Raw genomic sequence first — 230,686 nt, 5'->3', positions numbered from 1 at the left:
CGGCACTTCGACCTCCTGACGGTCACACCGGTCGTTCCACATGCGTTCCGGCGATGGTCACAGAATAGGTCGCGCACGCCTACCGCGAAAGCCGATCGGCTGTGCCACCCGGATGGTCTCCCCATTCTCGGCCATACGGCTGTGGGGCTTGATACCGGAGGGGGTGACGGCCGTCGCCGGAACGGGGGGCATGGCGCTGCTGGGCAGTGTCTCCTGTCATGGCGGGTTGTGCCACCAGACTGGCGGGCCGGACGGCCCCCGCGCCGAACCGGGCACTGGCCCGGTCGACCGCCCTCTCGGCCTCCCGCCAGCCCACCGGACGCTCGTCGAGGCTGAGCTGGTGATGCCCCTCGGAGGCCTCGGCGAGCCCTTCCAAACGCACTCCGACCAGGCGTAATCGAGCACGGTCAAGACCCAGGCGGGCATAGAGGGCGAGCGCCGTGGAATGGATCACGCGTGCCACGTCGGTGTGCTCGGGCAGCGTGCGGGAGCGGGTGATCGTGGTGAAGTCGGCGAATCTGATCTTGATCACCACGGTGCGGCCGACGGCTCCCGAGGCCCGGGCCCGGGCCGCCACCCGCTCGCTGAGCCTTAGCAGCTCGCGGGATATCACGTCGGGATCGTCGATGTCTGTGCGGAAAGTCTCTTCGTTGCCGATGCTCTTCTCGACCTGCTGAGGCACCACCGGGCGCGGGTCCCGGCCCCAGGACAGGTCGTGCAGCTGCCGGCCGACCGCATCGCCGAGCGCCCGGCGGAGGGTCAGAGCCGGGGTGTGGGCGATGTCGGCGACCGTCACCAGCCCCAGGCGCCTCAGGGCCTCTTCCGTCTTCTCCCCCACGCCCCACAGGGCCCCGGCGGGCAGTCCGTGCAGAAAGGTGACCGTCTCGTCGCGCGGCACCACCAGCACGCCGTCGGGTTTGGCCTGGCCGGAGGCGAGCTTGGCGACGAACTTGGTGGACGCGATCCCGACCGAGCAGGTGATGCGCTGCTCGTCGGCGATCCGGTCGCGGATCAGGGCGGCGATGCGGCTCGGCGAGCCCATGCGCCGGATCGCCCCGGACACGTCGATGAAGGCCTCGTCCAGGCTCAGCGGCTCGACCAGCCGCGTCACCGACCGGAAGACCTCCATCACACCGCGCGAGACGTCGGCGTAGCGGTCGTGGTCGGGTTCGATCACGACCGCCTCGGGGCACACCCGGCGGGCGCGGCTCATCGGCATGGCGGCGTGGACCCCTCTTCTTCTGGCCTCGTAGGTCGCCGAGAGCACCACGGAGCGGCCTCCCCCGCCCACGATCACCGGGAGTCCGCGCAGGTCAGGGCGGTCGATGAGTTCGACGGAGGCGTAGAAGGCGTCCATGTCGGCGTGCAGGACCAGGCAGCCGGTGTCGTTGGCGGACAGTCCGGCCCCGGCCCGCCGGTAGCTGCGGCGGCTCATCGGCCGGAGCTTCCGGGGCTGGAGTGCCAGAGTTTGCGCGGGGGTTCCCGGCGGCGCCGGACCTCGTCCTCTCCGGCCGGATCCTGGGTCCGGGGGCCTCGGGAATCTGGTTGCTGATCTTGCGCCGAGCGGTTCTGCAACCGGCGTTCTTCGTCGCGGCGGCGCCGTTCGTCGCGACGGGCCTCCTGAGCGGCGGCCTGCATGCGGCGGGTCTCGCGGGTGTCGCCGCCCGGGGGTTTGAGGTCGGCGTAGGGCGACTGGCGGAAACCGCTGGGGTGAACGAGTACGCGGCGGGTCGCCGGTGGTTGATCGACGGTGGACGGGGTGGTGGCGGGGCGGGACTGGATCGGGCGGGACTGGTCCGGCCGGGGCTGGTCCGGGAGGGACTGGTTCGGCCAGGACTGATTCGGCCGGGGCTGGTCCGGGCGGGACTGGTCCGGCCGGGACTGATTCGGGCGGGACTGGTCCGGGCGGGACTGATCCGGCCAGGGCTGGTCCGGGAGGGACTGGTTCGGCCGGAGCTGATTCGGGTCGGGTGGACGGGTGGCCGGGATCGGGAGACCGGAACCGTCGTGGTCGCCGGCGGGCAGGCCGGTGGGTGTCTCCCAGTCGGTGGGACCGGCGCCGGGCAGGGCGCCGTCGTCGCGGCTGATGCCGAGGACACGGCCGGGGGTCGCCTCTCCCACGTCGGCCGGGACCAGCCCGGCGTGGAAGGTGGTGGCGGGCAGATCGGCTGTGCGGTTCGTGGACGCGGTGCGACGGGTGGGTGTCGTGCGGTCAGGGCCGGCCGGTTCGTCGTCGTGCAGGATCTCCAGCACTCCCTCCAGGCCGGACTCCACCCAGGCCTCCCAGAGCACCGGGAGTTCCCAGGCGCCGGTGGCGCGCAGCGAGACCCCGCGGTGCCCGGTCTTGCGGAGCACCCCGCGCACCACCAGGAGCCAGGAGTGGAAGACCGTGCTCGCGTACGGGCCCTGGACGTCTTCGAAGAAGGTCGCGTCCACCGGGCCGGTCGAGTCGTCGAGGGTGAGGAAGACGACGCGGCGGCCGGTGCGGATCGGCGGGGTCTGGGTGGCCACCTTCACGCCGGCGACGAGGATCTCCGCGCGGCTGCGCCGGCCCCGGACGTCACGTGCCCGGGTGACCGCGAGCGCCTGCAGCATCGGCTCGTAGAACTCGAGCACGTGACGGCTGGCGTCCAGACCGAGCACCTCGAGCTCGGCGCGGGTGCGCTCGGCGCTGGTCATCTCGGGCAGGCCACTGGGGACGATGCGGTCGGGGGCGTCACCGAGGTCGAGGGCGAGCTGGACGGAGTGGTCTTCCGCCGCGACCACGGGGGCGGCCGACCGGGACTGGAGGCCTGCGGCGCGCCGGACCCCGCTGCTGTCCTTGCCCCCGGACTCGTCGAACCGTTCCGGGGGTGGCGGGTTCCTGTCTTTCTTCCTGCGGGCCCGGCCACTCTCCAGCGAGCGGCTCCAGCGTTCCAGGTCGGCGAGCTGGAGCAGGAGGTCGCGCCGGGTGGTGCTACCTCGGGACGGCACCGGCAGCGCATCGGTGAGGCCGTAGAGGGAGTCGAAAGCACCGGTGATGATGAGTCTTTCGACAATCGGACGGGACACGTGCGCGCGGTGCCAGAAGTCGGCCAGGGACTGGTAGGGACGGTTGGCCACGATCCGTTGCACCTCGGCCTCGCTGATGCCCTTGACCTCGGCGAGGGACAGGCGGATTCCGTAGGGGCTGCCGTCGGGCAGAACCAGGTCGGTCTTGGACGGCGACGGGGCGGGTGGGTGCTCGACCGGTACTGGTTCGGGGGCCGGCGCTTGGGGGGTGGGCGGTTCGGGGGCGGACGGCTCGGGGGCGGGTGTCTTTCGGGGCACCGGCTGGAGGGCAACGGGGATGAGGGACGTCGTGGTCCCGGTGTCGTCGAGCGGTCCGGTCTGCCCGAACGACTCGGGGAACGGAAGGGGAGGTGCCGGCAACATGGCCGGGTTCAGCCGATCGGCGAAGAGGTGGGGCAGGGTGATACGCAGGCTGCCCGGGAAACTGAGCGAACCGGCGGGAGTTCCTCCTTGACGGCCGGGGCGGGCGAGGGATCCCACGGAGCCCGCGACGGCAGCCGGATCGGGGACCGGCATGACGTCCGGACGGTGGCCGAACACGACTCGCGATTCGGTCTCCGTCCCGGCGCGGAGTGCGAGGACCCCGGACGTACCGACCTCGGCAGCGTCTGGCTCGAACACCGGCACGAGATGCGCCGATGCCGCTGTCACCGGTGTCGGCTCCACCGGGCTCGGTGACTGCGCCCGACTCAGACCAGCTTTCGCCGGCACGACCTCTTCGGGCTGTGCACTCGCCCCGGCGACCCACTCGTCCGGTACGGTCCAGCCGCCCGGAACCGTCCATTCCCCTTCCTCTTCGGCACCCTTCGCGGCTCCCGGCCCCGACGACTCTCCCGGCCGCCCTTCGTCCCCGTACCCCTCGTCCTCCTTGCCGCCGCGTTCCTCGTCGCCGTGTCCCTCGTCCTCCTTGCCGCCGCGTTCCTCGTCGCCGTGTCCCTCGTCCTCACGCTCGCCCTGCTCCTCCTCCCCCGTCACCTCGGCCTCGAGGCGTTCCACCCGGTATTTCCCGTCGGAGTGGTTCACGTCGAGCGGGAGAACCGCGATGCCGAAATTGCGTGCGTCGTCGAGGATCAGGCGCTTGGGGTACATGCCCGGGTCGTGAGTGAGCACGCCGGCCAGGAACGCCGCCGGGTGATGCGCCTTCAGCCAGGCCGACTGGTAGGTGGGCAGGGCGAAGGCCGCGGCGTGGGCCTTGCAGAACCCGAACGAGGCGAAAGCCTTGAGCACGGCCCAGATCCGGTTGACGTCGGCGTCGTCGAACACCCGCTCGCCGGCGTCGTTGCGGGGACGCGCGGCGTGACTGCGGAACCAGTTCTCGTTCTTCTCCTGCATCGCGGGGACGCCCATGGCACGCCGGAACTCGTCGGCGTCTTCCAGCGTGCAGCCGGTGACGATGCTGACGATCTTCAGCACCTGCTCGTGGAAGACGACCACACCGCAGGTGTCTTCGAGCACCTCGCGGAGAGCGGCGTGCAGGTACTCGGGCTCGACCCAGTGCTGCCGGGCCCGCAGGAAGGGGGTGACCATGTCGGACTTCACCGGGCCGGGGCGGAACAGGGAGATGTCGATGATCAGGTCGTGGAAGGTCTCGGGAGCGAACTTGCCCACGAGCTCGCGCTGGCCGGGTGACTCGATCTGGAAGCAGCCCAGCGTGCGGGTGCTCTGGATCAGCGAGAACGTGGCCGGGTCGTCGTGGGGTACGGCGTCGAGGTCGATCAGGCCGTGCTGGTCGATGTAGTCGGCGACTTCCTCGTGGTTCCCGGCGGTGACGGCCCCGGGCCCGTCCACCCGGGCGATCTCCTGCACCGCGTACGACATCGCCGACTGCATGCGGATGCCCAGGACGTCGAGCTTGAGCAGGCCGATCACCTCGACGTCCTCCTTGTCGAACTGACTCATCGGGAAGCCCATCCAGCTGGCCTCGACCGGCGTGCGGTCGAGCAGGCCGCTGTCGGAGATGAGCACGCCGCAGGGGTGCAGCGCGATGTGCCGGGGCAACCCGTCGAGCCGCTCGACCAGGTCGAACAGCAGGCCCAGGCGCGGACTCCCGAGGCCGGAGGCCCTCAGCTCGGGCAGTTCGGCGATGGCCGAGCGCACGTCGCGTGCCCGGATGTGCGGGAACGACTTGGCGATCGTGTCCACCTCGCCGGGCGGCAGGCCGAGCGCGGCGCCGACGTCACGGATGGCGTGGCGGGCGCGGTAGGTGTCCATCATCGAGACGCAGCTGACCCGGTCTCCACCGAAGACGTCGAGCAGCTTCTCGTAGACGTCGGTGCGCCGGTCGGACTCGACGTCCAGGTCGACGTCGGGCAGCTGGGCCCGGTGCCGGGTGGCGAACCGTTCCATCAGCAGGTCGTGCCGCAGCGGGTCGACCCCGGAGACGCCGAGCAGGTGGTTGATCAGGCTGCCCGCCCCCGAGCCCCGGGCCGCCACCCGCACCCCCATGTCGCGGATCAGGTCGCAGACCTTGGCGATGGTGAGGAAGTAGGTCGGGATGGTCAGGTGGGTGACGAGTTCCAGCTCTTCCCTGAGCCGCTGGTGGATCCGGGCCAGTTCGCGCCGGCTCGCCCGGGGGTAGACGGTGTGGATCCGGTCGAGGCAGCGCTGCCTCAGCTCGGTGTTCGCGTCTCTTCCGGCCAGGCCCAGCACCTCGTCTTCGGGCAGGTGCGCCTCGCGGAGACCCAGCTCGTCACGCGGGTCTCGCATCAGGCACCGTGACGCCAGCGACGCGGTCAGGCTCAGCATCTGGCCGGCGAGCCCGAGATCTCCTGCGGCCTCGGCGATCTCGTGGGCCCGGCGGGTCATCTCGGCGTCACCGACGAGGTACCCCTCGCTGGTGGTGCGGTCGAGGTGGCGGGAGTCGATGGCCACCAGCCGACGCGCGGCGTCGAGCACGTCGACCGTGATCGCGCCGTCGCGGGTGGCGTGCCGCACGGCGTTGGTGAGCACGGCCGGCACCCCGGCCTGCCGGGCCAGGTTCAGCATCCGGGCGGCGTGCCCGAGACTGGCCGTGACCCCCTGCGGGCCGCGGTGGTGCACGATCTCGACCGCCAGGCAGGCCGGCGGCACGAGAGACCGCCAGTGCTCGAGCACGGCCAGGGCGAGGTCGGCCCGGCCTGCGAGCACGGCCCGCCCGTACTCGGAGTCCGGACCGAGCAGGACCGTGAGCGCGGGCACGCCGTCGATCTGGGCGTGACCGGTGACGAGTTCGGTGGTGCTGATCGGCTGTCCCCGTTCACCTCTCAGGTGGGTGGCCGTGACCAGCCGGCACAGACGACCCCAGCCCTGGCCCTTCCGGAGCCCGGTGCCCGCACCGGAAGCGAGCGCCAGCACGGTGACCCGGGGAAGACGAGGGTCCACGCTGGCGCCGCCCCGCACCGGAACCCGGCGCGCGGATTCCGGCACATCCCGGTGGCCCGGCCCACCTCGGCCGAGCACCTCGGCCCAGGCCGGGGACGTCCCCCCGACGGCCCGGACCGACGACGCCCCTCCGGCGAACCGGGCCGACGACGCCTCACCGGTGAGCCTGGTCGACGACGCCTCACCGGCGAACCGGGCCGACAATCCCTCACCGGCGAACCGGGCCGACAATCCCTCACCGGTGGACCGGGTAGGGGCGGCCGCCCCCACCCGGCGCCGCCGGCCGCCCGGAAAGAGCGGTTCCACGGCCAGATTCACCCCGAGGGCCGGAGTGATCCCGGCTCGCTCACAGGCGTCGATGAACTTGATCGCCCCGTAGAGGCCGTCGCGGTCGGTCAGGGCGAGAGAGGTCAGGCCCTCGCCGACAGCCTGCTCGACCAGCTGGTAGGGGTTCGAGGCGCCGTACCGGAGGGAATACCCGGAGGCGACGCGCAGGTGGGTGAAGGAGGACGGGGTGTGGGATTGCGGCATCTCGTGGTCATTCACAGCTCGGCAGGGTCAGCGGGAGCACCTGCTGGTAGGGCAGGCCGAGCGTGGACTCGACCAGATGGTGGAAGGCCTCGGCGTCGCGAAGCAGATCGTCGGCCTCCCGGGCGCTGACGACACCGGTGCGACCGGCGTCGATCGCGGCCCGGCGAGAGGCGGTGGAGGCGAAGTAGGAGCACCACTCGCCCAGTTCGGGAGCGACCCGGGGCAGGACCTCCCAGACACTGCGCGGCCCACCGCGACGGCCCGGCCGGCTGCGGACGGCGAGCACTGCCGCCGCCGCCCGCAGCGCCGCCAGGTGCGCGGTGACGTACCGCTCGGACGCGGTACGCGAGGCACAGGCCTGCGACAGACCGGAACGGGAACGGTCGAGCAGCATCCGGGCCGCGGTCGAGACGGGCGGCCGGGCCAGAGTGGTCGCCGACATGTCGGGCTCCTCGTGGTCAAGGCGTTCAGGGCGTTCGGACGGACGATCGGGAGCGGCTCCGGGAGATGACGGGCGAAGTCGCGACAGGGAAGCGCGTGGGGAAGGTTCGGGGTCGCCCGCAGCCGGTGCGGCACCGAGGTCGGGGTCGCTGTCCGCGAGCGTGGAATTCTCCGGCTCGGAACCGCTTCCGGAGGTGGTCATGCAGATCGGGCGGGGATCCGCGGGGCGTTCAGTCGGCGACCTGGAGCAGACGCCAGGAATCGCTAGCCGGACCGGAGGAACGGTCGGCGGACGGCGTGCGCGAGAGGTCGTACACCCCGTTGCCGAAGGCCCGGCCGGTGCTGGCCTCCACGCGCCAGACCTCGCACTCCGAGGTTTCGTAGCCCCGTGCCCCGGTTTCCGACCGGGTGACGGCGGGCTCCTGACAGGTGACCGACGCCGACGCGCCGCCCCGCCGCGTCCCCTCGTCTCCGAGACGGTGACGGGACCGCCGGGGCAGCGCCCCCGGCTCGTTTTCCCGCTGCTGTTCCCGCTGTTCGGGGTTCTGCGGGTGTTCCCGATGATCCAGCCGCTCCACGGGCTCCCGGCGTTTGCGGCCGCCCGGGTGCTCACGGGTCTGCCCGGGGACACGGCCGGGCACTCCGCCGGGCAGTTCGCCGGAGGATCCGGTTTCCTGCCCGGACCAGACCGCGAAGGAGGGACCCTCGGGCGCCGGGGGGCGCTCGGACGGCCAGTCCTCACCGTGCAGGGCCCGCGCGGCGGCCGTGGACCACCAGTCGCGCCGCTCGTGCCAGTGCCCGAGAACCTCTCGCACCACGTAGAGACGACCGCGCCAGAGGAAGGCCATCGGCGCGTCTCCCGTTTCCTGGACGACTCGGACATCGACCAATTCGCTCACCCGTCGAGCCATTTCGCTCTGCACCTACGCTTCCCGCTACCGCTGCCGACTGGAATCCGACGTGCCGACTCAAACCTGACGATGATCTGGCGGGCCCCGCGAGAGGATCACGCGGCACGACCAGGCCCGGGGGAAGACGGGCGTTCACCGGCCCGCGGTTTCCCCCTCCACGGGCCGGTGACGTGACACCGGGACGGTCGGCGACGAGACGGGGTCGAGTTCGCCTCGTCACCGACCTACTCACCAGAGGCAGCCGGCGCGCTGTGATCTCTGGGAGCCCGTTCGAACACATGTTCGAACGGTTCGAATGTACACCGGTCTCCCGGGAGTCCGTCAACCGCAGATGCGCCATCAATCCAATGACGCGGCGTAACCTGCACATAAACCCAGCGTGACCAGCACGGACAGCACGAAGCTCCGCGCGCCGGAGTCGGCGAAGGGCGAAAACCTAGGCCTGGAGCCAGCCCTCGGGAGCGGCGGAGGGATCCGGCAGGCCGGCGACCGCTCGTTCCAGACGCGCCTGCCACCAGGCGCGCCGGGCCGGATCGGTCATCTCCAGGGCCGCGAGCGCGGCCTCGTCCGGGGCCGGTGCGGCGTCCGGCACCCGGACCACCCCGCCGACCGGGCGCAGGGACTCCGAGGGGACCACCACGTCCTTCGTGAACAGCGACACCGTGCCCAGACCGCAGGCGAACGGGAGCTCGGGGAGAGCGGCCGCCAGGGCCACCTGGGCGGCCAGCCCGACGCTCGTCTCCAGGGCCGAGGAGACCACGCAGGGCAGTCCGGTGGACTCGGCGACCTCGAGCGCGCGACGTACTCCCCCGAGCGGCGTGCACTTGATCACGGCGACGTCGGCGGCCTCCCCCAGCGGTACCCGGGTGGGATCGGCGGCCTGCCGGATCGACTCGTCGGCGGCGATCCGCACGTCCACCCGCCGGCGCACCCGGGCGAGCTCCTCGACGGTGCGGCAGGGCTGCTCGGCGTACTCCAGCTCCCCCGCCACCCGGATCAGCTCGCGCAGGGCGTGGACGGCCTGGTCGACGTCCCAGCGCATGTTCGCGTCCACCCGGACGGCCCCCTGCGGGCCGAGCGCCGAGCGCACCGCCTCGACGCGGGCCAGATCCTCGGCGAGCGAGTCCGGATGGTCGGCGACCTTGACCTTCGCGGTGGAGCAGCCGGAGGCGACGACCAGTTCGGCGGCCCGCTCGGGGGTGACGGCGGGAACGATGCAGTTCACCGGGACACTCCGGCGCAACGGGCGGGGCCAGCCGGCGGTGCAGGCCTCGACCGCCGTGGCCAGCCAGCGGGAGGCGATCGCGTCGTCGTACTCGGGGAACGGGCAGAACTCGCCCCAGCCGGCCGGGCCGGACAGCAGGACGCCCTCGCGCTCGGTGATCCCGCGGAACCGGTCGGTCATCCTGATCGAGTAGGGCACCACCCGCACGTCCGTCTGAGCGCTCACCTGCGCAGATTACGCCCGTGCCAAGACTGTCGGTGGCCCCGCGTAGGGTTGCGGGACGTTGGTGGAGGGCTCCGGACAGACAGGTGGTGAGACGGTCATGGCCTACGTGGTGCTCACGGTCTGGGGCGTGACGCTCGCCCGTGTCCCGTCCGCACTGCTCCGGATGGGCACCGAGCGGATCCCGTTGCGGTCCGTTCCCGGGCTGCGGTTCGCCAAGCTGCTCGGCACCGGCGACGGGCGCACCTTCACCCTGCGCGACGCCGATCCCCGGCACTGGGGGTTGCTCACGGTCTGGGAAAGCGCCGAGCGGGCCGAGGCGTTCGGCCACAGCGGCACGCACCGGCGCTGGAACGACATCGCCTCCGAACGGCTCGAGATCACGATGAGCCCGCTGTCCAGCCGGGGCCGGTGGGCCCGCACCGAACCTTTCGGCTCACCTTCTCCCCGCAAGATGGCGGACGACGCCCAGGTCGCCTCGATCACGCGGGCACGCCTGCGGCCCAGCCGGGCGATGTCGTTCTGGCGCGCGGTGCCGCCGGTCTCGGCCGAGTTGTCCACGGTCTCCGGGCTGCGCCTGGCGCTCGGCATCGGCGAGGCGCCCATCGGCCTGCAGGGCACGTTCTCGTTGTGGGAGTCGTCGTCCGCGCTGAAGGAATTCGCCTACCGCCGGGCCGGGCACGTCGACGTGGTGCGCCGTACCGAGCCCGAGCGCTGGTACACGGAAGAGCTTTTCGCCCGGTTCGAGGTGCACTCGGTCCGCGGCACCCTGGGCTCCTTCCGGCCGGGTCCGGTGCCGGGCGCACCGGCCCCCTCGGCAGACCCTGATCTGAGATCCAGCGGACGGCAGGAGAAGTGAGCATGCAGCCGACGGCACCGGGCGTTCGTGAGCCGGACCCCACCGCCCTTCCCGACGAACCGGCGGAGCGCGTGCGCCGCGGGCTCGTGGTCGGTCTCATCATCGCCGGCGTGCTCACCCAGATCAGCTATCCGCTGCTGTCCGGCGCTCCCCTGCGGGCGGTCACGGTGATCAGCGTGCTGCTGCTGACCTCGGCCGGGTTGCTGCACGCGGCGCTGCGCTGGAGCGCGGGGCACGCCGCGCTGCTGCTGGCTGTCGCGGGTGGCATCGGGCTGGCCGCCGAGGCGGTCGGCGTGGCCACCGGATACCCCTTCGGCGACTACCTCTACACCGGCAGGCTGGGGCTCCAGGTCGTGAGTGTGCCGGTGCTGGTGCCGATCGCCTGGACGATGATCGCCTACCCGGCCCTGCTGCTCGGGCGCCGCCTCGCGGCCCGGCCCGACGGGAGCACGAGCCGGGCGCGCACCGTCCTGCTCGGCGGTTTCACCCTCGCGGCCTGGGACCTCTACCTCGACCCGCAGATGATCGCGCAGGACGCCTGGCGTTTCGCCGACCCGCACCCGGCCCTGCCCGGGGTGCCGGGCATCCCGCTGACGAACTACGCGGGTTGGCTGCTGGTGGCGCTGGTCATCGTCGCCGCGCTCGATCTCGCCCTGCCCGCCCGGCCGCGGCACCGCCCGGCCTGGGAATGGCCGGCCGCGTCCGTGCTGGCCTGGACCTGGCTGGGCTCGGCGGTGGCCAACCTGTTCTTCTTCGGCCGGCCCTGGGTGGCGCTCTACGGCGGGCTGGTGATGGGCCTGACCGTGCTGCCCTACCTGAGGCGTCTGGTCTCGGAGGCCAGAGCAGAGGCCAGAGCGGTGAGACCGGCCCGGGCGGCGGAAGCCCGAACCGGGGCAGAACACGGCACGACGGCACGGAACGGGGACGAGCAGTGACGGAACAGGGTGCGGCCCGGGGAGTCTGGCGCGGGCTGGTTCGAGCGGGAAGCCTGGCCGCGATCGGCCTGACGGTGCACACGGCGCTGAACCTGAAGGCGCTGCGGCAGCCGCAGAGCGACCCCGCGGAGGTCGGCGAGCGGGTCACCGTGGTGCTGCCGGTGCGCAACGAGGCCTCGCGGGTGGCGCCCTGCCTGGCGTCGCTGCTCGACCAGATCCGGGTGCCGCACCTGGAGGTCCTGGTGGTCGACGACGGCTCCACCGACGGCACGGCCGACGTGGTGCGGGCCACCGCGGCGGGTGATCCCCGGGTGCGGGTGATCACCGCGAGCGAACCGCCCGAGGGCTGGCTGGGCAAGCCGAACGCCTGCCACGCGGGCGCCCGGGTGGCCACGGGTTCGGTGCTGGTCTTCGTCGACGCCGACGTGCGCTTCGCCCCGCACGCCCTGGCCGCCGCCGTGAACCTGCTCAGAACGTCCGGACTGCACCTGGTCTCGCCCTACCCGCGGCAGCTGACCGACACCCCGGCCGAGCGGCTCGTGCAGCCGCTGCTGCAGTGGTCGTGGCTCACCACCCTGCCGCTGGGGCAGGCCGAGCGCTCGCCGCGGGCCAGTCTGTCCGCGGCCAACGGCCAGTTCCTGGTGGTCGATACCGAGACCTACCGCACCAGTGGAGGTCACGCGGCCCCCACGGTGCGCGGGGCCGTGCTCGACGACATCGCCCTGCTGCGCTCGGTGAAGGCGGCCGGAGGCCGGGGCGGAGTCGTCGACGGCACCCACCTCGCGGTCTGCCGGATGTACGGCGACTGGCCGGAACTGCGCGACGGGTACACCAAGTCGCTCTGGTCGGCGTTCGGCAGCCCGGTCGGGGCGGGCGCCGTCGTGACCGGCCTCGGCGTCGTCTACCTGGTGCCGGCCGTCGCGGCGCTGGGTGGTTCCGTGACCGGCCTGTCCGGATACCTGGCCGGTGTGGTCGGCCGCTACCTGGTGGCCGAGCAGACCGACGGGCGCTCGCTGCCCGACGCCTTCGCTCATCCCGCGTCGATCGCGGTGTTCGGCTGGCTGACCGCTCGTTCGGTGAAGGCGAACCTGCGGGGCGAGCTCTCCTGGAAGGGGCGGGCGCTCCCCGCCCGCGGCGCCCTCCCCGCCCGCGGCGCCTTCCCGGCCCCGCCTGACAGCGCCCTCCCGGCCCCGCCCGGCACGGCCTGGGGCGAGCGCCCGGCCTCCCGAGAGGACCGCTGACCGTGGCCCGGGTGGTCGTTGTCGGGGCCGGTCTCGGTGGCCTGTCCACCGCCGCGCGCCTCGGTGCGCTCGGGCACCAGGTCACCGTGCTCGAGCAGGCCGGCCAGATCGGCGGCAAGCTCGGGCTGCTGCGGCGTGACGGTTTCGGTTTCGACACCGGGCCCAGCCTTCTCACGCTGCCGGCGGTCTACCGCGACCTGTTCCTCAAGACCGGCGAACCGCTCGAAGACGTGCTCAGCCTGGAGCCCGTCGATCCGGCCTGCCACTACCGGTTCCCGAGCGGTCTCGAGCTCGACGTGCCCGGCGGGCCGGGCCATGTCAGCCGGGCCTGGGCCGACGCTCTGGGCCCGAAGGCCGGTGACGACTGGACGGCCTTCCACCGGCGGGCGGCCCAGATCTGGGACCTGACCCGCGACCCGTTCCTGGAGTCCCCTCTCGACGGTGCCCGCACGCTGCTGGGGCTGGCCCGCAATCCGGCCGACATCCGCACCGTCGCGCCGTGGCTCAGTCTGCGCGGACTCGGCCGAAAGTACCTGCAGGCCCCCGAGCAGCGGATGTTCCTCGACCGCTACGCCACCTACACCGGCTCCGACCCGCGCCGGGCCCCGGCCGCGCTCGCCACGGTGCCGTTCGTGGAGCATGCCTTCGGTTCGTGGTACATCCCCGGCGGTCTGTGGAAGCTCGGCGCGGCCGTCGCCGACCGGGCGGTGTCGCACGGGGTGAAGATCCGGACGTCGGCGTCCGTCGAGCAGGTGCTGGCCGGCTCGTCCCGGGTCGAGGGTGTGCGTCTGGAGGGTGGCGAGACGGTTCCGGCGGACGTGGTGGTCTCGGGCGTCGAGGCGGCTCACCTCTACCGCGACCTGATGCCCGGTCCGGAGGGCGATGCCGGGCGGCGGGCCCTGCGCCGGGCCACGCCCTCGCTCTCGGGATTCGTGATGCTGCTCGCCCTGCGTGGCCGTACACCCGGTCTACGGCACCACACCGTGCTGTTCCCCGACGACTACGACGCCGAGTTCGACCATGTGTTCGGCACCGGCCGGCAGGCCGGAAAGGCTTCGCCGGTGCCCGATCCCACGATCTACATCAGCGCGCCCGACGACCCGGAGCTGCGTCCCGACGACGACCACGAGGCCTGGTTCGTGCTCGTCAACGCACCCCGTCACGATCCGGGCGCCGGGATGGACTGGGACGCGCCGGGTCTCGCCAGCTCCTACGCGGAGAAGATCCTCGCGGTCATGGCGGCGCGAGGCCTGGACGTACGTGACCGGTTGCTCTGGAACGAGATCCGCACCCCGGCCGACCTGGAACGCGGCACCCGCTCGACCGGCGGCTCGATCTACGGTTCGAGCAGCAACGGCGCGCGCTCGGCGTTCTTGCGCCCGGCCAACCGCGGTCCGGTGCCCGGGCTGTTCCTGGTGGGCGGGTCGTCCCACCCGGGCGGGGGGCTTCCGCTGGTGGGTCTGTCAGCCGCGATCGTGGCCGACCTCGTCGGCCGAGCCTGAGAGCCGCCCGGCGAGCGACGAGCGGCGACCACAGACCAGTGACCGACGACCGACGACCGGCGACCGGCGACCGCAGACCAGTGACCGACGAGAGCAGACCGGCAACAGCAGACCCAAGATCTGCGACCGGCGCGAGCTGATGACACCTCCCGAGGCAAGAGGCCGGTGAGCTCGAGGCAAGAGACCGGTGACTTCAAGGCAGGAGACCGGCGAGGTCGTGCGGGCCGGTATCTCGGGAAAGCAACCACACGCTCGAGGCCCGCGGGCTGGCGACGCCGATGCTTTCCGGCAGACCGCCTCAGCGCCCCAGGAGGCGCATGACGTCGTCCGGCACGGTGGCCGCGTTGATCGCGTCGATCACCACGACCTCGTCGCCCCCGGAACGAGCCAGCTCCCCCGCGAGCTCGGGCAAGCCGGGCTGATCCCCGAAGCGCCCCCGGAGAAGAGCCACCGCGAACCGGGCGAACTCCTCGGCATGCCCCTCGGCATGCCCTTCAGCATGCCCTTCAGCCCGACCTCGACGGCGCCCCCGCTCGAGCAGCTCCCGCCCGAAATCGACCTCGCTGTAGAAATCCGCAACATCGTCAAGCGTCATGTTCCGCTCCTTCCGGATCCGTTCGATCATAGGGCGATCCAGGGTGATGACGGCCAGGGTCAGGGCAGCCTCGGCCAATCGGGCACGCCGTTGCTCGGGTTGCCGGTCGATGAGGTCGAGCGTCGCGACCAGCCGGGCTCCCCGGTCTTCCTGGCTCCCCCTCGTCAGCACCGCCATCGGTGCCAGGTCGGGGCTGGCCAGCAGCACCGCCGGGTCTTCGTCCCGCAGATAGATCGTGCGCAGCCCCTGCCGGAACCCGTTGTGCACGTCATCGGCCGACCGCACCTCCCCCTCACCCAGGACGATCGCCACCTGGGTGAGCCGCGCACCGGGATGCCGGCGCATGATCTGGTAACGGTAACCCAGCATCCGGACCGCCAGATCAGGCGACGGTGAGCGCATGTACTCGACGTGCAGCATGCGTTCCGCGCCGACCCGCACGAGCAGGTCGGCGGTGAGAGTCTCGGCCGGGAACGAGGCCGGAAGCACCTCGGCGCCGTCTTCGACCGGCACCCCGATCCAGTCGCAGAATCCCTTGATCCCCGGCTCGGCCAGCGCGCGCATCACCCGGTCGTAGATCGGCCCCGGACGTCGTGTCATGTGACGACATTGCCCACCGCACACCGTCGCTCACGATCTCCGAGCCACCGTTGTGGACAACGTCCCCGTCGTATCCGCCTGTGGACACCACACTGAGCACACCACGCTGACGAGAGCTACACCGCCGAACGCCTCACGACCACCAACAACTGCACCAGCCCCACGAAACCCGCCACGGTGAGCGCGATCCCACCCGCCGTCGCCCATCCCGATCCGGGATGGACGCCCACCGCCACCAAGAACATCGCCACCACCAGCACCCGCGTCGGCCGCTCGGACACGGTCACCACCCCGATCGCCGTCGTCCCCCGCCGCCGCATCCACGAACGGGCCGACTCGTGCACCAGCGCCAGCGCCACCCCCGCCAGGCACCACACCCAGAACCCGCCGGCCAGCCCCAGGCTGGCACCGAAGGCGATCTCGCTCAGCCGGTCACAGACATGGTCGAGCCGCCCACCCAACCGCGAGACTCGTTGCCCGAGAACGGCAACGGCGCCGTCCAGTCCGTCGAGCAACGCCGACAACCCCACCAGCGCGGCGGCGAGCAACGGCCAGCGCCCACCGGCACCGGCCGGCCACAGCGCCGCGAGCGCGACCACCAGCCCGAGCACCGTGATCGCGTTCGGCGGAACCCGCAGCCGCACCAGGGGTCCGGCCAGCCGGTACACGAAACGCAACCACAGTCCCACGATTCCCGTGGGAGCGGCTTCGCCGTGCAGCGCCGACCAGTCGGCGAACCGGTCAGCCATCACCCCACCCACCAGATCGCCCGGCCCGGAACCGCCCGCGGCCCGGCGGCCGCGAGAGCCGGCCAACCCGACCCCCGCGCAGTCCGCGGAGAACACGCCCGACGACCACGACGTCCTCAAGCAAGAGATCAGACCCGCGAAGCCAGCCCCAGCGCCTCGGCCACCTCGAGCGTCGCCGTGGACCGGTTCATCGTGATGAAGTGCAGCCCCGGCGCACCCCCGTCGAGCAGCTCCCGCGAGAGCTCGGTCGCGATCTCCACCCCCACCTGCCGCACCGCCGCCGGCTCGCCGGCCACCGCGTGCAGCCGCGACACCACCGATGCGGGCAGCGCGACCCCGGTCAGTTCCGCGATCCGCTCCACCTGACGCACGTTGGTCACGGGCATGACCCCCGGAATGATCGGGATCGTGCAGCCCAGGGCGGCGGCCCGGTCGACCAGGTCGAAGTACGCGGCCGGGGTGAAGAACATCTGCGTGATCGCGAACTGCGCCCCCGCCTCGGCCTTCATGGCCAGCACCCGCGCGTCGGCGTCGAGATCGGCGCTGGCCGGGTGCACGTCCGGGAACGCGGCCACCCCGACACTGAAGTTGCCCAGCTCACGCACCAGCGAGACGAGTTCGACGGCGTACCGCGGCCCGCCCGGGTGCTGCACCCACTCGGCCCGCGGACCGCCCTGCGGGTCGCCCCGCACGACGAGCACGTTCTTCACCCCGGCGGCGGCGTAGTCGGCCACCACCCCGCGCAGCTCCGCGAGACTGGCCCCGACGCAGGTCAGGTGAGCCATCGGCGTGAGCGTCGTGTCCTGCGCGATGCGCTGGGTGACGCGGGTGGTGCGGTCACGGCTCGTGCCGCCCGCCCCGTAGGTGACCGACACGAACGTGGGGTTCAGCGGCTCGAGCCGACGGATCGACTGCCACAGCGTCGCCTCCGCCTCGTCGGTCTTCGGCGGGAAGAACTCGAACGAGAGCGAGGGGCGCTTCGCCGCGATGAGTTCGCTGAGCTGCTCGTGCAGTGCGGGTCGGTCCTGAGCCATACCCCTGAGCTTACGGTTCGGGGGCACCGCCCGGCCCGTGTGTGAGCGGTCACGAAGGACGACGTGGTCACGATCCGGCAAGCGCCCGGTCACGCAGGGGTGAAGAAACGCCCCAAACGCCCCGAACGCACAGGACGCCGGGCCCTACCGGCGCGCACGCCCCGGCCGGACCTGAGAAGGTGGGCTCCCGGTCCCTCGCGTCCCCCGCCGCCAGGGCTCACAGAAAGAGGTCCCGCCAGCATGACGTCGCTCGCCTCCCCGACCGGCAGCCACCCCCTGAAGGCGGAGGATCTGCGCGAGCGGGTGGACGCGGCCCTGCGGGACTTCCTCGGGCGCCGGTCCCTGGAGCTGGCCGAGGTCGCTCCCGAATGCACCCAGATCACCGACACCGTCTCGGTCATGACGAGCAGCGGCAAGCGCCTGCGGCCGGCGTTCCTCTACTGGGGCTGGCGCGGCGCGGGCGGCGCCAACACCGACGCCGCGGTGAACGCGGCCGCGGCACTGGAGCTGTTCCAGGCGGCGGCCCTGATCCACGACGACCTGATCGATGCCTCCGACCTGCGCCGCGGGAAGCCCGCCGTGCACAAGCAGTTCGAGGCCCTGCACACCGGCAGCGGCTGGAACGGCGCCCCGGCGCCGTTCGGCCTGGCCGGCGCCGTGCTGGCCGGCGACCTGTGCCTGGTCTGGACCGAGGAGCTGTTCTCGTCCAGCGGGCTGAGCGACGCCGAACTGCGCCGGGCCCGCCCGGTCTTCGACGCCATGCGCACCGAACTGCTGGGCGGCCAGTACCTGGACGTGCTCAGCCAGGTGCTCCCCGAGAAAGACCCGGTGAGCATGGTGGAGCGCGCGCTGCGGGTGATCCGGTTCAAGAGCGCGAAGTACTCGGTGGAGCACCCGCTGCTGATCGGGGCGAGCGCCGCCGGCGCCGACGACAAGCTGCTGGCCGTGTACTCCGAGTTCGGCCTGTCGCTGGGCGAGGCCTTCCAGCTGCGTGACGACGTGCTCGGCGTGTTCGGCGACCCGGCCACGACCGGTAAACCGGCGGGCGACGACCTGCGCGAGGGCAAACGCACCGTGCTGATCGGCCGCACCCTGCAGAACAGCACCCCGGCCCAGGCCGAGACCGTGCACCGTCTGCTCGGCGACCCGGCCCTCGGCGCCGACGGGGTGGCGACGCTGCGCCAGATCATCGTGGAGACCGGTGCCGACCGGCAGATCGAGCAGATGATCACCGAGGCCACCGAACGCGCCGAGTCCGCGCTCGCGGGCGCCGATCTCGCCGACGGTCCCACCCGCGAGGTTCTCCAGGGCCTCGTGGTCGCCGCCACCGTCCGGGCGCAGTGATCATGCCGACCAAGAACACCCTGGCCGCCCGGCTCGCCCCGGCCACCCTGCGCAAGGGCCCGCGCACCGTCACCGGCAAGAGCGACACCGTCGTCATCGTCGGCGCCGGCCTGGCCGGGCTGTCCGCCGCGATGCGCCTGGCCCGCACCGGCCGCCGGGTCATCGTGCTCGAGCGTGACCTGGTGCCGGGCGGCCGCGCCGCGGTGCGCACGATCAGCGCCCCGAACGGCAACGGTGAGTACCGGTTCGACCCGGGCCCGACCGTGCTGACGATGCCCGACCTGATCGCCGACTGCTTCGACGCGCTCGGCGAGGACATGAACGACTGGCTGAACCTGAAGCCGGTGGAACCGCTCTACCACACCACCTTCGCCGACGGCTCGAGCATCGACGTGCACTCCGACGTGAACCGGATGGCCGACGAGATCGAGACCAAGATCGGGGCGGAGGAGGCCGCGGGCTTCCACCGCTACGTGAAGTTCGTGTCCCGGCTGTACAAGTACGAGATGCGGGACTTCATCGACCGCAACATCGACTCCCCGCTCGACCTGCTCACCGCGAACCTGGCCAAGCTGGTCGCGATCGGCGGGTTCCGGCGGATGGCGCCGAAGGTCGGCCAGTTCCTGAAAGACGAGCGCACGCAGCGCATCTACTCGTTCCAGGCGCTGTACGCGGGCCTGTCCCCCTACGACGCGATGGCCCTGTACGCGGTGATCGCCTACATGGACTCGGTCGCCGGGGTGTACTTCCCGGCCGGGGGCATGGCGGCGGTGCCGACGGCGATGGCCGCCGCCGCGAAGAAGCACGGGGTGGAGTTCCGCTACGGCACCGAGGTCACCTCGGTCGAGCACTCGGGCGGGCGGGCCACCGCGGTCGTCACGGCCGACGGCGAGCGCGTTCCCGCCGACGTCGTGGTGCTGAACCCCGACCTGCCCGTCGCCTACCGGGACCTGCTGGGCAAGACCCCGTTCCGGGTGAAGCGCCTGACCTACTCGCCGTCCTGCTACCTGATGCTGGCGGGCACCCGGCAGAACTGGCCGGGCGCGTCCCACCACAACATCCACTTCGGCGGGTCCTGGAAGAACACGTTCCAGGAGCTGACCTCGGGCCGTCTGATGAGTGAGCCGTCGTTCCTGGTGACGAACCCGACGGCGTCCGACGCCCGGCTCGCGCCGGCGAACCGCGACATCTTCTACGTGCTGTTCCCGACGCCGAACCTCGACTCGCCGCTCGACTGGAAGCGCATCAAGCCGGTCTACCGCGAGCACGTGCTGTCGCAGCTGGACTCGCACGGCTACCCGGGTTTCGGCGACTCGATCGAGGTGGAAGACGTGACCACCCCGCTGGAGTGGGCGGAGCGCGGCATGGAGCGGGGAGCCCCGTTCGCGGCGGCGCACTCGTTCTTCCAGACCGGCCCGTTCCGTCCCGGCAACCTGTGGGGCGAGAACGTGGTGTTCACCGGGTCGGGCACGCAGCCGGGCGTCGGGGTGCCGATGGTGCTGGTGTCGGGGCGGCTGGCGGCCGAGCGGATCACCGGGCCGGATCCGGTGTACGCGTCCCGCGCCTGGCGGTAAGGGCTTTCGGGTCACCGCCCGCGGACGTGGCGGTCACCGCCCGGCTCACCGGCTCACGGTTTCCGGGGCCGGGGGACGCGGTGGTCGCCGCACGCTCGCGGGCGTGCGGTTCGCGCGGTCACGGCCTCCCGGGCGTGCGGACGTGGTGGTCGCCCGGGTGCGGACGCTCCGGCACGTGGTCCTCACCTCGCTCCCGGTAGTCTCTCGCCGTGCCCCTCACTTCTGCGGGAGGACAGCGATGAGCTTCCTCGACAGGCTCGACAAGCTCGGGCCGCGTGCCCTCGACAAGATCGACAAGCTCGCCCCGGGCGCGCTCGACCGGGTCGGCAGCACGGTCGTGAGACTCACGCCCAAGGCCCTCGCCGAGGCGCGGCTGGAGGTGCACGCCAAGCGCCGCGAGGAGGAGCTGGCCGTGGCGCAGGCGGCCCGGGCCGAGGCCGACCGCAAGGTCCGGCAGGCCGAGGTCGCGGCCACGGTCAACCAGCCGTTCCTGGCGGCGGTGCGCACCTGGACCGACCCGGAGACGCTCCTGCAGCAGCCCGTCGCGGTGCGCCAGGCCCTGACCGCGGCCGGCAACGCCGCGCAGCCCCTGCTGCGGGGTTCCGGCGCGGCCGCGATCACCAGCGGTGAGAGCACATGGGTGGAGGCCGCCCCGGCCCTGCTCGAGCACCTGCTGAAGGCGGCCGAGGCGGCCAAGGCCCGCAACCCGCGGCTGGCCCTCGACATCACCGAGGTGCTGCTGGCGGCCAAGCCGGCCTCGCGCGCCTCGTGGCGGCAGCGGGCGCTGGCCGCCGAGATCGCGGGCGACCTGCCCACCGCCGTGCACGCGCACCAGGCCTACCTGAACCTCACCCAGGGCGACCGCCTCGGCGTGATGGAACTGGTGAAAGAGCTGCAGGAGCGCGACGACCGGCGGGTGCGGTTCCTGTCGGCGCTCGACGTGGTGCTGCGGGCGGTGTCGCTGCCCGGCCCGGTGCGCGCGACGGCCGAGCAGGTGCGCGAGGCGCTGCACGGCCCGACGCCCCGCAAGGAGCTCGACAAGGCGGTGACCGGCCTGATGCGTGAGGTGGCCGCGCTGCCGGTGTCCGACCTGGCCCACCCGGCCACGCAAGACGTGCTGCACCACGCCGGCCGCTGGCACCGTCAGTCCCGGCTGTCCCCGGCACCGCTACCCGAGGACCTGGCGCACGACCTGACCGTGCTGCGCACCTACGAGCTGCGCCGGCGTCTGGCCGGCAGCCGGGTGTGCCTGGTCAGCGACGACCCGCAGCGCCTGAAGGGCTCCGGCCGGGGCGAGCAGGTCGACGGTTACGACGTGGTGGTGCGCTTCGGCCCGACCCGCAACAGCCCGGCCGACGGCGGTTCCCGCACCGACCTGCAGGTGATCCGGCACGACGCCAAGCTGGGCTGGAACACCGAGGCCGGGCTCCGCCTGGTGCTGGCCGAGCGCCCGGAGGACTGGGTCACGGCGATGCGCTCGCACCTGGTGCCGGGCCGTCAGCACGCGATCGCCGAGAAGGCCCTGCGCCAGCCGCTGCGCAACCCGGTGAAGGACGAGACCCCGGGCCCGGTCTCCGACGCCTACCAGCTGATCCGGCTGCTCGACCTGCTCGCGGTCTGCGAGAGCGTCGACCTGATCGGGTTCACCCCCGCGACCGACTTCGGCCCGGCCGAGCAGGCCTGGCTCACGCCGCGCCTGGAGCGGCTCGACGACCACGTGATCGGAGTGCGATGACCACCCCTTCCGGCCCTTCCGGCGAGGTCGGCGAGATCGACGACGACGAGGTCTCGGTGGACGCCGAGTTCGACGCCGGAACGGCCTTCGACGCCGAGTTCGACGTCCCGCTCGACGGTGAGCCCGAGCCCGGCAGCCCCCTGGCCGCCACCACCACCGTCACCACCACGATCACCCGCACGGACCCGGCGCCGGCGACCACCCGCGTCCCCACCTGGCGGGCCGGGATCGCCGAGCTGCGCAAGGCCGGGCACTTCGAGGAGGCCGCCCGGCGGGTCCGCGAGGAGCTGCCCCCGAAACCGGCGGCGGCCGACCGGCTGGAGGCGGGCGTGAGCCTGGCCGCGGTCTCCGACTACGACGCCGCGAACGCCCAGCTGCTGCTGGCGAGCCTCGACGAGCGGCAGGCCCCGGCCGCCCTGGCGAAGCTGTCCGAGGTGGCCTGGGTGCGGCACGACCACACCCGTGGCCGCGAGTACGCGCTCGAGGGCCTGCAGCTCGAGCCCGGGTTCCGGGGCTGCCGGATCCAGCTGCGCCGCAACGAGAAGGCCGAGGCGGCGGCGAACTCGCTGGGTGACACCAGCGGCATGGTGGCGCACGCCGCGTTCCACGCCGACCCGCACGGCAACGCCGGCGACCTGGCGCTGGTCGACTCGGTGCGTCGTGGTTTCGACCTGGAGTACGCGCCGCGGGCGGGCCGGGGGCTGAAGTCGCCGACCACGCACCCGCGCTGGTGGGACGTGCACGTCCACCAGCTGTTCGACGAGAAGCGACTGGCCCAGGTCAACGCCGGCGACGGCCTGGTGCTCGGCGGCGGCGGGCTGTTCCTGCCCGACACCGCGCCGAACGGCAACTCCGGCTGGCAGTGGAATGTCACCGACGAGATGCTGCGCCGGATCAAGGTGCCGCTGGTGGTCTGGGGCGTCGGCTACAACACGTTCGAGGGCCAGGAGTTCGACGGCAGCCGGTTCGGCCGCTCGCTGCGCACCCTGGTCGAGCGGGCCGGTTTCGTCGGGCTGCGCAACTCCGGCTCGGTCGAGAAGGTGCGCTCGCTGCTGCCTTCCGAGCTCGCCGACAAGATCCGCTGGCAGCCCTGCCCGACCACGGTGATCTCGAAGCTCGGCGGCCCGGCCTGGGAACAGGCCCCCGACGGCGACGGCTCGGGTGGCCCGGTGCTGCTCAACTGCGCCTACGACCGCTCGGCCCGGCGCTTCGGCGACGGCTACGGCCAGTTCCTGGCGAGCCTGCGCGACTGGATCCTGGCCACCCGCGAGCGGGCCGAGGTGCGGTACGCGGCGCACTGCGTCGACGACGAGATCTTCGTCAACGACCTGCGGCGCGAGCACGGCCTGACGCTGCCGGTGATCCCGATGTACGACATGACTGTGCCCGAGATCCACACCACCTACCGCCGGGCCGCCCTGGTCGTGGGCATGCGCGGGCACGCCGGCATGGTCCCGTTCGGCTGCGGCACCCCGATCGTCAGCCTGGTCTCGCACCCGAAGCTGGCCTTCTTCCTGGCCGACATCGGCCGTGAGGAGTGGGGCATCTCGGTGCACGAGCCCGACCTCGGGCCGCGCCTGCGGGAGCTCACCGGCCGGCTGCTCGACGAGCGCGCGAGCGTGGTCGAGGACATCGAGCGGCTGCAGCAGCGGCTGTTCGACGTGACGCTCGAGAATCTGGGCACGCTGCCGGAGCCGTTGCGCGTCGTGCCACGTGGCTGAGCCGGGTGCCGGACGTTAGTCTCCGCAAGTGACAGCAGTGACGACGGGGGTGCTTCACGTGAGGCGTTCGGACAAGATCAGGAGACGGCATGCCGCGGGTGAGTGACAAGGCCCTGGACGCGGCGCGGATCGGCGATCTCAAGCTCCGCGCCGCCTACGAGCACTGCCGGCGGGTCAACGCCGAGCACGGCAAGACGTACTACCTGGCGTCGATGCTGCTGCCGCCCGAGAAGCGGCCCTACGTCTGGGCGCAGTACGCCTTCGCCCGGTCCGCCGACGAGTTCGTGGACTCGCTGATCGCTCCCGACCCGGCCGCCCTGCAGACCTGGGGCGAGGAGTTCATGGCGGCGCTGGCCGGCGAGGGCCCGGTGCCGGGCGACCCGGCCGCCGTGGCGATGCTGCACACCACGCGGCGCTGGCAGATCCCGCGCGTGCACATCGAGGCGTTCCTGGAGTCCATGCAGATGGACGCCACGATCACCGGCTACCAGACGTACGCCGACCTGGAGCAGTACATGTACGGGTCGGCGGCGGTGATCGGCCTGCAGATGCTGCCGATCCTCGAGCCGCAGACGCCGGAGGCCACGGCCCGGGCCCGGGCGCTGGGCGAGGCCTTCCAGATGTCGAACTTCATCCGCGACGTGGGCGAGGACCTGCAGCGCGGCCGCGTCTACCTGCCGCAGGAAGACCTCGACAGCTTCGGCGTGACCCGCGAGTCGCTGCAGGCCGGCGTGGTCACCCCGATGATCCGCGAGCTGCTGAAGTTCGAGATCGAGCGCACCCGGCGGCTGTACGCGTTCGCCGAGCCGGGCATCGGGATGCTGCACCCGACCTCGCAGGACTGCATGCGCGTGGCGTTCACGCTCTACGGCGAGATCCTCGACGCGGTCGAGAAGATCGACTACCAGGTGCTGACCCGGCGCGCGTCGGTGTCACTGCCGCGCCGGCTGGCGGTGGCCCTCCCGGCCGCCCGCCGGGCCGCCCGGGCCCGCAAGGCCCACCGGCCGGTGGTGCTGCCGACCACCGCGAGCGCCCCCGAGGAAGACCCCGAGCGGGCCTCGCAGCCCTCCTCGTGACGTTGGTGGTTCCGCCCCCGGGCCGGGGGCGGAACCACCGGGTGACTCAGAAGCCGAGAGCCTGCGCCCGGCGGCGCACCTCGGTCTTGCCGATGCCCGAGCGCAGGGCGTCGACCGGGGCGCCCGGGTAGTCGTCGTCGGTGAACAGCCAGCGCAGCGCCTCCTCGTCGGAGTAGCCGCTGTCGGCCAGGACGACCAGGGTGCCCTGCAGGTCGGGCAGCGGTGCACCGTCCTTGAGCAGTTCGGCGGGCACGCTCATGATCTTGCGGTCGGTGCGGCGCAGGCCCAGGAGCACGCGCTCCTGCAGCATGCGGCGGACCTTGCCGACGTCGGTCCCGATCTGCTCGGCGACGTCGGGCAGGTTCAGCCAGACCCGCTCACCGTCGGGGCCGAAGTCGAGCACGTCTCTGTTTTCGTGGGGTGTGTCTGACACGCGACTTAGCGTGCCACGTCCGGTGGCCGGATCCGGCCACACTCGGCACGAGACATGCCCATGTCACCGGTCGTCGCCATTCACCTACTCTCTGTTGCACAATGACCCCGGAGTGACCGTACGCACCGAAGGACCGCCGACCAGGAAGAGAGGACGTCAGGACCGTGACCGACCCGACCGCAGCTCTTCTCGGGGTTCCCGGCAGCCCCCGCCGGCGCCCGGGCAGCGGCCCGAAACCCCTGTCGGACAGCGGGATGCCGCTGCTCGTCGTGCACCACGAGCCTCCCCACGTGCTGGCGCGGCCCCCGGCCCGCCCGCGTCGCCGCCGTCCCGGGCCCGGGGTGCAGCTGCTGCTGCGCCGCACCCGCCTGAGCGCCCTGCTCGGCCTCACCCACGACGAGAACCCGCCGCCCGAGCAGCCACCACCGCTGGTCCTGCTCGGCCGCCCCGGCACCACCCCCGACGCGATCCCGCACCTGACCACCGCGTCCACCGCCCCGAACCCCAGCCCGGCCGCCCTGCGCACCGCCGGGCTGCGTGTGCTCCTCGAGGCCCTGGTGAGCGCCGACCCGGACGAGACCGGCCTGGCCCGGCGCCGGGCCCTGGCCGCCGGGCAGCCTCCCGCCGACACCTCGGGCTCCCCCACCCTGGCCTACCGGGTCAAGGCCGGCGACGACCTGGAGACCGTGGCCCGCACGGCCGGCTGTGCGCCCGCCGCGGTGCTGGCCGCCAACCACATGCGCCCGGGCGCGGCCCTGAAGACGGGCCAGCTGATCCGGCTGCCCGCCCTCGCCACGTCCTCGGCCGACCCGGCGCGCAAGCCACCGGTGGCCGACACCACCCGGGCCCTGGCCGCGCGGCGCCGTCGCACCCGGCGCGGAGAGGTCATCCCGGCGGGTGATCTGCCTCACCGTTCCTACCCGCCCGCGGTGACGAAGGCGGCCGAGACCAACCGCGAGGCGCTCAAGCACGCGGACGTGCCCGACCGGCCCACCGCGCGGGGGATCGTGCGGGCCACGGCTGTGCACTTCGGCGTGGACCCGGCCCTGGCCCTCGCCGTGGCCTCGATGGAGTCGGGCTTCGACCAGCGTCTGGTCTCCCCCGCCAATGCCATCGGGGTCATGCAGCTACTGCCCTCGGCCGGCGCCTGGGCCGGTGAGCTGCTCGGACGCCCTCTCGACCTGCTCGACACCAAGGACAACATCACGGCCGGCACCGTGCTGCTGCTGGCCCTCGGCCGCCACGCCGACGAGCAGACCGCACTGGCCGGTTACTACCAGGGCCTGGCCTCGGTGCGTCGCCACGGCACTTTTCCCGACACCCGGCGCTACGTGGCCACCGTGCGTACGCTCAAGCTGCGGTTTCGCTGATCGGGCGCCTGAAAACTGTGCCTGGAGATAACAATGGGGCTGCGGGGACAGCCGGTATGTGGCGGAAGCCTTCCCGGTCGGCCTTAGACTGCCCGATGTGGACATGACACTCCAGGATCCACTGGTCGGCCGGCTGGTCGACGGGCGGTACCTGGTCCGGTCCCGGATCGCGCGCGGCGGTATGGCAACGGTCTACCTCGCGGTTGACCGGCGGCTGGACCGGGAGGTCGCCCTCAAGGTCATGCACGAGAACCTGGCCGACGATCCCGAGTTCGTCTCCCGGTTCGTGCGTGAGGCACGCTCTGCCGCCAGGCTGTCGCACCCGAACGTGGTCGGCGTCTTCGACCAGGGCACCGACGAGACCTCCGGCGTGCTCTATCTCGCGATGGAGTACCTGCCCGGGCGCACCCTGCGCGACGTGCTGTCGCAGCGCGGCGCGCTCACGCCCCGCGAGAGCATCTCGGTGCTCGAGCCGGTGCTGGCCGCGCTCGGCGCCGCCCACCGGGCCGGCATCGTGCACCGCGACGTGAAGCCCGAGAACGTCATCCTCACCGACGACGGCCGGATCAAGGTCGCCGACTTCGGCCTCGCCGCCGCGGTCACCGCGCCGATCGCCACCGCCGCCACCGACGAGCTGCTCGGCACCGTGGCCTACCTGGCGCCCGAGCTGGTCGCGCACGGTCACGCCGACGCCCGGGCCGACGTGTACGCCGCCGGCATCATCCTGTTCGAGCTGCTCACCGGCCGTCAGCCGTTCACCGGCGACGACCCGCTCCAGGTGGCCTACCGCCACGTGTACGAGCGGGTGCCCACCCCCACGCAGATCGCGCCGAACCTCACCGACGCGTTCGATCACCTGGTGCTGCGCCTCACCGACACCAATCCCGACGCCCGCCCGGCCACCGCCGACGCGGCGCTCGCCGAGGTGCGGGCGGCCCGGGCCTCGGTTCCCGCCGACCTGCTCGACGAGCGTGCGGCCGACGCCGACGAGCTGCGCGGCGGCCCGGGCGACTACGACGACGCCACCGTGGAGTTCGGCGCCGCGGCCCCCGCCGCCTACGCCGAGACCGCGGTCTACTCGCGCTCCGACCACCTGGCGCCCGGTTCGGCCGGGCCCACCCGCATCGTCTCCCCGGTCCCCGGTCTGAGTGTGCGTCCGGGGGCCGACGACCAGGTCACCGCGCTCTACCAGCCGGTGCCGGGCGCGGCCCCGGCTCCGGCCCAGGGCCCGCAACCCACCCGCGCGCTCTCCCGTCGGCAGGAACGCGGCATGGCGGTCCGCGACGCGATGGTTCCCCGGCTGCGGGTGAACGACGACGACGAGGCCCCGCCCGGATTCCTCGGCAACCGCCGCCGCACCGCACTCACCGCCGTCCTCGGCGTCGTGCTCGTGCTGGCCGTCGTGTTCACCGGCGTCTGGTGGTTCACCGGCGGCCCGGGCTCGTTCGTGCGGGTCCCCGCGGTCACCGGCATGCGCGAGTCCGACGCCCAGCGGGTGCTCGTGCTGCAGGGCCTGACCCCCGACATCGACGAGCAGTTCAGCTCCGAGGTCGACGCCGGCACGGTGATCTCCTCCAGCCCGGCCGGCGGGGGTGACGTGAAGAAGAACGGCACCGTCACGATCGTCGTCAGCAAGGGCCGCGAGCTGGTGGCCGTGCCCGACGTGAAGGGCAAGACCCTGGCCGACGCCACCGGTGAGCTGGAGGGCGCCGGGCTGAAGGTCGGCGACACCAGCGAGCAGTACAACGCCAAGGTCGACGAGGGCAAGGTCATCTCGAGCGCGCCCAAGGCCGGCAACAAGGTCGCCCCCGGCCGTGAGGTCAAGCTCGTCGTCAGCAAGGGCGTCGAGCCGGTCCAGCTCGACAACGTGGTGGGCCAGAACAAGGACGCGGCGAAGCAGCTCCTCGAGAGCAAGGGCCTGGTCGTCGAGATCCAGGAGGTCGACCCCTGGGACGGCGCTCCCGGCACCGGCACCGTGTTCGAGCAGTCCCCCGCCGCCCAGGGCCAGACCGTGGGCAAGGGCAGCACCGTGGTCCTGAAGGCGGTCAAGCAGCCCGCCCAGGTCGAGGTGCCGAACGTGACCGGGCAGGACATCAACCAGGCCCGGGCCACGCTCGAGGGGCTCGGCTTCTCGGTCAAGCACGAGGGCTGGGGCTTCGGCAACCAGGTACGCGAGCAGAGCATCACCGGCCCGGCCGACGCCGGCTCGGAGATCGTGCTCAAGACCTGGTGACCTTTCCGGCCACCCGCTGACGTGGTACCTGACGTGACGAACGACGTGACGCTCCGCGCGGTGGGCCAGGAGGACATCCCCCTCCTGGCCCGCTGGCGCAACGACCCGGACCACGAGACCGCCTTCGGCGACTTCCTGCCGATGGCCCGCCGCCAGCACCAGTACCACGAGCGGTTCGCCGTCAACGGCATGATCAGCGAGGACGAGGGGCTGCTGATCATCTGCCGGGCCGGCGAGCCGGTGGGCACGGTCAGCTGGCACCCCGTGCACTACGGGCCCAACCGGGGCAGCCAGTCGCTGAACCTCGGTATCGCGATCGCGCCGTCGGCCCGGGGCCAGGGCGTCGGCACCGCCGCACAGCGTCTGGCCTACGAGTGGCTGTTCCGCTACACGACCGTGAACCGGATCGAGGCCAGCACCGACGTGGAGAACCTCGCCGAGCAGAAGGCGCTCGGGAAGGCCGGTTTCACCCGCGAGGGAGTGCTGCGCGGAGCGCAGTTCCGACTGGGCACCTGGCACGACATGGTGCAGTACAGCCGGCTCCGCCACGACAGCTGACATGGAGGACGCCGGTGGGCACCGGCGTCCTCCATCCGGCTTTGCGGGTGGTCAGGCGGTCAGGGCCTGCTTCGCGATCGCGGGCAGCACCTCGGCGGCCCGCCCCGCGGCCGCCTCGTCGATGTCGAGGTGCGTCACCAGACGCACCACCCGGGAGCCGACGGCCCCGACCCGGATGTTCTCCTCCGCGCAGCCGGCGATGAACGCCTGCGCCGCGGTGGACGAGGGCCACTCCGAGGCCACGATGTTGGTGCGCACCAGCTCCGGCTCGACGATCGTCTCGTCGACCCCGGCCAGCGCCTCGGCGATCGACCGGGCGCGGGCGTGGTCGTCGGCGAGCCGGGTGACGTGGTGCTTCAGCGCGTAGCGCCCGGCCGCGGCCAGCAGACCGACCTGCCGCATACCGCCGCCCATGCGCTTGCGCCAGATCCGCGCCTGCTCGATGCGCTCGGCGCTGCCGACCAGCACCGAACCGACCGGCGCGCCCAGGCCCTTGGACAGGCAGAGCGACACCGTGTCGGCGAACGAGCCGTACTCGGTCAGCGGCACCCCGGACGCCACGTGCGCGTTCCAGAGCCGGGCCCCGTCGAGGTGCACGCTCAGGCCCAGGGCGTCGGCCCCGGCCCGCAGACGGCGCAGCTCGGACGGCGACTGCACGGTGCCGCCCCCGAAGTTGTGCGTGTCCTCGACCGCGATGGCGGCCGTGGACACGAAGTAGGGCCCGGCGTCGGGCACGGCCATGCGCAGCGCCTCGTCGGCATCGAGCAGACCCCGCGACGACTGCCAGGTGCGGGTCGTGACCTGGCCGAACACGGCGTGCGCGCCGAGCTCGGCGCGCACGATGTGGGCCAGCGAGTCACAGAGGATCTCCTGGCCGGGGGCCACCAGCGAGCGCACCCCCAGCACGTTGGACATCGAGCCGGTGGGGCAGAACAGCCCGGCCTCGTGACCGAGCAGCTGCGCCACCTCGGCCTCGAGGGCGTTGACCTCCGGGTCCTCCCCGTAGACGTCGTCGCCCACCACGGCCTCGGCGATGGCCTGGCGCATGCCGGCGGTGGGCCTGGTCAGCGTGTCGCTGCGCAGGTCCACGACGGGCGCCGGGGTCGGGCTCATCAGCGGCCCGTCAGCATCTCGGCGACCAGGAACGCCATCTCCAGCGACTGCTGGTGGTTCAGGCGCGGGTCGCAGAGCGTCTCGTAGCGGGTGGCGAGGTCGGCGTCGTCGATGTGCTCGGCGCCGCCCATGCACTCGGTGACGTCGTCGCCCGTGAGCTCGACGTGCAGACCACCGGGCACGGTGCCGACGGCGTTGTGCACCTCGAAGAAGCCGCGCACCTCGTCCATCACGTCGTCGAAGCGGCGGGTCTTGAAGCCGGACGCCGACTCGAAGGTGTTGCCGTGCATCGGGTCGCAGATCCAGAGGGCGGGCAGACCCTCCTTCTTCGTGGTCTCGGCCAGCGCCGGCAGGTTGCCCCGGATCTTGCCCGCGCCCATCCGGCTCACCAGCGTCAGACGACCCGGCTCGCGCTCGGGGTCGAGCTTGTCGACGAGCTTCATCAGGTCGTCGGGGGTGGTGGTCGGGCCGATCTTGACGCCGATCGGGTTGCGCACCCGCGACATCAGGTCGACGTGGGCACCGTCGAGCTGACGGGTGCGCTCGCCGATCCAGACGAAGTGCGCGGACACGTTGTAGGGCGTGCCGGTGCGCGAGTCGATGCGGGTGAGGGCGCGCTCGTAGTCGAGCAGCAGACCCTCGTGGCTGGACCAGAAGTCGACGGTGCGCAGCGCGTCGGTGTCGCCGCCGGCCGCGATCATGAACTTCATCGCGCGGTCGATGTCACGCGCCATCGCCTCGTAGCGGGCGTTGGCCGGGCTGCTGACGAAGCCCCGGTTCCACTCGTGCACCTGGCGCAGGTCGGCGAAGCCGCCCTTGGTGAAGGCACGGATCAGGTTCAGGGTGGAACTGGACGTGTGGTACGCCTTCAGCAGCCGCTTCGGGTCGGGCGTGCGCGAGGCCTCCTCGAACGGGAAGCCGTTGATCGCGTCGCCACGGTAGGCGGGGAGCGTGACGCCCTGACGCGTCTCCTGCGTGCTGCTGCGCGGCTTGGAGTACTGCCCGGCCATCCGGCCCAGCTTGATCACCGGCATGCTCGCGCCGTAGGTCAGGACGACGGCCATCTGCAGCATCGTCTTGATCTTGTTGCGGATGCGGTCGGCCGTGGCCTCGGCGAAGGTCTCGGCGCAGTCACCGCCCTGGAGCAGAAACGCCTCGCCCCGCGCCGCGGCGGCCAGCTGCCCGCGCAGCAGGTCGCACTCCCCCGCGAACACCAGCGGCGGCACCGAGGCGAGCTCGGCGGCCACGGCCTCGAGCTCGGCGCGGTCAGGCCACTCGGGCTGCTGCGCGGCGGGAAGGTCACGCCAGACGTCGAGACCGGCCTCGAGAGCCGCGGCCGCCGTGTCCGGAGTGCTCGTCGGGTAGAGGTCGGCACTGGTGATGGGATGCAGTGGGGCGCTCACGGGCACAAGAGTACGGGGGCGGCGCAAGCCCTTTCGGTGGTTGCCGGATTTCGTACGGACGCGGGTCGGGGCCGCAGGATTTGCGGCCGGGACGAACGAAGGGCGGACCAGCACGGTCACCGGCGGTCGTTCGCCGGGGCCGGGCCGATCCGCCCTTCGCTCCGCGTCGTGGCGCTCAGGCCGCGTTGCCGTCCTTCTCCGCCTCGTTCTGGTCCTTGGCGTCGTCCGGAACGGCCTTGTCCTTGGGGGCGGCCTTGTCCTTCGGGGCGGCCTTGTCCTTCGCCCTGTCCTTCGGGGACGCCTTGTCCGGGGCCTTGTCGGCGCCCTTCTCCGCAGCCTTCTCGGCGTGACCGCCCGGGGTCACGGCCAGCTCCGCGTGACCGGAGGGCAGTCCGGTGTCGGCCCCGCTGCGCTTCGCCGCCGCCAGCCGCTCTTTCATGGTGGCGGCGTAGATGTCCACGTACTCCTGGTCGGACAGCACCATCAGCTGGTACATGATCTCGTCGGTCACCGAGCGCAGCACGAACCGGTCGGTGGCCATGCCCTCGTACCGGGAGAAGTCCAGGGGCTCACCGATCACCACGCCGACCTCGCCCTTGGGCAGCAGTCGCGGGATCAGCTTGCCGGGGGGCTGCACCTCGAACGTCTTGATCATCGCCACCGGGATCACCGGGATGCCCGACTCCAGCGCCATCCGGGCCACACCGGTGCGGCCGCGGTAGAGCCGGCCGTCGGGCGAGCGGGTGCCCTCCGGGTAGATCCCCAGCAGCTCGCCCTTGCTCAGCACCTTCATGCCCGTGCCCAGCGCCGCCTCGGACGCCCGGCCGCCGGACCGCTCGATCGGGATCTGCCCCACGCCCCGGAAGAACGCCGCTGTGAGACGGCCCTTGATGCCGCGGCCGTTGAAGTACTCGGCCTTCGCCAGGAAGGTGATCTTGCGGTTCACGTGCAGGGGCAGGAAGAAATGGTCCGAGAACGACAGGTGATTGGAGGCCAGGATGACCGGCCCCTTCTTCGGGATGTTCTCGAGACCCTTGACCCACGGCTTGTACAACGTTCGGATCAGAGGTCCGAGAAGAACGCGCCGCAGCAGCCAGTAGAGCATCGCCACCTCCTTTGACCGCGTGCCAGCGCGCGTGTGCGCACCGGGCCACCACGACCCGGTCGGCCGGGGACGCCTCGCCCGGCCGACGCACACTATCCATTGTCGCGCCCCCGACCGCCAAGATGCCCGATCGTCAAGTCCGGTTCGCCGGGTTCCTGTCAGCCTGTCGGCAGACGAGCCGCACTTGACGTGAACGGTCACAACCCACTCGTGTTCGCCCGGTGTTCGCGGATCGCGCAAGCCACTCGATAAGTCTCCGCGTCCGTGTCACGATGGCGATCTGGCCGTCGACCGACGAGGGAGCCGCCGTGACCGTGCGTCGTCCGGGCGAGCCGTCGGCCCTGCCCACCTACTCTCCCACCTGCGCTGATGTCCCCAGAGGGCAGTCTTGGCGGTCCTTTTCGCGGTGGGGAAGGCTACGGGGAATGCCCCGTGCGGCCCTCCGGTTGGCGACAGAGCGGCCAGGACCCCGGCCCGGAGGCGGGTACGGCCGAACGCGACCGGCGGGGCCGTGGGAGCAGTCGATCAGGCCCGGCGGCAGCGCCGGGCGAGGAGTCCCGGGCCGGTTCCGGGGGTGGACGGAGTGATTCTCATCAACCCGCTGGCGCACGACCCGCGATCCGACCCGGCGGCGCTCGAGGCGCAGTCCGCCGCGGCGCCGCTGACGCGAACCAGCCCGGCGGCCCGTCCGACGCGGACCGATCCGACCGCCCGGCTGACACACACCAGACCCATCACGTGGCTGACGCACTCCGGCGCGTCCGTGAGGACGCGGGTCGGCCCGTCCGTGAGGACGCCGGTCGGTACGTCCGTGAGGACGCCGGTCGGTACGTCCGTGAGGACGCCGGTCGGTACGTCCGTGAGGACGCCGGTGAGTCCGTTTCTGACGACGCGGGTGAGCCCGTCCACGAACTGTTTCCGCTCCACCTCGGCGGCGCACGTTCCTGATCGTCGGGCGGCGATCGGGACGCGCCTGGTCGCGGCCGCCCGGGGCCACCGGCCCGACCAGGCAGGACCCGCCCGGGTGAGCCCTTCGCGCGCACGCGGGCCGATCCTGCGGGACAGTGGTGCCGTGGCGACGCAGAGCACGGCCAGTGCGAACCTGACGGAGGACGCCCGATGAGCACCGCCGGCGACCCGTCCGACCGCGACACCGAGTCCGGCACCCTGCCCAGCGCAGCGCCCGGCACCGAGTCCTCCGAGCCGGCCGCGGCATCCGGACCGGGGCGGACCCCGGCCCCGGCCGAGCGCGAGGGCAAGACCGACACTCCGGCCGACCTCGACGACCAGGCCGCCCGCCAGAGCCCGGCCGAGCGCAAGCCCCAGCCCGACCACGCGAACCCGGCCGACCTCAAGGGTCAGACCGAGCGGCAGGGCCAGACCGAACGCCAGGGCCCGCCTGAGCAAGCCCCCAAGACCGGCCGCACGAACGCCGCCGACCCCGAGGACCAGTCCTCCCGCCCGGGCCAGACCGAGCAGGCCGGGCCCGCCACCACCGGCGCCCCGGTCCCCGTCACGCCCGCGGCACCGATCCCCTCCGCTCCCCCGGTGGCGGCCGGGCCCCCCGCCGAGGGCGCCCCGAATCTCGACGTCGACGCCCGCTTCGCCGAGATCATCGCCGGCTGGGGCGACGAACCCCCCACGGCCTGGCCCACCCCCGAAGAGGCCGAGAAGACCCGCCGGCACTACGAGGACGAGAACCCCGACGCCGTTCCGAACCGCGCCCGCGGCTCGGAGTGGGGTGGTGAGTGGGGCTTCCCCGACGACCCCACCGCGTCCACCGGCGATACCGACCAGCGGGCCGAGCCGGACCGCCGCAACCACCCCGAGCCGGGCCCCCTCGACGAGTACGACCCTGACGACCTGCCCGACGAGCTCCGCACCACCAGCACCGGCCCGCGCGACTACTCCCCCGTGGCCGAGCCGGAGCACCGCTTCGAGCCGCCCGAGCCGCCGCCCCTGCCCCGGGGTGACCTGCTGGGCCGGCTGGCCTGGGCCGCGGTCATCGGCGGCCCGCTGTTCCTGCTGATCTCGGTCGTCGCCTGGCGCACCGCGCCTCAGCTCTACGTGACCGTCGCCCTGGCCTGCTTCGCCGGTGGTTTCGTCACGCTGGTCGCCCGCATGCCCAAGCACCGCGACGACGAGGACGACGACGGAGCCGTGGTCTAGGCCCGGTCCCGGCCGCCGGTCACCGCGCGCCGGACCGGTCGGAGGGCTTCTCGGGAGACAGGACCCGGAGCTCGGCGACCACCGGCCGGTGGTCGCTGGCCAGCTTCACGTCGGCCTCGTCGGGTGTCCAGGTGCCGTACTCCAGCACCTCTACGCCCCGCCCGGTGAGGATCGCGTCGATGCGGTGCCGTGGCCCGTCCGCCGGATAGGTCGCCGGGGCGCCCGGCGCCGGGTCCGCGACCAGCGGCTCCAGTGCCTGCCAGCACGGCCCGCCGGGTCCCTCGTTCAGGTCGGCGGCCAGCACCGCGGGCAGGCCGAAGTCGCCCAGCTGCCGGGCCAGCGTGCGCACGTGCTGCAGCCGCTGCCCCTGGTCGGTCGGCAGGTGCGCCGAGGCGACGCGCAGTGCCGGGCCCCCGCTCAGCGGCTGCACGGTGGCCAGCACCACCCCGCGCCGGTTGTCGCGCCAGTGGCCGAGCGGGAACGTGAAGGTCGCGACGTCACGGGTGCGCACCCGGCCGGACGTGAACACCGCGTTGCTGCCCGCGGTGCGGCCCCCGGCCAGGTGGTGCAGCCCGCAGGCCCGGGCCAGCCGGGCGAACTGCCCGTGCGAACCGGGCACGCGCGGCCCCTCCTGCACACACAGCACGTCGGGCGCCGCGGCCCGCACCACCCGGTGCACGGCCAGCGGATCACCCTGCAGGTGCCGGATGTTCCAGCTCATCACCCTGATCCGCGGACCCGGTTCCACCGGTGCTCACTCCCCCGTCAGCAACGACGCCTCACGCCGGGCCAGGTCGGCGGCCCCGACCAGCCCGGCCTCCGGCCCCAGGGCCGCCTTCACGATCGACGCGAACGGCCGGAACCCCCGCCCGGTCAGCGTCCGCCGGAACGACTCACGCGCCGGGGCCAGCAGCAGGTCGCCCGCGTCGGACACGCCCCCGCCGATCACGAACAGGCCCGGGTCGAGCGCGGCGGCCAGGTTGGCCAGGCCGATCCCGAGCCAGTGCCCGACCTCGTGGAACAGCTCGACCGCGGCCGGGTCGCCGTCCATCGCGGCCTCGGTGATGAGCGGCCCGACCAGCGCCGCGTGGTCACCCTTCACCCGCTGCACGAGCGGCACGGTGACCGGTGACCCGGCCGCGGCCATCTCGCGGGCCTCGCGGCCGAGCACGTTGCCCGAGGCGTACTGCTCGAGGCAGCCCCGGTTGCCGCACTCGCAGCGGCGTCCGTCGGGCACGACCACCATGTGCCCGAACTCGCCGGCCATGCCGTAGCGACCGCGCTGGATCACCCCGTCGAAGACCATGCCGCCACCGATACCGGTGCCGAGCGTGACCATGACCAGCCGCGACTCGGCCCGGCCGGCGCCGAAACGCCACTCCGCCCAGGCCGCCGCGTTGGCGTCGTTCTCCACGATCACCGGCAGCCCGACGGCCGAGGCGACGCCGTCGCGCAGCGGCTCGTCGCGCCAGGACAGGTGCGGTGCGAAGAGCACCCGGGCCCGGTCGGCGTCGACGAAGCCGGCGGCCCCGATCCCGACACCGAGGATCTCCCGGCCCTGGCGCAGTTCCTCGACCACGTCGGCGATGGTCGCCTCGACCACCCGGGCCGAGGCGGTGCGCGCCGGGGTGGCCCGCCGAGCCCGCGCGATCACCGCGCCGCTGGGGTCCACCACCCCGGCCGCGACCTTGGTGCCACCGATGTCGACACCGATCGCCAGCCCTTGCGAGACCGTGCTCATCGGGTGCGGGCCAGGTCGGCCGCACCGATGATGCCCGCGTCGTTGCCCATCTGGGCCGGGCGGATCTGCAGGTGCGGGCGGTTGGCGCCGCCGGACAGGTGCAGGGCGTAGGCCTTGCGGGCGGGCCCGAGCAGCAGGTCGCCGACCTCGGCCACGCCCCCGCCGATCACCACGACCGCGGGGTCGAGCACGTTGGCCAGCGCCGCGATGCCTTCGCCGAGCCAGCGCCCGAGCTCGCTGAACAGCCCGATCGCGGCCGGGTCGCCGGACAGCGCGACCTCGGTGATCATGCTGCCGACCAAGCCGTCGATCTTGCCGCCGGCCGCCTCGATCAGCGGCGCCGCGGCCTTCGGGTCGCGGATCGCCAGCTCGAACGCCGAGCGGGCGAGCGCCCGGCCGGAGGCGTACTGCTCCCAGCAGCCGGCCTGGCCGCAGCCGCAGGCCCGGCCGTTGGGCACGACCCGCATGTGGCCGATCTCGGCCGCGATGCCGTAGGCGCCGCGCAGCAGCCGGCCGTCGAGCACGATGCCGCCGCCCACGCCGGTGCCGACGGTGACCGTCGCGACGTCGGTCGAGCCCTGCCCGGCGCCGAAGCGGTACTCGGCCCAGGCCGCCGCGTTCGCGTCGTTCTCCACGATCACCGGCAGGCCCACGCGCTTGCCCACGATGTCGCCCAGCGGGTGCTCCCGCCAGGCGATGTTCGGCGCGAAGCGCACGGTGCTGCGGTGCTCGCTGACAAACCCGGCCGCGGCCACCCCGACCGCGGCGACCTGACGGCCCGCCTCGGTCTGCTTGAGCTTCTCCACGGCCTCGGCGATGCCGGAGTCGATCTCGTCGACGCTCTGAGGGGTCGGCACCCGTAGGCGCTCGAGAATCCGTCCGTCGGCGTCCACGACACCGGCGGCGATCTTCGTTCCGCCGACGTCCACCCCGATCGTCAGTTCCACTTCTCGAACCCCTGTCGTGCTCGGGTTCCGGACTCTCTCCGGAACGGTCTGTGCGTGGGACGCCCTCCGGCGGAGGCCGAAAGCCGGCGTTCAGTCGGAGACGTCGATCCGAACCGTAGTGGGCGGCGCCGGACGGCGGGTGGGCGCGGTCCCCCGATCACCCCGAACGGGCTCCTGGGGGGCATTCTCGCGCAGCGTCCGGGCCAGGTCGGCGGCCACCCCGGAGACCCGGTCGAGCAGGTCGGGCCCGTGGTCGCGCAGTGCCCCCACGCCCAGGCAGACCAGGCAGTCGTCGTCGGTGGCGAGCGCGTCCTGCAGCGAGGTCAGGGCACGGCCCCACTCCGGCGGCAGCGCGCCCGGTTCGAGGTGTCGGTGGCTCACGGCACCAGCCTCACACCCACCGGGCCGGGAACTGCGCCGGATCGGGAACGAAACGCACGGCCAGGGTTCCGTCACGCAGACTCGCGCCGGTCACCTCGCACCGGCGCAGGGCGGCGGGCAGATGAAGGACGCGTCGGTAGCCGGCCGCGGTGATCACCAGGTCGTCCCCACGGCGCCCCAGGTCGAGGTCGTCGCGCCGGGCCAGGGGCAGCGCCAGGTGCAGCGTGAAACCGGTACCGGTGCGCTCGATCCGCCCGTCCGGATCGACCTGACCCTCCGGAGCCGGCAGACCCTCCGGAGCCGACAGCCCGTCCGGCACCTCGAGGGCGGCCAGCGCCCGCACCCCGGCCGGTTCCCCGGGCGCGTACTCCACCCGCTGCACCGGAACCCCGAACGCGGAGGTCTCCTCCAGCAGCTCCTGCTGCCGATCCCGCCGGCTCTCCGGCCAGCCACCCCGGTCTCCCGGCACCCCGGGCGGGAAGACCTTGTTGGCGACCACCGCGTCCACCGTCAGGCCGGAGAGAACCAGAGCCGTGAACAGACGCCGGGAGTGCGCGAGCACCGTCGCCTCGGGCGTGAGCACGAGCCGCACCCGGGCGCCGGACAACATCGAGCGCACCGAGGCCAGCTCCCGGGCGAGGCCGTCGACGGCCGTCACCAGCGGGTCTCCGGTCATGCCGCGCGCGGTGAGCCGGTCGATGCGCCGCTCCATCGGCAGCAGGCGCAGCAGCAGACGCTCCAGCTGCGCGGGCACGGCGAACACCTCGAACGCCGCCGGGCAGTCGAGCACCACCAGGTCCCAGGGCCCGTCATGCACCTGCTCGCGCACGGCGACCAGGGTGAGCAGCGCGTCCAGCCCGGGCAGGTCGGCGAGGTCCTCGGCGCCGACCGGGTCCAGGCCGAGGTCGTCGAGTGCGGCGGGCAGCATCGTCCGCACCGGGTCCCACACCCGCGCGGCGACCTGCCGCGGGTCGATCCGCTGCGCGAACAGCCCGGCCGCCACCTCGGCCGGCTCGGCGCCGACCGACGTGGCGAGCACGTCTGCGAGCGAGGACCCGACCGACAGCAGAAGGGTTTTCAGTCCCTGACCGGCCGCCCGGGCCGCGGTCGCGGCGGCCGTCGTGGTCGTGCCCACCCCACCCTTGCCGGTGAACACCACGAGGCGCACGGGCGGCATCGGCTCAGGACTCCACGCGCTTCTTGAGCTCTTTGAGGGCCGTGTCGATGATCGTCTTCTCGGCCTTGCGACGCAGCATGCCGAGCATGGGCATCCGCAGGTCGATGGCCAGGCAGTAGGTGACCCTGGTGCCCGAGCCGCTGGGGGCCAGCCGGTAGCTGCCGTCCATCGCCTTCATCACGCCGGACTGGTCGAGCCTCCAGGTCAGCTCGCCGGTGCCGTCGGCCCCGGTGGCCCAGGAGTAGTCGAGCGAGTAGGTGTCGCGGACCGCCCCGGCGTCGAGCGTGAACCGCACCTTGGCGGCCCGGCCGTCGGGCAGGCGGTCCAGCACCTCGACCTCCTTCACGGCGCCGGTCCACTCGGGATAGCGCTCGAAGTCGGCGATGACCCCGAGGACGTTCCCGGGATCGGAGTCGATGACGACGCTCGACTCGGTCTGGTCGGCCATGCGGGCCTCTCTCTGGTGCGGCGGGGTTCCGAACGTTACCGGTACCTCCCATGCGTACCGCCACGCACGGTCGTCCCGCGACCGCAGTCGTCGCTCCGGCCGTGGGAGCAGCCGTGGGAGCAACCGTCAGACCAGCATGCCGAGCACGGTCAGTCCCGCCATCAGCAGCGCGAGCAGCAGCAGCCCCCCACCGAACGCCACCGCGTAACGGCCGCCCGGCAGCTGGGCCAGGGCCAGGTGCGCCTTCACCACCGCGAGCGCCGACGGGCTCCGGGCCTCGTCGGCCGCCAGCCCGGCGACCAGCTCGCTCGCCTGCCGTTCCTCGGCGCGCGCGGCACCGGCGGCCTCGGCCGGATCCCGGGGCTCGAGCACGTGGCGCCCCTTGCGCCGGCGTTCGGGGCGGGTGTCCGGGTTCTCGACGGTGGACGTGGTGGCCGGGGCGGGCGAACGGGTCGCCTCCGTGGCCGGGGTGGTTCCGACCGCGGGGTCGGTGCCCGCGGCGTCCACCGTCGGCTCGTCCCGGGGACCCGGCACCAACGGCGCAGGAGCAGCGACCGGGGCGGCGACCGGGGCGGCGACCGGGGCGGCGACCGGGGCGGCGACCGGGGCGGCGACCGGGGCGGCGACCGGGGCGGCGACCGGGGTCAGGCACAGCGAACACCAGTCGACGCCCTTCGCGATCCGGGCGCCGCACTCGCGGCACCGCTGGGCAGCACCGGTCGTCTGCGGTGGGGGCGGGAAGGCGGAGCCGGTCACGGCGACTTCCTCGGCCGAACCGGGCTCGGCCTTGAGCCGGTCGGGTGAGCCCGTGAGCAGATCGTTGCCGGATTCGCGGCCGGATCCGGGAACTCGAGTCGCGAAGTCCGGGCCTTCCGTCGCATTTGCCGCGCCCAGGGCGGAGAAGTCCCATACGACGCTCGGTTTTGCCCACCCGGACCAATAGGCTCATCGGTGTGCGCGAGATCATCGTCCCCCGGTCGTTCCACCTCGACGACGAGGAGAACCTGTGCGACATCGTCGTGGGCAACGCCGAGAAGCGTCCGACCCACGTCGCGTTCCGCCGGCAGGTAGCGGGCTCCTGGCAGGAGGTGACCTCCGCCGAGTTCCTCGGTGAGGTGGTGGCCGCCGCCAAGGGCCTCGTCGCCCTCGGGGTCCAGGCGGGTGATCGCGTGGCCCTGATGGCCCGCACCCGCTACGAATGGACCCTCCTCGACGCGGCCGTCTGGTTCACCGGCGCGATCAGCGTGCCGGTCTACGAGACGTCCTCACCCGAGCAGGTGCGCTGGATCCTGTCCGACTCCGGTGCGGTCGCGGTCGTGGTGGAGACCTCGGCGCACCGCGAGATCGTCGGGCAGCTGCGTTCCGACCTGCCGGCACTGCGCGAGGTGCTGACGATCGACGACGGCGCGGTGACCACCCTGGCCGAGCTCGGCGCGGAGATCCACGACGACGTCATCCACGAGCGGCGCCACGTGGCGAAGGCCGACTCGGTGCTGACGCTGATCTACACCTCGGGCACCACCGGCCGGCCGAAGGGCTGCGAGCTCACCCACCGCAACTTCGTCGCCGGGGCCCGCTCGGCCCTCGAGGCGTTCGGCGACCTGGTCGACCACCGCGCGCGCACCCTGCTGTTCCTGCCGCTGGCGCACGTCTTCGCGCGCTACATCCAGGGCCTGTGCATCGTCACCGGCGCCACCATGGGCCACACCCCGACCACCACCAACCTGCTCGCCGACCTCGACGGGTTCAAGCCGACCTTCCTGCTGGCCGTGCCCCGGGTCTTCGAGAAGATCTACAACGGCGCCGAGGCCAAGGCGACGGGCTCGGGGCGGGGCAAGATCTTCGGCCGGGCCACGCAGGTCGCGATCCGCTACAGCCAGGCGCTCGACGAGCAGGGCCCGGGCACCGCCCTGAAGCTGCAGCACGCGGTGTTCGACCGGCTGGTCTACGCCAAGCTGCGCCTGGCCACCGGCGGCATGCTGCGTGCGTCGGTCTCCGGCGGCGCTCCGCTGGGCCGCGACCTGGGCCACTTCTTCCGTGGCGCGGGCCTGCCGGTGATCGAGGGCTGGGGCCTGACCGAGACCACCGCGCCGGTCTGCTGCAACACCCCGGCCGGCAACCGCATCGGCACCGTGGGGCGTCCGCTGCCGGGCATGGGCGTGCGCATCAGTGACGACGGCGAGATCGAGGCCTACGGCGTCGGCGTGCTGCGCGGCTACCTGAACAACCCGCAGGCCACCGCCGACGCGGTGCACGACGGCTGGTTCGCCACCGGCGACCTGGGCTCGCTCGACGCCGACGGCTACCTCTCGATCACCGGCCGCAAGAAGGAGATGATCGTCACCGCCAACGGCAAGAACGTCATCCCCACGGTGCTCGAGGACTCGATGCGCTCGAACCCGCTGATCTCGCAGTGCATCGTGGTCGGCGACCAGAAGCCGTTCGTGGCCGCCCTGATCACGCTCGACGCCGAGATGCTGCCGACCTGGCTGAAGAACCGCGGCAAGCCCGAGGCCGACGTGGCCACCGCGGCGAGCGACCCCGACGTGCTGGCCGAGCTGCAGAGCGCCGTGGACAAGGCCAACACCCTGGTGAGCCGGCCCGAGTCGGTGCGCAAGTTCCGGGTGCTGAGTGTCGACTTCACCGAGCAGAGCGGGCATCTGACGCCCAAGCAGAGCCTCAAGCGCTCGGTGATCCACAAGGACTTCGCCGTCGAGCTCGACCAGCTGTACTCGTAGTGCCCTCGACGCCGTGGGGGAAATCCCCCACGGCGTCTGTGAAATCGGGCCGCAGTCCGCCACAAAGGCGACAGATTCCTCCCCGATCCCGGCAGTCCTGCCCGGACTGCTCCCCACATGGTGCAGACTGTCCGACACCGGAGGACTGCACCGAGTGAGCACGGGTGAGGAGGTACGGCCATGCGCCTGGCCCGACCCCCGAAGGCCGAGCGAGGCGCCGTCGCCGTCGAGTTCGCGCTCGTGCTGCCGCTTCTCATGCTCTTCCTGTTCGGCGTCATCCAGTACGGCTACGGCCTCTTCCAGCTGCAGTCGTTCAGCGCGGCCCTGAACGAGGCCAGCCGCCGCGCGTCCACCGGCGTCGCCGACTGCCCGGGTTTCGAGGGCCTGGTGCAGCAGACGGTCAGCGCCAACGGCCTGAGCCCCGACGACGTGGCCGGCGCCCGGCTGGAGTGGCTCACCCAGAACAACTCGGTCACCACCGTTCCCGAGCGGGTGCTCGGCCAGGTGCGGATCACGGCCACCTACAAGCCCTTCGACATCGGCATCCCGCTGATCCCGTTCCCCGACACCATCACCCGCAGCTCCACCAGCACCGTCCAGAGCGTGCTCAACGCCGACCTGGCGAGCTGCGGCGGCTGACGTGAGGGCCGTTCGTGACGACGCCGGAGTGATCGCGATCGTGGTCACGCTGGCCATCTCCACCTTCCTGCTCGGCGTCGCGGCGCTCGCCGTCGACCTGGGCCAGGCCTACCTGAGGCAGAACGACCTGCAGTCGCTCGCCGATCGGCTGGCCCTGGCCGGTGCCCGGGGGCTGCCGGTGATCACCGAGCCCGAGGGGGCACTCGACCAGGTCACCACCACGCTCACGAGCATCTGCGCGAGCGGTGAGGAGAGCGGCGAGGTCTGCTCCGTCACCGCAGACCAGTGGACCGACGGCGACGAGTCCAACGGCGAGATCACCTTCTTCGCCGACTCCGACCGCGACGGGCAGGTCTCCCCCTCCGACGCGGTGAGCGACCTGAGCACCGCGAGCCAGGCCCTGCGGGTGCTGCTGCCGCCCGCCACCGTGCAGTTCGGGCTGGCCGGGGCCCTGGGATTCGGCTCGGCCAGCATCCAGCGCGCGGCCTCGGCCCGCATCGGCACCCCGCTCGGTTCCGGCTTGCTGCCGTTCGCGCTGACCAGCACGAACCAGGGCACGTTCTGCGTCACCGACAGCCCGACCAGCAGCCCGTCCAGCAGCCCGTCCAGCAGCCCGACCAGCACGCCAACAGGCACCCCGGGCAGCTACGGCACCACCACGTCCCCCGTTCGCCTGGTGCTGAACAGCGGCTTCGCCGACGGCGTTCCGGTCACCGGCGCCGACGCCTCGCTCAGCCTCACCTCGTCACGCTGGGGTTCGTTGCGCGATGTCACTTTTCACCAGCGGACGAGCGGTAGCGAGAGCGCGCCGGTCACCTCCCGCACGGGCTGGCGCACGTACCGGGTGACGGTCCCGGCCGGCTCCCCCGGCACCACCGTGGAGATCTGGGCGACGGGCCGCCAGGGCCGTTCCCCGTCCACCGCTTTCACCACCACCCCGATCACCCTCACCTACGCGGGCACCGCGGCCACCCCCGGCGCCGGCGCCTGCACCGACCCCCTGCTCACGGTGCCGTCGGGCGCCTCCCTGGAAGAGACCCTGCGCACCGGGGCCACCCTCGCGACCGACTGCGCCACCGCATCCGCCATCTGCCTGACCGGGAACCTGACTGCCGCGAGCGGACTTTCGCAGGCCCTGACCTCGGGCCTGCTGACCGGTGACGGCAACCGCCCGGGCCGCCTGATCGGCGACACCGGCAACGGCACCTACACGGTGGGCTCCTACGACGGCATCGACGCAACCGACCTGTTCGGCAGCCCGCACCTGACCGACGAGCGGTACTCGGGCGGCCAGTCGCTGAAGGCCGCCCTGAGCTCGGGACGCGCCGCGACCCCGGCCGAGCGCGGCTGGATCACCGCGGCAGCCGTGCGCAGTCACCGGCTGGCGGTGGTCCCGGTCGTCGACCCCACCGAAACCCCGGCCATCGTCACCTCTTTCCGTTATGTCTGGATCGGTACGGATTCGGCGGATCGCGGACTGCTCTGGGAGTCAGGCACTCTCACGGGCTTCGAGGGTTACGTGATCGACCCGGGCTACCTCCCCGCGACCGTGTCCGGTTCGGGCACGGTCGGTCCCTACCTTGGGTCCGCTATGCCCAAAGAAGCTCTGCTAACACCTGATCTGGGCGGTAGCGCGGGGTGATCGTTCACACACGAAAGCCCCCCGGACCGCCACTGTCCGGACTCGGGATGCGACAGAATGCAATCCGGGCGCCTCACGGCGACCGCACGACACGAGCATGAGGGGACGGGCCGGACGGGCATGGGACGACGCACGCTGCTCCTGATCACGTCCGTCCTGCTGGCCGCGGTGGGCACCGCGATGGTCGCGCTGTACGTGCGCACCGCCGACGACCGCGCGGCCGGCGGCGAGACCACGGCGCTGTACGTCGTGGCCCGGCAGGACATCTCGGCGAACGCCACCCTCACCGCCGCCGACCTGACCGTGCGCGAGATGCGCGTGAGCGACCAGCTGACCAGCAACACCACCGACCTCGACGCGGCGGTCGGCCGGGTGGCCACCGCGGCGATCCGGTCGGGGGCGACCATCGACACCCGCGACCTGCGCGAGCCGGGAGCCCTGGCCGAGGGCGCGATCCGGCGCGACGAGCTCGGCATCGACGTGCAGCTGCAAGACCCCAACCGCGCGGTCAGCCTGCTCGGCGTCGGGTCGACGGTGCGCATCTTCCACCTCGACGAGAACGGTGACGCCCAGGTGCTGGTGCAGAGGGCGCGCGTGATCTCGATCGGCGGCTCGCTCGACGACTCGGCGGCGGCCGGGCCGGACGGCACGAACAGCGTCGGGGCGACCACGGTTCCGCAGGCGGTGGTGGGCCTGTCGGTGAGCGAGTCGATCGCGAAGACCATCGCCGGGGCCACCCTCAAGCAGGAACCCCTCTACTTCACCGTGATCCCGAGCTCCGGGGACGGCTCCTGATGCGGGGCACCGCGGTCGTGTTCGACCCGCACCCCCCGGCCGGCGCCGCCCTGGCGGCCGAGACCGGCGGCCGGGGGCCGGTGTTCAGCGACGTCGTCGACCTGCGCGACCACGTCGGCGTGATGTCCGACGACGACACCCTGGTGCTCGGGCCGCACGTCAGCGACGACGAGGCGTTCGACGTCGCCCAGTTCACCCGGGCGCAGCGGCCGGGCGTCGAGGTGATCCTGGTGCGCCGCGAGATCACCACCGGGCTGCTGCAGGAGGCCCTGCGGGCACGGATGTCGGCGGTGGTCGACTACCGCGACACCGTGCAGCTGCGCAGCGAGGTGCGGCGCAGCCTGAACCGTTCGCCCGAGACCGGGCCGGGCGAGAAGCCGGGACCGCGCCGGGGCCGGGTCCTCACCGTGTTCTCGGCCAAGGGCGGCAGCGGGAAGACCATGCTGGCGGTCAATCTCGCCGCCACGCTGGCCGACCGCGGGCACCGCCAGGTCTGCATCGTCGACCTGGACCTGGCCTTCGGCGACGTGGCGATCGCGATGCAGCTGTTCCCGGCCCACACCATCGCCGACGCGGTGCCGCTGGGCGGCGAGATCGACTCCTCGGCGGTGGCGGCCATGCTCACCCAGCACTCCGCCGGGCTCAGCGCGATCGTCGCCCCGACCGAGCCGAGCACCGCGGAATCCATTCACCCGAAGCTCATCTCGCACCTGCTCGACGTGCTGCGCGACGAGTTCGACTACGTGGTGGTCGACACCCCGCCCGCCTTCGACGACCAGGTGCTGGCCGCGCTCGACGTGTCCGACCTGATCACCCTCATCGTCACACCCGACGTGCCGGCGCTGAAGACGCTCAAGATCACCGTGGAGACGCTGATCGAGCTGGGCTACCCCCGCGACCGGCTGCGGCTGGTGCTGAACCGGTCCGACTCCCGGGTGGGCATCAGTCACGCCGAGGTGGAGAAGACGGCCGTGATGCCGCTGGCCGGGCAGATCCCGAGCTCGCGCGACGTGCCCTCGTCGGTGAACCGGGGTGTGCCGATCGTGCAGGACGACCCCCGGCACCCGGTCAGCCTGGCGATCGAGCAGTTCGCGCAGGACGAGGTGATCGGCGTGGGCGACGGCACCCCGCGCCGGAGGCCGAGGAAGCGAAGGTTCCTGCGATGAGCCCGGTGACACGCACGCGCCCGGTGACAGCGCCGCACCCGGCCGCTGAGGGGTTCCGGCGATGAGCCTGGCCGACCGCCTGGCCCAGGCCCGGCTGGAGCGCACCGAGACCACCCGGCACCCGGCCCGGCCGGAGAGCACCCGGGTCAGGCCCGACGACCCGTTCGCCCCGCTGCGCCGCACCGTGCACCAGCGGCTGCTGGAGAGCCTGGGCCCGAAGCTCTACGACTCGCAGCTCAGCCAGTCCGAGCTGGAGCAGCGCGTGCGCGCCAGCCTGGCCGAGGCGCTGCAGGCCGACCAGATCCCGCTGACCGTGACCGACCGGGCCCGCATCGCGCAGGAGATCGCCGACGACATCCTGGGCTACGGCCCGCTCGAGCCGTACCTGCGCGACCCGGAGATCACCGAGATCATGGTGAACGGGCCCGACCAGATCTACGTCGAGAGGCGGGGCCAGATCTTCCCGGTGGACGGCCGTTTCGCCGACGAGGCGCACCTGCGGCGCACCATCGACAAGATCGTCGGGCGGGTCGGGCGCCGCGTCGACGAGGCCAGCCCGATGGTGGACGCGCGGTTGCCGGACGGCTCGCGCGTCAACGCGATCATCCCGCCGCTGGCGGTGGACGGGTCGCTGCTCACCATCCGCAAGTTCTCCACCGACCCGTTCGAGGTGGACGACCTGATCCAGCTCGGCACGATGTCCCGGGCGGTCGCCGAGGTGCTCGCCGCGTGTGTCCGGGGGCGGCTGAACATCCTGGTCAGCGGCGGCACCGGGGCCGGCAAGACCACCACCCTGAACGTGCTGTCGGGCTTCATCCCGGAGACCGAGCGGGTCGTCACCATCGAGGACGCGGCGGAGCTGCAGCTGCGTCAGCAGCACGTGCTGCGCCTGGAGTCGCGCCCGCCGAACATCGAGGGCAAGGGCGAGATCTCGATCCGCCAGCTGGTGCGCAACGCGCTGCGGATGCGGCCCGACCGGATCATCGTCGGCGAGATCCGCGACGCCGCCGCGCTCGACATGCTGCAGGCGATGAACGTGGGCCACGACGGCTCGATCTGCACCGTGCACGCGAACTCCCCGCGGGACGTGCTCTCCCGGGTGGAGACGATGGTGCTGATGGCCGGTATGGACCTGCCGGTGAAGGCGATCCGCGAACAGGTCTCCAGTGCCCTCGACCTGATCATCCAGCAGGCCCGCTTCCCCGACGGCACGCGCCGCGTCACCGCGGTGACCGAGGTGGTGGGTATGGAGAGCGACGTGATCACGATGCAGGACATCTTCCGCTTCGACTACTCCGGGGCCGGTGACGCCGTGGTCGGCGAGCTGCGCTGGACCGGGATCCGCCCGGTCTTCCTCGACAAGCTGACCCGCTCCGGCGTGCACGTGGACATGCGCGCGTTCGGCACCTACCAGCGCTCCGTGAGGTGAGGGGATGCTCCTCACCGGCCTGTTCCTCCTGTTCGCGGCCCTGGCCGTCCTGATCTTCGTCGCCACCGGCGCCCTCACCGGCGCCGGCCGCCCGGAGTCACCCGTGCTGCGCCGCATCGCGGTGTACTCGGTGACCTCCCGCCGCCCCGAGCCGCTCTCGGTCACCGAGGACACCGCGTCCGCACTCGGCGACGGCCCGCTGACCCGCTCGGCGGTCGGGCTGATGCACCGGGTGGCCCGCAGCGGGCGCCTCGACCGGGCGCTCGACGGCCGGCTGGAGTCGGCCGGGCTGCCGCTGCGCACCGCCGAGTGGATGCTGCTGCACGTCACCGCCACCGTCGGCACCGCGCTGCTGTTCGCCGTGGTCTCCCGGGGCCGCCCGGCCGCCGCCGTGCTCGGCCTGCTGCTCGGGCTGGCCGTGCCGTGGGGCGTGCTGATGGCGGCCCAGGCCCGGCGCGAGGCGAAGTTCCTGGCCCAGCTGCCCGACACGCTGCAGCTGCTGGCCGGGAGCCTGGCCGTGGGCTACTCGCTGCCGCAGGCGATGGAGTCGGTGGTGCGCGAGTCGCACGCCCCGATCCGCGGCGAGTTCAACCGGGCGCTGGTCGAGACCCGGCTCGGCATGCAGGCCGAGGACGCGCTCGACGGGATCGCGGCCCGCACCGGCAGCCGCGACTTCTCCTGGGTGGTGATGTCGATCCGGATCCAGCGTGAGGTCGGCGGCAACCTGGCCGAGCTGCTCACCTCGGTGGCCGGCACCCTGCGCGAGCGGGAGCGGCTGCGCCGTCAGGTCTCGGCGCTCGCCGCGGAGGGCAAACTCTCGGGCATCATCCTGGCCGCGCTGCCGGTGGTGTTCGCGCTGTACCTGATGCTGGCCCGCCCCGAGTACATCGACCCGCTCTTCAGCACGCCGCTCGGCCTGGGCCTGCTCGGCCTCGGCGCGGTCCTGCTGGCCGTGGGCGGGTTCTGGATGTCCAAGGTGATCCGGGTGGACGTCTGATGCTGCTGGCGATCGGGCTCGTCGTGCTGTTCGCGGGGCTGGCCGGGGCGTTCGCCGCCCTGCTGCTGGCCGACCGGCAGCGCCGTGACGCCGGCGCCCGGCAGGCCCTGCTGGAGAACTTCCGGGCCACCCCGGCCCCGATGCGCCAGACCGAACTCGAGGTGCCGTTCGCCGAACGGGTGATCGCGCCCCTCACGCGGCACTTCGCGGTCGCCGGGCGCCGTCTCACCACCGACGGGCGCATCGAGCGCATCCGCACCCGTCTGGACCTGGCCGGTAACCCTCCGCGCTGGGACGTCGACCGGGTGCTCGGCCTGAAGGCCCTCGGGCTGGTGACGGGGGCGTTACTCGGGCTGGCCCTTCCTCCCCTGTTCGGAGCAGGGGCCCGTGGGACGCTGCTCACATTCAGCGGACTCTCAGCCCTCGGGTGGTTCGGTCCCTCCCTGTGGATCTACCAGGTCGGTTACGACCGCACCGAGCTGGTGCGGCGAGAACTGCCCGACGCGATCGACCTGCTCACCATCTCCGTGGAGGCCGGCCTGGCCTTCGACGCCGCGCTCGCCCAGGTGGCCCGGAGCAGTGACGGGCCGCTCGCCAAGGAGCTGTTCCGCGTGCTCCAGGAGATGCAACTGGGCACCGGCCGGCTCGACGCGCTGAGGGCCCTGGCCGATCGCACGGATGTGGAGGAGTTGCGGATCTTCGTGGCAGCTATGGTTCAAGCCGATACGTTTGGAATCCCCATCGCCAACGTGCTGCGCGTGCAGTCGAAGGAGATGCGGGTCAAGAGAAGCCAGCGGGCAGAGGAGAAGGCTCAGCAAGTGCCGGTCAAGATTCTCTTCCCACTGATTTTCTGCATCCTGCCGGCCTTGTTTATCGTGGTCATGGGTCCGGCCGGGATCAAGATCTTCGAACAGTTCCGAGGTGTGTGAGGGCGGATGGCGCGGCTGCTGATCATCTCGCGTTCCCTCGCGCTCGGAATGCGGCTCTCCGATCTCCATGAGTTCGACGAGCGCTCCGCCGACGAGCTGGAGCAGCACCTTCCCGAGGTCGAGGGTTTCGACGTGCTGGTGCTGGACGTGGGCGATCCCGTGCTCGCGGTCAACACCGTCAACTCCCTGCGTGAAGACGAGCAGGCCATCCCCGTCATGCTGATCTCCGGCTACCAGCCGGAGTGGGAGCAGGTCGAGGCCCAGCAGGTCGAGGGCGTCCACGTGGTGCCGCTGCCGATCACCCGGCAGGCGCTGCACCGCGGTGTGGCCGTGCTGCTCGACGAGGATCCCGACGACGTCACGGTCGATCCGACCGGTGCGATGCCGGTGGTCGCGGCGCAGAGGGCGATGGCGGACGCGTCGGTCACCGGCGCGGGTACGTCCGGCAGGCCCGGGGCCGGGAAGCCAGGTGCGGACTCCGCCCCGAACGCCGGGATCCCGCAGGGCGGGAAGACCCGGCCCGAGAGCGCCCGGGGTGGAGCGGCCCCGGGCGAAAAGGCCCAGGGTCCGGCCGACGTCGCGGCGGCCAAGGCCGTGCAGAAGGCGGCCCAGGCGGCCCGCCCGGGGCAGGCTGCGGTCAAACCCGGTCAGGCCCCGGCCACATCGGGCCCGGCTCCCACCCGCCCGGCCACCGGCGCGGCCAAAACGGCGTCGTCCCCGGACGGTTCGGCGAATCCGTCGTCCGCGGGGGCGAAAACGGCACAGCCCGGGGCGAAGACGGCTCAGCCGTCCCCGGCCGGTTCCGGCACCGCGAAACCGTCCGCCCCCTCGGCTCCGGCGGCCCAGACCGCCCAGGCGCCCCAGCCGGGCCAGCCGGCAAGGCCGGGGCAGCCGAACGCGGCCGGCCGGCCGAACCCCCAGGGCCAGACCAACGCCCAGGGCCAGACCAACGCTCAGAGCCAGACCAACGCTCAGAGCCAGACCGGCGCCCAGGGCCAGGTGGCCAAGCCGAACGCCCCCGGTCCGTCCGCCAAACCGGGCCGGCCCGACCGACCCGGCCCGACGACCGGGCCGGCGGCGGCACCCCACGCGACCAACGCGTCCTCAAGCCCGCGCCCGAACCCCGCGAACCCGCAGCCGGGCGCCGACGCCCAGACCCCCACGGCCCGCCCGCCGGCCACCGGCCCGCTCTCCCCGAGCACCGGCCGCCTCGGCCAGCAGATCGCCGCCCGCCGTGCCGAACTGGCGCAGCAACAGCAGGGTCAGCCGGGCCCGGTCGGCCAGACCGGTCCGGAAGGCACCGCCGGCAGCCTCCCGCAGCACGACCGCAACCGGCGACTGGGCCCCACGCCCCCGCCGACCGGCGCCATCGAGGTCACCCCCTCGCAGGTCGCCGGGTTGTCGTACTCCACCCCGGTGGCCCGTCCGTTCTCCGAGCCGCCGACCCGGCAGCCGCAGATGGGCCCGTCCACGCAGGGTCTGCGGATGAGCCGCTGGCGTCAGCCCCCGCCGCCCGAGACCGGCAGCATCCCGCTCGACAGCAGCAACATCGCGGCCAACCGGCGCATGCAGCGACTGGGCGACCGCCCGCGCAAGCTGCAGCGTCGCTCGCGCCTGCCCGACAGCCAGCCGCGCACCCCCGGCCGGGGTCTGGTCACCGACCCGCTCGGCCCGCGCACCGATCCCTACGGTTTCCCGGTCAGCGCCCTCGAGCGCCGGCTCGACGCCGAGGCCGCCTCGCTGGTCGCCGGCCGCGACGACGACACCCCGCTGCGCACCGGCGAGATGATCCGGCTGCTGGCCGAGCGCGCCGGTGAGCTCTACGGCGTCAGCGACACCTCTCAGGTGCTGGCCGACGACATGGTCGAGAGGGCCTCCGCCGACGCGGCCGCCGTGCTCGTACCCGACGGCGAGATCTGGCGGGTCAGTGGCGGAGTCGGGCTGCGTCCACCGGAACGCCGCCTGGAGCTCAACGATTCGCACTGGCTGGTCACCGAGATCGGCTCGGCGGGCCGGGCCGTGCTGATCGACGACACCGACATCGTGCGCCAGCAGCTGGCCGGTGCCCCGCTCGCGGCCTGGCGGCACTGGCTCGCCGTGCCGGTGCCCGACGTGCGCGTCATCGTGGTGCTGGCCCGGGGCGACGAGGGTGAGCCGTTCACCAACCGCGACCTGTCGGCCGTGTACCCGCCCGTACGGGAATCGGCCGTCCTGCTCGCCCAGGCGATCGAGACCCGGCGTCTGGCGCGTGCTCTCGCGCCGCTACGAGAACCCGAGCCCGGGCCCGACCGCTGATGCGCTGAGTGACCTCCCCGAAGGGGCCGACCGTTGTCCGGTCGGCCCCTTCGCCGTCTTCACCCTCGATTCCCCTACTCGCCGGTCACCTTCTCGGCGGCCGGGGTCTCCCCCGTCCGAGACCTTGAGCCCTCGGTTCGGTGGATCCGCGCGCCCCTGAACGACACTCGTCGAGCGAGAACAAATCCACCGTCAGTACACCTATCCCGGCAGATCGGTTCGTGACATTCCCTAAACCTTGGGGGATCTAACGGTCGTATTGGACGATCCCAAGCCACGAGTATCCCTCGTGTGGCAGATTGTCACCGTGGCCGTGCTGGAACTGAGAGTGAAGAGCATCTTCCTGCCTCTCGTGATCCGTGCCGGAATCATCTTGATCTTCGCGAGCACCGCAGTCGCGCTCGGGATCGTGGCGGATGGTTCCCGCGGGGAAGGGCAGGGCGTGTCGCCCCGCGAGGCGGTGATCCCGGCCCTGATGCTGTTCTGCGTGGCGGCCCTGGCTTCACTGCCGTTGCCCCGGGCGGTGCCCCCGATCATCCCCGCGCTCGCCGAGACCCTCTCGGCGTCGGTGATCATCGGCGGCATGGGCACCAGCGGGCTGCTCTTCCTGCCCTACCTGACGATCCCGCTCTTCATCGCCGGGTTGTCCACCGGCCTGGTCGCCGGCCTCGCCGCCGCCGCGACCGCCACGGTCGCCTTCGGCGGCACGATCATCACCTCGAACGAGAACCGCATCGACGAGCTGAACCGCAACAACGCGCTGCTCGCCTGGGTCTTCATCCTGGTCGCGGTGCCCGCGGTGGGCGCCTGGATCCGCCGCCTGCGCTCCGACGTGGCCCCCGACAGCGAGCCCGCCTACGCCGACGCGCACCGGCTGCTGTCCGAACTGCACGTCGTGGCGCGGCAACTCAGCCTCGGGCTCGACCCCCGCACGCTGGCCACGGCCCTGGCCGAGGACATCAGCGCGGTCGTCCCGCAGGCCGACGCGGTGGTGCTGGTGCGCTCCACCGGCGGCCGGTTCGTCTCGCTGTCCGGGCACGAGCCGCCGGAGGCCGCCGAGCTGACCATCGAAGACGCCTGGGTCAGCGCCCAGCCGGTCAAGCGCGAGGCCTCGGGCCGCTCCTTCGCCGCGATCCCGGTGCTGATGGGCGAGCGGGTGGTGGCGCTGGTGCTGGTCATCACCGCCACCGGGCTCGACGCGGCGTCGCTGCGCAGCTGCCGCACCGTGATCGAGCAGTCCGGTCCGCGGCTGGCTTCGGCCATGCTCTTCGACGACGTGCGCCGCCTGGCCACCACCGACGAGCGCATGCGCCTGGCCCGCGAGATCCACGACGGCATCGCTCAGGACCTGGCGTCGGTCGGCTACGCGCTCGACGACATCCGGCAGAACTCCGACCCGACCGTGGCGAAGCAGGTGATGACCGTGCGCGAGCAGCTCCAGGCGATGGTGGCCGACCTGCGCATGAGCATCTTCGACCTGCGCCACGGCGTGAACGACACGGTCGGCCTGGGCGCCGCACTGAGCGAGCACGCCCAGCGCATCGCCGCCCAGTCCGACCTGGCGATCCATCTGTCCATGGACGAGTCGCCGAAGCGGCTCCCGATCACCGTGGAGGTGGAGCTCCTGCGAATCGTTCAGGAGGCGATCACCAACGTCCGGCGGCACGCGCAGGCCACGAACCTCTGGCTCACCGTGACCGTCGAGCCGCCCCGGGCCCACATCACCGTCATCGACGACGGCCGGGGCCTGAAACCGGGCCGGGCCGACAGTTTCGGCATCCAGGGGATGCGCGAACGGGCCCGCCGGATCGGCGCCAACCTGCACGTCGGCCCGGGCCCCGAAGGGGGCACGCTGGTCGAGGTCGGCCTCGGCACCGAGACCGCGGCGTTCGAGCCGCGGCACCTGGCCCGTCCGGCGGTGACGCGTGTCGCGCTCACCGACCCGCACGGCATCCCGACCATCAGTCCCGTCAGTCCTCATCCACACAACACAAGAAGGTCCCGGACGGCCTCACACGTCCGGGCCGACCAGGAGGTGACTAATTGACCAGCGCAACGGCGAACCTCCGGGTGGTGCTCGTCGACGACCATCAGCTGATCCGGGAGGGTCTGCGCAGGGCCTTCGACCGGGCGGGTGACATCGAGGTCGTCGGCGAGGCGGCCTCGGTCGCGGACGCGCTCAACGCCCTGGAGCGGCTCCGGCCGGATGTCCTCGTGACCGACGTGCGTCTTCCGGACGGCGACGGGATCACGCTGACGACCCAGGTCCGGGCGAACAACCCGGCGATGGGCATCGTGGTCCTCACCATGTATGCCGGTGACGAGCAGGTTTTCGCCGCCCTGGACGCCGGGGCCTCGGGCTTCGTCGGCAAGGACGCCCCGGCCGAGGAGGTCGTCGCGGCCGCCCGGCACGCCGCGGCCAACCCGCGGGCCTTCACCGCGCGCGACCTGGCCGGTGCCATGCAGCGCCGGATGAGTGCCCCGGCCGGCCCGAAACTGTCTCCGCGGGAACGGGAAGTGCTCGACCTGCTGGTCGACGGCCTGGCCATCGCGCAGATCGCCCGGCGGCTCTACATCAGCGAGTCGACGGCCAAGACGCACGTGGCCAACATCTACGAGAAGCTGGGTGCGGGTAACCGCGCACAGGCCGTCATGGCGGCCGTCCGGCTCGGTCTCGTGGACGACGCGAAGCGACGCTGATCACTCCAGTCCCCTTCGGTTCCACCAGTTTTCGTCACACCAGCCCCAGTTCTCGCCCGTTCGGACGAGAACTGGGGCTCTCTCTTCTCATGATCCCTTTCGCACCTTGAGTACACACCGCGACCCAACTGGCACGCTGGGCAGGTCTTCGGAGGGATTGACCCACCGAGCACCCCTCAGAGCACCCAGGAAGGGATCCGCATGCTCACCCACCTCCGCACGGTGATGTCCGACACGAAAGACCGCGGCGCGTCTGCCGTCGAGTACGGCCTGATGGTCGCCGCCATCGCCGCGGTGATCGTCGCCGTGGTCTTCGGTCTCGGCACCATTGTCCAGCGGACGTTCAGGGACACCTGCACCTCCTTCGCCGCCGGCGTCACCGAAGCGGGCACCAGCAGCGACTGCGGTACGGAGACGGGCACCGGCACGGGGACCGGCACCCAGAACTAGACCTGCACCACGACCGGCCCGGTCGTGCGGGGAGAGGGCCGGTCACCAGGAAACCCGGAAGCCACGAAGGCTTCCGGGTTTCCCGCGTTTCTGCCGGTCTTCCGGCAGTACCGACCGGCGTTCGGACGAGGTTCCCGAGGGGCTCCGGTGAATTCCGAAAGAGGCCGAATCAGGCGGCTGTTAAGCCCTGATCAAGGCTCTCCCACTACTGATCGGGTGTTCAGCCGATCATTCCCGAGATGACCGAAAGTCACACTCGCCGTGTGTCAGTGTGTAGGCAGTGACGGGGGGCAACACCCGGCACGGTCCGCAGCCGCGCCGGAACCAGAGGAGGAACGCATGATTTCCCGGATCCGCGGGGTCTCGCGCCGGGCCGGCGACGCAGGCGCCTCCGCCGTCGAGTACGCGCTGATGGTCGCCGCCATCGCCGCGGTGATCGTCGCCGTGGTCTTCGGTTTCGGCAACCTGATCAGCAACACCTTCCAGGGCACCTCGAACTGCATCGAGAACCGGCAGACGATGCCGAACTGTGACCCCAGCGAGGCCACCACCCCGTAAAGCGCCTCCCCGCAGGCTGTCCCGCCGACGATCCGGTCACCCCAGGCTCCCCGAACCAGTTTCGGACCGGTGACCGGATCCTTCGCGTACGGGGGCCGACACACCCTCCCCCTAAGCTGGACGGCATGGTTCCAGCCGATCCCCCCGCCCGCGATTCCCTGCTCCGCAGCTCCCCGCTCAGCACCGTGGTCGCGCTTCTGCTGCTGACCGTCGGAACGGCGGTGGCTACGCACAGTGTTGTTCGCTACCGGGTGTGGATCATCGTCATCTACACCGTTCTCTGTGCCCTCCTCGCCGCCTGGGCCGTCTCCGGCAGCCGGCGCCGTGCCTCGGCTCCCGCGGCCCGGGCCCGGCCCGGCTCCCCGGTCGTGTGGATCGGCGGGGCTCTCTCCACCACCCTCGTCCTGATCGCCGTGGTGCACCTGACCATGCGGCCGTGGACCTACGTGACGTCCGACCAGGGCTGGCTGGTGCGGGCGCTCTACGCGGCGGCGGCCCTGGTGCTGGCGGCCGGGATCGCCGTCTCCACCGCGCAGCGCAAGGTGCTGGCCGCCCACGTCGCGCTCGGCGTCACGGCGGTGCTCTACGTCGTGGCCGGGGCCCTGCTCATCCACTGGGACCCCTCCCCCAAGATCGACGTCTGGGTCACGCTGCAGCAGGCGGCCGACGGTCTGCTCGAGGGCAAGAACATGTACTCGCAGCAGTGGAGCGACTCCCCCGGCGTGCAGGACGCGTTCACCTACCTCCCCTTCACCGGACTGCTCCTGGCCCCCGGGCGCTGGCTCGCCGGTGACGTGCGCTGGGCCCTGCTCGTCGTCACCCTGCTCGGCGCGCTCGCGGTGATGCGGCTGGGCCGCTCCGGCGCCTCCACGCAGCCGGGCCGCATGAGTGTGCGCAACCTGGTCGGTCCCGGCGCCGCCGGTCTGCTGCTGGTCCTGCCCGGCACCGCCACCCAGGTCGAGCAGGCCTGGACCGAACCGCTGCTGATGGCCTGCCTGGCCGGCTGGGCGCTCGCGGTGCGCCGCCGCCGGATGGTGCTGGCGATGATCTGCCTGGCGCTGGGTCTGGCCAGCAAGCAGCACCTCGCCGTGCTGCTGCCGGTGCTCGCGGTCTGGCCGGTGTTCGGCTGGCGCCGCGCGGTCGGCACGGCCGGTCTGGCCGGGGTGTTCATGCTGCCCTGGTTCATCGCCTCACCGGCCGACATGATCCACGACACGGTGACGATGCTGATCAACTTCCAGCCGCTGGTGTTCGCCAACACCTGGTTCATCGCCGCGATCAACGAGCTCGACTGGACGCCGCCGTTCTACCTGACCGGCGCCGTGGTGCTGATCGCCCTGGGCACCGCCGTCGTGCGGGTGCACCGGCAGCAGCCCGACCTGGCCAACGTGCTGCGCTGGGCCGCGGTGGTGCTGTTCGCCGCGAACCTGGTGAACAAGCAGGCCTTCTACAACCAGTACTGGCTGGTGGCCGCACTCGTCATCATCTCGTTCGCGGCGGCGCGTTACCCCGCCCCCGACGGTGAGACGACCGACGAGTCGGAGACGCCGGCGGTCACTCCCGCGGAGACCGGCCCGGGTTCCGCGGAGACCGGCCCGGGGTCCGCGGAGACCGGCCCGGGGTCCGCGGAGACCGGCCCGGGTTCGTCGGAGACCGCTAGGGCCTGAGCCACTTCTGGAGCTTCACGGCCAGGTCGTCCCAGCGCCATTTCTCCAGCACCCACTCGCGGCCTCGCTGCCCGAGCTTCGCGGCCAGTTCCCGGTCGAGCAGGAGCTCGGAGCAGCGGTCGGCCACCGCCTGCACGTCGGTACCGCTCACCACGTAACCGTTCTCGCCCTCGATCACGGCGTCCGGAGCCCCGCCGGAGTCGCCCGCCACCACCGGCAGCCCGGTCGCGGCGGCCTCGAGGTAACAGATGCCCAGGCCCTCGAGGTCGAACCCGCCCATCCGGGTACGGGCGGGCATGCAGAACACGTCGCCGGCCGCGTAGTACTCGGGAAGCCGCTCGCCGGGCACCTTCCCGGTGACGAACACGTGCTCGCCGAGCCGGGCCTTCTGCACCCGGCGCTCCACCTCGGAGCGGTAGGGCCCGTCGCCGACCAGCAGCAGCGCCGCGCCGGGCACCCGTTCGCGGATCCGCGGCAGCGCCTCGACCAGCACGTCCTGCCCCTTGCGGGCGACCATGCGGGACACACAGACCACCACCGGCCGGTCGCCCAGCCCGAGTTCCGCGCGCACCGTCGAGCCGTCGACGCCCGGGTGGAACGTGACCTCGTCGACGCCTGGCGTCAGTTGCACGAACCGGGTGAGCGCGGACCGGTCGAGCGACGGCTCGATGCGCTTGCGGGTGTAGTCGCCGAGATAGGTCAGGACGTCGACGTGCCGCCCGATGCGCCGCATCAGGCCGCGGGTGCCGGGGACGACCGCCCACCACACCTCGTGCCCGTGCGTCGTGGCGACCAGCCGCTCGATGCCGGCCGCGCGCAGTTTCGGTGCCATCAGCCCGAGCGGGGCCGCCGCGCCGAACCAGACCCGGTCGCAGCCCTCGGCCCTCGCGATCTCGATGGAGCGCCGGGTGATGGCGGGGGTGGGCAGCATGATCGGCGAGGGGTCGCGCACCACCGGGAAGTCGAGCTGGGCGTCGAACTCCCGGTCGCCCTTCTGCCGCTTGGTGTGCACCACGACCTGCCCGGGTGGGAAGCGCTTGGTCATGGCCAGCACGAACGACTCGATTCCCCCCGCGCGGGGCGGGAAGTCGTTGGTGATGACGAGCGTACGTCCGCTCACGGTTCGATCCTGCGCACGACCCAACTCTGCCACCCGAGGCCGCGATTCCCGCAAACCATCCCGGCGACGTCGGCCTGTTATCGCTTGAGCTCGGTGATCCGGGCCCGCCACGCCTTCACGAAGGCCGCCACGTCCGCGAACTCGGCCTCCCCCAGCGCCTCGTCTGTCCCGTCGTGAGCGGCCGTCCGGTACAGCGTCCGTAGTTCTGCGACCCCACCCGAGCGTTCGGCGAGCAGCGTGACCGCGGCCCAGGAGCGTCCGTAGGCGACGGACGCGCCCGCGCCCGCGGCGTCGAAGTCCGGCTTCCGCGGAAGCCGCGTGGGCAACGGGGCCGCGAGCGCGTCACCGGCGATGTCGTGCGCGGACAGCCCGGTGTCGCGGTAGGCGACGTAGTCGGCGTACCCCTCCTCGAGCCAGAAGGGCGCGTCCGAGTCGCCGGTGGCACGGGTGGCGACGTGCACCAGCTCGTGGGTGAGGACGACCTCGCGGCCCAGGTCGCTGAGGCCGTCGAACGCGGGGCCGTTGATGTAGACGGCATCGGCCGGGGCGTCGTCGGCGCCGACGGTGACGGCGGCCGTGTCGGCGAGGCCCGCGGTGCTGTCGCGGTCGAGAAGGGTCGCCAGTTCGTCGGTGTCACCCGCGACCACCAGGTGGGTGGGGGTGCTGCCCCAATTCCCCCAGGCGTCGTCGACGGTGCCGGCGGCCCTCACGCAGAGCCGGGCCAGCTGCTCGACCAGGGTTCGCGTGCTGGGTGGCCCGGTCACGCGGCATCGGGTCGAGGTGGCGGTCACCTCGGTGGCGATGGTGGACGTGGTGGTCGTCGCCGGGGTCGTCGCCCCTGGGCGCGGGGTGGGTCGGTCGGGGTCGGCCCGCCCCAGCGTGATCACCGCGACGGCGAGGGCGAGGGCGACGACAGCGGCGGCGATGATCCCGGAACGCCGCATCGGGCCAGGTTACCGAGCCGCTGACCGCTCGGGATTCGCGCTGGGCAGATGCGCTTGCCCACCGCCACGGCCCGGCCGCATCCTCGACGGCATGAGAGTCGCGGTCCTGGCGGACATCCACGGCAACCTGCCGGCGCTCGAAGCCGTGCTGGCCGACACCGAACGCGAGGGCGTCGACGCCTATGTGCTCAACGGCGACATCGCACTGGGCCCGATGCCCGGCCCGACCCTCGACCGGCTGGAGCAACTCGGCGACCGGGCGGTCTGGGTGCACGGCAACTGCGAGCGCGAGATGCTCGCCGCGCGGGCCGGTTCCGATGCTCCCGGCTCGATGCCCGACGAGGTCTGGGCCACGGCCGTGTACGCGGGCCGGGCGCTGACCGATCGGCAGCGGGAGCTCGTCAGCGACCTGCCGTTGTCGGTGAGCCTGGAGGTCGACGGGCTCGGGCCGGTGCGGTTCTGCCACGCCACCACCCGCGACGACACCGAGATCGTGCTGGTCGACTCGCCCGTCGAAGACTTCACCCGGGGGTTCGCGAACTGCGACGAGCCCACGGTCGTGCTCGGCCACACCCACATGCCGTTCGACCGACTGGCCGACCGGCGCCGGTTCGTGAATCCGGGCAGCGTCGGCATGCCGTATGCCGGTGTCCCGGGCGCCTATTGGGCACTACTGGGACCCGGGGTGCAGTTGCGGCGCAGTGACTACGACCTGGCCGCCGCGGCCGGGCTGTTCACCACCGAGGCGGCGGGCTATCCCGGTCTCGCGGAGTTCGTCGCCGAGAACCTGCTGGCCGTTCCGTCGGACGCCGAGGCGCTGGCGGTGATGCGGAAAATGGCCGACGCCCAAGCAGAACGGCCCTGACCTCTCGCGAGGTCAGGGCCGTTTGCGGGTGAAGCGGCTTGCGGGTGGAACGGCTTGCGGGTGGAACGGTCGGTCAGCCGAGGCGGGCCGCGGCGACCGGGGTGGTCCAGAGGCTGGCCACCTTGACGACGTCACCGGTGCGCGGGGCGTGCACCATCATGTTGTTGCCCAGGTAGATACCCACGTGGTTGATCGGCGAACCGAAGAACACCAGGTCGCCGGCCATCAGGTTGGCGTTGCTGACCGAGGTGCCGTAACCGGCCTGCATGCGGGAGCTGTGCGGCAGCGAGACACCGGCCGACGCGTAGGCCTTCATGGTGAGGCCGGAGCAGTCGTACGAGCTCGGGCCGGCCGCGGCCCAGACGTAGGGCAGACCGCGCTGGTTGCAGGCGAACGAGATGGCCTGCTTGGCCGCCGCGGACGGGGCCGCCGCCATGCCGCTGGCGCAGTCACCGCCGCCGCCACCGGAGCCGACCGGCACGGAGCCGCCGCTCGGGTCGGCCTCGGCCTCGGCGCGCTCACTGGCCTGGAGCGTGCTCAGCTCGGCCTCGGCCGCGGCGAGCTTCTTGTCCGCCGTCTCCTGGGCCTTCTTCATCTTGACGTTGGACGCCTTGATGACCTGGATCTGCTTCTCCATGGACTTCTGCGTGTCCACGAGAGCCTGCTGGGCGTCGGCCAGGTCGTTCAGGGCGCCGCTCTGGCGGGCGGAGAGCGTGGGAAGGTAACCCGCCTTGGCGAGCGCCGCCTCGGGGTCGTCGGAGAGCAGCACGCTCAGCGTGGACAGCTCACCCTTCTTGTAGCTCTCGGCCGCGAGCAGGCCGACCTGCTTCTTGAGGACCTTGACGCGGTCTTCCTGCTTGCCGACGTTCTTCTTCGCGGCCTTCAGTTTGACCTGCGTCGACTTCAGCTTCTCGCGGGTCTCGACGTAGTCCTCGGCGGCCGTGTCGGCCTCCGACTTCAGCTTCTGGACCTTCTTCTTGACGTCGGCGACGCTCGGGTTCGGCACCGCCGAGGCCGTCGGCGACGTGAAGAGTGCCGTACCGGCCAGGGCCAGGGGCACCAGCACGCCGGCGAAGCGACGCCAGCCGGTCAGGCGCAGCAGGTTGACCGGGTTGCGGCGGCGGAAGAACGAACTGCCCCGCGGGGCAGTGGTTCTGTTCTCGACGCGAGTGCTCGTCGTGGTGCCGGACCCGGAGTCGCGCACATCCTCGCGCGCCTCGAAGTTCTGGGCCGCCGCACGCGTTTCCGCGGGCTGGCCGGTGGTCGGACCGTCCGATCGCAAGGCGCGAGCTCTCCGTTCTGGTGCCCGCGCGACGGGAGAATCGTCGCGGCGGAGACTGAGCCGAGTTGCGCGCCCGCGGCATCCTGCCCTCGGGGTCGCAACAACGGTCTGTGAACGGAGGAAACATAGCGGGCTCGGACACCCCTACCAAAGCCAGCACATTGCCGCCCCAGGTGCGCGGAGCGTTATCTCCGCTGGTAGATCCCGCCTCAGCGACACCTCCCTTAACATCACACAGGAAATCTTAACCTTCAGTAAATCTACCCTTAGATGGTTTCATCCCTTTTGCGCCTGGTGACGGCCGGTATTACTCACCCCGCCGCACGGTGATCGGCGCGCAACCCAGAGTGATCACCGTGGCGACCGGTGCGACCTGAATCACGTGGCTCGTGGTCCCAGTTCAGGACGCCGGCCTCGTCGGGATCGACCGGCCGCACCACCAGACGCAGCGACGGCACCAGCCCGGCGCCGGCCAGAACCGCGATGGCCGCCTGCTCCTGGGCGTCGAGATCGATGGTGGCGTGGCCGGCCTCGATGTCCTGGACCACCCTGTGTTGCACCGTCTCTCCCGCGCGCTCTCCCACGCGCGCCGCCACCGGGGCCACGCCACTCTCCGGCTCGTGCCCCAGGCGGTGACCGAGTTCCGCCTCGTGGCCCAGGTGGTGACCGGTTTCCGGCTCGTGCCCCGGGCGGTGAGCGGTTTCCGTCTCGTGCCCCAGGCGGTGAGCAGTTTCCGTCTCGTGGCTCAGGTGGTGACCGGTTTCTGCCTCGTGCCCCCGGCGGTGACCGTCCCGGTGCTCTCCCACAGCCCGACCCGGCGGGGACACCGGACCGGAATGGCGCGTGCGGCCGGGGTTCCGGACCGCCGGCGCCCCCAGCAGCACCGAGACGACGCAGTCACGGCAGGCCGGGCCGCGCACAGCACAGGAGTCGCAGTCGATCAGCATGGTGCCCCTCCGAAGGTGCTCGCGGGCCCTGACGGATCTTTCGTGGATCCCTGTGGATCCGGATGGTTCGCGTGGCCCGACCGGCTCTCTGCCGATGACACAGACGCTAAGGGCGACCACCGACAGTCTTGATTTCGCGGCCTCGGACCTCCCCCGGAGGCTCCCGCGTCCAAGACTGTCGGTGGCCGGGCATACCGTCCTCGTATGAGCTCGACACCACCCGTGCCCACTCAGGAGGCGCTCTGGCCCGAAGAACTCGTGGTGTCCGGCGCCAGCGGGGTCGACGCCCAGGCCCTGGCCGACGTCACCTTCGTGGTGTTCGACCTGGAGACCACGGGCGGCGCCCCGGCCGACGGCGGCATCACCGAGATCGGTGCGGTCAAGGTGCGCGGCGGTGAGGTCCTCGGCGAGTTCCAGACCCTGGTCCGGCCCGAGAGCTCGATCCCGGCCTTCATCTCGCTGCTGACGGGCATCACCGACTCGATGGTCGCGGGCTCCCCGACGGTGGCCGCGGTGCTGCCGTCGTTCCTCGAGTTCTGCGCGGGCAGTGTGCTGGTGGCCCACAACGCGCCCTACGACGTGGGTTTCCTGAAGGCCGCGTGCGAGCGGTTCGGCCACCCCTGGCCCGCCCCCACCGTGATCGACACGGTGAAGCTGGCGCGGCACATCGTCAGTCGCGACGAGGCGCCCAACCGCAAACTGCACACCCTGGCCGCGCTCTTCGGCTCCCCGATCGAGCCCGACCACCGCGCTCTGCACGACGCCCGGGCCACCGTGCACGTGCTGCACGCCCTGCTCGGCCGCGTCGGCACGCTCGGCGTCGCCACCCTCGGCGACCTGCGGGGCTATTCGGCCAAGGTGCCCGAGAGCACCCGCCGCAAGCGCCATCTCGCCGACGGGCTGCCCACCGGTCCGGGCGTCTACCTGTTCCGCGACGAGAAAGACCGGGTGCTCTACGTCGGCACCTCGGTGAACATCCGCACCCGGGTGCGCAACTACTTCACCGCGGCCGAGCAGCGCAGCCGCATGCGCGAGATGGTGAAGCGGGCCGCCCGGGTCACCCCGGTCCCCTGCGCCACCGTGCTCGAGGCCCGGGTGCGCGAGGTGCGGCTGATCGCCGAGCACGCCCCGCCCTACAACCGCCGGTCCAAGGCCCCCGAGCGCAAGCCCTGGGTGAAGCTCACCAGCGAGGCCTGGCCGCGTCTGTCGGTGGTGCGCGAGGTGCAGGCAGACGGCGCCACCTACACCGGTCCGTTCGCCTCGCGCGAGCAGGCCGAGCTCGCCGTGGCGGCGCTGCACGAGGCCTACGACCTGCGCCGCTGCACCCCGAAACTGCCCCGCCGGCCGTCGAAGAAGGCCTCCGCGTGCATCCTCGCCGAGATCGGGCGCTGCGGTGCGCCGTGCATCGGCGGCATCGACATCCCCAGCTACTCGGCCATCGTCGAGCAGGTGCGGGGGGCCATGCTGAGCGAGGCCGACGAGGTGGTCGAGGCATCGCTGCGCCGGGCCACGTCGCTGTCCGAGCTGGAGCGCTACGAAGAGGCCGCCGAACACCGCGACCGGCTGATGTCCTACCTGAGGGGCACGGCCCGGGCCCAGCGGATGGCCCCGATCGCGGCCGTCCCGCACCTGATCGGCGCGCGGCGTCAGGAGCACGGCGGCTGGGAGTTCGCCCTGGTTCGTCACGGCCGCCTGGCCGGCACCACCGTCTCCCCCGCCGGGGCCGACCCGATGCCCTACGTCGACGCGCTCAGTCTCACCGGCGAGGTGGTCACACCCCGCGAAGTGCCTTATCCCAGCGCCCATCCCGAAGAGACCGAGATCGTGCTGAACTGGCTCGAGCAGCCCGGCACCCGCCTCGTCGAGATCGAGGGCACCTGGGCCTGGCCGGTGCGCGGCGCGGCCCAGGCCCGGCACCGGCTGCCCAAGGAGATCGACATCCGCGACTCCCGGGCGCTCCTCGAAAAAGCCTCGGGCGCAGCCACACCCGGTGCCCCACGCCATGAGCCGGCGATCACCCCGAGCCGCGGCCGCTGAGGCCAGGGGCAGCCCGCGGGTCGGCTCGGGTCGGCTCGGCACGGCTCGGCACGGTCGGCACGGCACGGTCGGCACGGCACGGTCGGCACGGTCGGCACGGTCGGCACGGTCGGCACGGTCGGCACGGTCGGCACGGTCGGCACGGTCGGCACGGTCGGCACGGTCGGCACGGTCGGCACGGTCGGCACGGTCGGCACGGTCGGCACGGTCGGCACGGTCGGCACGGTCGGCACGGTCGGCACGGTCGGCACGGTCGGCACGGTCGGCACGGAAGACGGTGCCGGAGGCCCACCCGGAAGAGAACACCACGGGGCAGCCACGCATGAGCCGGCCGACATCACGAACCCAGCCGGCCACCGGCCGATCAGCCACAGCTCAAGCAGCCACAGCTCAAGCGGCCACAGCTCAAGCGGCCACCGGCGACATCCGGAACGAGGGCCATCGCGACAGGCACGGCATCTGCGTCTTCGGAACCGGGAACCGGGAACCAGGAACCGGCGAGGGATCGCGCACCCACGCCACCTGGACACCCCCGGGAGGGGCACCGGGAAGGGAGCGGTGCTCACCGCGTCCGTCATTGAGGAGCCGCCAAAAACCCGAGGGCCGGCACCCATCCCGATCGGATGGATGCCGGCCCTCGAAGGCTCAGCCGGAACGGCTCAGGTGATCAGTGCCCCGCACCCACGGCGTGGCTGTCGTCGCCACCACCGCTGGCCGAGATCTCTTCGTGGTGCCCGTGGTGGTGGGCCTCGGCCAGCTCGGCCGGGGTCACCGGGGCCACCCGGTCCTCGAAGTAGAACTTGCTGATCTTCTGACGCACCTTCTCCAGACGACCGCCCGGGCGCCGGACACCGGAGGAGTCCGTGGCCGAGAGGGCCTGGGCGGGCTCCGGCGACTCGAAGCCGACGAGCAGCCAGCGGTCCGTGGCCGAGAGCGGGGCGTGGAGCTCGAAGACCTCGCCCTCCTCGGTCCGGAACACCCGGCCGGTCTCCCGGCCGTGCAGGACCTTCTCGCGGTCCTTGCGCTGCAGACCCAGGCAGATCCGCTTGGTGATCACGTAGGCCAGCGCCGGCACGATGAACACGGCACCACGCAGGAAGTACGTGATGTCGTTGATCGACAGGTGCAGGTGCGTCGCGATGACGTCGTTACCACCACTGATCCACAGCAGGGTGTACGTCGTGATCGCCATGACACCGAGCGCGGTACGGGTCGGGGCGTTGCGCGGGCGGTCGAGCAGGTGGTGCTCGCGCTTGTCACCGGTGACCCACGCCTCGATCCACGGGTAGAGCAGCGCGGGCGTCACGAGCAGACCCGGCAGCACCAGCGTGGGCAGGAAGATGTTCGGCGAGACCGTATGGCCCCATATCTCGAACTCCACGAACCCGGGCATGATCCGGACGGCGCCGTCGAGGAAGCCCATGTAGAAGTCGGGCTGGGCGCCGGCACCGATCGGTGACGGGTCGTAGGGCCCGTAGACCCAGATCGCGTTGATGGTGAACAGCGCGCCCATCAGGGCGGTGACACCGAACACGATGAAGAAGAAGCCACCGGCCTTGGCCGTGTAGATCGGGAACAGCGGGAAGCCGACCACGTTGCTGTTCGTCCGGCCCGGGCCGGGGTACTGCGTGTGCTTGTGCACGACCACCAGGATCAGGTGGACCGTGATCAGCGCCAGCATGATCGCCGGGATGAGCAGCACATGCAGCACGTAGAAGCGCGGGATGAACGCCTCGCCCGGGAAGCCCCCGGCGAACAGGAAGTAGCTGATGTACGAGCCGACCACCGGGATACCGAGGACGATGCCCTGGGCGATGCGCAGACCGTTGCCGGAGAGCAGGTCGTCGGGCATCGAGTAGCCCAGGAAGCCCTCGACCACGGCGAGGATCGCCAGGATCATGCCGATGACCCAGTTCATCTCACGGGGCTTGCGGAACGCGCCCGTGAAGAAGATCCGGAACATGTGCACGATCATCGAGACGACGAAGATCAGCGCCGCCCAGTGGTGGATCTGCCGCATCAGCAGACCGCCACGGACCTCGAACGAGATATGCATCGTCGAGTCGAACGCCTCGGACACGTGCTGGCCCGCGAGCGTGGTGTACGGGCCGTCGTAGACGACCTCGGCCGCGCTGGGAACGAAGAAGAACGTCAGGAACGTTCCACTCAGCAGAAGGATCACGAAGCTGTAGAGCGCGATCTCACCGAGCATGAACGACCAGTGGTCGGGGAAGATCTTGCGCGAGAAGCCGTTGACGATCTTCGACGCGCCGAGACGCTCGTCGAGCCAGTTGCCGGTGGTCGCACCGGCCTTGTTGAGTGCGCCCTCGCTCATGACGACCGCTCCCAGTAACTCGGTCCGGTGGGCTCGGAGAACGGAGCCTTGGCCACCAAATATCCCTCGTCATCGACCGTGATCGCCAGCTGAGGCAGGGCGCGCTTGGCCGGGCCGAAGATGACCTTGCAGTTCTGCGTGAGGTCGAAGGTCGACTGGTGGCACGGGCAGAGCAGGTGGTGCGTGCGCTGCTCGTACAGAGCCACCGGGCAGCCCATGTGGGTGCAGATCTTCGAGTAGGCGACGATGCCGGCGTAGGAGCCCGGGATCGACTCCGGCGCCAGCAGGTCTTCCTCGAGACGGATCAGCAGGACCGCGGCCTTGGCCTTCTCGTTGAGCGGGTGCTCGGACTCCTCGATGCCCTCGGGGAGGATGTGCGCGACGGCGCCCAGGACCATGTCGGAGGCCTTGATCGGGCCACCCTCCGGGTCGAGCATGAGCCGGTCGCCGGCCTTCCAGAACGTCTCGGCCAGGTCGCGGCCGGGCAGCGGCCCGGTGTCGCGGAAGAGCAGCACACCCGGCAGCGGGAACAGCGCCATGGCGCCGAGCAGCGTGTTGCGGATGAGGGGACGCCGGGCGAAGCCGGACTCCTCCACACCCGTGGCCAGCTTCTCGACGGCCTCGGTGCGCTCCTCGTCGGAACCGCGCTGCAGGTGCCGGTAGTCGATCTTCTCCTCGTCCGGCATGAGCGTCTTGGCCCAGTGCACGGCGCCGACGCCGATGCCGAGCAGCGAGATCGCCATGCCGATGCCGAGGACCTTGTTCGACAGCTCGAGCCGCTCGAGGTACGCGACGAAGCCGAGGTCGTGGTCCATCTTGACCACGAAGTACCCGACGATCATCACGAGCGTGCCGACCATCGACAGCAGGAACAGGAACGCCACTTGGCGCTCCGCCCGGCGGGCCGTCTTCGGGTCCACGTCGGTCAGCCGGTGCGGGTGCGCCGGCAGGCCGGGGTTCTCGAACTTGGAGGGGAGGTCGCCCTCGTGTCGGGCGACCTCCTTGCCCTCGTCGTCCGGGTCGTTCGTACTCATCGTCCCACCCGTTTCGTTGCTCACGAGGACTTGGCCCCCAGCCACACGGCGAAGCCGAGCAGCACCGTCAGGCCGACGATCCAGGCGACGAGACCCTCGGAGACCGGTCCGAGCCGGCCGAGGGAGAGACCACCCGGGTTCGGGGTCTCCCGGATCGTCGCGAGGTAGGCGATGACGTCCTGCTTCTCCTCCGGGGAGATGGTGGTGTCCGGGAAGACCGGCATCGACTGCGGGCCACTGACCATGGCCTCGTAAATGTGCTTGTAACTGACGTCGTCGAGACTCGGGGCGAACTTGCCCTTCGTCAGCGCACCGCCGGCGCCGGCCGAGTTGTGGCACATGGCGCAGTTGGTGCGGAAGATCATGGCGCCCTTGGACGCGTCGCCCTCGGCGGGGTCGATCATGTCGTCGGTCGGGATGGACGGGCCGGCGCCCAGGCTCGCCACGTAGGCGGACAGCTGGGCGGTCTGCTCGTCGTTCAGGCGCACCGGGGCCTCGGGGGCCTGCGGGCCCGAGGCGGCCAGCGGCATCCGGCCGGTGCCGACCTGGAAGTCGACGGCGGCCGCGCCGACACCGATCAGCGAGGGAGCCTCGTTACGGCCCTCGGCGTCGATGCCGTGACAGGTGGAGCAGTTGGCCAGGAACAGCTTCTTGCCCTGCTCCAGGTCGTCGGCCGAGGCCGAGCTGGTCGACGCATCCGCCGTGCTGGGCATGACGGCGGCATAGGCCACGCCCGTCACGAGCAGGCCGAGCAGCACGATGAGTGCCGTGGCCAACGGGTGCCGCCGCCGGGCAGCGAGTGCGCTCACGATGTGAAACTCCTACGTTCCGGGGTGCGTACGGGCGGGACGCCCAGCGATTTCTCAGTCACCGGTGGCTCACTTGATGACGTAGATGACGAAGAAGAGACCGATCCAGACCACGTCGACGAAGTGCCAGTAGTACGACGTGACGATCGCGCTGGTGGCCTCGGCGTGCCCGAACCGCTTGGCCGCGAAACTGCGGCCGATGATCAGCAGGAAGGCGATGAGCCCGCCCGTGACGTGAAGGCCGTGGAAGCCGGTGGTCAGGTAGAACACCGATCCGTACCCCGAGCTGCTGAGGGTCAGGCCCTCGCCGATCAGGTGGGTGTACTCGTACACCTGGCCACAGATGAAGATCGCGCCCGCGACGTACGTCAGCAGGTACCACTCGCGCATGCCCCAGTTGCGGAAGCCGTGCTCCCGCGTCCAGGGCGCCCACCAGGTGCCGAGGGCACCGGGCTGGAAGCGCTCGGCGGCGAACACGCCCATCTGGCACCACACGGAGCTCAGCACCAGGTTGATCGTGTTGACCGTGGAGAAGGGGATGTCGAGCTTGAGCGGCTCCACCGCCCACAGGTCGGGCTGCACGGCACGGATCGTGAAGTACATCGCGAAGAGACCCGCGAAGAACATCAGCTCACTGCTGAGCCAAACGATCGTGCCGACCTGAACCATGTTGGGTCGGTTGAGAGTCGCATGAACGTTCGGCCCAGCCGGGCCGTCTACTGCCGCTACGGATGCCACGGGCGTCATTATGGCCTCACGTCGATCCGGATGAAGGGCGGGGGGCACTTGTGTGGTCCGCGCCGTGTCCTAACCGTGTCCTGAGCGAGCTTCCCGCAGGTGGAACGGGGTTTCGCAAGCTCTACGTTCCCTAATTCGCGGGCTTCGTGGAATTGAGCCGCAGCCATCGCACGGAGCTGCTCGTCTGGGGACGTCACGTCAGGGTTCTTCGGCGCCCTTGACGCCTTCCTGTTGCCCCCACCCCACGTTCGGAGGGCAATTTCCGCCGACACGCCGAGACATTCGGCACCTCTGTACGTGAAATTTCCCTCGCCCGGCGTGTCGGGCCCGCCGGGCGCTTCGGGACCCGGGACAAGGGACCCGGGACAAGGGACCCGGGACAAGGGACCCGGGACAAGGGACCCGGGACCAGGGCCCCGGGTCACGGGACCCAGGTCACGGGACCTCGACGGCCGGTGACGCGTGGATCCTCCGCTTCGGTACGATCACGAGCGACACGCAGGCACTCGCCAAGGGTCAGATCGTGTGCCACTCCTCCCCCGACCCCGGGTGTGGACGGGCCAGGCGAACCTCCCGCTGCCGACGATGCGGACGATCCAGGAGACGATCGATGACGACGACCTCGACCCGGCCCGGAGCCGTTGCCCAGGCCCAGCACCAGTCCGACGGGCCGCTGGGCCACACCACGACCCCGAAGGCCCCCGACCACGAGGACGCCCGGCTCTCCGGCGACGCCCCCGTCGCCGGCCCCCGGCCCATCTCGCTGCTGGTCTACAGCCACGACGCCCAGACCCGGGGCAAGGTGCGCACGGCGATCGGCAAGCGCCTGGCCTCCGACCTCCCGCCGGTGCAGTGGCAGGAGTGCGCCACGCCGGCGGCCGTGATCTCGGCCGTCGACTCCGGTGCGTTCGACGTGCTGGTCCTCGACGGTGAGGCGGCCCCGGCCGGCGGCATGGGGATGTGCCGTCAGCTCAAGGACGAGATCTTCGAGTGCCCGCCGGTGCTCGTGCTCACCGGCCGCCCGCAGGACGCCTGGCTGGCGACCTGGTCGCGGGCCGACGCCGCGGTGCCGCATCCCCTTGACCCCCGTGCCCTGGCCGAGGCGATCACCGTCCTCGCCCGTCGACGTAGAGGCTGACCGACGCATGCCCACCATCAGCTGGCCGTACCTGATCACCACGCTCGTCAACGGGCAGGACCTCTCCCGCGACGAGGCCGAGTGGGCGATGGAACAGGTCATGACCGACCGCTCGAACCCGGTACAGCTGGCCGCCTTCCTGGTCGCCCTGCGGGCCAAGGGTGAGACGGTTCAGGAGCTGGGTGGGCTGGTCGAGGTGATGCTGCGCCACGCGGTGCCGATCGAGATCGCCGGCCCCGCCGTCGACATCGTCGGCACCGGTGGCGACATGCACAAGACGGTCAACATCTCGACCATGTCGTCACTGGTGGCGGCCGGGACGGGCGTGCGGGTGATCAAGCACGGCAACCGGGCCGCGTCCTCGTCTTCCGGGGCCGCCGACGTGCTGGAGGCCCTGGGCCTGCGGCTCGACCTGCCGCCCGAGCGGGTGCCGGCGGTGGCCGACGAGGTGGGCATCACCTTCCTGTTCGCGATGAAGTTCCACCCGGCGCTGCGGTTCGCCGGCCCGACCCGGGCCGAGCTCAAGGTGCCGACGGCGTTCAACTTCCTCGGCCCGCTCACCAACCCGGCGCGTCCGGCCGCCTCGGCGATCGGCTGCGCGAACCTGCGGATGGCCCCGATCATGGCCGGCGTCCTGGCCGACCGGGGCGACGAGGCGCTCGTCTTCCGTGGGGAGGACGGCCTCGACGAGCTGTCCACCACCGGCCCCTCGCGGATCTGGCAGGTCAGCGGCGGCACGGTCACCGAGTCGCTGTTCGACCCGGCCGACCTCGGTCTGCCGCGCGCCACGCTCGACGACCTGCGCGGCGGCGACGCCCGGCACAACGCCCAGGTGGTGCGTGACCTGCTGGCCGGGAAGACCGGGCCGGTGCGCGACGCCGTGCTGCTGAACGCGGGGGCCGCTCTGGCGGCCTCCAGCGCCTCCGAAGGGGATCTGGTCAAGCAGATCAGCGAGGGTGTGCAGAAGGCCGCCGAATCGATCGACAGCGGCGCCGCAGCGGGTGTTCTCGAGCGCTGGGTCGCCGCTACCAACGCCTGAACCACCAAAAATGAGGGACGCCCCGGTCACCTGACCGGGGCGTCCCTCATGGTGCGGCTGGAGACTCAGGCGTCGAACTTCTGCCACCCCGACCACGACGTGTTCCACATCGAGTAGCCGTTGATCTTCTCCATCTCGCGCGTGCTGTTCTTGTAGACCACCACGTCACCCACCTTGGACCGGTCGAACAGCCACTTGGCGTTCGCGTCGCTCATACCGGTGCAGCCGTGGCTGACGTTGGCCCGGCCCTGCGACCCCGTCGACCAGTCCGCGGCGTGGATGAACTCACCGCTGTTGGTCAGGCGCATCGCGAACTTGGCGTCGATGTTGTAGCCGTCTTCGCTGTCCTCGGGGATGCCGACCGTGGAGGAGCGCATGGTGTGCACGGTCTCGCGGCTCATGATCACCTTGATGCCGTTGCGCGTGGCCATCGACGCCTTGCCGGTGGTGACCGGGATGGTCTTGATGACCTTGCCGTCCTTGCGCACGGTCATGGTGTGCTTGGCGACGTCGACGGTGCTGATCATCTCGGAGCCGATGCTGAACTTCGACTGGGTCTTCTGCTTCTTGCCCCAGACGCCGTTCTGCACCTCGACGCCGGTCAGGTCGGCCGTGACCTTCACCTTGGTGCCGGTGGGCCAGTAGTCCTTCGGGCGGTACCAGACCTGCTGCGAGTCGATCCAGGCCCAGGCGCCCTCGATCTTGTCGTCACCGGTGTCGACCTTCAGCGCGTCGACCACGGCGTCGCGCTTGCTCTCGCTGACCGCCTTCGACAGGTGCACCACGATCGGCATGCCGACGCCCACGGTCCAGCCGTTGCCCGGCACCGTGTATGCGGTGACCTGGCCGTCGGGGACGATCGTGGAGAACGACGCGGACTTCTCGGCGGCGACCCCGTCGGTGTTGGCGGCGGTGACGGCGACCGTGTAGCCGGTGGCGGCCTTCAGCTTGGTCTTGCTGGTCCACTCGGTCTTGTCAGCGTTAAGGCTGCCCTTGATCTTGGAACCGGTGGCCGAGGCCACCCGCACGTCCGAGATGGTGCCCTCGGCCACCGCGACCTTGACCTTCTTCGCGGTCTTGACCTTCTTCGTGCCGTCGTCGGGCGTGATCGTGATCTCGGCGGGCGCGGCCGCGACCTGCGTCTCCTGCGACCCGGAGCCGCCCGACCCGGCCGTGCCGGAGTCGTCGGAATTGCATCCGGCCAGGGCGATCACGGCCGCGAGGGCAGCGGCGAACGCTCCCACCCTGCGGGACCGGCCCCGGACGACGGCACGACTGCTCACTTCGCTACCCACCTGACTGAAGAGGTTCCGACTGCGTTCCAACAGTTCTAAGACGCGTCCATCGGTGCTTCGGTTGCAATGTTGCGCTAAAGGAAGTCTATCGGTACCTCATGAGACTCACCCGAATCATTAGGGATTCGTCAAGCATTCTCAGGAATTGTCCCCCGGGCCGACCAGTGCAGGGGCAAACGCACGCGGCGCCCACGCCCTCCCGAACGGGAGGAGGTGGGCGCCGCAGGCGAGGTGGCAGCTCAGTGAGCGTGCTCACCCCGGTAGAACTCGTAGACCCAGCCGACCAGGCCGATGCACAGCAGGACCGCTCCGATGGCGACCAGCCAGAAGCCGATCGCCATGCCCGCGAACACGATCGCGGCGCTGGCCGCGGCGGCCAGCGGCCACCACGAGTGCGGAGCGAACTCGCCGAGCTCACCGGCCCCCTCGGCGATCTCGCCGTAGGGGTTGTCCTCGGGACGGGCGTCGATGTGCTTGGCCGTGTAGGCCAGGTAGCCACCGATCATGATCGACAGGCCGGCCGTGAGGAACAGGCAGGCGATGCCGACCGGCTCGTCCCAGCCGGTCACCAGGCCGTAGGCGATGGCGAAGGCCAGGAAGAACGGCGTGCCGCCGATGAAAATCCACTTCTCGATCTTCACTTCTGCACCCCCTGGTTGCCGGCGTTGTTGCCCGGCTCGTCGTCGCCGTTCAGGCCCGGACCCCGCTCGTGCACGTCACCCTCGCCGTAGATCTGCGTGAGCAGGCCCTTGTTCGGCGTGGGGTGGTCGGCAGCCGCGATCTCGGGGTGGTGCAGGTCGAACGCGGGGCGCTCGGACCGGATACGCGGCAGCGAGTTGAAGTTGTGCCGCGGCGGCGGGCAGGACGTGGCCCACTCCAGCGTGCCGGCGTAACCCCAGGGGTCGTCGACCGTGATGTCGGGGGCGTGCTTGGCCGTCTTGTAGATGTTCCACGCGAACGGGACCACCGACAGGGCCAGGATGACCGAACCGACCGTGGAGATCTGGTTGTACAGCTGGAAGCCGTCTTCCGGGAGGTAGTCGGCGTACCGGCGGGGCATGCCCTCGACACCCAGCCAGTGCTGGATGAGGAAGGTGCTGTGGAAGCCGATGAACGTCATCCAGAAGTGCACCTGGCCGAGACGGTCGTCGAGCATCTTGCCGGTGAGCTTGGGCCACCAGTAGTAGAAGCCCGCGTACATCGCGAACACCACGGTGCCGAACACCACGTAGTGGAAGTGCGCCACCACGAAGTAGGAGTCGGACAGCTGGAAGTCCAGCGGCGGGGAGCTCAGGATGACGCCGGTGAGGCCACCGAAGAGGAAGGTCACCAGGAAGCCGATGGAGAAGACCATCGGCGTCTCGAAGGTGATCGACCCGCCCCAGAGGGTGCCGACCCAGTTGAAGAACTTCACGCCGGTCGGGACCGCGATCAGCATCGTCATGAAGGCGAAGAACGGCAGCGCGACCTGACCCGTGACGTACATGTGGTGGGCCCACACCGACACCGACAGCGCGGCGATGGTGATGGTCGCGAAGACCAGCGTCTTGTAACCGAAGATCGGCTTGCGGCTGAAGACCGGCAGGACCTCGCTCACGATGCCGAAGAACGGCAGCGCGATGATGTAGACCTCGGGGTGGCCGAAGAACCAGAACAGGTGCTGCCAGAGGATGGCGCCACCGTTCTCGGGCTCGAACACCTGCGCCCCGAAGCGCCGGTCGGCACCCAGCGCCAGCAGCGCGGCGGCCAGCGGCGGGAAGGCCATGATCACCAGGATCGAGGTGATCAGGATGTTCCAGGTGAACAGGCCCATCCGGAACATCGTCATGCCGGGTGCGCGCATGCAGATGATCGTGGTGATGAAGTTGACCGCACCGAGGATGGTGCCCAGACCGCTCATCGCCAGGCCGAAGACCCAGAGGTCACCGCCCAGACCGGGCGAGTAGACCGCGTTCGACAGCGGCGCGTAGGCGAACCAGCCGAACGAGGCCGCACCCTGCGGGGTGAGGAAGCCGGCCACCGCGATCAGGCTGCCGAACAGGTACAGCCAGTACGACAGCATGTTCAGCCGCGGGAACGCCACGTCGGGCGCGCCGATCTGCAGCGGCATGATCGCGTTGGCGAAACCGGCGAACAGCGGCGTCGCGAACATCAGCAGCATCACCGTGCCGTGCATGGTGAACAGCTGGTTGTACTGCTCCTTGCTGCTGGCGATCTGCATCCCGGGCTCCCAGAGCTCGAGGCGGATCAGCACGGCCATCAGGCCGCCCAGCAGGAAGAAGATGAACGAGGTGACGAGGTAGAGGTTGCCGATCACCTTGTGGTCGGTGCTCGTCAGCCACTTGACGGCGTTGAGCCCCTTTTTCAGCGGCACCGGACGGGCGATGTAGCCCGCGTCCGACGCCTCGAAGGCTGCTGTCATTACTTCACCCCTGCGGTCGTCTTCGAAGCGCCCTGCGCGTTGCTGTTGCCGGCTTCTTCGGCGTTCGAGTCCGAGGGCGCCATCTCGCTGCGGTTCAGGTCTTCACCGAGCTGGCCGGTGTTGCCCTTCGCCTCGAGGTCGGCCATGTGCTGGTCGTACTCGGCCTGGCTCACGACCTTGACGTTGAACAGCATCTCGGAGTGGTACTCACCGCACAGCTCGGCGCACTTGCCCTTGAACGTGCCCTCGCGCTGCGGCCGCACCTGGAAGTTGTTCTCGATGCCGGGCACCGTGTCCATCTTCATGAGGAACGCGGGCACCCAGAACGAGTGGATGACGTCACGAGCGGTCAGATCGAACTGGACCAGCTTGTTGACGGGCAGGTACAGCGTCGGAAGCTCGGCCTCCGCGCCCTCCTGGCCGTCGAGCTGACCCATGACGCCGGTCTCGTAGACGTCGGAGTCCTTGTAGTTGAAGTCCCACGACCACTGCTTGCCGACGACGCCGATGGTGACGTCGGGCTTGGTCTTGGTGGACAGCAGCTCGGACTGGATGTTGGCCGTGTGCCCGAAGAGGACGGCCACCATCATCACGGGGACGACGGTGTACATCACCTCGAGCGGCAGGTGGTAGCGGATCTGGGCCGGAAAACCGGTCTCGCCCTTACGGCGCCGGTAGACGATCATGCACCAGATCGTCAGACCCCAGACGATGACACCCACGATCAGGGCGGCGATCCAGGACCCGACCCACAGGTCCATGATCTTGCCGGTCTGATTCGTCGTGTCCTTCGTGCTGGGCATCCAGCCACGCTGCACCTGGTCGGTGCAGCCGGACAAAGTCAGTAGGGCAGTGCCGGCCAAACCCACGGCAACTGCACGGGCGCGCCGACGCGCCAACCCCTCGTGCGAACGCAACGGCGGCCTTCCCACGGTCTCGTCCCGGTGCGGGGTCACAGCCTCCACACCGAGTGCTTTTACTGAATGTTTCATGCTCCCGATTTCTCGTTCGTGAGCAGGGTAGCGGGTGCCTGTGACGGCACCTGCGATGGGTCCGGCTTGGTTATCGGCGTGGCGCACCAGAGACGAGAGACACTGCCGGGATGACTTCCGGCCCACCTGCGGGACCCGATGGGGCACCCGCACATCCTCACCCGTCCGGAGCAGGGACGCATCGTGCGTACCTGGACGCCTCGTCGGTGGCCCCCGTTCACCCGTCGGGGCTGCAGGCCTGGCGGGCGGCCGTGGACGAGGGCTGGGCCGACCCCCGCCGCCTGCACCGGGAGGGGCGCGCCGCACGGCTGCTGCTCGAGGGGGCCCGGGAGTCGATCGCCGCCGACCTGGGCGCCCGCACCGAGGAGATCGTCTTCACCGGCTCCCACACCGAGGCCGTGCACGCGGCGGTGCTGGGCACGTTGCGGGCCCGCCGGCGGGTGGGGACGCGGGTGGTCGCCTCGGCCGTGGAGCACTCGTCCGTGCTGCACGCCGCCCGGTTCGGGGGTGATCCATTTCTCATCGAAGTCTCGGAGGCCGGGCGTGTCGACCAGGAGGCGTTCGCGGATGCGGTGGGCACCGAGGGCGTCGCCCTCGCCTGCCTGCAGAGCGCCAACGGTGAGGTGGGCACGCTCCAGCCGGTGACCGGGGTCTCGGAGGCGACCCGCGCGTCGTCCGTGCCACTCCTCGTCGACGCGGCCGCGAGCGCCGGGCACGCTCCGGTGCCGGCGGGCTGGGACCTGCTGACGGCCGACCCCCGGGCGTGGGGTGCCCCGGCCGGGCTGGGTGTGCTGGGGATCCGGGCGAACACCCGCTGGGTGTCCCCCTCCCCCGCCGACGACGGAACCGAGAAGGTGCCGGGCACGGTGTCGGTGCCCTCGGCGCTCGCGGCGGCGGTGGTGCTGCGCTCGCTGTCGGCCGCTCGCGCGGAGACGGACTCGTGGCGACGGGAGCTGACGGGGCGGATCCGGGCGGTGGCCGCCACGATTCCCGACACCCAGGTGGTGGGCGATCCCGACGGGAGGCTGCCGCACCTGGTCACCTTCTCCTGCCTGTACGTGGACGGGGAGGCGATCGTCGACGACCTGGACCGGCACGGGTACGCGGTCGGGTCGGGATCGGCCTGCACCGCCTCGACGCTGGAGCCCAGTCACGTGCTGGCGGCGATGGGGGTGCTGACGCACGGGAACGTCCGGGTCGGGCTGCCGGTGGACGTGACCCGCCAGGCCGTGGAAGGGTTCTGCGCCGTTCTCCCCGGCGCGGTCGCGCGCGTGCGGGCGATGCTCGGCGCCGACGGCCTGTGAGGGGTTTCGCGATGGTGGACGTGGTGGTGGACGCACGCGGTCTGCGGTGCCCTCTGCCGGTGATCCGGCTGGCCGGGGCCGCTCGGGTCGCGGCCCCGGGCACGGTGGTCGTGGTGCTGAGCACCGACGCGGCGGCCGAGCCGGACATCGCCGCCTGGTGCCGGATGCGGTCGGCGGAGCTGGTGGACCAGGAGTGGACGGCGGACGAGACCGGCGCGTTCCTGAGGAGCTCGGTGCGGGTCTGAGATCCTGCTCAGGGCAGGGTGTCGAACACGGCGGGTCGCGGCAGGAGGAGCGCCTGTTCCAGCCGGGCGCGGTAGTCCTCGCGCGGGATCTCGACCACGCCCAGACTGCCGAGGTGGTCGGTGCGCCACTGCACGTCGAGCAGCCGCCGGTCGGCGTCGTCCCCGCCGTCCTGGGTGAGCAGGCGCACCAGGCCGACCAGGGCGACCTTCGAGGCGTCGGTCTCGCGGTGGAACATCGACTCCCCCGCGAAGAGCCCGCCGATCGCCACGCCGTACAGGCCTCCCGCGAGCCGGCCGTCGCGCCAGCACTCCACCGAGTGGGCCCAGCCCAGGTCGTGCAGACGGCGGTAGGCCTCGGCGATGCGCGGCGTGATCCAGCGGCCGGGCCGGCGCACGTCGGCGCAGCCGGCCACGACCTCCTCGAACGCCGAGTCCACCCGGATCTCGAAGGTGTTCACGGCCTTGCGCAGCGAGCGGCTGACCTTGAGCCCGGACAGCGGCAGCACGCCCCGCGGGTCGGGCGACCACCAGCCGATCGGCCCGCGGCCGTGCCGGCCCAGGCCCATCGGGAACACCGCCGACCGGTAGCCGGACAGCAGCGTGCCCGGCTCCAGGTCGGCACCGACCCCGATCAGGTCCTCCCCGGGCACGGCCACCGACAGGTCGAAGGCGTACCGGCTGGCCACCGGTTCGACGGGTTCCACGGGCTGGGCGCTCATCGGGCTACGGCCGGAACGTGACCAGGTGCGGTTCGATCTCGGCCGCCGCGCTCGCACCGTAGACGCCGGTGAAACGCTCGAGGAAGGCGGCGCGGGACAGGTTGTACTCCTGCGGGCCGACGGTCTCGAGCACCAGGGTGGCGAGGGTGGCCCCGACCTGGGCGCTGCGCTCGGGGGTCAGGCCCCAGGCGATGCCGGCCAGGAAACCGGAACGGAACGCGTCGCCGATGCCGGTCGGGTCGGCGAGCTTGGTCGCCGGGACGATCGGCACGTGCACCGTCTCGGCGCCCTCGACCTCGATGAAGACGCCCTTCTCACCGTGGGTCGTGACGCGCATGCCGACCTTGGCGAGGATCTCGGCCGCGCTCCACCCGGTCTTGGACTCGATCAGGCCGGCCTCGTAGTCGTTGCTGAAGAGGTAGGTGGCCCCGTCGACGTACTGGCGGATGAGCGGGCCGTCGGCCCAGGCCAGCTGCTGCGAGGGGTCGGCCGCGAACGGGATGCCCCGGCTGCGGCACTCCTCGGTGTGGCGCAGCATCGCCTCCGGGTCGTTCGGGCTGATCACGACCAGGTCGATGGGGCTCTGCGCGCCCAGCGGGGCGAGCTCGATCTGGTTGGCCTCGGACATCGCCCCCGGGTAGAACGAGGCGATCTGGGCCTGCTCGGCGTCGGTGGTGCAGACGAACCGGGCGGTGTGCTGGGTCTGCGAGATCCGCACCCCCGAGCAGTCGACGTGGTGACGCTCGAGCCACGAGCGGTAGTCGGCGAAGTCCTCACCGGCGGACCCGACCAGCAGCGGGCGCAGGCCGAGATTGCCGAGCCCGAAGGCGATGTTGCAGCCGACGCCTCCGCGCCGGATCTGCAGGTCGCCCACGAGGAACGACAGGGACACCTTCTCCAGCTGCTCCTTCAGGAGGCTGTCGGCGAACCGGCCGTCGAAGGTCATCAGGTGGTCGGTCGCAATGGACCCGGTAACCGCGATACGCACGACCAGTCACCCTACCCGGGTGGATGCGGTCAAAACACGGGACCGGCCGCCCGCAGTGCGGACGACCGGTCTCGTGGGGGATCAGGTGCGGATCAGCTGAAGCTGTCACCGCAGGCGCAGCTGCTGCCGGCGTTCGGGTTGTCGATGGTGAAACCCTGCTTCTCGATCGTGTCGGCGAAGTCGATGCTCGCGCCCTCGAGGTACGGGGAGCTCATGCGGTCGACGACGACCTGCACGCCGTCGAAGTCGCGCACCAGGTCACCGTCGAGCGAACGCTCGTCGAAGTAGAGCTGGTAGACCAGACCGGAGCAGCCGCCGGGCTGGACGGCGATGCGCAGGCGCAGGTCGTCGCGGCCCTCCTGCTCCAGCAGGCTCTTCACCTTGCCGGCGGCAACGTCGGTGAGCAGCACACCGTGGGTCTTGGTGTCGGTGCTCTGCTCGGTCTCGTTGACGGTCATGGGTAGTTCTCCTGCTCGTTGAACGGTCAGGTCGGCCGGTTCATCCGGATGCGCCCATGCCGTTGTCGGCGTGAGCGCCACGTCTGCAGATGCGTTCAGCGACGACACCGCCCCGGTAATTCCCGATCTCCCGAGAATACGTCACCTCCGGGGCGACCAGGTGCGGGCCACCCGCTCCGCGCGGTCGGCCAGGCGCCCGGCCGGGTCGGCCAGCGAGGCCTGCACCTCCTGCGGCGTGCGGGCGACCGGGTAGGCCGACTCGACGCCGACCGACAGCAGCTCGCGACGTCCCACCTGCACCTGCCCGGCCACGGCGACCGTGGGCACGGCCAGGTTCTGGGCGACGTGGGCCACGGCCGTGATGACCGTGCCCCGTAGCGAGTCCCAGTCCAGGTTGCCCTCGCCGGTGACCACCACGTCCGCCGCCCTGAGCCGCTCGGGCAGCCGGACCACGTCGGTGACCAGCGACGCACCGATCTCCCGGGTCGCACCGAGCAGCAGCAGGCCGAACCCGATGCCCCCGCCGGCGCCGGAACCGGCCAGGGCGACCAGCTTCTGCGGCTGGCCGGTGGCGTCGACGGCGGCCCGGGCGAAGTCGGCCATGGCCAGGTCGAGGTCCTGCGCCTGCTGCGGGGTCGCCCCCTTCGCGGCCGCGTGCAGGGCGCTGACGCCCTTGAAACCGAGCAGCACCACGTCGGAGTCGGTGGCGGCCACCAGCTCCACGTCCTTCAGGCGTTCGCGCAGGTCGTTGTACTGGGGGACGTCGGCGGCGGCGATGCCCCGCATCTCACCGGGGTGGCGGGGCAGCTTCCCGGGGATGTCCAGCGCGGCGGCCAGACCGGCGAGCATCCCGGCGCCGCCGTCGTTGGTGCCCACTCCCCCGACGCCGACCACGATCCTCGTCGCACCGGTCTCGAGCGCGGCGGCGATCAGTTCACCCAGACCGGTACTCGTGGCCGTGGTCGGATCCTGCCCCGGCTGCGGTGCGCAGGCCTGGGCCGACTCCAGATATGCGGTGAGTTGTCCGCCTTCACCTTCTGTGACGAAAAGCACGGCGAGCAGCGGGGAACCGTACGGACCGGTCACCTCGACCGGCACCAGGCGTCCGTCGTTGGCCGCGGAAATCGCGTCGACGAAGCCCTGCCCGCCGTCGGAGAGTGGACAAAGGTCCAGGTCATCGGCGGGTGCATGGCGTTGCCAGCCCGCCGCGAGAGCCTGCGCGGCCGCGGGGGCCGTGAGGGTGCCGGAGAAGCTGTCCGGGGCGATGACCACACGCACGCGAAAATCATGTCATGGGATGATGTTCGAATGACTACGAGGACCGATGGACCGGTCGACTCGCTCGCACCGGCGTCACTCCCTCTGGGCGCCCCCTCGTTCGCCGAACCGGCCTCCACCCCCGCCGCGCTGCTCCTCCTCGGTCGTGCACAGGACCTGGGCAGCGAGCGCGGTGTCGAGTGCCCCGGCGACCTGCCCTCCCCGTCCGACCCGGACCTGGTGGCCCGTGCGCACGCGGCCCGGCAGGCGCTCGGCAGCAACGCCTTCGTGCTCGGGCACCACTACCAGCGCGACGAGGTGATCGACTTCGCCGACGTCATGGGCGACTCGTTCAAGCTCGCGCGCGACGCGGCGAACCGGCCGGACGCCGAGTACATCGTGTTCTGCGGCGTGCACTTCATGGCCGAGAGCGCGGACATCCTCACCGCCTCGCACCAGCAGGTCGTGCTCCCCGACCTGGCCGCGGGCTGCTCGATGGCCGACATGGCCGCGATCGCGCAGGTCGAGGAGTGCTGGGACACGCTGGTCGAGGCCGGCGTGGCCGAGGACGTCATCCCGGTCACGTACATGAACTCCTCCGCCGCGATCAAGGCGTTCACCGGCCGTCACGGCGGCACGGTCTGCACCTCCTCGAACGCGCGGGTGGCGCTGACCTGGGCCTTCGGTCGCCGCCCGGAGGGCCGCGGCAAGATCCTGTTCCTGCCCGACCAGCACCTGGGCCGCAACACCGCGGTCTCGCAGATGGGCTTCTCGCTCGACGACTGCGTGGTCTACGACCCGCACAAGCCGATGGGAGGGCTGACGGTCCAGCAGCTGAAGGACGCGCGGATGATCCTCTGGCGCGGGCACTGCTCGGTGCACGGCCGGTTCTCCGCCGACAACGTGACGTCGGTGCGCGAGCGCGTACCCGGTGTGCAGGTTCTCGTGCACCCGGAGTGCAAGCACGAGGTGGTGTCGCAGGCCGACCAGGTCGGCTCGACCGAGCACATCATCCGCACCATCGAGGCGGCCCCGGCCGGCAGCTCGTGGGCGATCGGCACCGAGCTCAACCTGGTGCGGCGCCTGGCCCGCACCCACCCCGAGCTCAACATCACCTACCTCGACCGCACGGTCTGCTTCTGCTCGACGATGAACCGCATCGACCTGCCGCACCTGGTCTGGACGCTGGAGTCGCTGGCGGCCGGGCGGTCCGTCAACCGCATCGTCGTCGACCCCGAGGTGGCGCACTGGGCGCGGGTCGGGCTCGACCAGATGCTGGCCCTGCCCGGGATCTGAACGGGATTCGAACGGATCTGAACGGAGAGGGGGCCGGATCGCTTGTCGCGACCCGGCCCCCTCGTTCGTGCCACCGACCGTGATCGGTGAGTTCACGCGTCCTTACTTGTCGCGGTTCTGCTCGGCCAGCGCCGCCAGCAGCAGCGCCTCGGCCAGGCAGGCCTTCTCGAACTCGGCCAGGTGCAGCGACTCGTTGGCACCGTGAGCGCGTGAGTCGGGGTCTTCGACGCCGGTGATCAGCACGCTGGCGTTCGGGTAGGTCTGCTTGAGATCGGCGACGAACGGGATCGACCCGCCGATGCCGATGGCCACCGACGGCGTGCCCCAGGACTTCTCCAGCGCCCAGCGGGCGGCGTCGTAGACCGGGCCCTCGACGTCGGCCCGGAACGACTGCCCCTTCTCCCCCTCGGTCACCTCGACCTGCGCACCGAACGGCGCGTTCTTGAGGGCGTGCTCGCGGATCGCGTCGAGCGCCGCGGTCGGGTCCTGCCCGGGTGCGATACGCACCGAGAACTTCACCCGGACCTCGGGGATCAGCGTGTTCGACGACTGCGCCACCGCGGGCGCGTCGATGCCGATGACGCTCATCGCCGGACGGGTCCAGATCCGCGAGTTGATCGTGCCGCCGCCGATCAGCTCCACGCCGTCCAGAACCCCGGCGTCCGAACGGAAATCGGCTTCGGGGTAGTCGGCCGCGTCGCTCTCGCTCGCCGTCAGGCCCTCGACGGCCACCGCGCCGTCGGCGGTCCAGAACGAGTCGAGCAGGCGGATCGTGGCCAGCATGGCGTCGGGCGCCGCACCGCCGAAGACCCCCGAGTGCACGGCGTGCTTCAGGGTCCGCACGGTGATCGTGCCGTCGACGAGGCCCCGCAGCGTCGTGGTCAGGCCGGGCGTGCCGACCTTCGGGTTCAGCGAGTCCGCCACCACGATCACGTCGGCGGCCAGGCGCTCGCGGTAGGTCTCGAGGAACGCGGTGAAGGTCGGCGAGCCGATCTCCTCCTCGCCCTCGATGAAGAGCACGACGCCGACGCCCAGCTCGTCACCGAGCAGACGCAGCGCGGCGACGTGGGCCATGATCCCGGCCTTGTCGTCGGCGGCACCTCGGGCGTAGAGCCGGCCGTCACGTTCGGTGGGCTCGAACGCGGATGTCTCCCAGGCGTCTTCGGCCCCCGGGGGCTGCACGTCGTGGTGGGCGTAGAGCATGACGGTCGGGGCACCGGCGGGCCCGGGACGGCGGCCGACCACGGCCGGACGGCCGCCCTCGACCCGCAGGATCTCGACGTCGTCGATGCCTGCGTCACGCAGCAGCTGCTCGACCGTGCTCGCGCTGGTCTCCAGCGTGGACTGGTCGAACGCGTCGGCGGAGACGCTCGGGATCCGGACGAGCCGTTCCAGGTCGGCCCGGACAGCGGGCATCAGTGCGGCGAGACGGGTACGGAGGGATTCGACATCGGGGGAAAACGGCTCGTGGCTCATCCCCCGAAACTATCCAGCAGCGACGGTGTGGCGCGATACACCGTCGCTGCGCCGTGCTGCGGCTCACTCCCGATCGGGCGTGAACCCCTGAAATGCTTTCGCCCCGGCCTCAGGTGGCGACCGTGACGACCCCGTTGTCACTGCCCGCCGGACGCCCGGCGGACCCGGATCAGCCTGGCTGCTCGGCCAGGTCCCGCTCACGGTGCCCGGACGGCTCGCAGAGCCGGTCGAGCATGCCCACGACGTCTTCGGTGAAGGCCGCCGCAGCGAGCGAGTCGGGCTGGTTGGTGACCTCCCGGGCCCCGGCCGCGATGACCGAGCCGATGACGAGCAGGTGGGCCTGGTTGAACGGTCGGCCGTCGGACGACCTCAGGCTGGCCCCGCTGCGCTGTGCCCAGCCGGTGAAGCCGGCCCGCAGCACCTCGTCGAACCCGGGCGGGCCGTCGCCGGTGAGGAACAACCGGGCGAGATCCCGCTCGGCCCAGGCTCCCTGGAGGAACGCCCGGGAACCGGCGGCCATGAGGCGTACCGGATCCCACTCGCCCTCGGCCATGGCCTCGCGCACCGCGCCGTCGGCACGGGCGTCCTGCCTGGTCTGGAAACCGTCGTAGAGCGCGGTGTACAGATCGGCCTTACCACCGAAGTGGTGGTACATGCTGCCCACGCTGGACCCGGCCCGCGACACCACCTCGGCAACGCTCGCGTCGCTGTAACCCACGTCGGCGAAAACCTGCCGAGCCGCGTGGAGCAGCGCAGAGCGGGTGTCCTGGGCACGCCGCTGGATGACCGGCATCTCGACCCCCCAATGCTGTTGTTGCTCGAATACGGACAGTGCGCGACACCGTGTATTCCAACGAGCCGGATCACCGAATGGTTCGGGCCCGGGAGCTGTCCCATCGATCACGTTCGAGACGTGCTTCCCCGTTGTGCAACGCCGTGTCACGCGTGACTCGTGTACTTCCGCGGTGACCCGGCCCGGTGACGACGCGGTCCCTCCACGCGCCGTTCCGTTGCCACCCCGTGCGTATGTCCCCGCGGACGGTCATCCTGCACCATCGCTGCCGACCCGCCCGGCGGGCTGCGGAAGCACGATGACCGCAGGACAACGCTCCCACGTCCGGGGTGCCCTTGTCCGCTTCTTCGCACAGCCGGTTCCCGTCCGATTCCGCTCCGTTGCCGTTTCGGGCCGCCCGGAGACACCTTCGCGCCCCTTCGGGGAGGGTCCGGGCGGGTTCGTGACCTGCGGACGGGCACAGCAGGGGTCCGGGCCGGTTACTCTGATGCCGTGTTCGGACGTGACAAGGCCGCATCGACCGCCGCTCCCCAGGAGCCCCAGGCCGATCAGGCCGTCAAGGTGGGGGGCAAGGGACGCCCCACGCCCACCCGCCGGGAGTCGGAGGCGCGGAACAAGCGCCCGCTGATCGGTGCGCCGCCCGCTCCCAAGGGCGCCACCAAGGAAGAGCGCAAGGCCGCCAAGGAGGCCCGCCGCGCCGCCGCCCGCGAGGAGCGCGTCAAGGCGCGCGAGGGCATGAACCGTGGCGACGAGCGCTTCCTGCCGGCCCGCGACAAGGGCCCGGCCCGGCGTTACGTCCGCGACTACATCGACGCGCGGCGCAACATCGGCGAGTACTTCCTGCCGGTCGCGCTGATCTCACTGGTGATGGGCATGGTCAACGTGCCCGCGCTGCGTCTGGTCTCGCTGGTCGTGCTCTACGGCTTCGTGCTGGTCGTGGCCGTCGACTCGTACCTGCTGCGCAAGCGCATCCAGAAGAAGGTCGACGCCAAGTTCGAGGGCCGCAGCGGTTCCGGCGCGGCCGGGGCAGGCACCTACGGCATGATGCGGGCGCTGCAGTTCCGCCGGGGCCGGATGCCGCGCCCGCTGGTGAACCGGGGCGAGTTCCCCTCCTGACGCGAGTTTGTCGGGGGTGCCCAATAAGCTCCCCGGCATGGAGTATCGGTACCTCGGCCGCAGCGGCCTGAAAATCAGTGAGCTGACCTACGGCAACTGGATCACCCACGGCTCCCAGGTGGAGAACGACGTGGCCACCCAGTGCGTGCGGGCGGCCCTCGACGTCGGCATCACCTCGTTCGACACCGCCGACACCTACGCGAACACCGCGGCCGAGGTCGTGCTGGGCGAGGCGCTGGCGTCCGAGCGCCGCGAGAGCCTGGAGATCTTCACCAAGGTCTACTGGGCCACCGGCCCGAAGGGCGCGAACGACGCCGGGCTGTCGCGCAAGCACATCATGGAGTCGATCAACGGCTCGCTGCGGCGCCTGAAGACCGACTACGTCGACCTCTACCAGGCGCACCGCTTCGACGCCGAGACCCCGCTCGAAGAGACCATGCTCGCGTTCGCCGACGTGGTGCGTTCGGGCAAGGCGCTGTACATCGGCGTGAGCGAGTGGACGGCCGACCAGATCCGGGCCGGCCGGGTGCTCGCCGACGACCTGGGCATCCACCTGATCTCGAACCAGCCCGAGTACTCGATGCTCTGGCGGGTCATCGAGGGAGAGGTCGTGCCCACCAGCCGCGACCTGGGCGTGAGCCAGATCGTGTTCTCCCCGCTGGCGCAGGGCATCCTCACCGGCAAGTACCGGCCCGGTCAGGCCCCGCCCGCCGGCTCCCGCGCCACCGACACCAACGGCGGCGCCGACTTCATCTCCCGCTGGATGAAAGACGAGGTGCTGGAACGGGTGCAGGGCCTGGCGCCGCTCGCGGCCGAGGCCGGGCTGACGCAGGCGCAGCTGGGTGTGGCGTGGGTGCTGCAGAACCCGAACGTGGCCGCGGCCATCATCGGCGCCTCGCGGCCCGAGCAGGTCAAGGAGAACGTCGCCGCGGTCGGGGTGAAGCTCGAGCCGGAGCTGCTGGCCCGCATCGACGAGGTGCTCGGCGACGCCGTGAACCGTGACGTCACGTGGACCAGCCGGCGGGCGCCGAAGGGCCGTCCGCCGGTGCAGCCGCGCGTCTGACGAACCGGGCCCCGGAATCGGGTTCAGGCCCGGTCCGGCCCCGGTTCAGGCCCGGTCCGGCCCCGGTTCAGGCCAGGGGGCGCAGGCTCATCGGGCCGTAGACCTTGTCGCCGGCGTTGAACAGGCTCACCTGTTCCACCCCGGCGGCGAGGAGGTCGTGCCAGCTCTCCCCGACCCAGCTCTCGGCGTCGGCCTGATTGGGAAATCCGGTGCGTGGGAGCTCGGAACCGGTCATGGCCGAGCCGTCCGCTGCCTCGTACTGCCAGGTCCAGGAATTCACGTCCCTACGGTACGTGAATCCGTCCGCCCGGCCAGCAGAATCCGTGGTCCGTTCTGTCCCGGCTCGCGGCTCGTCCCGTTGAACCCGTTCCGACGATGAAGAGGCGATCATGCGGCTGACGCTCAGCGCCACCGGTCCGGCCGAGGGGTTCCCGGTGGCGGGGTGCCCGTGCGCCGTGTGCTCACGGGCGCGGCGGCACGGGATACGGGTCGGGCCGGCGCGGCTCGAGTCGTCGGGTGGCTGGGCGGTGATGGTGGACGCGTCGGTCGCGTCGGCCGCGAGCGCTGGGTCGGCCGCGAGCGCTGGGTCGGCCGCGAGCGCTGGGTCGGCCGCGAGTGCCCGGTCGGCCGCGAGTGCCCGGTCGGCCGCGAGTGCCCGGTCGGCCGCGAGTGCCCGGTCGGCCGCGAGTGCCCGGTCGGCCGCGAGTGCCCGGTCGGCCGCGAGTGCCCGGTCGGCCGCGAGTGCCGGGTCCGGCGCGCTCCGCGACTCGGGCGCACCCCAGGAGTCCGGCGCGGCCCACGAGTCCGACGTGGCTCGTAAGTCCGGTGCGGCCCACGAGTCCGGTTCGGCCCACGAGTCCGGTGCGGCCGTGGGGCCGAGCGCTGCCGACGGCGTCGGAGATGCCGGTGCCGACGACCCGGTCGCTGGCGCACTCAGCGCCGCTGACGACGGAGGCCAGGCGGAGCCGGTTCCGGACGGTGTGGAGCGCCGGATCGGTGAGACGCGCTTCCGGTCACTCGGTGGTGGGGTCCTGCTGATCGAGGCCGCGGGTTCTTCCGGGAACGGGGTTCTCTGGGCGCCCCAGGCCGGTGACCTCGACGACCGCATCCTCGATGCCCTCGACACCGCTCGATCCGGGAACCCCCTGCACACCGTGATTCTCGGGCCCTCGAACGCCACGCCACCCGACGCCGGTGAGATGCCCTCGGTCGCCTGTGCCCGGTCACTCGCCCGGCTCCGCGCACGGCGGCTGGTGGGTGAGCACACTCGTGCTCTGCTCGTCGGGCTCGGCCACCGGGAGACGCATCCGGCCCGGCTCGAGGCCTGCCTCCCGGTCTGGGGGGCTGAGCTGGCGCGGGCCGGAACGGTTCTCGGCGAGTTGTCGCCAGGACCGGAGCCGTCACCCGGGCTGGAGCCGTCACCCGGGCTGGAGCCGTCACCAGGACCGGGGCCGTCACCGGCGCCGCGCGTCGGGCGGGTGCTGGTGCTGGGTGGGTCCGGGTCGGGGAAGTCGGCGTTCGCCGAGCAGATGCTGTCCGCCGCGCCCGAGGTGGTCTACCTGGCCACCGGCCCGAAACCGGTCGCGGACGACGAGGAGTCCGGCGCGGACGAGCCCGGTCCCACCGAGCATCCCGAGGACGACGAGTGGGCCGCGCGGGTGCTCAAGCACCAGCAGCGGCGTCCCGACTGGTGGGGCACGCTGGAGACGATCGACGTCACGCAACCACTGGCGTCCGACGGCCGGGCGATCCTCCTCGACTCGGTCGGCACCTGGCTCAGCGGTGTGCTCGACCGCTGCGGCGCCTGGGACGACCGGCCCGGTTGGAAAGACGCCCTCGACGCCGAGATCGGCGCCCTCCTGTCCGCCTGGCGCGAGCGCCGGGCGCCGCTGGTGGCGGTGTCCGACGAGGTGGGATGGTCGATCGTGCCGTCGACCGAGTCCGGGCGGTTGTTCCGCGACCAGCTGGGCCGTCTCAACGCCCGGCTCGCCGACGCCAGCGAGGAGGTGCACGTGATCGTCGCCGGCCGTCTCCTGCGCACGGACGCCTGATCCGGTCCGGCCATGGGTCCGTCAACCGGTCCGGCCAAGGACCCGGCAACCGGTCCGGCCAAGGACCCGGCAACCGGTCCGGCCAAGGACCCGGCAACCGGTCCGGCCATGGGTCCGGCCATGGGTCCGGCCATGGGTCCGTCAACGGCTCGGCACATGCTGCCGCGAGGCGTCCGCATCCGGCCGGCGAGGGTTCCACCGGACCGCTCACCGCCCCTTCTCGTGACCACTCCGGTGACCGGAGAGGCAGATCGCGTGGCCCCGTGCGGCGTTGTGCCCGGGCGGCCGTCATGATGGGCGCCGTGCAGGAGGAACAACTCGGCCGGATCGCGGCCCTCGTCACCACGCCGGACGGATCCTCGGGCGGCATGCGTGCCCGGCCCCGTGGAGGTGTACCGACCCCCGGCGGCGACCGGCTCGACGAGCTGGCCCGGTGGTGGGCCGGGCTGTCCACCGACGGCGGGGCCCGGCAGCTGCCGCAGCGCGTCGAGCACTTCTGGCTCCCGCACGCCGGGGTCGCCGGGCCGGTGCGCTCGCAGGTGGTGCTGCACCGCTTCACCGCCCCGCGCGGTGAAGCGGCCGACGCCCTCGACTGGGGCGTGGCCACCGCCGACGACGCGGTCGACGACGGCACCGACCTGATCCTGCTCAGCATCCCGGTCACCGACGACGACGTGGCCTGGCAGGTCGCGGCGGCGCAGGTGCTCGGGCTGGACGCCGTCGAGGCGATGGGCTGGCCCACGCCCGGTGTCAGCGACCGCGCCTGGATCGAGCGGGTCGCCCGCATCCGCGACGGCCTGAAGGTGGTGCGCGGCAACCGGAAAGACCCCTACCGCCTGCTGCACCTCCTCGACCACCGCGAACTGCTGGCCGGCACCGGTCTGCTGCTGCAGGCCGCGGCGCGGCGTACGCCGACGATCATCGACGGTCCGGTCGCCACCACCTGCGCCCTGCTCGCCGCCCGCCTGGCCCCGGCCTCGCGCAGCTGGTGGCTCGCCGCCGACTCTGGCCGGGCCGCGATCACCCGCCGCATGCTCGAGGAACTGCGCCTGACCGCCGTCACCGACCTGGGCCTCGACGACGGCGACGGCACCGGCGCCCGCTTCACCCTGCAACTGCTCGAGACCGCCATTCTTCGCGCCGACGAGCGCGGCGACGCCGAGGACACCCCGGAACCGACCGCCGCCGAGATCGACGAGCCCGGGGCCGAGACCCACGACGGCGTTTCCGACCAGCCCCACGGCGAGCCCGGCAACCAGACCCACGACCAGACCCACGACCAGGCCCACGACACGGCCCACGACACGGACCCCGCGCAGGCCCAGTCCTCCGACGACGCGACGCCCGGAGCCGACGACCGACCGCACGGCCTCACCGAGCCCCGCTGATGCCCGACCCGACGCCCGACCCGACAGACAACGGGACGCCACCCCCGTCGTCCACCATCGACGCCCTGAGACTGGCGTTCGGCACCCTGACCGCCTTCCCGGTGCCCGCGCCCACCACCGTGGCACCCCCGGTGCCCGGCCGGGCCATGGCGCTCGCGCCGCTGGCCGGGATCGTGCCCGGCCTGGCCGGGTGGGTGATCGCGTTCGCCGCGATCCGGCTGGGCGTCACCTCGCTCGTGGTCTCGGTGCTCGTGGTGGCGGTGTTCGCGCTGGGCACCCGGGCCCTGCACCTCGACGGGCTGGCCGACACCGCCGACGGATTCACCGCCAGCTACGACCGGGCCAAGGCACTGGACGTCATGCGTCGCGGCGACAGCGGGCCGGCCGGCGTGGTGATGGTCGTCATCGTGCTGATGCTGCAGGTCACGGCCCTGAATCAGGTGCTCGTGACGGCCCGGCTGGACACCGAGGACGGCTGGCTCGGCGACCTGGCCGCCGCCTTCGTGGTGGTCACGGTGACGGTGACGGCCCGGATCGCGATCCCGGTGATCTGCCGCTCGGGCGTGCGCCCGGCCCGGCCCGAAGGACTCGGCGCGCTCGTCGCCGGATCGGTCGCGACGCCGCTGCTGGTCTCGTCGGTGGTGGCGGCCGCCCTGTTCACCGCGGTCGCCGGACGCGCCGCCGGACTGGCCTGGTACGCCGGGCCGGTCGCGGTCGCCGCCACCGTCGTCGCCACCGAGGTCCTCGTGCAGCGGGCGACCCGTCGGCTGGGCGGGATCACCGGCGACATCATCGGGGCGGGCGTCGAGATCGGCGCGGCCGTGACCCTGCTCGCCCTGATCGCCGCGTCCTGAGACGCACCTCGGCCCGGGGCGTCCTCAAGCGGGTGAGACACCCACGAAAGGTGGCCTGACCACCCGGCAGGGCAACGCGCGTCCCCGAACGGACACGGAAACCTCGGCGCCCTCCTCGACCGACGGGTCGAGCAACCCCAGCGCGACGCCCTGTTTGAGGGTCGGCGAGAAGGTGCCGGACGTCGTCCGCCCGATCACCGTGCCGGAGGCGTCGAGCACGTCCATGCCGGCGCGGGGCACTCCGCGACCGAGCGCCACCAGCCCCTGAGCCCGCACGCGCGGACCGGCGGCCTTCTCGGCGAGCAGCACCTCGCGTCCCCAGAAGGCCGGCTTCCTCCACCCGACCGCCCAGCCCACCCGCGCCTGCACCGGCGTGATCTCCGGCGTCAGCTCGTGACCGTGCAGCGCGTAACCCATCTCGGTGCGCAACGTGTCACGGGCGCCCAGACCGCAGGGCAGACCGTCCCACTCGGCGGCGGCCTCGATCAGCCGGTCCCAGAGCGCGGGCGTGACCTCCCAGGCGGGCAGCAGCTCGTAGCCCCGCTCACCGGTGTACCCGGTGCGGCAGACGATGAGCGGCAGCCCCTGCCAGATCACGTCGACGAAGCTCATGTACTCGTGACCGGCGGGAAGACCCAGGGCGGCGAGGGTCTCGTCGGCCTTCGGGCCCTGCACCGCGATCACGCCGTAGCCGTCGTGCCGGTCACTGACGTCCAGACCTTCAGGCGCCTCGGCCGCCAGACGGGACGCCACCTCGGCGCAATTGGCCGCGTTCGGTACCAGCAGCACGTCGTCGTCGGAGCGCACGTAGGCGATGAGATCGTCGACCACGCCACCGGTTTCCGGGTCACAGCACAGCGTGTACTGCGCCTGACCGGGCCCGATGCGGTGCAGGTCGTTCGTGAGACGGTCGTTGACGAAGGCGAGCGCTCCGGCCCCCCGGATCTCGATCTTGCCCAGGTGGCTCACGTCGAACACGCCGACCCGCTCGCGCACGGCCTCGTGCTCCCTCAGCACGCCGCTGTCGGCGTACTCGATGGGCATCTCCCAGCCGCCGAAGTCGGCCAGTTTCGCGCCCAGGGCGCCGTGCCGGTCGTGCAGCGGGGTGCGACGCAGGGCCGTCCCCTCCCCCGTCGAAGCCTCGGCCATGCGGCACACCGTACTCCGCAGGCCTAGGATCACGTCGTCAGCTCGTTAGACGTCGAAGGATTTCCCTTGCCCACGCTCAGTGTCACTGCCAAGGACGCGATCACCCAGTCCGCCGATGCCCTGGTCATCGGCGTCGGTACCAAGAACTCCGGCGCCGTGCTCGCCGGTGCGCAGGCGTTTCCCGCGCCGGTGCGCACGGCCCTGAACCAGGCGGTGAAGGCGGTCGGCGCGACCGGTGCCAAGGAGACGCTGAACCGCATCCCCGCGGTCGCCGGGGTGTCCGCCAAGTCGGTGGTTCTCGTCGGGCTCGGTGCCCTGGACGAGATCGACCACGAGGTGCTGCGCCGCGCGGCCGGTGCCGCCACCCGTCAGCTGGCCGGTCTGGCCAAGGTCGTGTTCGGCCTGCCCGCCGCCGACGGTGAGGCCGTCACCGCGATCGCCGAGGGCGCACTGTTCGGCGCGTACACCTACAACCGGTACCGCAGCAACGGTCAGGGCAAGACGCCCGTCGGCACGATCGTGGTCTCGGCCGACGCCGCCGCGAACTCGGCCGCCCGTGCGGGGATCCGCCGGGCCAAGGTGCTCGCCGACGCCGTGCACGGCACCCGCGACCTGATCAACGCCGCCCCGGTCGACCTGTTCCCGGCCCAGTTCGCCGACGACGCCCAGCGCGTGGTCGCGAACCTGCCCGTCACGGTCACCGTGCTCGACGAGAAGAAGCTGCTCAAGGGCGGTTACGGCGGTCTGATCGCCGTCGGTCAGGGCTCCTCCCGCCCGCCCCGCCTGGTCAAGCTGGAGTACAAGCCGGCCGGGGCGAAGTCCCACGTCGCGCTCGTCGGCAAGGGCATCACGTTCGACTCGGGAGGCATCTCGATCAAGCCCGCCGCGAGCATGGACGACATGAAGAGCGACATGTCCGGTGCCGCCGCGGTGCTGCACACGGTCGCCGCCGTCGCCGAGCTCGGGCTGCCCGTGCACGTCACCGGCTGGCTGGCGCTGGCCGAGAACATGCCGTCGGGCACGGCGCAGCGCCCGTCCGACGTGATCACGATCCGCGGTGGCCGCACGGTCGAGGTGCTCAATACCGACGCCGAGGGCCGTCTCGTGCTGGCCGACGCGATCGTCGCCGCCGGGGAGACGAAGCCCGACGTCATCGTCGACATCGCCACGCTGACCGGCGCGCAGCTGGTGGCCCTGGGCTCGCGCACCTCGGCGATCATGTCGAACGACGACGACCTGCGGAACCTCGTGCACCAGGTGTCGGGCGAGGCCGGTGAGGCGTTCTGGCCGATGCCGCTGCCGCAGGAACTGCGCTCGAGCATGGACTCCCGGGTCGCCGACATCGCGAACATCGGTGAGCGGATGGGCGGCATGCTGGTCGCCGGCCTGTTCCTCAAGGAATTCGTGCCCACGAAGGACGACGTGCAGACCCCGTGGGCGCACCTCGACATCGCGGGCCCCTCGTACAACACGGGTTCCGCCTACGGCTACACGCCGGCCGGGGGCACCGGGCACGGTGTGCGCACGATGCTGTCGCTCGTCGAGTCGCTGGCGGTCGAGCCGCTGCGCTGACCCGTCTCACGTGCGCAGGGCCCGGCCGCTCGGGCCGGGCCCTGTGTGCGTCTCACGGGCTTCCTGCTGGTGGACGCGTCGGCGCGCCTACTGCGGCCAGGGCGGCAGTTCGGTGTCTTCGACCGGCTGCGGCAGACCGCGCTTGGCGCGCTCGTTCCAGTCCCGCATGCGCTGCGGATACCCCACCTGCTGAATGTCGTAGACCGGGATCATCAGGCGCTCCGAGAGCTCCCGCAGGACGACCGGGTTGAGCACCCGGCGTCGGGTCCACTCTCCCGACGACGCGATCAGCAGCACCGTGGGCGGGTTCATCGTGGTGGCGGGCTCGACGAACGCCTCCACCCCCCGCCGTGTGCGGATGAAGTCCTCCAGGTGCTCCCGCACCCGGTTCACCTCGGCGCGCTGCTCGGCGCGGCCCTCCGTCGGGGCGGCCTTACGTCGCGAAAACCAGCCCATGCGCCACCTCCCTCACCGGGGCAGAGTTTCTCACGCAACTCCTCACCTTTTCTCCCACCCACAACGACGTGCCCCGCGAGCGCGTTCCCCGGTGCCCGCCAGCGTCGGAGGTGACCGGTGCGCACCGGTGCGCAGGGCGTCCGTACGCTCTGTTTGTGTCGCACGACTCATTGACGTGACGAATGACGCGGCCCGGGCACGCCGGATCCGACGTGACCACCCATGCCGGTGATGACAGGATGGCCGAAGGCTCACCGGCAACCAGGGCGCCGGTGGCGTTGATACGCGAGGGAGCACCCAGGTGTCCGATTCCGGCCCCGGTCAGATCCACGACGTCGTGATCCTCGGAGGCGGCAGCGGCGGGTACGCCGCGGCACTGCGTGCCTCCCAGCTGGGTCTGAGCGTGGTCCTGATCGAGCGCGACAAGGTGGGCGGTACCTGCCTGCACCGCGGCTGCATCCCGACCAAGGCTCTCCTGCACGCGGCAGAGGTCGCCGACTCGGCCCGCGAGAGCGAGAAGTTCGGGGTGAAGGCCACCTTCGAGGCGATCGACATGCCCGGGGTGAACAAGTACAAGGACGGCGTGATCGGCCGCCTGTACAAGGGACTGCAGGGTCTGGTCTCCGCGGCCAAGGTGACGTACGTGGAGGGCGAGGGCAAGCTCGTCGCCCCTGACACGGTCGAGGTCGCGGGCACCCGCTACCAGGGCCGCAACGTGGTGCTGGCGACCGGTTCGTACTCGCGCTCGCTGCCCGGTCTCGAGATCGGCGGCCGCATCGTGGCCAGCGAGCAGGCGCTGACGCTCGACTTCGTGCCGAAGAGCGTGGTCGTGCTCGGTGGTGGCGTGATCGGGGTCGAGTTCGCCAGCGTGTGGCGGTCGTTCGGCGCCGACGTGACGATCGTGGAGGCCCTGCCGCGGCTCGTCCCGGTGGAGGACCCGGCGGCGTCGAAGGCCCTCGAGCGCGCGTTCCGCAAGCGTGGCATAGCGTTCAAGACCGGGGTCCGGTTCGCGAAGGCCGAGCAGGACGACGAAGGGGTGACCGTCTCGCTGGAGTCGGGCGAGACCCTGCGCGCCGATCTGCTGCTGGTCGCGGTCGGGCGCGGCCCGAACGCGGACGGCTTCGGCTACCAGGAGGCGGGGGTGACGATGGAGCGCGGTTTCGTGCCCACCGACGACCGCCTGCGCACCAACGTCCCCGGCATCTTCGCGGTCGGCGACATCGTGCCCGGCCTGCAGCTCGCGCACCGCGGGTTCGCGCAGGGCATCTTCGTGGCCGAGGAGATCGCCGGCCTCGCGCCGGTGCCGCTGGTCGAGTCGGGCATCCCCCGCATCACCTACTCCGACCCGGAGGTGGCCTCGGTCGGCCTGACCGAGGCGCAGGCCCGCGAGAAGCACGGCGACGAGAACGTGCAGACCTACGAGTACAACCTCGCGGGCAACGGCAAGAGCCAGATCCTGGCGACGGCCGGGTTCGTGAAGCTGGTTCGCCAGAAGGACGGGCCGGTGCTGGGTGTACACATGGTCGGCGCGCGCATCGGCGAACTCATCGGGGAGAGCCAGCTGATCGTCAACTGGGAGGCTTTCCCGGAGGAGGTCGCCCAGCTGGTGCACGCGCACCCGACGCAGAACGAGGCACTGGGAGAGGCGCACCTGGCGCTCGCCGGCAAGCCCCTGCACGCCCACGGATAGTTCAGTTATCGGAAGTACCCGCTCTCCAGCACGTCGGAGCGGTTGACCACGACACTGCCACGGCGCCCCGGCGTCGACGAACCACGAATGGAGAGCGGAGAACAGATGTCGGACTCCGTGCAGATGCCCGCACTGGGTGAAAGCGTCACCGAAGGCACCGTGACCCGGTGGCTCAAGCAGGTCGGTGAGCGGGTCGAGGTCGACGAGCCGCTGCTGGAGGTCTCGACCGACAAGGTCGACACCGAGATCCCGTCGCCGTTCGCGGGCGTGATCGAGCAGATCCTGGTCTCCGAGGACGAGACCGTCGAGATCGGCGCGCAGCTCGCCGTCATCGGCGACGGGTCGGGTGCCGGTTCCGCCGGCGACTCGGCTCCGGCTCAGGAGGCCCCGGCCGCGGCCACCCCCGACCCGGAGCCCGCGCCGGAGCCGGCGGCACCCGCCGCTCCGCAGGCCCCGGCGGCTGATTCCGGCGACTCCGGGAGCTCGGGGGGCTCGGGGGCTGACGGCACGACCGTCTCCATGCCCGCCCTGGGTGAGAGCGTCACCGAGGGCACCGTGACTCGCTGGCTCAAGCAGGTCGGCGAGTCGGTCGAGGTCGACGAGCCGCTGCTGGAGGTCTCGACCGACAAGGTCGACACCGAGATCCCGTCGCCGGTCTCCGGCACGGTGCAGAAGATCCTGGTCAACGAAGACGAGACGGTCGAGGTCGGCGCCGCGCTGGCGATCGTCGGGTCGGGGGCGGCGGCTCCGGCCGCTGAGCCCGAGGCCCCGGCCGCCGCTCCGGCTCCGTCCGCCCCGGCTCCCGCGCCGGCCCCGGCTGCTGCTCCGGCTCCGGCTGCCGCCCCGGCTCCCGCTCCGGCCCCGGCTCCCGCTCCCGCGGCTGCCCCGGCTCCCGCGGCTGCTCCGGCCCCGGCCGCCTCGAACGGTGGGTCCTCGCAGCAGGACGGTCCGGGCTACGTCACCCCGCTGGTGCGCCGCATGGCCGCCGAGCAGGGTGTGGACCTGTCGGCCGTCACCGGTACCGGTGTCGGTGGCCGGATCCGCAAGCAGGACGTCGTCGACGCCGCGAAGGCGAAGCAGGAGTCGGCTCCGGCCGCCGCTGCTCCCGCCGCCGCCGCGCTCCGGCTGCGAAGGCCGCCGCCCCGGCGAAGCCCGTGGCGGTCTCCGAGCTGCGGGGCACGACCGAGAAGATGTCGCGGCTGCGCAAGGTGCTCGCCAAGCGCATGGTCGAGTCGCTGCAGACGTCGGCGCAGCTCACCTCGGTGGTCGAGGTCGACGTCACCCGTATCGCCCGGCTGCGTGACCGGGCCAAGGGCGCGTTCCAGGCGCGGGAGGGCGTGAAGCTCTCGTTCATGCCGTTCTTCGCCCTGGCCGCGGTCGAGGCGCTGAAGCAGCACCCGAAGCTGAACGCCAGCATCGACGGCGAGAACGTGGTCTACCACGGCCAGGAGAACCTGGCGATCGCCGTGGACGCCGAGCGCGGCCTGACCGCTCCGGTCATCCCGAACGCCGGTGACCTCAACATCGCCGGGCTGGCCCGCAAGATCGTCGAGGTCGCCGAGCGCACCCGCACGAACAAGCTCAGCCCGGACGACCTGTCCGGCGGCACGTTCACGCTGACCAACACCGGCAGCCGGGGCGCCCTGTTCGACACCCCGATCCTGTTCCCGCCGCAGACCGGCATCCTCGGCACCGGTGTCGTGGTGAAGCGCCCGGTCGTGGTGAAGGACGACGACGGCGTGGAGAGCATCGGAATCCGCTCGATCGTCTACCTGGCGCTGTCGTACGACCACCGCCTCGTCGACGGGGCGGACGCCGCACGGTTCCTGGGCACCGTCAAGGCGCGCCTCGAGGAAGGCGCGTTCGAGGGCGACCTGGGCCTGTAGTCCCGCTCTTTCGGTTGGTCCCGCTCTTTCGATCGGCCGGTCGCCGTCCTTCTCGGACGGTGGCCGGCCGATCGGCCTTTGCTGCCGGCAGGACCCTTTCCTCTGGACGCCTTCCGTCGGGCCGCCTTCCCGGGGCGCCTTCCGCCGGGCCGCCTTCCCGGTTTGCCTTCCTCGGGTTGCCATCCCCCGGGCCACCTTCCTGGTCGCCTTCCCCCGGGCCGCCTTCCGGATTGCCTTCCCCCGGGGCCGCCTTCCCCCGGGGCCGCCTTCCCGGGCCGCCTTCCCGGGCCGCCTTCCCCGGGCCGCCTTCCCCGGGCCGCCTTCCCCGGGTTGCCTTCCCCCCGGTCGCCTCCCCCCGGTCACCTCCCCCGGTCACCTCCCCCGGTCACCTCCCCCGGTCACCTCCCCCGGTCACCTCCCCCGGTCACCTTCCCCCGGGCCGCCTTCCCCTGGTCGCCTTCCCCGGGCGCCACACGGCTCAGTCGCCCCTTCGTCGCCCGGCTCGCCCCGCCCATTCCCGCGGCTGCTCTCCCGCCACGCCCCTCGGTCTGCGGCTGCCGATCACAGCTTCGGCGCGCATGATCAGCAAGAACACGGCAGGCTGGGCCTTCACGGACGTCGCGGCCCACCGCCCTCGCCGGGCCGGTTCCTCGTCGTCCGTGACCCGGCGTGACGCTTGCCGGCCCTGCCCGGCGACCGGTACCTGCTGCACCCAGAACTGCTGCACCCAGAACTGCCGGGCCCGCCCCGGAGAACGGAGATGACACGGTCATGAAGGTCGCGGTGACCGGTTCACACGGTCTGATCGGCACGGCCCTGGTCGAGCGGTTGACGGCGCGGGGTGACGAGGTGATCCGGCTGGTGCGCAGTGCGCCCTCCGGTCCGGGAGAGGTGCGCTGGGACCCTGCGGGTGGCAGCGTCGACCTGGATGGGCTCGAGGGTGTGGACGGGGTGGTGCACCTGGCTGGGGCCGGGGTGGGCGACCGTCGCTGGACCGCCGCCTACAAGCGCGAGATCCGTGACTCGCGGGCGCTCGGCACGCGCACGCTGGTGCGGGCCCTGACCTCGCTGGAGGCCGGGCCCCGGGTGCTCGTCAGTGGGTCGGCCATCGGTTACTACGGGGACCGGGGCGAGGAGGTACTCACCGAGACGTCCGCGCCGGGCCAGGGTTTTCTGACCGGTGTCGTCGAGGTCTGGGAGGCCGAGGCCGTGCCCGCCGCCGACGCCGGAATCCGGGTCGTGCACCCGCGCTTCGGGCTGATCATGGCGCCGAACGGGGGTGCGTTCAAGCAGCTCCTGCTCCTCGCGCGACTGGGTCTGGCCGGGCCGATGGGCAACGGGCGCCAGTGGTGGAGCTGGATCACGCTCCACGACACCCTCAACGCCCTGGAACTCATGCTCGACGGCCCGGCCGACGGTGATGGCGCCCCTCTGAGCGGCCCCGTGAACATGGTCGGCCCCGAGCCGGCCCGCAACGCCGATGTGATGAAGGCCGTCGCCTCGGCCCTGCACCGCCCCGCGCTCGTCCCCGCTCCGGCCTTCGCGCTGAAGGCGGTGCTCGGTGAGTTCGCGGCCGAGGTGCTTGGTAGCCAGCGGGTGGTTCCGGACCGGTTGCGCGACGCCGGATTCCAGTGGGAGCACGACACCCTGGACAAGGCCGCCGCCTGGATGACCCAGCGTCCGGGCGCCTGAGGACCGCGCCCGGGCCTCGGCGAGCGATTCACTCCGGGTAGCGCACCGCCTCGCGCTACCCGGACCGGACCGCCGCGGGCGTGCCACCTCATGCTTCACCCCCGCTCCCTCCTCCCTCGCCGTGCCGCCTGCCGAGTCGCTGGTCGGGAGGGGCTCCATGCTGCGACCCGCCCCCACGTCGAGCCACGTTTCCTTTGCGCTCCGCGACCGTTCGGCGCTGCGTCGCCCGTCGCGGCACCGTCGTTCTTGCACGCCATGTCCAGCTCCCCGTTCACCTCGACGTCCATCTCCGCGCGCCTCCGGCCATCCCGGACGGCGCCCACCTTCAGCTCTGGCCGTTCTCACTTCTCTTCGGCTGCCTGCACATCACGCACCCGCCACCGCCCGGATCCCTCCCCCGCGTTCCCGAGCGCACGAAGGGTGAACACCATCGGCGCCGGGCCACTCGCAGGGACGTCTTCTGCGGTGGCCCCGTCGTTGCGTACCTGCTGGTGCCCGGACGTGCTCACCTCCGCCCTGACCACGGCGGTCCGCCCCCGGATCCGCACCACCTCGACCCGGCCGATGCGGTATCTGACCTTCTCGAGCCGATACCCGTTGGCTTTCAGACGTTTCAGCAGCGCCTCGTCAGAGCGGTGCGCCGGCGAGCCCGCCTCGTCGGCCCGGGACAGGTCCCCCTCGGACACCCTGGCGAACGCCTGCGACCGGACCTGACCGATCCGCTCCAGTGCCTCGGTGAGCTCGGGGCCGAGTGCTTCGGCCGGGCCGAACGGCTCCTGCCCCTTCTCGGCCACCGCGTCGGTGACCGGCGTGACCGGCGTGACCGATGCGTCCTTACGCATGTCGCCGACCGTTGCGGACACGTCGGTCGCGCTCCGCAACAACCGCCACCCGAAGCCAGCAGTCAGGGCGCCGACCATACCCACGGCCAGCAGCAACATGACCAGACGCGACACCGGAACCGTGCGACGCGTCGGCTCCCTCACGGGTGCAGGATGTTTCGGCGATTCCGCGACGGCCCGCGGCGCGACCCTCCGGGTGGTCAGCATCTGCATCGGCGGTTCGGTCGGAACGCGGGCCAGTCGGATCGGTGCCGGGTGCGCCGCCTGCCAGGCCAGGTCGGCGAACTCGGCCAGGCCGGGTCGCTGACCGGGATCGGGCGACAGACACGTCGCCAGAACCTCGCGCAGCGCGCGGTCTTGCGCCGGATAGGCCGGCCCCAGCGACACGTCGCCTTCTACAGCCGGCACCACCGCATGTTCCGCCTCGTTCTCACCCCTCATTCCCGACGGAGCACGACCCGTGAGCGCGAACCAGCTCGAAGCCGCGAGCGCCCGCACATCCGCGGCCTGCCGCATCGCCGCCGACACCGGGCCAACACTTTCGAGCACCAGCGGATCGGCGAAACCCGGCGTGTTCCAGATGTCTTCGTTGCGATCTCCGAACATCTGGGCCACACCGAGATCACCCAGGCGCGGGCAGCCGTCGGCTCCGAACAGGATGTTGCCCGGCGACACGTCTCCGTGGACCAGACCGCTCTGGTGCAGGTGCTCGAGGGCGGCCACGATCGGGACGATCACCGTGACCACCTCGCCGGGCGGCAGGGTTCCACGGGCGGCGACCAATGCGGCGAGGCTGCCCCCGGCGGCAAGGTCGAGCACGAGAGCCACCTTGTCGTCCGGAAGATCCACCACACGGCGCATTCTCACGATGTGCGGATGCTCGATACGGCTGAGCAGGGCGATTTCGTGTTCCAGTCCGTCGGGGCCCTCGAACGGCGTGGACCGCCGCCCGATCTTCAGCGCCACCTCCTCACCGGTGATCAGGTCTTCTGCCTGCCACACCTCACCGTGGGCACCCCGACCCAGCAACGTGTGCGGACGGAACCCGGGCACGTCGGGAGGGGCGGAAGGCTCGGGAGGCTTGCCCGGCTCGGCGGAGGTCTGCGAGAACGGCGGAAGGTCCATGCCCACACTGTGCCTCGAAGTCCCGACCGCCCGTTTTGGTTATCCACAGGCCTCCGGGTTGTCCACAGGTTCACGGCGTCGGCGTTGCCGGGTCGCTCGGACCTGAGATGCTCTGTAGCGGAAACGCACCGCAGATCCGAGCCACCGGAGGCCGACGTGACCGAGCAGAGCCCACCGCAGCCCGTTCCCGAGCACGATCTGCCCGCGGCGGCCGACGTGGTCGTGGTGGGCGCCGGTCTCGCGGGTCTGGCCTGTGCGCGCCAGCTTTCGCGGCGGGGCATCGACGTGGTGGTGCTGGAGGCGTCCGACGGGCCGGGCGGCCGGGTGCGGAGTGACGTGGTGGGCGGCTTCATCTGCGACCGCGGCTTCCAGCTGCTGAACCCGGCCTACCCCGAGGTGCGGCGGGTGCTCGACGTCGCCGCCCTGCGGTTGCAGCCGTTCCCCGCGGCGGTGGTCGTGGCCGGGGCTCAGGGCCGTCAGGTGCTGGCCGATCCGCGCCGCTCTCCCGGGCTGCTGCCGCTCACCGCGGTCGGCCTGCTGCGCGAGCGCGGCGGAACCTGGCGCGAGCAGGCCGCTTTCGCCCGCTGGGCGCTCGAGGCCGCGCGCGCCGATCCACGAAAGCTGTTGTCCGAGCCGGATCTCCCCTGGGTCGAGGCCCTCAGCCGGCGTGGTGTCTCCGGAGCGCTGCGGCGCCGGGTGCTCGAGCCGTTCCTGGCCGGGGTCGTCGGTGAGGACGACGGGGTCACCTCACACCAGTTCGTGCAGCTTCTCGTGCGGTCGTTCGTGCGGGGCACCCCGTCGGTGCCCTGGCGCGGCATGAGGGCCGTCCCCGAGCAGCTGGCCGCCCAGGTGCCCGGCATCCACCACGGGGTGCGGGTCGAGTCGGCCGGGCCCGGGCTGGTGCGGTCGTCGGCCGGAGACATCCAGGCCCGGGCGGTGGTGGTGGCAACAGATCCGCGCAGCGCCAGTGCCCTGCTCGACCTGCCACCCGTGGTGTCGCGGGGTCTCACCACCTACTGGCACGTGGCCCCGGAGCCGCCCACCCGCTCGGGAGCCTTGCACGTCGACGGCGACCGCCGCGGCCCGGTGGTGAACACCGTCGTGATCAGCAACCGGGCGCGCAGCTACAGCCCCGACGAGCGGGCCCTGATCGCGACCACCGTGCTCGGAGGCAATCCCGACCTCACCACCGAGCGCGCCGTGACGACCCAGCTCGCACAGATCTACGGGCAGCCCACGCACTGGTGGGAGCTCATCCGGCGCGACGCCATCCCCGAGGCTCTCACCGCCATGCCGGTGCCCCTGCAGGTGCGCCAGCCCGTCGCCCTCGGCGAGGGCATGTTCGTGGCGGGCGACCACCGGGACACGGCGTCGATCCAGGGCGCCCTGGTGTCCGGGCGCCGCACCGCCGACGCCGTCCTGGCCGAGCTGGGGCTGCCGGCGGTGCCGCGGGAACCGATCAAGGCGGGATGAGGGCAGTGACGCGGGAGGAGGTGAGGGCAGTGCCGAGGCCTTACTCGACCACCATGCGCCGCACCAGACCGTCACGGAAGAAGTACCGGTGCCGGGTCTCACGCCGCTGCACCAGCACGCCGCCGCTCAGGTCGCGCACCTCGTGCTCGACCACGGCCACGAGGTCGTCCTCACCCCGGCCGGGTTCGAAGTCGGTGGGCACGGCCTGCGGGTCCGACACGGCGAACTGCCCGCGCCAGTACTCGCGGATCTCGTTCTTACTGCGCAGCACGTCCTGGTTGGGCACGTCCGGCCACTCCACGTCGTCCGTCATCATCGACAGCAAGCCCTCGACGTCCCGCCCGTTGAAGCAGCGGTACGCGTCGATGAGCAGCGCCTTGCGAGCGTCCATGACGTCAAGCCTAGTGATCATTCCGGGCTGCTCGTGCCCGTGCTCACAGCAGCCCCGGCCGTCACCGGTGACGGTCGGGCGTAGGCTCGAAGACATGGGTTCGCTGCGGATCGAGCATCTGGGTTTCGGCGCCGACGCCGTCGAGTACACGGCTGGCTGGGAACGTCAGCGTGAGGTCCACGCCGAGGTCACGGCGGGCGCCCCCGACACGGTGCTGCTGCTCGAGCACCAGGCCGTCTACACGGCGGGCAAGCGCACCGAACCCCAGGAGCGGCCCGTCGACGGAACTCCCGTCATCGACGTGGACCGCGGCGGCAAGATCACCTGGCACGGCCCGGGGCAGCTGGTCGGCTACCCGATCGTGCTGCTGGCCAAGCCGGTCGACGTCGTGGCCTACGTGCGCCGTCTGGAACAGCTGATCATCGATGTGATCGCGGAACTCGGTGTCGAGGGCGGGCGGGTGGACGGACGCAGCGGCGTCTGGGTGCCCGCCGGCAACGGCCGCCCCGAGCGCAAGCTGGCAGCCATCGGTATCCGGGTCTCGCGCGGCGTCACCATGCACGGCTTCTCCCTGACCTGCGACTCAGACCTGGGCGCCTTCGGCCGGATCATCCCGTGCGGCATCGCCGACGCGGGCGTCACCTCGCTCAGTGCCGAACTCGGCCGCGACGTCAGCGTGCATGAGGTGCTTCCGCTGATCGAGGCGGCCCTGCCGACCCACGACCTGCCGGGGCACCACCACAAACGGGTGCCGAAGAACCGTCCGGCGGCGACTGCTCCGCAGGCCGATGAACTGCCGAGAACCGGCCCCCGGAAGACCGAGACGATCAGCGGTGCCATCAACGATCTGGCTCAGGAGCTCAGCGGCACCCGCTGAGCTCACCCGTGGCCGGTGCCGCAGGGGCGCCGGCACAGCGGACGATCAGACGAGGGAGCCATGAGGCCCGCAGACCCGGGACATGGGTCGGCCGAGTAGGGGTGTCCAGACACTGAGGGGCCCGGCCAGAACAACCGGCAGCCCGGCAGCCCGGCAGCCCCGCCAGCCCCGCAGCCCCGCAGCCCCGCAGCCCCGCAGCCCCGCAGCCCCGCAGCCGAAAAATACTGCCGGACAACGAAAAAACGGGGCCTGGCGCCTGATCGATGCTACCCCGGCGCGACATGACTGGACACGGAGGGTGGTTCGGCCGGCGCCTCTGACGAAGAAGCTCATGCGGCAGCGCGGTCCCCGGCACTCCACTCCACGCCAGTCCACGCCGGGCTTCGACTCCGGCTTGCTCCATGGCCGCGAATCCTCAGCTGCGAATCCATAGCCGTAAACCCGCAGCTGCACTCCTATCGATTATCGAGCGCATCGGTTTCGTCGCCGCCCCTCACCCTCCGGACCGGTGACTCCTGGCTCCAGCCCCACGCCCGCCGCAAACGCCTCGCACGCCCGCTATCATCGGCACATGGCGATACCAACCGGGCTCACCAATGCCGACACTGCGAAACCGACAGGCAGCGCAGAGTCACCTGAGGGCAATGAAGACGTCACCGCGGCGGCGTATCTCTTCCGCACCCTCGGCGACCCCACCCGGTTGCTGATCCTGCGTCACCTGGCCCGCGGCGAGCACCGCGTCGTCGACCTGATGAGTCACCTGGGGCTGGCTCAGTCCACGGTGTCCGGGCACCTGGCCTGCCTGCGCGACTGCGGGCTGGTGCGGTCGCGGGCCCAGGGGCGGGCCTCGCTGTACTCCCTCGCCCGGCCCGAGCTGCTCGACCTGTTCCACGCCACCGAGTCGTTCCTCGAGGCCACCGGCGAGCGGGTCGTGCTGCACCACACCGTCACGCTCGACCACGAGCACCGGGCCCACGGGCACGACGACGAGGTCCCGGTCCCGAACGGGCCTGCCCGGAGCGCGGGCCGCGACGTGGACGTCCGTCACCCAGAACCGCACCATGCACCCCACCCCGGCCTCGAACTGGGCCACGAAGCCGCGGAGCACCCGGCATGACGAGCACGACGCCCCCCGAGCCCGACCACGGGCCCGACCACGCGCCCGGCACCGAGCCCGGCACCGAGCCTCGTCATGAACACAGCCATGCGCACGAGCAGAGCCACACCGACGAACACGCCTCCGCGTCAGCCGGTGAGACCGCCCGGACCGGGCTTCTCCAACAGAGCTGTGCCCCCGCGTCCGAGAGCCTGAAGGCCCCCTGCGCCCCCCGCGTCCTCAAGCAGCCCGAACCCGCAGCGCGGACCGGGACCCGGGCCACACCGCCGCCCGAGCCGAAACCCGAACCCGGTGGACACGGCCACGGTCATGGGCACGACCTGCCCAAGGGCCCCGGCGCCCAGCGCCGCCTGGCGATCGTGCTGGGCATCACCGTCTCGGTCCTGGTGCTCGAGGCCGTCGGCGCCGCCCTCACCGGCAGTCTCGCCCTGCTCGCCGACGCCGGCCACATGCTCACCGACGCCGCCGGCCTGACCCTGTCGCTGGTCGTCGCGATCCTGGCCAACCGTCCCCCCACGGTCCGCCTGACCTGGGGCTGGAAGCGCGCCGAGATCCTGTCCGCGGCGATCCAGGCCACCGCCCTGCTGGCGATCGGGATCTACATCCTGGTCGAGGGCGTCCAGCGGCTCATCGACCCGCCCGAGGTCGCGAGCACCGGCATGCTCGTCTTCGGCGCCATCGGCCTCCTCGCCAACGCCGTCTCGATCCTCATCCTCCTGAAGGGCGCGGGCGAGAACATGAACACCCGCGCCGCCTTCCTCGAGGTCGTCAACGACGCCCTCGGCTCGGTGGCCGTGCTGGTCGCCGCCGCCGCGATCTGGCTCACCGGCTGGACCCGCGCCGACGCCGTGGCCTCCATCCTCATCGGCACCCTGATCCTCCCCCGCTGCTGGATGCTCCTCCGCCAGGCCCTGACCGTGCTCCTCGAGGCCACCCCGACCAGCGTCGACCTGGGCGAGGTGCGCAGCCACATCCAGGCCGTCCCCCACGTCGTGGCCGTCCACGACCTGCACGCCTCGACCGTCGCGACCGGCCTGCCGATCCTCTCCGCCCACGTGGTCGTCGAAGACGGCTGCTTCCACGACGGCCACCTCACCGTGATGCTCGACGAGCTGCAGAGCTGCCTGGCCGGGCACTTCGACGTCGAGCACTCCACCTTCCAGTTCGAGGCCCAGGCCCACTCCGACCACGAGCACCCCACGCACGCCTGACGAGCAGAACCACGTGATCACGCCCACGTCCGGCCCCTCCGGAATGAGTCACCCCTCCGGCGGCGCTTAGAGTTGACGAGGCGACGGCGGCCGGACCGCTGTCCACCAGACCGGCGGCAACGCAACAGCCGGCGAGTGCCGTCCCGGGAGACCCCCGGGACAGCGTGCGGATAGGGAGCACAGGTGACGATCGCACCCGAGGGCAGGCGGCTTCTGAGGGTCGAGGCCCGCAACGCCGAGACCCCGATCGAGCGGAAGCCGTCATGGATCCGCACCACCGCCAAGATGGGCCCGGAGTACACCGCGCTGACCGGCCTGGTGAAGAAGGAGGGCCTGCACACGGTCTGCCAGGAGGCTGGCTGCCCCAACATCTTCGAGTGCTGGGAAGACCGCGAGGCCACCTTCCTGATCGGCGGCGACCAGTGCAGCCGCCGTTGCGACTTCTGCCAGATCCACAGCGGCAAGCCGCAGGCCCTCGACCGCGACGAACCGCGCCGCGTCGGCGAGAGCGTCGCCACGATGGGCCTGCGCTACGCCACGGTCACCGGCGTCGCCCGTGACGACCTGGAGGACGAGGGCGCCTGGCTGTACGCGGAGACGATCCGCGAGATCCACCGGCAGTCCCCCGGCACCGGCGTCGAGATCCTGGTGCCCGACTTCTCCGGCAACCCCGAGCTGCTGCAGCTGGTCTTCGACGCGCAGCCGCAGGTCTTCGCCCACAACGTCGAGACCGTTCCGCGCATCTTCAAGCGCATCCGCCCGGCCTTCCGCTACGAGCGCTCGCTCGAGGTGCTGAGTCTGGCCCGCTCGAAGGGGCAGGTCACCAAGTCCAACCTGATCCTGGGCATGGGTGAGACGCCCGAGGAGATCCGGCAGGCGCTGACCGACCTGCACGACGCCGGTTGCGACCTGATCACGATCACGCAGTACCTGCGTCCCTCGCCGCTGCACCACCCGGTCGACCGCTGGGTGAAGCCCGAGGAGTTCGTCGAGCACAAGGACTTCGCCGACGAGCTGGGCTTCGCCGGTGTGATGGCCGGTCCGCTGGTGCGCTCGTCGTACCGGGCCGGGCGTCTGTGGGCCCAGGCCATGACCCGCCGGGGCGAGCAGATCCCCGAAGACCTCGCTCACCTGGCCGTCGAGACGACCGCGCGGCAGGAGGCCTCGAGCCTTCTGCTGCGAGGCTCGTCACGCTGACCCTCACAGCAGAAGTATTCTTCGCTCATGGCTCGCAACACACCCTCACAGCCCGTCAACCCGGAAGAGATGGGCCGCTTCGCCCAGTTCCGCGCGGTGTTCACGATGCTGCGCAAGGCCGACCCGATGGCGGTCGTCTGGATGCTGGTCGCGCTGGTCGGTCTCACGGCCGGCGGCGTGCTCATCGGCCTGGCCGTCGGGCATCCCATCTACGTGGGCATTCTCGGCTTCATGGTCGGGCTCCTGGTCGCGATCATCATCATGGGGCGGCGCGCCGAGCGGGCCGCGTACAGCCAGATCGGTGATCGCAAGGGCGTCGTCGGCTACGCGCTGAAGGGCCTGCGGCGCGGCTGGAACGTCGAGGAGCAGCCGGTCGCCGTCGACCCGCGCACCCAGGACCTGCTGTTCCGAGCCGTGGGCCGTCCGGGTGTGGTTCTGGTCACCGAGGGCCCGATGCCGCGCGTGGCCCGGCTCGCCGAGACCGAGCGCAAGCGCACCGCCCGGCTGATGCCCGAGGTGCCGGTGCTCGTGGTGCACGCCGGTGAGGGTGACGACCAGGTTCCGGTGCAGAAGCTGGTGCGCCACCTGATGCGCAAGAAGCCGGTGATCACCAAGCAGGAGGTCTCCGAGGTCAGCAAGCGTCTGCGCGCCCTCGGCGCCGCCCGCCTGCCGATCCCCAAGGGTGTCGACCCGACGCGTATGCGTCCCGATCGCCGCGCCACCAAGGGCCGCTGATCCCGAGCCAGCAACCGCATGAGGGACGCCGTCGAGACCTGGTCTCGACGGCGTCCCTCATTTTCGGGACCGCTGGGCGCAAAATCAGTTCCGCGCCACCACTGAACTGGTCAGTAGGTCGTGCATGCCCCGGCGGTCGACGTCCCAGCCCATCGTGAGCGGCGGCACCACCAGCGACAGCAGAACGGCGCGCAGCGCACTGCGCCACAGCCCGATCGGGCCTCCCCCGACGACACGTTCCACGTGCACGCCCATGACGCGCTGGCCGATCGTGAAGCCGGTGGTGCTGATCAGCAGCAGGTTCTCCACCGCCAGGATCGCCACCGGAATCAGGGTTCCCACGCCGGAGGCCACGGTCTCGGTACCGAAGAAGCCCCGCGCGATGACCAGGCACAGCACCCAGTCGATGAGCACACTGGCGAACCGCCGGCCCGGCCGGGCGAGCGAACCGGGGCCGGTCTCGGGCCGGTCGAGCCGCTCCCCCGGATAACCGGAGACGCCCGTCACCGCCTCCGGACCCTGGATCCACGAACCGATGTCCCGCCTGTCAACTGCCACAGGACGAGCTTAGGCGGACCGCGGGCCCCGTCCCCCGGTGACCCACTCGGCTCCCGCCACCGACCCGCCCGGGCACCACCGCGTCCACCGTCAAACGCGCTTACCAGAGCCCCGGCACCCAAGTAAAAGTGAGAAATACACCATCGGCCTTTGAATGTTTCCGGCATGTCACACAGCTATTTCCTGGCGATGTCTAAAGGGCCGACCCGCTGTGCCGGAGACCCGGAGTCATCCATTTCGTTCGATTGAACGACGTGAGAAGAACGTGCGTCGACCGGTGACCGCCCGGTTGCCCGTGGGCTGTAAGGTCTGCCCCACGGACCCCACGATCAGCGTCGATCGCAGGTGGCGGCACTTCCAGACCGCTCCGCCCGGGCACTCGCGACGGAGCAGGGCATCGACCGGAGCAGCCTGGAACCGCCACGTGCTCGACACGATGGGGTACTGCCTAAATCACCGGTAATTGTCTGGAACACTCGCTCCCGGACCTAAACCGGCGGTATAAGGCGTCAGTACCACTGACGGTTCCCACCCCGTAGACCGCGACCGATCCCCGACCGTGGAGGTTGGATTGTTCAGCAACGCCGAAGAGGTGACCAAGTACATCGCGGAGAACGACGTCAAGTTCGTTGACGTCCGGTTCTGCGACCTGCCGGGTGTGATGCAGCACTTCAACGTGCCCGCGTCCACCGTGGGAGAGGACTTCTTCACCGACGGTCAGATGTTCGACGGCTCCTCGATCCGGGGCTTCCAGGCGATCAACGAGTCCGACATGAAGCTCATCCCGGACCTGCACACCGCCTACATCGACCCGTTCCGTGTCGAGAAGACGCTCAACATCAACATGAGCATCGTCGACCCGTACACGAACGAGCCGTACAGCCGTGACCCGCGCCAGGTCGCGGCCAAGGCCGAGGCGTACCTGAAGTCCACGGGGATCGCCGACACCGCGTTCTTCGCCCCCGAGGCCGAGTTCTACATCTTCGACGACGTGCGCTTTGAGACGAAGCAGAACAAGTCGTTCTACGAGATCGACTCGATCGAGGCCGCCTGGAACACCTCCCGCAAGGAAGACGGCGGGAACCTGGGCCACAAGACCCCGTACAAGGGTGGGTACTTCCCGGTCCCGCCGGTCGACCACTACGCCGACCTGCGTGACCAGATGGTGCTCGCGCTCGACGAGCTGGGCCTCGAGGTCGAGCGGAGCCACCACGAGGTGGGCACCGCCGGTCAGGCCGAGATCAACTACCGCTTCGACAGCCTGGCCAAGTCCGCGGACAAGGTCATGCTGTTCAAGTACGTGATCAAGAGCGTCGCGCACGCCGCGGGCAAGACGGTCACGTTCATGCCGAAGCCGATCTTCCAGGACAACGGCTCGGGCATGCACTGCCACCAGTCGCTGTGGAAGGACGGCTCGCCGCTCTTCTACGACGAGAGCGGTTACGGCGGCCTGTCGGACATCGCCCGCTGGTACATCGGTGGCCTCCTGCACCACGCCCCGTCACTGCTGGCGTTCACCAACCCGACGGTGAACTCGTACCACCGCCTGGTGCCGGGCTACGAGGCGCCGGTCAACCTGGTCTACTCGGCCCGTAACCGCAGCGCCTGCGTGCGTATCCCGGTCACCGGTTCGAACCCGAAGGCCAAGCGCATCGAGTTCCGCGTGCCCGACCCGTCGAGCAACCCGTACCTGGCGTTCGCGGCGATGCTGATGGCCGGCATCGACGGCATCAAGAACCGCATCGAGCCGCCGGCCCCGGTCGACAAGGACCTCTACGAGCTTCCGCCGGAGGAGCACGCGGGCATCGCCCAGGTGCCGGCGTCGCTCAGCGAGGCCCTCGACAACCTCGAGAAGGACCACGCCTACCTCGTCGAGGGCGGCGTCTTCACCGAGGACCTGATCGAGACCTGGATCCAGTTCAAGCGCGAGTCCGAGATCGACCCGATCCGTCTGCGCCCGCACCCGCACGAGTTCGAGCTGTACTACGACGTGTGATCCACACTTCGTGAACGTCGGCGGGCCCCTTTTCCGGGGTCCGCCTTCGTTTTGGCGCCGATCGCCCCAAGGGCCTCCCGCTCCAGGGGCTACGTGCGTGAAGGCCTGCCTGTTTGAGGACGACGCGGTCGCCGGACGCGTCCGGCTCACCTCACGAGGCGGCCGGGACGTAGACGTACTCCTCCAGCTCGGGCGCCGGCCCGTCGGCCGGGAGGGACGACAGGCCGTACCAGGCGATCAGTGACGCCTTGGCCTCCCGGTCGACCTCGTGCTCGACGCGCTGCGCCCCGGCCGGCGCCGGCACCGGGACGCCCGACCGGGCCACGTACGGCTGGTCGGCGTACCAGCCCACTTTCCGGCTGCGCGACAACGCTTTTCCGAGCTCGTGGGTGAGCATGTGGTCGACGTGCCCGCCCAGCCCGAACGGCGCCAGGATCAGGTCGGCCGGGGTGGTCGCCAGCAGCACCCGCCGTTCCAGCTGCTCCAGGAGCGGCCGGTCGTGCGGTGAGATCCGGCCCCGCGACGCGTGCAGCCGGAAAGTCGGGTAGACGCAGTCCAGTTCGGGCAGCAGCGCCCCGGCCAGACGCGGTGCCCGGGACACCCGGCGGCGGTACAGCGCGTCCGGCAGGCCGAAGTGCACCCCGGTCACGCCGATCGAGCGCAGCGCCGCCAGGTCCCGCGCCCGGCGCCGGTGGTAGAGCTCCGGCGCACGCCGCGCGTTGGCCCGGCGCAGCTCGGCGCGCGCCGCCCGCGAGGCCCGGTCGGGGTGGCAGGCCGTGAACAGCGACATCACGGTGACCGGCAGCCGGGACGAGATCCGGGCCAGCAGCGAGCCGCACGACAGCGCCGCGTCGTCCGGGTGCGGGGACAGCACCACGACGCAGTCGTGATCCCGCAGGGCGTCGTCGAGTCCGGGCACGGCGGCTTCCTCCCCTACGTCAGGACCCCATTCACCGGGACGCGACCGCCGGAGGCAAGACCGGGTGCGGTGCGCGGCGCCGGAAGGTCGTGCGGAGATCTACGGGGCATCGGTGGGTGAACCGGTGCGCCGGAGAGGCCCCCGGCCACCGCTCCCCCGGTCCGCAGACAACCCCAGGACCGGGCGTGACCTGGCGCTATATGCCCGACAAGGTTCCCGTGGGACCTTTACCCCGACATTCGGTGATGATCGTTACCACCGACCGGAGTACCCGTCGCCCCGGGCAACCTTCCACACTCACAGAGTGACCGCGTTTGCCACCCCTGACCCGACCTGGACGGCGATCGTCAACGCCCTGGACGAGGATCCCTCGGACGCCATCTGGGCGTTCAAACTCACCATCCAGTGCCGCAACCACCTGCGGCACGCCCTGCGCCAGGTCGGCAACGACCTGGTGCCGCTGACCGACCCCGCGGACTGGTCGAAGGACCCGGCACGAAAGCCCCCGCCGCGCACCGACAACCCGGGCCGGGTGCGGCGCACGGCCAAGGACATCACCGGCGGCCCGGACGGCGCGAAGGGCTTCTACGAACGCTGGCACGTGCTGCTCGGGGTGCTCATCGGGCACGAGTACGAGGCCGCCGGCAAGCAGGTGCCCGGCTGGACCACGAAACTGCGCATGGACAAGGAGTGGGTGCTGTCGACGCCGCTGATGACCGACACCCAGGTGCGCACCAGCACCCCGGAATGGCTGTCACAGCGCGGTCTCTACATCAGCCCCCGCGAACTGGCCGATTTCTGAGGGTATCTCGACCCCCAGTGCGGGTCGTCCGGGGCCACCCCGGACGACCCTCCCGGGTTACCGGTCAGCTGCAGCACCAGGTCACGGGCGAGCGTGTCGAGCACCCAGAGCAGCTCGTGCCGCACCAGCACCGGCACCGGCCAGACCCCGGCCCCGTGCACCGCGCCGAGGATCGCCCCGGTCATCGCGCCCACGCCCTGCGGGGCGCGGGCGGTGGCGGCGAAACGCAGTGCGGCACCGGCGTCAGCGTGGCCCGCGAAGCTCGCGGCCGTGTACACGCCCCCCATCAGCACGGCCGGGGCGCTCGCACTCGGGGCCAGGCTGAGCAGCACGTCCCGCTGGCCCGGCCGGGTGCCCGCGGCCCACAACGCCGTGCGCAGCCCGGCCGCCACCTCCTCGTCCAGCCCGGGCAGCGCGTTGGCCACCAGGGCGGGCAGGTCGTTCTCGCCCGGGCCGGCCGCCAGGAACCGGTTGAGCAGCCGCACTCCGGCCGCGGCGGTCGACCAGGCCCGCGGATGGCCGTGGGTGAGGGCCGCGCACTCGGACGCCATCCGCACGTCCGACCAGTGGGCCTGGCCGGACAGGGCGGCGAAGGGCAGGCCCCGAACCAGCGAGTGCCAGCCCAGGCTGCCCGAGACCGGCGCCTCGCGGGTGCCCGGGCGCCCGCCCTGCGTCGCGTTCACGGTGGCCGGGGCCTCGCCGCGGTGCTCGTACAGCTGCGGCACCTGCATCAGCCAGCCGTCGGGCGGCACGTCGGCGTGCAGCACCCCCTGCAGCAGAGCCCAGCGGCCGTAGGCGTCCCAGAGCTCCGAGGGCGGGTGGCAGGCTCCCTCGTGCAGTGAGCGCAGCACCGCCCGGATGGTGCCCTCGACCGTGAAAGCGGCCAGCTGGGTGGCGGTTCCGGACTTCAGCGGGGCATGGTCGGGCTGGTCGAAGGCCAGGCTCTCACCGAGGGCGAGCCCCAGCAGACTGCCGCGGACTCGGCTCTCCCAGACCAGGGGATGGGGCTGCAGGGCGTCGCTCACGCGCCGATTGTCCGGGATCAGGGGTTATTGCATCCAGTCGACGACCTCGTCCATCAGACCGGGATGACTTTCCTCGACCCGGCGCACGTAGTCGGCCAGGTGCTCGCTCATGAGCTGCCCGGCGTCGTCGGCGCGGCCGTCGCGCACCGCGTCGGCGATCTGCAGGTGGGTGCGCAGGACGGCGGCCCGGTCTTCTCCGGGCACGACCAGCTCGCGCACCCGGGTCTGGAACACGTCTTTCAGCGACAGGACCAGCAGACCGATCACACCGTTGCCGGCCGTCTCCACCAGCAGGGCGTGGAAATCGGCCGTGGCGCGCCGGTACTCGGACTCCGCCTCCGGGTCGGCGGCGGTCGCGGCGACGCCGAGCCGGGCCGCCTCCTCGCTGGTGCGGCGCTGCGCGGCCAGCCGGGCGGTGACCGGCTCGAGAATCAGCCGGGCCTCGAGGAGTTCGCGCACGGTGAGACCGCGGGCATGCAGGAACAGCGTGGCGGTGCGGGCGAAGTCGTGGCTGGAGAAGTCCCGCACGACCGGCCCTCCGCCCGGGCCGGGCCGGATCGCGATCAGCCCATTCACCTCGAGGATGCGCAGGGCCTCGCGCAGGGTGCTGCGGCCGACCCGGTACTCGGCCATCATCTGGGCCTCGGGCGGCAGGCGGGTGCCGGCGGTCAGGCCGTCGCGGGTGATCCGGCTGAGGATCTCGCGCGCCACGGCGTCGCCGATCTTGCCCCCGCGGCCGACCCTTCCGACCGAGCTGGTTCTTCCGGCGTCCCCCACATCGGACATACCGGGCATCGTAGGGGAATTTGCCCTGTGTTTCTCAGGATACGAGCACTCTGATTGAAGATTTGACCGAACCGGCGGCCGGGACGAGGGTCCTCTCAGTCCGCACGACCGCCCCGCAGTCCACCAGGAAGGATGCTGACCGCTTGGCCGCGTAGCGTCGTCGTCATGAGCACCCGCATCAGCATCCGCCGTCTGGGCCGGGCCACGCTCGCCCGGCAGCATCTGCTGGAGCGGGTGCGCATGGGCGCGCTCGAGATGGTCGAGCACCTGGTCGGCCTGCAGTCGCAGGAGCCGTTGAGTGCCTACGGCGGCTTGTGGACGCGTCTGCACGGTTTCGAGGCGGCCGAACTGGCCGATCTGCTCGAGAACCGCCGGGTGGTGCGAATTCTGGCCATGCGCGGCACGATTCACCTGTTCAGCGCCCGGGACTGCCTGGGCCTGCGCCCGGTGATGCAGCCGGTACTCGACCGGGTCTACACGGCCGCCCGGATCCGGGCGGTGATCGGGGATCCGGCCGAGCTGGAACGCCGGGCGCGGGAGCTGCCGGCGGCGGGCCCGATGCTGCCGATGGAGCTGAACCGGGCTCTGGCGCCACACTGTCCGGACGCCACGCTCGACGATCTGGCTGGCCGTGGGTGGTCGGTTGCCGCTGGTGCAGGTGCCGCCGCGCGGGGTGTGGGGGCGCGGCGGGCGCACGACCTACGCGCGGAGATCCACCGGGCAGGGGCGTTCGTCACCGGCGGCGACGTGTTGGCCGAGTACCGGAAAGTATCTACCTGAGTAGCACTTGCGGTGCATGTGGACCAGGCGCATCATCGCGGCATGGCCACCATCACGCTGACGTTCGACCCGGACAACCCGGCCGACGTGGAGAAGGCCCGCCTCCTGCTCGACCGGCTGGCCCCCGTGGCCCCGGCGCCCGATCCGGATGCCGTGCGGCAGAAGGTGATCGCGCTGCTGCGCGGCTACGGCGAGAAGCGCACGGCCTACATCCGGCACGTGGCCCAGGCATCCCCCGACGCCGCCGAGTACGACGACCTGGTGGCGATCATCGGCTCGGCCAAGGCGGTCGGGGGCACCCACTCGGCGATCGAGCGCGCGTGGCGGGCGAAGAACATGCCGGGGCCGTTCATCGCGACGGACGACCTGGGCGGGGCCCACATGGATCCCGGCCTCGCCGACATCGTGCTGGCGGTGCTGCACGACGTGATCGACGAGCCGGATCCGTTGCGGGCGGCGACGTACTGAGCTTCCGGGCTCCAGGTCGTCAGCAGGCTCGAGGCCGTCCCGCCGGCGAACGCGGGCCTGTGCACAGCCGCAACCACACCCCCGTGGGAGGGGCGGGACCGAGGTCACCGGAACGTCCATGATCGAGTGCCCCGAACGCAACGGGCCCGCGGCCGGTGACCGACCGCGGACCCCTGGTGACGGTGGGACTACTCGCCCGCGAGCGCCGCACAGCAGGTGGTGATGAGCATGCGCGAGACCACGTAGGGGTCGACGTTGGCGTTGGGGCGCCGGTCTTCGATCCAGCCCTTCTTCGCCTTCTCGACCGCCCACGGGATGCGGATCGACGCGGAGCGGTCGGACGCGCCCCAGCTGAACGTCTTGTAGCTGGCCGTCTCGTGGGCACCGGTCAGGCGCTCCTCGATGCCCTGGCCGTAGGCGGCGACGTGCTCGTCGGCCTTCTTGCCGAGGGCCTCGCACGCGGTGACGATCGCGTCGTAGCTCTCCATGGTGGCCGCGGTGGAGAAGTTGGTGTGCGCGCCGGCACCGTTCCAGTCACCCTTCACCGGCTTGGCGTCGAACGACACGTCGACGCCGAAGTCCTCGGCGATGCGCAGGAGCAGCCAGCGGGCCACCCAGATGTGGTCACCGATGAGAGGCGCCGGCAGCACGCCGATCTGGAACTCCCACTGGCCCATCATGACCTCGGCGTTCGTGCCCTCGATGGCCAGACCGGCCTTCAGGCACGCCTCGGTGTGCTTCTCGACGATCTCGCGGCCGGGCATCCGGTCGCCACCCACACCGCAGTAGTACGGGCCCTGCGGCGCCGGGAAGCCGACGGCGGGCCAGCCCAGCGGGCGGCCGTCGGCGAAGAACGTGTACTCCTGCTCGATGCCGAAGTTCGGGCTCTGGTCGGCGTACTTCTCGGCCGCCGCGACGCAGGCGGCGCGGGTGTTGGTGGCGTGCGGCGTGAAGTCGGTGAGCTCGACCTCGCAGAGCACCAGCACGTCGCCCTCGCCGCGCAGCGGGTCGGGGCAGGTGAACACGGGACGCAGCACGCAGTCGGAGTTCTCACCGGGCGCCTGGTTGGTGCTGGAGCCGTCGAAGCCCCAGATCTCCGGCTCCTGGCCGTCGGCCACGATGCGGGTCTTGCTGCGCATCAGCGGGGTCGGCTCGGTGCCGTCGATCCAGATGTATTCGGCGCGGTAGGGCATGTCTCGGGCTCCTCGTGCTCTCCTGAGCCCCACCCCCGCATCGTCTGCGGGAGTGGGGCTTTCCTGAGAACGAGCCTCGCCCGGCGATGCTGCCGGACGATTGCCGCGAGGTGAAGAACTGGTTTCCCCGGTTTCGGGGATATTTCTCAGCTCTTCGTGCTGATGCCCTCGAAGGCCTGGTTCTGGCCCTTCTTCTCCGCGGGCGGGGCGTCGCCGTCCTCGTTGCCCGTCAGCTCCGGGCGCTCGGGCAGGAAACGGCCGAAGACCTTCTCCAGCCCGACGGCGAAGAGCTCGGCCCGGCTGACCGCCAGCGGCCCGAGGATGGCCAGGATCAGCACGTACCCGGCGACGAACGCGCTGATCCGCGGGTCCAGCCCGGCGACCGCCGCCATCGAGGCCAGGATCAGTGCGAACTCGCCGCGGGCGAGCACCGTGAGCGACACGAAACTGGCCTTCTCCGGCCCGAATCCGTAGATCCGCGAGGAGAGCGTGCCGGCCGTCAGGTTGCCCACGACGGTGACGAGCACCGCCAGGGTGATGGGCAGCCACACACTCATCACGTCACCCGGGTCGATGGTGAGACCGAAGGTGAAGAAGAAGAGCGCGGCGAACGCGTCGCGCAGCGGGTGCACCAGTTTCTGGATGCGCACCCCGGCCTTTCCGGAGCCCAGGATGAGGCCGATCATGAAGGCGCCGATCGCGTCGGACACGCCGAGCTTCTCGGCGACCCCGGCGCTCAGCACGGCGAGGCCGACGAACGTGACGATGAGCAGCTCGTCGTCACGGGTCTCGACCAGACGCCCGACCAGCCCGGCGCCCCAGCGGGCGATCGCCGTGAGCACCACCAGGAACCCGAAGGCGATGCCGAACTTCTGCGCGGCCTCGGCGAATCCGCTCGCGTCGCTCAGAACCGGCTGCAGCAGCGCCAGGTACAGCGCCAGGAAGACGTCTTCGACCACGATGATGCCGAGGATCAGCTTGCTCTCCGGACGGCCCAGCCGCCCGGTCTCGACGAGCACCTTGGTGACGATCGCCGAGCTGGAGATGCCGATCACGCCGGCCAGGACGAACGCCTCGCGGCTGCCCCAGCCCAGCAGGAAGCCGAACCCGAGCCCCAGGCCGACGTTGATGAACAGGTACAGCCCGCCGGCGGCCAGGAGCTTTCGGCCACCGCCGATCAGGTCGTCGAGGTGGAACTCCAGGCCCAGGTAGAACAGCAGCAGGATCAGGCCCAGCGAGCTGAGCAGGGCGAACTCGGTCGGGTCCTCGACCAGGGCGAGGCCGGGGGTGTTCGGGCCGAGCAGCAGCCCGGCGAGCATGAACAGCGGGATGGTGGGCAGGCCGACACGTCGGCCCAGGCGGGCGGCCAGCCCGGCGGCGAGGAAGGCGCCGCCGAGGGCCATCAGGGTCTCGGCAAGATGCATGTGCGGGTCCTCAGTCTCGGCCCGTGGAGATGTGGGCGTAGGGGTCGACGGACGCGTGCGTCACCGGTCGGGGCCCCTTCTGCGGAGTGTCGTCGTCGGGCGCCGCGGGCCGGTCGGGCCAGAACCGTTCCAGCACGATCGCCAGCGGCGAGGCGGTGAAGACGCTCGAGAGCGTCGCGATCACCAGGCCGATGAGCAGGGCGAGCGCGAAGTCGGTGAGCGAGTCGCCACCCAGCAGGGTCAGCGCCGCCAGGATGAAGATGGACCCGAGACCGGTGTTGATGGTCCGCGGAACCGTCTGCAGGATGGCGCTGTTCATGACCTTGGCGAAGTTCTCGCGCGGCCGGGCCCGGCGCATCTCGCGCACCCGGTCGAAGACGACGACGGTGTCGTTGACGCTCAGGCCGACGACGGTCAGCGCCGCGGCCAGGAACACGCCGTCGATCGGCTTGCCCAGCCAGGCGAAGATTCCGACCACCGCCAGCACGTCGTGAAACATGGTGAGGGCGGCGGATATTCCGAAGGTCCAGCGGAACCGGACTGCCAGGTAGAGCATCTGGGCCAGGATCGCCGCGCCGAGCGCGAGAATGGCCTTGGTGCGCAGCTCGTCGCCGAGGCTCGGGCCGATCAGCTCGTCGGTCTCCTTGCTGACGTCACCCCCGACCCGCTCGAGGGCCTGCTCGATCTCGAGCGCCTCCTCGTTGGTCAGCTCCTCGGTGCGCACGCTGATGGTCTCGGCCGCACCCCCGGTCGGGGACGAGGTCTGCACCACCGCCCGCGGGAAACCGGCCCCGCTGACCGCTTCTCGCGCCTGGTCGGCCGTGACCGCCTGGCTGGTGCTGAACGTGAGCAGCCGGCCGCCGGTGAACTCCACGCCGAGGTTGAGGCCACGCACCAGGATGCCGGTGACCGAGAGCACCACGATGGCGCACGAGATGGCCATCCACAGGCCGCCGCGGCGCATCAGGTCGGGGCCGCTGGTCTCCAGCCAGCGGCGCAGCCGGCCGTTGCCGGCCAGGCCGCTGATGCCCGGGCGCTTGCGCAGCAGGGTGCGGCGCACCGCCCACTCGGTGAGCACCCGGGCCACGATCAGGGCCGAGACCATCGAGGCGATCACACCGATCGACAGCGTGACCCCGAAGCCCCGGACCGGGCCGGTGGCCAGGAAGAAGAGCAGGGCCGCGGCCAGCAGGGTGGTGACGTTGGTATCGATGATCGCGGTCCAGGCCTTGTCGAAGCCCGTCTTCAGGGCCCCCGGCAGCGCGCCCCGGCCCTGCCGTTTCTCCTTCGGGACGGCCCCGAACTCTTCACGGGCCCGCTCGAACACCAGCACGTTGGCGTCGATGGCCATACCGATGGCGAGCACGAAACCGGCCAGGCCGGGCAGGGTCAGGGTGGCGCCGAGGAACACCAGGAACGCGTACGAGATCAGCGCGTAGCAGGCCAGGGCCAGCGTCGCGAGGAACCCGACGACGCGGTAGACGAGCGTGATGAAGAGACCGGTGAGGATCAGGCCGATGACGGCGGCCTTGATCGAGGCGTCGATGGCGTCGGCGCCGAGCGTCGGGCCGACCGTGCGCTGCTCGATGACCTCGACCGGGATCGGCAGGGCGCCGCCCTTGATCAGCACGGCCAGGTCTTGCGCCTGCTCGGCGCTGAACTGGCCGGTGATCTCGGTGCTGTTGCCGGTCATCCCGACGTCGCAGGTGATCGACGGGTCGACCTGGGGCGAGGAGATGACCTCGTCGTCGAGCACGATCGCGATGCGCCGCTGCGGGTCGCCGGGCAGCGCGCAGGCGGCGTCGGCGGTGAGCTGGCGCCAGGCGTCGCCGCCGGCGGCCTTGAAGTCGATCGTGACGAACCAGCCGCCGCCACGGGTCGGGTCGGTGACCCCGGCGGCGTCGCCGACGCCCTCACCCGTCATCACCGACGGGCCGACGACCAGCGGCTGGCCGTCTTCGTCGACGAGGCGCTGCTGCCCCTCCTCGAGCTTCTCCTGCGTGGCCTCCTCACCCTCGGCCTCTTCGCCCTCGGCCGCGACCGGCGCCGGGTCGGTGGAGACCACCGGATGGAAGGTCAGCTGGGCGGTGCGGCCCACGACCTCGGCGGCCTCGCGCGGGTCTTGCACGCCGGGCAGCTCGATGATGATGCGGTTCTCGCCCGAGCGGGTCACCGTCGGGTCGGTGACGCCGAGGGCGTCGATGCGGTTGCGCAGGACGCTGAGCGCGCGGTCGGTGGCCTCGGCATTGACCTGGACCGTGTCGGTGCTCTTGCCCTCGAGGACGATCTGGGTGCCGCCGCGCAGATCGAGCCCCAGGCGTGGGGACATCGTCAGCGCGACGAAGAGTGAGGTGGCGACAACGGCGATCGCGACGATCGCCCGCACCACGGGGACAGCTCGCATGGCTCCTCCGGGTATGGGGTCTGGCACCCCTGCCCGTCGAAGTCAGCAGGGGTGTATCAGGTGTGGAACCCGGAGCTCGGTGGTGCACGGCCGCGGTGCGAGACGCTGACCGTGGTCGCGATGACCTGGGCGGACGCGTCGACCGGGAGATCGATCAGATCGGTCGGGAGGTACCAGGCACGGCCGTCGAGAGCGGCCGGCACGTCGGGCGAACCGCCCGGGAAGTGGATCTCGGCACCCTGGCCGGCGGCGGTCGCCGTCACCCGGCGATCGGGGGTCTGCACGGCCACCCGGTGCGAGACGGGGGACGCGGTGGAGACCGGGTGGTTGCGCGCGGAGGCCCGGGCGCTCTCGGGCCCGCGGGCGTCACGCTCGGCCGTGGCCGTTGCGGAACGGTGCTGCCCGGCCGTGTGTTTCGAGACGATGGTGGCGACGCTCAGCAGCGTCAGGACGATCGCGACAAACGTGATCAGCGCAGCGGTGACCCCTTGCGGGCGCAGGCTGATACGAGGCGTCATCACGGCCAGTCTACCGGTGAGCACCACCGCACCGGGTGGGCCACCTTCGTGACGCTGAGAACTTCCTGTGGCTCTTTCTCGTCCCATACCCGGTAAACGGTGACCGGACCACGAATGTGAGGTCGTGCGTCCTCAGACTTCCCAGCCGTAGAACAACCGCTCGACCACCGTGCGCGCCCGCCGGGTGATGCGCTGGTAGTCCTCGTCGAGCGTCCCCGCCGAGGCGGGCGGGTAACCCATGATCCGGGCGACGCCGTCGAGCGAGGTGTGGTTGGTGGGCGGGACGTCGGAGGCGTTGCCCTTCCACAGCATGATCGCGTTGCGGAACCGGGCGGCCAGACGCCAGGCCTCGGCCAGCACCTCCCCGTCCCCCTCGGGAACCAGACCGGCACGGACCGCGGCGTCCAGCGCGTCCATCGTTCCCGTGACCCGGAGCCCCTCGACCTCGTGGGCGTGCTGGAGCTGGAAGAGCTGGACGGTCCATTCGACGTCGGCGAGCGCACCCCGGCCGAGCTTGAGGTGCCGGTTGGGATCCGCGCCGCGGGGCAGCCGCTCGGACTCGACACGGGCCTTGATCCGGCGGATCTCCTTGAGCTCGGCCCCGGTCAGTCCGCCGGAACGCCAGCGCAGCGGATCGATCAGCTCGACGAACCGCTCCCCCAGCCCGGTGTCGCCGGCGATCGGCCGGGCCCGGGTGAGGGCCTGGGCCTCCCAGGGCGCCGACCAGCGGGCGTAGTAGTCGCGGTAGGACGCGAGAGAACGGACGAGGGGCCCGTTGCGGCCCTCGGGACGCAGGTTGGCGTCGACCGCCAGAGCCGGTTCCGGCCCGGTGGCCGAGAGCAGGCGGCGCAGCTCGGAACACAGGTCGGTGGCCGCGGCCTGGGCCTCGTGCGGCTCGACGCCGGGCAGTGGGTCGGCGACGAACATGACGTCGGCGTCGCTGGAGTAGCTGATCTCGCGCCCGCCGAGACGGCCCATCGCGATCACGGCCATGCGCACCGGCAGGTCGCCCCGTTTGGCCCGCACCGCGTCGGCGGCCGCGACCAGGGCCCCGTCGAGCGCCGCGACCGCGCAGTCGCTGAGCGCGTGACCGACGGCGTCGACGGCATTGATCCCGACCACGTCGGCGACGCCGGTGCGGATGATCTCGCGGCGCCGCACGGCCCGGGCCGCCATCGCCGCGGCCATCGGGTCGCCCTCGTGCCGGGCCGCTCCCCGCCGCACCGAGCCGATCATCGCCGACAGCGGCTGGGGCTGCAGCACCTCGTCGGTCTCCAGCAAGGCGACGGCCTCGGGACTGCGCTGCAGCAGGTCGGCGACGAGCTGGCTGGACGAGAGCACGTGGGCCAGGCGCTCGGCGGCGGCACCGGAGTCGCGCAGCATCTTCAGGTACCAGTGGGTGGATCCGAGAGAGTCGGACAGCCGCCGGAAGTCGAGCAGCCCGGCGTCCGGATCGGCGCCGTCGGCGAACCAGCCGAGCATGACCGGCAGGAGCTGCCGCTGGATCGCGGCCCGCCGGGAGACGCCGGTGGTGAGGGCGCTGATGTGACGCAGGGCCCCGGCCGGGTCGCGGTAGCCGAGGGCCGACAGACGCACCCGCGCGGCCTCCGGGGTGAGCCGGGCCTCGTCGCTGGTGAGCTCGGCCGCGGCAGCGAGAAGCGGCCGGTAGAAGAGCTTCTCGTGCAGGCGGCGGACCTCGCGGGCCTGCTTGCGCCAGAGGGCGGTGAGCTGGTCGGCGGGATCGGCGCGAAAGCCGAACTCGCGGCCCAGCCTTCTGAGGTCCTTGGGGTCGGACGGCACCACGTGGGTGCGCTGCAGCCGGAACAGCTGGATGCGGTGCTCCAGGGCGCGCAGCATGCGGTAGGCGCGGTCGAGCTCGGCGGCGTCGGCGCGGCCGACGTAGCCGAAGGTGCTCAGGGCCTCCAGGCCGAGGAGGGTGTTCGGGGTGCGCAGCCGGGCGTCGATGCGACCGTGCACGAGTTGCAGCAGCTGCACGGAGAACTCGACGTCACGCAGGCCACCGGCGCCGAGTTTCAGCTCCCGGTCGGCGTCCGGGCCCTTGAGCTGCTGCTCCACGCGGCGGCGCATGGCCTGCACGTCGGCCACGAAGTTCTCACGCTCGGCGGCCTGCCAGACCATCGGCTCGATGCCGGCCAGGTAGCGGGCGCCGAGGTCGGCGTCGCCGGCGACCAGGCGGGCCTTGAGCAGGGCCTGGAACTCCCAGGTCTGGGCCCAGCGCTCGTAGTACGCGACGTGACTGGCGAGGGTACGCACCAGCGGACCCTGCCGGCCCTCCGGACGCAGGTTCGGGTCGACCGGCCAGAGGGTGCCCTCCGGCGTGGCTTTCGAGCAGACCAGCCCGAGAGTGCTGGCCAGCTTGGTGCCTTCGCCGATCGTCTTGCTGTCGTCGGCTCCCTCGGGGGTGTCGACGACGTAGATGACGTCGACGTCGCTGACGTAGTTGAGTTCCCGGCCGCCGCACTTGCCCATGCCGATCACGGCCATGGTGCAGTTCGCGCCGTGGTTGGGCAGGGTGCCGCGGGCGACCGCGAGCGCGGCCTCGAGGGCCGCGGAGGCCAGGTCGGCGAGGATCGCGCCGACGGTGGGGACGATGCCGAGGGGGTTGTCGGCGGCCAGGTCGCGGGCGGCCAGGCCGAGCAGACGACGGCGGTAGGCGACACGCAGGGCGTCGGTGCCCTCGTCCTGGGTGCGGGTGCTGACCGGTTGCGGGGCGGCCGGGTCGGCCCCCACGGCGCGCAGCAGCTCGGCCCGGAGGGTCTCGGCGGTGAACGACGAGAACGGCGCGGGGGGAACGCCCTCGAGGAACTCGCGGGCGTGGCCGTGGTGGTCGACGGTGTGGTCGTGCGGGTGGTGGGTCACCGGCAGGGGGGCATCGTCGCCGCCCAGCTCGCCGTCGATGACCGGCCACTGCCAGGGATGGCGGACGAGGTGGTCACCCAGGGCGCCCGACCCACCGAGCACGGCGAACAGGCGGTGGGCGGTGAGGTCGTCGCGGTGCAGCGCCCGGGAGAGCTGGGCCACCGGCCCCCCGCCGGCGGCCAGGCGCTGCAGCACCTCGGCGGTGAGCCCGCCCAGGCCGGCGGGCACCTTGTCGCTGTCGGCCAGGGACTCGACCATCCGGCCGAGGGCGGTCAGGGCCAGGTCCGGGTCGGGGCAGTCGGCCAGGGCGGTGAGCAGTTTCTCGGCCGGCGGGGGCAGTTCACCGGTCAGGCCACCGGGGAGGCCGGACGGTTCGGCCTCGAGCAGCTCGATCATCGCCGGCCGGGCGAAGACCCTCTCGGCCGCGGCCGGGTCGGCGAACCCGAACCGGGCCAGCCGGGCCGCGAAACTTGCCTGACGCGCAGTCGTCACCTGACCAACCGTAATGGTGACGCCACGGTGCCGGGGAGGGCCTGGGGGCACACGACGGAAATCACCCGGTTTCGGGGTGGACCTCACGTTTGGGGGGCGGTGGGCGTTTACCTGGTGACGGAGGGGGTGGGGCGGTGTTTCCAGGACTGCGGCCGGTTCTGCGGCTTGTTCTGCTACTGGTTCGGCAATTGCTGCACGAAGGCGGCCGCGTGGGCCCGGGCCAGGCGCTGCTGGGCCGGCTCGGCCGCCCGCACGGGCCCGAGCACGGCGTCCGGGTCGCTCACCCGGCCCTTGGCCACCCCCCGGGCGACCCAGGCGGCGAAACCGTCGGCGGTGACCTCGGGGTGGTACTGCACGCCCCAGGCCGCCTCCCCCACCCGGAAACCCTGGTGTGGATAGATGTTTCCGGTCACCAGCAGCTCGGCGCCGGGCGGCAGGGTGAGCACGGCGTCACCGTGCGACTGCCGCACGGTCCAGCGGGTGGTCCCGAGGTCGGCGGCGACGGCGCCGAAGAACGGGTCGGTCCCCGGCCGCGCCGTGACCTCGGTCAGGCCGACCTCGGGGCCGCGCGGGCCGCGGCCGACCTCGCCGCCGGTGGCCAGGGCCAGGAGCTGGGCGCCCAGGCAGATGCCCAGGGTCGGCACCCGGCCGGTCACCGCGCGGGCCAGGAGGTCACGCACGGCGGGCAGCCAGGGCGCGACCTCGTCGTCCCAGGCGGCCATCTCACCGCCGAGCACCACCAGGCCCGCATGGTCGTCGAGCGTGTCGGGCAGTGGGTCGCCCAGATACGGGCGCACCACCGTCACCGCGGGCAGGTCCTGCCCGAACAGTGCGGCCGGGCAGCCCTTCTCGTGCTCGACGACCAGCACGGGCCGTGGCGTCGTCATCTACAGCAGGGGCAGGTAGCGCCGGAGCTCGAAGGGCGTGACCTGGCTGCGGTAGTCGGCCCACTCCTGGCGCTTGTTGCGCAGGAAGAAGTCGAACACGCCCTCGCCCAGGGTCTCCGCGACGAGCTCGGAGTCCTCCATGATCGAGATCGCGGCGTCGAGGTTCTCCGGCAGCCGGGTGATGCCCATGGCACGGCGCTCGGCGTCGGTGAGCGACCAGACGTTGTCGTCGGCCCCCTCGGGCAGCTCCAGCCCCTGCTCGATGCCCTTCATGCCGGCGTTGAGCATGAGCGCGAAGGCCAGGTAGGGGTTGCAGGCGCTGTCCAGGCCGCGGTACTCGACGCGGGTGCTCTGGCCCTTGCCCGGCTTGTACATCGGCACCCGGATCAGGGCCGAGCGGTTGTTGTGGCCCCAGCAGACGTAGGCCGGGGCCTCGGCGCCGCCCCAGATCCGCTTGTACGAATTCACCCACTGGTTGGTGACCGCGGTGATCTCGGCGGCGTGCTTGAGCAGGCCGGCGATGAACTGCCGGGCGATCTTGCTGAGCTGGTACTCGCCACCCGCCTCGTGGAAGGCGTTCTGGTCGCCCTCGAACAGCGAGAAGTGCGTGTGCATGCCCGAGCCCGGATGGTCGTTCAGGGGCTTGGGCATGAACGTGGCGTAGAGGTCCTGCTCGAGCGCGACCTCCTTGATCACGCTGCGGAAGGTCATGATGTTGTCGGCCATGGTGAGCGCGTCGGCGTAGCGCAGGTCGATCTCGTTCTGCCCCGGGCCGGCCTCGTGGTGGCTGAACTCGACCGAGATGCCCATCGATTCCAGCGTCCCGATCGCGGCCCGGCGGAAGTCGTGGGTCGTGCCGCGCGGCACGTGGTCGAAGTACCCGGCCTGGTCGACGGGCACGGGCTCCGTACCGTCGGCGGTCGGGCCCTTGAACAGGTAGAACTCGATCTCGGGGTGGGTGTAGAAGCTCAGCCCGTGGTCGGCTGCCTTGTTCAGGGCGCGCTTGAGCACGTTGCGCGGGTCGACCAGCGCGGGCTCGCCGCCCGGGGTGAACACGTCGCAGAACATGCGCGCGGTGCCCTGCGACTCGCCGCGCCAGGGCAGCACCTGGAACGTCGAGGGGTCGGGCTTGGCGATCATGTCGGCCTCGTGCACGCGGGCGAGGCCCTCGATCGCCGAGCCGTCGAACCCGATGCCCTCGGCGAACGCGCCCTCCAGCTCGGCCGGGGCGATCGACACGCTCTTCAGCGAGCCCAGGATGTCGGTGAACCAGAGCCGGATGAACCGGATGTCCCGCTCCTCGATCGAGCGGAGGATGAACTCCTGCTGCCTGTCCATGCCGGTCCCTTCCTCATGTCCGTAGTGATGTCCGTGTCGACGCCCGGTGGTGAAACCCGGGCCGCGCCGGGGCGGCGCCGGGGGTGGTGCCGGACGGGCCTCACGCGACACTGCCGAGCCTGCCAGATCCGGGCACCATCAGAGCACCCGTGGTACCGCTCAGTTGCTCCCAGACACCCTACGGTGGCGCAACTAACACATCGGCACGTGCCCGGAGCGGGTGAACCGTGGTGGCGGGGCGTGCTGACCAGGCCGCTCGGGCCTCGTGGCCACGCTCGTAACCAGGCCTTGCGGCCACGCCTCGTAGCCGGGCTTCCTGGTCGAGCCTCCTGGCCGGGCTTCCTGGCCGGGCTTCCTGGCCGGGCTTCCTGGCCGGGCTTCCTGGCCGGGCTTCCTGGCCGGGCCTCCTGGCCGGGCCTCCTGGCCGGGCCTCCTGGCCGGGCCTCCTGGCCAGGTCGAGCCACCACACCGGGCCCGGTCCGGGTTCGCCGCGCCGCGCACCGCCGGGGCCGGCACTGCCCTCGGCATCTGACCTCGCCGCACTCCCCTCGCCGGGCGACAGGTCTGACGGTGTGACTGCCCGCACGTGCGCGTCCATGGCACGGTGCCGCCGCGGGAGGAGGATGGAAGACGCCTCCCGCCCGATCGGTGGGAGCGGCACCAGACCGGGACCGGTCTGGGCGACGGGTCCGTGAGGAGGACGGCTGATGAACCAGCACGCACAGGGGACGGACCAGGACCAGACGGCCGAGGAGGTCGCGCCGTACGGCGGCGGCCGCCCGGCGGTGAACGACGCGGACGGCTTCGGTGGCTCGGGCAGCTCCGGTGGCTCCGGCAGCTCGGAAGCGGGTGAACCGGAGGCGGGTGAACCGGGCACCGGCGGGACGGGAGCGAGCGGTCCACGGGTGGACGGCTCCGGCGCGGGTGGCCCGGGTGCAGGCGACCGGCGGGTGGGCAGCTCCGGTGCGGGTGACCCGGGTGCGGGTGACCCGGGTGTGAGCGGCTCGAGCGTGGGCGGCTCGACCGGCACCCGCCTGAAGAAGATCCGCATCCCCCACCTGCAGCAGATGAAGGAGCGCGGCGAGCGCTGGGCGATGCTGACGGCGTACGACCAGCTGTCGGCATCGGTGTTCGACGCGGCGGGCATCCCGGTGCTGCTGGTCGGCGACTCGGCGGCGAACAACGTCTACGGTCACGCCACCACGCTGCCGGTCACGCTCGACGAGCTGATCCCACTGGTGCGGGCCGTGGCCAACGCCTCGCCGCACGCGCTGGTGGTGGCCGACCTGCCGTTCGGCAGCTACCAGGGCTCACCGCAGCAGGCGTTCGGGAGCGCGGTCCGGCTGATGAAAGAGGGCCTGGCGCACGCCGTGAAGCTGGAGGGCGGTCGCACGATGGCCCCGACCGTGAAACTGCTCACCGAGGCCGGGATCCCGGTCATGGCGCACATCGGCTTCACCCCTCAGAGCGAGCACACACTGGGCGGATACCGGGTGCAGGGGCGCGGGGAGTCCGCCGAGTCGCTGGTCACCGACGCGCTGGCCCTGCAGGAGGCCGGTGCCTTCTCCCTGGTCATGGAGATGGTGCCCGCGCCGGCCGCGGCCGCGGTGACGAAGGCGCTCGACATTCCCACCGTCGGCATCGGCGCCGGGGCGGACTGCGACGCGCAGGTCCTCGTCTGGACCGACATGGCCGGCTTCACCGACGGCCGCACCCCGCGGTTCGTGAAGAAGTACGCCGACCTGCGCGGCATCCTCACGCAGGCCGCGCAGGAGTACGCGCGCGACGTGCGTCACGGCACCTTCCCCGCGCCGGAGCACTCGTTCGAGGAGTGAGGTCAGGAGCGACTTCAGGAGCGACTCAGACATGACCGCGGGTTGACCGGGCCCGGGTGAGCCCGGCCGGCCCGCGATCGCGTCAGCCGCTCGACGACCACTCGACGACATCTGCCGCGCGAAGGCAGTAGCCGCCCGAAGGCAGTAGCCGCCCGACAACGCCGGTCCCCGACCGCGCCACTCCTCGACAGACGTCAACCCTCGAAGGGGCGTCAGCCCCAAGAAGCGTCAGCCCCGAGAGGCGTCAGCCCTTCGAGAGGCGTCAGTCCTTGTCGTCCCAGCGACGGTCTTCCTCGTCCCACGCCTCGGTCTTCGACCGTGCCGTGTCCAGGGCCTGCTGAGCGGCCTCACGGGTGGGGTAAGGACCCAGCACGTCCTTGCCCTGGCCCTTGCGGTCGCCCGCCTCGACCTGGTTCGTCGACAGGTTGAACCAGTACTGCTCGGCTCCATCGCTCATGATCATCACGATAACCGGAGCACTCTCTGCACGCCCCCGGAGAGGACAGGACGACCACAGAAGAGAACCCTTCGGTAGGGATCAAGGCGTCCTGAGTGATCACCGATGTTGCCTGCATCACCCACCGTTCTCACGGACGAGACCGGCTGTGACTCTGATGCCCGGGGGCATTCCATGATCGACATGCGCATCGGCGGGACTTCCCTGCCTTCCACCCGTATCGCCGTGACCGCCGCGGACGCCGACGGCAACCCGGCCGGCTCGCAGGGCGGCGCCTGGTCGTTCGACACCGACCCGTCCAACCAGAACCCGCGGTCCGCCAAGTCTTTCAGCTGGGTCGCCGACGGTTCACCGGAGGCCCGCGCGCTCAACGGCGACGTCTACCTGACGGCGATGTTCGAGCAGTACGTGAACTACCGCGGCCCCAAGCGCGGCACCGTGGACAACCCGCTGGCACCCAGCACGGTGCGCACGGTCGCGATGAACCCGGCGGAGGGCCGGATCTTCGACGTCCGCGTCTGATTCCGGCACCGCCGGGTGAACGGCCGGGAAAGGCTCGCGGTCATAGACTGACGCCTCATGAGTACCTCGCCCCTGGGAACGCTGGTGCCGGGCACCGTCAGCCCACGCCGCGCCGTGCCCGCGAGCATCCCGCGGCCGGAGTACGTCGACCGGCCCGCACCCGCCCGGTACACCGGCAGCGAGATCAAGGACGCCGCCACGATCGAGCTGATGCGTGAGGCCGGCCGGATCGCCGGCGCCGCGCTCGCCGAGGTCGGCAAGAACGTCGAGCCGGGCGTCACCACCGACGAGCTCGACCGGATCGGCCACGAGTTCCTGCTCGACCACCACGTCTACCCGTCCACGCTGGGCTACAAGGGCTTTCCGAAGTCCCTGTGCACCAGCCTGAACGAGGTCGTCTGCCACGGCATCCCCGACTCCACGGTGGTCCGCGACGGCGACATCATCAACATCGACATCACCGGCTACCTGACCCGCGACGGGCTCGGCGTGCACGGTGACTGCGACGCGACGTTCCTCGCCGGTGACGTCGACGAGGAGTCCCGCCTCCTGGTGGAACGCACCCACGAGGCGATGATGCGGGGCATCAGGGCCGTCAGGCCAGGGCGGCAGATCAATGTCATCGGGCGTGTGATCGAGGCCTACGCCAAGCGTTTCGGCTACGGCGTGGTGCGCGACTTCACCGGTCACGGCATCGGCACGGGCTTCCACACCGGCCTGGTGGTGCCGCACTTCGACGCCGCCCCCGACCACGCCACGGTGATCGAGCCCGGCATGACCTTCACCATCGAGCCCATGCTCACCCTCGGCACGCACGAGTGGGAGATGTGGGCCGACGGCTGGACGGTCGTGACCAAGGACCGCCGCCGCACCGCCCAGTTCGAGCACACGCTGCTGGTGACCGAGACCGGCGCCGAGATCCTCACCCTCCCCTGACCTCCCCCCGAAGAACCCGCAAAGGACCACGATGAGCAGCGACGCAACCCCCGTCCCGAACGCCACCGGATTCGGCATCGACATCGGCGGTTCCGGCATCAAGGGCGCTCCCGTCGACCTGTCCGCCGGCCGTTTCGCCGCCGACCGCCTGCGCATCCCCACGCCGTCCCCCTCGACCCCGGGTGCGGTGGCGGACGTGGTGGCCGAGATCGTGGCGAGCTTCGGGGACGCGTCGGGCACCGGCCCGATCGGTGTCACCTTCCCGGCGGTGATCCAGCACGGGGTCGCACGCACCGCGGCGAACGTGGACAAGACCTGGATCGACACCGACGTGGACACGCTGTTCACCGCCCGCCTGGGCCGCAGCGTGCACGTGGTGAACGACGCGGACGCGGCCGGCGTGGCCGAGGCGCGGTTCGGGGCGGCGAAGGACGCGCGGGGCACGGTGATCGTGGTGACGCTGGGCACCGGAATCGGCTCGGCGGTGCTGCTCGACGGCAAACTGGTACCGAACACCGAGCTCGGGCACCTGGAGATCGACGGTCACGACGCCGAGCACCGGGCCGCCGACAGCGCCCGCGAGCGCGACGACCTGTCCTGGGAGAAGTGGGCCCACCGCCTGCAGACCTATTTCCGCACGGTGGAGAACCTGTTCTGGCCCGACCTGTTCGTGGTCGGTGGCGGGGTCAGCAAGAAGAGCGAGAAGTACCTGCCGCTGCTCGACATCCGCACGCCGATCGTGCCCGCTCAGCTGCTGAACGACGCCGGCATCATCGGGGCCGCGGTGCTGGCCACCGAGACGCCCGACCTGACGCCCCCGCCCGCCGTCTGAGGTTCGGTTCGGGCCTGCGGACCGGTGCGTCCGCGGGCCCGGCTCAGATCATGGAGGACGACGTGGTTCAGTCGAGCGGCTCGGCCAGGCTGGCGCTGGTCTCGGCGACCATGCGGAAGTAGTCCATCGCGCCCTCCTCGCCCATGTGCTTGCTGGCGATCGTGGCCGACAGCGAGGCGAGCGCGGTGACGAACGACAACTGGGCCGTGCCCTCGAGCTCGCGCAGGATGAACGTCATGGCCTCGTGGTCGCCCAGCATCTGGAAGCGGATGAAGGCGGCGGCACGCTGGTTGGCGAGGGCGGCGGCGCGTTGCTCAGCGGAAAACACGAGAACCCTTCTGGTCGACACCCCCGTGTCACCCCGTGCGACCAGTATGGGCATCCGGTGCCGAAAGAGCTCACCGGTGGTGAGCCCACCACTCGCCAGGGCGAACCGGCTCGATCACCCTGGGTGAGGGTGGCGGACGAGCTGGACTGTAAGCCGGATTTTGTGCCAGGCCGGGCGAACCCGGCGCTGCGGCGACCATCCATCTCGGGGTGACGTTGCCGTCACCCTCGTGCGGCCTACCCGGATGCTCGGGCGAGCAGCCCTCGAACGCATCCTGTCTGACCTTGCTCCGGGTGGGGTTTACCTAGCCGCTCCGGTCACCCGGAGCGCTGGTGGTCTCTTACACCACCGTTTCACCCTTACCGGCCTGCTCTTTCGAGCCGCCGGCGGTCTGTTCTCTGTGGCACTGTCCCGCGGGTCACCCCGGGTGGGCGTTACCCACCACCCTGCCCTGTGGAGTCCGGACTTTCCTCGGCGGACGGCGAACCGCCCGACGCGGTCGCCCGTCCAGCTCGTCCGCCGCAGTCATCCTAGGGCCTCCCGCCGTTCACCCGCCGACAGGGCCTCACGACAGCCTCGCAACGGCCTCGCAACGGCACCGCGATCGGCACCGGGCCACCCCTCACCGGCGCTTCACCCGCGCCGCACCCGGGCCTCGTTCATCTTCGCGTCCGCCCCTCGTCATCGCGTTCCCGCGTGCCATTTGAAGCAAAAACACCTCATCTCTACCTTTGCCTTCTCGTCGCTCAGCGCACACATTCGTTCACCCGCCGCTTAACAGCTCTCGGCAAGATTCGTCTGATTGGGGCGATACGCGGCCCCTCGGAAGGCCGCGCACACGCCCCTCCCTGACAGCCCTACGGAGGTGCGCAGACGATGACTGCTTCGGACGAGGCGGCGAGCGGCAAGGGCAAGTGGGGCACACGCACACGCGTCGGCATCGCTCTCGGGCTCGCGGGCCTGATCGGCGTTCCGACCTGGCTGGTGACCGGCGCCCAGGCCAGCACACCGGCAAGCGCCAGCACGCCGGCAGGCATCAGCACACCGGCAGGCACCAGCGCACCCAGCGAGGCAACCACCACCGCGAAGGTGACCGGTGCGGCCGGGACGACCACGACGTCCACCATCGAGACCGCGGCAGCGAACGCCGCGAAGAAGACCGTGACCGCCCAGCTGCTGGCGTTCAACGACTTCCACGGCCACATGACCAGCGACGGCCTGTCGATCAGCGCGAAGACGGCCACCTCGAAGGGCTCCGGCCACGTCACCGCCGGCGGCGCCGCCTGGCTCGCGCAGAAGATCAGGCAGGCCGAGAAGGAGAACAAGAACTCGCTCGTGCTCTCGGTCGGCGACCAGATCGGCGGCAGCCCGCTGATCTCGGGCTACTTCCACGACGAGGGCACGATCGAGGCGCTCAACGCGTTCGTCGACGTCGCCGTGGTGGGCAACCACGAGTTCGACGAGGGCACCGACGAACTGCGACGCATCGTGAACGGCGGCTGCCACCCCACCGACGGGTGCTCCCCCGCGTCCCCCCGTTTCCAGGGCGCCTCGTTCGACATGCTCGCGGCCAATGTAATCGACCGGAAGAGCGGTACGTCGATGCTGCCGGGTTACGTGATCAAGAACGTGGGCGGCGCGAAGATCGGCATCATCGGCACGGTCACGCCCGACACCGTCGACCTGGTCGACCTGGCCGGCATCAAGGACGTGACGTTCGTCGACGAGGCGCCGGTGATCAAGAAGCTCGCCCAGCAGCTGCGTTCACAGGGGGTGGACGCGGTGGTCGCCATGACCCACTCCGGCGCCGACCCGACGCCGCGCAGCCCGATCAACAGCTGCCGCGACCTGGCCGGACCGGCGAAGGACCTGACCAGGAAGATCGCGGGCTCGGTGGACCTGGTGCTCAGCGCCCACACCCACCAGGCCTACATCTGCAAGATCAACGGCACGATGCTGACGAGCGCGGCCTCCTACGGACGGTTGCTGACCAAGATCAAGATCACCATGAACACGTCCACGCACGAGGTCACCTCGGTGAGCGCGGGCAACGTGATCGTCAACCACCGGGGCACCAGCGACAAGACCGTGCGCACGGTGGTGAACCGCTACAAGAAGGTCACCGACAAGGTCGCGAACAAGAAGGTCACGACGCTCAAGGTGAAGCTGGGCCGCATGCTCACCCGCAACGGTGAGTCGTACCTGGGCCGGGTCATCGCCGACGCGCAACTGGCCGCCACGAAGCCGAAGTCGAGGGGCGGCGCCCAGATCGCGATCATCAACCGCGGTCTGGCCCGGATGAACCTGGAGAAGGGCACGGTCACCTACGGCGACGTGTACGACGCCCAGCCCTTCGGGTTCAAGCTGGTCACGATGACGATGACCGGCCGCCAGATCGACGACATGCTGGAGAGCACGTTCTGCCAGGAGGCCGCGGTAGACAACGACGACCGCATGCCCATCGAGGTGAGCAGGGGCTTCTCCTACAGCTTCGACATGGACAAGAAGTGCGGTCACAAGATCCGGATCCGCGACATGCGACTGAACGGCAAGCGGGTGTACGCCGCGCACCAGTACCGGGTCACGACCATCGACTTCTTCTCCAACGGCGGTAGCAGCCTGAAGGGGTTCAAGGACGGCACCCAGAAGGTCACCGGGGTGCTCGAGCGTGACGCCCTGGCGCAGTACCTGAAGAAGCACCCGAAGCTGGGGCTGCCGCACGGCACCCGGATCAGGTCGCTGTAGGGATTTCCGGGGCGGCAGCACGCGTACACTCCCGGAGTGCTCGTGCTGCTGCCCCCGTCAGAGTCCAAGGCCGCCCCGGCGAAGCGGGGCAACCCGGTCGCGGTGGAGCAGCTGTCGTTCCCGGTGCTCACCGATCTGCGCAAGCAGGTACTGGAGGCGCTGATCGAGACCAGCGCCCGGCCCGACGCGCTCGAACTGCTCGGCGTGGGCGCCTCTCTCGGCGACGAGGTGGCCCGCAATCTCACGCTGCACTCCGCGCCGGCCCGACCCGCGCACGAGATCTACACCGGGGTGCTCTACGACGCGCTGAGCTGGGCGACGCTGTCCGCGGAGGCCCGGCGGCGCGGCGGCAGGCGCGTGCTGATCATTTCCGCGTTGTGGGGTGCGCTGCGTCCGGGCGACAAGGTTCCCCCTTACCGGCTGTCGATGGGGGGCGAGCTCCCGTCGCTGGGTCCGCTGGCGAAGCACTGGCGTTCCGAGCTGCCGGGTGTTCTGGCCGAGGCCGCCGGGAAGCGCGGGATGATCGTGGACTGCCGGTCCGGTCCCTACGCGGCGGCCGCGCCCGTCGCCTCGCTCCCCACCGATCGCACGGTTGCCGTACGGGTGCTGCGCGAGACCGCCGGAAAGCGTTCGGTGGTGAGCCATCTCGCCAAGCACACGCGGGGCGAGGTGACGCGGTTCCTGCTGGAGCAGGACGCCGATCCGCGCACTCCCGCCGAGCTGCGTGACCTCGTGGGTGAGCGCTGGCCGGCCGAACTGTCGGCGGAGCGCACGGGCTGGATGATCGACGTGATCCTGCACTGAGTTCGCCGAGGAGGGGTTTTGACGCCCGAAGAGTTCCGTACCGCCGGTCATCAGCTCGTCGACTGGATCGCCGACTACCGCACCGGCATTCCCGACCGTCCGGTGCAGGCGCAGGTGAAGCCGAGCGAGGTCGCCGACGCGTTACCCGCACAGCCACCCTCGAAGCCGGAGGATCTCGACGCGGTGCTGCGCGACCTCGACGAGATCATCGTGCCCGGGCTGATGCAGGTGCAGCACCCGCGGCACACCGGATGGTTCCCCTCGAACGCCTCTCTCGCATCCGTTCTCGGTGACATCGCGTCGTCGGGCATCGGGGCGCTGGGCATCTCCTGGCAGTCGGCGCCGGCGCTGACCGAGCTCGAGGAGGTGGTCTGCGACTGGATGCGGCAGCTGACCGGCCTGTCCGAGGGCTGGAAGGGCGTCATCCAGGACACCGCGTCGACCGGTTGCCTGGTCGCGCTGCTCGCGGCCCGCGAACGGGCTGCCGGTTACGTGAGTGAACGCGGTGGCCTGCAGTCGCTGGAGGCGCCGCTGACCGTGTACGCGTCCGAGCACGCGCACTCGGCGATCCCGAAAGCGGCGCTGCTGGCCGGTTTCGGGCGCGACAACATCCGCTCGATCGGCACGTCGCCGACCACGTTCGCCCTGGATCCGGCGCTTCTGCGGTCGGCGATCGAGCAGGACGTCGATGAGGGACGCGTGCCCGCGGCGATCGTGGTCAGCATCGGCACCACGGCGACCACCGCCGTGGACCCCCTCGCCGAGATCCTGGAAATCGCCGCCGCGTACGGGATCTGGGTCCACGTCGACGCCGCGATGGCCGGATCCGCCCTGTTGCTGCCCGAATACCGTTGGCTGGTCGAGGGAATCGAGGGCTTCACCACGCCGGACGGTGTGGTCGTGCCGCCCGCCGACTCGCTGGGCTGGAACCCGCACAAGTGGATGGGCACGATCCTCGACACCTCACTGCTCTACGTGCGCGAGCCGGAGCGGCTGATCCGGGTGATGTCGACGAACCCGAGTTTTCTGCGCAACGCCGTCCCCGGTGAGCGCGTGGCCACGGAGTACCGCGACTGGGGCATCCCGCTGGGCCGTCGTTTCCGCGCGCTGAAGCTCTGGTTCCACCTGCGGCTCGACGGGGTCACCGCGATCCAGGACCGCCTGCGCCGCGACCTGACCAACGCCCGGCGCCTGGCGGCGCTGGTCGAGGCCGAGCCGGGCTGGTCGCTCGTGGCCCCGGTGACGCTGCAGACGGTGTGCCTGCGGCACGACCCCGGGTCTGCGGGGTCGGCGGAGCTCTCCGGCGAGCTTCTGGACGCGCACACGCTGGCCTGGGCGGACGCGCTGAACCGGAGCGGGGTCGGGACGGTCACCCCGGCCGTGGTCGGCGGGCGCTGGATGGTGCGGGTGTCGATCGGGGTCGAGACCACGGAATGGCCTGATGTGGAAGCGGTCTGGAACGCCGCGAAGGAGCTGGCGGCCGAGACCGCCTGATCGAACGGGCGGCCTTTGGCCCGTGGCCGCCGACTCGTGTGCCCGTGGCCGCCGACTCCGGCGCCCGAGGCTGCCGACTCGTGCGCCCGAGGCCGCAGACTCTGGCCCGAGGCCGCCGGGCGGCCGGCTCCGGATTGCCCACCGGAGCCGGGCCGCTCGCGCGATCGGTCAGCCGAGGGCGCCGTCGAGGTCCTCGAGCAGGTCGTCGAGGTCTTCGAGACCGACGGAGATGCGGACCGTGCCGTCGGTGATGCCGGCCGCCGCGCGGGCCTCGGTGGTGAGGCGGCGGTGCGTGGTGGTGGCCGGGTGGGTGACCATGGACTTGGCGTCACCCAGGTTGTTCGAGATGTCGACGATCTTGAGCTTGTCGAGGAAGCTGAACGCGGCGTCCTTACGGCCCTCGCCGGAGCCGAGCTCGAACGTGACCACCGTGCCGCCCGCGCTCATCTGGCGCTTGGCCAGCTCGTACTGCGGGTGGCTGGGGAGGTGCGGGTACTTCACCTGACCGACCCGGGAGTCGCCCTCGAGGAACTCGGCGATGCGCAGCGCCGAGGCGCTCTGGTGATCGACCCGCAGGCGCAGGGTCTCGAGGCCCTTGAGCAGCACCCAGGCGTTGAACGGGCTCAGCGAGGGGCCCGTGTGGCGCATCAGGTTCTGCACCTTCTCGTTGACGAACTCCTCCGGCCCGAGGATCGCCCCGCCGAGCACCCGGCCCTGCCCGTCGATGTGTTTGGTGGCCGAGTAGACCACGATGTCGGCGCCCAGCTCGAGCGGCTTCTGCAGCAGCGGGGTGGCGAACACGTTGTCGACCACGACCTGGGCCCCGGCCGCGTGCGCCATCTCGCTGACGGCCGCGATGTCGACGAGCTCCTGCGCCGGGTTGGACGGCGACTCGAAGAACACCGCGGTGGTGGGCTTGCTCAGCGCCTCTTCCCACTGCTTGAGGTCGGGTCCGTCGACGAAGACCGTCTCCACGCCCCAGCGCGGCAGAATCTCGTCGAGAATCACGAAGCACGAGCCGAACAGCGCCTTCGTGGCCACCACCCGGTCGCCCGCGGCCAGCAGCGCCGCGAGCGCGTTGAACACCGCGGACATGCCGGTGGCCGTGGCGAACGCCGCCGGCGCCCCCTCGATCAGCCGCAGCCGCTCCTCGAACATCGCCACCGTGGGGTTGCCGTAGCGCGAGTAGACGAAGTGGTCGAGCTCGCCCTTGAACGCCGACTCGGCCTCGCCCGCCGACTCGTAGGTGTAGCCCTGGGTGAGGAACAGCGCCTCGGACATCTCCGCGAAGTTCGACCGCATCGTGCCGCCGCGCACGCTGAGCGTGGAGGGGCGGCGGGTGTCGGGGGTGCCGGCGCTGTCGTTGGTCATGTGCTCGTCTCTCGCAGTGGTGGACGGGGTGGAGCCTCGCGTCGTCGGGGCGGCTCAGGTCGGTGGGAAGGGCGGACCGGGTGGTCGGGGCTGGGTGGTCAGGTGGTCAGGTGCTGGGTGGCCGGGAGGCCAGGTGCTGGGTGGCCGGGGGCTGGGGGCCCGGTAGCTGGGTGGCCGGGTGGCTAGGTGGCTGGGGCGGACCGTTGCCGGGCGACTCAGACGGGCGAGGCGTAGCCCGGGTCAGTAGCGCGGACCGGGTCAGTCACGCGGCTAGGGCCCGGACCGGCCAGAACCACGCAACCCGGCCAGAACCACGGGGCCCGGCCAGAACCACGCGGCCCGGTCAGCCCTGTTTCCAGGGCAGCCCGCGCACCTTCCAGCCAGCGGTGTGGCCGCGGTGGTTCTGGGCGTCGGGCGGGCCCTCGAAGCCCTCCAGGATGTTGTAGGCCTCGGTGTAACCGGCGGCCGTGGCGGCCTCGGCCGCCGCCACCGAGCGCACACCGGAGCGGCACAGGAACAGCACCGGGGCGGCCTTGTCGGCGGCCACCGCACCCACCTGATCGAGGAAGCCGCTGTTGCGCGCGCCCTCGGGGAAGGTCGTCCACTCGACGAGCGCGACGTCCTTCGCGAGGGCGGTCAGGTCGGGCACCCCGACGTACGACCACTCGGCGCGGGTGCGCACGTCGACCAGCACGGCGGCCGGGTTGGACCGGACCAGCTCGAAGGCCTGGTCGGGGGAAAGATCTCCGGCGTACGCCATGGGTCATGCCTCCACGATGGTCGGGGTGGCGGCGCCGGGCAGCACCACCGCCTGGCCCGCGATCACCCGCGTGCCGTCGAAGGTGAGCGTGGGCGGACCGTGCAGCACGTAGCCCTCGGCCAGGGCGGCGCTGACACGCTCGCAGAACGACGTGTCGTCGGGACCGGTCAGCAGCCGGTAACGGAGTCGCTCGTTCTCTGCCACGGATCAGTTCTACCCCAGCGCACCGACAGTCTTAAGAGCAGGACCCATTCGTATGCGTGATCAGGGAGTTGACCCCTACCACCTCGACGCCGCCGTCGGCCCAGAACCGCAGGGTCGTCACGCTCGCCGGGTCGATCCGCAGACGCCAGAACGCCGCCGGCCCGGCCTCGAGGGCGCTCGCGACCACGGCGCGGATCGGGCCGGTGTGCGTGACCACCGCGACCACGCGCCCGGGGTGACTCGAGCGCAGGAGGTGCACCGCCGCGTCCGTACGCCCGGAGAGATCGTGGACCGACTCGCCCCCGGGAGGCCGCGCCGCCGGGGACTCGCGCCAGGCCGTGTACTCCGCCGGCCAGCGGGCCGCGATCTCGCGGTAGGACAGGCCGTTCCACTCCCCCAGGCGCAGCTCCGACCACTCCGGCGCGACGACCGGTTCCGGACCGAGAGCCCGCGCCGTCTGCACGCACCGGGTCATCGGGGAGGTGAGCAGCACGTCGGCGTCGAGCCGTAGCGCCTGGGCCTGGAGAAGACCGGCGGGGCTCAGCGGCGGGCCGGGGTCGTCGCCCCCGGCGGGCACGACGCCGGTCGACGCCGTGCTCGCGTGCCGCACCAGGTGCAGCGTGAGGGGCTCCCCCAGATCGGGACCGCTCAGAGCCCGGAGTCCGCCGTGCGCACCAGGATCCGGCCGCACTCCTCGCAGCGCACGACCGCGTTCTCGGCGGCGGCGCGGATGCGGGCCAGGTCGTTCGGCGGGAGCGTCATGCGGCAGCCCTCGCACCGGCGCTGGTAGAGCTTGGCCGCCCCGACGCCGTGGCTGCTCTCGCGGATGCGCTCGTACAGCGCGAGCAGCTCCTTCGGGATGCCACCGGCGGCCGTCTCCCGCTCGCGTGCCTCGGCGACGGCCTCCTCGTCGAGCACCGCCACCTGCTTGTCGCGCGCGGCCCCGGCCTCGGCGATCTCGGCCAGCACCTCGTCGCGCTTGGCGGTGGCACCCCGGACGGCCGCCTCGGCGGTCTCCTGGCGCTCCATCACCTCGAGCTCGGCGTCTTCGAGCACGCTCTGCCGGGCCGCGAGGCTCTCCAGCTCGTGCTGGATCGCCTGCAGGTCTTTCGCGCTGCCCTGACCGGCGTCGAGCCGGGCCTGGTTGCGCTCGGCGCGCTGACGCACCTGCGCCACGTCGCCCTCGGCCTTGGTGAGCTCACGCTGCGCGTCGGTGGCCACGGTGCGGGCCTTGACCAGCACGTCGTCGACCTCGGCGAGCTTCTTCTCGAGCTCGGCGATCTTCGCGAGCTCGGGCAGCGTGCCCTTCTTGTGCGCGATCTGGGTGAGGCGGATGTCGTGCCCCTGCACGTCCAGCAGCCGCCACTGGTCCTGAGCCGCCGCGGTCACCACAGAATTAGCCTCCCAGCTGAGAAAAGATGCACCCAGCCTAGTGCCCCTAGCGGACCATTCCGCCCGGGCTGGGGACACGGAAGACCCAGGGGTCGGTGGAGCGGGTGGAGACCAGGACCTCGACCGGCTGCCCGGCGTCGGCCAGCGCCCCCTCGAGACGGTTGGAAACACCCGCCAGCCAGGGCCATTCGCTGGCCCAGTGGGCCACGTCGACGAGGTAGGGCGGGCCGTCGCCGGCCGCGTCGCGGGCCTCGGACGCCGGATGGTGACGCAGGTCGGCGGTGACGTACACATCCGCGTCGGCGGCGCGCACCGCGTCGAACAGCGAATCGCCGGCTCCGCCGCAGACCGCCACCCGGGACACCTCGGCCGTCGGGTCGCCCGCCACCCGCACGCCCTGCGAGGTGCTGGGCAGGGCCTCGGCCACCAGCATCGCGAACTCGCGCAGGCTGGTGGGCTGCTCGAGGGTGCCGACCCGGCCGATGCCGCGCGGGCCCGACCAGCCGGCCAGCTCGTACAGGTCGACCGCGGGCTCTTCGTAGGGGTGCGCGGTGCGCAGCGCGGCCAGGGCCTCCGCCCGGCGGCGGCGCGGCAGCACCATCTCGACACGACGCTCCGGCACCGACTCCCGCTCGCCCGGCGTACCGACCGTGGGGGTGGACGCCGCGCCGGGCACGAAGGTGCCGGTGCCCACCGCGGTCCAGGCGCACCGGGCGTACTCACCGATCTCACCCGCACCGGCCGCGGCCAGGGCGTCGAGCACCTTGTCGACGTCGGCCTCGGGCACGAACGTGACGAGCTTGTCGACCGGGTCGGCGGGGTCGGCCGACAGCGGCACCAGGTCGGTGAGACCGAGGACGCGGGCCAGGGCGTCGGAGACCCCCGGCGCCGCCGCGTCGGCGTTGGTGTGCGCGGTGTAGAGCGCGCAGCCACCCCGGATCAGCTGGTGGATGGTGCGGCCCTTGGGCGTGGTGACCGGCACGCCGTGGACGCCGCGCAGCAGCAGCGGATGGTGGGTGATGAGCAGGTCGGCGCGCCAGGCGAGTGCCTCTTCGATGACCGCCGGGGCCGGGTCGATCGCGAGCAGGATCCGGCGCACCTGGGCGCCCGGGTCACCGCAGACGAGGCCGACGGCGTCCCAGTCGCGCGCCCAGCTCGGGTCGTACATCCGCTCCATGACGGCGATGACGTCCGCGAGGGAAGGAGAAACGGCTTCGGTGGTCACGCTCAGACTCTATCGGGCACAGCGCGTTCATGTGTCATGACTTGGCGTGGTCTTCGACAAGCGTCCAAAGACACTACTCAGCAGTTGAAACGGACACCGGTGGACCGTCACGGCCCACCGGTGTCCGTACCAAGCGTCAGAACTCGGTCTGCCCCAGACGCAGCCCGTCGACGAACGAGGCCGTCGTCGAGGTCATGGTCTCCAGCTCCAGCACGACCACGCGATTGCGGCCGGCCTTCGTCACCGGGCCGGGCACGTACAGGGTCTGCGTGGGGCCCTTGCGCCAGTAGCGACCGAGGTTGAAACCGTTGACCCAGACCAGGCCCTTGCCCCAGGCCGAGGTGTCGAGGAACAGGTCGGCGGCCTCGGAGAGCTCGAACTCACCCGTCAGCACCAGCGGCCCGTTGTCCACCGGGTGCCCCGCGAGGTCGAGCGAGGGCAGCAGGTCGACGTCGAGCGCCGTGGCCGTCCAGCCGGTGAGCTCCTCACCACCGAGCCGGATCCCGCCGATCAGGCCCTTCGCCTCGCCGAGCCGCTCGCCGTAGTTCACCCGGCCCTGGTCCTCGACCAGGATCGTCAGGGTCGCACCGGCCCGGGGCAGACGGATCGAGCGCTCGTGGGCGTCCCGCGCCAGGACCCCGACCGGGTCCCCGTCGACGAAGACCCAGGCCCGGTCGCGGACCTCCTCGCCGACGACCAGCACGCCCGGTCCCCGGCCCTCGAGAGAGGTCTCGTAGAGCACGAAACCGGTGTCCTGGCCGAGCTCCTCGAAGGTCGCGGCGTGCTCGGCCGCCCGCGGGCCGCCGAGTTCGCCGGCCAGGCCGAGCAGCCCGGCCCTCTCCTGCAGCGCCACCTCGAAGGCCGGCGCGGCCTCGGCCTCGGCCGGCACCTCGTCCGGCACCTTCGCGTACTTGGCGATGGTCGCCCGGAACGCGTGGTACTTCGCCGTCGGGTTGCCGGCCTCGTCGAGCGGGGCGTCGTAGTCGTACGACGTCGCCAGCGGCACGTAGGCGCCCTTGTCGTTGGCGCCGTTGGTCATGCCGAAGTTGGTGCCGCCGTGGAACATGTAGAAGTTCACCGAGCCGCCGACGCTGAGGATCTCGTCGAGCGCGGTGTCGGAGTCCTGCACGGTGGTGGTGTGGTGGTGGAAGCCCCAGCTGTCGAACCAGCCGTCCCAGAACTCCATGCACATCAGCGGACCGGTGGGCTGGAACTCCCGCAGGGTCTTGAAGCGCTCGGTGCTGCGCGACCCGAACGAGCCGGTCATGTGCAACCCGTCGAGCCGCCCGTCTTCCAGCATCTGCGGCTGCGGCTGGTCGATCGTGGTCAGCGGCACCGTGATCCCGGCCTCGCGGGTGACGCGCACCAGCTCGGCCAGGTACTCCTTGTCGGAACCGTAGGCTCCGTACTCGTTCTCGATCTGCACCAGGAACACCGGACCGCCCCGGTCGATCTGGAGCGGGGCCACGATCCGGTAGACCGCCTCGAGGTACTCGGTGACGGCCTCGACGTACTGCGGCTCCCAGCGGCGCAGGCCGATGCCCGGGATGCGCAGCAGCCACGGCGGCAGGCCGCCGTTGCTCCACTCGGCGCAGATGTACGGCCCCGGGCGCACGATCGCGTGCATGCCCTCGGCCGCCACCAGCCGCAGGAAGCGGGCCAGGTCGAGACCGCCGCCGGTGAGGAACTCACCGCGCGAGGGCGAGTGCGCGTTCCACGGCACGTAGGTCTCGATCGTGTTCAGACCCATCAGCCGGGCCTTGTGGATGCGGTCGGCCCAGTGGTCGGGATGCACCCGGAAGTAGTGCAGCGCACCGGAGATGATCTGGTAGGGCTCGCCGTCGAGGAGGAAGTCCTTCTCGCCGATGGTCAGTTCAGCCACGGGGGTTCTCTTTCACAGGAGCAGCAGCCGGGCGCAGGGTGAGCACCGACCAGGAGATGGGGGGAAGGGAGAGGGACACCTGGGTGACGTCACCCGCGGACTCGACCACGACGTCCTCCAGCACCACCGGGGCGACCGGCTGGGACGCCTGGGTGTTGGTGGTGAAACGGTCACCGCCCTCGGGCACGGTGAGAACCTGCGCGTCCTCGAGAACCAGCCCGGCCGTGGACAGTTCGGTGCCCAGCGCGACCACGTCGGTCGTGGAGCGGTTGACCACGAACAGCGAGACGGAACCGTCGTCCGCGACCGTGCTCACCGCGTCCACCATCGGCACCTCACCGTACTTCGCCGTGGGCAGCACGGGGCCGGAGAGATCGAGCGGCACCACCCGCCCCCGTGCCCGCGCGGAGGTCAGGGCGAACGGGAAGAACGTGGTCTGCTTCCAGGCCGCGCCCTCGGGCTCGCAGCGGATCGGGGCGATCACGTTGACCAGCTGGGCCAGGTTGGCCATCGAGACCCGGTCGCTGTGCCGCAGCAGCGAGATCAGCAGCGAGCCGACCACGACCGCGTCGGTGACGTTGTACTCGTCCTCGATCAGCCGCGGGGCCACCGGCCAGTCGCCGGAGAGCACGGCGTCCTTGTGGTTCTCGTTCCAGTCGCGCTGGTACCAGACGTTCCACTCGTCGACGCTGATGCCGATGGTCCGGTCCAGACCGAGCTCGGCGATCACCTCGTCGACGATGCCCGCGACGGTGTCGAGGTAGCGGTCGAGCCCGGCGCCGGAGGCCAGGAAGCTCGCGACGTCGCCGTCGCTCTCCTCGTAGTAGGCGTGCACGGAGATGTGGTCGACCAGCTCCGCGGTGTGCCGCAGAACGGTGCGCTCCCACTCCCCGAACGTCGGCATCTCCATGTTCGAGCTGCCGGCCACGACCAGCTCGACCCGGTGGTCGAGAAAGCGCATGTAGCGGGCGGTCTCGGCGGCCAGGCGGCCGTACTCGTCGGCGGTCTTGTGGCCGATCTGCCAGGGGCCGTCCATCTCGTTGCCCAGGCACCAGAGGGTGATGCCGAAGGGCTCCGGGGAGCCGTTCCGGGCCCGCAGAGAGCTGAGGGCGGTGCCGGACGGGTGGTTCGAGTACTCCAGCAGGTCGCCGGCCTCGAGAACGCCCCGGGTACCGAGGTTCACGGCCTGCATCACCTCGACGCCGGCCGAGGAGGCCCAGCCCGCGAACTCGTGCAGCCCGACCTGGTTGGTCTCGGTGCTGTGCCAGGCGCCGTCCAGACGCACGGGCCGCTCCGCACGGGGGCCCACACCGTCCTCCCAGCGGTAGCCCGACACGAAATTGCCACCGGGGTAACGCACCACCGTGACGCCGAGCTCGCGGACGAGGGCGAGAACGTCCTCGCGGAAGCCGTCGGCGTTCGCGCTGGGGTGCTCCGGTTCGTAGATGCCCTGGTAGACGCAACGGCCCATGTGCTCGACGAAACCGCCGAACAGCCGCGGCGGAACGTCCGCCACCGTCTCACCGAGATGGACCCGCAGGCCGACCGGGATCATCGATGTGCCTTTCTGAAGAACCTGTTCCGGACAAAGAACAGGCCGGGACCTGGTGCATCCCGGCCTGTTCTCTGTGTGGAGCTACTACTTGACCGTGAAGCCCTGCTGCTTGGCGTAGGTGTCGATCGCGGTCTTCCAGGCAGCGAGACCGGCGTTCAGGTCGCTGTGGTTGGTGTACGACGTCTTGCCCGCCGTGTCACCGAAGATCGTGTTCGCGTACGCCTGGATCGGCAGGTAGGACCAGTTCGGGGCGACCTGGGTGGACGCCTCGGCGAGGACCTTGTTGATCTGCTGGCCACCGAAGTACTCGGACTTCGCGTCGGTGAACTCCGGGTCGCTGAGCTCCGCGGTGGTCGACGGGAAGCCGCCGCTCTCCAGGAAGATCTTGATGCTGGCCGGGTCGTTGTTCAGCCAGCGCAGGAACGCGGTGGCCAGGGCCGGGTTCTTGCTCTGCTTGAGCACGGCCTGCGAGGAGCCACCGCTCTCGGCGGTCACCGGGGTGCCGTCGTAGGTGGGGATCGGGGCGACCCGCCAGTCGCCGGACGCACCGGCGGCGTTGGCCTCCATGTTGCCGGGCATCCAGGCACCCGTGATCAGGGTGGCGAGGCTGCCGTCGGTCATGGCGCGGAACCACTCGTCGGTCCAGCCCTTGGCGTCCGAGAGCAGGTTCTCGGTGTGGAGCTGGTTCCACATCGCCGTGTACTTCTTGGAGCCCTCGTCCTCGAAGTTCACGTTGATCGTGTTGCCGTCGACGTTGAACGGGTGGCCGCCGGCCTGCCAGATCATGCTGGCGGTCTGGCCACCGTCACCGTTGTCCGAGGTGATGTACCACTTGTCGTTGTAGTCGTGGATCTTCTTGGCCGCGTCGATGTACTCGTCCCAGGTGGTGGGGACCTTGGTGACGCCGGCCGCGTCGAACGACTTCTTGTTGTAGAACATCGCCATCGGGCCCGAGTCCTGCGGCAGGCCGTAGATCTTGCCGTCGAACGCCACCGAGCCCCAGGTGGAGGCCGAGTAGTCGCTCTTCAGGTCGCCCAGACCGTAGACGTTCAGGTCGAGCAGCGAGTCGGACAGCGCGTACTGCGGGATCGCGTAGTACTCGACCTGGGCCACGTCGGGGGCGCCGGAACCGGCGTTGATGGCGTTGGTCATCTTGGTGTACTGGTCGGTGTTCGTACCGGCGTTGACCAGCTTGACCTTGACGTTCGGGTACGCCTTCTGGAAGGCCTCGACCTGCGCCTCGGCGGAGGGGGTCCAGGACCAGTAGGTGATCTCGCCACCCTTCTCCAGCGCGGCGTCGAGGTCGGCCTGCGACCCGGCGACGGTCTCGCCGTCACCACCGGAGCTGGAGCCACCGCCGCAGGCGGCGAGCGCGCCGAGCGCCAGGGCGGCACCGGCGGCGACCACCGTGCGGCGCGTCAGGGTGTTGCGGAACGTACGGGACATCGGGGGTTGTTCCCTTCACTTCGCTGTGCTTCGGGAGCCCCGGTGTGAGGGATACACCGGGGTGGACATGGGGGTGTTGCGAGGAGGTGTTTCGACGGAACCGACTACGCCTTGACACTTCCGGCGGACAGGCCGGACTGCCACTGACGCTGCAGGAACAGGAACGCCACGACGATCGGCACGATCGACAGCAGTGAACCGGTGAGGACCAGGTTGAAGATCGGCTGCGAGCCGGCCCCCTGGGCCTGCGCGTTCCACTGGTTCAGACCGACAGTCAACGGGTACCAATTCGGGTCGCTCAGCATGATCAGTGGCAGGAAGTAGTTGTTCCAGGTCGCCACAGTAGTGAACAGGAGCACCGTCACGATGCCCGGGGCCAGAAGTCGTATCGAAATCGTGAAGAAGGTCCGGAGCTCACCGGCGCCGTCGACCCGGGCCGCCTCGAGGATCTCGGTCGGGATCGCCTGGACCGCGAAGACCCACATCAGGTAGAGGCCGAACGGGCTGATCAGCGACGGGATGATGACGGCCCACGGGGTGTTCGTGAGTTCCATCTTGCTGAACATGAGGAACGTCGGGACGGCCAGGGCGGTTCCCGGCACGGCCACGGCTCCCAGGACGACGGCGAAAACCGCGCCCCGGCCCGGGAACTTGAACTTGGCCAGACCGTAACCGGCCAGCGTCGCCAGCAGGGTCGCACCGCCGGCCCCGATCACCACGTAGATCAGCGTGTTGCCGACCCAGCGGATGAAGATGCCGTCCTTGTAGGTCAGCGTGTCGCCGATGTTGGTGAACAGCGCGAAGGTGTCGGCGAACCACAGGCCGAACGAGTCGAACAGCTCGCCCTGGGTCTTCGAGGCGTTGATGACCAGCCAGACCAGCGGCAGCACGGTGTAGAGCATGAACGCGACCATGAGAACCGTGAGCGCGATGGACTTCTGGGTGCCAGGACGGCCCTGGTCCTTCTGGGTGCGGGCCCGCCGCACGGACTTACGGCTCGGGGAGAGCGTGGGGGTACTCATCTCAGCGCTCCTCGTTCCGGGATCCGCGCAGCTGCACGACGTAGGCGATGACGGCGGTGACGACACCCATCACGATGGCCACGGTGGCAGCGTAGTTCTGCTGCTGACCGCTGAAAGCCAGAGTGTAGGCGTACATGTTCGGGGTGTAGTCGGTGGTGATGACGTTCGGGAGCAGCGGCCGCAGGATGTTCGGCTCGTTGAAGAGCTGGAAGCTGCCGATGATCGAGAAGATCGTGGCGATCACCATGGAGCCGCGCAGGGCCGGCCACTTGATCGCCCGGATGATCCAGAACTGGCCCGCGCCGTCGAGTTCCGCCGCCTCGTAGAGCTCGGTGGGGATCGTCTTCAGCGTGGTGTAGAAGATCAGCATGTTGTAACCCACGAACGACCAGGTCACGATGTTACCGATCGAAACCAGCGTCCAGTTACCGGCGAACGGGTTGAGACCGGTGCCGAGCGCCTCGTTCAGCTGGCCGACCAGACCGAACTGGTCGCCGTACATGAAGCCCCACATCAGCACGGCCACGACGGCCGGCACCGCGTAGGGCAGGAACAGCACGATGCGGAAGAGGTTCGCACCGTAGAGCCGGGCGCTGTCGATCGCCATCGCCGCGGCCAGGGCCAGACCGAGCATGATGGGGACCTGCACCACGAGGAAGAGCAGAACCCGCAGCAGGGCGTGCCAGAAGGCCGCGTCCTGGAAGAGCTGGGTGTAGTTGTCCAGACCGACGAAGCTGTTGCCGCCGATCAGCTGGTTCCGGTAGGTGCTCAGGTAGATCGCGTAGACCAAGGGCGCGATGAACACCAGGGCGAAGACGGCCATGAAGGGGCCGACGAAAATCCAGCCGCGCCAGTCCTTCCGCGTCTTGCGCCGAACCGGCTGCCGCGAGGGCGGGACCGTGCGAGCGGTCGCCGACGCCATCGTCATCTCTTTACCTCTCTGGAAAGAACACCAAGATGTTTACGTCAACATTTTGGTCTTCGGAAGCTAGCATGTTTACGTGAACATGACCACGGGCCCTCGACGGTGAATCCGCCCGATCACACGGTGCAGTCAGACGAAAGCCTCATCGTGGAACCAAAAGTGCGCAGACGCGGCCCTTCCATGGCGGACGTCGCCCGGGAGGCCGGGGTCTCCGGCCAGACGGTGTCACGCGTCGCCAACGGGCGCTCAAATGTGGACGAGAGCACCCGTAATCGGGTACAAGCGGCGATGCGCAAGGTCGGTTACCGTCCGAACAACGCCGCGCGGGCCCTGCGGCTGGGGCGATTCGGGAACATCGGCGTGATTATGTTCACGCTGTCGTCGTTCGGCAACATGCGCACCCTCGACTCGATCGCGATGGCGGCGTCCGACCACAACTACTCGCTGACCCTCATCCCGGTGCGTCGTCCCTCGCAGACCGACGTGACGCAGGCCTTCGCGCGGCTGCACCGGCAGGCCGTGGACGGGGTGATCATCGTCATCGAGACTGCCCTGATCGACACCAACGAGGTGCACTGGCCCGCCGGTCTCCCGGTGGTGGTCATCGACGCCGGGGCCGATCTGCCGCACCCGATCGTCGACACCGACCAGGCCGAGGGCGCGCGTCTGGCCACCGAGCACCTGCTGAGCCTCGGGCACCGCACGGTCTGGCACGTCTCCGGCCCGCCGAACTCCTACTCGGCCACGCGCCGCCACCAGTCCTGGTGCGACACGCTGCTGCGGCACGGGCGCGAGGTGCCGCCGGCGGTGCGGGGCGACTGGACCTCCGACTCCGGCTACCGGGCGGGCCTGACGCTGGCCCAGAAGCCCGGCGTGACAGCCGTGTTCACGGCGAACGACCAGATGGCGCTGGGCGTGCTGCGCGGGCTGCACGAGCGGGGACGCCTCGTGCCCGGCGAGATCAGTGTGGTCGGCTTCGACGACATGGCCGAGTCCAAGGACTTCTGGCCGCCCCTGACCACGGTGCGGCAGAACTTCGAGGGGGTGGGCCGGCGCAGCGTGGAGATGCTGATCCACGGCATCCGGAGCGGCACCAGCTCGCCCGCGAACGTGCTGGTGCCGACCCATCTGGTGCTGCGGGAGAGCACCGCTCCCCCGGCGGAGGGTTAGTCGTCGTCCTTGCGCGACCCGGCCATGTCCAGGGCCAGCACGGCGGCGAGGATCAGCAGGTGGTCCTCGCCGTCACCGATGCGCACCGCGTAGGTGTCCCGGATCTTGAACCAGCGCTTGGACACGTTGGCCACCTCGCGACCGCCCCGCTCGACCGAGTACTCGTGGTCGAACAGGTCGCCCTTCATGGTGAGGTCGTCGGGCCCGGGCACGTCGATGGTGAACCGGTCGCCGAACGGGGTGAAGAACTTCTTCTTCACCTCGGCCGCCTTCTGGTCGCCCACCGTGATCGTATAGGTCTCGCGCAACGAGATCAGCTGCCGGTGCACGGAGGCCACTTCCCTGCCCTCCGGGTCTTCCAGCACCAGGCGCCCACGCAGGCTGAGCACCTTGCCGTCGACGTGCAGCACCAGCCGGCCGTCCTCGTCGGTGATGTCGAAGTCGTCACCGATGTCGAAGAAGCGTTCCTTGATCAGGTACATGAAGCCATTCTCGGGGACCACCCGATCGGCGCAAGGTCACGCCCGCGAGCGCAACCACTCGACCAGGGCCGCCGATCCCGGCCTCGGCCGGGAGATCAGCCACCCCTGCAGCACGTCGCAGCCCATGGCGGTGAGCTGCCGCGCCTGCTCGGCGGTCTCCACCCCTTCGGCGCAGACCCGCATGCCCAGCGAGTGGGCCGTCTCCACCACGAGTTTCGTGAGCACGTGGTCGGTGGACGAGTCGGTCACCCGGTCGATGAACGACTTGTCGATCTTCACCACGTCGGCCGGCAGGTCGCGCAGCATCGTCAGGGACGAGTAGCCGGTGCCGAAGTCGTCGAGGGCGATGGTGACACCCAGGCCCCGGATCTCGCGCAGCAGCTGGGCGGTGACCTCCAGGTCGCCGATCACCGCGGTCTCGGTGATCTCCAGGCACAGCGACTGCGGGGGCAGGCCGGAGTCGGTGAGGGCCTCGAGCACCTCGCGGAAGAAGCTGGGCTGCTCGATCTGCACGGGCGAGATGTTCACGGTGACCTTGAGCCGCCGCAGTGAACCGTCCGGGTGGCGCACCGGCGGCCAGGTCGCGGCCTCGAAACAGGCCGTGCGCAGCACCCAGCGGCCCAGGTCGATGATCAGGCCGGTCTCCTCGGCCACGGTGATGAAGTCGACCGGGGAGACCGGGCCGAGTTCCTCGTCGTTCCAGCGGGCCAGGGCCTCGGCGCCGAGGATGCGGTTGCTCGCGACGCCGGCCAGCGGCTGGTAGGCCAGGCTGAGCGCGCCCGAGCCGATCGACGAGCGCAGCCGCCGTTCCATGTGGTGCCGGGCCCGCAGTTCCTCGAGCCGGCCGGGGGCCGCCACCAGCTGCGGGTCGAAGTAGGTGACCCGCCCGCGTCCGTGCGCCTTGGCCTGGAACATCGCCAGGTCGGCCTGGGAGACCAGGTCGTCGAGGCGAACCCCGGGGCCGCCCAGCGGCATTGAGTCCAGCCCGGCCACGCCGACGCTGGCGCCGATCGACACCGAGGTCGGGACCGGGGTGTGCTCGCCGCCGTGGTCGACCAGCACGCCGAAGGGCAGCGAGGCCTCGTGCACGATCCGCTCGGCCACCGCCCGCGACGCCCCGGCGGTGAGCGTGCCCCTCAGGATCAGCGCGAACTCGTCGCCACCGAGACGCACCACGCGGTCGCCGGAGCGGGCGATCCGCCGCAGCCGGTCGGCGAACTCACGCAGCACCTGGTCACCGACGGCGTGACCGAGGCCGTCGTTGATGTCCTTGAACCGGTCGAGGTCGACGTACAGCACGGTGACCTCGGACTCCTGCTCGTCCGGCCGTGCGACCCACTCCATCAGCGACGCCCGGTTGGGCAGGCCGGTCAGCGGGTCGTGCCGGGCCTGGTGGGCGTAGTCGCGCGAGAGCGCGCGGAACAGGGTGGTGACGCCGACCGTCATGACCTCGCCGTCGGGCATCAGCACACCGACGTTCGAGATCAGCGTCTGGTCGGTCTCCTCGCTGACCACTCCCGCGGCCTCGGCGATCCCGGTGTGCGCGGGAACCACGAGATGCGGGACGCCGCTGAGCCTTCCGAGGGTCAGGCGGCTGTGCACGGCGCGCCCGAACCCGAGCTTGCCGGTGATCCAGCGCTCGAACCACGACCGGTCGAGCACCACCGGGCCGCTGCGCATCCGCACCACCACACAGGGGGCCTGCGGGTTGCGGCGGAACCAGTCGTCGAGTTCGGTGACGCGCATCGAGGCCGGCATGCTCACGGCGGGCTCGGCGATGTCTCCCAAGGACACCGTCTGGGTGAGTACCGGAGTGGTCATCTCGGTTACCGCGGCCCCAGGGCTTCGGGCAGCACGGCGGTGGGCAGCCACTCGGTGAACGCTTCGGACCCGGAGAGCGGCTTGGAGATCAGCCAGCCCTGCAGGGTGTCGCACCCCATGTCGGCCAGGCGCTCGGCCTGCTCGTTGGTCTCCACCCCTTCGGCGCACACGCTCATGCCCAGCGAGTGGGCGGTCTCGATGACCAGGCGGGCGAGCACGCTGTCGGTGGAGGCCTCCACGGCGATCTTGTCGATGAACGACTTGTCGATCTTGACCACGTCGGCGGGCAGGTCGCGCAGCATCGTCAGGGACGAGTAGCCGGTGCCGAAGTCGTCGAGGGCCACGGTGACCCCGAGATCGCGTACCTCCTGCAGGTTCTTGGCGGTGGCGTGCATGTCACCGATCACCGCGGTCTCGGTGATCTCCAGGCACAGCGTGCGCGGCAGCAGGCCGGAGTCGACCAGGGCGTCGGCGACGTCCCGCACGAACGAGGGCTGCGACAGCTGCACGGCCGACACGTTCACGGTGACCTTCATGCGCCGCCGGATGCCGTCGACCGACTCGAACATCGGCCAGGTCGCGGCCTCCCGGCAGGCGGTGTTGAGCGCCCACCGGCCCAGGTCGATGATCAGCCCGGTCTCCTCGGCGAGCTTGATGAACTCGGTCGGGGCCACCGGCCCGAGCTCGTCGTCGGCCCAGCGGGCCAGCGCCTCGGCGCCGACGATGCGGTTGCTCGCCACCTCGGCCAGCGGCTGGTAGTGCAGGCGCAGGTCACCGTTGGCGATGGCCAGACGCAGGCGCCGCTCCATGTGGTGCCGGGCGCGCAGCTCGGCCTGCGAGCCGCGGGTGGCCAGCACCTCGGCGTCGAAGTGGGTGACCTTTCCCCGGCCGTGGGCCTTGGACTGGAACATCGCCAGGTCGGCCTGGGACACCAGGTCCTCGAGGCTGACCCCGGACATCACCGAGTCGGCCCCGGCCACGCCGACACTGGCGCCGATGCTGGCGACGGCCTCGACCTGCTGGCCGTCACCGTGGTCGACCGTGACGCTGAACGGCATCGAGGCCTCGTGCACGATGCGCTCGGCGACGCCGCGCGACTCCTCGGACGTCAGCACCCCGGCCAGCACCATGGCGAACTCGTCGCCACCCAGCCGGGCGACGCGGTCGTCCGGGCGGGCGATGTTCTGGAGCCGTTCGGCGAAAAGCCTCAGGACCTGGTCGCCGACGGCGTGACCGAGGCTGTCGTTGACGTCCTTGAACCGGTCGAGGTCGATGTAGAGCACGGTCAGGTCGCCGGACTGCGCGTCGTGGCCGCGCATCCACTCCATCAGCGAGGCCCGGTTGGGCAGCCCGGTGAGGACGTCGTGGCGGGCCTGGTAGGCGTAGCTGTACGAGAGCGCGCGGAACAGGGTGGTCACCGAGACCGTCATCAGCGTGCCGTCGGGGGCGATCACGCCGACCGTGCTGACCGACGCCTCCTCGCCCGGCGCCTCGTCGGTGACCACGGCCGCGGCCGCGTCGATGGTGGTGTCGGCGGGCAGGAAGATGCTGGTCACGTCGTCGAGGTCGGCCAGGGTCATGCGCTTGTAGACCGAGCGCCCGTAGCCGAGGGCACTCGCCACCCAGCGGTCGAACCAGGCGCGGTCGACCACGATCGGGCCGGTGAGCAGCGGCACGACGATCGTGGTCGCGCGGGGGTTGCCCTTGAACCAGTCGTCGAGCTCGGAGACCCGCATCTCGGGCGACATGGTCACGGCGGGAACGGCGATGTCGGCCAGGATGGCTTTCGCCCACCCGGACAGGGGTTCCGGCTTGGACGCCTGCTGGTCGGGCAGCCGGTGCCGCCCTCTCCGAGGTCGGCCGGTCGCCTGGGCCCACGGCATGGCTGGCGCCACCGCCACGTCGTCTTCCCCTTCCGGACACGGTACAAGTGCTTGTCTTCCCGTCGTCCGATCACCCAGCGGCGATGATCCGCCGACAGGGTGACGCCCGACCGTGTGACGGTAACGGTCCGGAGGGGGTTCTGTGCATCGTCCATCACCCAACTGAGGTGGAAACCACCAGCGCAAAACCCGTCAATGCGGGTGCTTTCCGGTTTGCCGGCCGCGAATCCGGTTTCCCTTCGGTGAGCGGCCGGCACTTGACCTCTGAGCCCGGTGAGGTCTACAACACCGCGATCCGGACCGGAGTGCGCAGTTCCCGATCATGGCCGACCACCCGGCGCGGTCCGGTCAGGCGAACCGGGCCGTGGTGCGGCAGGTCGCGCGACGACGTGCCCACGGCCACCTCGATCTCGCCCGGTTCCACCACCCGCCGCAGGTCACGGTCGACCAGGGCGGTGCGGTCCGCGTGCACCCGGAACACCACCTCGGCCGACTCCCCCGCCTCCAGCCGCACCCGGGCGAACCCGGCCAGCCAGCGCACCGGCCGCACGACCGAGGCCACCGGGTCGCTCAGGTAGAGCTGCACGACCTCGCTCCCGGGGACCTCGTGCGGATTGCGGACGACGCACCTCACCTCGATCTCGCCCGCGGTGTCCACCTCTTCCCGGTCGATCGAGAACTCGCCCAGTTCGAGGGGGTGGTACGAGAGCCCGTGGCCGAAGGGGAACAGCGGCGTGGTGTCGACGCTGCTGATAGTGCTGGGCTCGCCGAGCGGGGGCTGCAGGTAGGTGAAGGGCTGGCCGCCCGGGCGGCGCGGGATCTGCACCGGCAGCCGGCCTCCCGGATCGATGCGCCCGGACAGCACCCCGGCCAGCGCGGCGCCTCCCTCGGCACCGGGCATGAACGCCTGCACCAGCCCGGCGGTGCGGGACGCCAGGTCGCCGAGCGCGTACGGCCGGCCCGACACCACGACCACGACCACCGGCGTGCCGGTGTCGAGCAGACGCGTCACCAGTTCTTCCTGCCGCCCCGGGAGGCGCAGGTCGTCGACGTCGCAGCCCTCGCCGGACGTCCCACCACCGAACATCCCCGCCCGGTCGCCCACGAAGGCGACGACCAGGTCGGCCCCCGCCGCGGCGGTGACGGCCGCCGGAATGCCGCTCGGGTCGTCGCCCATCACGTCGCAGCCGACCTCGAAAGAGAGCTCGGTGCCGGGGAACTCGGCCCGCAGCGCGTCGAGCGCGGTGGGGATCGGGATGCCCAGGCCCCCGGCGTGCTCGGGAAACTTGGGCAGCACGTGGTTGGGGAAGGCGTAGCAGCCCATGAAGGTGCGGGCGTCGTCGGCACAGGGGCCGACCACGAGCATGCGCGAGGGGGGCTCGCCGATCGGCAGGGCGGTGCCCGGGTCGAGAAGAATGATGGACGCGTCGGCCAGCCGGCGGGCGATGTCGCGGTTCACGGGTGCGTCGAGGGACTCGGGCGGGTCCACCGCGGGCTTGCGATCGGCGTCGAGCAGGCCGAGCTCGGCCTTCTGCGTGAGCACCCGGGTGACGGCCCGGTCGAGCAGGGCCTCCTCGACCCGGCCCGCACGCACCAGGTCGGGCAGGTGCGCGAAGCAGAGGGTGTCGGGCAGCTCCACGTCGGTGCCCGCACGCAGGGTGGCCTCGGCGGCCCCGGCGTGGTCGGGAACCACCTTGTGCATCAGCGCGAGGAACGGCGTGGCCCAGTAGTCCGAGACCACCGTACCGGTGAAACCCCACTGCTCACGCAGGATCTCGGTGAGCAGCCAGTCGTCGACGCCGGCCGGCACCGAGTCGACGTCGTTGTAGGAGTGCATCACCGAACGGGCACCGGCGGCGACGGCGGCCTCGAACGGCGGCAGCACCACGTCGAGCAGTTCCCGCCGGCCGGCCGAGACCGGCCCGTGGTTGCGCCCGGCCCGCGAGGCCGCGTACCCGGCGAAATGCTTGAGGGTGGCCACGATCCCGGCTCCCTCGAGCCCGCGCACGTAGGCACTGCCGAGCTCGGCGACCAGGTACGGGTCTTCCCCGAGCGTCTCCTCGACGCGCCCCCAGCGGTAGTCGCGCACCACGTCCATCAGTGGTGAAAGCCCCTGGTGCACACCCAGACCCGCGAGATCGTGACCGATGGCCGCGGCCATCTCCCCGACCAGGTCCGGGTCGAAACTCGCCGCCCAGGCGATCGCGGCCGGGTAAACCGTTGCCCCGTAAGCAGTCACACCGGTCAGGCACTCTTCGTGGGCGATCGCCGGGATGCCGAACCGCGAGCCCGCGACGACCACCTCCTGCTGTCGGGCCAGCTCGGCCGCACCCTGTGCCGGGCTCACCGGGGCACTGCCGTAGACCCGCGTCAGGTGCCCGAGGCCGTGCCGGGCGGCCTGCTCCAGCGCAACGGCGGTGGAGGCGGCGAAGGCCTGCTCCATCGGCGCGCTGTCGGGGCCGAACTCGCGGGGCGTGTTGCCCAGCCAGCGGCTGCCGAGCTGGGCCGCCTTCTCCTCGACGGTCATCCGGGCCAGCAGGTCACGCACCCGGATCGCGATCGGGACCGCCCTGTCGCGCCAGGCTTCGGTTGTATCCACCACTCACTCCTTCGTGAGGTGCTTCGAAAAGTTTTCGGTGACCGACGACTTCAGCCCTGATCAAAACCGAGCGCTGACAGGCGTTTTTCCGTTCGTCGACGGTTTCACTGTCCCTCCTGCGCGGATCCCTTTCAAGGGTTGACATCCCCCGGCGGCGAAACTAGCTTTCGAGAACTTCCGACATTTCCGGCGAGAATTCGAGGGGTGAATTCACGCCGACCCTGAACCTGATCGTGAATCTGAACCAGCGCACCGGGGCGCTGCTCGGTCCCGGCGCGACTTCTCTCGAGAGCCGCGGACCGCCCGCGGCCGGTACCCGATGGAGATCACCGTGGATCCCATGAAGACGTCCCGACGCAATTTCCTGACCTTCGCGCTCGGCGTCCCGATCGCCGGCGCCACTCTCGCGGCCTGCGGAAGTTCCGGTCCCGGCACCGAGAACGGCGGCGGCGGAAAGGGTTCGGGCGGCACCTACTGGTACCTGTCCGTCGACCCGAACGAAACCATCCGCAGGAACTCGCTCGACCGGTTCAACAAGGCCAAGCCGGACGAGGCGATCAAGGGCAACGCGTTCCAGAACGACGCCTACAAGGAGAAGATCCGGGTCGCGATCGGGGCCGGCAACGCCCCCACGGTGATCTGGGGATGGGGCGGCGGCGGCCTGGCCAGCTGGGTCGAGGCCGGGGCGGTCGAGGACCTGACGTCGTGGTTCGACGAGAACCCGGACCAGAAGGAGCGGCGGTTCGCCTCCGCCCTGGCACCCGCCATGGTCGACGGAAAGTTCTACGCGGTGCCGGCCGAGTCGGTCACCCCGATCGTGTTGTTCTGGAACAAGAAGGTTTTCGCCGACGCCGGGCTGCAGCCACCCACCTCCTGGGAGGACATGCTGGCCCTGGTGCCGCAGTTCGTGGACAAGGACATCACCCCGTTCGCCCTGGCCGGTCAGTCGCGCTGGACCAACATGATGTGGCTGGAGTTCCTCTTCGACCGGATCGGCGGGCCCGAGGTCTTCCAGGCCATCTTCGAGAAGAAGCCGGACGCCTGGTCGGACCCGGCCGCGATCAAGGCCATGACCGAACTGCAGAAGCTGGTCAAGGCGGGGGGTTTCGGCAAGGGCTTCGCCTCGATCACCGCCGACACCAACGCCGACCAGGCTCTGCTCACCTCCGGCCGGGCGGCCATGATGCTGCACGGCGCCTGGACCTACGGGTCGATGAAGGAGGAGGGTGGCGACTTCGTCAAGAACGGCGACCTCGGCTACATGAACTTCCCGCCGGTCGCCGGTGGCACCGGCGACCCGAGCAACACGTACGGCAACCCGGGCCAGTACTACTCGCTCTCGTCCAAGGCCACCGACGAGCAGAAGAAGGCCGCCAAGGACTTCTTCAGCACCCAGGTGCTCTCCGACGCCGAGCAGAGCGACTGGGTGAACATGGCCGGTCAGGTGCCGATCGTGGTCGGGGTGGACGCCAAGTTCAAGGGCCTGGAGGACGAGGCCTGGCTGCAGTTCGTCTACGACACCGCCAGCAAGGCCAAGGTCTTCTCGCAGTCGTGGGACCAGGCCCTCGGCCCGGTCGCGGCCGAGCCGATGCTCGCCAACATCGCCAAGCTGTTCGGACTCGCCATCACGCCCGAGCAGTTCGCCCAGAGCATGAACAAAGAACTCGCCAAGTGACCGTCCCCGTCGCTCTTCCGCCCGATCAGGCAGCTCCTGCCCGGACCGCGTCGCACGCGGTCCGGCAGGGCTCCATCGCCTGGATGGCGTTGCCGGCCCTGCTGATGTTCGTGGCGTTCGCCGTGGTCCCCCTGGTCGGGGTACTGGCCCTCAGCTTCACCTCGTGGGACGGCCTGGGTGCCATCCGTCCCAGCGGCCTCGACAGCTGGCAGGAGGTGCTGAAAGACCCGAACCTGCCGCACTCGCTGTGGGTGACGTTCGAGATCATGGCGTTGTCGTGGGCCTTCCAGACGCCGATCAGCCTGCTCATCGGGGTGTTCCTGGCCTCCCGCGAGCGGTACCGGGGCTTCCTGGCCGTCATCTACTTCATCCCGCTGCTGCTCAGCCAGGCCGCCATCGCGCTCACCTTCAAGGCGCTGCTCGACCCCAACTTCGGGCTGGGCCCCGGCCTGGACATCGACTGGCTGGTGCAGGACTGGCTGGGCAACCGCACGCTGGCGCTCTGCACGGTCGTGTTCGTGGTGTCGTGGCAGTTCATCCCGTTCCACTCGCTGATCTACCAGGGGGCGGTGCGGCAGATCCCGGTCTCGCTCTACGAGGCCGCGCAGCTCGACGGCGCGGGCCGGCTGCGGCAGTTCTGGAACATCACCCTGCCGCAGCTGAAGAACACCATCATCACGTCGTCCACGCTGATGGTCGTCGGGTCGCTGACCTTCTTCGACCTGATCTGGGTGCTGACCGCCGGCGGCCCCGCCGACGCCACGCGAGCCCTGGCCCTGGACATGTACATCCGCGGTTTCCGGGCCAGTTCGATGGGCCCGGCGAGCGCGATCGCGGTCATCCTGGTCGTGACCGGCCTGCTGCTGGCGATGCTGCTGCGGCGGCTCGGCGGCGGCCGCGAGACCACCAGCCAGCTCGAGGGGATGTGATCACCGGTGACCACCACCCTGTCCGGTGAGCGGACCGCCCGGACGACCACCACGTCCTCCGGCACCGCCCGAAAACTGTTGCGCTGGAACTGGCTCGGTGGGCTCGCGGGCTGGTTCTGGCTGCTGGTGGTGATCATCCCGATCTACTGGATCGCGCTGACCAGCATCAAGACCCGGGCCAACTACTACACCACCAACCCGCTCCTGCCCCCCGGTGAGATCTCCCTCGAGAACTACCGTTTCGTGCTGGACTCGGGGTTCACGCGGTACTTCACCAACACCGTGATCGTGACGCTGGGCGCGGTGGTGCCGGCGGTGATCATCTCGTTCATGGCCGCGTTCGCGATCGTGCGGGCCGGTGACGGGCGCTTCCTGCGCGGCGTGAACACGCTGTTCCTGGCCGGGCTGGCGATCCCGCTGCAGGCGGTGATCATCCCGGTCTACCTGATCATCATCAAGCTGCAGCTGTACGACACCCTGCTGGCGATCATCCTGCCCTCGATCGCCTTCGCCATCCCGCTGACCGTGCTGATCCTGGTCAACTTCATCCGCGACGTGCCCAAGGAGCTGTTCGAGTCGATGCGGCTCGACGGCGCCAGCGAATGGAGAACGGCCTGGTCACTGGCCTTTCCGCTGACCCGGCCGGCGCTGGTGACGGTGGGCATCTACAACGCGCTGACGATCTGGAACGGGTTCCTGCTGCCGCTGGTGCTCACGACGGAGCCGACCATGCGCACGCTGCCCCTGGCCCTCTGGTCGTTCCAGGGCCAGTACGGCGTCAACGTGCCGGCCGTGGCGGCGGCGGTCGTCCTGACCACCCTGCCCATCCTCGCGCTGTACGCGATCGGGCGCCGTCAGCTGCTGAGCGGACTCACGGCCGGGTTCGGGCGCTGAGCCCCGTGGACAGCTCGACTAACGGCGTGAAGCCGGGGCGGGCGACCCTGGCCACCATCGCGGAGGCGGCCGGCGTCTCGATCGCCACCGTCTCGAAGGTGGTCAACGGGCGCCAGGACGTCTCCCCCGGCACCCGGGCGATGGTCGAGGACCTGCTCCGGCAGCACTACTACACCGGGCGCGGCGGCAGCCGGCAGCCCTGCGTGGAAGTGGTGTTCGCCGGGCCGCTGGCGGCCTACAGCAACGAGGTGATGGAAGGAGTGCTGCAGGCCGCCGCCGAACCGGGCGTGGCGATCATGCTGAGCAAGGGCCGGATCGGCTCGACGCCCACCGCCTGGGCGCTGGGCGTGGCCAAGGCCGGGCGCAGCGCGGTGATCAGCGTGAGCAACGAGATGGCGGAGGAAGACGCGACCGCCCTGGCCCGCGCCGGGGTGCCGCTCGTGGTCATCGACCCGCTGACCCCGGCCGGGGCCGACGTGATCAGCGTCGGCTCGACGAACTACTTCGGCGGCATCAGCGCGGCCGAGCACCTGCTCTCGCTCGGCCACACCCGCCTGGCCTACCTCGGCGGCGGTGCCGACGCGGGCTGCAACCAGGCGCGGTGGCAGGGTTTTCGCAGCACGCTGGAGGCGGCCGGGCACCCGGTCACGCCGGATCGGGTGCGGCACGGCACCTTCCGCTACGCGTGGGGGGTGGCCGGTGGTGAGCAGCTGCTGGCGCTGGAGAGCCCACCCACCGCGGTGTTCGCCGGCAGCGACGAGATCGCCCTCGGGCTGATCGAGGCCTGCCGGCGGCGCGGGGTGCGGGTGCCGGAAGACCTCAGCGTGGTCGGGTTCGACGACACCCAGCTGGCCGAGATCTGCTCACCGCCGCTGACCGTGGTGCGGCAGCCGCTGCGCGAGATGGGGAGCGTGGCCCTGCGCACGGCGCTGCGGCTGGCGGCCGGGGCGGCGGTGGACTCGCACCACGTGGAGCTGGCGACGAGCCTGGTGGTGCGGGCGTCGTCGGCGCCACCGTCCTCCTCGGCGCGGGTGCCGTAGCCCCCGCCGCAGTGGACCGCGAGCCCCACCTGCCGGTAACCCGTGAATGGCTGCACCCCCACTGCAACCCGGCCTGCGGATGGGTGTCACGGTCCGGATCTGTACCGGAACGTGACGTAATCTCCCCCGGGTGAGGACGATCCGTCTGAAAGTGACACTCCGCGACGTCGAACCACGGGTGCTGCGCGTGCTCGACGTACCCGCCGACTCCACGCTGGGTGAGCTCCACGAGCTGTTGCAGATCGCCTTCGGCTGGCTCGATCGGCAGTCGTACCAGCTGGTCTCGGGGCTGGCCGCGTTCCTCGGCGAGCCCGGCGCCCCGCCCGTGGGCACGCTCGCGGGTGACCTCGGGTCCACCTTCCTCTACCGTTACCACCCGGAGCACGGCTGGGAGCACGACGCGGTGGTGCTCGGCGCGGGCGGCGACGAGGCGGCCTGCGTCTACGGCGAGGGGACATGCCCGCCGGAGGGCAGCGGCGGGCCGCGGCGCTGGGCCGGGTTCGCGGTCCCCGGGCTCGAGGGCGAGTTCCGGCCCGCCCTCACCGACGCCCGCGTGCGGCAGATGGCCGGCGCGGTGCCCGAGTCGGTCGCACTGCTGCTGCGGCTCGTCGGCGACGGGGTGGAAGTGCGCGAGGGCGGAGGGTTCCCGGCCGAGGTGACGGCGGCGGTGCACCGGCGCCGGCCGCGCTGGCCGGCGACCGCCGAGCCGGAGACCGACCGGCCCGGCCTGCCCCCGCTGCTGGCTCTGCACGGCGTGCTGCGCAGCACCGGGATCCTGGTGCAACGGCAGGGCCGTCTGCGCCCGGCGGCCCAGGCCGGCGACGAGCGGTTCGTGGTGCGGCGCCTGCGTTCCTGGTTCGCCCCGGGCGCTTTCGGGGCGGTGGTGGCCGCGACCGCGGTCGGGCACCTGGCCGCGCGCGGGGCCCGCAGCGAGGCCGAGCTGGTGCACGCGGTGCTGGCCACGATGAGCCCCGGCGACACCACCGGCGAACACGACGTGCGCACGGCCCTGCACCATCTGCGGCCCGCGCTGACCGGGCTCGATCTGGCCGAGTGCACCCGTTCCGGCTGGCTTCCCGGCCCCTCGGCCCGGTCGCTGCTGCCGCGGGCCACGGCGCTGTTCGTGCGGGAGGTGGGCCCGGCCGGTCTCGAACCGACGACACCCGCGGTGTAAACGCGGTGCTCTACCAACTGAGCTACAGGCCCCAGGACCGGCGCCGCGAAGACGCCGGTCACGACAATTGTTACAGAGCGGCGATGGCCTCGCGGTAGCCGGCCAGCGACCGGGCCTCGCCCATGCCGTTGACGATGCTCCAGCGCAGCACGCCGTCCCTGTCGATCAGGAAGGTACCGCGAACGGAGCTGCCCGTGCTCTCGTTGAACACGCCGTAGGCCTTGGCCACCTCACCGTGCGGCCAGAAGTCCGACAGCAGCGGGAACGGGTACTTCTCGGCCTCGGCCCAGGTGCGCAGGGCGTACATCGGGTCGCAGGAGATCGCGAGCACCTGCACCGAGCCCTCGTCGAAGGCGGCCAGGTTGTCGCGGATCTCGCACAGCTCACCGGTGCAGATGCCGGAGAACGCGAACGGGTAGAAGACGAGCGCCACGTTCTTCTCGCCGCGCAGGTCGGAGAGCCGGACCACCTCGCCGTGCTCACTCTTCAGCGCGAAGTCCGGAGCGGCCCCACCGATCTCGAGTGCCATGCCTGATCCTCCCAGCGACGACCGACCTGCGGGACAGCCGGGGAAACCGTGACTGTCCCGCGCGCCAGGATCTTCCTGGCACGCGGGACACAGTCTGTCAGGTCCTCCCGGGCCCCGCGCCAGCCTTCGGCCCGAGGTCAGGTCAGCGGCGCCCGGCCTTCGGGGTGGCCAGACGCGTCCCGGTCCAGTCCTGGCACACGCTGATCGTGCTGGTGGCGTGCAGGCCAGCGGTCGGGGCGGCCTCCTCGATCTCACTGTGCTCGACGTGGCCGTCTCGGCCCGCCTTCGGCGTCAGCAGCCAGATCACCCCGCCCTCGGCGAGGTTCGTCAGTCCGTCCACCAGCGAGTCGACGAGGTCTCCGTCCTCGTCGCGCCACCAGTAGACAACTGCGTCGACGACATCCTGGGAGTCTTCGTCGGCCAGTTCGTTGCCCGTCAGCGTCTCGATTGCGAGTCGCAGATCGTCGTCCGTGTCGTCGTCGTACCCGAATTCCTGTACGAACTGACCGGGCTTCAGTCCTAGCCGGCCGGCCATGGACTGCTCAGCCGCGGGCTCCGCGGTCGCGCCCACCTCACTGACCTCCTCCGCTGCCAACGCTTTCCCACGTGGCGGCACCGGCGGCCCGTGAGGGCCGCTCCTTCTCCGGGCGAGTCGTCTGACCCGCCCGCTTCACTGCATGGTCCTGGTGTCGAGGTTCCTTCACCCGTTCCTTCACCCGATGACGATGCAACCGTTCACCAGGTGCGTTCAGGCTAGTGGACTCCATAGGCGGAGTGCCGCGCAACCGCCCCGCCACCTCGCGCATCGTGTTTTTGCCTGCGCCGGTGAAGTTGCGGTACTCGGTCGGCCGAAAGGACGATCCGAACCCGGCACCGGGTTCCCAAGAGCATCGGGCACGAAGGCCCCTCGCGCACGCCGATTTCGGAATTCGCCCCGGACCGGGAGGGGACCGCCGACGCGTCCACCGTCGGCGACCACCACCGCACACCACTGTGAGAAAAATCGGGCCACCCCGCGACACACCGGGGAAACCGGGGCGACACGCCGGTGTCACCGAGCCGAAAACGTGATCAAGCGCGTCCCCCCGCTCACCCGCACCGGTACCGAAGGGGCACACTGGACCTCGAGGGCACGGGATCCGCAGCACAGCCGCAGCGTGACGAACGGCGGGGTACCTGTGAAGTCCCGCCCGCCGTCAGCCAAGATAGAGACGATCCCGGTCGCGATCCGCCCGGGTTCGGCGTGGTGACAACCCGTTGTCCTAAATCCAGGAGGACCGTCGTGGTCGGACGAGAATCATCAGGCCCGATTCTCAACGGGCTGCCGAGCCGGCTGCCCGACATCGATCCTGAGGAGACCGCCGAATGGCTCGCGTCGCTCGACGCCGCCATCGACGGTCAGGGCCGCCAGCGTGCCCGTTACCTGATGCAGTCGCTGCTCCAGCGCGCCCGCGAGCGCGGTGTCGGTGTGCCGAGCCTCACGGCGACCGACTACGTCAACACCATCCCGCCGGAGGCCGAGCCCTGGTTCCCGGGTGACGAGGAGGCGGAGCGCACCGCGCGCGCCTGGATGCGCTGGAACGCCGCGGTCATGGTTCACCGCGCCCAGCGTCCCGACATCGGCGTGGGTGGCCACATCTCCTCGTACGCGTCCTCGGCGACGCTCTACGAAGTGGGCTTCAACCACTTCTTCCGGGGCAAGGACCACCCGGGCGGCGGCGACTCGGTCTTCTTCCAGGGGCACGCCTCCCCCGGTGTCTACGCGCGCGCCTTCCTCGAGGGCCGGCTCTCCGCCGACCAGCTCGACGGGTTCCGCCAGGAGAAGTCGCACCCGGCCGGCGGCCTGTCGTCGTACCCGCACCCGCGGCTGATGCCCGACTTCTGGGAGTTCCCGACCGTCTCGATGGGCCTGGGCCCGATGAACGCGGTCTACCAGGCGTCGTTCAACAAGTACCTGCACAACCGGGGCATCAAGGACACGTCGCAGCAGCACGTCTGGGCGTTCCTCGGCGACGGTGAGATGGACGAGCCCGAGAGCCGCGGCTTCCTGCAGGTCGCCGCCCAGGAGGAGCTCGACAACCTGACCTTCGTGGTGAACTGCAACCTGCAGCGCCTCGACGGCCCGGTGCGCGGCAACGGCAAGATCATCCAGGAGCTCGAGGCGCAGTTCCGCGGCGCCGGCTGGAACGTCATCAAGGTCGTCTGGGGTCGCGAGTGGGACCCGCTGCTGGCCGCCGACCGCGACCACGCGCTGGTCAACCTGATGAACGTCACGCCCGACGGTGACTACCAGACCTTCCGGGCCGAGGACGGGGCGTTCATCCGCGAGCACTTCTTCGGGCGCGACGCGCGCACGGCGAAGCTGGTCGAGAAGATGTCCGACGACGACATCTGGTGGAAGCTCAAGCGCGGCGGCCACGACTACCGCAAGGTCTACGCGGCCTACCGGGCGTCGATGGAGCACAACGGCCAGCCCACCGTGATCCTCGCCAAGACCATCAAGGGTTACGGCCTGGGTACGCACTTCGCGGGCCGCAACGCCACGCACCAGATGAAGAAGCTCACGCTCGACGACCTGAAGCTCTTCCGCGACGGGCTGCGCATCCCGTTCACCGACGCGCAGCTCGAGGCGGACAAGTACCTGCCGCCGTACTACCACCCGGGCGAGAACGACGAGATCATCCGGTACATCAAGGACCGGCGCTCGAAGCTGGGCGGGGCGGTGCCGGCCCGCCGCCACACCGCGGGCACGCTGAAGCTGCCCGACGACAAGGCCTACGCGGGTGCCAACAAGGGCTCGGGCAAGCAGCAGGTCGCCACCACCATGGCGTTCGTGCGGATCCTGCGGGACCTGATGCGCGACAAGGACTTCGGTCAGCGCGTGGTGCCGATCATCCCGGACGAGGCGCGCACGTTCGGCATGGACTCGTTCTTCCCGACGGCGAAGATCTACAACCCGCACGGCCAGCAGTACCTGTCGGTCGACCGCGAGCTCATGCTGGCCTACACCGAGTCGGTCAAGGGCCAGATCCTGCACGTCGGCATCAACGAGGCCGGTTCGGTCGCGGCGTTCCAGGCGGCCGGTACCTCGTACGCCACGCACGGCGAGCCGATGGTGCCGATCTACGTCTTCTACTCGATGTTCGGGTTCCAGCGCACGGGCGACAGCCTGTGGGCGGCGGCCGACCAGATGACGCGGGGCTTCCTGATCGGCGCCACGGCCGGTCGCACCACGCTGACCGGTGAGGGTCTGCAGCACGCCGACGGGCACTCGCCGCTGCTGGCGTCGACCAACCCGGCGGCCGTGATCTACGACCCGGCCTACGCGTACGAGATCGGGCACATCATGCGCGACGGTCTGCGCCGGATGTACGGGGAGACGCCGGAAGACGTCTTCTACTACCTCACGGTCTACAACGAGCCGATCGTGCAGCCCCCGGCCCCGGCCGAGGTGGACGTCGAGGGGATCCTCAAGGGCATCTACCAGCTGTCTCAGCCGGTTCGGGCCGACGGGCCCCAGGCCCAGATCCTGGCGTCGGGTGTCTCGGTGCCGTGGGCGCTCGAGGCGCAGGAGCTGCTGGCGAACGACTGGGGCGTCGCCGCCTCGGTCTGGAGTGTGACCAGCTGGAGTGAGCTGCGGCGCGACGCGCTGGACGCGGAGAACCACGCGTTCCTGCACCCGTCGGAGCCCGCGCGCACGCCGTACGTCACGCAGAAGCTCGCGGACGCGGCCGGTCCGGTCGTGGCGGTCACCGACTACATGCGGGCCGTTCCCGACCAGATCCGGCAGTGGGTGCCGCAGGAGTTCGTCTCGCTGGGCGCCGACGGCTTCGGTCTGTCCGACACCCGGGCGGCGGCCCGCCGGTACTTCGGTATCGACAGCCCGTCGGTGGTGGTGCGGGTGCTCGAGATGCTGGCCGCACGTGGTGAGGTCGACGCCGCGCTGCCGCAGCAGGCGATCGACAAGTACGACCTGCTGAACGTCCGGGCCGGCACGACCGGTCAGGCGGGCGGCGACTCCTAGGAGTCCGGTTCGCGAGGGGCCGTCGGGTTGTCTCCCGGCGGCCCTTCGGCCTGGGGGGCTCTCCATGGTGGACGCGGCGGTCACGTCCGGCGCATCCGTCACCTCCCCCGGGGCTCAGGCTGGTCGTCCCCGCCACAGCGAGAAGGGCACCGGCGTGATCGCCGGTGCCCTTCGTCCGTCGCTGGTGCTGTTGCCTCTAGAAGATCGTCGAGATGTCGCCCGCGCCGCCCACCGCGATGGAGCCGGTGGGAGGGGTGGAACCCGGGCCGACCTTGCTGCCCAGCTCGTCGCGCAGGGCCTGCACGGCGGCCTGGTCGGGATGCTCGCCCAGGGCGGCCAGGTGCCGCCGGGCCTCACCGGTGCGCTCGGTCTCGATCGCGGCCAGGATGAGCTCCCGGGCCGCGGAGATGACGTGCTCGCGAGGGCGCCAGTGACCGACCCCGAGGTTCAGGGCGTCGGTGGCGTGGCCGGCCTCGCGCAGCATGGCGAGGCCCTGGGCCAGCGCCTCACCCTCGGAGTCCCGGTCGGCGGCGGTGGACAGGCGGCGCAGGGCCGTCTCCCGGTCGTCGTCGATGGAGAGCCGGGCCAGCTGGATCAGCGGGTACCAGGCCCGGTTGTTCTGGGCGACCTCCTCGGCCAGGGCCCAGACAGAGTCTTCCGCGGCGCGCTGCGGGTCGCCGCCCTCGTGGTTCTCCGCGGCCATCGCCTCGACGATCCCGGCCAGGCGGTCGAACGCGGCGACATCGTTGGGGTCTTCGCCCAGCCGCGCGCGCAGCGACTCTTCCTCGCTGCGGTCTTCGTCGGTGGCGTGCAGGTCGCCACCACCGAGCTCGACCGGGGTCTCGACGGAGTGAGCGGCGGCGAGTTCGGCCCGGTCTCCGCCGCCCGCGGCGAAGTCGTCCGCCGAGCGCTGCTTCAGCCGATCCAGCGCTGACATATCGCCCCTTTCGGCAAGTTGCGGTGCAGTCCTGGTGCTGTGTGTGCTGGCTGTGTTCGTGCCGTTCGTTGTGCAGAATCGAGTCCTGCCGCCCCACCGGGGATACAGCGCGTTCGCGTGACCGTTCGGTGACGCCGATGCTGCCTCTGAGTGCCTCCTGTGTGACGTAGGACCGTCTCGACCCTAACGCGTAGGGCCCACCGGGGGCGACCGGTGCTGCCCGGGCCGTGCCCGTTCCCGCAGCGTACGCCGCTGCCACCGGAGCACTACCGGGCCCGCAGCACCTTGACGGAGGGCACGCCGCGGCAGGCCAGGGGCACGGGGTGCCCTAATGTCGACGGTGTGGTGACCGCGGACGAGGCGACCGTCGCGAATCTGAGAGCGGCGCGGGGCGTCCTCGCCGGCGAGGCCGTGCGGCGGATGGAAGACGCGCTGCCCTGGTACCGGGCGATGAGCGCGCAGGACCGTTCCTGGCTGGGGCTGATCGCGCAGGCCGCGATCTCGGCCTTCATCGCCTGGTACGCCGACCGGCCGACGTCCGGCACGCGGCGGGTCGAGATCACCGCCGACGTGTTCGGCACCGCCCCGCGCGAGCTGACCCGGTCGGTGTCGCTGCAGCACGCCCTGGACATGGTGCGCACGGTGGTGGACGCGGTGGAGGAGCAGGTGCCCTCGATCGCCGCCCCCGGCGCCGAGCCCCACCTGCGCGAGGCGGTGCTGCGGTACTCCCGCGACGTCGCCTTCGCCGCCGCCGAGATCTACGCCCGGGCGGCCGAGTCACGCGGGTCGTGGGACGCGCGGCTCGAGGCCCTGGTGGTGGACGCGGTGCTGCGCGGCGCCGAGAGCGAGGACCTGCGCTCCCGGGCGGCCGCGCTGAACTGGGGCGCGGCCACCAAGGTGGTCGTGGTGGCCGGGGCCGCGCCGCCCGAGCCGGTTGAGGAGAACCTGGAGGCCCTGCGCCGCAGCACCCGCAACGCCGGGGCCGACCTACTGGTCGGCATCCACGGCGAGCGGCTGGTCGCGATCCTCGGCCACGGTGAGGACCCGGCCGCGCTGGTGCCCGACCTGGCCCCCTACTTCGGCCCGGGCCCGCTGGTGATCGGACCGGCGATGAACGGGCTGATGGCGGCGGCGGGCTCGGCCCGGGCCGCGATCTCCGGGCTGTCGGCGGCGCGGGCCTGGCCCGGGGCGCCGCGGCCGGTGCAGAGCGACGACCTGCTGCCCGAACGGCTCCTGACCGGTGACGAGGAGGCCCGGCGCACCCTGATCGAGCAGGCCTACCGGCCGCTGACCGAGGGCGCGGCCCATCTGCTGGAGACCGTCTGGACCTACGTGGAGCTGGGCGGATCGCTCGAGGGGGCGGCCCGGGCCCTGTTCGTGCACCCGAACACGGTGCGGTACCGACTGCGCCGCGTGAGTGACATCACTAGGTGGGACCCTACGGACGCTCGGGGGGCCTTCGTTCTACGCATTGCCATCATCGCAGGTCGCGTGGGCGATGCTCCGGCCTGACCGGATTTCGGCCAGCACACCTTTGTAGGAACCCTCCAAGGCGTTGCCCGAACCTTCGTACGTCCCACGCCCTCCGCCGACGAGGCATCCAGCGCATGGTTAAGCACGTGCTCGTCATCGTCGCGCCCGGACAGGGCTCACAGACCCCCGGCTTCCTGAGCCCCTGGCTCGAGGAGCCGGGCGCCGCCGACCGCCTCGGCTGGCTGTCGGCCGTCGCGGACATCGACCTGGTCGCGCACGGCACCACCTCCGACGCCGACACCATCCAGGACACCGCCGTCGCGCAGCCGCTGCTCGTGGCCGCCGGGCTCCTGGCGCTGCCGCTGCTCGGTCCGCACGGCGCCGGCGCGTTCTCCGGCCACTCCGTCGGTGAGATCACCGCGGCCGCCGCCACCGGGGTGATCACCGACGAGCAGGCGATGGTGCTGGTGCGCGAGCGCGGCCGGGCCATGGCCCGGGCGGCCGCCGCCGTCCCCACCGGGATGAGCGCGCTGCTGGGCGGCGACCCCGACGAGGTGCTCCGGGTACTGGAGAAGTTCGACCTCACCCCGGCCAACATGAACATGACCGGCCAGGTGGTCGCGGCCGGCACGCTGGAGAACCTGGAGCGGCTGAAGGACGAGCCGCCGGCCAAGGCCCGGGTGCGTCCCCTCAAGGTCGCCGGGGCCTTCCACACCCACTTCATGTCCCCCGCGGTCGAGGTGCTCGAGGGCTACGCCCGCGCGGTCAGCACCCACGACCCGTCCACCCGCCTGGTCTCCAACGCCGACGGCGCCGTCGTCGGCGAGGGCACCGAGGTGCTCGGCCGGATCGTGCGGCAGATCAGCCGCCCGGTGCGCTGGGACCGGTGCCAGGAGACGTTCCGCGAGCTGGGCGTCACCGCCCTGCTGGAGCTGCCGTCGGCCGGTACCCTCACCGGCATCGCCAAGCGGGCCCTGCCCGGCGTCGAGCTGGTGTCGCTGAAGACCCCGGCCGACCTGCCCGCGGCCCGCGAGCTGATCGAGAAGCACGCCGAGCCGGGCCAGGAAGTGACGGCATGAGCCAGATCGGCAGCAGGCGCGGAGCCGAGTACGCGCGCATCCTCTCCACCGGGGCCTACCGTCCCGAGCGCATCGTCACCAACGACGAGATCTGCGAGGTGCTCGACTCCTCGGACCAGTGGATCCGGGAGCGCACCGGCATCGTCACCCGGCGCTTCGCGGCGCCCGGCGAGACCGTGGCCGACATGGGCGCCCACGCCGGGACCCAGGCGATCGAGCGGGCCGGGCTCACCCCGTCCGACATCGACGCCGTGATCATGGCGACCAGCACCCACATGGTCTCGATGCCCTCGGCCGCCGCCCTCGCCGCCGCGATCATGGGCTGCGGCCGGGCCACCTCGTTCGACCTGACCACCGCCTGCGCCGGGTTCACCCACGGCGTCTCGGTGGCGAACGACATGGTCCGCGGCGGCTCGGCCCGGCACGTGCTGGTCATCGGCAGCGACCGGATGACCGACGTGGTCGACCCCGCCGATCGCGGCAGCGCGATGATCTTCGGCGACGGCGCCGGCGCCGTGGTGATCGGCCCGAGCGACGTCCCCGGCATCGGCCCCACGGTCTGGGGCTCGGACGCCGACCAGTCCGCGGCGCTGGTGCAGACCCGCTCCTGGACCGAGTACCGCGACGAGGACGACGCCGCCTGGCCGGTGCTGTCCATGATGGGGCCCAAGATCTTCCGCTGGGCGGTCTGGGAGATGGCCCCGGTCGCGCGCAGGGCGCTGGAGGCGGCCGAGGTCGACGTGGCCGACCTGGCCGCGTTCGTGCCGCACCAGGCCAACATCCGGATCATCGACCAGATGGCCAAGCAGCTCAAGGTCCCCGACCACGTGGTGGTCGCCCGCGACGTGGTCGACTCCGGCAACACCACCGCCGGCTCGATCCCGCTGGCCCTCGACCGGCTGATCACCGAGGGTCAGGTAACCTCCGGGGGCCTCGCCCTTCTGATCGGCTTCGGCGCCGGGCTGAGCTACTCCGCCCAGGTCGTCGAGCTGCCCTGAAGCTCTCGTCCCGCACCTGCGGAGCGAGTACTTACCCGGGGGACGACCGAGTCGTCCCTCATCTGAGCACCACCCCGACGAAAATAGGAGAAGAACCATGGCGCACACCCAGGACGAGATCCTCGCCGGACTCGCCGAGCTCGTCGCTGAGGAGACCGGCATCCCGGCCGGCGACGTGCAGCTGGACAAGTCCTTCACCGACGACCTCGACATCGACTCGCTGTCGATGATGACGATCGTCGTGAACGCGCAGGACAAGTTCGACGTGGAGATCCCGGACGAGGCCGTGGGCGGCCTGAAGACCGTCAAGGACGCTGTCGACTACATCAGCAACGCCGAGTCGGCCAAGGCCTGACCTACATGACAGGCTCAGACGACAGGCAGATCGCCGTCACCGGGATGGGTGCCACCACCCCCCTCGGCGGCGATGTGAAGACCACCTGGGAAGCAGCGCTCGCGGGCACCTCCGGCGTCCGTCCGCTGCAGGCGGACTGGCTCGAGCGGTACCCCACGCTGCCGGTCGAGTTCGCCTGCCGCCTGGCCGAACCGGTCACGGAGAAGCTCAAGGTCCCGGAGATCAAGCGGCTCGACCCGAGCGGTCAGTACGCGCTGATCTCCGCCCGGGAGGCGTGGGCCCACGCCGGCGCCCCCGAGGTCGAGCCGGAACGCCTCGCCGTGTGCATGGCATCCGGTATCGGCGGGCTGTACACGACGCTCCAGACCTACGACACCCTCAACGAGAAGGGCGCCCGGCGCGTCCTGCCGATGAGCGTGCCGATGCTGATGCCGAACGGCCCCGCGGCCGCGGTCGGCCTGGAGCTCGGGGCCCGGGCCGGGGTGCACTCCCCGGTCTCGGCCTGCGCCTCCGGCTCCGAGGCCATCGCCCAGGGCGTGGACCTGATCCGCCGCGGCCTGGCCGACGTGGTGCTGGCCGGCGGTACCGAGGGCTGCATCCACCCGGTGACCATCGCGGCCTTCGGGGCGATGCAGGCGCTCTCGAAGCGCAACGACGAGCCGGAGCGGGCCTCGCGCCCCTACGACGTCGACCGCAACGGCTTCGTCATGGGTGAGGGGTCCGGCGCGATCGTGCTGGAGTCCCTGGCCCACGCCAAGGCCCGCGGCGCCACGATCCACGCGATCCTCTCGGGCGTCGGCGTCACCTCCGACGGGTACCACATCTCCGCTCCCGAGCCCGAGGGCAAGGGCGCGGCCCGGGCCATCCGGGCGGCGCTGGCCGACGCCGATCTGGCACCGGCCGACGTCATCCACCTCAACGCGCACGCCACCTCGACCCCGGTCGGTGACGTCGCGGAGGCCCAGGCGATCCGCCTGGCGCTGGGTGAGGCGACGGACGACGTGGCGATCTCCGCGACCAAGTCGATGACCGGGCACCTGCTCGGCGCGGCGGGCGCGCTGGAGGCGATCTTCACGGTGCTGGCCGTGCGGGACGGCATCGCCCCGCCGACCATCAACCTGGACAACCAGGACCCGAAGATCACGCTGGACGTGGTGGGCAAGGAGCCGCGCAAGCTCACCGGCACCGACCGGGTGGCCGTGAACAACGCGTTCGGCTTCGGCGGTCACAACGTGGCGCTGGCCTTCCGCAACGCGGACTGAACGCGGACCGAGAGACACGACGAAGGGCCGCTCCCCCCGGGTGGGGAGCGGCCCTTCGTGCGTCTGCTCCGAGCGGGTCAGCCGACCCGGTGCAGCCAGCGCACCGGGGCGCCGTCGCCGGCGTAGCGGAACGGCTCGAGTTCGTCGTCCCAGGCCCGGCCCAGGGCCAGGTCGAGCTCTCGCTGCATCAGGAGAGGGTCGGCATGACCGATCTCCATCGCGGCCCGGATGCGGTCTTCGGGCACCATCACATTGCCGTGCACGTCGGTCACGGCATGGAAGATCCCCAGCTCGGGGGTATGGCTCCAGCGGCCACCGTCGACCCCCGCACTGGCCTCCTCGGTCACCTCGAACCGAAGATGAGCCCATCCGCGCAGCGCTGACGTCAGCCTCGCACCCATACCCTGCGGTGCCTGCCAGGACAGCTCTGTCCGGTACAACCCTGGCGCCGCCGGCTGCTCGATCCAGTCCAGCGACAAACGCAGCCCTAGTACGCCGCCCGCTGCCCATTCCACATGTGGGCACAACGCGCTCGGCGCGGAATGCACAAACAGCACGCCTCGCGTGATGGCACCCGACATCTGGCCCTCCTCGACCCGGTTTGAGGTTCGTCTTCCCCAACGACCTCAGCTCGGAGTCAGAGCCACAGGCACCCTGTCCACACGGACGCGTGTCGCGGATCATTGTGCCCGAGTCGGTCCTTCGCCGCCAGGGTCGGCCCCCTCCACCGATCAGGCGAGATCGGCGGAGACCATCAGGGGATGAGCGCCATCCGTGGCTCGGCCGCGGAGGGCGCAACTCGGCGCACGGCACGCAGCCACCTCTGACGTCCGGACGCCCCGAGCACGTAGGGTCGGTCTGCTCGCAGAGTCACACGGACAACAGGAGGCCGGACGAGTATGTCGCAGCAGGTACGTGGAGTGGTGTCCCTGGCGAAGGGCGCGCCGGTGTCGGTCGAGACGATCGTCGTGCCGGACCCAGGACCCGGTGAAGCCGTGGTGAAGATCCAGGCCTGCGGTGTGTGCCACACCGACCTGCACTATCGCGAGGGTGGCATCAACGACGACTTCCCCTTCCTCCTCGGTCACGAGGCCGCGGGTGTGGTGGAGACCGTGGGTGAGGGTGTGACCGACGTCGCCCCCGGTGACTTCGTGATCCTCAACTGGCGAGCCGTCTGCGGGTCCTGCCGGGCCTGCCTGCGCGGCCGCCCGCAGTACTGCTTCAACACCCACAACGCCTCGCAGCCGATGACGCTGGAGGACGGCACGAAGCTCTCCCCCGCGCTGGGCATCGGGGCGTTCGTGGAGAAGACCCTGGTGCACGCCGGACAGTGCACGAAGGTGAACCCGGCCGTGCGCCCGGCCGTCGCCGGGCTGCTCGGCTGCGGTGTGATGGCCGGTCTGGGCGCGTCGCTGAACACCGGCAACGTGGGCCGGGACGACTCGGTCGCGGTGATCGGCTGCGGTGGCGTGGGCAACGCCGCCATCGCCGGCGCCCGGCTGGCCGGGGCCCGCACGATCATCGCCGTCGACGTGGACGACAAGAAGCTGGAGTGGGCCAAGGAGTTCGGGGCCACCCACACGGTGAACTCGCGGGCCGGTGACCCGGTCGAGGCGATCCAGGCCCTCACCGGAGGTTTCGGTGCCGACCTGGTCGTCGACGCGGTCGGCCGCCCGGAGACCTGGAAGACCGCGTTCTACGCGCGCGACCTGGCCGGCACGGTCGTCCTGGTCGGCGTCCCCGACCCGAGCATGCAGCTCGAGGTGCCGCTGATCGACGTCTTCGGCCGCGGCGGCTCGCTGAAGTCGTCCTGGTACGGCGACTGCCTGCCCAGCCGGGACTTCCCCACGATGGTCGACCTGCACCTGCAGGGCCGGCTGCCGCTGGAGAAGTTCGTCACCGAGACGATCGCGCTGGACGACGTCGAGGAGTCCTTCGCCCGGATGAAGACCGGCGAGGTGCTGCGCTCGGTGGTCGTGCTGTGAGCGGGACCCTGCGGATCGAGAAGGTCGTCACCAGTGGCGTCTTCTCGCTCGACGGCCAGGACTTCGACGTCGACAACAACGTCTGGCTGATCGGTGACGACGACGAGGTGCTGGTCGTCGACGCCTCGCACCAGGCGCAGCCGATCATCGACGCGATCGGCTCGCGGTCGCTGCTCGGTGTGGTGTGCACGCACGGGCACAACGACCACATCAACGCCGCCCTCGCGGTGGCCTCGGGGGCGCCGGTTCACCTGCACCCGGACGACCGGATGCTGTGGGACGTGGTCAATCCCGGCCATGACCCGCTGCCGCTGGCCGACGGGCAGACGCTCACCGTGGCCGGGGCCGAGGTCCAGGTGCTGCACACGCCGGGCCACTCCCCCGGCGCGGTCTGCCTGTACGTGCCGTCGCTGAACCAGCTGGTCAGCGGCGACACCCTGTTCTGCGGCGGGCCCGGCGCGACCGGCCGCTCGTTCAGCAGTTTCCCGGTCATCCTCGACTCGATCCGCACCCGGCTGCTGACGCTGCCCGCGGAGACCGAGGTGCTCACCGGCCACGGCGACTCCACGTCGATCGGGGCCGAGGGCAAGGACTACGACGACTGGGTCACGCGGGGGCACTGATCACATTCCCGACCTGTCCGGCTCCTCCGACGGGGGAGCCGGATAGCCTCGGGGGGTGGCGAATGAACCGCTCTGGGGGACGCCGGATCCCGCACCCGACCGGTGGGGCACCCCGAACCAGCAGACCGGGCACCAGCAAGACGTGCCGACCTGGGGAAGCCCCGCCGACGAGGCGCACACCCCGCGCCTGATCACGGGCCCGACCCCGCCGCCCGACGACGGCCGGCTCACCGGCACCCTGCTCGCGGCGCTGCAGACGCACCACGAGCTCGAGATCGTCGAGAGCCGCGACATTCTCGGCGAGGGCGGCTACACGATGACCGCGCCCGACGGCACCCGGATCGCCACCCTGGCCCGGCGCACCACCGGCGCCAACCTGGTCTTCGGCGAGATGTCCACGAGCCGCTACCTGATCCACGACGGCGCCGGCGCCCTGGTGTCGGAGATGGTGCGGGCCGGGTCGTTCAGCGGCACCGGCGACTCCGAGCTCTTCGACCGGCAGGGCCGGCCTCTGGGGGCGATCGCCCGGGAGAACGCCTATTTCGGCGCGCCCCGGCTGCGCCTGGCCGGGATCGACGGCCAGCACCTGCGGATGGCCGGCGGCAGCTGGAACGACAGCAACCGCTACCAGGTGGTGGACGGCGCCGACGAGAACCTCCTGGTCGCCACCGTGCACCGGCGCAACAACGGGATGTTCAGCAGCACCCAGAAGTTCTGGATCGCCTTCGCCGCCACCACCGTGCCGCCGCTCGACCGGTTCCTGACCATGGTCGCCACCGTCTGCATGGACGAGATCCGGGACAAGAACAGCTAGGCCTCTACCACCAGGCGAGCGCGGTCTGGGTGCCCGGGGCCACCTCGGTGAAACCGCCGTCGTGCACGGCCACCCGGGCCCGGGCCACGCACTGCGCCCACTCCCCCTCCGACGGCGTGACCACCCGCGCCGCCCAGCCGGACTTCTCCCAGAGGGCGCGCTCGTCGTCGGTCATCTCCCACAGCGCCAGCTGCGCCGCGTGACCGCTCTGCGCCGCCGACTTGCCCGTGGTCATCGGGGTCAGCGGGGTGAGCGCGATCGTGACGCCACCCTCGACCGGCCCGGACGGCTCACCGCGCTCGGGCATGTCAGTGCCACCCACCTGCATCTTGGCCAGCTCCGGCGGCACCTGGTCGATCGGGCCGGGCACGAACGCGCGCACCTGGGCCCCACCCCGCGCGACCTCCACCCCGTCGAGCTCCTGGGCCTGGGTGAACCGGACGCCCCGCCCCCGGCGCACCACCTTGCGGATCGGCCCGGTCTCCCAGCGGTGCACCAGCTCGTACCACTCGCCGCCGGGGGCGCTGCGCGGGTCGGTCAGCAGGGTGACCACCGCGCTCGCCGCCGCCTCGCAGACCGCGAGATGCGTGGGCCGGGCGGCGCGTTCGTCGCGCAGCGCCAGCTGCATCGCCCAGGGCTGCATCGAGGCGAAGGGGTCGGGGGACGCGTCGGGCCCGGTGAGCTCGACCGGCTTGGAGGACGCGTCGGGCCCGGTCGGCGCGTCGGGCCCGTCGGGTGCGAGCGGCTCGGTGGACGGGGCGGGCTCGGTGGACGGGGCGGGTCCGTCGGGTGCGAGCGGCTCGGTGGACGCGCCGGGCTCGGTGGACGGGGCGGGTCCGGCGGACGCGGTGGGATCGTTCGGCACCCGGGCAGTATCGCGGATCCGGTATCGCGGATCCGCGGCGACAGCGACGGCGTCAGCGGCGGCGACAGCGGCGGGCCCCTCCCCCGTTCCCCTCCCCGAGCGGGACCGGACCCGGACGCCGGAGCCGACCGGCGCGTCCCCACTTGTGGACGGTGAGCCCTACCAGCGACGTTTCGACTGCCCCGAGATGGTGTGCGGCGGCAGCGCGGTGTCGTCGGCGAGATCGGGCAGGTCGATCTCGCGGGTGACGTCGGTCGCGGCGACCCAGTCGGTGCGCAGCCCCTCGCCGATCGCCGGCTCCCAGCTGATCTCCACCGCGTCACGCGTCCAGGCCGTGGCGGTGGCGGGCACGGTGCGGTTGATGCCGTGGTGCCAGCGGATGACGGCCACCACGGGCAGCCCCTCGCCCTTCTCGAGGCGATGGACGGCGCCGTGCGGAGTGGCACGGCGAATGCGAGGCACGCTGGGCATGACTCTCTCCAGTTTCAGCAGAACAAACCCGACAATTCGAACCTCGACCCGAACTCAACCGTAGCGTTTGTCGAACACATGTTCGAGTGCAGTAAGCGTGCCGGTTAGGCATTCACCCGAACGGGCGAGCGTGACGCAAAGTCACCCAACGGCCTCACAGCAGACGCTTAGCCAGGATCCAAGAACGCCCCAGCGGCGGCCGACATCGTTGCCGTCATGACCGCGATCGAGACGACGGCAGGCCCTGGCGAGGTCACCCGACCGAACCCGGCCGGCCGGCCCTACAGCAATCAGCCCGTGCCCGTGCCCGCCCTGGACGTCGTCGTCCCGGTCTACAACGAGGAGGCGGGCCTCGAGCCGTGCATCGAGCGGCTGCACGCCTACCTCAGCGCCCACTTCCCCTACCGCTTCCGCATCACCGTCGCCGACAACGCGAGCGTCGACTCCACCTTCGACATCGCGACGCAGCTGGCGGCCCGCTACCGCGAGGTGGAGGCCGTGCACCTGGAGCAGAAGGGCCGCGGCCGGGCGCTGCGGGCCGTCTGGAGCGCCTCCGACGCCACCGTGCTGGCCTACATGGACGTCGACCTCTCCACCGACCTCACCGCCCTCCTCCCCCTCGTCGCCCCGCTGCTGTCGGGGCACTCCGAGCTGGCCATCGGCTCCCGGCTGGCCCGCGGCTCGCGGGTGGTGCGCGGGGCCAAGCGCGAGGTGATCTCGCGCTGCTACAACCTGATCCTGCGCGGCACCCTGGCCGCCGGGTTCACCGACGCCCAGTGCGGTTTCAAGGCGATCCGGGGCGACGTGGCCAAGCGCCTGCTGCCCCTGGTCGAGGACACCGGCTGGTTCTTCGACACCGAGCTGCTGGTGCTCGCCGAGCGCAGCGGCCTGCGCATCCACGAGGTGCCGGTGGACTGGGTGGACGACCCGGACAGCCGCGTCGACATCGTCGCCACCGCCACCGCCGATCTCAAGGGTGTGGCCCGCGTGGCCAGGGCTCTGACCTCGGGCGAGCTGCCGCTGGCCGACATCCGGGCCGAGCTGCGCCCCGCCCGCACCGGCGAGACCGGCCGGGCGCTCGACCCCGACGGGGTGCCGCCGGGCCTGACCGGGCAGCTCATCCGCTTCGCCACCGTCGGGCTGGTCAGCACCCTGGCCTACGTGGTGCTCTACGCCCTGCTGCGCGACGGGATCGGCGCCCAGGCGGCCAATCTCGTGGCCCTGCTGGTCACCACGGTCGGCAACACCGCGGCCAACCGCAGCCTGACGTTCGGCGTGCACGGCCCGCACCGCTGGTGGCGTCACCAGTTCCAGGGCCTGGCCGTGTTCGCGCTCACCCTGCTGCTGACCAGCGGGGCGCTGGCGCTCATGGGGTCTGCCGGCTCGGTGCACCACGTCGTCGAGGTCGTCGTGCTGGTGCTGGCCAGTCTGCTCGCCACCGCACTGCGTTTCACCCTGCTGCGGACCTGGGTCTTCCGGGCCCACCGCTGAGTGCTCGCCCCTCACCCGCAGTCATGTTTTTGGCACTTGTCCCACCCGTCCGGATACGGTGCTTCTCTCTGATCGTTTGAGTAAGGAGACCGGCCGGGTGGGCACGCGGGATCTCGAGCAGGCACGCATCCTGGAAGAACGCTTCGCCGAGCAGGCCGACAGCGGCGCGGCCGGCGAAGCGCTGACCGCCATCGACGAGGCGATCGCCATCCGTCGCGACGACGGCAGTGACGACGCCGAGGCGCTGAACGCGCTGGCGAACGCCCTCTACAGCCGCAGCCTGGTGCTCGCGGCGACCGGACAGGCCGACGAGGCGCTGGTGGCCATCACCGAGGCCACCGGCATCTGGCGGCAGGTGGCCGAGAAGGACGCGGCGCTGGGCATGCCGAACCTGGCACTGGCGCTGACGGCGATGTCCGACCAGCAGGCCGCCGCCGGTGACGACGCGGCCGCGCTGGCGGCCGTCGACGAGGCGGTGAAGATCTACACGCTCCTGCAGGACGTGGTTCCCGAGGTGGCCATGCTGCCGACCGCGAGCGCGCTGGGCGGGCTGGCCACGATCCGGTTCCGGATGGGCGACGAGGCCGGGGCGCTGGAGGCGATGACCGAGGCCGTCACCACGGTGCGCCAGCTCGCGGCGAACGATCCGGAGCCGCACCGCGACCCGCTCGCCGTGGCGCTCAACAACCTGGCCACACTGCAGGTGCGGTCCGGTGAGATCGCTTCTGCGGTGGTCACTCTCGAGGAGGTGGCCTCGATCGTCAGCACGCTGGCCGACGGGGACGCCGAGACCTATCGCCCGGTGCTCGAGACCGTGCTGACCAACCTGGAGCAGGCCCGGGCGCACGCCTCGACGGTGGTCGCTTCCTAGGAGTTCCCGGGGGCCGGGGACTTTCGCCGGCTCCCGGCCGTCCGGGCCGATCCCGACCCGTTCCGGGCCGGGAGCTCTCGCGGGCTCCCGGCCTGCGCGCGGGTCACCGCCGGGGCGCGTTCTCGCCCAGGTAGTCGGCCAGTTCGGGCAGCGAGACCAGCCCGTCGCCGTCGGCGTCGATGACCGTCACCGCGTGCTGGGCCATCTCGTCGCTGACCTCGCTGCCCAGGGCGGTCATCAGGTTCTTCAGCTCGACGGCCGTGATCAGCCCGTCACCGTCGGCGTCGATCAGATCGAAAGTGGCCTTGTAGTCGACGTTCTCAGTCATACCGTATCCGTCCGTGGGTGGGCCGGTATCTGCCGGTTCGCGGTGACCGTACCGTGACCTTGATCAGTGCGCCAGAGCGGTCACACCGGCCCGAGCAGGAACGACAGCGTGACCGCACCGTTGACCTGGACCGGCTCGGTGTTGCTGAGGTCGATCTCGGGGCGGGGTTCGGCACCGCCCCCGGCCCGGCCGCGCGCCATGAGCCCGGACCGGGCCGCGTAGACCCCGCCGGTGCCCGGGTCGCTGACGGTGAGCACCTGCACCACCCGCAGGCCGAGCGCAGCCGCGTAGTCGTCGGCGACCTCCCGGGCGTCGGCGATCGCGTCGACCCGGGCCCGGCGCCGCAGCTCGCGCAGGTTGCTGACCTGCCACTGCAGGTGGTTGATCTCGAGGTGCTCGCCGTCGAGCACGCTCTCGACGAGTTTCGGCAGCACGGTGAGGTCTTCGACCCGGGCCGCCAGATCGCTCCAGACCTGGTGCCGGGTGCGCCGTTCCTTGCCGCCCTCCCACGACGTCACCGAGCCCACCGTGTAGGTGACGCCGAGCTCGTCGAGCAGCGCGCGGGCGCCGGCCAGGGTGGTGGCGAACGTGTCGGTCGCGGCCCTCGCCGACGACTCGGCGGCGCGCACCCGCAGCGACAGGCGCACCCGGTCGGGGGCGGCCTCCACGGTCGCGTTGCCGGAGACGGTCGCGACGATGTCGCGGGGCTCACGGGCAGTGCCTGAGGACGTGCTGGTCGGGTCGGTCACGGAGCCTCCCGGTCTCGTGATGGCGGCCACCGGACCAGGTCGGCCACGGCGCCCTCGGGTTTCGTGTTCTCAGCGACCGGTCGGGCCCCGGCCGTTCGCGGACCTGCCCGGTCTCCTGTTCGCGGCCACCGGCCCGGCCGTTCGCGGACCAGCCCGGTCTCGTGTTCACGGCCACCGGCCCGGCCGTTCGCGGACCTGCCCGGTCTCCTGTTCACGCCCACCGGCCCGGCCGTTCGCGGACCAGCCCGGTCTCCTGTTCACGCCCACCGGCCCGGCCGTTCGCGGACCAGCCCGGTCTCCTGTTCACGCCCACCGGCCCGGCCGTTCGCGGACCAGCGCCCCGCCCCGGATCGCGGCGGGCTGCCCAGGCTCTGTCCCAGGCCGGGTCCCAGGCTCTTCCCGGAGCCATGCCCCGGGCCGGGTCCCACGCTCTGCCCCAGGCCGGGTCCCAGACTCTGCCCCAGGCCGGGTTCCCAGGCTCTGCCCCAGGCCGGGCCCCAGGCCGGCTCCCGGGCCGGCACCTAGGCCGGGTCGGCCGCGATCTGCTGCTGCAGCTTGTCGAGCTTCTCGCCGTAGATGCGCCGGATGCCACCGGGCGCGAAAGTGCGCTCGAAGAAGCCCTTCACACCGCCGGCGCCCTGCCAGGTGACCTGCACGGTGACCCGGCTGCCCCCGGGGGCGGCCGCGACGTCCCACAGCACCCGCAGCGTGGACTTCGTGTCGGACTCCAGCAGCTGCTGACCGGCCGGGGGCTCGGTGACGACGGCCTCGACGTGGCGCGTGCGCTTCTTGGTGGCGTGCAGGTCGTAGGTGATGTGCGTGCCCTCGCCGGTGCCGCCGGCGGTGACCTGGTAGCCGGTGAACTGCTCCGGGAGCACCTTCGGCCGCATGATCGTGTAGTCGGCCAGCGCGTCGAAGGTGGCGTCGGGCGGAGCCACGAAGGTGCGCTCCAGAACGACCGAGATCTCGCTCACGTGTGGGGGTCCCATCTCTGCACTGCATCGCCGCCCGATCTGGGCTGCTCGCAACTGTATGGGCTACCTACGACAACTTCAGCCCGACACCCGGTACTGCGCCGGGCTCACGCCCCGCACCCGCTTGAACGCGGCGCTCAGGGCGAACGGGGTGCTGTAGCCCACCTGCCGGGCCACCGCGGCGAGCGTCAGGTCGGGCGAGCGCAGCAGGTCGGCGGCCAGGGTCAGGCGCCAGTTGGTCAGGAAGGTCATCGGCGGCTCCCCCACCAGCTCGCGGAAGCGCCGGGCGAGACCGGCCCGGGACACCCCGACCTCGGCCGCGAGCAGGTCGATCGTCCAGGGGCGGGTCACGTCGTCGTGCAGCAGCCGCAGCGCCGGGCCGACCACCGGGTCGCCGTGCGCCGCGTACCAGCCCGGGGCGGCCCCGTCGGGACGCGCGAACCAGGCCCGCAGCACGCTGATCAGCGTGAGGTCGAGCAGCCGGTCGAGCATGACGCTCTGGCCCGGCTCGTCTTTCACGACCTCTTCCGCCAGCAGGGCCGGCAGCGGGCTGCGCCATTCCCGCGCGGACAGCACCACCAGTTCCGGCAGGGCGTCGAGCAGCCGCCGGCTGGTCTCGCCCGGCAGCTGGTAGGTGCCGGTGACGAGCACGGTCTCGCCGTTCTCGTCGTTGCCCCAGCTGCGGGCGCCCGGCCCGGTCAGCCCCGTCAGCACGACCGGTTGCCCGTCGGGCGTGACGCAGACCTGGCCGGGCCGGATCGTGATCTGCGGCGGCGTGGACGGGTCGTCGGCCACCGTGTACGGCCGCGGCCCCCGGAACAGCGCCACGTCGCCGGCGCCCAGACGCCGCGCCCCTCCCTCGGCCGGCAGCACACAGGCCGTGCCGGCGACCACCGCGCACAGGGTCAGCGGAGCCTCGTCGGCGATGCGCATCGACCACGGCGGGGTCAGGGACGACCGCAGCAGGAACGCCTCCCGGGCCCGCGGGCCGTCGAGCAGGGCCGCCATGCCGTCCATGATCCCCAGGGTAGGCCTTGGACGGACGCGTATGCGGTTGCGCGGTCCGGCCATGGGAAACCGCGCGGCCCGGTGGCTGAATCGAGGACATGGACTCTCGCCTCACCGAAACGCTCACCGAAACGCTCACCGTCGTCACCGCCCTGGGCTGCGGCCTGGTCGCGGGGGTCTTCTTCGCCTTCTCGGGGTTCGTCCTGGCCGGGCTGGACCGGCTGCCCGGCGAGCAGGCGGGCGCGGCCATGCAGCAGATCAACGTGACCGCCGTGCGGGCTCCGCTGATGGTGGCGCTGTTCGGGACCGCGCTCGGGGCCGTACTGGTCGCGGCCCTCGCCGTCCACCGCTGGACACCGACGGCGTCCCCCTGGCTGCTGGCCGGGGCCCTGCTCTACCTGATCGGCGCGGTGGGGGTGACGATCGCCGGCAACGTGCCCCTGAACGACGCCCTGGCCGCGGGCACCCGCACCTGGGAGCAGTACCGGGGCCCCTGGACACTGGCCAACCAGGTGCGCACCCTGACCTCACTGGCCGCCGCGGGCTGCCTGACCGTCGCTCTCAGGGCCGGTTGAGAGGCCGGCCGAGCATCGTCTCCGCGTTCTCGAGCGTCCACAGCAGGAGCGGGCGCAGCAGCGTGACCAGCTCGGCCCCGAGCGGGGTGAGGCTGTACTCGACGTGCGGCGGGATCACCGGCAGGGCCTCGCGCACCACCAGACCGTCGGCCTCGAACGTCTTCAGGGTCTGCGCCAGCATCTTCTCGCTGATGCCCTCGACCGCCCGGCGCAGCTCACCCCAGCGCAGGGTGCGCCGCTCGAGCGCCACGAGCACCAGCACGCCCCACTTGCTGGTGACGTGGTCGAGCACCACGCGGCTCGGGCAGTTGGCCGGGAAGGTCCCGCCCGGAAAAATCTCGTCCAGAGCCATACCGACACTCATCGGCGCGCCACCTCCATGCTTTCCAGCGGGTCAGTACCTTACCTGGAAGTGGGTACTTCCGATCGGGAAGCCTGCAGGCAGGATGCTCATTGACCAGCAGGAAACCTGTAACCGCCGCGAGAGGAACCACCATCATGACCATCGTCGTCACCGCCGCCACCGGGCACCTCGGCCGCCTCGCGCTCGCCGAGCTCCTGCGTAAGGGCGTTCCGGCGAACGAGATCGTGGCCGGCGGCCGCAGCCTCGAGAAGCTGCAGGAGTTCGCCGACTCCGGCGTGCGTGTCCAGGTCGTCGACTACGACAGGCCCGAGACGCTGAAGGCCGCGTTCGAGGGTGCCGACCGGGTGCTGTTCATCTCCGGTGGCGAGGTCGGCCGCCGGATCCCGCAGCACAAGAACGTGATCGACGCCGCGAAGGCCGCGAACGTGGAGCTGATCGCCTACACCGGCTTCGCGAACATCGACCGCACCACCGCGAAGCTGGCCTCCGAGCACCTCGCCACCGAGGCCGCCCTGAAGGCGTCCGGCCTGCCGGTGGTGCTGCTGCGCCACGGCTGGTACCTGGAGAACTACACCGAGCAGATCCCGGGCTACCTGGAGCGCGGCGCGGTCGCCGGAGCCGCCGGCAGCGGCCGGATCAGCGCCGCCACCCGGGCCGACTTCGCCGCCGCCGACGTCGAGGCGCTGCTCAGCTCCAAGGGCGGCGAGGTCTTCGAGATGGGCGGCGACGAGTCGTTCACGCTGAGTGAGCTGGCCGCCGAGGTGAGCAGCCAGACCGGCAAGGAGGTCTCGTACCTGGACCTGCCCACCGACGACTTCCGCGCCGCTCTGGAGAGCGCCGGCCTGCCCGCGCCGTTCGCCGACGTCCTGGCCGACTGCGACCGCGCGATCCGTGACGGCGAGTTCGTCGTCGACACCGGCGACCTGTCACGTCTGCTCAACCGCCCGACCACGTCGCTGGCCGAGGCGATCAAGGCCGCACTCTGACCTGAAGATCGTCACGGGTGCGCCCTCTTCACGCCCGGCGCACCCGTGACGAACGCGTTCAGGGACGAATCAGGCCTTGACGCCGGTTTATAAAGACGCTTCACTAAAAAAATGCCAGCCACCCCGGGCCGCGCGCTCCGGCCGACCACCAAGGTCATGCCCGGTCAGGCGCGGGTCTACAACCGGTCCCTGGTGCTGCAGTCGCTCTACCGCGACGGCGCCCAGAGCCGGGCCGACCTGGCGCGCGTCACCTCGCTGACCCCCGTCACCATCGGTGCCCTGGTCAGTGAGCTGATCACCGAGGGCCTGGCGGTCGAGCTCGGCACCCGCTCCGGCGCCCGGGTCGGAAAACCGGCCACGCTCGTCGGTTTCGAGCCGTCGGCCGCCCACATCGTGAGCCTCGACCTGTCCCGCGACGTCGAGTTCCGCGGCGCCGTACTGGATCTCGCCGGCACCGTGCTGACCACCGCCACGATCCCCCGCGAGGGCCGCACCGGTCAGGCCGCCGCCCAGCTCGTCGTCGACCTGGCCACCGAACTGACCGCCGGGGCCGAGCGCCCGGTGCTGGGGATCGGCGTCGGCAGTCCCGGCGTGGTCGACCCCGAGGGCACCGTGCTCAGCGCGCCCAACCTGGGCTGGTCGGGCATGCCGCTGGCCCGGGTGCTGCACGAGGCGCTGGGCCGGCCCGTGCACGTGGTCAACGACGCGAACGCCGCCGCCCTGGCCGAGCACGGTTTCGGGGGCGCCGAGGACACCGGCGTGCTCGTGCTCACCGTCGGCATGGGCGTCGGCGCGGGCATCCTGCTCGACGGCGCCCTGGTGCGCGGCGACCGGTTCGCCGCCGGTGAGATCGGGCACCTGATCGTCGAGGAACCCGGGCTTCCCTGCGCCTGCGGGCGTTCCGGCTGCCTCGAGCGCCTCCTCGCCGTGCCCCAGCTACGCGCCCGGCTGGCCGAGCTCGACACCGCACAGCAGCAGGAGGTGCTGGCGAAAGCCGGTACCAGCCTGGGCATCGCACTCGCTCCCGTGATCAGCACGCTCGACCTCGGCGAGGTCGTGCTCACCGGCCCGCCCGACCTGCTCGGCGGGGCTCTCCTCGAGGCGGCCACCACGGCGATCCGGCGGCGTGTGCTGCCGGTCGTCGGGCAGGCCCTCGTGATCCGCCTGTCCACCCTCCACGAGAACAGCATCCTGCTCGGGGCCTCCGTGCTCGTGCTCTCCGGCGAGCTCGGCGTCTCCTAGAAAGAACCAACCAGGTCCCACAGCACCATCCAGCGGAACGGCGCAGTGCCGTCCCGTCGATCCCGCGCATCTCTCTACAGCTCCAATGGAGGAACTCGTGAAGATCCGTGCACTGGCCGCGGTGGGCGTCGCCACCGCTCTCGTCCTGTCGGCCTGCGGTGGTGGCAGCGACAGTGACGACACCGCAGGCGGTTCCGGCGAGGCCGGGACCGGCACGATCCGGCTCTGGCTGAACGGTGAGGACACCCCGCAGGAGCTCGTCGACTACGCCAAGGCCGAGTTCGAGAAGCAGAACCCGGGATCGAAGCTGGAGTTCGAGCGGCAGCAGTGGACCGGCATCGTGGAGAAGCTGACCACCTCGCTGTCGAGCAACGGCAGCCCGGACGTGGTGGAGCTCGGCAACACCCAGGCGCAGGCCTTCGAGGCGGCCGGCGCCCTGCTCGACATCACCGACAAGAAGGCCGACCTGGGCGGCGACGACCTGGTGCAGAGCCTGGTCGAGAGCGGCAGCTACGACGGCAAGTTCTACGGGGTGCCCTACTACGGCGGCGCCCGCATCGTGGTCTACCGCAAGGACTTCTTCAAGGACTCCGGCATCGAGATCCCCAAGAGCACGCAGGCTTTCGTGGACGCCGGGATCAAGCTGAAGCAGGACAACGCCAAGACCAAGGACTTCTCCGGCATCTACTACCCGGGCAAGTACTGGTACGCGGCCCTGCCCTTCATCTGGGACAACGGCGGTGACATCGCGGCCAAGGAGGGTGACGCCTGGGTCGGCAAGCTCTCCAGCCCGGGGTCGATCGCGGGTCTGACCACCGTGAAGACCATCATGGACTCCGCCAGCGCCGCCCCCAAGGACGCCGACGAGTCGAAGGACTACCTGGACTTCTGCAAGGGCAAGATCGGCATGCTGATGGGCCCGGGCTGGAAGGTCGGCCAGATCATCAACGAGGACGACGGCTGCCCCAAGCTGGAGAAGGACATCGGCGCGTTCGCCCTGCCGGGCCAGGCCGAGGGCACCCTCGCCCCGTCGTTCCTGGGCGGCTCGAACCTGGCGATCTCGGCCAAGTCCGAGCACCCGGAGCTGGCCTACAGCCTGCTGAAGATCATGGCCGGCGACGGTTACCAGACCAAGCTGGCCGACCTGGGCCTGCTTCCGGTGAAGAAGACGCTGCTGGACCAGGTCGGCGGCAGCGAGGCCGCGACCGCGCAGGCCGAGGCCGCCGCCAACAGCCGGTTCACGCCGGCCAGCGAGAACTGGGCCGGGGTCGAGGCCGGGTCGGTGCTGCCCGACCTGCTGGTGGCCATCGCCCAGGGCAAGGACGTCGCCACCGAGGCCAAGACCGCTGACGAGGCGATCGCGACGGCCCTGAACCAGTGAGCACTCTCCCCCCGCTGAGCCCGGCACAGGCAACCCCTGTGCCGGGCCCCAGGAAGCGACGCAACAGCCTCCTCCCCTACGGCCTCCTGCTCCCGGCCACCCTCGTACTGGCCCTGGTGCTGGGCTACCCGTTCGCCCGCCTGATCCTGCTCTCCCTGCAGAAGTTCGGCCTCAAGCAGCAGTTCGGCGCCCCACCGGACTTCGTCGGCCTGGACAACTACACGAAAATCCTGACCGACGACCAGTTCTGGCTGGTGCTCTACCGCACCGTCGGGTTCTGCGCCGCCGCCGTGGTTCTCACGATGGTGCTCGGCATGCTGGTGGCCCTGCTGATCCGCCGGGTCGGCCGGGCGATGCGCCTGGCCCTGATCGTCTCGCTGCTGCTGGCCTGGGCGATGCCGCCGCTGTCGGCCACCGTGGTCTGGCAGTGGCTGTTCGACACCCGCTACGGCCTGGTGAACTGGCTGCTGACCCAGCTCGGCGGCGACTTCCACGGCCACTCCTGGCTCACCGACCCGCTCTCGTTCTTCGGTGTCGCGCTGATCATCGTGGTCTGGATGGGCGTGCCGTTCGTGGCCTTCACCCTCTACGCCGGCCTGACCCAGGTGCCCGGCGAGGTGGTCGAGGCCGCGCAGATCGACGGGGCGAGCGCCTGGCAGCGGTTCCGCCACGTCCTGGTGCCGTTCCTGCGTCCGGTGATCCTGATCCTCACCGCCCTGTCGGTGCTCTGGGACTTCCGGGTGTTCACGCAGTTCTACGTGCTGCAGAAGGCGGGCGGCATCTCCCGCGACACCAACGTGCTCGGGGTGTACGCGTACCGGGTCGCGTTCGGGGAGAACAAGTTCGACCTGGGTGCGGCCGTCGCGGCGGTGATGGTGCTCATCACCCTGATCTTCACCGTCTTCTACCTGCGCCAGATCACCCGTCAGGAGGAGCTGTGAGCACGACCAGCCCCACCCGCCCCCGCACCGCACCGACGCGTCCAAAAGCACTGAAGCGTTCACCGTCACGTAAGCGCAAAGGTGACTGGGCCGCCAACGCCGCCGCCCTCGTCGTCGTCCTGATCATGCTCTTCCCCGTCTACTGGATGATCAACACCTCGTTCCAGCGCGGCGTCGACATCCAGAGCGACACCCCGAACTTCCTGCCCTGGCACGCGACGCTGAACAACTACCGCAAGGCGTTCGAGCAGGGTGAGTTCACCGCCGCGCTGCGCAACAGCCTCACCGTCACGCTGATCACCGTGGCCGCGGCCCTGCTGCTGGCCCTGCTGGCGGCGGTGGCCCTGACCCGGTTCCGGTTCCGCGGGCGGATCGGCTTCATCGTCACCGTGCTGATCGTGCAGATGGTGCCGGCCGAGGCGATGGTGATCTCACTGTTCAAGGTGCTCGACGGCTGGCAGCTGGTGAACACCGTGATCGGCCTGGCCCTGGTCTACCTGGTGTTCGTGCTGCCGTTCACGATCTGGACGCTGCGCGGGTTCGTGGCCGGGGTGCCGGTGGAGCTCGAGGAGGCCGCCATGGTCGACGGCTGCAGCCGCTTCCAGGCCTTTCGCCGCATCACGTTCCCGCTGATGGCGCCGGGTCTGGTGGCCACCGGCACGTTCGCGTTCATCCAGGCCTGGAACGAGTTCACGTTCGCGCTGGTGCTGATGAACAAGCCGGAGAACCAGACGCTGCCGGTCTGGCTGCAGACGTTCAACGAGGGCGCGAAGGGCACGGACTGGGGCGGCGTGATGGCCGGTTCGACGCTGATGGCGATACCCGTCATCGTGTTCTTCATGCTGGTGCAGAGCCGGATGACCGAGGGACTCGTGGCAGGAGCCGTAAAAGGATGAGTGACGTTCGCCGCCAGGCACACCGGGTTCTGATGCCGTCGTTCCACGGCACCGGGTTACCCGACTGGATGCGTGACCGCCTGCGGGAGGGGGTCGGGTCGGTCTGCCTGTTCGGCACGAACCTGACCGGTGACGACTCACAGGCCCGGGCGCTGGTGGCGGACATCCGGGCCGGCTCGCCCGAGGGCGTCCTGGTGACGCTCGACGAGGAGGGCGGCGACGTCACCCGGCTGGACGCGCGGCGGGGTGGGAGTACGGCGGGGCACGCGGTGCTGGGCGCGGTGGACGACGTCTCGCTGACGAGAGCGGTGGCGCTCTCGATCGGAAACCGGCTGCGGGACATCGGGATCGACCTCGATCTGGGCCCTGTGGCCGACGTGAACTGCGAGCCCGACAACCCGGTGATCGGGGTGCGCAGCTTCGGCGCCTCCCCCGAACTGGTCGCCCGGCACGTGGTGGCGTTCGACGAGGGACTGCACGCGGCCGGAGTCGCGGCCTGCGTCAAGCACTTTCCCGGTCACGGGGCCACGGTCACCGACTCGCACCTGGCGCTGCCACGGCTCGACATCCCCCTGTCGACCGCGCGGGAGCGGGAGCTGGTGCCGTTCGTGGCGGCCGTGCGCGCGGGGGTGCCCGCGGTGATGACGTCGCACGTGGTGCTGGCGGCGCTGGACGCCGACAACCCGGCCACGACCAGCCCTTCGGTGCTCGGCCTGTTGCGCCGGGAGCTGGGTTTCGAGGGGGTGATCGTGACCGACGCGCTGGACATGGCCGGGGTCGCGGGGCCTTACGGGGGTTCCGGGCGGGCCGCGGTGGCGGCGCTCGCGGCCGGGGCCGATCTGCTGTGCGTGGGTCCCGAGCGGGCGCCCGGTGAGATGGAGCCGGTGCTGGCCTGGATGGTGGACGACGTGGTCGCCGCCGTTTCCGACGGTCGCCTCCCGGCCGGGCGGCTCGCGGACGCGGCCGCCCGGGTCGACGCCCTGGTCGACGCGGTGCGGTCGGGGTCGTTGCCGATGACGGTCCCCCCGGCGTCGGTGCCCTCCAGCGCGGAGGTCCCCTCCGGGTACCCGCACCTGGAGGCGGCCCGGCGGGCGGTCACCGTGCGCGGTCCCCTGGCTCCGGACGGCCCGAAAGACGCTCTCGTTCTTGAGTTTCACGTCACTCCGGGGATCGCCGCGGGTGAGGTACCGTGGACACTGCCGCTCGGTCTCCTGGACGGGGCGGGCAAACGTTCTCTCTCCCCCACCGACGAGCTCGACGCCGCGCTGGCCGAGGTGGGAGAGCGGCCCCTCGTCGCTCTGGTGCGCGATGCGCACCGGCACACCTGGGTGGCCGACCGGCTCGACCGGATCGCCCGGGTGCGCCCGGACCTGATCACGATCGAGACCGGCTGGCCGGTGGCCGACGGTGAGGGCTCCCCCACCGCACTGCCCGGGGCGACGACGATATGGACCTACGGAGGATCGTCGGTGAGTCTGCGCGCAGCCGCGGAAGTTCTGGCCGGAGCAGTGGTTCCGGGGCGCACGGTGGTTCCGGGGCAGCCGGTGGCGCCGGGGCCGCGGTCGGTCGCCGGGCCCGGTGGCAGCTCGGGTGACGGCTCGGGTGACGGCTCGGTTCCCGGGAGCGCCCGGTGACCGCTCTGCTGGCCGGGCTCGACATCGGGGGCTCGAAGGTGCTGGCCGTCGCGGTCGACGTCTCGGCGCCCGGCGGGCGCGCCCGGGTGGTCGAATCGGTGCGGCTCAGCACCGGTCTCGGCCCGGAGGGCGTGGTCGACACGGCGGTGCGGGCGCTGCGGGCCCTGGCCGGGAGACTGGCGGAGAAGGCGACCCGGAGCAACGGGCACAGCGGGATACCGGCCGACGGCCACCTCGCCGAGACACCCCCGGCCAACGGCGTCCCGGCCACCCAGTCCCTGGTCAACGGCGTCCCGGCCACCCAGTCCCTGGTTGACGGCACGCCGGTCGACGAGTCTGTGGCCGGCTCTGCGGTCACGGGTCCGCAGGCCTGGCCCGCCGACTGGTTCAGCGGGGTCGGCATCGGCATCCCCGGCCTGGTCGACGCCGAGCGGGGCCGCATCACCCACGCCGTGAACCTGGGCGTCGGCACCGGTGGCCTCGACCTGGCCGACCGGCTCGGGGCCCGGCTCGACCTGCCCGTGGTGGTCGAGAACGACGTGAACGCGGCCGCTCTCGGCGCCGCGGAGCACCTGCGGCTCGGCCACGTCGACATGGCCTACCTCAGCATCGGCACCGGCATCGCGGCGGGCATCGTGCTCGACGGCGAGCTGCGCCGCGGGCCGCACGGGGCGGCCGGCGAGATCGGGCACGTACCGCTCGACCCGTCCGGTCCGTTGTGCGGGTGCGGTCAGCACGGCTGCCTGGAGTCCATGGCCTCGGGCAGCGCCATCGCCTCCCGCTGGACGTCCCGCCCGGGCAGCGAACTTCCGGCCGGGCAAGACCTTTTCGCGGCCGCGGCCGCCGGCGACCCGGCCGCGCAGAGCCTGCGCGACGAGGTGGCCGACTACCTGGCCGCCGGCACCCGCATGCTCGCGCTCACGGTCGACGTCGACCTGGTCGTGCTCGGCGGCGGTGTGGCCGAGGTCGGCGAACCGCTGCGGCAGGCCGTGGCCGGGGCGCTCGACCGGCAGGCCGCCGGGTCCGAGTTCCTGCGCGGGCTGGCGTTGTCGTCCCGCCTGTCGGTGGTGCCGGGCGAGGAGCCGGTGGCCGCGATCGGCGCGGCGCTGCTGGCCCGGGCGCCGGTGCGCACCGAAACCGCTCTGACCGCCTGAACCCCCTGCACCAGACCCGCGCCGGACTCGCACCAGAACAGGAACCCCGATGGAGATCATCGTCCTGCCCACCGCCACCGACACCGCCGTGGTGGCCGCCGACATCATCGAGCAGCTCGTCATCACCCGGCCCGCCCCGGTGCTGGGCCTGGCCACCGGCTCCACGCCCGGCCCGCTCTACGAAGAGCTGACCCGCCGGCACAAGGGCGGCCTGAGTTTCGCGCACGTGCGGGCGTTCATGCTCGACGAGTACGTGGGCCTGCCCGCCGGGCATCCCGAGCGTTACGCCGAGGTGATCCGGCGCGAGGTCACCGAACCGCTCGACATCCCGCTCGAGGCGGTGCAGGGGCCCGACGGCTCGGCCGCCGACCTGCCGGCCGAGTGCGAGCGCTACGAGCAGGCCATCACCGACGCCGGTGGCATCGACGTGCAGATCGCGGGCATCGGCTCGAACGGGCACATCGCGTTCAACGAGCCGGGCTCGGCCCTGACCTCGCTGACCCGCCCGAAAACCCTGAACGCCCGCACCCGTCACGACAACGCGCGCTTCTTCGCCTCGCTCGACGAGGTGCCGAAACACGTTCTCACGCAGGGCCTCGGCACCATCGGCCGGTCGCGTCACCTGCTGATGCTGGCCAGCGGCGAGGGCAAGGCCGACGCGGTGGCGGCGGCGGTCGAGGGGCCGCTGGCGGCGGTCTGCCCGGCATCGATCGTGCAGACGCACCGGCACGCCACGGTGCTGCTCGACGAGGCCGCCGCCTCGAAACTCGCTCTGCGCGAGTACTACGCCGACGTGTGGGCGAACCGGCCCGACTGGCAGCCCCTGTGAGGTGAGCCGCCGGACGCGTTTCTCATCCCCGACCGGCAGATCCGCGAGGTGGGGCGAGAGAATCGCCGCACCGCGCGTCCCCCGTTTCAGCCCTTGAGAAGCCCTGTGGGTGGCTGCGGGGAGGCCTGGGCGAAGTCGTCGGTGACCGGCTGCGCGCCGGCCACGAAGTTCTCCAGGTCAGTGCCCGCGAGCACGCGGGCGGCGAACACGTCGGAAGCGGTGCGCCGGGCCAGGATCCGCAGCGGCAGCGGAGCGTTACCGGCGACCAGCACCAGGTTGCCGAAACGGCGTCCCCGCAGCACCGGTGGCTGCGCGATCACCGCGGTCCCGGTGAAAACCGTCTGGGCGGTGGCCACCTGGGCCCGGGCGAAGTGCAGCCCCGGACCGTCGGCCAGGTTCGCCGCGTAGATCCCGCCCGGCCGCAGCACCCGGGCGGCCTGCTCGGCGAACTCGGCCGAGGTGAGGTGGGCGGGGATCCGGGCGCCGCTGAACACGTCCACGATCATCAGGTCGACGCTGGCGTCGGTGAGGCCGGTGAGCACCTCACGGGCGTCACCGGCCCGCACCCGCACGTTCGAGTTCTTCGGCAGCGGCAGGTGCTCGCGCACGAACTCGATCAGGGGCTCGTCGATCTCGACCACGCGCTGCCGCGAGCCGGGCCGGGTGTGCGCGATGTAGCGCGGCAGGGTCCACGCTCCCCCGCCCAGGTGCAGCACGTTCAGCGGCTGCCCGGGCTCGTCCGCGGCGTCGATGAGGAAGCCCAGCCAGCGCATGTACTCGAAGTCGAGGCGGGTCGGGTCGGCCAGGTCGACGTGTGACTGGGCCGTGCCCTCGACCAGCAGGGTGAACGAGTCGGGACGCTCGGGATCGGGCACGATCTCGGCCGTTCCCTGGGCGACCTGGACACGGGCGTGCGCGTCGAGCCGCCGCACCGGATTTCTGGATGCCACCCGTCGATGATGCCCCAGTGACCGGGGCGGGCACGACTTCAGATATGACATGGAGACATGAGCGACACCGGAACCGCCCTGCACTGCGCCAACACCCGAGCCCGCTGGACCGCCCTGGACCTGCCCGCCGGCGACCTGCCGAACGACGACGCGGTGTTCTCCCGGGTGACCAGCAGCGGCGGCGAGATCAACGTGTCCGAGCCGGTGACGGCCGGGCGGATCGAGGAACTGCTGGACGTGCCCGTGGTGGGGGCACGCAACGCGGTGTGGGACCCGTACGGGGTGGGCGGGGTGCGGGTGCCCGACGGGGTGCGGGTGGTGCCGTTGCCGGTGATGGTGCGGCCGCCCGGTCCACTGCCTTTGACGGGGGACGTGGTGGTCACCGCGGTGGGGACGCAGGCTGAGCTGGATCTCGCGGAAGAGGTGATCGTGAACGGCTTCCCGCGTCCGGAACTGCAGCCGTGGACGCCGGGCTGTCTCCTTCCCGCCCACACGCTGCACCGGCCCGGATGGCGCACCTGGCTGGCCCGGCGCGACGGGGTGCCCGGGGCGGCCGGGGTGAGCTTCGACGACGGGGCGTCGGTGGGCGCGTACTGGCTGGCGAGCCTGCCGGCGATGCGTGCGGGTGGCCTGGCCTCGGCCGTGATGACGGCGCTGGTCAACGCCCGTCCCGGGCTGCCCTCGGTGCTGGTGGCGACGCCGGCCGGTCAGGCCCTGTACGAACGGCTCGGGTACCGGACGGTGTCGTCGGGTTGCTGGTACATGCGGGGACGGTGAACTGCGGCCGATCCGGCGTCGCATCGGGCATGATGGCTGACCGTGGTGACGAGAAGTGCGGCGATGCTGGTCTACCGGTTCGACCCGAACGGCGATCTCGAGGTGCTGATCGCCCACATGGGCGGGCCCCTGTGGGCGCACAAGGAGGATCACGCCTGGTCGATCCCCAAGGGCCTGTTCGAGCCCGGTGAAGACGCGCTGACCGCGGCCCGCCGGGAGTTCCACGAGGAAATGGGCTCGCCCGCGCCGCAGGGCCCGTACCTGGAACTGGGTGACACGAAAACCTCGAGCGGCAAGGTGATCACGACGTTCGCGGTGCACGGCGACCACGACGTCAGCACGTTCTCGAGCAACCTGTTCGACATGGAGTGGCCGCGCGGCTCGGGGCAGATCCAGCAGTTCCCGGAGATGGACCGGGCCGGCTGGTTCGACCTCGAGACCGCGGCGACCAAGCTGGTCAAGAGCCAGGGCGCGATCCTGGCGGCGCTGACCGAGGAGCTGCGGCGTCAGGTCGCTCCCTAGAACTGCGCCCTTCCCCGCAGGTGGCGGGGCCGGTCGTCCGGGTCGTAGATCGTCCGGTAGATCGGCTCCGCCCACAGCCGGGTGAGGCGACCGACCGGTTCGGGAGTGTGCACCCGGGCGTGGCCGGGTGGCCGCGGACCGCTGCCGTCCCAGCTGTCCAGATCTTTCGCCCGACGTGCCCACAGATCGAAGGCGCGCACCGGGTCGAGAAGCTCCGCGTCGTCCTCGGTCGTGCCCAGGTGTTCGGCCCACAGACGCAACCGCAGGTCGCGGGCCAGCCGCCGGGCTCCGGAGCCGTCCCCGGAGAGGTCGCGCGGCTCGCGCTCGTCGCGCTCCGGATCGATCACGGCGCAGGTGAGCTCACTGTCGTTGGTCCACGAGCGGCGGTTGAAGTTGTCGGAGCCGCAGGTGGTCCAGACGTCGTCGACCACGCAGACCTTGGCGTGCACGTAGATCGGAACGCCCTCGCGGTTCTCCAGGTCGTACACCGCGAAGCGTTCCGGCGCGGCCTCTTTCAGCACCCGGACGGCCTCGATCTGCCCCAGGCGGTTCGAGGCCGTGTTCTGGTCGGGGTAGCGCGGCACCACGACGATCACCCGCAGTTCCGGCGACCGGCGCAGTGCGTCGGCGATCCCCTCGGCCACCACGCGCGACCAGAGGTACTGGTCTTCCACGTAGATCAGGCTCCGGGCCCGCCGGAACGCCTTCTCGTAGGCCCGGGCCACGCTGCGCTCCCCGTTCTCGGCGAACGGGTAGCGCGGGCGTTTGGCCCCGTAGGTGCGAAGGATCTGCACCGCGTGACGGCCCGAGGCCTGCGGGTCGGGAAACGACTCGGGCAGCTTCTTCGGGTGACGCGGCATCCGGGCCCGGCGCTGCACGAGCATCCGGTAGGGCGTGCGGCGGTCCAGGGCCGTCGGGTCGTCCCAGCGTTCGATGAAGGTGCGCAGCAGGTCGCCCACCACCGGACCGCGCAGTTCCAGCGCCGCGTCGTGCCAGGGGGCGCGGCCCTGATACCGCTCGTCCATCGGGGCCTGCTGGGGGTCGCCCCGGTGCTCGGCGTCGTCGCGGCGCGAGTAGCACAGGTCGATACCGCCGACGAAGGCCACGTCGCGGTCGGGCCGGCCCTGATGCCGGATCACGAAGAGCTTCTGGTGGTGCGCCCCGAACCGGCGCACCCGCTGGTCGAGCAGGACCTCGCCGCCCGCCTCGTTGATCTCCGTGCCCAGCCGCTGGTTCTCCTGGGCGCTGAAGCGCAGGCCGTCGGAGTGCGAGCGCCACAGCAGCCCGCGCACGTCCACGCCGTCGCGGGCCAGGCCGGTCAGGACCTCACCGATCGTCGGGCCGTCGTCGAGGAGCTTCTCGTCCCGGTCGCCGCGCCAGTCGGTGAAGTAGAGGCGGTCGCCCGGCCCGAGCGCGCACAGCTCCTCGTGGAGGCGCCGGAAGTAGGTGGCACCGTGGACCAGCGGACGCACCTGGTTGCCCGCGACCCAGCCACGGCCGTCGTCGTGGGGCACCCGGTCGATGTCGGTGGACGGGTTGCCACGCTCCTGCGGGGTCAGGAACCAGCTGCGGGTGGCCGGGTCTTCGGTCTCGTCCACCCCGGGCACGTCGAGATCGGGCGCGGGGTCGATGTCGGGGGCGCTCTCGCCCTCCTCGTCGACGTTCGGCAGCCCGTCGAGATCTTCGTTCGTTGCCATTTCGAACGAGCCTAGGTCGAACCGCCGGGGGCGGCCAGTCTTGATCGGGGCCGGATCGGGAACGGGCCGGATCAGGGCCGGATCAGGCCGGGCCGGGAGTCGGGCCGGGAGTCGGGCCGGATCAGGGCCGGGCCGGGGTCGGGTCGGATCCGGATCGGGTCGAATCAGGCGAGTCCGGCGGCGATCGCCCGGCGAACGGCGTCGGCCCGGTCGGAAATTCTCGCCTTGGCGAACAGGTTGTTGATGTGCGTCTTCACCGTTGCCTCACTGACGAAGAGTCTCTCGGCGATTCCGCGGTTCGAGAGGCCCTGGCCGATGAGGGCGAACACCTCGCGTTCGCGCGGGGTGAGGTCGGCTTCGACGATCTGCTGGGCCTGCTGCGCGTTCGGGGTCTGCTGGGTTTCCGGGGCTTCCTGGGCTTTTCGGGTCTGCTGGCGGACGCTGGCCAGCAGTCGGTCCTGAACGGTCCGGTCGAGCACGGACTGGCCCGCGGCGGCCGCGCGGATCGCTCGGGTGATGTCCTGCCGGCCCGCGTTCTTGGTCAGGTACCCCCGGGCTCCGGCCGACAGCGCCGCCAGGATCGACTCGTCGTCGGCGAACGTCGTCAGCACGACCACGGCGACGTCCGGATGCTCGTCGCTCAGGCGGCGTGTGGCCTCGATGCCGTCGGTCCCGGGCATGCGCAGGTCCATGAGCACGACGTCGACCGTCTGCTCGCGGGCCACCGTCAGCACCTCGGCCCCGTCGGAAACCGCTGCCACCACGTCGATGTCGTCGGCCAGGTCGAGCACGGCGGCCAGCGGCTCGCGCACCGCCGCCTGGTCGTCGGCAACGACCACGCGGATGGGGCTCATGAGGCCACCCCCGTCGCCGGCCGGGGCCGGGCGTCCAGCCGACGGCTCACGCCGGTTTCGTGGCTCACGTCGGTTCTGTGGCTCACGCCGGTTCTGTGGCTCACGTCGGCTCTGTGGCTCACGTCGGTTCTGTGGCTCACGCCGGTTCTGTGGCTCACGTCGGCTCTGTGGCTCACGTCGGTCACACCCGTCCTGCTGCTCATGCCGGCACCTCCGCCTCGACCCGCCAGCCACCCGCGTCCGGTCCCTCGGTGACCGGCCCGGCCGTGATCGTCCCCCGCAGCAGGGCCACCCGTTCCCGCATCCCGACGAGCCCCATCCCGCTGCCCGTGCCGTTCGTGACGGCGCGGGTCGCCGGGGCGTTGGTGACCCGCAGCCGCACGTGCTGCGGCCGGTGGTCGAGTTCGACGTGCACGGGCCCTCCCGGGGCGTGACGGGCGGCGTTGGTCAGGGACTCCTGGGCGATCCGGAGCAGGTTCTGCACGACCGCCGCGGGCACCTCGCGGGCCTCGCCGGTGATCGTGAGGACGTCGTGGTGGCCGGAGGAGTCGAGCATGGCGGTGAGGGTGTCGGTGAGGGGCAGAACGTCCTCGCGCAGCGCGTGAACCGTCCACTGCGCTTGCTGCAAGCTGTCTTTCACCAGGCTGTGGGCCTTGGCGTTGGCCGCGCGCACCCGTTCCAGGTCGCCGGTCTCGAGCAGGGCGTCGGCCAGTTCCAGCTGCATGTTCACCCCGGCGAGCGAGTGGGCGAGCACGTCGTGCACGTCCCGGGCGATGCGGGCGCGTTCGGCCAGGAGCGCGGAACGGGCCTCGGCCTGCGCGGCCCGCTCGGCCGAGCGGGCCGCTTCGAGGGTGGAGATCACGGCCTGGCGCTGTGAGCGGTTGACCATGCCGATCAGCACCGGCAGGCCGGTGGTGAGGCCGACGATCCAGGGGGTGGTGCGGTGGTCGCCGGGCCCGAACCCGGTGACGAGCACGAGAACGCTGAGGGTGCTGATCAGGGCGGCGATCGTGGCGGCCGGGCGGGTTCTCAGGCGCAGCCCCGCGTGACCGGCCAGGAAGAAGGCGAACAGGTAGGCGGTGCCCTCCTCGGCGGAGGCGATCAGGGCGGCCGAGGCGAGGGCCGCGACCGTCAGCCAGACGGTCGCGACGCGGTCGGGCAGGAACCGGGCGGGCAGGTGGCGGGCCAGCAGGAGCAGGCAGTTCAGCGGGAGCAGGAGCGCGGTGGCCAGGGCCCAGCCGGAGGTCCCGAGCGGGCGGACCGTGACCAGGGCACTGGCGCAGACCGCGAGGGTGGCCGCCCACTGCAGGTTCGCGTTCGCCTGCCAGGGGGACGGTGCCGGTGTGCTCGCGTTCTCGAGTCGTGGCACCGGCACGCCCAGACCATAACCCACGGCTCAGAGCGCCGGTTCGAGCACCCGCTGCGGCTGCGCGGACCGCACCAGCTGCGCCCGCACCGCGATCGTGGCCAGCCGGGTGACCACCTCGGTCAGCGCCATCAGCACGAACGCCGCCACCCAGGCCTGGTCGCTGGTGATGGTGTGCTCGATGCTGAAGCGGGTGATGGTGTCCGCGCCGCCGTGCTCGCTCCACAGCTGGAATCCCATACGGGCACCCATACCCAGCACCCACAGCACCGCGGCGACCGCTCCGGCCTTGATCAGGACGTGCTCGCCGACCCGGCGCACCCGGGTGTAGATGCCGCCGGCGATGCCGAGCGCGGCGCCGATCGAGACCAGCACCGCGACGAGCACCAGGTCGTTGCCCTCGGTCGGGACCGCGGTCAGGTACTGGTGGGCGAAGAAGCTGACGATGCCCAGCGGGAGCAGGAAGGAGACCAGGTCGAGCCGGCTCTCGCGCAGCTGCCGGAAGACGATGAGGAGGAGGGCGATGTCGGTGATCCACTCGGTCGTTGTCATGCCTCAATGCTGCTGTTCCGCCCGTTCCGGCACCTGCACCCAGGGGTGGAGATCAGGGTGGAGACGACCGAGGGCCCGGCTCCACCCTGCGGCGGAACCGGGCCCTCGAACAGAACAGCGGGATCAGACCGCTTCGGCCTCTTTCAGCGTGACCTCGACCTTGGCGTCGGCCTCGTCGACCGCCACCGTGACCAGCTCGGCCACCACACCGGCGGACTTCAGGTCGCCGATCACGGCCTGCACGGCCGTGATCCGCGCCGTGGTGTCGGAGACGACGACCTTCTCCACCTCGGAACGCACCGACTTCTTGGCGTCGGACTTGGCCTTGCGGATCTGCCGGAGCACGTCGGCCGCGACCACCAGCACCGAGGCGTCGGCGGAGGTCGGCTCGTCGGAACCCTTCAGCAGGTCACGCACCTCGACCGGCGTCGGCCACGACGAACGGTGCACCGAGCCGGTGGTGAAACCGGGCAGCGGCTGGCCGTTCTCGGTGCGGGCCAGGGCCCACGCCTCCTCGGTGACGTACGGCAGGAACGGGGCCAGCAGACGCAGCACCGTGGAAACCGCCGTGCGCAGCGTGGTCTGGGCCGAGACCGCACCCTCACCCTCGCCGTAGGCCCGGTCTTTGACCAGCTCGAGGTAGTCGTCGCAGAACTGCCAGAAGAACTCTTCGGTCAGCTTCAGCGCCCGCGAGTAGTCGTAGGCCTCGAACGCCTTCGTGGCCTCTTCGACCAGCGCGACGAGCTGCGTGAGCAGAGCCTCGTCGACCGGCTCGACGATGGCGCCCTCGGCCGCGCCGCCCTCGGAACCGAAGCCCAGCGCGAACTTCGAGGCGTTGATGACCTTCAGCGCCAGGCGCCGGCCGATCTTCATCTGGCCCGGGTCGAACGCCGTGTCGACCCCCAGGCGGGCCGAAGCCGACCAGTACCGCACCGCGTCGGCCCCGTGTGCCTCGAGCAGGTCGGTGGGGACCACCACGTTGCCCTTGGACTTGGACATCTTCTTGCGGTCGGGGTCGAGGATCCACCCGGACAGGTTGGTGTGGCTCCACGGCAGCGAACCGTGCTCGTAGTGGCTGCGGACCACGGTCGAGAACAGCCAGGTGCGGATGATGTCGTGGCCCTGCGGGCGCAGGTCCATCGGGAAGGTGCGGGCGTGCAGGTCTTCGTCTTCCGTCCACCCGGTGGCGATCTGCGGGGTCAGCGACGACGTGGCCCAGGTGTCCATGACGTCGGGGTCGCCGGTGAAACCGCCCGGCTGGTCGCGCTGCTCGGCCGTGTAACCGGTCGGGACGTGCGACGCCGGGTCGATCGGCAGCTGGTCGGCGGACGGGACGATCGGCTTCTCGTACTGCGGCTCACCGTCGGCGTCGAGCGGGTACCACAGCGGGATCGGCACCCCGAAGAAGCGCTGCCGAGAGACCAGCCAGTCGCCGTTGAGGCCCTCGACCCAGTTCTCGTAGCGGTGCCGCATGTGCTCCGGCGTCCAGTCGAGCGCCTTGCCGCGCTCGAGGAGGTCGGCCCGGATCTGCTCCGACCGGCCACCGTTGCGGATGTACCACTGACGGCTGGTGACGATCTCGAGCGGGCGGTCGCCCTTCTCGAAGAACTTGACCGGGTGCGTGATCGGCCGGGGGTCGGCGAGCAGATCGCCCGCCTCGCGGAGCATCTCGACCGTGGACTGCTGCGCCCCGAAGATCGACTTGCCGGCGATCTGCGCGAACGCCTCCTGCCCGGCCCCGGTGGACAGCCAGCCCGGCGTCTCCGAGGTGACCCGGCCCGTCTTCGTGATGATCGGACGGGTCGGCAGCTCTAGCTCCCGCCACCAGATCACGTCGGTCAGGTCGCCGAAGGTGCAGATCATCGCGATGCCCGTGCCCTTGTCGGGCTGGGCCAGGCGGTGCGCGACGATCGGGACCTCGACCCCGAAGACCGGCGTGGTGACCGTGGTGCCGAACAACGGCTGGAAACGCTCGTCGTCGGGGTGCGCCACCAGGGCGACGCAGGCGGCGAGCAGCTCGGGGCGGGTCGTGGAGATGGTGACGTACTCACCGTCGGCCCGCTGGAACCGCAGGTCGTGATAGGCGCCCGGACGCTCGCGGTCTTCCAGCTCGGCCTGCGCCACCGCGGTCTGGAACGTGGTGTCCCACAGGCTCGGCGCCTCGGACGAGTAGGCCTCGCCGCGCTCGAAGTTGCGCAGGAACGCGCGCTGGCTGACCCGCTGCGAGCGCTGCGAGACCGTGGAGTAGGTCAGCGACCAGTCGACCGAGAGGCCGAGCGTGCGCCAGAGCTGCTCGAAGACCTTCTCGTCGGTGGCGGTGAGCTGCTCGCAGAGCTCGACGAAGTTGCGGCGGCTGACGGCGACGAAGTCCTGCCGCTTGCTCGGGACCTTCGCGGGCGGGGTGAAGCTCTCCTCGTAGGGCACCGAGGGGTCGCACCGGACGCCGTAGAAGTTCTCGACCCGGCGCTCGGTGGGCAGGCCGTTGTCGTCCCACCCCATCGGGTAGAAGACCTCGCGGCCGCACATGCGCTGGTAGCGGGCGATGGTGTCGGTCTGGGTGTAGCTGAAGACGTGACCGACGTGGAGGGAGCCCGATACAGTCGGCGGAGGCGTGTCGATGGAGTAGATCTCGGAGCGCTCACGCGTACGGTCGAACCGGTACGTGCCTTCGCGCTCCCAGGTCTCGCCCCACTTGGCTTCGAGACCGTCGACGGCAGATTTCGGGCTTCCCATGCCTTCGACTCTATCGGCTCCGGGCCAGTGAGTTTTCCGCCTGTGGACAACCCCCGGCTCGTGTGAGTCAGGCACACTGGGGCGATGACGGACGAGCGCCCGGTCGTCACCGACTTGACCGATGTGTACAGGTCACTGGCCGCGCTGGTCGGGGGTCTCACCGAGGACGACGGCTGGCGCCCCACCGCACTGCCCGGCTGGAGCGTGCGCGACCTGCTCGTGCACCTGCTCGGCGACGCCCAGCGCGCCCTGGTCGCCTTCGGCACCCCGGCGCCCGGCCCGGCCGACCGCGACGCGGTGACCTACTGGGCCGGCTTCGCGCCGTCGGCTCCGGACCCGGCCCGCCGCAACCGCCAGATCCGGGTGATCCGCTCACTGGCGGTGGCCCACCCCTGGGAAGCCCTCACCGAGACGTTCGCCGAGACCACCGCGTCCGTCATCGTCCTCGCGAACCGCGGCGACCCGGCCGGGCTGCTCGGCACCCAGGGCCACACCCTGACCACCGACGACCTGATCTCCACGCTGGTCGTCGAGGCCGCCGTGCATCACCTCGACCTGCTCACCGGCCTGGACCGGCCGGGCCCGCCCGCCGGCGCCCTGCGCGTCGTGCGCGAGACGCTCGACGGGCTGCTCGGCCGCCCCCAGCCGCTCGGCTGGGACGACACCACCTATGCCCTGACCGGCACCGGCCGCCGCCCCCTGACCGACGAGGAGACCCGTCGGCTGGGCGACGACGCGAGCCGGTTCCCGCTCTTCGCGTAAGACCGTGCACGACCCGCCGGCCCCAGGTCGTCGGCGGCTCACACCTCTTCGTGCACCAGCAGTTCCTCGTCGGCCGCCAGCACGGCCAGCGCCAGCGTGCGGTACCCGACCTGCTCGAACAGCACGGTGATCCGGTCGTTCTCGTCACGCATCACCACGCCCGGCCCCCACTCGCGGTGACGCACCCGGTCGTTCGTGTCGAAGCGCGGGGCCCCGGCCACCACCGGCTCGTCGTCGTCATCGTCGGCCAGGCCCGAGCGGCAGTTGTCGCACGCGTCGCAGCCCCCCTCGGGGTTCTCGAACTCCTCGCCGAAGTAGCCGAGCAGGAACTCGCGGCGGCAGCCGGTGGTCTCGGCGTAGCCCCGCATCATCTCGACGCGGGAGCGGTCCATCCGGGTGTGCTCGGCGTCGACCTCGGCGGCCGCCACCACGGCGGCCGCGGCCGGGACCGCCACGTCGGTGTAGGCCAGCTGCGAGTCCTCGCCCACCTTCAGCGCACCGGCCTGCTCGAGCAGGTTCACCGCGTTGGTCAGCTTGGTGGAGGACAGGTCGAGCTCCTCCTTCAGCTGCGACACCCCCACCGAGCCGTCGGCGCGGGTGTGGGTCAGCACCGAGTCCGCCACCTGGGTCAGCGTGTCCTCGTCGGGCCCGCCGGAGGCGAAGAAGTTGCGCAGCGAGAGGTCTTCGGGGCGGTAGTACAGGCAGATCGTGGCGGGGGCGCCGTCGCGACCGGCCCGGCCGATCTCCTGGTAGTACGAGTCGATCGAGTCGGTCACGTCGGCGTGCACCACGAAGCGCACGTCGGGCTTGTTGATGCCCATGCCGAACGCGGAGGTGGCCACGACCACCTCGAGGTCACCGTCGAGGAACGCCTGGTGCACCTCCTCGCGCTCGGCCGCCTTCATACCCGCGTGGTAGGCCTGCGCCGTGCGCCCGGCCTGGCGCAGCTGCTCGGCGTACTCCTCGGTGGAGCGGCGGGTCGCGGTGTAGACCAGCCCGCTGCCCTCGAGCGAGGCCACCCGCTCGACGACCGCCTTCTCCTTGTGCCGGGCCTCGACGAAGCGCCGCACCTCGAGACTCAGGTTGGGCCGGTCGAAACCGGTGACGATGCGCACCGGGTCGTTCATGCGCAGCCGCTCGACGATCTCGGCCCGCACCGGCGGGGCGGCCGTCGCCGTCAGCGCCACCACGCGCGGGCGCCCGAGCGCCTCGACCACGTCACCGATGCGCAGGTAGTGCGGCCGGAAGTCGTGACCCCAGGCCGACACGCAGTGCGCCTCGTCGACCGCGAGCAGCGACACCTTCAGCTCGGCGAGCTTCTCCAGCACCGCGGCGTTGGCCAGCTGCTCGGGAGCGAGGAAGACGAACTCGGCGTCACCGGCCGTGAGCGTCTCCCAGGCCTCGTCGGTGCGGCCCCGGCTCTGCGCCGAGTTCACGGCCACACCGCCCAGGCCCGCCTCCTCACCGTGCCGGGCGAGGCCGGCCAGCTGATCTCGCTGCAGCGCGATGAGCGGCGACACCACCACGGTGGGGCCGTCGAGCATCAGCCCGGCGAGCTGGTAGACGGCCGACTTGCCGGCGCCGGTGGGCATCACGACCAGCACGTCGCGACCCTTCACCAGGGCCTTCACGGCCTCGGCCTGACCGGGGCGCAGACGCTGGAGTCCGAGCCGGGTCTTGGCCAGCTTGCGGATCTGGAATCCGAGGGGAGCCAACTTCACACGCCCATCCTGGTGGAAAGCGGGCAGGAGAGCACACTCGGCGCACTCCCCCACCCACCGTCATGTAGTCGTCACGTCACTGCGGGGCAGCGGGCGCTGCGGGTCCCTGGTCCAGAAACCCCGCGCGCGGTCCACCTTCCCCTCCGATCCGCCGGGCAGCACGTCGAAACCGGCCGCGCGCGGGCCCATCCTCCGGTCACCGACGACGGACGCCTGGACTCCCGGATGCGTCCCGGCCGCCGGCCGGTGACCTCCCGGGTCAGGACGGGACGACCCGGGAGGTCATGTACGGCGCGACGGCGGGCGGTTAGCGTCGGGACATGACGACGACGTCGCTCAGTCCGACGGCCCGGGACGCCGGGGGCATGATCCGCTGGTGGCGCGAACGGCGGCACCTGACCCAGCTGGAGCTGTCCGGTCTCAGCGAGGTGTCCACCCGGCACCTGAGTTACGTGGAGAACGGCCGCTCCCGGCCGTCGAGCACGCTGATCCTGCACCTGTGCGAGCACCTGAACGTGCCGCTGCGGCGCCGCAACGACATCCTGCTGGCCGCCGGGTTCGCCCCGGCCTACGCCGAGCACCGCCTGAGCGACCCGCCGCTGGCCGCGGTGAGCGCCGCCGTCGACGCGATTCTGGCCGCGCACGAACCGCTTCCGGCGATCGCGGTGAACCGGCACTGGGAGATGATCGCGGCCACCCCGGCCGTCGACGAGCTCACCCGCGGCTGCGCCCCGGCCCTGCTCGAACCGCCGGTGAACGTGCTGCGGCTCAGTCTGCACCCGGACGGCATGGCCCCCTCGATCGCGAATCTCGGCCAGTGGCGCGGACATCTGCTGCACCGGCTGGAGGGTCAGCTGACCGCGAGCGGCGACCCGGTGCTGGCCGCACTGCTCGACGAGCTGCGGGAGTACCCCGGTGGTGACGCCACCGCGTCCACCGACGTGCTCGTCCCTCTGCGCTACCGCCTGGGCGACACCGAACTGTCGCTGCTCAGCACCACCACCGTGTTCGGCACCCCGGCCGAGATCACGGTGTCGGAGCTGGCGATCGAGGCGTTCTACCCGGCGGACGCGGCGACCGCGCGCGCCCTGGGCGTGAACGCGTCACATCTGGCCTGAGATCTTGAAAGTGCGGGACGCGGCGACCAGGATGAAACCGTGCCGAACCCGTCGTACGGAACCCCGGAACCATCGAAACCCCCCGGGCCGGGCGGCATTCAGGACGAACGCACGGCACCGTCCTGGGGAACCCCGGGTGACGCACCGGCGAACCTGCCCGCCTACGGCACCCCACGCGTCCCTCAGCCCTCACCCCAGCCACCGATCAGACGTCCGCGCCCGAAGTTCACCCTGGGCGAGGACAACGAGAACTGGCAGGTGCCGCTGTCCATCGGACTCGGCGTCTTCGTGGTGGCCCTGATCGGCCTGGGGATCCAGCAGGCCGTGCGCGACCCGGGGCGGGACAACCCCGTCTGCCGGATGCTGCCCTCCGGCGACCTGAACCACGTACTCGACGGCGACGTCGACCACCGCGACGACGGGATCGACGACGACAGCTGCGCCTGGACGGTCGGCGACACCGTCGTCTCGCTGTCGTCGGGATCGCTCCGCAGCCCGAGCGGCGACCGGCCGGCCCCGCCGGTGGAGTACGAGAAGGAGCGGATCGAGGCCGGTGCGGCCGAATCCGTGTACGGGCTGGGCGAGTTCGCCTCCTGGACGCCTGTGCGGAACTCGCTGTACTGGTACACCGAAGACCGTACCTACCACCTCGTTCTCGACGGTGACGGGGCGTCGCTCGAGAGCGCCACCGCCCTGGCCGAGCGGATCCTGGCCACCACGGACGAGGCCCTAGGTAGGCAGTAGCCCCGGGTGGTAGGCCTGGATCCGGCCCTTGCCGTGGGCCTTCGCCGCGTACATGGCGACGTCGGCGTGCACCAGCAGGTCGTCGATCCCGACCCGGGGCGAGGCCATCGCCACCCCGATGCTCGCGCCCACGCTCAGCCCGCTGGCCACCTCCAGCACCGAGACCCCCACCACGATCCGCTCGGCGACCTGCTCGGCGACCTGCTGAGAGGTGTTGTGCAGCAGAATCGCGAACTCGTCACCGCCGAGCCGGGCCACCACGTCCAGGTCGGCCCGGGTCACACTGCGCAGCAACCGGGCCACCTGGTGCAGCAGCTCGTCGCCGGCCTGGTGCCCGAGAGTGTCGTTGACCTCCTTGAAGTCGTCGAGGTCGATGAACAGCACGGCCAGCGGACGCTCGTCGCGAGTACTGGTCAGGTGGGCCACGGCCTCGGTGAAGCCCTGCCGGTTGGCCAGGCCGGTGAGCCCGTCGGTGAGGGCCTGGACGCTGAGCTGGCTGTGCACGCGGCTGTTCTGGAAGGCGAGCGCGGCCTGGTTGCAGACGCTGCGCACCGCCGACAGCAGGTCGGAATCCAGCCGGTGCGGGTGGCCGATCAGGACGTAGGCCGGGCTGCCGTACCCCGGGAACGACAGCAGGTCCCAGACGCAGACCCGGCCGGCCGCCGCGTCCAGCGCCCGGCTCGCCACCTCGTCCTCGCGCACGATCGAGGCGTCCAGCCGTTCCGGAAGGGCGGGGAAGGAGCCCGCCGACCGGTCGACCACCAGCTCACCATCGAGGAGGTCGACCTTGAGCACCCTCAGTTCCGGTGCGGTGCCGACGATCCCGCTCAGGGCGTCCCAGGTGATCTGCCGGATGGCGACCGGATCGGTGAGGCCCAGCAACTGCGTCCCCTTCTCCGAGATCATCCGCTCCCGCCAGGCGGCCGCGTCGCGGGCCGCGCTCTCCTGGCCGGCCCGGAAGCCGGCCAGACCGCTGGCGACGTAACCGGTCATCCCGCCGAGCAGGAAGGCCCAGGCGTGCGGGTCGTCGGGCTGGCCCAGGTAGTGCGCGGCCGGGAGTTCCATCACCAGCGAGATCTCGAACAGCAGGACGCGCCAGACCACCCGGGGGCCGGAGTCGTAGAGGGCGCGGAACCAGATCATCGGGAAGACGAAACCGAAGGCGACCGCGGGCTCGTCCAGGCAGGCCATCACCCCGGTCAGGGCGGCGGCCTCGGCCACGTCGTTGAGCACCGTCACCCGGGAGAGCCGGTAGCTGAGCGTCCAGGAGACGAACAGCACCGTCAGGGCCGCGAGCAGGAGGCCCCGGTCGTCGCCGGAGGCCGCCAGCATGTGCGGCGTGGTGAAGGCGGTCGAGGCCAGGGTGAGCAGGCCGAACATCCAGCGCGAACGCGCCCGGGTGCTGTCGGACCGCCCGGTCCACGAAGCACCGTCCCCCAGACGCGTCCCCAATACTCCCCCAGCCCCTGTTCGTGGGTCCCCGCCGGGTTGTCGGCGAACGGGCGGACCGGCTTGAGCAGTGAGGCGATCTCGAGCCAGGACACGGACTCCAGCAGTCACGCGACGGAAGGGCTGAGACGTCCCTGAGAACGGGAACTCCCCTCGGACGGATCCCGAACGTAGCCTGTCCCCATGTTCCCGACCGTCTCCCGTGCCCGCCTGGCCTCATCACCCGGTCTCACCCGCCGGGCCGGTCTCGGCGCCCTGGTGACCGTCGCCCTGGCGGCCTGTTCCCGCGGCTCGCGCCCGTCGTCCTCCAGCACGCCCACCCCGACCGTCACCGACGGGCCGGGCTACACCCGTCACGCCGATCTCGCCTACGCCGACCCGGTCGGACGGGCGCACCTGCTCGACCTCTACGTGCCGTCGGGCGAAGGCCCTTTCCCGGTGGTCATTTTCCAGGCCGGGTCGGCGTTCGGCAGCGACGACACCAAGAACCTCACCACCGAGCTGAGCGGGGCGACCACCGCCGAGGGCCTGGCCGGGGCCTGGGCGCCGCACGGTTATGCGGTGGTCGGGGTGAACGTACGCAGCAGCAGCCAGGCGGTCTTCCCGGCCCAGGTGCACGACATCAAGGCCGCGATCCGTTTCCTGCGGGCCCAGGCGGGTGAATACGGTCTGGACACCGGGCGTTTCGCCACGATGGGCACGAGCAGCGGGGGCTGGGGAGCGGTGATGGCCGGGGTCACGGCCGGGAACACCGACCTGGAGGGCGATCTCGGCAATCCGGAGGTCTCGAGCGCGGTGCAGGCGGTGGTCGACCTGTTCGGCCCCACCGACTTCCTGCAGATGGACGCGCACCGCATCCCCGGTGGCCAGAAGCACGATCCGGCCTCGTCGCCGGAGTCGAAGCTGATGGGTTTCGCGATCCGGTCCGACCCCGAGGCCACCGGTCGCGCGAACCCGGCCGCCTACGTCACCGCGCAGGCGCCGCCGATCTGGATCGCGCACGGCACGAAAGACCCTCTGGTGCCTCACCATCAGTCACAGATCCTGTTCGCGGCCTACACCGACGCCAAGGCACGCGCCACCTTCACCCTGGTGCACGAGGCCCAGCACACGGACGCGTATCTCGGCTCCCCGGGCGACCTCTCGGTCACGGTGCACACGAGCGCCGACGGATCGGTGACCCGTTCCGACCGCCCGGCCCCGTCGTTCGACGTGATCCGCGCGTTCCTGGACGAGGCCCTGGGCCGGTGACCCTGCGATCCGCGTGAGGAGCTAGTCCCGCCAGAGCGTCCACTGCGGCGGGCCCGAACGCACGGCCAGATCACCCGTCACCTCGAAGCCGTGGCGGCGGTAGAACGACAGGTTGCGCTCGTTCGACGACTCCAGGTAGACCGGCAGGCCTCCCCAGCGGGCGAAGGCCTCGGCCATCAGGGCCGTTCCGTGCCCCTGCCCGCGGGCCCGGTCGCTGGTGCCGATCATCTCCAGGTACCAGTGGCCGGGCGGTAGTTGCTCGTGGGCCCGCTCGACCTCGCCGAGCCGTCCCAGCAGCCGGGGCAGGCGCAGACCGGCACCGCGCACCATGTGCGGGGCCGACCGCAGCACCGCCGGCAGAGGCAGCTTCCACTCCCCCGGCGCCGACCAGACGGCCACGGCCTGCCGGTCGAGGGTCGTGGTCACGTTCCCCCGGGGAATGCTGTGCTCGAGCAGCGCTCCGAACACCCGGCGGAGCCGGGTGTGGCGCCGGCGCTCGGGGATCATCCAGGTCCACAGGGGGTCGTCCGCGAAGGCGTCCGCGAGTGCCGAGGACAGGGCGGGCAGGTCGGCGGCGACGGCCGTTCGCACATCCATCGGCCCATTGTCACCATTCAGGGCAAACAGCGGACGACGCGGCACCTCGGACATCCCCCGGCGTGACGAACGAGCACGGCCTCCGGACTTGCCTTTGCCGACCGGGAGCACGGACGATGCAGACCGGGTTCAACGGGGGCAACCGGTGGAAAGGCGACGACGGCGATCATGGCGACGACCAGCGGGCGGAACCGCACCCGGGGCAGCGCGCCACGTCCGGCCGGCCGCCCCGAGGACTCCCGCGGCAGCTGGGGCGGGATGCTCTCGGCGCTGCTGGTGGCCGGGCTGATCTTCGCGGCGGCGATCATGCTGCACTACGGCGAGCTACCCTCGTTCCTGGCACCGGCCACGAAACTGGGCGCGGAGGAGACGATCGAGGGTGAGCTGCGCAACGGGCCGGCGGCGCAGAAGGTGACGCTCGTGGCCTCGGTGCCGGCCGCGCCCCGGGTGACCACCCCGAAGGAGCCGGCCGACGGGTCGCAACGCCTGGTCACGATCTCGGTGGCGGTGCGCAACGAGTCGGGCCTGCCGGTGCCGGTGGAGGGCGCGGGGCAGTCGCTGCGCACCGACATGGCGCACTCGTACGCAAGCACGACCGAAGACGTCGCGACCGTGGCAGCGGGTCAGTCGAAGACCGTCAAGCTGCGCTTTCTGGTGCCGCGCGCCGAGGACCCGGCCACCCTCACGCTGAAAGTGGCCGGGGAACAACGCCGGTTCGACGTCTCCTAAGCCACCCCGAGGGCCTGGAGCAGGGGCCGCATCTGCTCGGAGTCGAAGCGGCCGGTCAGCCGCACCACCTTCTCGTCGCGCACGAGCAGGGTGTCGGTGCCGTCGACCGCGACCGGGGTGCCGTCGGGCAGCGTGCCGGTGAACCGCAGGGCGATCGTGATCTCGTCACCGTCGGCGGTGATCTGCCGGGTCTCGGCGTAGTCGGGCATCAGTTTCACGAAGAGCTCGGCCCGCTGGGCCAGGACCTGCAGCAGGGTCGCCGACGGGTACACCCCGTCGTTCGGGTCGGGCGGCTCGTGCAGCACCTCGATCTCCTCGGCCACGACGCGGGCCAGCGCCTCACGCAGGGCCGTCGTACCGGTTTCGGATGCCTGAACCAGCTCACTCAGGACCGAGCTCATCGTCGTCCCCCAGAACCCCTCGAAAAGGTGCGGGTAACCAGCCTTCCCGACCGGCGCGTCCGAAATCAAGCACCCGCCGTCGGCCCTGAGCAGACAGCCCGGGCGGACGGCGGGGGCCCGATCTCGGTCAGGTGTCTCAGGAGACGACCGGCCACTCCGAGGAATCCCAGCTCAGGCGGTTGATGCCGAGCTTGGCGGTGCCGTTGTCGGCGCCGTCGTAGTAGTGGTAGACGAGCACGTCACCGTCGCCGTCCTGGATCAGCGACTGCCCGCCCGGACCGACGATCGTGCCGTGCGTGCCCAGGATCTGGGTGCCGCCGCCGTCGGTGAGGAGCTTGCCGGGCCGGTCCTTGTACGGGCCGGTGATGGTTTTCGAGCGGCCCACCGTGATCTTGTAGGTGCTGCTCGTGCCCTTGCAGCAGGCGTCCCACGAGGTGAAGAGGTAGTAATAGCCGGCGTGGTAGATGATCGCCGGGCCCTCGAGCGCGGTGTTGCCGGGACGTGCGGCCAGGCTGTGCACCGTGGAGCTGCTCGAGATGCGCTTACCGGTCGAGGGATTGAGCTCGATCATCTTGATGCCGGTCCAGAACGAGCCGAGCGAGAGCCACCACTTGCCACTGCGGTCGACGACCAGGTTGGGGTCGATGGCGTTGTGGTCGTCGCTGGTCGTGGTGGGAGTAGACCTTGCCCTGGTTGGTCCAGCTGCCGGGCTTGCCGGTGGTGCTGGTGGCCAGGAAGATCGCCGACTTGTTCTTACCGAACGACGAGGCCGCGTAGTACAGGTAGAACGTGCCGTTGCGGTACGACAGGTCGGGCGCCCAGAGGTTGCCGTTCGACGTGCCGGTGTACTCGTCCGTCCAGGTGGCGCTGCCGTTGGGGAACGCCAGGCCGGTGTAGGTCCACCTGGTGCGGTCGGTGGACGTGCGCAGGGCGAGACCGGGCGCGGTCGCGGCCAGCAGGTACGTGCCGTCCGGGCCCTTGACCATCGACGGGTCGTGCACGGCGGTGTTGCCGGACACCACGCCCGGGCCCGGGTACTCCGCGGCGCCGGCCGGGCGCAGGTGCAGCGCGGTGGGCACGACGGCGGCCGTGACCAGGGCCGCGGCCAGCAGCCCGGTCAGACGCCACCGGCGCTTTCCCGGCCGGAGTGAGAAGACGCTGGACATAGCACCTTTCCTGGTTCGTCAGGGGATCACGTTCTGGTCTCCAGGTCGGGTGGGGAGCGGCGCGGGTTGCCCCGGCGGGGATCAAATCCGGGTCAAGGCTGATCTCACGGGGGTGGTGGCACGGCGGGCTCCGACTTCTTGCGCACCTCGTCGACGGCGGACGCGGTGGTCGCGGTCTCGGGCTCACTGACGGTGCGCGTGTAGCGGGCGATCTCTTCCGGCGAGCGGCCGGGGGCGGAGAACACCAACGTCCGGCCCACCACCTGCAGCCGGGTCGACGACTCCATCACGTCGACGTGCGGCACGTTGGCACACCCGATCTCGGTGGACGCGCCGGACGTCATCTCGAAGGTCCCGTCGGCCTCGAGGTGATAGGTGCCGCGCTGCTCGTTGCACCCGTCGCCGGCCTGCCACTCCTCGTCCCCGAAGGTCAGATAGGCCTTGTCGTAGGTGGCTTTTCCGAACGCCGAGACGGTCCACCCGGTGATCCGCGACGGGTACCAGGTGCCCCGCACGCTCTCCCTCACGTCCGCACCCGGGGTGACCGGGTCGTCCCCACACCCGGCGAGCGCCAGCACGACGCACGCTCCCAGCCAGATCATTCGCTTCATGGGGATCCTCCAAAACCCGGCACCTCCCCTTGGACGTCCCAGGGGAGGTGCGGGTTCCGGCGGTGCCTGCCGGGTGCTGGTCGGATGTCTGTCGGGTGGCTGATCGGGTGGCTGATCGGGTGGCTGATCGGGTGGCTGGTCGGGTCGTTATCGGGTCAGGAGGGACGTGGTGCGCCCGTTCGTGGAGATGGCGGTGACGGTGCGGCCGGCCAGTTCGGATCCGGTCGGGACCGCGACCGGGGTGGCGGAGCCGGCGGCCGTGCCGTTGCCCAGGTTGCCGTAGGTGTTGGTCGTGCCCCAGCAGGCCACGGTGCCGTCGGTGGCGAGTGCGCAGCCGGTGGCCGAGTACGGGCTGCTGGCAACGTATCCGGTGGTGACCTGGGTGATGACCTTGCCCTTCAGCGCGCCGGTGGCGTCGACGGCCACGGGGAAGGCGCTGTTGCCGGTCGAGGCGGTGCCCAGCGGGCCGTAGCCGTTGTAGCCCCAGCAGTAGGCCGCGCCGTCGGCGACCGCGCAGGAGGAGTAGCTGCGTGAGTCGATGCCGGTCACCGTGCGGCCCTTGAGCACGCCGGTCGTGTTCACCGCGACCGGTACCGAGCTGGTGTCGGTGCTGAAGTTGCCCAGGCCGCCGTAGGCGTTGTAGCCCCAGCAGTAGGCCGCGCCGCTCGCGATCACGCAGTTGTGCAGGTAGCCGGTGCTGAGGTCGGTGACGGTCTTGTCCTTCAGCACGCCGGTGGTGGTGACGGCGACGGGCAGCGTGCTGAGCGTCGTGGAGCCGTTGCCGAGCTGGCCCCACTTGTTGTCGCCCCAGCAGTAGACCTTGCCCTCGGCGAGGGCGCAGGTGTGGCCGAGCTGGGTGCTGACGCTGCTGACGGTCTTGCCGTCGAGGAGGCCCGCGACGCGCACCGGGGTGGTGCTGGCGGTGGTGGTGCCGTTGCCCAGCTGGCCGGTGCTGTTGGCGCCCCAGCAGTACGCGCTGCCGTCGGCGACCGCACAGGTCTGACGCACGCCGGCCGAGACGTCGGTGACGGTCTTGCCGGTCAGGAGGCCGCCGACCGCGGTGGGCGACAGGGCGGAGGCGGTGCTGCCGTTGCCGAGCTGCCCGTCCGGGTTCGTGCCCCAGCAGTAGGCCGTGCCCTCGGAGACGGCGCAGGTGGCGTACTCGCCGACGGACAGGTCGCTGATGGTGCGCGGGGCCAGCGGGTTGTCCTTCTCGAGCATGCCGGTCAGGCCGGGGTGGGCGACGGTGTCGGTGGCTCCGGTGAGCAGCTGGCCACTGCCGTTCCAGCCGGCCGAGACCAGCGACCTGGACGTGGCGGGCACGGCCGGTTCGGCCGGTTCCGGGGTGGGGACCACGGTGGGCTTCGGGAGAACCGAGGCCACCAGCGAGCTGACGCCGGTGCCGGCGGCGGTGATCGCGGCCACGCTGACCTGGTAGGCGGTGCCGTTGGTGAGGCCCCCGACGGTGGCCTGGGTGTCGGCCACGCGCTGCACGATCTCCTGGCCGGAGGCGGTGACATAGGTGAGGAGGTACCCGGTGACGGGTGCCCCGCCGGTCTGGGCGGGGGCGTTCCAGTGGGCGGTGAACTCACCGTCGCCACCGTCGACCGCGAGGTCGTCGGGGGCCTGGGCGACGGTGAGCGGGGTGGCGGTCACCGGGTCGGTGGCGGCACCGGTGCCGGCCGCGGTGACCGCGGCCACCCGCACCCGGTAAGGCTTTCCGTTGGTGAGGCCGGTCACCGTGGTGTCGGTGCCTTCGAGCTTGCGGACGACGTCAGCACCGGTTTCCGGGGTGGCGGTGACCACGTACCCGTCCACCGGGGCACCACCGGTCTGGCGGGGAGCCTTCCAGCTCGCGGTGAAGCTGCCGTCGCCCGGGTCGACCGAGACACCGGACGGGGCCGACGCCAGCGTGAGCGGCGTGGCCGTCAGCGTCTTCGAGGCCGGGCCGGTGCCGGCCGAACTGGTGGCCGACACCGTGACGGAGTAGCTGGTGCCGTTCACCAGACCGGTCAGGGAGTTGCGGGTGCCGGTGACCGTCTTGCTGCGGGCCGACTGCCCGGATGCCGCGTAGGTCAGCGTGTAGCTCGTGACGGCCTTCTTAGACGACGGAACATCCCACGTCAGATCCAGTTTCGCGTCTCCCGCGACCGCGTCCACCCCGGTCACCTGGGCCGGGAGCTTCGCCGCCTGGGCGGCTGCGGCCTGCGCGGCGGCCTGTTCGGCGGCGCGCTGGGCGGCAGCCTCGGCCGCCTGCTTGATCGCCTCGAAGAGGTCGGACAGGAAGCCGCTGCTCTTGTAGGTACTGCTCGTACTGGCCGCCTTCTGCGTGGTCTTCGTGACGAAAGCCACTGGTACCGCGACATCCTGGCCCGGATCGGCGGTTGCGTCCGCCGACAGCGCCACGGTCGGCGCTCCGGACGCGGGCCCGGTGGCCCCGGTCGAGAAAGAGTTCGTGCTTGCCGCGAACGCGGTGACGGCGACCGCCGTTACCGCTGCCGAGGCCACTGATCGGCGTAGACGCATGAAAGTGGGCTCCTGACAAGGTGATGCGCCCCGGAACGCTCCGGGATGAGGGAGTTACTTGAGAGTACACAGAGCATCACCCTCTGTGATGAGACCGGGTGGGTGATCGTTCGGCTTGACCTTTCCGGCTAATCGCATTAGCTTTTAGCTAACAGCATTAGCCAGTTCGGACACGGAGGTCACCATGACGCAGTTCCTCGAGGTAGACGGCGGCACCCTCGCCTACGACGTGCACGGCCAGGGCCCGCTCGTGGTGCTCGCCCACGGCATGGGCAACAGCCGCCAGGCCTACCGATTCATGGTTCCCGAGCTGGTCGCCGCCGGTTACCAGGTCGCGAACCTCGACCTGCGGGGCTGCGGTGAGTCCAGCGTCGACTGGCCGTCGTGGTCGCGCACCGACATCGCCGGCGACATCCTCGCCCTGGTCCGGCACCTCGGTGGGCCGGCGGTGCTGGTCGGCCACTCGATCGCCGGCGGGGCCGTCACGATCGCCGCCGCGCAGGCTCCCGAGCTGGTGACGGCCGTGGTCGAGCTGGCGCCGTTCACCCGCGCGCAGGTGTTCAAGGTGTCCGACCTGAAGGTCTCGCGGGTGCGGCGCGGTATGACCCGCCTGATCGGCATGGCCCTCCTGGGCAGCACCACACAGTGGAAGAAGTACCTGGAGGTCGCGAATCCCGGTGTCCGACCGGCCGACTGGGACAGTCACCTGGCCGAGATCGAGGCCTCGCTGCGCGAGCCGGGCCGGATGAAGGCCCTGCAGAAGATGGGGCAGACCACTCCCGCCGACGCGGGGGCCCAGCTCGGCAACGTCCGCTGCCCGGTGCTCGTGATCATGGGCACCGACGACCCGGACTGGGGTTCCCCGCAGGCCGAGGGTGAGGCCGTGGTGGCCGCGCTGCCCGAGGGACTGGGCCGGCTTGAGATGATTCCCGGGGCGGGCCACTACCTGCACACCCAGTACCCGTCGCAGGTGGTCTCCCTGATGCAGTCGTTCCTGGAGGAAGCGCGTGCCTAGGGCCGGACTCGACCCCACGGCAGTGGTCGCGGCCGCTGCCGCCCTGGCCGACGAGATCGGCTTCGCCAACCTCACCATGGGCCTGGTCGCCGAGCGCGTCGGCGTCCGGACCCCCTCGCTCTACAAGCACATCGCCGGCCAGGACGACCTGAACCGGCGCATCGCGATCCTGGCCGCGACCGAGTCGGCCGACGTCGTGGGCCAGGCGGTGCAGGGTGTGGCCGGCCGGGACGCCCTGTTCGCCGCCGCACGGGCGTTCCGCGAGTACGTGGTGACGCACCCCGGCCGGTACGCGGCCACCGTGGGGGTGGAGAACGACGGCGCCGACAGCCCTCTGACCCAGGCCGCCAACCGGTTGCTGGCTCCGCTGCGGGCGGTGGTGCGGGCCTACGACATCGACGAGGAACAGGAGGTGCACGCCCTGCGCACGCTGCGCAGCCTGCTGCACGGGTATGCCACGCTCGAGGCCGGACGCGGGTTCCAGTGGGCCACGGACGTCAACGAAAGCTTCGACTGGGCCATCGATCTCATGGACCGTGGCCTGCGCGGCATGGCTCGCACCTGACGCTGCTTCCGGCCGCTGTTTTCCAGCCGCCGTTCTCCGGCCACCGTCTTTCCGGCCGCCGTCTTTCCAACCGCCGTTTTCCGGCTGCCGTTCCCCGGCCACCGTTCCCCGGCCACCGTTCCCCGGCCACCGTTCCCCGGCCACCGTTCCCCGGCCACCGTCTTTCCATCCGCCGGCTCTTTAGCCGGATCCCCGGGATCTCCGGAGGCAGGGGTTCTTGTTTCTGAATCGGTCGGACGATGCATAAAGTCCAGGCGGCCAAACCTTACGATTCGTCTGACCGCACCAGACAAGCCCTTCCCCCGCCAACTGCGCACCCCGATCCGGCCGACAGCTCCCTTGCACCAACAGCACTCAGCTGACGACGATGAGACATGCCACCCCGTGAGCTCATCACGACCCTGCACCACTGGGAAGGCGCCGGCGGCACCTGGCAGGTGGTCGGGCGCACGGCGCAGTCCGTCACCGTCGCCCTGTGCCGCTGCGACGGCGGCGAGGAGGTCGAGCGCGTCACGTCTCATGACGCGCTCGACATGGCCACCCTCGCCGGACGCAACGGCAGCTCGGACGACGTCTAGCCAGCGACCAGCCCCACCTCCAGCCCCACGTCCAGCCAGCGGTCAGCCCCACCTCCAGCCAGCGGTCAGCGCCGCCGGGCCACCGTCAGGGCGACCAGGTACTGCCCACCACCGGAGTCGCTGGAAGCCGTCACCGGCAGGTCGGGCGCCAGGCGGGAGAAGCGGTCTTCGAGCCACTTCGCCGCGGCCTCCGCATCGCCGCGGTCGGGGCAGCGCGCCACGATTTCCCGCCCACCCTTACGGAACAGCCGCTCCGCCACCGTCAGCAGCGGCGCCGGCTCGATGACCATCAGGTCGTCCGGCCACGCGATGACCGGCGTCACTGCACCCTTCTTGGTGTTGCACGCCCGGTGGGCCAGACGCTCGGCACCGGCGAAGTCACGGCCCACTTTCGCGCGGGGCTTGGCCGTGCGGGCGTCGACGCTGGGACCGCGGTCGTCGTTCACCGAGGCGTTCGGATCCACCGGCTCGTCGCACACCCAGCAGCGCCAGCCGTCCTGGTCACCGACGTCATCGAGTTGACTCATGGATGTCACCGTAACGGGCCTTCAGCTCCGCCGGGGTGTAGCGCGTGGCCTTCCGGTGCCACTCGAGAATGCCCGACATCCAGTTCTTGAGGTAATCCGCATGCCGCCTCAGGGCGTCTCCCGCCGCGTCCGCAAGCTGTAGCTCTTCGATCAACGCGGGCAGATCGTGGTCGGCGATGAGCGTGAACTGCTTCATCCGGGCCGTCATCAGGTCGTTCACCAGACGCACCGCCTCGAACCGATCGGTGCCCAGGAACTGCTCCAGCACGAAGACCAGGTTGTGCACCTCGCCCTCGACCTCGATCTCCTTCTGGTACGAGAACACGTCGTTCAGGAAGCAGGCGTAATCCTGTGCGGCCGTGTCCAGTTCGCGCAGCACCCGATGGTCGAACAGCTCCGGCGGCACCACCTCGGCGTGACTGAACCGGGACAGCGCGATCGTGAGGTCGGAACCGAACGTGCGACGCCGCATCTCGACGTAGTCGATCGGATCGGGTACCCGCTGCTGCACCTGATTGGCCAGCTCCCAGATCCAGCTGCCCGTCATCGAGCGGATCGCCCGGCGCAACCCGGCCCGCGCCGTCATCGGCATCGGCCCCGCCGTGCGGGCCCACAGATCGGCCAGCCCCCGCTCGAGAGGATCGAGGGGTTCGGGGGTGTCGGTGCCGTCGAGCGGCATGAAGAGTCCCAGACGAATGTGGGACGCCTTGGCACCAGCGAGATTGTTGGTCACACCGAAGGCGACGGGAAAGTAGTCGTCTCCGTACGTGCCCCAGGACAGCCAGTCGGACGTCAGGTCGAGCTGCTCGGCCGAGGCATCGGGATGGATCATCGCCGCGCAGTAGGCCAGGTCCATGCCCACGAACCGGCCCGGCTGCCAGACCCCGCCGGGCCCGAACATCCCCATCCGTTCGGACCATTCGAGGTTGTGCCGCCGCGCACCCTCGAGATGGCCGCTCACACGCACCGGATAGGGCATGTGGAAGTCGGGCAACGGGAGCGGCCCCACCGGCGCGAACCGCATGTGCAGGAACTGACGGGCCCGCACCGGGGTGCCCGTACGACCCAGCAGCGCCGCCGATGCCCCCCACCCCGTCGGACCGGTCGGCAGCGACCAGGCCGCCGTCTGCGCACCCGCGTTCATGTAACGACTGGAACGGGCGTGCCATTCATGGCCGCCCGCCTGCCAGTCCTGCAGACCTCGCACGTAGGACGAGACCGCGAACACCTCGTCGGGCAGCGCCGCGTTCTCGGCCAGCAGCGCGGGCACCTCGGTCAGCGCGGTGTTCTCGAACTGCTGAAGCCGGGAGGTGAGCAGATCGTTGGTGAGCTCCGCCGACCGCTGCGTGGCACATCCCAGGAACCGCTCGAAAACCAATACGGCATTGGAGTTCTCCCCCTCCTCCTCGACCTCACGCTGGTAGGAGAACAGGTCGTTGCGCAGGTGCACGGCGTCGGAGAAGGTGTCGCCGAGCACTCGCAGCGCCCGCCGCCCCGCCAGCCGGGGCGGCAGCTCTGCGTTCACCACCTCGATCAGGTTGGCCGACCACGGCGCACCCCCCACCCGGCGGCGCATCTGGATGTACTCGATCGGGTTGGCCACCCGCCCGGCGTCGATGTTCTGCAGCTCCCACATCGACTCGACCAGCAGGTTGTGAGTGCTGGTGATGAACCGGCGCCGCCAGGCCGGCGACATCGACGGCGTGGTGCGTGCCCACAGGTCGGCCAGCCCTGCCTCGGCCGGATTCTCCGGCTCCGCATCGGGCCCCCCTTCGGCCGGCATGAACCGTTCGAGCCGGTCGAGGTAGACCCGGGCGCCCTTGAGATCCCGCGAATACTTGAAGATTTCGAGGAAGTGGTCGTCGAAGAAGAAGACCCACACGTACCACTCGGTGATCAGATCGAGCATCGGCGCATCGCAGTCGGGATGGGTGTAGCCGCACATCAGCGCGTAGTCCATGCGGGCCAGCGCCTCGTCGTCCCAGACCCCGGCGTCGAGCATGCCCATGCGCCGGGCCCAGGTGGTGCTGTGGGCTCGGGCGTGCTCCACGTTGGGATTGAGGCGCGCGGGATGGGGCAGGTAGAAGTCCGGAAGAACGAACGCCTGGGCGGACTGGACCGACACCGGATACCCCCTGGAATCAGGAACTCTCACCGTGGCCGAGCACGACCACCGGGTACGACCGACGCAACGTTGTCGTCACGAGCAGTAGTGATTAGACCCGCTCCGGACCGGAACTGTCCAGTCCGATACGTAACCCGCCAGTTCGATCGTATGAGTCAAAATCCCAGCGGGAACACCGGTTTCATTTCACCTGGCGGATCACCCCGACACACCGCATCCGGGTTGCCGAACGGTCCGGATTCGTTGTTACATGTTCCAGGTCGGCACACAGCGTGACGCCATCCGGCGGCATCCACATCGCTGCGCCCGCCCGTCTCCCGGCGCCATGTTCCCCACGACCGTCCCGAGGTAGGAGAACCATGACTGTCAGCCAGCCGCTCGAGCCGGACACCACGTCCTTCATCGACCCGCGCACCAGTCTCGACGTCGCCGCGGCCCGAAACCTGGCCACCACCACCAAGTCCGCGCCCCAGATGCAGTCGATCACTTCACGCTGGCTCCTGCGGGTGCTGCCCTGGATCCAGGCCGACGGCGGGGTGTTCCGGGTGAACCGGCGCGCCTCGTACGCCCTCGGTGACGGGCGGGTCCAGTTCATCAGCGAGGGGGCCCAGGTCCGGGTGATCCCCCAGGAACTCACGGAGCTGCCGCTGCTGCGCGGGTTCGACGACGAGCCGGCCCTCACCGCTCTCGCCTCCCGGTTCGAGCAGCGCGAATACGCGCCCGGCGAGATCCTCTTCGCCGCCGGTGCCCCCGCCGACACCGTGGGTCTCATCGCCCACGGCAAGGTGCAGCGCGTGGGCGACGGGGTCTACGGTGACGAGACCGACCACGGAATCATCGCCGACGGCGACCATTTCGGCGGGCACGTACTCGCCGACTCCACCCAGACCTGGGAATACACCTTGCGGGCGCTCACGGCGGTCACCGTGCTGCTGCTGAGGCGCCAGTCGTTCGACGAGCTGAACGGTGAGGCCGGCGGCCTGCGGGCGCACATTCAGCGCCGCACCCTCGAGGCGTCGCGGCCGCAGAACGAGCACGGCGAGGCCTCGATCGACCTGACCTCCGGCCAGCACGGCGAATACCAGCTGCCCCAGACCTTCGTCGACTACGAACTGGCGCCCCGCGAATACGAACTCAGCGTCGCCCAGACCGTTCTGCGGGTGCACAGCCGCGTGGCCGACCTCTACAACAAGCCGATGAACCAGACGGAAGAGCAGCTGCGCCTCACCGTCGAGGGGCTGCGCGAGCGGCAGGAGCACGAGCTCGTCAACAACCGCAGCTTCGGCCTGCTGCACAACGCCGACCTGTCGTTCCGCCTCCAGGCCCGGCAGGGCCCGCCCACCCCCGACGACTTCGACGAGCTGCTCAGCCTGGTCTGGAAGGAGCCGTCCTGCTTCCTGGCCCACCCCCGCACGATCGCCGCGTTCGGCCGCGAGTGCACCCGCCGCGGCGTGTACCCACAGCTCAGCGAGTTCTTCGGGCATCAGGTGCCGTCGTGGCGAGGGGTTCCGGTGCTGCCCTGCAACAAGATTCCGATGAGCTCGTCGCGCACCAGCTCGGTGTTGCTGCTGCGCACCGGCATGGAGAACCAGGGCGTGGTCGGGCTGCACCAGACCGGTCTTCCCGACGAGCTGCAGCCCGGACTCAACGTGCGGTTCATGGGCATCGACGAGAAGGCGGTGATCTCGTACCTGGTCAGCGCCTACTACTCGGCCGCCGTGCTGGTGCCCGACGCCCTCGCCGTGCTGGAGAACGTCGAGGTCGGACGGGAGAGCTGAGGTGAGCCTCGCCCCACCGGAAGCGGGAGGCCCCACCAGCCTGGGTCCTCCCGCGGCCCGGAACCTGGCCACCACCACCAAGACGCGGCCGCACACCACGGCGACGACCCCGCGGTGGCTGCTGTCCGAGCTGCCGTGGAAACCGCTGGAGGCCGGCACGTACCGGGTCAACCAGCGGCGCCGTCGGCCCGTGCGCGACCGCCTGGTGGCCTTCGACCGGTCCGGTTCCCAGCTCCGGGTGCTCTCCCACAGCCTGACCGGGCTCCTGCCGCTCACCGGGTTCACCGATGATCTGGGTTCCCTGGCTGCTCTTTTCGAGCCGGTCGAGGTCAGTGCAGGCACGCTCCTGGCCGAGATCGGCACGCCGGTCGACTCCCTGGTCCTGATCGCCCACGGCACGGTGAGCCGCAGTGTGCCGGGTGAGTTCGGTGATCCGTCCGTCATCGCGATCCTCGGTGCCGGTGAGCAGTTCGGGGCCGAACTGCTCACACAGGGAGACCCGCGGTGGGCCTTCTCGGCCCGGGCCGAGACCAGTTGCCAACTGCTGACGGTGTCCGCACCGCGGCTGCGCGCGTTTCTGGACGCCGAGACCGGGTTGCGTGAGCATCTGTCCCGGCCGGATTCCGGCGGTCCGGTGAACAAGCACGGCGAGGCCGAGATCCGCCTGGCCTCCGGCCATACCGGCGAGCCGGTGCTCCCGGCCGGATACGTCGACTACGACCCGGTGCCCCGCGAATACGACCTGGTGCTCGCGCAGACCCGGCTACGGGTGCACTCCCGGGTGGCTGACCTGTTCAACCAGCCGATGAACCAGACGCACGAGCAGGTGCGGCTGGTGGTGCAGGCCCTGAAGGAGCAGCAGGAGCAAGACCTGCTGACGCATCCCGACGTCGGCCTGCTCGCACATGTGGATGCCAGCCAGCGGGTTCCGTCGCGAGGCGGCCCACCCACGCCGGCCGACCTCGACGAACTGCTCAGCCGGCGCCGCAGCACCGCTTTCTTCCTGGCCCACCCCCGGGCGATCGCGGCCTTCCGCCGCCGGTGCACGGCCGCGGGCATCTATCCGGGCCAGGTACGAGGGCACACCGCCTGGCGGGGCGTGCCCATCCTGCCGAGCGACAAGATCCCGATCGGTCCCGGCGGCTCGACGTCGATCCTGGCCCTGCGCACGGGTGAAGACAGCAGCGGCGTGGTCGGGCTGCGCCCGGCGCAGCTGCCGGAAGAACTGGAACCGGGCCTGAGCCTGCGCCTCGAGGGCGTCGACCAGGCCGCCGTGATCAGCTACCAGGTCAGTTCGTACGCCGGGGTGGCTGTGCTGGTGCCGGACGCACTCGGCGTCCTGGACTTCGTGGAGGTCGGACGATGACTGCAGAGACCCGCACGCCCGTCACATCAGTCACGGCCTCCGAGCTTCTGGAGTCGGCCCGTCGCAAGGTCGAACCCGCGCTGCGGCAAGCCCTGGAGCGCCTGCCCGAGGCCGTCCGTCCGGTGGCCCTCTACCACTACGGCTGGATGGACGCCCAGGGTCGGTTCTGTGACGAGGGCCGCGGCAAGGCGTTGCGGCCCGCCCTGACCCTGCTGGCGGCGCAGGCCGTGGGGCCGGTGGCCGGCCCGTACAAGGAGCAGGTGCTGGCGGCGGCCGTGGCCGTCGACCTGGTGCACAACTTCTCCCTGCTCCACGACGACGTGATGGACGGCGACGTCACCCGCCGCCACCGCGCGACCGCCTGGAGCGTGTTCGGCGTGGGTCCGGCGGTGCTGGCCGGCGACGCCCTGCTGACCCTGGCCCTGCAGACGCTGGCAGAGGTGCCTCAGGCGGCGGCGTCCGTCGCCGACACGGTGCAGGAGCTGATCCTGGGGCAGATCCAAGACCTGGCGCTGGAGCGCAAGGAGGCAGTGACGCTTCCGGAGTGCCTGGCCATGGCCGGGGCCAAGACCGGCGCCCTGATCGGAACCAGTTGCGGCCTGGGCGCTCTCGCCGCGGGGGCAACCGCCGAGCAGGTGCGCCGGCTCACCGCGGCCGGGCGTGACCTGGGGCTGGCCTTCCAGCTCACCGACGATGTGCTCGGCATCTGGGGCGACCCCGCGGTCACGGGCAAGCCGGCCGGCGCCGATCTACGGGCCCGCAAGAAGTCCCTGCCGGTGGTCAAGGCCCTCACGTCCGACACTCCGGCCGGGCACGAGCTGGTCCGCATCTACGGCTCCGCCGACGACCTCGGCCCGGCCGACACCTCACGGGCAGCTGTGCTCGTGGCCGAGGCCGGTGGCCGCGACTGGGCCCTGAGCCGGGCCGAGGAGCTGCTGAATAATGTGGAGACCCTCCTGACCGAGGGCAATTTCGATGCCGCCGGGGTGCAAGGACTGCGCTCTCTGGCCCACCGGTGTGTGTACCGGCAGTCTTGAGATCAGCCGAGGTAGGGCTGTGGTTCGTCGGCCAGCCAGCGTCCGAGGCGGAACCGCATCGACCGGTCCATGGTGAGTGAGGCCAAGCCGTCCCGACCCACCCAGAGCACCTCGCGGGACTCGGAGCTCGGCGTCGGTTCCCCACCGACGGCCCGGGCGGTAAAGAGCACAGAGAACTCTTGCCGCACTTCCCCGTCGCTCGTGTACTCGATCAGATGCTTCGGGTCAGTGAAGATGCCGACGAGACCGGTGATCTCACAGTGAACACCGGTCTCCTCGAACGTCTCCCGCACCGCGCACTCGACCAGCGACTCCCCCAGGTCCATGGCCCCACCGGGCACGGCCCAGTTGTCATTGTCGGTGCGATGGATGACCAGCACCCGCCCCCGGTCGTCAACAACAATGACGTTCGCCGAGGGCACGAGACTGTTGGCCGGCGGCGCGGTCGGGTCGTCGTAGTGATCGATGCGTGAGCTCACACCTCAGGGTCCCATCGAGCCGCAGTCCCGTTCCTCACCCACACGACCTCCCCCACGCAACCTCCCCCACGCAACCTCCCCCACACGTCCTATGGCGCCATCAAACCAACTCCTGCTAAAGGCTTTCCCGCACGCGTCACTGCTGATATCAGTTCGGTCGCGTTCGCCAGACCTCACCCCAAAACCACTCACACTCCGCGAGTCACGGCGTTAGCTTCCGGTCCTCAAACCCTCACGGAGAGTAGGAACCATGAGCAGTAATCAGGGCCGGCCACAGGGACCGCAGGACGGCTCATCGCAGGGGCCCCAGCACTACTACCCCCAACCGCCGCAGAAGAAGAAGTCCTGGCCGCGCCGCCACCCGATTCTGCTCACTTTCCTGGTTCTTTGCGTTCTCGGCCTCGGTAGCTGCACGGCCCTTGTCGCCGTCGTCGCCTCAGACCCTCAGGTCCAGAACGCTATTGAAGAGGTTCAGGCCAGCGCCGAGGCGCAGGCCGAGGACAACACCAACGACAACGCCAAGGAGACCGAGGCCGAGGAAGTTGAGGACGAAGGCCCCAAGCTGACGCTCGCCGAGGAGAACGCGGTCGGCAAGGCGCAGAGCTATCTCGACTCCGGAATGGGCTTCTCGAAGAAGGGTCTCGTTGAGCAGCTGAAGTACGAGGGATTCGACGCCGCCGACGCGAAGACCGCCGTCGACACCCTGGGCAGCGCCCGCCTCTGGAACGAACAGGCCGCCGCGAAGGCACAGAGCTACATGGACAGTCAGTCGTTCTCCGCCAGCGGACTCGCTGAGCAACTCAAGTACGAGGGCTTCACCGCCAAGCAGGTGGCCTACGGCGTCAAGTCAGTGGGCTACTGACCCTTGTCAGCAGCGGCTACGAGGCGATCCCTCGGGCCGCTGCCACCGACACGACGAAGCGAAAGGACCCCGTTGCTGCACCGGTTGCTGCACGGGGCCCTTCCCGACGATCTTCGAACGCCGGTTACCGCAGGTCAGACCAGGTGGGACAGGCGGGGTTCGAACCCGCGACCTACGGATTATGAGTCCGCTGCTCTAACCTATTGAGCTACTGTCCCCGTTCCGCGCCACGGCACTGTGAGCGGCCAACACCAGCGGTGTCGAAGAGCAAGGCTACCGGCAGCACGAGTGCGGCGGGCACGGGTCCCGCAGATCCGGAACCTCCATCCGTTCCAGTGACTGACACCACAACGTGCAACGTTCGCCCCGGCACCTATCGTCTTGAGCACCGAAACCAGCTCATGACAGATGGGAACGATCGGTACGGGTGAACCCTCGACGGCGCAGCACGATGGTGGTGGCCACCGGCACGGCCCTGTTCGCGACCGCGGCCCTGGCGGCCTGTGGCGGCAGCGAGCCGGAGAAAGACCACCAGGGCGTGTGCGTGGACCAGACCACGCAAAAACGGGTCGACGACGACAAGTGTGACGACGAGGGGGGCAGCAGCTATCACGGCGGGGGTTTCTACGCCTGGCGGCTCTTCCCCCGCGGTTCGGCCTTTCCCGCCATCGGCAAGAGCGTGACCGGCGGCATCAGCTCCATCCCCAGCGGCCACGGCGCGGTCTACGGCGGCGGCGACGCGGCCGGCGGCACGGTGACGAAGCAGAGCACCACCACCGCGATGGAACGGGGCGGCTTCGGCAAGACCAGCCGCGGCAGCAGCGGGAGCGTGGGCGGATGATCCGCCTTCCGCAGACCCCCCGCCCCGACGCCTACCGTCTCGTCGAGGAAGAGGGCCTGGCCTACGCCCGCGACCGCAACGACGGCGGCGACGACCTGCCGTACTGGTTCGAGGGCGCGGCCTACCGGTTCACCGAGCCGCAGATGGACGAGCTCGAACGGGTGACGAACGAGCTGCACCAGATGGCCATGCACGCCACCCGGGTCATGTGTCACGACCACGAAACCCTGCGAAGGCTCGGCATTCCCGAGTACGCCTGGCCGCACCTGCGCAAGTCCGTCGAGAACGACTGGACGCTCTACGGCCGCTTCGACCTGCTCTGGGACGGCACCGGCGACCCGAAGATGCTGGAGTACAACGCGGACACCCCGGCAGCGCTGGTGGAGACCGCGGTGAGCCAGTGGAGCTGGCTGGAGTCCGTGCACCCCGACCGTGACCAGTGGAACATGCTGCACGAGCGACTGGTGCACACCTGGCGCAAGCGGCTGCGCGACAACGAGTTCGTGCATCTGGTGGCCGGGGTTTCGGAGCCACTGGAAGACTGGAACACGATCGCCTACGTGGCCGACACCGTGCGCGAGGCGGGCGGCCGGGCGGTCACGCTGCCCATCGACCAGCTCGGTGTCCGCAAGGGCGACAAGGGCTTCTACGGTCTCGAGAACGACCCGGTCGGAACATGCTTCGCGATGTACCCGTGGGAGTGGATGCTGGCCGAGGACTTCGGCCGCCGCGCCCTCGAGAGTGACGTCACCTGGCTGGAACCCGTCTACAAGGTGCTCACCGGCTCCAAGGCCGTGCTCGCCACCCTGTGGCAGCTCTACGAGGGCCACCCGAACCTGCTGCCGGCCTTCTGGTCGCCGGACGACCGGCTCGGCCGCGAGTACGTGGTCAAGCCGGTGCACGGCTGGGAGGGCGCGGGCGTCAAGGTGGTGCGCGACGGACGCGTGGTGGCGGGCGTCCCGGAGAAGCACACCGCCGGCCAGACCGCGATCTACCAGCGCTATCAGGAGGTTCCGCGGATCGGCGACAACCTGCCGGTGCTGGGGACGTGGGTGATCGGTGGCCACGCGGCCGGGCTGGGCATCCGGGAGACGGACGCGGGGCACCTGATCACGGACACCCAGGCCCGTTTCGTGCCCCACTTCATCGATGCCCCCCGCTCGGCCCAGGCGCAGGTGGACGCCTGGGTCAGCGAAAGCTGAACCGGGAAGCGCCGGGTGACCGCCGCGTCCTCGATCACCGGCGAGGGGAACCGCCGACGATCAGGCGACCCGAGCGTCCCCGATCACCGGCGCACCGGACCGACAGCACTCAGGCGACCGCGACGTCCGAAGCCACCAACGGCACCACCGACTGAGCCGCCGCGCGCGCCGCGTCGACCGGGTGCCGCGCGTCCAGCTCGTCGGACAGCACCTCCACGGCGAGCGGCACGTCCACCCCGGCCTGGGCCAGCGCCCCGAGGAACCCGCTCAGGTCGACGACCCCGGCGCCGGGCAGCAGACGGCCGTGACGGCCCTCGCGGCGCAGGTCGGTGTCGGGCACCTCGGCGGCGTCGCACAGCTGCACGGCGAACACCTCGGAGGCGCTGAGGTCGCGCAGCTCGTCGGTCGTGCCGCCCGAGCGGTGCCAGTGCCAGGCGTCGAGCATCAGGCCAGCGTTACCCGTCTCCACCCAGGAGACCAGCTCACGCGCCTCCTGCAGGGTGCGCAGACTGCTGTAGGGCATGAACTCGAGGGCAATCCGGACGTTGTGGTCGGCGGCCCGGCTGCAGAGCCGCCGGAACTGCTGGCGCTGCACGTCGATCGGCACGTCGGCGAACAGGCCGACATTGATCTGCGGCACGGCCAGCAGGTCGGCCAGGTAGAAGAGCAGGTCCTCCTCCAGCCGCACCCCCCGCACGTCGGCCTCACGCCACCAGTCGGTGAGGAACTCCAGCTCGACCACGCGCAGCCCGTGCCGGGCCACGTAGTCGGCGAGCTGCTCCTCGGAGAACTCCGAGCGCCGGGCGTCGAGGTAGTCGACCGCGCCGAGCCCGATGCCGCTGAACCCGGCGGCGGCCGCCGCGAGCACCCGGTCGGAGAAGGAGCAATAGCGCAGGGTCATGGCCGACAGGTGCAGGTCTTGCGGTGTCGGCCGCATCGGGGCACTACGGAGAGTTGTCCACGGGCCCGGAGTCTGGATCATGCGCTTACCCTACGAAACCATCTTCGAGAAATGTGGTCCTTCTCCGATTTCTTTCAGCAAGTACCCGGTAGGGTGCCCGGCCAATCCGCACGTTACTAACACCAATCGCCGCAATACAACTCTGTGACTACTCGATGGTTTGACTTGCCCTTACGCACGATCCCCGCTCTTCTTGGCATATTGGATGCCGTCGGTCGGGAAGTCTCTCGCCGCGTCAGCTTTGAGGGAATTGACGTTGCGTCAGACCTAGGGAGGGTCAGGAAATGAGCGCGCAGACCGTGCTGACGGAGCGCCGGGTCGATCCGTTGACCTCGACGGATATCGAGACGGGCAGCGTCGCTCGGCTACGCCACGTGATCACCACCCAGCCCGGGGCCCTCGCTGTTCACGACGCCGAGCTCCGCCTCACCTACGGCGACCTGGGCCTTCGGCTGGCCGCCGTGCGCCGCCAGGTGCGGGCCGCCGCGGCCGGTTCACCGTCCGACCGGCCGATCGCGCTGCTGTACTCGCACGGCGCCGCCGCTGTCGCCGCCCTCTGGGGCGTCATCACCTCCGGGCACCCGGTGCTGGTGCTCGACCCGCGCACCCCCGCGGCCCGGCTGCGGGCGTTCGCCGAACGCGTCGATGTGCACCTGTGCCTCACCGATCAGGCCAACGCGGCCACCGCGGCCGAGCTGGTCGAGCAGGTCGTCGTCGATGCCTCGGCCGAGATCTGCGGAACTGAGGCCGATCTCGAAGATCTCTGGGCGACCGCCCCGGCCCCGACCGACGCGGCGGCCTACGCCTTCACGTCCGGTTCCACCGGGCGTCCCAAGGTCGTCGTCAACGATCACCGCATGCTGGTGCGCGATGCCTGGGCCAACGCCCGCGCCACCGACTGTTACGG

Annotated in this window: 199 protein-coding genes, 2 tRNA genes, 1 other RNA gene and 4 pseudogenes (2 of these 206 running past the window's edge); 103 read left to right on the top strand and 103 right to left on the bottom strand. The window is 71.1% G+C overall.

Going from position 1 to position 230,686, the window contains the following annotated elements; all coding sequences use genetic code 11:
• The 6 genes from J2S57_RS20220 to J2S57_RS20195 all read right to left on the bottom strand — a co-directional run.
• A protein-coding gene (locus J2S57_RS20220; RefSeq protein ID WP_307245322.1) for an SCO2097 family morphological protein crosses the window boundary here: on the bottom strand, window positions 1-6 show its beginning. Its footprint begins 381 nt before the window's first position; only the first 6 of its 387 coding nucleotides appear in the window; it begins with the start codon at window positions 4-6; its stop codon lies off the left edge, out of view.
• A gap of 73 nt (window positions 7-79) precedes the next feature.
• On the bottom strand, window positions 80-1,435 hold the full coding sequence (gene dinB / locus J2S57_RS20215) for a DNA polymerase IV (RefSeq protein WP_307245320.1): 1,356 nt from the start codon (window positions 1,433-1,435) through the stop codon (window positions 80-82).
• Complete coding sequence (locus tag J2S57_RS20210; protein WP_307245318.1) at window positions 1,432-6,942, bottom strand: PHP domain-containing protein; 5,511 nt, start codon at window positions 6,940-6,942, stop codon at window positions 1,432-1,434. Before J2S57_RS20210 ends, dinB begins: the two co-directional genes overlap by 4 nt.
• A 7-nt stretch (window positions 6,943-6,949) precedes the next feature.
• Window positions 6,950-7,384: an SAV_6107 family HEPN domain-containing protein gene (locus J2S57_RS20205; RefSeq protein WP_307245315.1), complete on the bottom strand. Its 435-nt coding sequence runs from the start codon at window positions 7,382-7,384 to the stop codon at window positions 6,950-6,952.
• A 229-nt stretch (window positions 7,385-7,613) separates the two neighbouring features.
• Window positions 7,614-8,294 carry a DUF6504 family protein gene (locus tag J2S57_RS20200; protein ID WP_307245313.1) on the bottom strand — a complete coding sequence of 227 codons (681 nt, stop codon included), beginning with the start codon at window positions 8,292-8,294 and terminating at the stop codon, window positions 7,614-7,616.
• Between the two features lie 436 nt (window positions 8,295-8,730).
• Window positions 8,731-9,744 carry an o-succinylbenzoate synthase gene (locus J2S57_RS20195; RefSeq protein WP_307245311.1) on the bottom strand — a complete coding sequence of 338 codons (1,014 nt, stop codon included), beginning with the start codon at window positions 9,742-9,744 and terminating at the stop codon, window positions 8,731-8,733.
• A gap of 97 nt (window positions 9,745-9,841) precedes the next feature.
• On the opposite strand from J2S57_RS20195, the gene J2S57_RS20190 reads away from it, so the two are divergent.
• The 4 genes from J2S57_RS20190 to J2S57_RS20175 are packed head-to-tail and all read left to right on the top strand — an operon-like array spanning window position 9,842 to window position 14,278.
• A complete protein-coding gene (locus tag J2S57_RS20190; protein ID WP_307245309.1) occupies window positions 9,842-10,600 on the top strand; it encodes a monooxygenase in 759 nt (252 codons plus the stop codon).
• A 2-nt stretch (window positions 10,601-10,602) separates the two neighbouring features.
• Complete coding sequence (locus tag J2S57_RS20185; protein WP_307245307.1) at window positions 10,603-11,535, top strand: carotenoid biosynthesis protein; 933 nt, start codon at window positions 10,603-10,605, stop codon at window positions 11,533-11,535.
• Window positions 11,532-12,776 (top strand): glycosyltransferase family 2 protein, encoded by a 1,245-nt coding sequence (locus J2S57_RS20180; protein WP_307245305.1) that lies wholly within the window; start codon window positions 11,532-11,534, stop codon window positions 12,774-12,776. The genes J2S57_RS20185 and J2S57_RS20180 overlap by 4 nt, the downstream gene beginning before the upstream one ends.
• Before the next feature lie 2 nt (window positions 12,777-12,778).
• A complete protein-coding gene (locus tag J2S57_RS20175) occupies window positions 12,779-14,278 on the top strand; it encodes a phytoene desaturase family protein (RefSeq protein ID WP_307245303.1) in 1,500 nt (499 codons plus the stop codon).
• A 298-nt stretch (window positions 14,279-14,576) separates the two neighbouring features.
• Here the strand turns inward: J2S57_RS20175 and J2S57_RS20170 are convergent, their stop codons facing one another.
• The 3 genes from J2S57_RS20170 to metF all read right to left on the bottom strand — a co-directional run bounded on the left by J2S57_RS20170 (window position 14,577) and on the right by metF (window position 17,256).
• Window positions 14,577-15,473 carry an RpnC/YadD family protein gene (locus J2S57_RS20170; protein ID WP_307245301.1) on the bottom strand — a complete coding sequence of 299 codons (897 nt, stop codon included), beginning with the start codon at window positions 15,471-15,473 and terminating at the stop codon, window positions 14,577-14,579.
• 116 nt (window positions 15,474-15,589) lie between these two features.
• On the bottom strand, window positions 15,590-16,222 hold the full coding sequence (locus J2S57_RS20165) for a CDP-alcohol phosphatidyltransferase family protein (protein ID WP_307245299.1): 633 nt from the start codon (window positions 16,220-16,222) through the stop codon (window positions 15,590-15,592).
• A 128-nt stretch (window positions 16,223-16,350) separates the two neighbouring features.
• Window positions 16,351-17,256 (bottom strand): methylenetetrahydrofolate reductase [NAD(P)H], encoded by a 906-nt coding sequence (gene metF / locus J2S57_RS20160; protein WP_307245297.1) that lies wholly within the window; start codon window positions 17,254-17,256, stop codon window positions 16,351-16,353.
• Between the two features lie 240 nt (window positions 17,257-17,496).
• Here metF and J2S57_RS20155 point away from each other — a divergent pair, with 240 nt between their 5' ends.
• The 5 genes from J2S57_RS20155 to J2S57_RS20135 all read left to right on the top strand — a co-directional run bounded on the left by J2S57_RS20155 (window position 17,497) and on the right by J2S57_RS20135 (window position 24,706).
• Window positions 17,497-18,600: a polyprenyl synthetase family protein gene (locus tag J2S57_RS20155; RefSeq protein WP_307245295.1), complete on the top strand. Its 1,104-nt coding sequence runs from the start codon at window positions 17,497-17,499 to the stop codon at window positions 18,598-18,600.
• A 2-nt stretch (window positions 18,601-18,602) separates the two neighbouring features.
• On the top strand, window positions 18,603-20,174 hold the full coding sequence (gene crtI, locus J2S57_RS20150) for a phytoene desaturase family protein (protein WP_307245293.1): 1,572 nt from the start codon (window positions 18,603-18,605) through the stop codon (window positions 20,172-20,174).
• Window positions 20,175-20,412: 238 nt separating this feature from the next.
• Window positions 20,413-21,909: a glycosyltransferase family 29 protein gene (locus J2S57_RS20145; protein ID WP_307245291.1), complete on the top strand. Its 1,497-nt coding sequence runs from the start codon at window positions 20,413-20,415 to the stop codon at window positions 21,907-21,909.
• Window positions 21,906-23,630, top strand: a complete 1,725-nt coding sequence (locus J2S57_RS20140) for a polysaccharide pyruvyl transferase family protein (protein ID WP_307245289.1) — start codon at window positions 21,906-21,908, stop codon at window positions 23,628-23,630. Before J2S57_RS20145 ends, J2S57_RS20140 begins: the two co-directional genes overlap by 4 nt.
• Before the next feature lie 89 nt (window positions 23,631-23,719).
• Window positions 23,720-24,706 (top strand): phytoene/squalene synthase family protein, encoded by a 987-nt coding sequence (locus J2S57_RS20135; protein ID WP_307245287.1) that lies wholly within the window; start codon window positions 23,720-23,722, stop codon window positions 24,704-24,706.
• A 46-nt stretch (window positions 24,707-24,752) separates the two neighbouring features.
• Here the strand turns inward: J2S57_RS20135 and J2S57_RS20130 are convergent, their stop codons facing one another.
• Complete coding sequence (locus J2S57_RS20130) at window positions 24,753-25,139, bottom strand: Rv2175c family DNA-binding protein (RefSeq protein ID WP_307245285.1); 387 nt, start codon at window positions 25,137-25,139, stop codon at window positions 24,753-24,755.
• A 164-nt stretch (window positions 25,140-25,303) separates the two neighbouring features.
• Here J2S57_RS20130 and J2S57_RS20125 point away from each other — a divergent pair, with 164 nt between their 5' ends.
• The 3 genes from J2S57_RS20125 (at window position 25,304) to J2S57_RS20115 (ending at window position 29,300) form a co-directional block, all read left to right on the top strand.
• Complete coding sequence (locus J2S57_RS20125) at window positions 25,304-26,509, top strand: lytic transglycosylase domain-containing protein (protein WP_307245284.1); 1,206 nt, start codon at window positions 25,304-25,306, stop codon at window positions 26,507-26,509.
• 103 nt (window positions 26,510-26,612) lie between these two features.
• Complete coding sequence (locus J2S57_RS20120; protein WP_307251081.1) at window positions 26,613-28,742, top strand: Stk1 family PASTA domain-containing Ser/Thr kinase; 2,130 nt, start codon at window positions 26,613-26,615, stop codon at window positions 28,740-28,742.
• A gap of 33 nt (window positions 28,743-28,775) precedes the next feature.
• Window positions 28,776-29,300 (top strand): GNAT family N-acetyltransferase, encoded by a 525-nt coding sequence (locus tag J2S57_RS20115; RefSeq protein WP_307245282.1) that lies wholly within the window; start codon window positions 28,776-28,778, stop codon window positions 29,298-29,300.
• A 51-nt stretch (window positions 29,301-29,351) separates the two neighbouring features.
• Here J2S57_RS20115 and J2S57_RS20110 read toward each other — a convergent pair whose 3' ends face one another.
• From J2S57_RS20110 to J2S57_RS20100, 3 genes are all read right to left on the bottom strand, one after another.
• A complete protein-coding gene (locus J2S57_RS20110; RefSeq protein WP_307245280.1) occupies window positions 29,352-30,413 on the bottom strand; it encodes a threonine aldolase family protein in 1,062 nt (353 codons plus the stop codon).
• On the bottom strand, window positions 30,413-31,795 hold the full coding sequence (locus J2S57_RS20105) for a class II 3-deoxy-7-phosphoheptulonate synthase (protein WP_370882684.1): 1,383 nt from the start codon (window positions 31,793-31,795) through the stop codon (window positions 30,413-30,415). Before J2S57_RS20105 ends, J2S57_RS20110 begins: the two co-directional genes overlap by 1 nt.
• Window positions 31,796-31,991: 196 nt before the next feature.
• Entirely contained in the window at window positions 31,992-32,921 is a 930-nt protein-coding gene (locus J2S57_RS20100; RefSeq protein ID WP_307245277.1) for a lysophospholipid acyltransferase family protein, read from the bottom strand.
• 1,119 nt (window positions 32,922-34,040) lie between these two features.
• Here J2S57_RS20100 and J2S57_RS20095 point away from each other — a divergent pair.
• Window positions 34,041-35,090: a hypothetical protein gene (locus J2S57_RS20095; protein WP_307245275.1), complete on the top strand. Its 1,050-nt coding sequence runs from the start codon at window positions 34,041-34,043 to the stop codon at window positions 35,088-35,090.
• A 19-nt stretch (window positions 35,091-35,109) separates the two neighbouring features.
• Here the strand turns inward: J2S57_RS20095 and J2S57_RS20090 are convergent, their stop codons facing one another.
• The 7 genes from J2S57_RS20090 to J2S57_RS20060 all read right to left on the bottom strand — a co-directional run bounded on the left by J2S57_RS20090 (window position 35,110) and on the right by J2S57_RS20060 (window position 40,540).
• Window positions 35,110-35,811, bottom strand: a complete 702-nt coding sequence (locus J2S57_RS20090; RefSeq protein WP_307245273.1) for an endonuclease/exonuclease/phosphatase family protein — start codon at window positions 35,809-35,811, stop codon at window positions 35,110-35,112.
• Window positions 35,812-35,844: 33 nt separating this feature from the next.
• Window positions 35,845-36,831, bottom strand: a complete 987-nt coding sequence (locus J2S57_RS20085; protein ID WP_307245271.1) for an ROK family glucokinase — start codon at window positions 36,829-36,831, stop codon at window positions 35,845-35,847.
• Window positions 36,828-37,778, bottom strand: coding sequence for an ROK family glucokinase (locus J2S57_RS20080; RefSeq protein ID WP_307245269.1), 951 nt, complete (start codon window positions 37,776-37,778; stop codon window positions 36,828-36,830). Before J2S57_RS20080 ends, J2S57_RS20085 begins: the two co-directional genes overlap by 4 nt.
• Window positions 37,779-37,868: 90 nt before the next feature.
• Window positions 37,869-38,159, bottom strand: a complete 291-nt coding sequence (locus J2S57_RS20075) for a hypothetical protein (RefSeq protein ID WP_307245267.1) — start codon at window positions 38,157-38,159, stop codon at window positions 37,869-37,871.
• A 10-nt stretch (window positions 38,160-38,169) separates the two neighbouring features.
• Window positions 38,170-39,336 carry an ArsA family ATPase gene (locus J2S57_RS20070; RefSeq protein ID WP_307245264.1) on the bottom strand — a complete coding sequence of 389 codons (1,167 nt, stop codon included), beginning with the start codon at window positions 39,334-39,336 and terminating at the stop codon, window positions 38,170-38,172.
• A gap of 4 nt (window positions 39,337-39,340) precedes the next feature.
• Window positions 39,341-39,784, bottom strand: coding sequence for an SRPBCC family protein (locus J2S57_RS20065; protein ID WP_307245262.1), 444 nt, complete (start codon window positions 39,782-39,784; stop codon window positions 39,341-39,343).
• A gap of 126 nt (window positions 39,785-39,910) precedes the next feature.
• Complete coding sequence (locus J2S57_RS20060) at window positions 39,911-40,540, bottom strand: hypothetical protein (RefSeq protein WP_307245260.1); 630 nt, start codon at window positions 40,538-40,540, stop codon at window positions 39,911-39,913.
• A gap of 197 nt (window positions 40,541-40,737) precedes the next feature.
• Between J2S57_RS20060 and J2S57_RS20055 the strand changes: the two genes are divergently transcribed.
• From J2S57_RS20055 to J2S57_RS19990, 14 genes are all read left to right on the top strand, one after another.
• The gene (locus J2S57_RS20055) at window positions 40,738-42,522 is read left to right on the top strand and encodes an AMP-dependent synthetase/ligase (RefSeq protein ID WP_307245258.1); all 1,785 of its coding nucleotides are present in this window, start codon (window positions 40,738-40,740) and stop codon (window positions 42,520-42,522) included.
• A 180-nt stretch (window positions 42,523-42,702) separates the two neighbouring features.
• Window positions 42,703-43,161 carry a TadE/TadG family type IV pilus assembly protein gene (locus J2S57_RS20050; protein WP_307245257.1) on the top strand — a complete coding sequence of 153 codons (459 nt, stop codon included), beginning with the start codon at window positions 42,703-42,705 and terminating at the stop codon, window positions 43,159-43,161.
• Between the two features lies 1 nt (window position 43,162).
• Window positions 43,163-44,803, top strand: a complete 1,641-nt coding sequence (locus J2S57_RS20045) for a TadE/TadG family type IV pilus assembly protein (protein ID WP_307245255.1) — start codon at window positions 43,163-43,165, stop codon at window positions 44,801-44,803.
• Between the two features lie 120 nt (window positions 44,804-44,923).
• A complete protein-coding gene (locus tag J2S57_RS20040; protein ID WP_307245253.1) occupies window positions 44,924-45,598 on the top strand; it encodes an SAF domain-containing protein in 675 nt (224 codons plus the stop codon).
• Window positions 45,598-46,764: a CpaE/TadZ family protein gene (locus J2S57_RS20035; RefSeq protein ID WP_307245251.1), complete on the top strand. Its 1,167-nt coding sequence runs from the start codon at window positions 45,598-45,600 to the stop codon at window positions 46,762-46,764. The genes J2S57_RS20040 and J2S57_RS20035 overlap by 1 nt, the downstream gene beginning before the upstream one ends.
• Window positions 46,765-46,825: 61 nt before the next feature.
• Entirely contained in the window at window positions 46,826-48,193 is a 1,368-nt protein-coding gene (locus J2S57_RS20030) for a TadA family conjugal transfer-associated ATPase (RefSeq protein WP_307245249.1), read from the top strand.
• Between the two features lie 4 nt (window positions 48,194-48,197).
• The gene (locus tag J2S57_RS20025) at window positions 48,198-49,190 is read left to right on the top strand and encodes a type II secretion system F family protein (protein ID WP_307245247.1); all 993 of its coding nucleotides are present in this window, start codon (window positions 48,198-48,200) and stop codon (window positions 49,188-49,190) included.
• A complete protein-coding gene (locus J2S57_RS20020; protein ID WP_307245244.1) occupies window positions 49,190-50,119 on the top strand; it encodes a type II secretion system F family protein in 930 nt (309 codons plus the stop codon). Before J2S57_RS20025 ends, J2S57_RS20020 begins: the two co-directional genes overlap by 1 nt.
• A gap of 6 nt (window positions 50,120-50,125) precedes the next feature.
• Window positions 50,126-52,414 carry a hypothetical protein gene (locus J2S57_RS20015; protein WP_307245242.1) on the top strand — a complete coding sequence of 763 codons (2,289 nt, stop codon included), beginning with the start codon at window positions 50,126-50,128 and terminating at the stop codon, window positions 52,412-52,414.
• 307 nt (window positions 52,415-52,721) lie between these two features.
• Window positions 52,722-54,461, top strand: a complete 1,740-nt coding sequence (locus tag J2S57_RS20010) for a sensor histidine kinase (protein WP_307245239.1) — start codon at window positions 52,722-52,724, stop codon at window positions 54,459-54,461.
• Window positions 54,458-55,114: a response regulator transcription factor gene (locus J2S57_RS20005; protein ID WP_307245237.1), complete on the top strand. Its 657-nt coding sequence runs from the start codon at window positions 54,458-54,460 to the stop codon at window positions 55,112-55,114. The genes J2S57_RS20010 and J2S57_RS20005 overlap by 4 nt, the downstream gene beginning before the upstream one ends.
• 201 nt (window positions 55,115-55,315) lie before the next feature.
• Window positions 55,316-55,564, top strand: a complete 249-nt coding sequence (locus J2S57_RS20000; protein WP_307245235.1) for a Flp family type IVb pilin — start codon at window positions 55,316-55,318, stop codon at window positions 55,562-55,564.
• A gap of 339 nt (window positions 55,565-55,903) precedes the next feature.
• Complete coding sequence (locus J2S57_RS19995) at window positions 55,904-56,122, top strand: Flp family type IVb pilin (protein ID WP_307245233.1); 219 nt, start codon at window positions 55,904-55,906, stop codon at window positions 56,120-56,122.
• A 125-nt stretch (window positions 56,123-56,247) separates the two neighbouring features.
• Entirely contained in the window at window positions 56,248-57,789 is a 1,542-nt protein-coding gene (locus J2S57_RS19990) for a glycosyltransferase family protein (protein ID WP_307245231.1), read from the top strand.
• On the opposite strand, the gene J2S57_RS19985 is transcribed toward J2S57_RS19990, so the two are convergent.
• Complete coding sequence (locus J2S57_RS19985) at window positions 57,779-58,909, bottom strand: glycosyltransferase family 4 protein (protein WP_307245229.1); 1,131 nt, start codon at window positions 58,907-58,909, stop codon at window positions 57,779-57,781. The two genes, J2S57_RS19990 and J2S57_RS19985, sit on opposite strands and share 11 nt — an antisense overlap.
• Window positions 58,910-58,986: 77 nt before the next feature.
• Window positions 58,987-59,853, bottom strand: a complete 867-nt coding sequence (locus J2S57_RS19980; RefSeq protein WP_307245227.1) for a hypothetical protein — start codon at window positions 59,851-59,853, stop codon at window positions 58,987-58,989.
• A 91-nt stretch (window positions 59,854-59,944) separates the two neighbouring features.
• Between J2S57_RS19980 and J2S57_RS19975 the strand changes: the two genes are divergently transcribed.
• On the top strand, window positions 59,945-60,718 hold the full coding sequence (locus J2S57_RS19975; protein ID WP_307245225.1) for a metallophosphoesterase family protein: 774 nt from the start codon (window positions 59,945-59,947) through the stop codon (window positions 60,716-60,718).
• A gap of 73 nt (window positions 60,719-60,791) precedes the next feature.
• Here J2S57_RS19975 and J2S57_RS19970 read toward each other — a convergent pair whose 3' ends face one another.
• Window positions 60,792-62,000: a C40 family peptidase gene (locus tag J2S57_RS19970; RefSeq protein ID WP_307245223.1), complete on the bottom strand. Its 1,209-nt coding sequence runs from the start codon at window positions 61,998-62,000 to the stop codon at window positions 60,792-60,794.
• Between the two features lie 311 nt (window positions 62,001-62,311).
• Window positions 62,312-62,560 carry a hypothetical protein gene (locus tag J2S57_RS19965; protein ID WP_307251168.1) on the bottom strand — a complete coding sequence of 83 codons (249 nt, stop codon included), beginning with the start codon at window positions 62,558-62,560 and terminating at the stop codon, window positions 62,312-62,314.
• 591 nt (window positions 62,561-63,151) lie between these two features.
• On the opposite strand from J2S57_RS19965, the gene J2S57_RS19960 reads away from it, so the two are divergent.
• Complete coding sequence (locus J2S57_RS19960) at window positions 63,152-64,984, top strand: DEDD exonuclease domain-containing protein (RefSeq protein ID WP_307245221.1); 1,833 nt, start codon at window positions 63,152-63,154, stop codon at window positions 64,982-64,984.
• Between the two features lie 667 nt (window positions 64,985-65,651).
• Here J2S57_RS19960 and qcrB read toward each other — a convergent pair.
• From qcrB to ctaE, 4 genes are all read right to left on the bottom strand, one after another.
• Window positions 65,652-67,319 (bottom strand): cytochrome bc1 complex cytochrome b subunit, encoded by a 1,668-nt coding sequence (qcrB, locus tag J2S57_RS19955; protein WP_307245219.1) that lies wholly within the window; start codon window positions 67,317-67,319, stop codon window positions 65,652-65,654.
• Window positions 67,316-68,353 (bottom strand): cytochrome bc1 complex Rieske iron-sulfur subunit, encoded by a 1,038-nt coding sequence (gene qcrA, locus J2S57_RS19950; protein WP_307245217.1) that lies wholly within the window; start codon window positions 68,351-68,353, stop codon window positions 67,316-67,318. Before qcrA ends, qcrB begins: the two co-directional genes overlap by 4 nt.
• A gap of 20 nt (window positions 68,354-68,373) precedes the next feature.
• Window positions 68,374-69,162 carry a cytochrome bc1 complex diheme cytochrome c subunit gene (qcrC, locus tag J2S57_RS19945; protein ID WP_307245215.1) on the bottom strand — a complete coding sequence of 263 codons (789 nt, stop codon included), beginning with the start codon at window positions 69,160-69,162 and terminating at the stop codon, window positions 68,374-68,376.
• Window positions 69,163-69,231: 69 nt separating this feature from the next.
• Window positions 69,232-69,909, bottom strand: coding sequence for an aa3-type cytochrome oxidase subunit III (gene ctaE, locus J2S57_RS19940; protein WP_370882490.1), 678 nt, complete (start codon window positions 69,907-69,909; stop codon window positions 69,232-69,234).
• Window positions 69,910-70,657: 748 nt separating this feature from the next.
• Here ctaE and J2S57_RS19935 point away from each other — a divergent pair.
• Entirely contained in the window at window positions 70,658-71,038 is a 381-nt protein-coding gene (locus tag J2S57_RS19935; protein WP_370882683.1) for a response regulator transcription factor, read from the top strand.
• Window positions 71,039-71,045: 7 nt separating this feature from the next.
• The gene (gene trpD, locus J2S57_RS19930; RefSeq protein ID WP_307245209.1) at window positions 71,046-72,077 is read left to right on the top strand and encodes an anthranilate phosphoribosyltransferase; all 1,032 of its coding nucleotides are present in this window, start codon (window positions 71,046-71,048) and stop codon (window positions 72,075-72,077) included.
• A 65-nt stretch (window positions 72,078-72,142) separates the two neighbouring features.
• Here the strand turns inward: trpD and J2S57_RS19925 are convergent, their stop codons facing one another.
• From J2S57_RS19925 to ctaC, 4 genes are all read right to left on the bottom strand, one after another.
• Entirely contained in the window at window positions 72,143-73,360 is a 1,218-nt protein-coding gene (locus tag J2S57_RS19925) for a L,D-transpeptidase (RefSeq protein ID WP_307245207.1), read from the bottom strand.
• A 251-nt stretch (window positions 73,361-73,611) separates the two neighbouring features.
• A complete protein-coding gene (locus J2S57_RS19920; protein ID WP_307245205.1) occupies window positions 73,612-74,013 on the bottom strand; it encodes a cytochrome c oxidase subunit 4 in 402 nt (133 codons plus the stop codon).
• Window positions 74,010-75,794 carry an aa3-type cytochrome oxidase subunit I gene (gene ctaD, locus J2S57_RS19915; protein ID WP_307245203.1) on the bottom strand — a complete coding sequence of 595 codons (1,785 nt, stop codon included), beginning with the start codon at window positions 75,792-75,794 and terminating at the stop codon, window positions 74,010-74,012. Before ctaD ends, J2S57_RS19920 begins: the two co-directional genes overlap by 4 nt.
• The gene (ctaC, locus tag J2S57_RS19910) at window positions 75,794-76,711 is read right to left on the bottom strand and encodes an aa3-type cytochrome oxidase subunit II (protein ID WP_442358350.1); all 918 of its coding nucleotides are present in this window, start codon (window positions 76,709-76,711) and stop codon (window positions 75,794-75,796) included. Before ctaC ends, ctaD begins: the two co-directional genes overlap by 1 nt.
• A gap of 281 nt (window positions 76,712-76,992) precedes the next feature.
• Here ctaC and J2S57_RS19905 point away from each other — a divergent pair, with 281 nt between their 5' ends.
• Together J2S57_RS19905 and J2S57_RS19900 are read left to right on the top strand one after the other, a co-directional pair.
• Window positions 76,993-78,090, top strand: coding sequence for a cysteine desulfurase family protein (locus J2S57_RS19905; protein WP_370882489.1), 1,098 nt, complete (start codon window positions 76,993-76,995; stop codon window positions 78,088-78,090).
• A gap of 11 nt (window positions 78,091-78,101) precedes the next feature.
• Entirely contained in the window at window positions 78,102-78,335 is a 234-nt protein-coding gene (locus tag J2S57_RS19900) for a sulfurtransferase TusA family protein (RefSeq protein ID WP_307245197.1), read from the top strand.
• Window positions 78,336-78,343: 8 nt separating this feature from the next.
• Here J2S57_RS19900 and aat read toward each other — a convergent pair whose 3' ends face one another.
• The 4 genes from aat to J2S57_RS19880 all read right to left on the bottom strand — a co-directional run bounded on the left by aat (window position 78,344) and on the right by J2S57_RS19880 (window position 81,778).
• Window positions 78,344-79,054 (bottom strand): leucyl/phenylalanyl-tRNA--protein transferase, encoded by a 711-nt coding sequence (gene aat / locus J2S57_RS19895; RefSeq protein ID WP_307245195.1) that lies wholly within the window; start codon window positions 79,052-79,054, stop codon window positions 78,344-78,346.
• Window positions 79,055-79,058: 4 nt separating this feature from the next.
• Window positions 79,059-80,042 carry a carbohydrate kinase family protein gene (locus J2S57_RS19890; RefSeq protein ID WP_307245193.1) on the bottom strand — a complete coding sequence of 328 codons (984 nt, stop codon included), beginning with the start codon at window positions 80,040-80,042 and terminating at the stop codon, window positions 79,059-79,061.
• Between the two features lie 92 nt (window positions 80,043-80,134).
• Entirely contained in the window at window positions 80,135-80,500 is a 366-nt protein-coding gene (gene erpA, locus J2S57_RS19885) for an iron-sulfur cluster insertion protein ErpA (protein WP_307245191.1), read from the bottom strand.
• Between the two features lie 141 nt (window positions 80,501-80,641).
• The gene (locus tag J2S57_RS19880; protein ID WP_307245190.1) at window positions 80,642-81,778 is read right to left on the bottom strand and encodes a glycerate kinase; all 1,137 of its coding nucleotides are present in this window, start codon (window positions 81,776-81,778) and stop codon (window positions 80,642-80,644) included.
• 30 nt (window positions 81,779-81,808) lie between these two features.
• Between J2S57_RS19880 and nadA the strand changes: the two genes are divergently transcribed.
• Entirely contained in the window at window positions 81,809-83,053 is a 1,245-nt protein-coding gene (gene nadA / locus J2S57_RS19875) for a quinolinate synthase NadA (protein WP_307245188.1), read from the top strand.
• A gap of 102 nt (window positions 83,054-83,155) precedes the next feature.
• On the opposite strand, the gene J2S57_RS19870 is transcribed toward nadA, so the two are convergent.
• A complete protein-coding gene (locus J2S57_RS19870; protein ID WP_307245186.1) occupies window positions 83,156-84,529 on the bottom strand; it encodes a dipeptidase in 1,374 nt (457 codons plus the stop codon).
• Between the two features lie 169 nt (window positions 84,530-84,698).
• Window positions 84,699-85,322, bottom strand: a complete 624-nt coding sequence (locus J2S57_RS19865) for a TetR/AcrR family transcriptional regulator (RefSeq protein ID WP_307245183.1) — start codon at window positions 85,320-85,322, stop codon at window positions 84,699-84,701.
• Between the two features lie 492 nt (window positions 85,323-85,814).
• Here J2S57_RS19865 and J2S57_RS19860 point away from each other — a divergent pair, with 492 nt between their 5' ends.
• Together J2S57_RS19860 and J2S57_RS19855 are read left to right on the top strand one after the other, a co-directional pair.
• Window positions 85,815-86,438: a DUF3043 domain-containing protein gene (locus J2S57_RS19860; RefSeq protein WP_307245181.1), complete on the top strand. Its 624-nt coding sequence runs from the start codon at window positions 85,815-85,817 to the stop codon at window positions 86,436-86,438.
• A gap of 37 nt (window positions 86,439-86,475) precedes the next feature.
• A complete protein-coding gene (locus tag J2S57_RS19855) occupies window positions 86,476-87,501 on the top strand; it encodes an aldo/keto reductase family protein (protein WP_307245179.1) in 1,026 nt (341 codons plus the stop codon).
• A 67-nt stretch (window positions 87,502-87,568) separates the two neighbouring features.
• Here the strand turns inward: J2S57_RS19855 and J2S57_RS19850 are convergent, their stop codons facing one another.
• The gene (locus tag J2S57_RS19850) at window positions 87,569-87,781 is read right to left on the bottom strand and encodes a hypothetical protein (RefSeq protein ID WP_307245177.1); all 213 of its coding nucleotides are present in this window, start codon (window positions 87,779-87,781) and stop codon (window positions 87,569-87,571) included.
• Window positions 87,782-87,890: 109 nt separating this feature from the next.
• On the opposite strand from J2S57_RS19850, the gene J2S57_RS19845 reads away from it, so the two are divergent.
• The 3 genes from J2S57_RS19845 (at window position 87,891) to J2S57_RS19835 (ending at window position 91,794) form a co-directional block, all read left to right on the top strand.
• On the top strand, window positions 87,891-89,552 hold the full coding sequence (locus tag J2S57_RS19845; protein WP_307245174.1) for a bifunctional adenosylcobinamide kinase/adenosylcobinamide-phosphate guanylyltransferase: 1,662 nt from the start codon (window positions 87,891-87,893) through the stop codon (window positions 89,550-89,552).
• A 302-nt stretch (window positions 89,553-89,854) separates the two neighbouring features.
• Entirely contained in the window at window positions 89,855-90,940 is a 1,086-nt protein-coding gene (locus tag J2S57_RS19840) for a nicotinate-nucleotide--dimethylbenzimidazole phosphoribosyltransferase (protein WP_307245172.1), read from the top strand.
• The gene (locus J2S57_RS19835) at window positions 90,940-91,794 is read left to right on the top strand and encodes an adenosylcobinamide-GDP ribazoletransferase (protein WP_307245170.1); all 855 of its coding nucleotides are present in this window, start codon (window positions 90,940-90,942) and stop codon (window positions 91,792-91,794) included. Before J2S57_RS19840 ends, J2S57_RS19835 begins: the two co-directional genes overlap by 1 nt.
• 24 nt (window positions 91,795-91,818) lie before the next feature.
• Here J2S57_RS19835 and gcvT read toward each other — a convergent pair whose 3' ends face one another.
• Window positions 91,819-92,943, bottom strand: coding sequence for a glycine cleavage system aminomethyltransferase GcvT (gene gcvT, locus J2S57_RS19830; protein ID WP_307245168.1), 1,125 nt, complete (start codon window positions 92,941-92,943; stop codon window positions 91,819-91,821).
• 66 nt (window positions 92,944-93,009) lie between these two features.
• Here gcvT and J2S57_RS19825 point away from each other — a divergent pair, with 66 nt between their 5' ends.
• Window positions 93,010-94,515, top strand: a complete 1,506-nt coding sequence (locus J2S57_RS19825; RefSeq protein WP_307245166.1) for a leucyl aminopeptidase — start codon at window positions 93,010-93,012, stop codon at window positions 94,513-94,515.
• Between the two features lie 87 nt (window positions 94,516-94,602).
• Here the strand turns inward: J2S57_RS19825 and J2S57_RS19820 are convergent, their stop codons facing one another.
• Window positions 94,603-94,971 carry a hypothetical protein gene (locus J2S57_RS19820; RefSeq protein ID WP_307245164.1) on the bottom strand — a complete coding sequence of 123 codons (369 nt, stop codon included), beginning with the start codon at window positions 94,969-94,971 and terminating at the stop codon, window positions 94,603-94,605.
• Between the two features lie 301 nt (window positions 94,972-95,272).
• On the opposite strand from J2S57_RS19820, the gene lpdA reads away from it, so the two are divergent.
• The 3 genes and pseudogenes from lpdA (at window position 95,273) to J2S57_RS19800 (ending at window position 100,239) form a co-directional block, all read left to right on the top strand.
• Window positions 95,273-96,661: a dihydrolipoyl dehydrogenase gene (gene lpdA / locus J2S57_RS19815; RefSeq protein WP_307245162.1), complete on the top strand. Its 1,389-nt coding sequence runs from the start codon at window positions 95,273-95,275 to the stop codon at window positions 96,659-96,661.
• Window positions 96,662-96,766: 105 nt separating this feature from the next.
• Window positions 96,767-98,547: pseudogene (gene sucB / locus J2S57_RS19810) on the top strand (2-oxoglutarate dehydrogenase, E2 component, dihydrolipoamide succinyltransferase).
• Between the two features lie 771 nt (window positions 98,548-99,318).
• Complete coding sequence (locus J2S57_RS19800; protein WP_307245155.1) at window positions 99,319-100,239, top strand: TIGR01777 family oxidoreductase; 921 nt, start codon at window positions 99,319-99,321, stop codon at window positions 100,237-100,239.
• 341 nt (window positions 100,240-100,580) lie between these two features.
• On the opposite strand, the gene J2S57_RS19795 is transcribed toward J2S57_RS19800, so the two are convergent.
• The gene (locus J2S57_RS19795; RefSeq protein ID WP_307245152.1) at window positions 100,581-102,206 is read right to left on the bottom strand and encodes a serine/threonine-protein kinase; all 1,626 of its coding nucleotides are present in this window, start codon (window positions 102,204-102,206) and stop codon (window positions 100,581-100,583) included.
• A gap of 156 nt (window positions 102,207-102,362) precedes the next feature.
• On the opposite strand from J2S57_RS19795, the gene J2S57_RS19790 reads away from it, so the two are divergent.
• Window positions 102,363-103,679 (top strand): NAD(P)/FAD-dependent oxidoreductase, encoded by a 1,317-nt coding sequence (locus J2S57_RS19790; protein WP_307245150.1) that lies wholly within the window; start codon window positions 102,363-102,365, stop codon window positions 103,677-103,679.
• Between the two features lie 40 nt (window positions 103,680-103,719).
• Here J2S57_RS19790 and J2S57_RS19785 read toward each other — a convergent pair whose 3' ends face one another.
• Window positions 103,720-104,070 carry a nuclear transport factor 2 family protein gene (locus J2S57_RS19785; protein ID WP_307245148.1) on the bottom strand — a complete coding sequence of 117 codons (351 nt, stop codon included), beginning with the start codon at window positions 104,068-104,070 and terminating at the stop codon, window positions 103,720-103,722.
• A gap of 94 nt (window positions 104,071-104,164) precedes the next feature.
• Here J2S57_RS19785 and lipB point away from each other — a divergent pair, with 94 nt between their 5' ends.
• The 5 genes and pseudogenes from lipB to J2S57_RS19760 all read left to right on the top strand — a co-directional run bounded on the left by lipB (window position 104,165) and on the right by J2S57_RS19760 (window position 109,207).
• Window positions 104,165-104,947, top strand: coding sequence for a lipoyl(octanoyl) transferase LipB (gene lipB, locus J2S57_RS19780; RefSeq protein WP_307245146.1), 783 nt, complete (start codon window positions 104,165-104,167; stop codon window positions 104,945-104,947).
• A gap of 571 nt (window positions 104,948-105,518) precedes the next feature.
• A pseudogene (locus J2S57_RS19775) lies at window positions 105,519-105,884 on the top strand (ArsR/SmtB family transcription factor); the annotation flags it as partial.
• Between the two features lie 176 nt (window positions 105,885-106,060).
• The gene (locus J2S57_RS19770) at window positions 106,061-107,275 is read left to right on the top strand and encodes a cation diffusion facilitator family transporter (protein ID WP_307245142.1); all 1,215 of its coding nucleotides are present in this window, start codon (window positions 106,061-106,063) and stop codon (window positions 107,273-107,275) included.
• 183 nt (window positions 107,276-107,458) lie between these two features.
• Window positions 107,459-108,472 (top strand): lipoyl synthase, encoded by a 1,014-nt coding sequence (lipA, locus tag J2S57_RS19765; protein WP_307245140.1) that lies wholly within the window; start codon window positions 107,459-107,461, stop codon window positions 108,470-108,472.
• A gap of 27 nt (window positions 108,473-108,499) precedes the next feature.
• Window positions 108,500-109,207, top strand: coding sequence for a DUF4191 domain-containing protein (locus J2S57_RS19760; RefSeq protein WP_307245138.1), 708 nt, complete (start codon window positions 108,500-108,502; stop codon window positions 109,205-109,207).
• A gap of 84 nt (window positions 109,208-109,291) precedes the next feature.
• On the opposite strand, the gene J2S57_RS19755 is transcribed toward J2S57_RS19760, so the two are convergent.
• Window positions 109,292-109,765, bottom strand: coding sequence for an RDD family protein (locus tag J2S57_RS19755; RefSeq protein WP_307245136.1), 474 nt, complete (start codon window positions 109,763-109,765; stop codon window positions 109,292-109,294).
• Between the two features lie 571 nt (window positions 109,766-110,336).
• Here J2S57_RS19755 and glnA point away from each other — a divergent pair.
• Window positions 110,337-111,761 (top strand): type I glutamate--ammonia ligase, encoded by a 1,425-nt coding sequence (glnA, locus tag J2S57_RS19750; protein WP_307245133.1) that lies wholly within the window; start codon window positions 110,337-110,339, stop codon window positions 111,759-111,761.
• 151 nt (window positions 111,762-111,912) lie between these two features.
• Here glnA and J2S57_RS19745 read toward each other — a convergent pair whose 3' ends face one another.
• Window positions 111,913-112,680: a PIG-L deacetylase family protein gene (locus J2S57_RS19745; protein ID WP_307245131.1), complete on the bottom strand. Its 768-nt coding sequence runs from the start codon at window positions 112,678-112,680 to the stop codon at window positions 111,913-111,915.
• 304 nt (window positions 112,681-112,984) lie between these two features.
• On the opposite strand from J2S57_RS19745, the gene J2S57_RS19740 reads away from it, so the two are divergent.
• A complete protein-coding gene (locus tag J2S57_RS19740; RefSeq protein ID WP_307245128.1) occupies window positions 112,985-113,482 on the top strand; it encodes a hypothetical protein in 498 nt (165 codons plus the stop codon).
• Here the strand turns inward: J2S57_RS19740 and J2S57_RS19735 are convergent.
• Window positions 113,449-114,507 (bottom strand): ADP-ribosylglycohydrolase family protein, encoded by a 1,059-nt coding sequence (locus J2S57_RS19735; RefSeq protein ID WP_307245126.1) that lies wholly within the window; start codon window positions 114,505-114,507, stop codon window positions 113,449-113,451. The genes J2S57_RS19740 and J2S57_RS19735 overlap by 34 nt on opposite strands.
• A gap of 24 nt (window positions 114,508-114,531) precedes the next feature.
• A complete protein-coding gene (locus J2S57_RS19730; RefSeq protein WP_307245124.1) occupies window positions 114,532-115,293 on the bottom strand; it encodes a FadR/GntR family transcriptional regulator in 762 nt (253 codons plus the stop codon).
• 165 nt (window positions 115,294-115,458) lie between these two features.
• Between J2S57_RS19730 and J2S57_RS19725 the strand changes: the two genes are divergently transcribed.
• Together J2S57_RS19725 and J2S57_RS19720 are read left to right on the top strand one after the other, a co-directional pair.
• Window positions 115,459-116,073 carry a DNA glycosylase AlkZ-like family protein gene (locus J2S57_RS19725; RefSeq protein ID WP_307245122.1) on the top strand — a complete coding sequence of 205 codons (615 nt, stop codon included), beginning with the start codon at window positions 115,459-115,461 and terminating at the stop codon, window positions 116,071-116,073.
• 42 nt (window positions 116,074-116,115) lie between these two features.
• On the top strand, window positions 116,116-116,541 hold the full coding sequence (locus tag J2S57_RS19720) for a hypothetical protein (protein WP_307245120.1): 426 nt from the start codon (window positions 116,116-116,118) through the stop codon (window positions 116,539-116,541).
• Between the two features lie 188 nt (window positions 116,542-116,729).
• On the opposite strand, the gene glnII is transcribed toward J2S57_RS19720, so the two are convergent.
• The 7 genes from glnII to J2S57_RS19685 form a co-directional block, all read right to left on the bottom strand.
• A complete protein-coding gene (glnII, locus tag J2S57_RS19715; protein WP_307245118.1) occupies window positions 116,730-117,734 on the bottom strand; it encodes a glutamine synthetase GlnII in 1,005 nt (334 codons plus the stop codon).
• A gap of 146 nt (window positions 117,735-117,880) precedes the next feature.
• Window positions 117,881-119,158, bottom strand: coding sequence for a cation:proton antiporter (locus J2S57_RS19710; RefSeq protein ID WP_307245117.1), 1,278 nt, complete (start codon window positions 119,156-119,158; stop codon window positions 117,881-117,883).
• 10 nt (window positions 119,159-119,168) lie between these two features.
• Window positions 119,169-121,562, bottom strand: a complete 2,394-nt coding sequence (gene secD, locus J2S57_RS19705; RefSeq protein ID WP_307245116.1) for a protein translocase subunit SecD — start codon at window positions 121,560-121,562, stop codon at window positions 119,169-119,171.
• 56 nt (window positions 121,563-121,618) lie between these two features.
• Window positions 121,619-122,080 carry a hypothetical protein gene (locus J2S57_RS19700; RefSeq protein ID WP_307245113.1) on the bottom strand — a complete coding sequence of 154 codons (462 nt, stop codon included), beginning with the start codon at window positions 122,078-122,080 and terminating at the stop codon, window positions 121,619-121,621.
• 132 nt (window positions 122,081-122,212) lie between these two features.
• Window positions 122,213-125,452, bottom strand: coding sequence for a bifunctional [glutamine synthetase] adenylyltransferase/[glutamine synthetase]-adenylyl-L-tyrosine phosphorylase (locus J2S57_RS19695; protein ID WP_307245111.1), 3,240 nt, complete (start codon window positions 125,450-125,452; stop codon window positions 122,213-122,215).
• Between the two features lie 173 nt (window positions 125,453-125,625).
• Window positions 125,626-126,339 carry a type 1 glutamine amidotransferase gene (locus tag J2S57_RS19690; RefSeq protein ID WP_307245108.1) on the bottom strand — a complete coding sequence of 238 codons (714 nt, stop codon included), beginning with the start codon at window positions 126,337-126,339 and terminating at the stop codon, window positions 125,626-125,628.
• A complete protein-coding gene (locus J2S57_RS19685; RefSeq protein ID WP_307245106.1) occupies window positions 126,340-127,677 on the bottom strand; it encodes a glutamine synthetase family protein in 1,338 nt (445 codons plus the stop codon).
• Window positions 127,678-128,672: 995 nt separating this feature from the next.
• Between J2S57_RS19685 and panB the strand changes: the two genes are divergently transcribed.
• Window positions 128,673-129,512, top strand: coding sequence for a 3-methyl-2-oxobutanoate hydroxymethyltransferase (gene panB, locus J2S57_RS19680; protein WP_370882682.1), 840 nt, complete (start codon window positions 128,673-128,675; stop codon window positions 129,510-129,512).
• 262 nt (window positions 129,513-129,774) lie between these two features.
• Here the strand turns inward: panB and J2S57_RS19675 are convergent, their stop codons facing one another.
• Entirely contained in the window at window positions 129,775-129,969 is a 195-nt protein-coding gene (locus J2S57_RS19675) for an SPOR domain-containing protein (protein ID WP_307245102.1), read from the bottom strand.
• A 174-nt stretch (window positions 129,970-130,143) separates the two neighbouring features.
• Here J2S57_RS19675 and J2S57_RS19670 point away from each other — a divergent pair, with 174 nt between their 5' ends.
• The 3 genes from J2S57_RS19670 to ppgK are packed head-to-tail and all read left to right on the top strand — an operon-like array spanning window position 130,144 to window position 132,259.
• Window positions 130,144-130,491 carry a hypothetical protein gene (locus J2S57_RS19670; RefSeq protein WP_307245100.1) on the top strand — a complete coding sequence of 116 codons (348 nt, stop codon included), beginning with the start codon at window positions 130,144-130,146 and terminating at the stop codon, window positions 130,489-130,491.
• A gap of 57 nt (window positions 130,492-130,548) precedes the next feature.
• The gene (gene map, locus J2S57_RS19665) at window positions 130,549-131,427 is read left to right on the top strand and encodes a type I methionyl aminopeptidase (protein ID WP_307245099.1); all 879 of its coding nucleotides are present in this window, start codon (window positions 130,549-130,551) and stop codon (window positions 131,425-131,427) included.
• 31 nt (window positions 131,428-131,458) lie between these two features.
• On the top strand, window positions 131,459-132,259 hold the full coding sequence (gene ppgK / locus J2S57_RS19660) for a polyphosphate--glucose phosphotransferase (RefSeq protein ID WP_307245097.1): 801 nt from the start codon (window positions 131,459-131,461) through the stop codon (window positions 132,257-132,259).
• Between the two features lie 67 nt (window positions 132,260-132,326).
• Here the strand turns inward: ppgK and J2S57_RS19655 are convergent, their stop codons facing one another.
• Both J2S57_RS19655 and rnpB read right to left on the bottom strand, forming a co-directional pair.
• On the bottom strand, window positions 132,327-132,587 hold the full coding sequence (locus tag J2S57_RS19655) for a hypothetical protein (protein ID WP_307245095.1): 261 nt from the start codon (window positions 132,585-132,587) through the stop codon (window positions 132,327-132,329).
• Between the two features lie 133 nt (window positions 132,588-132,720).
• An RNA gene (gene rnpB / locus J2S57_RS19650) (RNase P RNA component class A) lies at window positions 132,721-133,102 on the bottom strand.
• Window positions 133,103-133,463: 361 nt separating this feature from the next.
• On the opposite strand from rnpB, the gene J2S57_RS19645 reads away from it, so the two are divergent.
• Genes J2S57_RS19645 through J2S57_RS19635 form a run of 3 tightly spaced genes read left to right on the top strand, consistent with a single transcriptional unit; the run spans window position 133,464 to window position 137,630 of the window.
• The gene (locus tag J2S57_RS19645; protein ID WP_307245093.1) at window positions 133,464-135,332 is read left to right on the top strand and encodes a bifunctional metallophosphatase/5'-nucleotidase; all 1,869 of its coding nucleotides are present in this window, start codon (window positions 133,464-133,466) and stop codon (window positions 135,330-135,332) included.
• Between the two features lie 36 nt (window positions 135,333-135,368).
• Window positions 135,369-136,136: a YaaA family protein gene (locus tag J2S57_RS19640; RefSeq protein ID WP_307245091.1), complete on the top strand. Its 768-nt coding sequence runs from the start codon at window positions 135,369-135,371 to the stop codon at window positions 136,134-136,136.
• Between the two features lie 18 nt (window positions 136,137-136,154).
• Window positions 136,155-137,630, top strand: a complete 1,476-nt coding sequence (locus tag J2S57_RS19635) for a pyridoxal phosphate-dependent decarboxylase family protein (RefSeq protein ID WP_307245088.1) — start codon at window positions 136,155-136,157, stop codon at window positions 137,628-137,630.
• 168 nt (window positions 137,631-137,798) lie between these two features.
• On the opposite strand, the gene J2S57_RS19630 is transcribed toward J2S57_RS19635, so the two are convergent.
• The 11 genes from J2S57_RS19630 to J2S57_RS19580 all read right to left on the bottom strand — a co-directional run bounded on the left by J2S57_RS19630 (window position 137,799) and on the right by J2S57_RS19580 (window position 149,415).
• Window positions 137,799-139,001, bottom strand: coding sequence for an O-succinylhomoserine sulfhydrylase (locus J2S57_RS19630; RefSeq protein ID WP_307245086.1), 1,203 nt, complete (start codon window positions 138,999-139,001; stop codon window positions 137,799-137,801).
• A 343-nt stretch (window positions 139,002-139,344) separates the two neighbouring features.
• Window positions 139,345-139,761, bottom strand: a complete 417-nt coding sequence (locus J2S57_RS19625; RefSeq protein ID WP_307245084.1) for a rhodanese-like domain-containing protein — start codon at window positions 139,759-139,761, stop codon at window positions 139,345-139,347.
• 3 nt (window positions 139,762-139,764) lie between these two features.
• Entirely contained in the window at window positions 139,765-139,965 is a 201-nt protein-coding gene (locus J2S57_RS19620; protein WP_307245082.1) for a DUF1737 domain-containing protein, read from the bottom strand.
• Window positions 139,966-139,996: 31 nt separating this feature from the next.
• Complete coding sequence (locus J2S57_RS19615) at window positions 139,997-140,575, bottom strand: histidine phosphatase family protein (RefSeq protein WP_307245080.1); 579 nt, start codon at window positions 140,573-140,575, stop codon at window positions 139,997-139,999.
• A 38-nt stretch (window positions 140,576-140,613) separates the two neighbouring features.
• Window positions 140,614-141,357, bottom strand: a complete 744-nt coding sequence (locus tag J2S57_RS19610; protein WP_307245078.1) for a zinc ribbon domain-containing protein — start codon at window positions 141,355-141,357, stop codon at window positions 140,614-140,616.
• Between the two features lie 46 nt (window positions 141,358-141,403).
• Window positions 141,404-142,582 (bottom strand): Nif3-like dinuclear metal center hexameric protein, encoded by a 1,179-nt coding sequence (locus J2S57_RS19605; RefSeq protein WP_307245076.1) that lies wholly within the window; start codon window positions 142,580-142,582, stop codon window positions 141,404-141,406.
• Between the two features lie 136 nt (window positions 142,583-142,718).
• Window positions 142,719-144,464, bottom strand: coding sequence for a glycoside hydrolase family 35 protein (locus J2S57_RS19600; RefSeq protein WP_307245073.1), 1,746 nt, complete (start codon window positions 144,462-144,464; stop codon window positions 142,719-142,721).
• Window positions 144,457-146,019: an arabinosylfuranosidase ArfA gene (arfA, locus tag J2S57_RS19595; protein WP_307245071.1), complete on the bottom strand. Its 1,563-nt coding sequence runs from the start codon at window positions 146,017-146,019 to the stop codon at window positions 144,457-144,459. The genes J2S57_RS19600 and arfA overlap by 8 nt, the downstream gene beginning before the upstream one ends.
• An 84-nt stretch (window positions 146,020-146,103) precedes the next feature.
• Window positions 146,104-147,465 (bottom strand): ABC transporter substrate-binding protein, encoded by a 1,362-nt coding sequence (locus J2S57_RS19590; protein WP_307245069.1) that lies wholly within the window; start codon window positions 147,463-147,465, stop codon window positions 146,104-146,106.
• Window positions 147,466-147,569: 104 nt separating this feature from the next.
• Window positions 147,570-148,379, bottom strand: a complete 810-nt coding sequence (locus J2S57_RS19585; RefSeq protein ID WP_370882681.1) for a carbohydrate ABC transporter permease — start codon at window positions 148,377-148,379, stop codon at window positions 147,570-147,572.
• Between the two features lie 109 nt (window positions 148,380-148,488).
• On the bottom strand, window positions 148,489-149,415 hold the full coding sequence (locus J2S57_RS19580) for a carbohydrate ABC transporter permease (RefSeq protein ID WP_307245065.1): 927 nt from the start codon (window positions 149,413-149,415) through the stop codon (window positions 148,489-148,491).
• Window positions 149,416-149,592: 177 nt separating this feature from the next.
• Here J2S57_RS19580 and J2S57_RS19575 point away from each other — a divergent pair, with 177 nt between their 5' ends.
• A complete protein-coding gene (locus tag J2S57_RS19575; protein ID WP_307245063.1) occupies window positions 149,593-150,582 on the top strand; it encodes a LacI family DNA-binding transcriptional regulator in 990 nt (329 codons plus the stop codon).
• Here the strand turns inward: J2S57_RS19575 and J2S57_RS19570 are convergent.
• The 4 genes from J2S57_RS19570 to J2S57_RS19555 all read right to left on the bottom strand — a co-directional run bounded on the left by J2S57_RS19570 (window position 150,579) and on the right by J2S57_RS19555 (window position 157,367).
• Window positions 150,579-151,064 (bottom strand): LURP-one-related/scramblase family protein, encoded by a 486-nt coding sequence (locus J2S57_RS19570; protein WP_307245061.1) that lies wholly within the window; start codon window positions 151,062-151,064, stop codon window positions 150,579-150,581. The genes J2S57_RS19575 and J2S57_RS19570 overlap by 4 nt on opposite strands.
• 36 nt (window positions 151,065-151,100) lie before the next feature.
• Entirely contained in the window at window positions 151,101-152,885 is a 1,785-nt protein-coding gene (locus J2S57_RS19565) for a putative bifunctional diguanylate cyclase/phosphodiesterase (RefSeq protein ID WP_307245059.1), read from the bottom strand.
• 5 nt (window positions 152,886-152,890) lie between these two features.
• Window positions 152,891-154,786: a putative bifunctional diguanylate cyclase/phosphodiesterase gene (locus J2S57_RS19560; RefSeq protein WP_307245057.1), complete on the bottom strand. Its 1,896-nt coding sequence runs from the start codon at window positions 154,784-154,786 to the stop codon at window positions 152,891-152,893.
• A 262-nt stretch (window positions 154,787-155,048) separates the two neighbouring features.
• Window positions 155,049-157,367, bottom strand: coding sequence for a beta-glucosidase (locus J2S57_RS19555; protein ID WP_307245055.1), 2,319 nt, complete (start codon window positions 157,365-157,367; stop codon window positions 155,049-155,051).
• A 340-nt stretch (window positions 157,368-157,707) separates the two neighbouring features.
• Here J2S57_RS19555 and J2S57_RS19550 point away from each other — a divergent pair, with 340 nt between their 5' ends.
• The 5 genes and pseudogenes from J2S57_RS19550 to J2S57_RS35385 all read left to right on the top strand — a co-directional run.
• Entirely contained in the window at window positions 157,708-159,042 is a 1,335-nt protein-coding gene (locus J2S57_RS19550; protein WP_307245052.1) for an extracellular solute-binding protein, read from the top strand.
• Between the two features lie 83 nt (window positions 159,043-159,125).
• Entirely contained in the window at window positions 159,126-159,971 is an 846-nt protein-coding gene (locus J2S57_RS19545) for a carbohydrate ABC transporter permease (protein ID WP_370882679.1), read from the top strand.
• 6 nt (window positions 159,972-159,977) lie between these two features.
• Window positions 159,978-160,865: a carbohydrate ABC transporter permease gene (locus tag J2S57_RS19540; RefSeq protein WP_307245048.1), complete on the top strand. Its 888-nt coding sequence runs from the start codon at window positions 159,978-159,980 to the stop codon at window positions 160,863-160,865.
• Window positions 160,866-160,870: 5 nt separating this feature from the next.
• Entirely contained in the window at window positions 160,871-161,905 is a 1,035-nt protein-coding gene (locus J2S57_RS19535; protein WP_307245046.1) for a LacI family DNA-binding transcriptional regulator, read from the top strand.
• 130 nt (window positions 161,906-162,035) lie between these two features.
• Window positions 162,036-162,341, top strand: a pseudogene (locus tag J2S57_RS35385) (IS1096 element passenger TnpR family protein); the annotation flags it as partial.
• 5 nt (window positions 162,342-162,346) lie between these two features.
• Here J2S57_RS35385 and J2S57_RS19530 read toward each other — a convergent pair.
• The 4 genes from J2S57_RS19530 to J2S57_RS19515 all read right to left on the bottom strand — a co-directional run bounded on the left by J2S57_RS19530 (window position 162,347) and on the right by J2S57_RS19515 (window position 164,179).
• Window positions 162,347-162,910, bottom strand: a complete 564-nt coding sequence (locus tag J2S57_RS19530) for a hypothetical protein (protein ID WP_307245044.1) — start codon at window positions 162,908-162,910, stop codon at window positions 162,347-162,349.
• 128 nt (window positions 162,911-163,038) lie between these two features.
• A tRNA-Val gene (locus J2S57_RS19525) sits at window positions 163,039-163,111 on the bottom strand.
• 38 nt (window positions 163,112-163,149) lie between these two features.
• Window positions 163,150-163,608, bottom strand: a complete 459-nt coding sequence (locus J2S57_RS19520; RefSeq protein WP_307245042.1) for a peroxiredoxin — start codon at window positions 163,606-163,608, stop codon at window positions 163,150-163,152.
• A gap of 142 nt (window positions 163,609-163,750) precedes the next feature.
• Entirely contained in the window at window positions 163,751-164,179 is a 429-nt protein-coding gene (locus tag J2S57_RS19515; protein WP_307245040.1) for a DUF3052 domain-containing protein, read from the bottom strand.
• A 711-nt stretch (window positions 164,180-164,890) separates the two neighbouring features.
• Between J2S57_RS19515 and aceE the strand changes: the two genes are divergently transcribed.
• Complete coding sequence (gene aceE, locus J2S57_RS19510; protein ID WP_370882488.1) at window positions 164,891-167,632, top strand: pyruvate dehydrogenase (acetyl-transferring), homodimeric type; 2,742 nt, start codon at window positions 164,891-164,893, stop codon at window positions 167,630-167,632.
• Window positions 167,633-167,828: 196 nt separating this feature from the next.
• Here aceE and J2S57_RS19505 read toward each other — a convergent pair whose 3' ends face one another.
• Window positions 167,829-168,569 carry a hypothetical protein gene (locus J2S57_RS19505; protein ID WP_307245037.1) on the bottom strand — a complete coding sequence of 247 codons (741 nt, stop codon included), beginning with the start codon at window positions 168,567-168,569 and terminating at the stop codon, window positions 167,829-167,831.
• A gap of 342 nt (window positions 168,570-168,911) precedes the next feature.
• Between J2S57_RS19505 and J2S57_RS19500 the strand changes: the two genes are divergently transcribed.
• From J2S57_RS19500 to J2S57_RS19480, 5 genes are all read left to right on the top strand, one after another.
• On the top strand, window positions 168,912-170,081 hold the full coding sequence (locus J2S57_RS19500) for a PucR family transcriptional regulator (RefSeq protein WP_307245034.1): 1,170 nt from the start codon (window positions 168,912-168,914) through the stop codon (window positions 170,079-170,081).
• Window positions 170,082-170,176: 95 nt separating this feature from the next.
• Window positions 170,177-171,121 (top strand): ACP S-malonyltransferase, encoded by a 945-nt coding sequence (locus tag J2S57_RS19495; protein WP_307245032.1) that lies wholly within the window; start codon window positions 170,177-170,179, stop codon window positions 171,119-171,121.
• On the top strand, window positions 171,118-172,119 hold the full coding sequence (locus tag J2S57_RS19490) for a beta-ketoacyl-ACP synthase III (protein WP_307245030.1): 1,002 nt from the start codon (window positions 171,118-171,120) through the stop codon (window positions 172,117-172,119). The genes J2S57_RS19495 and J2S57_RS19490 overlap by 4 nt, the downstream gene beginning before the upstream one ends.
• Window positions 172,120-172,216: 97 nt before the next feature.
• Window positions 172,217-172,474 carry an acyl carrier protein gene (locus J2S57_RS19485; RefSeq protein WP_307245028.1) on the top strand — a complete coding sequence of 86 codons (258 nt, stop codon included), beginning with the start codon at window positions 172,217-172,219 and terminating at the stop codon, window positions 172,472-172,474.
• A 5-nt stretch (window positions 172,475-172,479) separates the two neighbouring features.
• A complete protein-coding gene (locus J2S57_RS19480) occupies window positions 172,480-173,736 on the top strand; it encodes a beta-ketoacyl-[acyl-carrier-protein] synthase family protein (RefSeq protein WP_307245026.1) in 1,257 nt (418 codons plus the stop codon).
• A gap of 77 nt (window positions 173,737-173,813) precedes the next feature.
• Here J2S57_RS19480 and J2S57_RS19475 read toward each other — a convergent pair whose 3' ends face one another.
• The gene (locus J2S57_RS19475) at window positions 173,814-174,317 is read right to left on the bottom strand and encodes a DUF3145 domain-containing protein (RefSeq protein ID WP_231441052.1); all 504 of its coding nucleotides are present in this window, start codon (window positions 174,315-174,317) and stop codon (window positions 173,814-173,816) included.
• Between the two features lie 318 nt (window positions 174,318-174,635).
• Here J2S57_RS19475 and J2S57_RS19470 point away from each other — a divergent pair, with 318 nt between their 5' ends.
• From J2S57_RS19470 to J2S57_RS19460, 3 genes are read left to right on the top strand one after another with little or no spacing between them, the layout of a single operon-like run.
• On the top strand, window positions 174,636-175,721 hold the full coding sequence (locus J2S57_RS19470; RefSeq protein ID WP_307245022.1) for an S-(hydroxymethyl)mycothiol dehydrogenase: 1,086 nt from the start codon (window positions 174,636-174,638) through the stop codon (window positions 175,719-175,721).
• On the top strand, window positions 175,718-176,344 hold the full coding sequence (locus tag J2S57_RS19465; RefSeq protein WP_307245020.1) for an MBL fold metallo-hydrolase: 627 nt from the start codon (window positions 175,718-175,720) through the stop codon (window positions 176,342-176,344). Before J2S57_RS19470 ends, J2S57_RS19465 begins: the two co-directional genes overlap by 4 nt.
• A gap of 55 nt (window positions 176,345-176,399) precedes the next feature.
• Window positions 176,400-177,158 (top strand): hypothetical protein, encoded by a 759-nt coding sequence (locus J2S57_RS19460; protein ID WP_307245018.1) that lies wholly within the window; start codon window positions 176,400-176,402, stop codon window positions 177,156-177,158.
• Window positions 177,159-177,162: 4 nt separating this feature from the next.
• Here J2S57_RS19460 and J2S57_RS19455 read toward each other — a convergent pair whose 3' ends face one another.
• Both J2S57_RS19455 and J2S57_RS19450 read right to left on the bottom strand, forming a co-directional pair.
• Window positions 177,163-178,023, bottom strand: a complete 861-nt coding sequence (locus tag J2S57_RS19455) for an aminoacyl-tRNA hydrolase (protein WP_307245015.1) — start codon at window positions 178,021-178,023, stop codon at window positions 177,163-177,165.
• Window positions 178,024-178,182: 159 nt separating this feature from the next.
• Window positions 178,183-178,494, bottom strand: coding sequence for a hypothetical protein (locus J2S57_RS19450; RefSeq protein ID WP_307245013.1), 312 nt, complete (start codon window positions 178,492-178,494; stop codon window positions 178,183-178,185).
• A 216-nt stretch (window positions 178,495-178,710) separates the two neighbouring features.
• On the opposite strand from J2S57_RS19450, the gene J2S57_RS19445 reads away from it, so the two are divergent.
• On the top strand, window positions 178,711-179,985 hold the full coding sequence (locus J2S57_RS19445; RefSeq protein WP_307245010.1) for a bifunctional glycosyltransferase family 2/GtrA family protein: 1,275 nt from the start codon (window positions 178,711-178,713) through the stop codon (window positions 179,983-179,985).
• A 97-nt stretch (window positions 179,986-180,082) separates the two neighbouring features.
• Window positions 180,083-180,856, top strand: coding sequence for a tetratricopeptide repeat protein (locus tag J2S57_RS19440; protein WP_307245008.1), 774 nt, complete (start codon window positions 180,083-180,085; stop codon window positions 180,854-180,856).
• A 103-nt stretch (window positions 180,857-180,959) separates the two neighbouring features.
• Here J2S57_RS19440 and J2S57_RS19435 read toward each other — a convergent pair whose 3' ends face one another.
• From J2S57_RS19435 to J2S57_RS19420, 4 genes are all read right to left on the bottom strand, one after another.
• Complete coding sequence (locus J2S57_RS19435; RefSeq protein ID WP_307245006.1) at window positions 180,960-181,184, bottom strand: EF-hand domain-containing protein; 225 nt, start codon at window positions 181,182-181,184, stop codon at window positions 180,960-180,962.
• An 80-nt stretch (window positions 181,185-181,264) separates the two neighbouring features.
• Entirely contained in the window at window positions 181,265-181,933 is a 669-nt protein-coding gene (locus J2S57_RS19430) for an SIMPL domain-containing protein (RefSeq protein ID WP_307245004.1), read from the bottom strand.
• A gap of 521 nt (window positions 181,934-182,454) precedes the next feature.
• On the bottom strand, window positions 182,455-182,907 hold the full coding sequence (locus tag J2S57_RS19425) for an SRPBCC family protein (RefSeq protein ID WP_307245002.1): 453 nt from the start codon (window positions 182,905-182,907) through the stop codon (window positions 182,455-182,457).
• 78 nt (window positions 182,908-182,985) lie between these two features.
• Window positions 182,986-183,924: an AraC family transcriptional regulator gene (locus J2S57_RS19420; protein WP_307245000.1), complete on the bottom strand. Its 939-nt coding sequence runs from the start codon at window positions 183,922-183,924 to the stop codon at window positions 182,986-182,988.
• Between the two features lie 89 nt (window positions 183,925-184,013).
• On the opposite strand from J2S57_RS19420, the gene J2S57_RS19415 reads away from it, so the two are divergent.
• Window positions 184,014-184,490 (top strand): anthrone oxygenase family protein, encoded by a 477-nt coding sequence (locus J2S57_RS19415; protein WP_307244997.1) that lies wholly within the window; start codon window positions 184,014-184,016, stop codon window positions 184,488-184,490.
• Here J2S57_RS19415 and J2S57_RS19410 read toward each other — a convergent pair.
• The gene (locus J2S57_RS19410) at window positions 184,477-184,854 is read right to left on the bottom strand and encodes a winged helix-turn-helix transcriptional regulator (protein WP_307244995.1); all 378 of its coding nucleotides are present in this window, start codon (window positions 184,852-184,854) and stop codon (window positions 184,477-184,479) included. The genes J2S57_RS19415 and J2S57_RS19410 overlap by 14 nt on opposite strands.
• 134 nt (window positions 184,855-184,988) lie before the next feature.
• Here J2S57_RS19410 and J2S57_RS19405 point away from each other — a divergent pair, with 134 nt between their 5' ends.
• The 8 genes from J2S57_RS19405 to nagB all read left to right on the top strand — a co-directional run bounded on the left by J2S57_RS19405 (window position 184,989) and on the right by nagB (window position 193,917).
• A complete protein-coding gene (locus J2S57_RS19405; protein WP_307244993.1) occupies window positions 184,989-185,840 on the top strand; it encodes an SDR family oxidoreductase in 852 nt (283 codons plus the stop codon).
• Window positions 185,841-185,951: 111 nt separating this feature from the next.
• Window positions 185,952-187,082, top strand: a complete 1,131-nt coding sequence (locus J2S57_RS19400) for an ROK family protein (RefSeq protein ID WP_307244990.1) — start codon at window positions 185,952-185,954, stop codon at window positions 187,080-187,082.
• A 97-nt stretch (window positions 187,083-187,179) separates the two neighbouring features.
• Window positions 187,180-188,463: an extracellular solute-binding protein gene (locus J2S57_RS19395; protein ID WP_307244988.1), complete on the top strand. Its 1,284-nt coding sequence runs from the start codon at window positions 187,180-187,182 to the stop codon at window positions 188,461-188,463.
• Between the two features lie 38 nt (window positions 188,464-188,501).
• The gene (locus tag J2S57_RS19390) at window positions 188,502-189,404 is read left to right on the top strand and encodes a carbohydrate ABC transporter permease (protein WP_307244986.1); all 903 of its coding nucleotides are present in this window, start codon (window positions 188,502-188,504) and stop codon (window positions 189,402-189,404) included.
• Complete coding sequence (locus tag J2S57_RS19385; RefSeq protein WP_307244984.1) at window positions 189,401-190,300, top strand: carbohydrate ABC transporter permease; 900 nt, start codon at window positions 189,401-189,403, stop codon at window positions 190,298-190,300. The genes J2S57_RS19390 and J2S57_RS19385 overlap by 4 nt, the downstream gene beginning before the upstream one ends.
• Window positions 190,297-191,934, top strand: a complete 1,638-nt coding sequence (locus tag J2S57_RS19380; protein WP_307244982.1) for a glycoside hydrolase family 3 N-terminal domain-containing protein — start codon at window positions 190,297-190,299, stop codon at window positions 191,932-191,934. The genes J2S57_RS19385 and J2S57_RS19380 overlap by 4 nt, the downstream gene beginning before the upstream one ends.
• Window positions 191,931-193,088, top strand: a complete 1,158-nt coding sequence (locus J2S57_RS19375) for an ROK family protein (RefSeq protein WP_307244979.1) — start codon at window positions 191,931-191,933, stop codon at window positions 193,086-193,088. Before J2S57_RS19380 ends, J2S57_RS19375 begins: the two co-directional genes overlap by 4 nt.
• 49 nt (window positions 193,089-193,137) lie before the next feature.
• Complete coding sequence (gene nagB / locus J2S57_RS19370) at window positions 193,138-193,917, top strand: glucosamine-6-phosphate deaminase (RefSeq protein ID WP_307244976.1); 780 nt, start codon at window positions 193,138-193,140, stop codon at window positions 193,915-193,917.
• 86 nt (window positions 193,918-194,003) lie between these two features.
• Here the strand turns inward: nagB and J2S57_RS19365 are convergent, their stop codons facing one another.
• A complete protein-coding gene (locus tag J2S57_RS19365) occupies window positions 194,004-194,867 on the bottom strand; it encodes a spermidine synthase (RefSeq protein WP_307244974.1) in 864 nt (287 codons plus the stop codon).
• 57 nt (window positions 194,868-194,924) lie between these two features.
• Between J2S57_RS19365 and J2S57_RS19360 the strand changes: the two genes are divergently transcribed.
• Window positions 194,925-195,644, top strand: a complete 720-nt coding sequence (locus J2S57_RS19360; protein ID WP_307244973.1) for a GNAT family N-acetyltransferase — start codon at window positions 194,925-194,927, stop codon at window positions 195,642-195,644.
• Between the two features lie 42 nt (window positions 195,645-195,686).
• Window positions 195,687-196,166: an NUDIX hydrolase gene (locus J2S57_RS19355; protein ID WP_307244971.1), complete on the top strand. Its 480-nt coding sequence runs from the start codon at window positions 195,687-195,689 to the stop codon at window positions 196,164-196,166.
• Here J2S57_RS19355 and J2S57_RS19350 read toward each other — a convergent pair.
• The 5 genes from J2S57_RS19350 to valS form a co-directional block, all read right to left on the bottom strand.
• On the bottom strand, window positions 196,163-197,863 hold the full coding sequence (locus tag J2S57_RS19350; RefSeq protein WP_307244969.1) for a phospholipase D family protein: 1,701 nt from the start codon (window positions 197,861-197,863) through the stop codon (window positions 196,163-196,165). The two genes, J2S57_RS19355 and J2S57_RS19350, sit on opposite strands and share 4 nt — an antisense overlap.
• A gap of 164 nt (window positions 197,864-198,027) precedes the next feature.
• Entirely contained in the window at window positions 198,028-198,717 is a 690-nt protein-coding gene (locus J2S57_RS19345) for a response regulator transcription factor (protein WP_307244967.1), read from the bottom strand.
• 199 nt (window positions 198,718-198,916) lie between these two features.
• On the bottom strand, window positions 198,917-200,086 hold the full coding sequence (locus J2S57_RS19340; protein WP_370882678.1) for a sensor histidine kinase: 1,170 nt from the start codon (window positions 200,084-200,086) through the stop codon (window positions 198,917-198,919).
• A gap of 27 nt (window positions 200,087-200,113) precedes the next feature.
• Window positions 200,114-200,635: a hypothetical protein gene (locus tag J2S57_RS19335; RefSeq protein ID WP_307244963.1), complete on the bottom strand. Its 522-nt coding sequence runs from the start codon at window positions 200,633-200,635 to the stop codon at window positions 200,114-200,116.
• A gap of 123 nt (window positions 200,636-200,758) precedes the next feature.
• Entirely contained in the window at window positions 200,759-203,368 is a 2,610-nt protein-coding gene (valS, locus tag J2S57_RS19330) for a valine--tRNA ligase (protein WP_307244961.1), read from the bottom strand.
• 84 nt (window positions 203,369-203,452) lie between these two features.
• Here valS and J2S57_RS19325 point away from each other — a divergent pair, with 84 nt between their 5' ends.
• Window positions 203,453-204,130 (top strand): maleylpyruvate isomerase N-terminal domain-containing protein, encoded by a 678-nt coding sequence (locus tag J2S57_RS19325; RefSeq protein WP_307244958.1) that lies wholly within the window; start codon window positions 203,453-203,455, stop codon window positions 204,128-204,130.
• Between the two features lie 38 nt (window positions 204,131-204,168).
• Here the strand turns inward: J2S57_RS19325 and J2S57_RS19320 are convergent, their stop codons facing one another.
• On the bottom strand, window positions 204,169-205,851 hold the full coding sequence (locus J2S57_RS19320) for a RecQ family ATP-dependent DNA helicase (RefSeq protein WP_307244956.1): 1,683 nt from the start codon (window positions 205,849-205,851) through the stop codon (window positions 204,169-204,171).
• A 320-nt stretch (window positions 205,852-206,171) separates the two neighbouring features.
• Here J2S57_RS19320 and J2S57_RS19315 point away from each other — a divergent pair, with 320 nt between their 5' ends.
• The gene (locus tag J2S57_RS19315; protein ID WP_307244954.1) at window positions 206,172-206,969 is read left to right on the top strand and encodes a helix-turn-helix domain-containing protein; all 798 of its coding nucleotides are present in this window, start codon (window positions 206,172-206,174) and stop codon (window positions 206,967-206,969) included.
• A gap of 39 nt (window positions 206,970-207,008) precedes the next feature.
• Window positions 207,009-207,713, top strand: coding sequence for a hypothetical protein (locus J2S57_RS19310; protein WP_307244952.1), 705 nt, complete (start codon window positions 207,009-207,011; stop codon window positions 207,711-207,713).
• Here J2S57_RS19310 and J2S57_RS19305 read toward each other — a convergent pair.
• On the bottom strand, window positions 207,699-209,165 hold the full coding sequence (locus J2S57_RS19305) for a GGDEF domain-containing protein (RefSeq protein ID WP_307244950.1): 1,467 nt from the start codon (window positions 209,163-209,165) through the stop codon (window positions 207,699-207,701). The genes J2S57_RS19310 and J2S57_RS19305 overlap by 15 nt on opposite strands.
• A 180-nt stretch (window positions 209,166-209,345) precedes the next feature.
• On the opposite strand from J2S57_RS19305, the gene J2S57_RS19300 reads away from it, so the two are divergent.
• Window positions 209,346-210,413, top strand: coding sequence for an alpha/beta hydrolase (locus J2S57_RS19300; RefSeq protein WP_307244948.1), 1,068 nt, complete (start codon window positions 209,346-209,348; stop codon window positions 210,411-210,413).
• A gap of 21 nt (window positions 210,414-210,434) precedes the next feature.
• Here the strand turns inward: J2S57_RS19300 and J2S57_RS19295 are convergent, their stop codons facing one another.
• The gene (locus tag J2S57_RS19295) at window positions 210,435-211,010 is read right to left on the bottom strand and encodes a GNAT family N-acetyltransferase (RefSeq protein WP_307244947.1); all 576 of its coding nucleotides are present in this window, start codon (window positions 211,008-211,010) and stop codon (window positions 210,435-210,437) included.
• A 168-nt stretch (window positions 211,011-211,178) separates the two neighbouring features.
• Here J2S57_RS19295 and J2S57_RS19290 point away from each other — a divergent pair, with 168 nt between their 5' ends.
• Window positions 211,179-211,739 carry a hypothetical protein gene (locus J2S57_RS19290; protein WP_307244945.1) on the top strand — a complete coding sequence of 187 codons (561 nt, stop codon included), beginning with the start codon at window positions 211,179-211,181 and terminating at the stop codon, window positions 211,737-211,739.
• On the opposite strand, the gene J2S57_RS19285 is transcribed toward J2S57_RS19290, so the two are convergent.
• From J2S57_RS19285 to J2S57_RS19265, 4 genes and pseudogenes are all read right to left on the bottom strand, one after another.
• Window positions 211,736-212,140 carry a nuclear transport factor 2 family protein gene (locus J2S57_RS19285; RefSeq protein WP_307244943.1) on the bottom strand — a complete coding sequence of 135 codons (405 nt, stop codon included), beginning with the start codon at window positions 212,138-212,140 and terminating at the stop codon, window positions 211,736-211,738. The genes J2S57_RS19290 and J2S57_RS19285 overlap by 4 nt on opposite strands.
• A gap of 136 nt (window positions 212,141-212,276) precedes the next feature.
• Window positions 212,277-213,306: pseudogene (locus J2S57_RS35380) on the bottom strand (arabinan endo-1,5-alpha-L-arabinosidase).
• 104 nt (window positions 213,307-213,410) lie between these two features.
• Entirely contained in the window at window positions 213,411-213,917 is a 507-nt protein-coding gene (locus J2S57_RS19270; RefSeq protein WP_307244938.1) for an META domain-containing protein, read from the bottom strand.
• A 147-nt stretch (window positions 213,918-214,064) separates the two neighbouring features.
• The gene (locus J2S57_RS19265) at window positions 214,065-216,269 is read right to left on the bottom strand and encodes a fibronectin type III domain-containing protein (protein ID WP_307244936.1); all 2,205 of its coding nucleotides are present in this window, start codon (window positions 216,267-216,269) and stop codon (window positions 214,065-214,067) included.
• Window positions 216,270-216,627: 358 nt separating this feature from the next.
• Here J2S57_RS19265 and J2S57_RS19260 point away from each other — a divergent pair, with 358 nt between their 5' ends.
• The 3 genes from J2S57_RS19260 to J2S57_RS19250 all read left to right on the top strand — a co-directional run bounded on the left by J2S57_RS19260 (window position 216,628) and on the right by J2S57_RS19250 (window position 218,601).
• Window positions 216,628-217,458: an alpha/beta fold hydrolase gene (locus J2S57_RS19260; protein ID WP_307244933.1), complete on the top strand. Its 831-nt coding sequence runs from the start codon at window positions 216,628-216,630 to the stop codon at window positions 217,456-217,458.
• A gap of 22 nt (window positions 217,459-217,480) precedes the next feature.
• Window positions 217,481-218,023: a TetR/AcrR family transcriptional regulator gene (locus J2S57_RS19255; RefSeq protein ID WP_370882677.1), complete on the top strand. Its 543-nt coding sequence runs from the start codon at window positions 217,481-217,483 to the stop codon at window positions 218,021-218,023.
• A 374-nt stretch (window positions 218,024-218,397) separates the two neighbouring features.
• Window positions 218,398-218,601 carry a hypothetical protein gene (locus tag J2S57_RS19250; RefSeq protein ID WP_307244928.1) on the top strand — a complete coding sequence of 68 codons (204 nt, stop codon included), beginning with the start codon at window positions 218,398-218,400 and terminating at the stop codon, window positions 218,599-218,601.
• Between the two features lie 65 nt (window positions 218,602-218,666).
• On the opposite strand, the gene J2S57_RS19245 is transcribed toward J2S57_RS19250, so the two are convergent.
• Together J2S57_RS19245 and J2S57_RS19240 are read right to left on the bottom strand one after the other, a co-directional pair.
• Entirely contained in the window at window positions 218,667-219,128 is a 462-nt protein-coding gene (locus J2S57_RS19245) for a hypothetical protein (protein WP_307244927.1), read from the bottom strand.
• On the bottom strand, window positions 219,112-221,253 hold the full coding sequence (locus tag J2S57_RS19240; protein ID WP_307244925.1) for a terpene synthase family protein: 2,142 nt from the start codon (window positions 221,251-221,253) through the stop codon (window positions 219,112-219,114). Before J2S57_RS19240 ends, J2S57_RS19245 begins: the two co-directional genes overlap by 17 nt.
• A gap of 359 nt (window positions 221,254-221,612) precedes the next feature.
• Here J2S57_RS19240 and J2S57_RS19235 point away from each other — a divergent pair, with 359 nt between their 5' ends.
• Genes J2S57_RS19235 through J2S57_RS19225 form a run of 3 tightly spaced genes read left to right on the top strand, consistent with a single transcriptional unit; the run spans window position 221,613 to window position 225,434 of the window.
• On the top strand, window positions 221,613-223,031 hold the full coding sequence (locus tag J2S57_RS19235) for a family 2B encapsulin nanocompartment shell protein (protein WP_307244922.1): 1,419 nt from the start codon (window positions 221,613-221,615) through the stop codon (window positions 223,029-223,031).
• 1 nt (window position 223,032) lies between these two features.
• Window positions 223,033-224,397 (top strand): family 2B encapsulin nanocompartment shell protein, encoded by a 1,365-nt coding sequence (locus J2S57_RS19230; protein WP_307244920.1) that lies wholly within the window; start codon window positions 223,033-223,035, stop codon window positions 224,395-224,397.
• Window positions 224,394-225,434: a polyprenyl synthetase family protein gene (locus J2S57_RS19225; RefSeq protein ID WP_307244917.1), complete on the top strand. Its 1,041-nt coding sequence runs from the start codon at window positions 224,394-224,396 to the stop codon at window positions 225,432-225,434. Before J2S57_RS19230 ends, J2S57_RS19225 begins: the two co-directional genes overlap by 4 nt.
• Window positions 225,435-225,436: 2 nt before the next feature.
• Here the strand turns inward: J2S57_RS19225 and J2S57_RS19220 are convergent, their stop codons facing one another.
• Window positions 225,437-225,913: an NUDIX hydrolase gene (locus J2S57_RS19220; protein WP_307244915.1), complete on the bottom strand. Its 477-nt coding sequence runs from the start codon at window positions 225,911-225,913 to the stop codon at window positions 225,437-225,439.
• Between the two features lie 250 nt (window positions 225,914-226,163).
• Here J2S57_RS19220 and J2S57_RS19215 point away from each other — a divergent pair, with 250 nt between their 5' ends.
• On the top strand, window positions 226,164-226,775 hold the full coding sequence (locus tag J2S57_RS19215) for an Ltp family lipoprotein (RefSeq protein ID WP_307244913.1): 612 nt from the start codon (window positions 226,164-226,166) through the stop codon (window positions 226,773-226,775).
• A 144-nt stretch (window positions 226,776-226,919) separates the two neighbouring features.
• Here J2S57_RS19215 and J2S57_RS19210 read toward each other — a convergent pair.
• A tRNA-Ile gene (locus J2S57_RS19210) sits at window positions 226,920-226,993 on the bottom strand.
• A 209-nt stretch (window positions 226,994-227,202) separates the two neighbouring features.
• On the opposite strand from J2S57_RS19210, the gene J2S57_RS19205 reads away from it, so the two are divergent.
• Both J2S57_RS19205 and J2S57_RS19200 read left to right on the top strand, forming a co-directional pair.
• Window positions 227,203-227,616, top strand: coding sequence for a hypothetical protein (locus J2S57_RS19205; RefSeq protein WP_307244911.1), 414 nt, complete (start codon window positions 227,203-227,205; stop codon window positions 227,614-227,616).
• Complete coding sequence (locus tag J2S57_RS19200; RefSeq protein ID WP_307244909.1) at window positions 227,613-228,818, top strand: glutathionylspermidine synthase family protein; 1,206 nt, start codon at window positions 227,613-227,615, stop codon at window positions 228,816-228,818. The genes J2S57_RS19205 and J2S57_RS19200 overlap by 4 nt, the downstream gene beginning before the upstream one ends.
• A 109-nt stretch (window positions 228,819-228,927) precedes the next feature.
• Here J2S57_RS19200 and J2S57_RS19195 read toward each other — a convergent pair whose 3' ends face one another.
• On the bottom strand, window positions 228,928-229,800 hold the full coding sequence (locus J2S57_RS19195; RefSeq protein ID WP_307244905.1) for a sugar phosphate isomerase/epimerase family protein: 873 nt from the start codon (window positions 229,798-229,800) through the stop codon (window positions 228,928-228,930).
• A 263-nt stretch (window positions 229,801-230,063) separates the two neighbouring features.
• Between J2S57_RS19195 and J2S57_RS19190 the strand changes: the two genes are divergently transcribed.
• Window positions 230,064-230,686, top strand: the 5' portion of a protein-coding gene (locus tag J2S57_RS19190; RefSeq protein WP_307244903.1) for an AMP-binding protein. It continues 2,011 nt past the right edge of the window; 623 of the gene's 2,634 nt are visible here — the first part of the coding sequence; the start codon lies at window positions 230,064-230,066; the stop codon falls past the right edge of the window.

Origin of the sequence: Kineosporia succinea, assembly GCF_030811555.1 — a bacterium.
GTDB classification, from domain to species: Bacteria; Actinomycetota; Actinomycetes; order Actinomycetales; family Kineosporiaceae; genus Kineosporia; species Kineosporia succinea.
Note: the sequence above shows the minus strand (reverse complement) of the source record. Positions and strands in the feature narration are given on the sequence as shown.

Bases quoted from the DNA above. Each gene is read 5' to 3' on its own strand.
- dinB (WP_307245320.1), bottom strand. From the start codon at position 1,435: ATGAGCCGCCGCAGCTACCGGCGGGCCGGGGCCGGACTGTCCGCCAAC.
- J2S57_RS20210 (WP_307245318.1), bottom strand. From the start codon at position 6,942: ATGCCGCAATCCCACACCCCGTCCTCCTTCACCCACCTGCGCGTCGCC.
- J2S57_RS20205 (WP_307245315.1), bottom strand. From the start codon at position 7,384: ATGTCGGCGACCACTCTGGCCCGGCCGCCCGTCTCGACCGCGGCCCGG.
- J2S57_RS20200 (WP_307245313.1), bottom strand. From the start codon at position 8,294: ATGGCTCGACGGGTGAGCGAATTGGTCGATGTCCGAGTCGTCCAGGAA.
- J2S57_RS20190 (WP_307245309.1), top strand. From the start codon at position 9,842: ATGGCCTACGTGGTGCTCACGGTCTGGGGCGTGACGCTCGCCCGTGTC.
- J2S57_RS20185 (WP_307245307.1), top strand. From the start codon at position 10,603: ATGCAGCCGACGGCACCGGGCGTTCGTGAGCCGGACCCCACCGCCCTT.
- J2S57_RS20170 (WP_307245301.1), bottom strand. From the start codon at position 15,473: ATGACACGACGTCCGGGGCCGATCTACGACCGGGTGATGCGCGCGCTG.
- J2S57_RS20165 (WP_307245299.1), bottom strand. From the start codon at position 16,222: ATGGCTGACCGGTTCGCCGACTGGTCGGCGCTGCACGGCGAAGCCGCT.
- metF (WP_307245297.1), bottom strand. From the start codon at position 17,256: ATGGCTCAGGACCGACCCGCACTGCACGAGCAGCTCAGCGAACTCATC.
- J2S57_RS20155 (WP_307245295.1), top strand. From the start codon at position 17,497: ATGACGTCGCTCGCCTCCCCGACCGGCAGCCACCCCCTGAAGGCGGAG.
- crtI (WP_307245293.1), top strand. From the start codon at position 18,603: ATGCCGACCAAGAACACCCTGGCCGCCCGGCTCGCCCCGGCCACCCTG.
- J2S57_RS20145 (WP_307245291.1), top strand. From the start codon at position 20,413: ATGAGCTTCCTCGACAGGCTCGACAAGCTCGGGCCGCGTGCCCTCGAC.
- J2S57_RS20140 (WP_307245289.1), top strand. From the start codon at position 21,906: ATGACCACCCCTTCCGGCCCTTCCGGCGAGGTCGGCGAGATCGACGAC.
- J2S57_RS20135 (WP_307245287.1), top strand. From the start codon at position 23,720: ATGCCGCGGGTGAGTGACAAGGCCCTGGACGCGGCGCGGATCGGCGAT.
- J2S57_RS20120 (WP_307251081.1), top strand. From the start codon at position 26,613: ATGACACTCCAGGATCCACTGGTCGGCCGGCTGGTCGACGGGCGGTAC.
- J2S57_RS20110 (WP_307245280.1), bottom strand. From the start codon at position 30,413: ATGAGCCCGACCCCGGCGCCCGTCGTGGACCTGCGCAGCGACACGCTG.
- J2S57_RS20100 (WP_307245277.1), bottom strand. From the start codon at position 32,921: ATGCTCTACTGGCTGCTGCGGCGCGTTCTTCTCGGACCTCTGATCCGA.
- J2S57_RS20095 (WP_307245275.1), top strand. From the start codon at position 34,041: ATGAGCACCGCCGGCGACCCGTCCGACCGCGACACCGAGTCCGGCACC.
- J2S57_RS20090 (WP_307245273.1), bottom strand. From the start codon at position 35,811: ATGAGCTGGAACATCCGGCACCTGCAGGGTGATCCGCTGGCCGTGCAC.
- J2S57_RS20085 (WP_307245271.1), bottom strand. From the start codon at position 36,831: ATGAGCACGGTCTCGCAAGGGCTGGCGATCGGTGTCGACATCGGTGGC.
- J2S57_RS20070 (WP_307245264.1), bottom strand. From the start codon at position 39,336: ATGCCGCCCGTGCGCCTCGTGGTGTTCACCGGCAAGGGTGGGGTGGGC.
- J2S57_RS20065 (WP_307245262.1), bottom strand. From the start codon at position 39,784: ATGGCCGACCAGACCGAGTCGAGCGTCGTCATCGACTCCGATCCCGGG.
- J2S57_RS20050 (WP_307245257.1), top strand. From the start codon at position 42,703: ATGCGCCTGGCCCGACCCCCGAAGGCCGAGCGAGGCGCCGTCGCCGTC.
- J2S57_RS20040 (WP_307245253.1), top strand. From the start codon at position 44,924: ATGGGACGACGCACGCTGCTCCTGATCACGTCCGTCCTGCTGGCCGCG.
- J2S57_RS20035 (WP_307245251.1), top strand. From the start codon at position 45,598: ATGCGGGGCACCGCGGTCGTGTTCGACCCGCACCCCCCGGCCGGCGCC.
- J2S57_RS20030 (WP_307245249.1), top strand. From the start codon at position 46,826: ATGAGCCTGGCCGACCGCCTGGCCCAGGCCCGGCTGGAGCGCACCGAG.
- J2S57_RS20025 (WP_307245247.1), top strand. From the start codon at position 48,198: ATGCTCCTCACCGGCCTGTTCCTCCTGTTCGCGGCCCTGGCCGTCCTG.
- J2S57_RS20020 (WP_307245244.1), top strand. From the start codon at position 49,190: ATGCTGCTGGCGATCGGGCTCGTCGTGCTGTTCGCGGGGCTGGCCGGG.
- J2S57_RS20015 (WP_307245242.1), top strand. From the start codon at position 50,126: ATGGCGCGGCTGCTGATCATCTCGCGTTCCCTCGCGCTCGGAATGCGG.
- J2S57_RS20000 (WP_307245235.1), top strand. From the start codon at position 55,316: ATGCTCACCCACCTCCGCACGGTGATGTCCGACACGAAAGACCGCGGC.
- J2S57_RS19995 (WP_307245233.1), top strand. From the start codon at position 55,904: ATGATTTCCCGGATCCGCGGGGTCTCGCGCCGGGCCGGCGACGCAGGC.
- J2S57_RS19990 (WP_307245231.1), top strand. From the start codon at position 56,248: ATGGTTCCAGCCGATCCCCCCGCCCGCGATTCCCTGCTCCGCAGCTCC.
- J2S57_RS19980 (WP_307245227.1), bottom strand. From the start codon at position 59,853: ATGCGGCGTTCCGGGATCATCGCCGCCGCTGTCGTCGCCCTCGCCCTC.
- J2S57_RS19975 (WP_307245225.1), top strand. From the start codon at position 59,945: ATGAGAGTCGCGGTCCTGGCGGACATCCACGGCAACCTGCCGGCGCTC.
- J2S57_RS19960 (WP_307245221.1), top strand. From the start codon at position 63,152: ATGAGCTCGACACCACCCGTGCCCACTCAGGAGGCGCTCTGGCCCGAA.
- qcrB (WP_307245219.1), bottom strand. From the start codon at position 67,319: ATGAGCGAGGGCGCACTCAACAAGGCCGGTGCGACCACCGGCAACTGG.
- qcrA (WP_307245217.1), bottom strand. From the start codon at position 68,353: ATGAGTACGAACGACCCGGACGACGAGGGCAAGGAGGTCGCCCGACAC.
- ctaE (WP_370882490.1), bottom strand. From the start codon at position 69,909: ATGACGCCCGTGGCATCCGTAGCGGCAGTAGACGGCCCGGCTGGGCCG.
- trpD (WP_307245209.1), top strand. From the start codon at position 71,046: ATGCCCACCATCAGCTGGCCGTACCTGATCACCACGCTCGTCAACGGG.
- ctaD (WP_307245203.1), bottom strand. From the start codon at position 75,794: ATGACAGCAGCCTTCGAGGCGTCGGACGCGGGCTACATCGCCCGTCCG.
- J2S57_RS19900 (WP_307245197.1), top strand. From the start codon at position 78,102: ATGGTGGACGTGGTGGTGGACGCACGCGGTCTGCGGTGCCCTCTGCCG.
- aat (WP_307245195.1), bottom strand. From the start codon at position 79,054: ATGAGCGCCCAGCCCGTGGAACCCGTCGAACCGGTGGCCAGCCGGTAC.
- erpA (WP_307245191.1), bottom strand. From the start codon at position 80,500: ATGACCGTCAACGAGACCGAGCAGAGCACCGACACCAAGACCCACGGT.
- nadA (WP_307245188.1), top strand. From the start codon at position 81,809: ATGACTACGAGGACCGATGGACCGGTCGACTCGCTCGCACCGGCGTCA.
- J2S57_RS19870 (WP_307245186.1), bottom strand. From the start codon at position 84,529: ATGAGCCACGAGCCGTTTTCCCCCGATGTCGAATCCCTCCGTACCCGT.
- J2S57_RS19865 (WP_307245183.1), bottom strand. From the start codon at position 85,322: ATGCCGGTCATCCAGCGGCGTGCCCAGGACACCCGCTCTGCGCTGCTC.
- J2S57_RS19855 (WP_307245179.1), top strand. From the start codon at position 86,476: ATGGAGTATCGGTACCTCGGCCGCAGCGGCCTGAAAATCAGTGAGCTG.
- J2S57_RS19845 (WP_307245174.1), top strand. From the start codon at position 87,891: ATGCGGCTGACGCTCAGCGCCACCGGTCCGGCCGAGGGGTTCCCGGTG.
- J2S57_RS19835 (WP_307245170.1), top strand. From the start codon at position 90,940: ATGCCCGACCCGACGCCCGACCCGACAGACAACGGGACGCCACCCCCG.
- gcvT (WP_307245168.1), bottom strand. From the start codon at position 92,943: ATGGCCGAGGCTTCGACGGGGGAGGGGACGGCCCTGCGTCGCACCCCG.
- J2S57_RS19820 (WP_307245164.1), bottom strand. From the start codon at position 94,971: ATGGGCTGGTTTTCGCGACGTAAGGCCGCCCCGACGGAGGGCCGCGCC.
- J2S57_RS19800 (WP_307245155.1), top strand. From the start codon at position 99,319: ATGAAGGTCGCGGTGACCGGTTCACACGGTCTGATCGGCACGGCCCTG.
- J2S57_RS19795 (WP_307245152.1), bottom strand. From the start codon at position 102,206: ATGGACCTTCCGCCGTTCTCGCAGACCTCCGCCGAGCCGGGCAAGCCT.
- J2S57_RS19785 (WP_307245148.1), bottom strand. From the start codon at position 104,070: ATGGACGCTCGCAAGGCGCTGCTCATCGACGCGTACCGCTGCTTCAAC.
- lipB (WP_307245146.1), top strand. From the start codon at position 104,165: ATGGGTTCGCTGCGGATCGAGCATCTGGGTTTCGGCGCCGACGCCGTC.
- J2S57_RS19770 (WP_307245142.1), top strand. From the start codon at position 106,061: ATGACGAGCACGACGCCCCCCGAGCCCGACCACGGGCCCGACCACGCG.
- J2S57_RS19760 (WP_307245138.1), top strand. From the start codon at position 108,500: ATGGCTCGCAACACACCCTCACAGCCCGTCAACCCGGAAGAGATGGGC.
- J2S57_RS19730 (WP_307245124.1), bottom strand. From the start codon at position 115,293: ATGTCCGATGTGGGGGACGCCGGAAGAACCAGCTCGGTCGGAAGGGTC.
- J2S57_RS19725 (WP_307245122.1), top strand. From the start codon at position 115,459: ATGAGCACCCGCATCAGCATCCGCCGTCTGGGCCGGGCCACGCTCGCC.
- J2S57_RS19720 (WP_307245120.1), top strand. From the start codon at position 116,116: ATGGCCACCATCACGCTGACGTTCGACCCGGACAACCCGGCCGACGTG.
- glnII (WP_307245118.1), bottom strand. From the start codon at position 117,734: ATGCCCTACCGCGCCGAATACATCTGGATCGACGGCACCGAGCCGACC.
- J2S57_RS19710 (WP_307245117.1), bottom strand. From the start codon at position 119,158: ATGCATCTTGCCGAGACCCTGATGGCCCTCGGCGGCGCCTTCCTCGCC.
- secD (WP_307245116.1), bottom strand. From the start codon at position 121,562: ATGCGAGCTGTCCCCGTGGTGCGGGCGATCGTCGCGATCGCCGTTGTC.
- J2S57_RS19700 (WP_307245113.1), bottom strand. From the start codon at position 122,080: ATGACGCCTCGTATCAGCCTGCGCCCGCAAGGGGTCACCGCTGCGCTG.
- J2S57_RS19690 (WP_307245108.1), bottom strand. From the start codon at position 126,339: ATGACGACGCCACGGCCCGTGCTGGTCGTCGAGCACGAGAAGGGCTGC.
- J2S57_RS19685 (WP_307245106.1), bottom strand. From the start codon at position 127,677: ATGGACAGGCAGCAGGAGTTCATCCTCCGCTCGATCGAGGAGCGGGAC.
- J2S57_RS19675 (WP_307245102.1), bottom strand. From the start codon at position 129,969: ATGAGCGATGGAGCCGAGCAGTACTGGTTCAACCTGTCGACGAACCAG.
- J2S57_RS19670 (WP_307245100.1), top strand. From the start codon at position 130,144: ATGATCGACATGCGCATCGGCGGGACTTCCCTGCCTTCCACCCGTATC.
- map (WP_307245099.1), top strand. From the start codon at position 130,549: ATGAGTACCTCGCCCCTGGGAACGCTGGTGCCGGGCACCGTCAGCCCA.
- ppgK (WP_307245097.1), top strand. From the start codon at position 131,459: ATGAGCAGCGACGCAACCCCCGTCCCGAACGCCACCGGATTCGGCATC.
- J2S57_RS19645 (WP_307245093.1), top strand. From the start codon at position 133,464: ATGACTGCTTCGGACGAGGCGGCGAGCGGCAAGGGCAAGTGGGGCACA.
- J2S57_RS19630 (WP_307245086.1), bottom strand. From the start codon at position 139,001: ATGACCAACGACAGCGCCGGCACCCCCGACACCCGCCGCCCCTCCACG.
- J2S57_RS19625 (WP_307245084.1), bottom strand. From the start codon at position 139,761: ATGGCGTACGCCGGAGATCTTTCCCCCGACCAGGCCTTCGAGCTGGTC.
- arfA (WP_307245071.1), bottom strand. From the start codon at position 146,019: ATGATCCCGGTCGGCCTGCGGGTCCATCTCGGTGAGACGGTGGCGGAC.
- J2S57_RS19590 (WP_307245069.1), bottom strand. From the start codon at position 147,465: ATGTCCCGTACGTTCCGCAACACCCTGACGCGCCGCACGGTGGTCGCC.
- J2S57_RS19585 (WP_370882681.1), bottom strand. From the start codon at position 148,379: ATGGTCGCGTTCATGCTCTACACCGTGCTGCCGCTGGTCTGGCTGGTC.
- J2S57_RS19580 (WP_307245065.1), bottom strand. From the start codon at position 149,415: ATGACGATGGCGTCGGCGACCGCTCGCACGGTCCCGCCCTCGCGGCAG.
- J2S57_RS19575 (WP_307245063.1), top strand. From the start codon at position 149,593: ATGGCGGACGTCGCCCGGGAGGCCGGGGTCTCCGGCCAGACGGTGTCA.
- J2S57_RS19570 (WP_307245061.1), bottom strand. From the start codon at position 151,064: ATGTACCTGATCAAGGAACGCTTCTTCGACATCGGTGACGACTTCGAC.
- J2S57_RS19565 (WP_307245059.1), bottom strand. From the start codon at position 152,885: ATGACCACTCCGGTACTCACCCAGACGGTGTCCTTGGGAGACATCGCC.
- J2S57_RS19550 (WP_307245052.1), top strand. From the start codon at position 157,708: ATGAAGACGTCCCGACGCAATTTCCTGACCTTCGCGCTCGGCGTCCCG.
- J2S57_RS19545 (WP_370882679.1), top strand. From the start codon at position 159,126: ATGGCGTTGCCGGCCCTGCTGATGTTCGTGGCGTTCGCCGTGGTCCCC.
- J2S57_RS19520 (WP_307245042.1), bottom strand. From the start codon at position 163,608: ATGGCACTCGAGATCGGTGGGGCCGCTCCGGACTTCGCGCTGAAGAGT.
- J2S57_RS19505 (WP_307245037.1), bottom strand. From the start codon at position 168,569: ATGTCAGCGCTGGATCGGCTGAAGCAGCGCTCGGCGGACGACTTCGCC.
- J2S57_RS19495 (WP_307245032.1), top strand. From the start codon at position 170,177: ATGGTTAAGCACGTGCTCGTCATCGTCGCGCCCGGACAGGGCTCACAG.
- J2S57_RS19490 (WP_307245030.1), top strand. From the start codon at position 171,118: ATGAGCCAGATCGGCAGCAGGCGCGGAGCCGAGTACGCGCGCATCCTC.
- J2S57_RS19485 (WP_307245028.1), top strand. From the start codon at position 172,217: ATGGCGCACACCCAGGACGAGATCCTCGCCGGACTCGCCGAGCTCGTC.
- J2S57_RS19480 (WP_307245026.1), top strand. From the start codon at position 172,480: ATGACAGGCTCAGACGACAGGCAGATCGCCGTCACCGGGATGGGTGCC.
- J2S57_RS19475 (WP_231441052.1), bottom strand. From the start codon at position 174,317: ATGTCGGGTGCCATCACGCGAGGCGTGCTGTTTGTGCATTCCGCGCCG.
- J2S57_RS19470 (WP_307245022.1), top strand. From the start codon at position 174,636: ATGTCGCAGCAGGTACGTGGAGTGGTGTCCCTGGCGAAGGGCGCGCCG.
- J2S57_RS19450 (WP_307245013.1), bottom strand. From the start codon at position 178,494: ATGCCCAGCGTGCCTCGCATTCGCCGTGCCACTCCGCACGGCGCCGTC.
- J2S57_RS19445 (WP_307245010.1), top strand. From the start codon at position 178,711: ATGACCGCGATCGAGACGACGGCAGGCCCTGGCGAGGTCACCCGACCG.
- J2S57_RS19435 (WP_307245006.1), bottom strand. From the start codon at position 181,184: ATGACTGAGAACGTCGACTACAAGGCCACTTTCGATCTGATCGACGCC.
- J2S57_RS19420 (WP_307245000.1), bottom strand. From the start codon at position 183,924: ATGGACGGCATGGCGGCCCTGCTCGACGGCCCGCGGGCCCGGGAGGCG.
- J2S57_RS19415 (WP_307244997.1), top strand. From the start codon at position 184,014: ATGGACTCTCGCCTCACCGAAACGCTCACCGAAACGCTCACCGTCGTC.
- J2S57_RS19410 (WP_307244995.1), bottom strand. From the start codon at position 184,854: ATGAGTGTCGGTATGGCTCTGGACGAGATTTTTCCGGGCGGGACCTTC.
- J2S57_RS19405 (WP_307244993.1), top strand. From the start codon at position 184,989: ATGACCATCGTCGTCACCGCCGCCACCGGGCACCTCGGCCGCCTCGCG.
- J2S57_RS19400 (WP_307244990.1), top strand. From the start codon at position 185,952: ATGCCAGCCACCCCGGGCCGCGCGCTCCGGCCGACCACCAAGGTCATG.
- J2S57_RS19380 (WP_307244982.1), top strand. From the start codon at position 190,297: ATGAGTGACGTTCGCCGCCAGGCACACCGGGTTCTGATGCCGTCGTTC.
- nagB (WP_307244976.1), top strand. From the start codon at position 193,138: ATGGAGATCATCGTCCTGCCCACCGCCACCGACACCGCCGTGGTGGCC.
- J2S57_RS19360 (WP_307244973.1), top strand. From the start codon at position 194,925: ATGAGCGACACCGGAACCGCCCTGCACTGCGCCAACACCCGAGCCCGC.
- J2S57_RS19350 (WP_307244969.1), bottom strand. From the start codon at position 197,863: ATGGCAACGAACGAAGATCTCGACGGGCTGCCGAACGTCGACGAGGAG.
- J2S57_RS19345 (WP_307244967.1), bottom strand. From the start codon at position 198,717: ATGAGCCCCATCCGCGTGGTCGTTGCCGACGACCAGGCGGCGGTGCGC.
- J2S57_RS19335 (WP_307244963.1), bottom strand. From the start codon at position 200,635: ATGACAACGACCGAGTGGATCACCGACATCGCCCTCCTCCTCATCGTC.
- valS (WP_307244961.1), bottom strand. From the start codon at position 203,368: ATGGGAAGCCCGAAATCTGCCGTCGACGGTCTCGAAGCCAAGTGGGGC.
- J2S57_RS19325 (WP_307244958.1), top strand. From the start codon at position 203,453: ATGACGGACGAGCGCCCGGTCGTCACCGACTTGACCGATGTGTACAGG.
- J2S57_RS19315 (WP_307244954.1), top strand. From the start codon at position 206,172: ATGACGACGACGTCGCTCAGTCCGACGGCCCGGGACGCCGGGGGCATG.
- J2S57_RS19300 (WP_307244948.1), top strand. From the start codon at position 209,346: ATGTTCCCGACCGTCTCCCGTGCCCGCCTGGCCTCATCACCCGGTCTC.
- J2S57_RS19295 (WP_307244947.1), bottom strand. From the start codon at position 211,010: ATGGATGTGCGAACGGCCGTCGCCGCCGACCTGCCCGCCCTGTCCTCG.
- J2S57_RS19290 (WP_307244945.1), top strand. From the start codon at position 211,179: ATGGCGACGACCAGCGGGCGGAACCGCACCCGGGGCAGCGCGCCACGT.
- J2S57_RS19285 (WP_307244943.1), bottom strand. From the start codon at position 212,140: ATGAGCTCGGTCCTGAGTGAGCTGGTTCAGGCATCCGAAACCGGTACG.
- J2S57_RS19270 (WP_307244938.1), bottom strand. From the start codon at position 213,917: ATGAAGCGAATGATCTGGCTGGGAGCGTGCGTCGTGCTGGCGCTCGCC.
- J2S57_RS19260 (WP_307244933.1), top strand. From the start codon at position 216,628: ATGACGCAGTTCCTCGAGGTAGACGGCGGCACCCTCGCCTACGACGTG.
- J2S57_RS19250 (WP_307244928.1), top strand. From the start codon at position 218,398: ATGCCACCCCGTGAGCTCATCACGACCCTGCACCACTGGGAAGGCGCC.
- J2S57_RS19245 (WP_307244927.1), bottom strand. From the start codon at position 219,128: ATGAGTCAACTCGATGACGTCGGTGACCAGGACGGCTGGCGCTGCTGG.
- J2S57_RS19235 (WP_307244922.1), top strand. From the start codon at position 221,613: ATGACTGTCAGCCAGCCGCTCGAGCCGGACACCACGTCCTTCATCGAC.
- J2S57_RS19225 (WP_307244917.1), top strand. From the start codon at position 224,394: ATGACTGCAGAGACCCGCACGCCCGTCACATCAGTCACGGCCTCCGAG.
- J2S57_RS19215 (WP_307244913.1), top strand. From the start codon at position 226,164: ATGAGCAGTAATCAGGGCCGGCCACAGGGACCGCAGGACGGCTCATCG.
- J2S57_RS19200 (WP_307244909.1), top strand. From the start codon at position 227,613: ATGATCCGCCTTCCGCAGACCCCCCGCCCCGACGCCTACCGTCTCGTC.
- J2S57_RS19195 (WP_307244905.1), bottom strand. From the start codon at position 229,800: ATGATCCAGACTCCGGGCCCGTGGACAACTCTCCGTAGTGCCCCGATG.